Origin of the sequence: Myxococcus sp. NMCA1, from assembly GCF_026810205.1 — a bacterium.
Taxonomy (GTDB): domain Bacteria; phylum Myxococcota; class Myxococcia; order Myxococcales; family Myxococcaceae; genus Myxococcus; species Myxococcus xanthus_A.
Map to the genome: position 1 here is coordinate 114,955 of NZ_CP113950.1, position 227,468 is coordinate 342,422.

The 227,468-nt window shown below is 70.0% G+C and carries 193 protein-coding genes, 1 tRNA gene and 2 pseudogenes (2 of these 196 only partly in view); 96 read left to right on the forward strand and 100 right to left on the reverse strand.

All coding sequences use genetic code 11. The annotated features are described in order from the left end of the window. From OZ403_RS00515 to OZ403_RS00525, 3 genes are all read left to right on the forward strand, one after another. A protein-coding gene (locus OZ403_RS00515) for a putative metal-binding motif-containing protein (RefSeq protein WP_268783224.1) crosses the window boundary here: on the forward strand, positions 1-1,042 show its 3' portion. Its footprint begins 974 nt before the window's first position; only the last 1,042 of its 2,016 coding nucleotides appear in the window; its start codon lies off the left edge, out of view; its stop codon occupies positions 1,040-1,042. Between the two features lie 82 nt (positions 1,043-1,124). Next, a complete protein-coding gene (locus OZ403_RS00520; RefSeq protein ID WP_140786597.1) occupies positions 1,125-1,985 on the forward strand; it encodes a hypothetical protein in 861 nt (286 codons plus the stop codon). Further along, positions 1,982-3,835, forward strand: coding sequence for a putative metal-binding motif-containing protein (locus OZ403_RS00525; protein WP_140786598.1), 1,854 nt, complete (start codon positions 1,982-1,984; stop codon positions 3,833-3,835). The genes OZ403_RS00520 and OZ403_RS00525 overlap by 4 nt, the downstream gene beginning before the upstream one ends. Before the next feature lie 3 nt (positions 3,836-3,838). Here the strand turns inward: OZ403_RS00525 and OZ403_RS00530 are convergent, their stop codons facing one another. Then, positions 3,839-5,140, reverse strand: coding sequence for a chloride channel protein (locus OZ403_RS00530; protein WP_140786599.1), 1,302 nt, complete (start codon positions 5,138-5,140; stop codon positions 3,839-3,841). Between the two features lie 220 nt (positions 5,141-5,360). On the opposite strand from OZ403_RS00530, the gene OZ403_RS00535 reads away from it, so the two are divergent. Continuing rightward, positions 5,361-6,410: an SGNH/GDSL hydrolase family protein gene (locus OZ403_RS00535; RefSeq protein ID WP_140786600.1), complete on the forward strand. Its 1,050-nt coding sequence runs from the start codon at positions 5,361-5,363 to the stop codon at positions 6,408-6,410. 103 nt (positions 6,411-6,513) lie between these two features. Here OZ403_RS00535 and OZ403_RS00540 read toward each other — a convergent pair whose 3' ends face one another. After that, on the reverse strand, positions 6,514-7,431 hold the full coding sequence (locus OZ403_RS00540; RefSeq protein ID WP_268783225.1) for a hypothetical protein: 918 nt from the start codon (positions 7,429-7,431) through the stop codon (positions 6,514-6,516). An 80-nt stretch (positions 7,432-7,511) separates the two neighbouring features. Here OZ403_RS00540 and OZ403_RS00545 point away from each other — a divergent pair, with 80 nt between their 5' ends. Both OZ403_RS00545 and lnt read left to right on the forward strand, forming a co-directional pair. Next, complete coding sequence (locus OZ403_RS00545; protein ID WP_140786602.1) at positions 7,512-8,162, forward strand: hypothetical protein; 651 nt, start codon at positions 7,512-7,514, stop codon at positions 8,160-8,162. Then, positions 8,159-9,796, forward strand: coding sequence for an apolipoprotein N-acyltransferase (gene lnt, locus OZ403_RS00550; RefSeq protein WP_140786603.1), 1,638 nt, complete (start codon positions 8,159-8,161; stop codon positions 9,794-9,796). Before OZ403_RS00545 ends, lnt begins: the two co-directional genes overlap by 4 nt. 139 nt (positions 9,797-9,935) lie before the next feature. On the opposite strand, the gene OZ403_RS00555 is transcribed toward lnt, so the two are convergent. Both OZ403_RS00555 and OZ403_RS00560 read right to left on the reverse strand, forming a co-directional pair. Continuing rightward, positions 9,936-10,817: a hypothetical protein gene (locus tag OZ403_RS00555; RefSeq protein WP_268783226.1), complete on the reverse strand. Its 882-nt coding sequence runs from the start codon at positions 10,815-10,817 to the stop codon at positions 9,936-9,938. Positions 10,818-10,868: 51 nt separating this feature from the next. Then, the gene (locus OZ403_RS00560; protein ID WP_140786604.1) at positions 10,869-12,392 is read right to left on the reverse strand and encodes a GMC oxidoreductase; all 1,524 of its coding nucleotides are present in this window, start codon (positions 12,390-12,392) and stop codon (positions 10,869-10,871) included. A gap of 151 nt (positions 12,393-12,543) precedes the next feature. Between OZ403_RS00560 and OZ403_RS00565 the strand changes: the two genes are divergently transcribed. Continuing rightward, positions 12,544-13,410, forward strand: a complete 867-nt coding sequence (locus tag OZ403_RS00565; RefSeq protein WP_268783227.1) for an alpha/beta hydrolase — start codon at positions 12,544-12,546, stop codon at positions 13,408-13,410. Positions 13,411-13,413: 3 nt separating this feature from the next. Here OZ403_RS00565 and OZ403_RS00570 read toward each other — a convergent pair whose 3' ends face one another. The 16 genes from OZ403_RS00570 to OZ403_RS00645 form a co-directional block, all read right to left on the reverse strand. Then, the gene (locus OZ403_RS00570; protein ID WP_140786606.1) at positions 13,414-14,871 is read right to left on the reverse strand and encodes a reverse transcriptase family protein; all 1,458 of its coding nucleotides are present in this window, start codon (positions 14,869-14,871) and stop codon (positions 13,414-13,416) included. Between the two features lie 400 nt (positions 14,872-15,271). Next, entirely contained in the window at positions 15,272-17,125 is a 1,854-nt protein-coding gene (locus tag OZ403_RS00575) for an SWIM zinc finger family protein (protein ID WP_140786607.1), read from the reverse strand. Beyond that, positions 17,122-23,658: a HEAT repeat domain-containing protein gene (locus tag OZ403_RS00580; RefSeq protein WP_268783228.1), complete on the reverse strand. Its 6,537-nt coding sequence runs from the start codon at positions 23,656-23,658 to the stop codon at positions 17,122-17,124. The genes OZ403_RS00575 and OZ403_RS00580 overlap by 4 nt, the downstream gene beginning before the upstream one ends. Before the next feature lie 85 nt (positions 23,659-23,743). Beyond that, on the reverse strand, positions 23,744-24,631 hold the full coding sequence (locus OZ403_RS00585) for a cupin domain-containing protein (protein ID WP_268783229.1): 888 nt from the start codon (positions 24,629-24,631) through the stop codon (positions 23,744-23,746). Positions 24,632-24,646: 15 nt separating this feature from the next. Further along, positions 24,647-27,379 carry a hypothetical protein gene (locus tag OZ403_RS00590; protein ID WP_268783230.1) on the reverse strand — a complete coding sequence of 911 codons (2,733 nt, stop codon included), beginning with the start codon at positions 27,377-27,379 and terminating at the stop codon, positions 24,647-24,649. Between the two features lie 18 nt (positions 27,380-27,397). Continuing rightward, entirely contained in the window at positions 27,398-28,252 is an 855-nt protein-coding gene (locus OZ403_RS00595) for a phospholipid scramblase-related protein (protein ID WP_268783231.1), read from the reverse strand. Positions 28,253-28,301: 49 nt separating this feature from the next. Beyond that, on the reverse strand, positions 28,302-31,502 hold the full coding sequence (locus tag OZ403_RS00600; protein ID WP_268783232.1) for a carboxypeptidase regulatory-like domain-containing protein: 3,201 nt from the start codon (positions 31,500-31,502) through the stop codon (positions 28,302-28,304). A 69-nt stretch (positions 31,503-31,571) separates the two neighbouring features. Next, the gene (locus OZ403_RS00605) at positions 31,572-32,282 is read right to left on the reverse strand and encodes a lysophospholipid acyltransferase family protein (RefSeq protein ID WP_140786613.1); all 711 of its coding nucleotides are present in this window, start codon (positions 32,280-32,282) and stop codon (positions 31,572-31,574) included. Between the two features lie 101 nt (positions 32,283-32,383). Further along, the gene (locus OZ403_RS00610) at positions 32,384-33,253 is read right to left on the reverse strand and encodes an alpha/beta fold hydrolase (RefSeq protein WP_268783233.1); all 870 of its coding nucleotides are present in this window, start codon (positions 33,251-33,253) and stop codon (positions 32,384-32,386) included. A gap of 81 nt (positions 33,254-33,334) precedes the next feature. Beyond that, positions 33,335-36,559 (reverse strand): AAA family ATPase, encoded by a 3,225-nt coding sequence (locus OZ403_RS00615; RefSeq protein WP_268783234.1) that lies wholly within the window; start codon positions 36,557-36,559, stop codon positions 33,335-33,337. Further along, positions 36,556-37,809 (reverse strand): metallophosphoesterase family protein, encoded by a 1,254-nt coding sequence (locus tag OZ403_RS00620; protein ID WP_174259962.1) that lies wholly within the window; start codon positions 37,807-37,809, stop codon positions 36,556-36,558. Before OZ403_RS00620 ends, OZ403_RS00615 begins: the two co-directional genes overlap by 4 nt. 232 nt (positions 37,810-38,041) lie before the next feature. Continuing rightward, entirely contained in the window at positions 38,042-38,368 is a 327-nt protein-coding gene (locus OZ403_RS00625; protein ID WP_268783235.1) for a hypothetical protein, read from the reverse strand. Between the two features lie 143 nt (positions 38,369-38,511). Continuing rightward, entirely contained in the window at positions 38,512-39,393 is an 882-nt protein-coding gene (locus tag OZ403_RS00630; protein ID WP_140786617.1) for a methyltransferase domain-containing protein, read from the reverse strand. Further along, complete coding sequence (locus tag OZ403_RS00635) at positions 39,390-40,127, reverse strand: hypothetical protein (RefSeq protein WP_140786618.1); 738 nt, start codon at positions 40,125-40,127, stop codon at positions 39,390-39,392. Before OZ403_RS00635 ends, OZ403_RS00630 begins: the two co-directional genes overlap by 4 nt. Beyond that, on the reverse strand, positions 40,124-41,482 hold the full coding sequence (locus OZ403_RS00640) for a sensor histidine kinase (protein ID WP_268783236.1): 1,359 nt from the start codon (positions 41,480-41,482) through the stop codon (positions 40,124-40,126). The genes OZ403_RS00635 and OZ403_RS00640 overlap by 4 nt, the downstream gene beginning before the upstream one ends. Next, positions 41,479-41,901, reverse strand: coding sequence for a hypothetical protein (locus OZ403_RS00645; protein WP_268783237.1), 423 nt, complete (start codon positions 41,899-41,901; stop codon positions 41,479-41,481). The genes OZ403_RS00640 and OZ403_RS00645 overlap by 4 nt, the downstream gene beginning before the upstream one ends. A 173-nt stretch (positions 41,902-42,074) precedes the next feature. Between OZ403_RS00645 and OZ403_RS00650 the strand changes: the two genes are divergently transcribed. Together OZ403_RS00650 and OZ403_RS00655 are read left to right on the forward strand one after the other, a co-directional pair. Next, positions 42,075-42,962, forward strand: a complete 888-nt coding sequence (locus tag OZ403_RS00650) for an EamA family transporter (RefSeq protein ID WP_140786620.1) — start codon at positions 42,075-42,077, stop codon at positions 42,960-42,962. An 88-nt stretch (positions 42,963-43,050) separates the two neighbouring features. Beyond that, on the forward strand, positions 43,051-43,692 hold the full coding sequence (locus OZ403_RS00655) for a hypothetical protein (RefSeq protein ID WP_268783238.1): 642 nt from the start codon (positions 43,051-43,053) through the stop codon (positions 43,690-43,692). Here OZ403_RS00655 and OZ403_RS00660 read toward each other — a convergent pair whose 3' ends face one another. Beyond that, complete coding sequence (locus OZ403_RS00660) at positions 43,693-44,433, reverse strand: SAM-dependent methyltransferase (RefSeq protein ID WP_268783239.1); 741 nt, start codon at positions 44,431-44,433, stop codon at positions 43,693-43,695. A 129-nt stretch (positions 44,434-44,562) separates the two neighbouring features. Here OZ403_RS00660 and OZ403_RS00665 point away from each other — a divergent pair, with 129 nt between their 5' ends. Beyond that, entirely contained in the window at positions 44,563-45,348 is a 786-nt protein-coding gene (locus OZ403_RS00665; protein WP_268783240.1) for an alpha/beta fold hydrolase, read from the forward strand. Between the two features lie 25 nt (positions 45,349-45,373). Continuing rightward, positions 45,374-45,811, forward strand: a complete 438-nt coding sequence (locus tag OZ403_RS00670) for a hypothetical protein (protein WP_140786624.1) — start codon at positions 45,374-45,376, stop codon at positions 45,809-45,811. Positions 45,812-46,679: 868 nt separating this feature from the next. On the opposite strand, the gene OZ403_RS00675 is transcribed toward OZ403_RS00670, so the two are convergent. The 3 genes from OZ403_RS00675 to OZ403_RS00685 form a co-directional block, all read right to left on the reverse strand. Then, entirely contained in the window at positions 46,680-46,874 is a 195-nt protein-coding gene (locus OZ403_RS00675; protein WP_268783241.1) for a hypothetical protein, read from the reverse strand. Positions 46,875-47,315: 441 nt separating this feature from the next. Then, complete coding sequence (locus tag OZ403_RS00680) at positions 47,316-48,011, reverse strand: molybdopterin-dependent oxidoreductase (protein WP_140872968.1); 696 nt, start codon at positions 48,009-48,011, stop codon at positions 47,316-47,318. Further along, on the reverse strand, positions 48,004-48,663 hold the full coding sequence (locus tag OZ403_RS00685) for a cytochrome b/b6 domain-containing protein (RefSeq protein ID WP_268783242.1): 660 nt from the start codon (positions 48,661-48,663) through the stop codon (positions 48,004-48,006). Before OZ403_RS00685 ends, OZ403_RS00680 begins: the two co-directional genes overlap by 8 nt. 289 nt (positions 48,664-48,952) lie before the next feature. Between OZ403_RS00685 and OZ403_RS00690 the strand changes: the two genes are divergently transcribed. The 7 genes from OZ403_RS00690 to OZ403_RS00720 all read left to right on the forward strand — a co-directional run bounded on the left by OZ403_RS00690 (position 48,953) and on the right by OZ403_RS00720 (position 57,798). Continuing rightward, the gene (locus tag OZ403_RS00690; protein WP_268783243.1) at positions 48,953-50,056 is read left to right on the forward strand and encodes an outer membrane beta-barrel protein; all 1,104 of its coding nucleotides are present in this window, start codon (positions 48,953-48,955) and stop codon (positions 50,054-50,056) included. A gap of 108 nt (positions 50,057-50,164) precedes the next feature. Then, entirely contained in the window at positions 50,165-50,254 is a 90-nt protein-coding gene (gene kdpF / locus OZ403_RS00695; RefSeq protein ID WP_140786629.1) for a K(+)-transporting ATPase subunit F, read from the forward strand. Between the two features lie 9 nt (positions 50,255-50,263). Further along, the gene (kdpA, locus tag OZ403_RS00700; RefSeq protein WP_268783244.1) at positions 50,264-51,985 is read left to right on the forward strand and encodes a potassium-transporting ATPase subunit KdpA; all 1,722 of its coding nucleotides are present in this window, start codon (positions 50,264-50,266) and stop codon (positions 51,983-51,985) included. Position 51,986: 1 nt separating this feature from the next. Beyond that, complete coding sequence (kdpB, locus tag OZ403_RS00705) at positions 51,987-54,047, forward strand: potassium-transporting ATPase subunit KdpB (protein WP_140796909.1); 2,061 nt, start codon at positions 51,987-51,989, stop codon at positions 54,045-54,047. Positions 54,048-54,061: 14 nt separating this feature from the next. Beyond that, positions 54,062-54,697 carry a potassium-transporting ATPase subunit KdpC gene (kdpC, locus tag OZ403_RS00710; RefSeq protein WP_140786632.1) on the forward strand — a complete coding sequence of 212 codons (636 nt, stop codon included), beginning with the start codon at positions 54,062-54,064 and terminating at the stop codon, positions 54,695-54,697. 87 nt (positions 54,698-54,784) lie between these two features. Continuing rightward, positions 54,785-55,954, forward strand: a complete 1,170-nt coding sequence (locus tag OZ403_RS00715) for a sensor protein KdpD (protein WP_140786633.1) — start codon at positions 54,785-54,787, stop codon at positions 55,952-55,954. After that, complete coding sequence (locus tag OZ403_RS00720; RefSeq protein ID WP_140786634.1) at positions 55,951-57,798, forward strand: HAMP domain-containing sensor histidine kinase; 1,848 nt, start codon at positions 55,951-55,953, stop codon at positions 57,796-57,798. Before OZ403_RS00715 ends, OZ403_RS00720 begins: the two co-directional genes overlap by 4 nt. Before the next feature lie 112 nt (positions 57,799-57,910). On the opposite strand, the gene OZ403_RS00725 is transcribed toward OZ403_RS00720, so the two are convergent. Beyond that, positions 57,911-58,378 (reverse strand): hemerythrin domain-containing protein, encoded by a 468-nt coding sequence (locus OZ403_RS00725; protein WP_268783245.1) that lies wholly within the window; start codon positions 58,376-58,378, stop codon positions 57,911-57,913. A gap of 173 nt (positions 58,379-58,551) precedes the next feature. After that, entirely contained in the window at positions 58,552-59,913 is a 1,362-nt protein-coding gene (locus OZ403_RS00730) for a sigma-54-dependent transcriptional regulator (RefSeq protein WP_140796911.1), read from the reverse strand. 70 nt (positions 59,914-59,983) lie between these two features. On the opposite strand from OZ403_RS00730, the gene OZ403_RS00735 reads away from it, so the two are divergent. Both OZ403_RS00735 and OZ403_RS00740 read left to right on the forward strand, forming a co-directional pair. Next, positions 59,984-60,460: a hypothetical protein gene (locus OZ403_RS00735; RefSeq protein WP_237077912.1), complete on the forward strand. Its 477-nt coding sequence runs from the start codon at positions 59,984-59,986 to the stop codon at positions 60,458-60,460. Between the two features lie 373 nt (positions 60,461-60,833). Further along, positions 60,834-62,429 carry a methyl-accepting chemotaxis protein gene (locus OZ403_RS00740; protein ID WP_140796912.1) on the forward strand — a complete coding sequence of 532 codons (1,596 nt, stop codon included), beginning with the start codon at positions 60,834-60,836 and terminating at the stop codon, positions 62,427-62,429. Positions 62,430-62,491: 62 nt separating this feature from the next. On the opposite strand, the gene OZ403_RS00745 is transcribed toward OZ403_RS00740, so the two are convergent. Together OZ403_RS00745 and OZ403_RS00750 are read right to left on the reverse strand one after the other, a co-directional pair. Continuing rightward, positions 62,492-64,147, reverse strand: a complete 1,656-nt coding sequence (locus tag OZ403_RS00745; protein WP_140786638.1) for a formate--tetrahydrofolate ligase — start codon at positions 64,145-64,147, stop codon at positions 62,492-62,494. 206 nt (positions 64,148-64,353) lie between these two features. Next, complete coding sequence (locus tag OZ403_RS00750; protein WP_268783246.1) at positions 64,354-64,770, reverse strand: hypothetical protein; 417 nt, start codon at positions 64,768-64,770, stop codon at positions 64,354-64,356. A gap of 153 nt (positions 64,771-64,923) precedes the next feature. Between OZ403_RS00750 and OZ403_RS00755 the strand changes: the two genes are divergently transcribed. Further along, positions 64,924-66,468: a sensor histidine kinase gene (locus OZ403_RS00755; RefSeq protein ID WP_268783247.1), complete on the forward strand. Its 1,545-nt coding sequence runs from the start codon at positions 64,924-64,926 to the stop codon at positions 66,466-66,468. Positions 66,469-66,475: 7 nt separating this feature from the next. Here the strand turns inward: OZ403_RS00755 and OZ403_RS00760 are convergent, their stop codons facing one another. From OZ403_RS00760 to OZ403_RS00790, 7 genes are all read right to left on the reverse strand, one after another. Next, positions 66,476-67,354 carry a sulfite exporter TauE/SafE family protein gene (locus OZ403_RS00760; RefSeq protein ID WP_268784934.1) on the reverse strand — a complete coding sequence of 293 codons (879 nt, stop codon included), beginning with the start codon at positions 67,352-67,354 and terminating at the stop codon, positions 66,476-66,478. Beyond that, entirely contained in the window at positions 67,354-67,965 is a 612-nt protein-coding gene (locus OZ403_RS00765) for a rhodanese-like domain-containing protein (RefSeq protein ID WP_140872976.1), read from the reverse strand. The genes OZ403_RS00760 and OZ403_RS00765 overlap by 1 nt, the downstream gene beginning before the upstream one ends. 17 nt (positions 67,966-67,982) lie before the next feature. Further along, positions 67,983-68,687: an MBL fold metallo-hydrolase gene (locus OZ403_RS00770; RefSeq protein ID WP_140786643.1), complete on the reverse strand. Its 705-nt coding sequence runs from the start codon at positions 68,685-68,687 to the stop codon at positions 67,983-67,985. 242 nt (positions 68,688-68,929) lie between these two features. After that, entirely contained in the window at positions 68,930-70,219 is a 1,290-nt protein-coding gene (locus OZ403_RS00775) for a sigma-54 interaction domain-containing protein (RefSeq protein WP_268783248.1), read from the reverse strand. Positions 70,220-70,248: 29 nt separating this feature from the next. After that, positions 70,249-71,520, reverse strand: a complete 1,272-nt coding sequence (locus tag OZ403_RS00780; RefSeq protein ID WP_140786645.1) for an NAD(P)/FAD-dependent oxidoreductase — start codon at positions 71,518-71,520, stop codon at positions 70,249-70,251. 150 nt (positions 71,521-71,670) lie between these two features. Further along, positions 71,671-74,373, reverse strand: coding sequence for a DUF748 domain-containing protein (locus tag OZ403_RS00785; protein WP_268783249.1), 2,703 nt, complete (start codon positions 74,371-74,373; stop codon positions 71,671-71,673). Between the two features lie 371 nt (positions 74,374-74,744). Further along, positions 74,745-76,148, reverse strand: coding sequence for an ELWxxDGT repeat protein (locus OZ403_RS00790; protein ID WP_268783250.1), 1,404 nt, complete (start codon positions 76,146-76,148; stop codon positions 74,745-74,747). A 457-nt stretch (positions 76,149-76,605) separates the two neighbouring features. Here OZ403_RS00790 and OZ403_RS00795 point away from each other — a divergent pair, with 457 nt between their 5' ends. After that, positions 76,606-78,300: a DUF885 domain-containing protein gene (locus OZ403_RS00795; RefSeq protein ID WP_237080116.1), complete on the forward strand. Its 1,695-nt coding sequence runs from the start codon at positions 76,606-76,608 to the stop codon at positions 78,298-78,300. A gap of 8 nt (positions 78,301-78,308) precedes the next feature. Here the strand turns inward: OZ403_RS00795 and OZ403_RS00800 are convergent, their stop codons facing one another. From OZ403_RS00800 to OZ403_RS00820, 5 genes are all read right to left on the reverse strand, one after another. Further along, a complete protein-coding gene (locus tag OZ403_RS00800; protein ID WP_237080117.1) occupies positions 78,309-78,749 on the reverse strand; it encodes a fibril protein in 441 nt (146 codons plus the stop codon). 112 nt (positions 78,750-78,861) lie between these two features. Then, positions 78,862-79,839 (reverse strand): 4-hydroxy-3-methylbut-2-enyl diphosphate reductase, encoded by a 978-nt coding sequence (locus OZ403_RS00805; protein ID WP_268783251.1) that lies wholly within the window; start codon positions 79,837-79,839, stop codon positions 78,862-78,864. A gap of 111 nt (positions 79,840-79,950) precedes the next feature. Beyond that, positions 79,951-82,074, reverse strand: coding sequence for a M56 family metallopeptidase (locus OZ403_RS00810; RefSeq protein WP_140786651.1), 2,124 nt, complete (start codon positions 82,072-82,074; stop codon positions 79,951-79,953). Further along, a complete protein-coding gene (locus tag OZ403_RS00815) occupies positions 82,071-82,466 on the reverse strand; it encodes a BlaI/MecI/CopY family transcriptional regulator (RefSeq protein WP_026113917.1) in 396 nt (131 codons plus the stop codon). Before OZ403_RS00815 ends, OZ403_RS00810 begins: the two co-directional genes overlap by 4 nt. A gap of 149 nt (positions 82,467-82,615) precedes the next feature. Beyond that, positions 82,616-83,431, reverse strand: coding sequence for a sterol desaturase family protein (locus OZ403_RS00820; protein WP_140786652.1), 816 nt, complete (start codon positions 83,429-83,431; stop codon positions 82,616-82,618). Between the two features lie 278 nt (positions 83,432-83,709). On the opposite strand from OZ403_RS00820, the gene OZ403_RS00825 reads away from it, so the two are divergent. Continuing rightward, the gene (locus OZ403_RS00825; RefSeq protein WP_268783252.1) at positions 83,710-84,054 is read left to right on the forward strand and encodes a hypothetical protein; all 345 of its coding nucleotides are present in this window, start codon (positions 83,710-83,712) and stop codon (positions 84,052-84,054) included. Between the two features lie 8 nt (positions 84,055-84,062). On the opposite strand, the gene OZ403_RS00830 is transcribed toward OZ403_RS00825, so the two are convergent. The 3 genes from OZ403_RS00830 to OZ403_RS00840 form a co-directional block, all read right to left on the reverse strand. Next, complete coding sequence (locus tag OZ403_RS00830; RefSeq protein WP_140796925.1) at positions 84,063-85,166, reverse strand: hypothetical protein; 1,104 nt, start codon at positions 85,164-85,166, stop codon at positions 84,063-84,065. 15 nt (positions 85,167-85,181) lie between these two features. Further along, a complete protein-coding gene (locus OZ403_RS00835) occupies positions 85,182-86,618 on the reverse strand; it encodes a vWA domain-containing protein (RefSeq protein WP_140786655.1) in 1,437 nt (478 codons plus the stop codon). A gap of 113 nt (positions 86,619-86,731) precedes the next feature. Beyond that, on the reverse strand, positions 86,732-89,590 hold the full coding sequence (locus OZ403_RS00840) for a PAS domain S-box protein (RefSeq protein WP_268783253.1): 2,859 nt from the start codon (positions 89,588-89,590) through the stop codon (positions 86,732-86,734). Positions 89,591-89,823: 233 nt separating this feature from the next. Here OZ403_RS00840 and OZ403_RS00845 point away from each other — a divergent pair, with 233 nt between their 5' ends. After that, positions 89,824-91,548: a sensor histidine kinase gene (locus OZ403_RS00845; protein WP_174259160.1), complete on the forward strand. Its 1,725-nt coding sequence runs from the start codon at positions 89,824-89,826 to the stop codon at positions 91,546-91,548. Positions 91,549-91,552: 4 nt separating this feature from the next. On the opposite strand, the gene OZ403_RS00850 is transcribed toward OZ403_RS00845, so the two are convergent. Both OZ403_RS00850 and OZ403_RS00855 read right to left on the reverse strand, forming a co-directional pair. Beyond that, positions 91,553-94,069 carry an ATP-binding protein gene (locus OZ403_RS00850; protein ID WP_268783254.1) on the reverse strand — a complete coding sequence of 839 codons (2,517 nt, stop codon included), beginning with the start codon at positions 94,067-94,069 and terminating at the stop codon, positions 91,553-91,555. Positions 94,070-94,139: 70 nt separating this feature from the next. Continuing rightward, positions 94,140-94,655: a GreA/GreB family elongation factor gene (locus OZ403_RS00855; RefSeq protein ID WP_090490981.1), complete on the reverse strand. Its 516-nt coding sequence runs from the start codon at positions 94,653-94,655 to the stop codon at positions 94,140-94,142. An 86-nt stretch (positions 94,656-94,741) separates the two neighbouring features. Here OZ403_RS00855 and OZ403_RS00860 point away from each other — a divergent pair, with 86 nt between their 5' ends. After that, positions 94,742-95,023: a rhodanese-like domain-containing protein gene (locus OZ403_RS00860; RefSeq protein ID WP_090490980.1), complete on the forward strand. Its 282-nt coding sequence runs from the start codon at positions 94,742-94,744 to the stop codon at positions 95,021-95,023. 56 nt (positions 95,024-95,079) lie between these two features. Then, entirely contained in the window at positions 95,080-95,994 is a 915-nt protein-coding gene (locus OZ403_RS00865; protein ID WP_237077920.1) for a DMT family transporter, read from the forward strand. A gap of 25 nt (positions 95,995-96,019) precedes the next feature. Here OZ403_RS00865 and OZ403_RS00870 read toward each other — a convergent pair whose 3' ends face one another. Further along, complete coding sequence (locus tag OZ403_RS00870; RefSeq protein WP_268783255.1) at positions 96,020-96,964, reverse strand: alpha/beta fold hydrolase; 945 nt, start codon at positions 96,962-96,964, stop codon at positions 96,020-96,022. Between the two features lie 295 nt (positions 96,965-97,259). Here OZ403_RS00870 and OZ403_RS00875 point away from each other — a divergent pair, with 295 nt between their 5' ends. After that, positions 97,260-98,555, forward strand: a complete 1,296-nt coding sequence (locus OZ403_RS00875; protein ID WP_268783256.1) for a phytoene desaturase family protein — start codon at positions 97,260-97,262, stop codon at positions 98,553-98,555. Between the two features lie 3 nt (positions 98,556-98,558). Then, a complete protein-coding gene (locus OZ403_RS00880; RefSeq protein ID WP_140786661.1) occupies positions 98,559-99,524 on the forward strand; it encodes a sigma-70 family RNA polymerase sigma factor in 966 nt (321 codons plus the stop codon). Between the two features lie 16 nt (positions 99,525-99,540). Here OZ403_RS00880 and OZ403_RS00885 read toward each other — a convergent pair whose 3' ends face one another. Next, positions 99,541-100,119 carry a class I SAM-dependent methyltransferase gene (locus tag OZ403_RS00885; RefSeq protein ID WP_140786662.1) on the reverse strand — a complete coding sequence of 193 codons (579 nt, stop codon included), beginning with the start codon at positions 100,117-100,119 and terminating at the stop codon, positions 99,541-99,543. A 114-nt stretch (positions 100,120-100,233) separates the two neighbouring features. Further along, on the reverse strand, positions 100,234-101,043 hold the full coding sequence (locus tag OZ403_RS00890; protein ID WP_174258591.1) for a prolipoprotein diacylglyceryl transferase: 810 nt from the start codon (positions 101,041-101,043) through the stop codon (positions 100,234-100,236). A 627-nt stretch (positions 101,044-101,670) separates the two neighbouring features. Here OZ403_RS00890 and popC point away from each other — a divergent pair. The 3 genes from popC to OZ403_RS00905 all read left to right on the forward strand — a co-directional run bounded on the left by popC (position 101,671) and on the right by OZ403_RS00905 (position 105,538). Next, positions 101,671-103,098 (forward strand): subtilisin-like protease PopC, encoded by a 1,428-nt coding sequence (gene popC, locus OZ403_RS00895; protein WP_140786664.1) that lies wholly within the window; start codon positions 101,671-101,673, stop codon positions 103,096-103,098. Positions 103,099-103,161: 63 nt separating this feature from the next. Beyond that, positions 103,162-103,578 carry a PopC secretion inhibitor PopD gene (popD, locus tag OZ403_RS00900; RefSeq protein ID WP_237077921.1) on the forward strand — a complete coding sequence of 139 codons (417 nt, stop codon included), beginning with the start codon at positions 103,162-103,164 and terminating at the stop codon, positions 103,576-103,578. 967 nt (positions 103,579-104,545) lie between these two features. Further along, entirely contained in the window at positions 104,546-105,538 is a 993-nt protein-coding gene (locus OZ403_RS00905) for a M91 family zinc metallopeptidase (protein WP_268783257.1), read from the forward strand. Positions 105,539-105,619: 81 nt separating this feature from the next. On the opposite strand, the gene OZ403_RS00910 is transcribed toward OZ403_RS00905, so the two are convergent. Next, positions 105,620-106,015 carry a hypothetical protein gene (locus tag OZ403_RS00910; protein WP_161604841.1) on the reverse strand — a complete coding sequence of 132 codons (396 nt, stop codon included), beginning with the start codon at positions 106,013-106,015 and terminating at the stop codon, positions 105,620-105,622. 354 nt (positions 106,016-106,369) lie between these two features. Between OZ403_RS00910 and OZ403_RS00915 the strand changes: the two genes are divergently transcribed. Next, positions 106,370-108,766: a lytic transglycosylase domain-containing protein gene (locus tag OZ403_RS00915; protein ID WP_268783258.1), complete on the forward strand. Its 2,397-nt coding sequence runs from the start codon at positions 106,370-106,372 to the stop codon at positions 108,764-108,766. A gap of 61 nt (positions 108,767-108,827) precedes the next feature. On the opposite strand, the gene OZ403_RS00920 is transcribed toward OZ403_RS00915, so the two are convergent. The 3 genes from OZ403_RS00920 to OZ403_RS00930 form a co-directional block, all read right to left on the reverse strand. Next, a complete protein-coding gene (locus OZ403_RS00920; RefSeq protein WP_268783259.1) occupies positions 108,828-109,574 on the reverse strand; it encodes an SDR family oxidoreductase in 747 nt (248 codons plus the stop codon). Between the two features lie 169 nt (positions 109,575-109,743). Then, entirely contained in the window at positions 109,744-110,964 is a 1,221-nt protein-coding gene (locus OZ403_RS00925; protein ID WP_140786668.1) for an aminotransferase-like domain-containing protein, read from the reverse strand. A gap of 3 nt (positions 110,965-110,967) precedes the next feature. After that, complete coding sequence (locus tag OZ403_RS00930; RefSeq protein WP_140786669.1) at positions 110,968-111,444, reverse strand: Lrp/AsnC family transcriptional regulator; 477 nt, start codon at positions 111,442-111,444, stop codon at positions 110,968-110,970. Positions 111,445-111,912: 468 nt separating this feature from the next. On the opposite strand from OZ403_RS00930, the gene OZ403_RS00935 reads away from it, so the two are divergent. From OZ403_RS00935 to OZ403_RS00995, 13 genes are all read left to right on the forward strand, one after another. Beyond that, positions 111,913-112,371: a DUF4150 domain-containing protein gene (locus tag OZ403_RS00935; protein WP_140786670.1), complete on the forward strand. Its 459-nt coding sequence runs from the start codon at positions 111,913-111,915 to the stop codon at positions 112,369-112,371. A 28-nt stretch (positions 112,372-112,399) separates the two neighbouring features. Continuing rightward, positions 112,400-112,918: a DUF6484 domain-containing protein gene (locus tag OZ403_RS00940; RefSeq protein ID WP_140786671.1), complete on the forward strand. Its 519-nt coding sequence runs from the start codon at positions 112,400-112,402 to the stop codon at positions 112,916-112,918. A gap of 53 nt (positions 112,919-112,971) precedes the next feature. Further along, on the forward strand, positions 112,972-113,838 hold the full coding sequence (locus tag OZ403_RS00945) for an AHH domain-containing protein (RefSeq protein WP_268783260.1): 867 nt from the start codon (positions 112,972-112,974) through the stop codon (positions 113,836-113,838). Next, the gene (locus OZ403_RS00950; protein ID WP_268783261.1) at positions 113,838-114,458 is read left to right on the forward strand and encodes a hypothetical protein; all 621 of its coding nucleotides are present in this window, start codon (positions 113,838-113,840) and stop codon (positions 114,456-114,458) included. The genes OZ403_RS00945 and OZ403_RS00950 overlap by 1 nt, the downstream gene beginning before the upstream one ends. Before the next feature lie 83 nt (positions 114,459-114,541). Beyond that, entirely contained in the window at positions 114,542-115,840 is a 1,299-nt protein-coding gene (locus OZ403_RS00955) for a TIGR02270 family protein (protein ID WP_268783262.1), read from the forward strand. Positions 115,841-115,922: 82 nt separating this feature from the next. Continuing rightward, on the forward strand, positions 115,923-116,957 hold the full coding sequence (locus tag OZ403_RS00960; RefSeq protein WP_268783263.1) for a hypothetical protein: 1,035 nt from the start codon (positions 115,923-115,925) through the stop codon (positions 116,955-116,957). After that, positions 116,954-117,730: an Imm49 family immunity protein gene (locus tag OZ403_RS00965; RefSeq protein ID WP_140796291.1), complete on the forward strand. Its 777-nt coding sequence runs from the start codon at positions 116,954-116,956 to the stop codon at positions 117,728-117,730. The genes OZ403_RS00960 and OZ403_RS00965 overlap by 4 nt, the downstream gene beginning before the upstream one ends. Before the next feature lie 325 nt (positions 117,731-118,055). Continuing rightward, positions 118,056-118,799 (forward strand): TetR/AcrR family transcriptional regulator, encoded by a 744-nt coding sequence (locus OZ403_RS00970; protein ID WP_268783264.1) that lies wholly within the window; start codon positions 118,056-118,058, stop codon positions 118,797-118,799. 9 nt (positions 118,800-118,808) lie between these two features. Further along, the gene (locus tag OZ403_RS00975) at positions 118,809-119,804 is read left to right on the forward strand and encodes a 3-oxoacyl-ACP synthase III family protein (protein WP_140852822.1); all 996 of its coding nucleotides are present in this window, start codon (positions 118,809-118,811) and stop codon (positions 119,802-119,804) included. Between the two features lie 26 nt (positions 119,805-119,830). Further along, positions 119,831-121,390, forward strand: coding sequence for an acyl-CoA synthetase (locus OZ403_RS00980; protein ID WP_174259401.1), 1,560 nt, complete (start codon positions 119,831-119,833; stop codon positions 121,388-121,390). A gap of 36 nt (positions 121,391-121,426) precedes the next feature. After that, entirely contained in the window at positions 121,427-122,116 is a 690-nt protein-coding gene (locus OZ403_RS00985; protein WP_140786679.1) for a hypothetical protein, read from the forward strand. A 209-nt stretch (positions 122,117-122,325) separates the two neighbouring features. Continuing rightward, positions 122,326-123,987: a hypothetical protein gene (locus tag OZ403_RS00990; protein ID WP_268783265.1), complete on the forward strand. Its 1,662-nt coding sequence runs from the start codon at positions 122,326-122,328 to the stop codon at positions 123,985-123,987. Positions 123,988-123,989: 2 nt separating this feature from the next. Continuing rightward, positions 123,990-125,180, forward strand: coding sequence for an alpha/beta fold hydrolase (locus tag OZ403_RS00995; protein ID WP_140796943.1), 1,191 nt, complete (start codon positions 123,990-123,992; stop codon positions 125,178-125,180). A gap of 63 nt (positions 125,181-125,243) precedes the next feature. Here the strand turns inward: OZ403_RS00995 and OZ403_RS01000 are convergent, their stop codons facing one another. Further along, positions 125,244-126,245 (reverse strand): lipase family protein, encoded by a 1,002-nt coding sequence (locus OZ403_RS01000; RefSeq protein ID WP_174259162.1) that lies wholly within the window; start codon positions 126,243-126,245, stop codon positions 125,244-125,246. Between the two features lie 155 nt (positions 126,246-126,400). Here OZ403_RS01000 and OZ403_RS01005 point away from each other — a divergent pair, with 155 nt between their 5' ends. Beyond that, a complete protein-coding gene (locus tag OZ403_RS01005) occupies positions 126,401-127,438 on the forward strand; it encodes a synaptic vesicle VAT-1 family membrane protein (protein ID WP_140796945.1) in 1,038 nt (345 codons plus the stop codon). Positions 127,439-127,447: 9 nt separating this feature from the next. On the opposite strand, the gene OZ403_RS01010 is transcribed toward OZ403_RS01005, so the two are convergent. Both OZ403_RS01010 and OZ403_RS01015 read right to left on the reverse strand, forming a co-directional pair. Continuing rightward, positions 127,448-128,053 carry a hypothetical protein gene (locus OZ403_RS01010; protein WP_268783266.1) on the reverse strand — a complete coding sequence of 202 codons (606 nt, stop codon included), beginning with the start codon at positions 128,051-128,053 and terminating at the stop codon, positions 127,448-127,450. A 111-nt stretch (positions 128,054-128,164) separates the two neighbouring features. Beyond that, positions 128,165-129,598 (reverse strand): serine hydrolase, encoded by a 1,434-nt coding sequence (locus OZ403_RS01015; RefSeq protein ID WP_268783267.1) that lies wholly within the window; start codon positions 129,596-129,598, stop codon positions 128,165-128,167. A 108-nt stretch (positions 129,599-129,706) separates the two neighbouring features. Here OZ403_RS01015 and OZ403_RS01020 point away from each other — a divergent pair, with 108 nt between their 5' ends. After that, positions 129,707-131,224, forward strand: a complete 1,518-nt coding sequence (locus tag OZ403_RS01020; RefSeq protein ID WP_268783268.1) for an acyl-CoA synthetase — start codon at positions 129,707-129,709, stop codon at positions 131,222-131,224. 26 nt (positions 131,225-131,250) lie between these two features. Next, a complete protein-coding gene (locus OZ403_RS01025) occupies positions 131,251-131,589 on the forward strand; it encodes an ATP-binding protein (RefSeq protein WP_237080123.1) in 339 nt (112 codons plus the stop codon). A 15-nt stretch (positions 131,590-131,604) separates the two neighbouring features. Here the strand turns inward: OZ403_RS01025 and OZ403_RS01030 are convergent, their stop codons facing one another. Continuing rightward, positions 131,605-133,236, reverse strand: coding sequence for a methyl-accepting chemotaxis protein (locus tag OZ403_RS01030; protein ID WP_140786686.1), 1,632 nt, complete (start codon positions 133,234-133,236; stop codon positions 131,605-131,607). Positions 133,237-133,720: 484 nt separating this feature from the next. On the opposite strand from OZ403_RS01030, the gene OZ403_RS01035 reads away from it, so the two are divergent. Next, positions 133,721-134,089 carry a helix-turn-helix transcriptional regulator gene (locus OZ403_RS01035; protein ID WP_140786687.1) on the forward strand — a complete coding sequence of 123 codons (369 nt, stop codon included), beginning with the start codon at positions 133,721-133,723 and terminating at the stop codon, positions 134,087-134,089. Between the two features lie 19 nt (positions 134,090-134,108). Here the strand turns inward: OZ403_RS01035 and OZ403_RS01040 are convergent, their stop codons facing one another. Genes OZ403_RS01040 through OZ403_RS01055 form a run of 4 tightly spaced genes read right to left on the reverse strand, consistent with a single transcriptional unit; the run spans position 134,109 to position 139,050 of the window. After that, on the reverse strand, positions 134,109-135,635 hold the full coding sequence (locus OZ403_RS01040; protein WP_268783269.1) for a response regulator: 1,527 nt from the start codon (positions 135,633-135,635) through the stop codon (positions 134,109-134,111). Then, positions 135,628-137,679, reverse strand: a complete 2,052-nt coding sequence (locus tag OZ403_RS01045) for a hybrid sensor histidine kinase/response regulator (protein ID WP_140786689.1) — start codon at positions 137,677-137,679, stop codon at positions 135,628-135,630. Before OZ403_RS01045 ends, OZ403_RS01040 begins: the two co-directional genes overlap by 8 nt. Further along, on the reverse strand, positions 137,676-138,380 hold the full coding sequence (locus OZ403_RS01050) for a hypothetical protein (protein ID WP_268783270.1): 705 nt from the start codon (positions 138,378-138,380) through the stop codon (positions 137,676-137,678). Before OZ403_RS01050 ends, OZ403_RS01045 begins: the two co-directional genes overlap by 4 nt. 7 nt (positions 138,381-138,387) lie before the next feature. Next, entirely contained in the window at positions 138,388-139,050 is a 663-nt protein-coding gene (locus OZ403_RS01055) for a cobalamin B12-binding domain-containing protein (protein WP_140858118.1), read from the reverse strand. Between the two features lie 297 nt (positions 139,051-139,347). Between OZ403_RS01055 and OZ403_RS01060 the strand changes: the two genes are divergently transcribed. Genes OZ403_RS01060 through OZ403_RS01070 form a run of 3 tightly spaced genes read left to right on the forward strand, consistent with a single transcriptional unit; the run spans position 139,348 to position 141,229 of the window. Next, on the forward strand, positions 139,348-139,833 hold the full coding sequence (locus OZ403_RS01060; protein ID WP_026113921.1) for an RNA polymerase sigma factor: 486 nt from the start codon (positions 139,348-139,350) through the stop codon (positions 139,831-139,833). After that, a complete protein-coding gene (locus OZ403_RS01065; RefSeq protein ID WP_268783271.1) occupies positions 139,830-140,621 on the forward strand; it encodes an ActD-like protein in 792 nt (263 codons plus the stop codon). The genes OZ403_RS01060 and OZ403_RS01065 overlap by 4 nt, the downstream gene beginning before the upstream one ends. Next, positions 140,621-141,229, forward strand: coding sequence for a peptidase (locus OZ403_RS01070; RefSeq protein ID WP_140796295.1), 609 nt, complete (start codon positions 140,621-140,623; stop codon positions 141,227-141,229). The genes OZ403_RS01065 and OZ403_RS01070 overlap by 1 nt, the downstream gene beginning before the upstream one ends. A 21-nt stretch (positions 141,230-141,250) precedes the next feature. On the opposite strand, the gene OZ403_RS01075 is transcribed toward OZ403_RS01070, so the two are convergent. Then, positions 141,251-141,712: a DUF6748 domain-containing protein gene (locus OZ403_RS01075; RefSeq protein ID WP_140786692.1), complete on the reverse strand. Its 462-nt coding sequence runs from the start codon at positions 141,710-141,712 to the stop codon at positions 141,251-141,253. Between the two features lie 210 nt (positions 141,713-141,922). Between OZ403_RS01075 and dnaN the strand changes: the two genes are divergently transcribed. Together dnaN and OZ403_RS01085 are read left to right on the forward strand one after the other, a co-directional pair. Then, a complete protein-coding gene (dnaN, locus tag OZ403_RS01080) occupies positions 141,923-143,029 on the forward strand; it encodes a DNA polymerase III subunit beta (RefSeq protein WP_140786693.1) in 1,107 nt (368 codons plus the stop codon). Positions 143,030-143,129: 100 nt separating this feature from the next. Continuing rightward, the gene (locus OZ403_RS01085) at positions 143,130-144,482 is read left to right on the forward strand and encodes a hypothetical protein (protein ID WP_268783272.1); all 1,353 of its coding nucleotides are present in this window, start codon (positions 143,130-143,132) and stop codon (positions 144,480-144,482) included. A 123-nt stretch (positions 144,483-144,605) separates the two neighbouring features. Here the strand turns inward: OZ403_RS01085 and OZ403_RS01090 are convergent, their stop codons facing one another. Beyond that, the gene (locus tag OZ403_RS01090) at positions 144,606-145,880 is read right to left on the reverse strand and encodes a DUF1990 family protein (RefSeq protein ID WP_268783273.1); all 1,275 of its coding nucleotides are present in this window, start codon (positions 145,878-145,880) and stop codon (positions 144,606-144,608) included. After that, positions 145,877-146,509, reverse strand: a complete 633-nt coding sequence (locus tag OZ403_RS01095; RefSeq protein ID WP_140786696.1) for a DUF1990 family protein — start codon at positions 146,507-146,509, stop codon at positions 145,877-145,879. Before OZ403_RS01095 ends, OZ403_RS01090 begins: the two co-directional genes overlap by 4 nt. Positions 146,510-146,592: 83 nt before the next feature. On the opposite strand from OZ403_RS01095, the gene OZ403_RS01100 reads away from it, so the two are divergent. From OZ403_RS01100 to sitI6 (OZ403_RS01110), 3 genes are all read left to right on the forward strand, one after another. Then, positions 146,593-146,922, forward strand: a complete 330-nt coding sequence (locus tag OZ403_RS01100) for a hypothetical protein (protein WP_140786697.1) — start codon at positions 146,593-146,595, stop codon at positions 146,920-146,922. 145 nt (positions 146,923-147,067) lie between these two features. Continuing rightward, the gene (gene sitA6, locus OZ403_RS01105; RefSeq protein WP_268783274.1) at positions 147,068-147,739 is read left to right on the forward strand and encodes a SitA6 family polymorphic toxin lipoprotein; all 672 of its coding nucleotides are present in this window, start codon (positions 147,068-147,070) and stop codon (positions 147,737-147,739) included. A 6-nt stretch (positions 147,740-147,745) separates the two neighbouring features. Further along, complete coding sequence (sitI6, locus tag OZ403_RS01110; RefSeq protein WP_140796953.1) at positions 147,746-148,468, forward strand: SitI6 family double-CXXCG motif immunity protein; 723 nt, start codon at positions 147,746-147,748, stop codon at positions 148,466-148,468. On the opposite strand, the gene OZ403_RS01115 is transcribed toward sitI6 (OZ403_RS01110), so the two are convergent. After that, the gene (locus OZ403_RS01115) at positions 148,458-149,567 is read right to left on the reverse strand and encodes a DNA alkylation repair protein (protein ID WP_268783275.1); all 1,110 of its coding nucleotides are present in this window, start codon (positions 149,565-149,567) and stop codon (positions 148,458-148,460) included. The two genes, sitI6 (OZ403_RS01110) and OZ403_RS01115, sit on opposite strands and share 11 nt — an antisense overlap. A gap of 42 nt (positions 149,568-149,609) precedes the next feature. Here OZ403_RS01115 and OZ403_RS01120 point away from each other — a divergent pair, with 42 nt between their 5' ends. After that, positions 149,610-151,679 (forward strand): sensor histidine kinase, encoded by a 2,070-nt coding sequence (locus OZ403_RS01120; RefSeq protein ID WP_328285559.1) that lies wholly within the window; start codon positions 149,610-149,612, stop codon positions 151,677-151,679. 40 nt (positions 151,680-151,719) lie between these two features. Continuing rightward, positions 151,720-152,862 carry a DNA replication/repair protein RecF gene (gene recF / locus OZ403_RS01125; RefSeq protein ID WP_140873000.1) on the forward strand — a complete coding sequence of 381 codons (1,143 nt, stop codon included), beginning with the start codon at positions 151,720-151,722 and terminating at the stop codon, positions 152,860-152,862. A 2-nt stretch (positions 152,863-152,864) separates the two neighbouring features. Here the strand turns inward: recF and OZ403_RS01130 are convergent, their stop codons facing one another. Next, positions 152,865-153,254: a hypothetical protein gene (locus tag OZ403_RS01130; protein ID WP_140786700.1), complete on the reverse strand. Its 390-nt coding sequence runs from the start codon at positions 153,252-153,254 to the stop codon at positions 152,865-152,867. A 316-nt stretch (positions 153,255-153,570) separates the two neighbouring features. Between OZ403_RS01130 and OZ403_RS01135 the strand changes: the two genes are divergently transcribed. The 4 genes from OZ403_RS01135 to OZ403_RS01150 are packed head-to-tail and all read left to right on the forward strand — an operon-like array spanning position 153,571 to position 156,910. Continuing rightward, on the forward strand, positions 153,571-154,074 hold the full coding sequence (locus OZ403_RS01135; protein ID WP_174259164.1) for a hypothetical protein: 504 nt from the start codon (positions 153,571-153,573) through the stop codon (positions 154,072-154,074). Continuing rightward, positions 154,071-154,880, forward strand: coding sequence for an MlaE family ABC transporter permease (locus OZ403_RS01140; protein ID WP_140786702.1), 810 nt, complete (start codon positions 154,071-154,073; stop codon positions 154,878-154,880). Before OZ403_RS01135 ends, OZ403_RS01140 begins: the two co-directional genes overlap by 4 nt. 6 nt (positions 154,881-154,886) lie before the next feature. Further along, the gene (locus OZ403_RS01145; RefSeq protein WP_140786703.1) at positions 154,887-155,705 is read left to right on the forward strand and encodes an ABC transporter ATP-binding protein; all 819 of its coding nucleotides are present in this window, start codon (positions 154,887-154,889) and stop codon (positions 155,703-155,705) included. Further along, positions 155,702-156,910 (forward strand): MlaD family protein, encoded by a 1,209-nt coding sequence (locus OZ403_RS01150; RefSeq protein ID WP_140786704.1) that lies wholly within the window; start codon positions 155,702-155,704, stop codon positions 156,908-156,910. Before OZ403_RS01145 ends, OZ403_RS01150 begins: the two co-directional genes overlap by 4 nt. Here the strand turns inward: OZ403_RS01150 and sitI6 (OZ403_RS01155) are convergent. Together sitI6 (OZ403_RS01155) and sitA6 (OZ403_RS01160) are read right to left on the reverse strand one after the other, a co-directional pair. After that, positions 156,907-157,635 (reverse strand): SitI6 family double-CXXCG motif immunity protein, encoded by a 729-nt coding sequence (sitI6, locus tag OZ403_RS01155; protein WP_140786705.1) that lies wholly within the window; start codon positions 157,633-157,635, stop codon positions 156,907-156,909. The two genes, OZ403_RS01150 and sitI6 (OZ403_RS01155), sit on opposite strands and share 4 nt — an antisense overlap. 25 nt (positions 157,636-157,660) lie before the next feature. Next, positions 157,661-158,323: a SitA6 family polymorphic toxin lipoprotein gene (sitA6, locus tag OZ403_RS01160; RefSeq protein WP_268783277.1), complete on the reverse strand. Its 663-nt coding sequence runs from the start codon at positions 158,321-158,323 to the stop codon at positions 157,661-157,663. Positions 158,324-158,502: 179 nt separating this feature from the next. Here sitA6 (OZ403_RS01160) and OZ403_RS01165 point away from each other — a divergent pair, with 179 nt between their 5' ends. Continuing rightward, complete coding sequence (locus OZ403_RS01165) at positions 158,503-159,879, forward strand: hypothetical protein (protein ID WP_268783278.1); 1,377 nt, start codon at positions 158,503-158,505, stop codon at positions 159,877-159,879. A gap of 1 nt (position 159,880) precedes the next feature. Here OZ403_RS01165 and OZ403_RS01170 read toward each other — a convergent pair whose 3' ends face one another. Together OZ403_RS01170 and OZ403_RS01175 are read right to left on the reverse strand one after the other, a co-directional pair. Next, the gene (locus tag OZ403_RS01170) at positions 159,881-160,828 is read right to left on the reverse strand and encodes an ATP-grasp domain-containing protein (protein WP_268783279.1); all 948 of its coding nucleotides are present in this window, start codon (positions 160,826-160,828) and stop codon (positions 159,881-159,883) included. A gap of 2 nt (positions 160,829-160,830) precedes the next feature. After that, positions 160,831-160,983 (reverse strand): hypothetical protein, encoded by a 153-nt coding sequence (locus OZ403_RS01175; protein ID WP_153881172.1) that lies wholly within the window; start codon positions 160,981-160,983, stop codon positions 160,831-160,833. A 186-nt stretch (positions 160,984-161,169) separates the two neighbouring features. Between OZ403_RS01175 and OZ403_RS01180 the strand changes: the two genes are divergently transcribed. The 10 genes from OZ403_RS01180 to OZ403_RS01225 all read left to right on the forward strand — a co-directional run bounded on the left by OZ403_RS01180 (position 161,170) and on the right by OZ403_RS01225 (position 169,845). Beyond that, complete coding sequence (locus tag OZ403_RS01180) at positions 161,170-162,465, forward strand: M20/M25/M40 family metallo-hydrolase (protein WP_268783280.1); 1,296 nt, start codon at positions 161,170-161,172, stop codon at positions 162,463-162,465. Between the two features lie 176 nt (positions 162,466-162,641). Next, positions 162,642-163,802 carry a pyridoxal-phosphate-dependent aminotransferase family protein gene (locus tag OZ403_RS01185; protein WP_140852838.1) on the forward strand — a complete coding sequence of 387 codons (1,161 nt, stop codon included), beginning with the start codon at positions 162,642-162,644 and terminating at the stop codon, positions 163,800-163,802. A 213-nt stretch (positions 163,803-164,015) separates the two neighbouring features. Then, on the forward strand, positions 164,016-164,627 hold the full coding sequence (locus OZ403_RS01190) for a DUF2378 family protein (protein ID WP_174258596.1): 612 nt from the start codon (positions 164,016-164,018) through the stop codon (positions 164,625-164,627). Positions 164,628-164,695: 68 nt separating this feature from the next. After that, a complete protein-coding gene (locus OZ403_RS01195) occupies positions 164,696-165,136 on the forward strand; it encodes a histidine kinase dimerization/phospho-acceptor domain-containing protein (RefSeq protein WP_268783281.1) in 441 nt (146 codons plus the stop codon). A gap of 202 nt (positions 165,137-165,338) precedes the next feature. Beyond that, positions 165,339-165,539, forward strand: a complete 201-nt coding sequence (locus tag OZ403_RS01200; protein WP_268783282.1) for a sensor histidine kinase — start codon at positions 165,339-165,341, stop codon at positions 165,537-165,539. Further along, entirely contained in the window at positions 165,536-165,757 is a 222-nt protein-coding gene (locus OZ403_RS01205) for a hypothetical protein (protein WP_237077928.1), read from the forward strand. The genes OZ403_RS01200 and OZ403_RS01205 overlap by 4 nt, the downstream gene beginning before the upstream one ends. Next, positions 165,735-165,995 (forward strand): response regulator, encoded by a 261-nt coding sequence (locus tag OZ403_RS01210; protein ID WP_328285498.1) that lies wholly within the window; start codon positions 165,735-165,737, stop codon positions 165,993-165,995. The genes OZ403_RS01205 and OZ403_RS01210 overlap by 23 nt, the downstream gene beginning before the upstream one ends. Positions 165,996-166,409: 414 nt before the next feature. Continuing rightward, positions 166,410-166,778 carry a response regulator gene (locus OZ403_RS01215; protein ID WP_140786713.1) on the forward strand — a complete coding sequence of 123 codons (369 nt, stop codon included), beginning with the start codon at positions 166,410-166,412 and terminating at the stop codon, positions 166,776-166,778. Between the two features lie 101 nt (positions 166,779-166,879). After that, positions 166,880-169,027 (forward strand): cation:proton antiporter domain-containing protein, encoded by a 2,148-nt coding sequence (locus tag OZ403_RS01220; RefSeq protein ID WP_140796961.1) that lies wholly within the window; start codon positions 166,880-166,882, stop codon positions 169,025-169,027. Then, positions 169,027-169,845, forward strand: a complete 819-nt coding sequence (locus OZ403_RS01225) for a helix-turn-helix domain-containing protein (RefSeq protein WP_140786715.1) — start codon at positions 169,027-169,029, stop codon at positions 169,843-169,845. The genes OZ403_RS01220 and OZ403_RS01225 overlap by 1 nt, the downstream gene beginning before the upstream one ends. 1 nt (position 169,846) lies before the next feature. Here the strand turns inward: OZ403_RS01225 and OZ403_RS01230 are convergent, their stop codons facing one another. Beyond that, on the reverse strand, positions 169,847-170,602 hold the full coding sequence (locus tag OZ403_RS01230; RefSeq protein WP_237077930.1) for a GNAT family N-acetyltransferase: 756 nt from the start codon (positions 170,600-170,602) through the stop codon (positions 169,847-169,849). Between the two features lie 101 nt (positions 170,603-170,703). On the opposite strand from OZ403_RS01230, the gene OZ403_RS01235 reads away from it, so the two are divergent. Next, positions 170,704-171,114: a hypothetical protein gene (locus OZ403_RS01235; protein WP_268783283.1), complete on the forward strand. Its 411-nt coding sequence runs from the start codon at positions 170,704-170,706 to the stop codon at positions 171,112-171,114. Between the two features lie 204 nt (positions 171,115-171,318). Further along, positions 171,319-173,766, forward strand: a complete 2,448-nt coding sequence (gene gyrB / locus OZ403_RS01240) for a DNA topoisomerase (ATP-hydrolyzing) subunit B (RefSeq protein ID WP_140786718.1) — start codon at positions 171,319-171,321, stop codon at positions 173,764-173,766. A 275-nt stretch (positions 173,767-174,041) separates the two neighbouring features. Here gyrB and OZ403_RS01245 read toward each other — a convergent pair whose 3' ends face one another. Further along, entirely contained in the window at positions 174,042-176,831 is a 2,790-nt protein-coding gene (locus tag OZ403_RS01245) for a protein kinase domain-containing protein (RefSeq protein ID WP_268783284.1), read from the reverse strand. Between the two features lie 211 nt (positions 176,832-177,042). Between OZ403_RS01245 and OZ403_RS01250 the strand changes: the two genes are divergently transcribed. The 3 genes from OZ403_RS01250 to OZ403_RS01260 all read left to right on the forward strand — a co-directional run bounded on the left by OZ403_RS01250 (position 177,043) and on the right by OZ403_RS01260 (position 179,960). After that, entirely contained in the window at positions 177,043-178,227 is a 1,185-nt protein-coding gene (locus OZ403_RS01250; protein ID WP_140860008.1) for a hypothetical protein, read from the forward strand. Beyond that, entirely contained in the window at positions 178,227-179,339 is a 1,113-nt protein-coding gene (locus OZ403_RS01255; protein WP_140796298.1) for a metallophosphoesterase family protein, read from the forward strand. The genes OZ403_RS01250 and OZ403_RS01255 overlap by 1 nt, the downstream gene beginning before the upstream one ends. A 96-nt stretch (positions 179,340-179,435) precedes the next feature. Beyond that, positions 179,436-179,960 (forward strand): hypothetical protein, encoded by a 525-nt coding sequence (locus tag OZ403_RS01260; protein ID WP_268783285.1) that lies wholly within the window; start codon positions 179,436-179,438, stop codon positions 179,958-179,960. Between the two features lie 69 nt (positions 179,961-180,029). On the opposite strand, the gene OZ403_RS01265 is transcribed toward OZ403_RS01260, so the two are convergent. From OZ403_RS01265 to OZ403_RS01310, 10 genes are all read right to left on the reverse strand, one after another. Continuing rightward, a complete protein-coding gene (locus tag OZ403_RS01265; protein WP_140786722.1) occupies positions 180,030-181,202 on the reverse strand; it encodes a zinc-dependent alcohol dehydrogenase in 1,173 nt (390 codons plus the stop codon). Positions 181,203-181,213: 11 nt separating this feature from the next. Beyond that, the gene (locus tag OZ403_RS01270; RefSeq protein ID WP_140786723.1) at positions 181,214-182,032 is read right to left on the reverse strand and encodes an SRPBCC family protein; all 819 of its coding nucleotides are present in this window, start codon (positions 182,030-182,032) and stop codon (positions 181,214-181,216) included. Between the two features lie 266 nt (positions 182,033-182,298). Beyond that, positions 182,299-183,675 (reverse strand): hypothetical protein, encoded by a 1,377-nt coding sequence (locus tag OZ403_RS01275; RefSeq protein WP_268783286.1) that lies wholly within the window; start codon positions 183,673-183,675, stop codon positions 182,299-182,301. A gap of 21 nt (positions 183,676-183,696) precedes the next feature. Beyond that, positions 183,697-186,897, reverse strand: coding sequence for a TonB-dependent receptor (locus tag OZ403_RS01280; RefSeq protein ID WP_268783287.1), 3,201 nt, complete (start codon positions 186,895-186,897; stop codon positions 183,697-183,699). A 77-nt stretch (positions 186,898-186,974) separates the two neighbouring features. Next, positions 186,975-187,400 carry an ExbD/TolR family protein gene (locus OZ403_RS01285; protein WP_140786726.1) on the reverse strand — a complete coding sequence of 142 codons (426 nt, stop codon included), beginning with the start codon at positions 187,398-187,400 and terminating at the stop codon, positions 186,975-186,977. Between the two features lie 11 nt (positions 187,401-187,411). After that, positions 187,412-187,819 (reverse strand): ExbD/TolR family protein, encoded by a 408-nt coding sequence (locus tag OZ403_RS01290; protein ID WP_140796967.1) that lies wholly within the window; start codon positions 187,817-187,819, stop codon positions 187,412-187,414. Then, positions 187,803-188,555, reverse strand: a complete 753-nt coding sequence (locus OZ403_RS01295; protein ID WP_140786728.1) for a MotA/TolQ/ExbB proton channel family protein — start codon at positions 188,553-188,555, stop codon at positions 187,803-187,805. The genes OZ403_RS01290 and OZ403_RS01295 overlap by 17 nt, the downstream gene beginning before the upstream one ends. A gap of 45 nt (positions 188,556-188,600) precedes the next feature. After that, on the reverse strand, positions 188,601-189,383 hold the full coding sequence (locus OZ403_RS01300) for an energy transducer TonB (RefSeq protein ID WP_268783288.1): 783 nt from the start codon (positions 189,381-189,383) through the stop codon (positions 188,601-188,603). An 83-nt stretch (positions 189,384-189,466) separates the two neighbouring features. Continuing rightward, the gene (locus OZ403_RS01305; RefSeq protein ID WP_140786730.1) at positions 189,467-190,786 is read right to left on the reverse strand and encodes a glycosyltransferase family 87 protein; all 1,320 of its coding nucleotides are present in this window, start codon (positions 190,784-190,786) and stop codon (positions 189,467-189,469) included. 29 nt (positions 190,787-190,815) lie between these two features. Next, positions 190,816-192,207 (reverse strand): dihydrolipoyl dehydrogenase family protein, encoded by a 1,392-nt coding sequence (locus OZ403_RS01310; protein ID WP_268783289.1) that lies wholly within the window; start codon positions 192,205-192,207, stop codon positions 190,816-190,818. 501 nt (positions 192,208-192,708) lie between these two features. On the opposite strand from OZ403_RS01310, the gene OZ403_RS01315 reads away from it, so the two are divergent. The 6 genes from OZ403_RS01315 (at position 192,709) to OZ403_RS01340 (ending at position 196,842) form a co-directional block, all read left to right on the forward strand. Further along, on the forward strand, positions 192,709-193,071 hold the full coding sequence (locus OZ403_RS01315) for a ribosome-binding factor A (protein WP_090490908.1): 363 nt from the start codon (positions 192,709-192,711) through the stop codon (positions 193,069-193,071). After that, the gene (locus OZ403_RS01320; RefSeq protein WP_268783290.1) at positions 193,068-194,225 is read left to right on the forward strand and encodes an RtcB family protein; all 1,158 of its coding nucleotides are present in this window, start codon (positions 193,068-193,070) and stop codon (positions 194,223-194,225) included. Before OZ403_RS01315 ends, OZ403_RS01320 begins: the two co-directional genes overlap by 4 nt. 205 nt (positions 194,226-194,430) lie before the next feature. After that, positions 194,431-194,504 (forward strand) — tRNA-Gln (locus OZ403_RS01325). Positions 194,505-194,565: 61 nt separating this feature from the next. Continuing rightward, positions 194,566-195,093 carry a non-proteolytic archaemetzincin-like protein gene (locus OZ403_RS01330; RefSeq protein ID WP_140786734.1) on the forward strand — a complete coding sequence of 176 codons (528 nt, stop codon included), beginning with the start codon at positions 194,566-194,568 and terminating at the stop codon, positions 195,091-195,093. 90 nt (positions 195,094-195,183) lie between these two features. Continuing rightward, a complete protein-coding gene (locus OZ403_RS01335; RefSeq protein WP_140786735.1) occupies positions 195,184-196,149 on the forward strand; it encodes a PD40 domain-containing protein in 966 nt (321 codons plus the stop codon). 222 nt (positions 196,150-196,371) lie between these two features. Then, on the forward strand, positions 196,372-196,842 hold the full coding sequence (locus OZ403_RS01340) for an ankyrin repeat domain-containing protein (RefSeq protein WP_171410342.1): 471 nt from the start codon (positions 196,372-196,374) through the stop codon (positions 196,840-196,842). Positions 196,843-196,938: 96 nt separating this feature from the next. Here the strand turns inward: OZ403_RS01340 and OZ403_RS01345 are convergent, their stop codons facing one another. Beyond that, positions 196,939-199,146, reverse strand: coding sequence for a (Fe-S)-binding protein (locus OZ403_RS01345; protein ID WP_140786737.1), 2,208 nt, complete (start codon positions 199,144-199,146; stop codon positions 196,939-196,941). Positions 199,147-199,690: 544 nt separating this feature from the next. Here OZ403_RS01345 and OZ403_RS01350 point away from each other — a divergent pair. The 6 genes from OZ403_RS01350 to OZ403_RS01375 all read left to right on the forward strand — a co-directional run bounded on the left by OZ403_RS01350 (position 199,691) and on the right by OZ403_RS01375 (position 205,255). Beyond that, positions 199,691-199,852 carry a hypothetical protein gene (locus OZ403_RS01350; protein ID WP_174258597.1) on the forward strand — a complete coding sequence of 54 codons (162 nt, stop codon included), beginning with the start codon at positions 199,691-199,693 and terminating at the stop codon, positions 199,850-199,852. Between the two features lie 228 nt (positions 199,853-200,080). Continuing rightward, the gene (locus OZ403_RS01355) at positions 200,081-200,263 is read left to right on the forward strand and encodes a hypothetical protein (protein WP_140786738.1); all 183 of its coding nucleotides are present in this window, start codon (positions 200,081-200,083) and stop codon (positions 200,261-200,263) included. A 205-nt stretch (positions 200,264-200,468) separates the two neighbouring features. Further along, entirely contained in the window at positions 200,469-201,716 is a 1,248-nt protein-coding gene (locus OZ403_RS01360) for a vWA domain-containing protein (protein WP_174258598.1), read from the forward strand. 200 nt (positions 201,717-201,916) lie between these two features. Then, entirely contained in the window at positions 201,917-204,241 is a 2,325-nt protein-coding gene (locus OZ403_RS01365) for a protein-disulfide reductase DsbD family protein (RefSeq protein ID WP_268783291.1), read from the forward strand. 46 nt (positions 204,242-204,287) lie between these two features. Beyond that, a complete protein-coding gene (locus tag OZ403_RS01370; protein ID WP_140796974.1) occupies positions 204,288-204,869 on the forward strand; it encodes a thioredoxin family protein in 582 nt (193 codons plus the stop codon). Between the two features lie 149 nt (positions 204,870-205,018). Beyond that, complete coding sequence (locus OZ403_RS01375; RefSeq protein WP_090490897.1) at positions 205,019-205,255, forward strand: hypothetical protein; 237 nt, start codon at positions 205,019-205,021, stop codon at positions 205,253-205,255. A gap of 113 nt (positions 205,256-205,368) precedes the next feature. Here the strand turns inward: OZ403_RS01375 and OZ403_RS01380 are convergent, their stop codons facing one another. Then, positions 205,369-206,799, reverse strand: a complete 1,431-nt coding sequence (locus tag OZ403_RS01380; protein WP_268783292.1) for an MFS transporter — start codon at positions 206,797-206,799, stop codon at positions 205,369-205,371. A gap of 165 nt (positions 206,800-206,964) precedes the next feature. Here OZ403_RS01380 and OZ403_RS01385 point away from each other — a divergent pair, with 165 nt between their 5' ends. Beyond that, positions 206,965-207,258, forward strand: a complete 294-nt coding sequence (locus tag OZ403_RS01385) for a UBP-type zinc finger domain-containing protein (RefSeq protein ID WP_140852848.1) — start codon at positions 206,965-206,967, stop codon at positions 207,256-207,258. 70 nt (positions 207,259-207,328) lie between these two features. Beyond that, positions 207,329-207,631 carry a hypothetical protein gene (locus OZ403_RS01390; RefSeq protein ID WP_140786744.1) on the forward strand — a complete coding sequence of 101 codons (303 nt, stop codon included), beginning with the start codon at positions 207,329-207,331 and terminating at the stop codon, positions 207,629-207,631. Position 207,632: 1 nt separating this feature from the next. Here OZ403_RS01390 and OZ403_RS01395 read toward each other — a convergent pair whose 3' ends face one another. The 3 genes from OZ403_RS01395 to OZ403_RS01405 all read right to left on the reverse strand — a co-directional run bounded on the left by OZ403_RS01395 (position 207,633) and on the right by OZ403_RS01405 (position 210,100). Beyond that, positions 207,633-208,550, reverse strand: a complete 918-nt coding sequence (locus OZ403_RS01395) for a S1C family serine protease (protein WP_140873011.1) — start codon at positions 208,548-208,550, stop codon at positions 207,633-207,635. A 12-nt stretch (positions 208,551-208,562) separates the two neighbouring features. Next, entirely contained in the window at positions 208,563-209,456 is an 894-nt protein-coding gene (locus OZ403_RS01400) for a S1C family serine protease (RefSeq protein WP_174260479.1), read from the reverse strand. A gap of 107 nt (positions 209,457-209,563) precedes the next feature. Continuing rightward, entirely contained in the window at positions 209,564-210,100 is a 537-nt protein-coding gene (locus OZ403_RS01405; RefSeq protein ID WP_268783293.1) for an HNH endonuclease, read from the reverse strand. Between the two features lie 214 nt (positions 210,101-210,314). Between OZ403_RS01405 and OZ403_RS01410 the strand changes: the two genes are divergently transcribed. After that, positions 210,315-210,851, forward strand: a complete 537-nt coding sequence (locus OZ403_RS01410; RefSeq protein ID WP_140852851.1) for a pyridoxamine 5'-phosphate oxidase family protein — start codon at positions 210,315-210,317, stop codon at positions 210,849-210,851. 18 nt (positions 210,852-210,869) lie between these two features. Here the strand turns inward: OZ403_RS01410 and OZ403_RS01415 are convergent, their stop codons facing one another. The 3 genes from OZ403_RS01415 to OZ403_RS01425 are packed head-to-tail and all read right to left on the reverse strand — an operon-like array spanning position 210,870 to position 214,188. Beyond that, positions 210,870-211,715: an ROK family protein gene (locus OZ403_RS01415; protein WP_237080129.1), complete on the reverse strand. Its 846-nt coding sequence runs from the start codon at positions 211,713-211,715 to the stop codon at positions 210,870-210,872. Between the two features lie 8 nt (positions 211,716-211,723). Beyond that, a complete protein-coding gene (locus OZ403_RS01420) occupies positions 211,724-212,917 on the reverse strand; it encodes a glycosyltransferase (protein WP_268783295.1) in 1,194 nt (397 codons plus the stop codon). Further along, positions 212,902-214,188, reverse strand: a complete 1,287-nt coding sequence (locus OZ403_RS01425; protein WP_268783296.1) for an asparagine synthase C-terminal domain-containing protein — start codon at positions 214,186-214,188, stop codon at positions 212,902-212,904. Before OZ403_RS01425 ends, OZ403_RS01420 begins: the two co-directional genes overlap by 16 nt. Before the next feature lie 74 nt (positions 214,189-214,262). On the opposite strand from OZ403_RS01425, the gene OZ403_RS01430 reads away from it, so the two are divergent. Beyond that, positions 214,263-215,051 (forward strand): radical SAM protein, encoded by a 789-nt coding sequence (locus OZ403_RS01430; RefSeq protein WP_140873016.1) that lies wholly within the window; start codon positions 214,263-214,265, stop codon positions 215,049-215,051. A gap of 26 nt (positions 215,052-215,077) precedes the next feature. Here the strand turns inward: OZ403_RS01430 and OZ403_RS01435 are convergent, their stop codons facing one another. From OZ403_RS01435 to OZ403_RS01480, 11 genes and pseudogenes are all read right to left on the reverse strand, one after another. Continuing rightward, a complete protein-coding gene (locus OZ403_RS01435) occupies positions 215,078-216,088 on the reverse strand; it encodes an aldo/keto reductase (protein WP_140786753.1) in 1,011 nt (336 codons plus the stop codon). 82 nt (positions 216,089-216,170) lie between these two features. After that, positions 216,171-218,258: an ATP-binding protein gene (locus tag OZ403_RS01440; protein ID WP_140852856.1), complete on the reverse strand. Its 2,088-nt coding sequence runs from the start codon at positions 218,256-218,258 to the stop codon at positions 216,171-216,173. Positions 218,259-218,380: 122 nt separating this feature from the next. After that, positions 218,381-219,700 (reverse strand): phenylacetate--CoA ligase family protein, encoded by a 1,320-nt coding sequence (locus OZ403_RS01445; RefSeq protein ID WP_268783297.1) that lies wholly within the window; start codon positions 219,698-219,700, stop codon positions 218,381-218,383. Further along, complete coding sequence (locus OZ403_RS01450) at positions 219,688-220,251, reverse strand: hypothetical protein (protein WP_268783298.1); 564 nt, start codon at positions 220,249-220,251, stop codon at positions 219,688-219,690. The genes OZ403_RS01445 and OZ403_RS01450 overlap by 13 nt, the downstream gene beginning before the upstream one ends. Positions 220,252-220,343: 92 nt before the next feature. After that, positions 220,344-220,541, reverse strand: a pseudogene (locus OZ403_RS39570) (hypothetical protein); the annotation flags it as partial. Positions 220,542-221,717: 1,176 nt separating this feature from the next. Continuing rightward, positions 221,718-221,924: pseudogene (locus OZ403_RS39575) on the reverse strand (hypothetical protein); the annotation flags it as partial. Further along, positions 221,921-222,748, reverse strand: a complete 828-nt coding sequence (locus OZ403_RS01460; protein ID WP_174258601.1) for a hypothetical protein — start codon at positions 222,746-222,748, stop codon at positions 221,921-221,923. The gene OZ403_RS01460 and the pseudogene OZ403_RS39575, both read right to left, overlap by 4 nt. Then, positions 222,745-224,280 carry an AAA family ATPase gene (locus tag OZ403_RS01465; RefSeq protein WP_140786759.1) on the reverse strand — a complete coding sequence of 512 codons (1,536 nt, stop codon included), beginning with the start codon at positions 224,278-224,280 and terminating at the stop codon, positions 222,745-222,747. The genes OZ403_RS01460 and OZ403_RS01465 overlap by 4 nt, the downstream gene beginning before the upstream one ends. A 63-nt stretch (positions 224,281-224,343) precedes the next feature. Then, complete coding sequence (locus tag OZ403_RS01470; protein ID WP_140852861.1) at positions 224,344-224,973, reverse strand: helix-turn-helix transcriptional regulator; 630 nt, start codon at positions 224,971-224,973, stop codon at positions 224,344-224,346. A 49-nt stretch (positions 224,974-225,022) separates the two neighbouring features. Continuing rightward, complete coding sequence (locus tag OZ403_RS01475; protein ID WP_140786761.1) at positions 225,023-225,391, reverse strand: hypothetical protein; 369 nt, start codon at positions 225,389-225,391, stop codon at positions 225,023-225,025. A gap of 137 nt (positions 225,392-225,528) precedes the next feature. Beyond that, positions 225,529-226,605 (reverse strand): dipeptide epimerase, encoded by a 1,077-nt coding sequence (locus OZ403_RS01480; protein WP_140786762.1) that lies wholly within the window; start codon positions 226,603-226,605, stop codon positions 225,529-225,531. Between the two features lie 74 nt (positions 226,606-226,679). Here OZ403_RS01480 and OZ403_RS01485 point away from each other — a divergent pair, with 74 nt between their 5' ends. Beyond that, a protein-coding gene (locus tag OZ403_RS01485; RefSeq protein ID WP_328285499.1) for an ATP-binding protein crosses the window boundary here: on the forward strand, positions 226,680-227,468 show its start. It continues 1,287 nt past the right edge of the window; only the first 789 of its 2,076 coding nucleotides appear in the window; its start codon is at positions 226,680-226,682; the stop codon falls past the right edge of the window.

A 227,468-nucleotide genomic window follows, 5' to 3' on the forward strand; every position in this document is an offset into this window, starting at 1 on the left:
CGCTGACCGCGCCACGAATACCCAGGCGACGGAGGTCTGCGACGGCCTGGACAACGACTGCGATGGGCAGGTGGATGAGCAGATGTCCTGCGGCTCGCTGAGGAAGGTGGTGGACCCCGTGCTGGCAGGGGGCAACTGGAGGACGGTCGCCGTGCACCCGAGTGGTTACCCGGTGTGGGTGGCGGGATTGGGTGGCAGGCTGGCGGTGAAGATGGACGCGACTTCAGCGTTCGTGAGTCACAGCGGGGATACGACGACTCGGTGTGGGCCGGCCGGAAACACGCTGGACTGGCACGCGTCGTGGGTCAATCCCCATAATGGTTATCTTATCGTGGTTGGCGAAGACGGTTGGATTGGCGAGCACAACGGCGGCTCCTGTTCTCAATCCCAGAACAACCTCCCTGGCAACAGCGATTATTTCTCCAGTGTCGTTGGAGTAGGAAACCCAGCTCAAGTATTCGCAGCCTCCACCCTGGGTCACTTGTATGAGTGGACAGGCGCTGCCCAGCGCCACGACTCACCTGGCCGGTACTGGGGGCTCCATGCAAACGGCAATGATGCGCTGTATGCAGTGGGCTCGACAGGAGAGTCGTCACCGCTGACGCCGGTGGTGAATCTCTACACCCGCACTAGCACCTGGGGCACTCCGGCAGTGCACAACCTCCAGGGGACCGCGGGCTACAACGGCGGCTTGCGAGCGGTATGGGCTGCGGACGCGACGCTCATCTACGCGGTGGGCGACGGTGGCTTGGTGGTGAAAGGCAGTGGGCAGTCAAGGGACTGGGAGCGGGTGCTTCCTCCCTCGGGGCCCGCAGTCGATTACGTCAGTGTGGCTGTCCCCCCCGGGACCATGAATGCCTACGTCATTGGCAACGAGGGCAATGCAGGACGGCTACAGCGGCTGACCTCGAACGGATGGGCCAAGACTCCCGCCTTCACCCCAAGCGCACCAAACGTGCCAATTCGTGACATCGCGATGACCTCCTCAAGCAACTTTTGGATCGTAGGCGACGACGGAAACGTCTACCACTTCCCGGAATAGTCACCCGCTGCTCAGCCATGGGTTGATGGGTTGGCTCCGGTAGGGTTTTGCCTGATGTGTCTGTCTGGCCTAAGGTCCAGGCATGCTTGGTGCCATGACCTGGGGGCGGTGCCTGCCGCTCGCCGCATGCATATGGATTGTCATTCCAGTGCATGCGGCCAGCGCAGATAGCGATTTTGAGCGTCATGTCGCGGAGGCCGTGCGCCTCTACGATGACCTCGAGTATGAGCGTGCCCTCGAGCAACTGGATCGTGCCCGAGGGAGCCTCCGAGGGACGCGCGATCGAATGTCGCTGGCGTTGTATCGCGGCATCATCAGCGCGGACCTCGGGCGGTGGCAGGCGGCGCGTGACGAGTTCCGCTCAGCCCTCCTACAGGAGCCAGGTGCTCGCCTTCCCTTGCGCGTTTCCCCCAAGGTCTCACGGGAATTCGAGGCCCAGCGTGCGCTCGCGAAGGCAGAGCTGGCGCGTAGGCGAAAGGACTCGCCCACGCGTGAAGCGGAGCGCGTCGAGCAGTCCGAGGTGGAAACGGAGTCGATTGCAGACGCTTCTTCAGGGCTGCCTGCTGCGCTGATACCTGACCAACAGGCTACGGCTTCGAGCCCAATGGAAGTCCAAGGCACACCAGCAACGTCGAGCGCTTACTGGATGCGCATTGGGGGGCGGCAGGTGCCGCTCGCAAGTCTGGTGCTGCTGGGTGCTGGCATTGCGGCAGGAGGGACGGGAACTGTCTTCGGCGTTTCTTCTCGAGGACAGATCGCGGACGCTCGGGAGGCAAGGTTCTACGAGCATCTCGTGGCGCATCACAGCCGTGCGCAGCGCAGCGCGAGAACGGCCAACGTCCTCTTTGGTACGGCCGGGGTTGCGGCGGCGGGCGCCCTGGTGACCTGGCTCCTGTTGGGAGAGCGGGACGAGGCTGTCACGCAGCAAGGGGGAGTACGATGATGCGCTGGAGCGTGGCATGGCTGCTGCTGTTCACCGCGTGCTCCGTCCCGAGCCTGGAGGAACTCCAAGGGAAACGTCCTCTGGCATGTGATGCGCAGCATGCCTGTGGATCGGGACAGGTATGTGTTTTGGGTGCCTGTCAGGAGAGTCCCTGTGGTTCAACCACGCCGACGGTGGCATATGCGGATGCGGATGGGGACGGCTTCGCCGATGTGAATGCGCCTTCGCGCGTGTTCTGTGGCACCGTTCCGGCTGGCTATTCCACGACCCAAGGGGACTGCGACGACACGCGTGCGGAGGCTTATCCTGGCGCGCCGGAACTCTGTAACGGCCTGGATGACAACTGCGACGGCCAGATGGAAACGGGGGTCGTCAACAAGGTCTGGTACCTGGACCACGATCGCGACAGCTTCGGACGCAATGGGCCCGGCACGGAGGCCTGTGACCCGCCGAGCGAACTTCATGTCGAGATGACGGGGGATTGTGACGACGAGCGGGCCGACATCCACCCCAACGTCGTGGAGGCGTGCAACGGCTTGGATGACAACTGCGACGGGCGCGTCGACGAGTTGTTCAAGGAGGGGCCGGGGGCACTGGGGACGGCGTGCACGGAAGCCTGCAACGGGACGTATGCATGCAACGGCGCGCAGACGGGGACGGTCTGCGTCGGCACGCCTTCGACGCCGCTCTACGCGGACGCGGACAGCGACGGAGAGGGTGAGAAGGACAGCGCGCCGGTGGGAGATCTCTGCCCTGGAGAGACGCTGCCTCCCATGATGGCGACGAACATGCTGGACTGTGATGACGCTGACCTCGCCACGAACACCCAAGCGACGGAGGTCTGCGACGGCCTGGACAACGACTGCGATGGGCAGGTGGATGAGCAGATGTCCTGCGGTTCGCTGAAGAGGGTGGTGGACCCCGTGTTGGCAGGGGGCAACTGGAGGACGGTGGCGGTGCACCCGAGTGGTTACCCGGTGTGGGTGGCGGGATTGGATGGCAGGCTGGCGGTGAAGATGAACGCGACTTCAGCGTTCCTCAGCCACGGCGGGGATACGGCGACTCGGTGTGGGCCGGCCGGAAACACGCTGGACTGGCTCGCGGCCTGGATTAATCCCCATAATGGTTATCTTATCGTGGCCGGTGAAGACGGTTGGATTGGCGAGCACAACGGCGGCTCCTGTTCCCCAGCCCAGATCAACCTCCCTGGCAATAGCGATTACTTCTCCAGTGTCGTTGGAGTAGGAAATCCAGTTCAAGTATTCGCAGTCTCCACCTTGGGCCACTTGTATGAGTGGACAGGTGCGACTCAGCGCCACGACTCGCCCGGTCGATACTGGGGGCTCCATGCGAACGGCCTGGATGCACTGTATGCGGTGGGCTCGACAGGAGAGTCGTCGCCGCTGACGCCGGTCGTGAGTCTCTATACCCGGAGCACCACCTGGGGCACTGCAGCAGTGCACAATCTCCAGGGAATCGCGGGCTACAACGGAGGCTTGCGAGCGGTGTGGGCTTCGAGCCCGACCCTCATCTACGCGGTGGGTGACAGCGGCTTGGTGATGAAAGGCAGCGGGCAATCAAGGGACTGGGAACGGGTGCTCGCTCCTGCGGAGCCGGCAGTCAACTACGTCAGTGTGGTGGCCCCTCCCGGTACCGAAGCTGCCTACGTCATTGGCAACGAGGGCAATGCAGGACGGCTACAGCGGCTGACCCCGAACGGGTGGGCCAAGGCTCCCGCCTTCACCCCAAGCGCACCGAACGTGCCGCTCCGCGACATCGCCATGACCTCCTCAGGCAACTTCTGGATCGTCGGCGACGACGGAAACGTCTACCACTTCCCGGAGCCGTAGCCCTCAGCCGCCGCCCCGTCCCTCAGGCCCTGAGGGCGGGGTGCGGTCCTCGCGGGTCAGCTCCCGCAGGGCCACGATTTTCTCCAGCAGCGGACCTCCGTGTTTCATCCGTGCAATCCGCTGTGACGGATAGATGCCCCGTTGCCCCGTGAGGAGGTACGCCACCGTGGCCACAATCGCGACGTGGGGCAACACGTTCGCCCCCAACAGCTCCACGGCCATGATGGACAGCGCCAGCGGCGTGTTCGCCGCCGCCGCGAACAGGGCCGCCATGCCCACCGCCGCGCCCAAATCCAACGGTAGGCCCAACAGCCGCGCCAGGACGTTGCCCAGCGACGCGCCGATGAAGAACAGCGGCGTCACCTCGCCACCCAGGAATCCCGCGGCCAGCGTCACCACCGTGAAGGCAAGCTTCCACGCGAACGCCGACACGGGCAGCGCCGGGTCCTCGAAGGCCCGCTGGATGCCCGGTACCCCCAGGCCCAGGTAGTCATCCGTACCGGCCAGCAGCCACAGCAGCAGCACAGCCAGACCGCCCAGCGCCATCCGCAGCGGCAGCACCTGCACGCGTTGCTCCAACAGCTTCTTCAGCCGGTGCATCAACTCCACGAACACCACCGCCACCACGGCCACCGCCACCGCGAACACCAGCCACTTCGCCAACACCGCCACCGTCAGCGGCAGCGCCCCCGGCGCCGGATACGGCGTGTGGTGGATGCCCAGCCCCCGCGTCACCAGGTCGCCCACCACCGACGCCACCAGCGCGGGCAGCAGGGCCTCGTAGCCCATGCGCCCCACCACCACGACCTCCAGCCCGAACACCGCCCCCGCCACCGGCGTGCCGAACACCGAACCGAACCCACCCGCGATGCCCGCCGCCAGCAACTCGCGGCGCGTCTCCGGGCCCACCCGGAAGCGCCGCGCCACCAGGTCCGCCAGACTGCCGCCCATCTGCACCGCTGTGCCCTCGCGGCCCGCGCTGCCGCCGAACAGGTGCGTCAGCACCGTCCCCACCAGCACCATGGGCGCCATGCGCACCGGCACCTGGGCGTCGCTCGCGTGCACTGTGTCCAGCACCAGGTTGTTGCCCCCGCGAATGGGCCCACCCCACTTCCCGTACACCGCCCCCAGCACCAGCCCCGCCACCGGCAGCGCGTACACCAGCCACGGGTGCCCTTCCCGGAAGTGTGTCGCTTCGTCCAGCAGGTACAAAAAGACCGCGGACGCCACGCCGCAGACGACGCCCACCAGCCCACCCAGGAGCAGCCACTGCATCAGCGCTCTCGTGCCACGGGAAAGATTCACGTGAAACACTCCGGACCTGGGTGAAACATGATGAAACACCGCGTCAAAGGCTTGCTCGCGTCATTCTTACGACATCGTTTCAAACACGGGTGAGGTCATGCCAACACCAGCATTTCTGGCATGGTGCGTTATCCTTGTTTAAAGGTGATTTGCGAATCGACGCCATGTAGCCTCCGCGCTCCCCCAACAACCCCCCAGTGGGAATCCAAAGGAGCGGGGCATGTCTTTCCGTCACAGCGGGATGTCCGTCGTCGCCATGTGCGCGGCCTTCACGGTCGGTGGTAGCGCGATGGCGAGCACCCTCAACCAGAACACGTCGTGGACCATCGACCAGCCGTCGACGTCGACGAAGTACCGCGTGGTGGCTTACGGCGACTCCATCTACGCCGGCTACAACGGTTCCGTCTTCTTCTGGAACGTGGCCCGCCGCGCGGCGCCGGTGGTGCAGGGCGAGGACCTGGCGCGGAAGTGGAACGCGGACGTGGAGGTCATCCGCCGCACCAAGTCCGGCGCGAAGGCGGACGACATCTACAACAACAAGATTGTCTCTGAGCGCTCGTACATGCAGGCGGCCAACACCCGCGTCGTCATGTTCGAGATGTGTGGCAACGACTACCTCCAGGCGCGCAGCGCCTTCTCTGGGCAGACGGGCACCTGTAACTACTCCGGCCTGGAGTCCGCCCTGGCGACCTGCACCACGTACATGGAGCGGGCGATGCAGACCATCAACCAGTACGCGCCCGCCACCGCGACCAAGATCATCTCCAACATCTACTACCCGGGCTTCAACGCGGACAACGTGAACACCCAATGCCGGGACTCCGCCACGGGCCAGGTGGTGAACAAGCGGGAGAAGTTCCTGCCGCTGCTGGCGAGGAGCAACTGGCGTGCGTGCAGCCTGGCGGCTCGTCACGGCTTCAAGTGCGCGGACTCGTTCGCGGAGTACATGGCCGCGGATTATGACTCCAACGGCGATGGCAAGGTGGACTCCGAGGCCATTCGCTACATCGAGGGCGAGTCCGAGGCGGCGTACGTCCAGCGCATCTCCGTCACGCTGCGCTCCACGCTGCGCGACTCCAACACGCACTTCGTCAACGCGAGCACCAGCTACGACTACCTCCAGTCTGACGACACCCACCCGACCTACACCGGTGGCACCATCTCCAGCTCTGGCGGCACCGGCGCGCTGCCCGCCGACACCTCGACCTGGAACAAGACTGGCCACGACCGCATGGGCTGGGAGAGCGCGAAGTTCAACCCCACGCCGTAGTCGCTGCGACCGCGCTCACGCCTCGGGTGTGGGCGCGGTGCTTGGGCCTCCGGTTGCCTTCGGGAACCGGGGGCCTTGTCGTTTCCAGCGCCTGGCGCGCACGTCACATCATGAAGCGCGCGCCGATCAACCCCAGGGTGCCGACGTAGTAGACGAGCCAGCAGAACCACTCCGCCGCACGCCGCACGCCGCGCGCCCAGGCTGGCAGAAGCCACGCAGCCAGGAGCGACGCGCCCTCCGCGACGACGCGCCAGAAGCAGGCGAAGAGCAGCAGGCACAACGAGATGGGCGCGTAGTACCGGCCGAACGAACGCAGGTACGCGTCCAATCCGTACATCCTGTACTCACCCAGCGCGCCTCCAAACGAGATGACCTGGTACGAGTAGAAGAGGATGGCCGTGGGCACCAGCGGGAAGAACACGAACTTCACCAGCAGGTGGTACCAGCGCCGGCGCCACAGGGCATGGCGAGCCTGGGCGTAACGAACCAGCGTGTGGGATTGCGCGGCGCCCAGGGCTCCGTGCTGGCCCAGCGCGTTCAGCAGGGGCAGTGCGTCCTCCACCTCCAGCGCGTGGCTGAAAGCGTGGCCTGACCGCATCCGCAGCGCCAGGCCGGGGCCCGGGAGCGGCAGCCGCCAGGGGCGCACCGCGGCCACGGCTTCGAAGGGAATCTCCATCCGGGCGCCGCCGCGCAGCGTCAGGGTCCACTGGTGGGTGTCCACGCCCACGGTGGCCCGGCGGCTGCGGCGCAGCGCGGAGACGAACGCGAGCGGTAGCACGACTCGCAGCACCAGCCCGATGGCGATGGGCACGGGCTGCATCCGCTGGGTCCCTTCGGAAATTTCCATCCAGAGCTGCGCGGTGAAGTGGAGCAGGGCGCCCAGCGCGGCGAGCTGCGTCACCACCGCGAGCCCTCGCAGCCCGGGTGTCCAGGCGTGCACCGCGAAGCGAGCGGGCTCGGGCGTGGTGGCGGGTGGCGTGCCGCCAGGGGCATCGGTGACGAGAATGGACGAAGAGCTCATGAGGGTGAGCGGAAGGCGCTGTGTTTGCCTCGGAGGGAGTGGCTCCGTAGCATACGCAGCCCGGAGGTCTTCGCGCGAACATGAGGCCGCAGTCCCCTGCACCAAAGCGTCGCGTTGACAGCGACGGCGTCACGCACATCACGCCCGCTCGAACGGGGAAGGGTCTGGGCGCGTGGCTCGTGGGCGGCGCGTGTGTCTTCACGCTCGCGTGCATTGGCTTGAGTGTCTGGTGGGGCTCGACCGACATCGAGGTGGAAGCGCCGCCGCTCGCGGAGATGCCGCTGCCCCTTCCGTCTCCCACGCCCGAGGTGCGTGCCCGCGCGCCGCGGACACGACCGCCTCCCGTCACGGCTTCAGCTCCACAGCCTGGCCCCGAGCCTGTTCCCGAACTGGCCACCGATACCGACGTCCAGGAGCCGGCCATGGAATCCGAGCTGACGGGCATGCAGCTCTACCGGCCCGGGACGAAGCCCATCAAGAGGGGCCTCGTCGTCCCCGACGACTTCGAGCTGCCGCCCGGATACGTGCGTCATTTCCAGTACAAGGACTCGGGCGAGCTCGTGTCGGCCGTGTTGATGTTCCACCCCGACCATCAGCCCGTGGATGCGAACGGGCAGCCGGTTCCCAAGCCCGCAGACGGGCTGGTGCCCGAGGAGCTGGCCCCTCCGGGAATGCCTATCCAACGGTTGGAGCTGCCCGAGGGCGCGGAGAGTGGGGCGCCCTCGCCGTGACCGGTGTCCAGGTGGGGATGGGACGCGGGCGGCGCTTGGGTGCGGCGCTGCTCGGTGTCCTGGGGACGACCGTGCTGTTCGCGCTGTTCGGGCGGTTGGAGGCGCGCTGGTTGGTGCTCGGCTGGGTGGCGATGGTGCCCTGGCTCGCGGCGCTGGACCGGGCCCGCTCGGCGCGTGAGGCGCTGGGCCTGGGTGTCCTGCTCAGCGTGGCGTTCACCGCCGCCGTCTTTCATTGGTTCCCCGGCGCGCTCCAGGCGTACTCACGGGCGCCCACGGTGGTGGGTTGGGCGCTGTTCCTGCTGGTGGCGCCGCTGCTCCAGCTCCAGTTCCCCGCCGCCGCGCTGGCCCGGTACGCGGCGCGGCGTCTGGCGCGGGAGGGGCAGGGCTGGTTGCCGCCCCTGGTGGGGACGCTCGCGTACGTGGGAGTGGAGGGCATCACGCCCAAGCTCTTCGCGGACACGCTGGGGCACGGCCTCTACGCCTCCGAGTGGCAGCGCCAGGGCGCGGACGTCGCGGGTGCGCCTGGGCTCACGCTGGTGCTGCTGCTGGGCAATGAGTGCGTGCTCGCGGCGCTTCGCCGGGCACGGCGGCAGGGTGGGCGTTCCGCTTGGCGGCCCATGGCGGGGCTCGCGGCGCTGGTGCTCGTGTTGTCGGGGTATGGCGCCTTCCGGCATGCACAGGTGCGCGAGGCAACCCGGCGTGAGGGCGGGCTGGTGGTGGGTGCGGTGCAGGCGAACATCACCCGCTATGAGAAGCTGAAGGCGGAGATGGGGGCCTACCAGGTCGTGCGGATGGTGCTCGACACGCACTACGCGATGTCGGACGCGCTGCTGCGCGACGGACCGGTGGACCTGCTGGTGTGGCCGGAGACGGTGTACCCCACGCCCTTTGGGACGCCTCGCAGCGAGACGGGCGCGAAGCTGGACGCGGAGATTGCCGGCTACGTCTCCGAGCGCGGCGTGCCGCTCGTTTTCGGCGCCTATGACCTGGAGGGCGAGCGTGAGTTCAACGCGGCCATGTTCCTGGGGCCGTCGTCACCTGGAGGCTCGCTCGAGCGCGCCGCGTACCGCAAGACGATGCTCTTCCCGCTGACGGAGTGGGTGCCGGACGCCATCGATACCCCCACGCTTCGCGAGTGGCTGCCGTGGACGGGACGCTGGAAGCGAGGGCCCGGGCCTCGGGCGGTGAGCTTCACGCTGCGCGACGGACGCCAGCTCCGGGTGGCGCCGCTCATCTGCTACGAGACGATCTTCCCTGAGTATGTCGCGCAGGGCGTGCGGCAGGGCGCGGAGCTGCTGCTCACGCTGTCCAATGACTCGTGGTTCACCGGCACGCCCGCGCCCCGGCTGCACCTGATGCACGCGGCCTTCCGCAGCATCGAGACACGGCGGCCACAGGTCCGGGTGACGAACTCGGGTGTGACCGCGCTCATCGACAGCACGGGCGCGGTGGTGGCCGAGGTGGACGACAACCAGCGCGCGGGCCTCACCATGCGCGTGCCGGAGACGGCCGCGCTGACGACGCTCGCGCTGGCATGGGGTGACTGGCTGAGCCCATTGGCGCTGGTGTCAGCGGTGGTGGGCCTCGCGGGCGCGGTACTGGCGCGGCGGAGGGCTCGGCCCCGAGGGGCTTGAGGCTGTCGCGGGGATGCTCCGTGCCACCGGCACACGGGCTCATGCGGTGCACGGTGGCCACGAGCCGCTACCGCGTTCGGGGGTGCGGCGCGCCCAGCCGTGCGAGCCACTGCGAGAAGGACTCGAAGTCCGGCGTTCATCACCCAATGGATTGCGAATCGAGGCGCGCGCCCCGCATGGCGCGCACCGAGCGCGTGAGGCTTTCGATGGAGACCGTATGGCCGCGCTGAGCCAACCGCTCGGCGAGCACCGCCATCGATGCGTCATCGCCAAGTGCCATGAGCTCGCGGCAGGGAGGGTCGCTCGCCAGCCACGCGAGCGCTTCGCGTGTCGCGAGTCCCTTGCTTCCGCGCAGCCGATTCTCGACCTCGGGCCGCAGCGCTGAGCGCCCTTCATTCGCGAGCGCCATCGCCCGGCCAAAATCGAGGTCGCCGCGTTCATCGAAAGCGGCGGGTTCGAACATCTCCTCGAACGTCGCGTGGTCGTGGATGTCCGGGGCGAATTCGCGCCAACCGGTCGACCCACACACCAGCGTCCGCCGGCACCGGTCCGCGTCGATGCTCGTGTTGCCGTCGAGCAACACGAGCGCGGCTTCGCACGAGCGCGCCCAGAGCACCGCGCCGCCGTCGCCCCACGTTCCGCTCACGATGCCGAGCCCACCGCCGACGACCAGGTCGCCCTCGATTCCGACGCGCGCGCTCGCGGCGAAGCGCACGTTCCTCGCGCGCACGTCGCCGGTCACAATCAGCGTGCTCGTCAGGTAATCGTCGGTCGTGCACACCAGGTCGCCGCGCGTCTCGAGGTCACCGTCGACGATGACAGCCCAGGGGCCGGGCCCGCTTTCGAGCGTGTCGTCGAGGCGCAGGCCTGCGTTGACGATGCGCGGCACGACGATGCCGTTGGTCTCCGGGTCGTTGAGTTGCTCGGTCTCGAGGAACGAGGCGAGCCAGCTCGCCCCAGCAAATCGCCTCGCGACCTCCGCGAACGTCGTCTCTTCACCGAGCTCGTCGACTTGAATCATCGCGAGCACGCTAAGGCATGCAGCGCCGGAGCCGCAACGCTCGCCACCACGTCACAGCCGCCCGGCCTTGAACTCCTCCACGATGTGAGCACTGGCACGCACGGCGATGGCCATCATCGTCAGCGTGGGGTTCTGCGGTCCCTGGGACGGGAAGCAGGCACCGTCGTTGATGAAGAGGTTGGGCACGTCCCAGCTCTGGTTGTGGGGATTGAGCACCGACGTCTTCGGGTCCGTGCCCATGCGCGCCGTGCCCACTTCGTGGATGGCCATGCCCGGCGTGGACAACGTGGCGTTGGCCTTCTCCACGGTGAAGCCGGCCGCCTCCATCATCTCCTTGCAGGCCGCCACCGCGTCCTCGGCCATCTTCAGCTCGTTGGCCGAATGCCGGCATTCGATGTGCGCGGCGGGGATGCCCCAGCGGTCCTTCACCGTCGGGCTGAGCGTCACGCGATTCTCCGCGCGCGGCACCATCTCCCCGAAGGGCACGAAGTGGCAGTTGTCTCCAAAGGTGAAGACCTGCACGCCGTAGCCGCGCGCGAAGTCCTGCTCTTTCGTGGCCACGTTGCGGAACTGGGGGATGTACGCCCAGCTATGCTCCTGCCGCTGGGCTTCGGGAGGCAGGTTCATCTTCGCCTCGATGCCCAGCATGTACGTGTGGTCCATCAGGTTGCGGCCCAGCTGCCCCGACGAGTTCGCCAGTCCGTCCGGGAACGCACTGCTGCGCGAGTGCAGCAGCAGGCGGGTGGACTCAATCGCGCCCGCCGCCAGCACCACCACCCGCGCGTGGGCCTCGTAGGACTTGCCCGACCTCGCGTCGAGGTAGTGCACCCCCGTGGCGCGCCCTGTCGCCGCGTCGTACAGCACCTGGTCCACCACCGCGTTCGTGCGCAGCGCGAGCCGGCCCGTCTTCAACGCGGCGGGCATCGTCACGGGCGCTCCCGCCGTGCGGCGGACGATGACGCGGCGCTCGGGCCAGCGGCGCTCCACCTGTTCCTTCAGGCGCTGCTCCGCGGGCGTCATGGTGATGGCACCCGCGAAGACGGAGTCCGGCAGCATGTCCAGGCCATCCGCGTTGCCGTGGATGCCCATCCACCGCTCCACCGTCTCGTAGTGCGGCGCCAGGTCCGCCAGCGTCAGCGGCCAGTCCGGCCCCTGCCCATCCTGCGTGCCTGCTTTGAAGTTGAAGTCAGACAGCCGGTAGAACTGGCGCCCGTGCGCCTTCACCGACGTGCGCCCGCCCACCTGCCGCGCACGAATCCACGTGAAGGGCTGGTCCTCTGGCGTGGTGTAGGGATTGTCCACGTCGTCGACGAAGGCGTGCGGGTGGAAGGGCCACGCGAAGGTGGTGCTCTGCACCGACTGGCGCACCTTGCGCTGGTCGTCCGTCTCCGCCAGGTAGCCGAAGGATTGGCGCATGCGGTGGAGCATCCACAGCATCCGGTCCGCGCCCATGCCTCGGCCCGCTTCGAGCACCAGGACACGCAAGCCTGCTTCCGTCAGCTGCTTGGCCGTCCAGCCGCCGCAAGCGCCACCACCCACCACCACCACGTCGAACATCGTCCTGGATGTGCCCACAGGTTTCCTGGCGCGACAGTGCCGTCTTTGATGGCACTGTGAGTTGTCTACACGGAGTGTAAGCTGCTCAGTACGTGGTGGAGCAACGTGGGTCCCGTCTGCACGCCTGGGGTTCAAACACCCCAGCTTCCTTCAACGAGGTCCAACGAAGATGAAGTGGCGGTGGCTGCTGGGTGGAGCGCTCTCGCTGGGGCTGCTGGCCGCGCTGGCGGTGTTTGGTAGAGCGCTGCGTCATTCAGAGGCCTACTTCCACTACCCACGTCCCAAGGCCGAGCGCCCCGCTGACTTCGCCGAGGCAAAGGACGTCTCGCTTCAGACGTCGGACGGGCTGACGCTGCGGGGCTGGTACGTGCCGTCCCAGAACCGCGCCGCCGTGGTGCTGGCGCACGGCCTGTCCCAGACGCGCGCGGACCTGCTGCCCGAAGCGCGAATCCTGCGGGCCGCGGGCTATGGCGTGCTGCTCTTCGACCTGCGCGCCCACGGTGAAAGCGAGGGCGATTTCTCCACCTGGGGAGACCTGGAGCGCCGGGACGTGCGGGCCGCGCTGGACTTCGTGCGCGCCCAGCCGGATGTGGACCCGGAGCGGGTAGGGGCGCTCGGCTTCTCGATTGGTTCCGCCGCGGTGGCGGAGGTGGCGGCGGAGGACCCGGCGGTGCGCGCCGTGGTGTTGCTGTCCCCGTTCAACACGCTGTGGCTGGCCGCCGCGTATGACTTCCGCCGCTTCGGCTTCGTGTCGCAATGCGGGGCGCTGGTTCCCTTCTGGCGGCGCGGCATCGCCCTGGAAGAGGTGCGCACCATCGACGCGGTGGAGCGCATCCGCCCCCGGCCGCTGCTCATCGTCATGGGGACGGAGGAGTCAGGACAGCCGCTCGCCGACGAGCTCTTCGCCAAGGTGCGTGAGTACGCCCAGACGTGGCGCATCCAGGGCGCCGGACACGGGAACTTCAGCGCCACCGAGCCGGAGGCGTACCCCCAGCGGTTGAAGGCGTTCCTCGACGCGGCGTTGCTCGCGCGCTGAGCGTCACTCCGCCTGCGGAGCCGCGCTCGCCGTGGACTCCAGCTCCGTGAGCTGCGCCAGGAAGGCGCGGCCCTTGGCCGGGTCCGTCATGTGGATGAAGGCGGCCATGCCCTTGAGCTGCTCCAGCGACTCGCCCTCGCGGCCCGGCTTGCCCTTCTTCCGGTTGTGGATGGCGGCGCGCAGCTGGCGCACCACGTCGCGCGGGACTCGGGCCGCCGGCGCGTCCTTGCCCGCCGCATTCACCACCAGCCCCGTCACCCGCTGCCGCGTGCCCTTGCGCGCCACGCGCGTCTTGTCCGGGTGCACGCGGAAGCCCTCCGCCTCCACCACTTCCTGCACGCGCGACAGCAGCACCGCCACCGGGGGACGCTGCGTCCGCCGCGCCTTGGGCTGCTTCGCCTTCGTCCACGAGAAGGTCAGGTCGTCCGCGTAGCGCGTGTACGTGAAGCCCAGCCGCTTCGCGAGCGCGGACAGCCGCTTGTCCAGCTTCAGGCACAGCGCGTTGGTGATGCCCGGCGACGTGGGCGCACCCTGGGGCAGCGCGCGCGGGCCCTTGGCCACGTGCAGCAGCTTGCCCCGGAACTGCACCGCCTCACGCGGCGCTTCCGTGGAGAGCAGCGACAGCAGCGTGGACGTGCCCTCCGGCAGGCCGCCCTTGCGCAACAGGCCCTTCACCCGGCGCCAGGTGACGGAGGGGAAGAAGTCCTTGAGGTCCACCTTCACCACCACGTCCGCGCCCTGGTGGGCCAGCGCGTTGGTGAGGATGGAGCGTCCCGCCACGAAGCCATGCGCCGCGCCGTGCACCGGCAGCCGCTCCACGACGTTGGACAGCACCCAGCGCTGTGCTTCCTTCAGCTCCGGCTTGGGCGACGTAATCGTGCGCTTGCCGCCGTCCCGCTTCGGAATCGTCCAGCTCACGTAGTGCGTGGCCGTGTCCACCTCGCGGTGGAACGCGAACCAGCGCAGCTTGGACACGCTCAGCCCCAGCGCCTTGGCCAGCGCCTCCGCCGAGTCCAGCTCCGTCAGGCCGTTGGCCCGGGCGCGCTCCTCGCGGTGGGGCACGTCGAACGCGTCTGCAGGGCGGTCCTCCACCCAGTGCACGCCCGCGCCCAGGTGGCCCACGTGCGTGGCCTTCCATGCCTCGTGCGCCTGACGCTTCAGCGCGCGGCGCTCGGTGGCCTCGGCCTTCTTCTTCTCCTTCCAGGCCTTCTTGTCCTTCTCGGAGGCGCTGGAGAAGTCCAGGTCCTCCACCGCGAGGCCCTTGGAGACGAGTTGCGCCTGCACCCAGTCGTCGGCGCCGCCCGCTTCGTCGATGGCCTTCGCGCGGACGAGCAGCGCTTCGTGCGCGAGCCGGCGGGCTTCACGCTTCGCGGCCGCGTCTGGCGACGGAGCGGTGGGTTCGGGCGTGGGCACGGCCTGCGGCGAAGCTGCGGGGACGAACGGGTCCAGCCTGGCGGTCATGTCTGCACCTTGGGCGGGCGCGGCGATGGAGGACGGGACATGGCGCGAGCAGTCGAGGGAGGCCGGGAAAGCACCACCATCTTACCTGGGGCACGGTAGCCTCACCGGCTCTCCCCTCCTAGGCACTACGGCCGGGGTGGGTAAACGGCGGTCGCGTCGTTGGCTCCGCTACCCACCCTGGCCGTAGTGCCTAGGAGGGAGAGAGCCAAGAACAGGCTACCTTGCGGAGAGTGTCCTGCATTTCAACCGGAGCGGCGCAACGCCGCTCCCGCGCTCGAGGCGCTCAGGCTGATGCACTCCGGACCTCTCTCGGCTGCTCGCGCGTGAAGCGCACGTCGTCGTCTCTTCGTCGCACCTGTCCTGCCGGCCGCTCGTGGCGGCCGGGCCGTGGTTGAAGGGTTTACACCAATGCCGAGGCCGCGTCGATGTAGCCGTCAGCCGCCAGCTTCTCCAGGCGCGCGAAGTACGCTCCGCGCGCTTCCGCATCCGAGTCGAACCAGAGCCGCTGGTGACGCGGCGTGCCCGTGCGCGGGCCCCACTCCACCGCCACCACCTGACCATCCAGGGAAACCCGGTACACCGTCTCCAGTCCGCTCTCCGCGTCGCGTCGCACGTAGGAACGCGTCTCCGCGCGGATGAGCTTGCGGCCCTCGGGCGTCTGCCGCAGCGCCTCTTCCTCCGCGCGGCGGCGCGCGTAGGCCAGCCGCAGCGCCAGCAGGTGCTCGCAGGGGCCTTCCCGCAGACCGGAGCGCCGGTGGTGCGGGCACCCGCAGCTGGCGTCCTTCACGCGGCCTTCCAAGTCCAACGTGAAGCTGGGGAAGAAGCTGCGCAGGGCCTCGCGGTCCACCACCTCGCCGTGGATGCGGATGCCCTCGCCCACCACGTCGTGCACCTTGGTCAGCTTCACCTCGCCCGCGCCCGGAGCGCCGTCGCCACCCAGCAGGCGGTGCGCTCGCGCTTCCAGCTCGTTGCCGTAGCGGATGACGGCGGCGTCCACCGGCGTGGGCATCAGCTCGCGCGGACGGTACTGGCCGCGCGCCACATCGAAGAGGATGCGCCCGCGCAGGCACTCCAGCTGGAGCGCCGCGCGCACGGACTCCTTGGGCGCGCCGGCGCTGGCGGCGAGCGTGTCGAAGGGCAGGGGGCCTTCGGTCCGCAGCCGGTTGCGAAGCTGCTCCGCCAATCCGTCCGGCACCGCGCGGGGCATCAGCACGTCGAAGGCCGCGGCGGAGGACCAGCCGCTCTCCGTCCATCCCGTGAGGCCCAGCGTGAGCGTGGCCGCGCCCATGTCGATGACCCAGAACACCGGCAGGCCGGGGCCCATCAGCTGTACTCGCACGGACTTCGCGTGGGGCAGCAGGCGCGCGAGCGCGGCCAGCCGCTGACGGCCGAAGGTGCGCACCACCGCGGGCGCGGTGCCGTTGTACGTGCTGCCGTGGCACTCCAGCACCAGCTCCCACGGCTCCAGCACCAGCCGGGGCGGGGCGCCGGGCACCAGCTCGAAGCGCAGCGCGCGGGGGGCCTTCTTCGCCTTGCGAGCGCGCAGGGCGAAGAGGAGGTTGTAGAGGTCGATGGGCGCCAGCTCGCAGGTGCTCGCGGGCAGCGTGGCGGCGGACTGCACCTGGAGGAAGCCGCGCAGCCAGGCGTGGGGCACCTCCACGTTGCGCGGAGCGCGGGCCGGCTGCGAGGCCGGCGTGGCCAGCGCGACGTGCGCCTCCAGGGAGACGGGCACGTAGGTGCGCAGCCGGTCCACGCGGGCGGGCAGCTCCGGTGGCACGTCCAGGAAGGTGGAGCCGTGCGCGGCCTCGCGGCCCTCGAAGAGGCGGTTGTCGAAGGACAGCCGGGCGTAGGCGCTCTCGTCGCGGGAGAAGACCTCCAGGGACACGCTGTCCGGGTCCACCGTGAGCACGGGGTCCAGCACCGCGTCCTGCTTCTTCTCTCCGTCCAGCGCGTTGTCCAGGAACGCCTTCTGCGCCTCCCAGATGAGCGCGCTGGCCCGCTTGCCCTGCTTCATCAGGTAGGCGAGGTACGCGGTGCGGTCCTTGCCCCGGTAGCGCAGGTCGCTGGCGAGGATGCCGAAGGTGGCGGCCAGCGCGTCGCGGAAGAGGGCGGCGTCGGTGACGCGGCCGCTCACGCCCACGGTGCCGCGCGAGCCCTCCAGGGCCAGGCGGACGCGGGAGCCGTCCGTGCCGGACTCGACGTCGCTCGCGGTGGCGTAGCGCAGCTCGACGGGGTGTCGGGTGGCGGTCGTCACGACGGGTTACCTTCCTTCCGGTTCCGGGCGCGCTCAGCGGCGCGGCGTGCTCGTTTATGGGCGCGCCAGGCGGCCTTGCGCAGCTCCACGGTTTGCGACTTGTCGAAGGCGGCCTCGTGCAGCAGCTTCGCCGCGTCGTCTCCGCCCAGGCGGCCCAGCGCGGCCCACGCGTCCTGCCGCGTCTCCGGCTTCGCGTCGGTGGCCAGGGACTTCAGGGGCTCCAGCGCGTGGGCACCCAGCAGCGTCGGCACCGACAGCCGGCGACCCTCGGAGGTGGCCAGCAGCTCCCGCGTCGTCCGGGCACCCATGGGGCCGAGGGCCACCGCGTCGAAGGGCTTCACTTCCAGGGCCCATGCGGTGGCGCGCTCGGGGGCGAGCTTCGCCAGCGCATCCGCCGCCGCCGCCCGCACCCGCGCGTCCGGGTCCACCAGCGACTTGCGCAGCGTGTCCGCCGCGGCGGCGCGCTCCTTCTCGTTCGTCAGCACGGCCGCCGGGGCCTGTCCGGTGAGCGTCAGCGAGCCCCCCGGCGTACCCAGCCTGCCCAGGGCGCGCGCGGCCTCCTGGCGCACGGTGCCCGGAGCCGCCGTCTCTCCACCCTGGAGGAGGGTGCGCGCGGAGTCGGCCATGCCCGCGGTGCCCAGACGGGAGCCCGCCCACAGCAGCCGCTCCCAGGCGCCTTCCAGCACGGCGCGCCTGGACGGCGCGGCGGAGGTCCAGTCCGTGGCCGTGCGGCGCTCGGCCGTCACCAGCGCGCGGGACAGCGCGGCCAGGTCCACCGTGCCGGGCTCGCGGGCCTCACCCGTCCAGGTACCCACCAGCAGCGCGGCCTCCTCGCGGGCCTCCGGCTTGTCGTGGCCCAGCAGCGCCACCACTTCCGGCAGGGGCAGGGCGCCCCGGCGTGCGAGCCCGCGCCGCAGGCGCAGCCGCAGCGTCACGTTGTCCAGCGTGGCCAGCCGGGGCACCAGCAGCGCCGGGTCGCCTTCGTTGGCCAGGTAGGCCGCGGCGGGCGCGGAGATGTCCGGGTAGCGGCTGGCCACCGCGTGGAACTCCACCCGCGTGCGCTCGGTGGGGAACAGCACGTCGAGCGCCTTGCGCGCCTCCTTGCGCAGGTCCTGCTGGGGCGCGTCCAGCGCGGCGGCCAGGGCCGTCTCCGCGGCGGTGTCCTTGAGCTTCCCCAGCTCCTGGGCCGCGGTCAGCTGCACCGGCAGCGCCGTGCTCGTGTCGCCGAGCAGCGCCTCGATTTTCACGCGGGCGCGCTCCCCGCCGATGGCGCGCAGGCCCTTCACGCCGGCCTGCTGCAGCTCCAGCGTGGCGCCCTCCACCGCGGCGGCCTCCACCTTCTCCTCGGCGCGGCGGCGCTCCTCGCCGTCCGGCAGCTTCGCGGCGAGCCGGCCCAGGCCCTCGATGGCGGCCGACACCATGCTCGGCTCCACGGGCGCTTCCGCCGTGCCGCCCGCGGCCACCGTCTCCAACTCGGCCAGGGCGCGCGCGTCACCCAGCGTGCCCAGGGCCAGCAGGGCCCGTTCGCGCTGGCCGTCCTCGCCCGCGCGGGCGTACAGCATCAGGGGCCGCAGCGCGCTGGCGCCGCCCTTGAAGGCCACGCCTTCCGCGGCCGGCAGCATCAGGTCGCGCGAGCCGCCGCGCAGCACCGCCTCCAGCGGCTCCGCCGGGGCGCCGTGCTCGATGACGCGCTTCGCGTAGGCCTCCACGGCCGCGCCGCTCACTGCGGGGAAGCGGTCCGTGAAGAGGCTGACCAGCAGCTCCGACTGGCCGGCCTCCGCGCCGTGCTCCAGGTGCCGCAGGGCCTCCAGCCGCACGGCGACGTCGAAGCTCTTCACGGCCTGCCGCAGGAACGACACGGCCAGCTTCATGTCGCGCTTCTTCACGTCGCTGCCGGCCACCGTCATGGCCGCGGTGACACACTCGCTGCGAATGACGCCCTCTGCGTCCGTCTGGCACTGGCGGGCCAGCACCTCCAGCGCCTCGGGCCGGCGCGTGTTGCCCAGGGCCGTCACCAGCCGCTTGCGCTCATGGGAGTCCTGGGCCGCGGGCAGCCGGGCGGCCAGCGCGGCCACCGCGGCGGGCGTGGCCAGCCGGGCCAGGGCCTCCGTGGCGCGCTTCGCGGCGCTCGCGTTCTCCGCGCGCAGGAAGGTGGCGAGCACCTCCACCGCGCGGTCATCGCCACGCCACGCCAGCAGCTCCGAGGCGCGCAGACGCAGGTCCTCGTGCTCGCTGGCCATGGCGCGTCCCAGCGCCTCGGTGACGCGCGAGTCGTTGGCGCCCGCCAGCCGCTCGATGACGCCCACGCGGAGGTCGGCGTGCTCGCTGCCCAGCGCGGCCAGCAGCGGCTCCAGGCTGCCGGGCGGGCTGAGCTTCTCCAGCAGCTCGAAGGCGTAGCGGCGCACGTCCGTCAGCGGCGAGTTCAGCGCGGCGGTGATGCGCGGCTTCGCGGCGTCACCCCGCGTGGCCAGCTCATCCAGCGCCGCGCGCGCCACGTCCGGCGCCAGCGAGGCCAGGGCCAGCGCCAGCGGCTCATCGCTTCCGGCGGGGAAGAGCTCCTTCAGCCCGGCCAGCGCGGCCTTGCGCACCAGTTGGTGAGGGTCTTCCAGGGCGCGCAGCAGGGCGGCCACGGCGGCGGGCGTGCCGGCGAAGCCCTCCTGCGTGAGCTTCACCACGCGGTCCACCGCGTCGCGACGCACGCGGTGGCTCTCATCGTCGCCCGTGGACACCTGCCGCAGCAGGCCGACGTAGGCACCGAAGGCCAACCGGCGCAGGTGCTGCCGCTCGGCCTGGGCGGAGGCCTCGGGCGAGGCGGCGGGGGCATCCGTCTTCACGGCGGAGAAGATGCGCCGCAGCCAGTTCTTCGCGGGCGTGGCCTGCACAGGCGAACTGGTGGGCGCCGTCTCCGGCTTCCATGGCGCATCCAGCGTGCTCGGCCGCGCCACCTTCTTGGCGTGGCGGAAGTACTCCAGCGGCTTGTCGCGCAGCAGCAGCACCTGGGCCGCCGCGTAGCGCTGCTCGGGCTGGAGGCTGGACAGGGCCTCCGCGAGCCCGACGACGTACTTCACGCGCTCCTCTTCGGCCGGCCAGTCCTTCATGTCGGCCACCTTCTCCGGCCGAGGCGGCAGCAGGGCTTCCACCAACTGGGCACGCGCCGCGTCCGGCTCCGTGCGCAGCTCCAGCGCGCGGGCGGCCGCGTAGCGGACCTCCGGCCTGCCACTGGAGAGGGCGCTGGTGAGCAGGTCGGGCGGTTCGCCCCGGCGGCTGGCGCGCAAATCACGGGCGAGGACGATGGCGAACACCATCTCCTGCACCTCGCGGGCGCGGTCCTCCAGGCCGTGCAGCAGGCCGCCGTCGCCCTCCGGGCCCAGGGCCGCGAAGGAGAGGATGGCGCCCAGCCGGATGGGGAGGTGGTCGTGGCGCAGGTTGCCGGTGAGCACCGGCAGGGCGCGCACGTCACCCAGGCGGGACAGGCCGTCCGCGGCCCAGGAGCGCACCGCCACGTTGGCGTGGCTCAGCGCGTCCAGCAGGAAGCCTTCGTCGCCCCGGCGAGCGGCGGTGGCGAGCCCGCGACCGCCCTGCTCCTGGAGGTCGCCCAGCTCGTGCGGCAGCAGCACGGTGGCGAAGAAGGTCAGCAGGCGCCGCGAGCCCAGTGACGCCAGGGCCCGCGCGGCGCGAATGCGCAGCGGCACCAGGAAGGCTGGAGGGTAGAGCCGCTCCAGGTCCTTGTCGGTGATGAACGCGCGCATCGGCTCGATGATGTCTTCGGCGCCACGCGGAGCCAGCAGCTCCACCGCGCGCACGCGCACCGGCAGCGGCGCCGCGGAGAGCCCGGCCAGCAGGGGCCCGTTCTCGTTGGGCACCAGCTTGTCCAGCGCCTCCAGCGCGGCCACGGCGACGGGGACTTCCTCGTCCTGGACGCGCTTGAGCAGCGGCGAGCGCAGGGGCTCGATGGGGGCGTTGATGGCGCCCTTCGCGGCGTGCTCCCGCAGCGGCGCGTGCGTGGTGGCGAGCGCCGCGAGGTGGGCCTCCGCGTGCTCCTTGCCCACGTGCTTCACCCACGCGTCATACGCGGCGGTGGCCACGCTGGTGTCGCGGTCCTCCACGGCCTTCTTCAGCCGCTCCAGCGCCCAGCCCTCGGCGGCGCGCTGTGCCAGCACCTCCACCGCCCGGTGGCGCAGGTCGGGGAAGCGGCCCGCCAGCGCGCGGTCCAGCGCCTTCTCCGGCGCCTTCTCGTTCCAGGCCCACAGCGTGCGGAAGGCCTCGCCGCGCACCTTGCTGGATTCGTCCTCCAGCGCATCGCCCAGCAGCGGCTCCGCGCCCGGCGTCGCCGCGCCCAGCTTCACCAGCCGGTCCAGGCCGCGCACGCGCACGTCCTCGTGGCCCGAGCGAAGGGCGGCCTCCGCCGACGCCAGCGGCGCGTCCGCGTCCAGCGCCACCACCGCGTCCAGCGCGGCGGCACGCACGTCCGCGTTCTCGTCGTCCAGCATCCACACCAGCCGCTCGCGAGCGCGCGCGTCCTGGAGTGCCTGGAGGGAGGAGGCAGCCACCCGGCGGATGGCGGCGTCCGGCTCGCGGGAGAGCTGGAGCAGCGCGCCCAGCGCCCGTGCGTCGCCCAGCTGTGCCAGGCCGCGAGCGCCGCGCACGGCCGTGTCCGGCGTGCGGCAGGCCATGGCGGCCAGCAGCGGCTCCAGGTCGCTCTCGGTGATGGCCGCGCCCGTGGTGCCCTGCGCGGGCATCGCATCGCGTCCGGCCTGGAGCTCCGCGTCGGTGATGGGCGGATTGCCCGCGACGCCCTGCGCACGGCGCGCGCGCTGGACCAGCCAGCGGGAGACTTCCTTGGTGCCCCGGCCGAAGTCCTCGTCACGCGACTCCAGCGCGTGGGACAGCGCCCGGCGCTCCATGACGCGCACGGTGAAGGCCGCGCGGCGAACGCCGGGGTCCGCGTCATCCAACGCGCGGGCCACCAGGGCCTGCAGCTGCGCGTGGCCGAGCAGCCCGCCCGCCGCGGCGCGGATGAGCACCTCCACCTTGAGCAGGGAGGGGCCGCGCTCGAAGGCGGTGCGCAGCGGCTCGGCGCCGTCGCCTGGCACCACCTGGGTGAGCGCGTCCAGCGCGGCCAGTCCGACCGTGCCCTGGTTGTCCGCGAGCTGGCCGGCGATGAGGCCCGGCACCAGCGGGGACGTGCCTCCCAGCTTCGCCAGCAGCTCCAGGCCCAGCACGCGCACTTCCGGGTGCTGCGAGCCCAGCGCCGCGCGCGGCGCGGACAGCGGGGCCTCAGGCTCCAGCGCGACGAGCGCGTCCAGCGCGGCCTTGCGCACCATCGGATGCGAGTCGTCCAGCCGCTCGCGCAGCTTGGGGCGCGCGGCGGTGCGGCCCTTGTCCGCCAGCTCGCGCACGGCGAGCCGCCGGACCTCCGCGTCCTTTTCCGAGGACAGCACCTGGAAGAGGAAGTCCAGCGCCTCCGTCTCCTCCAGCGCGGCGGCCTCGCGCACCGCGGCTTCGCGGCGGGGACGGCCGGCCTTGAGTGACTCCGTCAGCAGGTCGATGCCGTGCTGGGACGTGTCGTGGTCGCCCGCGGGCGAGCCGTCCACCGCGAGGCCGAAGCGGTGCGTGCGGCGGTCATCCCCGCCCGTGAAGACGGAGCCCAGGGACGTCTTCGCCAGCCGCGGATTGGCCGGCGGCGCGAAGGCGAGCGCCTGCACGGGCTTGCCCCCCGCGTCGAGCGAGCGCGGCTTGCGGCGAACGTCCAGGCGCCAGACCTTGACCTGGCCGTCGCTGCCCGAGGACCACACGCGGTCGCCGGGCTCTTCCTCCCCCGGCTTGGCGGTGGCCGTGGGCGGGAAGAGCAGGGCGAGCACCGGGCCGGCATGGCCGGTGTCCTTCTCGCCGCGGACCTCTAACTCCACCGCGCCTACGAGGTACCAGATGCGCAGCTTGCCGTCGTCACCGGCGGACACCAGCCGGCCGTCGCGTGGCGTGAAGGCGAGCGCGCGCACGGCGCCTTCGTGGCCGGCCATGTCGCGCTGCGCGCCGGTGGCCACGGTGAAGACGCGCACCACGCCGTCGTCACCCGCGCCCGCCGCGTAGGTGCCGGAGGGGTCCACGGCCACCGCGCGCAGGGGTTGGGTGGACGCCTTCCACTCGTGCATCTTGCGCGTGGACTCCCAGTCCCAGGCGCGCACGACGCCGTCCGCGCCCGCGCTGAAGAGGAGCGTGCCATCCGCGCTGGAGGCCAGCGCCGTGACGCCGCCGGGGTGCACGTCATTGAGCTGGAACTGCACCTGCCCCTCGGACAGCGTGCCGATGCGCACCGTGCCATCCGCGCCGGCCGCGGCCCACTGTCCACCGGACAGGGCGAGCGCGTTCACCGCGGAGGGCAGCTCCGTGCTCCACAGCACCTTGTTGGTGCCCGGCTCGAACGCGGTGAGGCGGCTGGCGGTGGATGCGCGAGCGCCGCCCACCAGCAGCAGGCGCGCATTGGCCGCGAGTGCGCGGACCTTCTCGATGTTGCCGATGGCGAGTACGGGCATCACGCTCCTCAGTGGCTGCTCTTCTTAGCACCAGCGCCCTCAATAGAAGAGCGCGCAGTGAAGGGGTTCACGGTGCCGCGCGCCGTCAGCGCCCGTTGCCCCGGATTCCCGTGGAGCGCAGATAGAACCGGGCCGTCTGCGCGAGGAAGCGCAGGGGGTAGCCGGGGTCGGCGAGCTGGCGCTGGAGTTCACCGCCCAGCTCCGACAGCAACGTCCGCAGCAGCGCCAGTTTGCTCGGGTCGTCCAGCGTGGAGGCACGCCCCAGCGAGGGCATCCGCCGCCGCCACACAGGGCTGCTGGCCAGCGCGGCCCTCACCCCGTCGAGGAGGTCCAGGAGCGTGGGCGGCATCAGGCCGATGGAGATGGACAGCGCCTCCTCGGTTGCCTGCGCCATGTGCCAGTACCCGCCCGGGATGTAGATGAAGTCCCCGGCGCCCAGCGAGTGCGTCTCCACGGGTGTCTTCTCCTGCGCCGCCAGGGAGCCGCTGGGCACGGACTCCGGCAGGGGCACGGGGTGGAGCGTGTTCTCCCTCAGCAGGTAGTCCTTGCGGCCCGCCGTCTGGAGGATGAACACCTCCTCCGGGTCGCAGTGCCAGCCGAAGCCGTGGTGCCCCGCGGGTGTGCAGTAGATGTGCAGGTTGATGCGGCCGTGCAGCTCCGCGCTGAAGGCGCGCGCCAGCTGGGCCAGGTCTGGGTGGTGCAGGTCCGGCTGCCGCAGCGCGAGCGTGTAGCCCTGCGCGAACAGCTCCCGCGCCGCCTTCGCCGTCGTGGGCCTGCCTCCCGGGTAGGGCACACCCTGGCGCGCGAGCAGCACGTCGCAGGCCGTCTCCTCGACGAGGAAGTCGATGGTCTCCCACGTCCCCAGGCGCTGGAGGCGCTCCGCGGCGGAAGCGCCGGTGAAGGGACGCCGCTGGTAGTGCTCCTGGAGGAAGCGCTCCCGCGGAAAGCCATTCAGCAGTTCATCGAGCAGCATGGGCGTTCAATCTGCTCAGGCGCTGCCGAGTTGCGCATCCGGGTGCGCGGCCCGCAGCTGCACCAGCGAGGCGAGGCAGCTCTGCCATTCCCCCTTGGCCAGCGAGCCAGTGAACTCCTCCAGCACCGGTGCCACCACGCGGGCGAAGGCCGCGTCGTCCAGGCCCAGGTCGCGCACCAGCTCGATGACGCGGCGCTTGGCCACGCTGGCGGACAGGCGCTTCTGCACCTCGCCCTCGCGGGCCTCCTTGGCGCGGCCCGGCGGCAGGCCGAAGAGCATCTTCCGCAGGAAGGTGCGCAGCGCGTCCACGTTGGCGAAGCGCTCCGTGCCACTGGCGGCCGGGGCCTCCTTGGCGCCCGCGGGCTTCCACCCCTCCGGCAGGTGCGTGGGCCGGTGCTTCTCCCAGAGGAGGCGCACCGCGAACAGGCCCACCTCGCGGTCCGCGCTCTGCATCAGCCACGCGAGCCGCTCGGCGCCGCCCAGCCGCGTGTAGTGCCGGCGGATGAGCTCCACCGCGACCTCGCGCGTGCTGCGCTTGGTGCTCTCCGTGAGGGAGAACACCTTCACCGGGTCCAACTCCTCCGGCTGGAGCGTGTGCCGGGCGTCCGCGCCTTCCTCGCCCGCGCGCAGCAGGGCGTCATAGGCCAGGTTGCGGACCTCCTTCGCCTCGGCGTCGGCCAGCTCGTACACGCGCGTGTGCCAACCCCAGGCGCGCAGCTCCGCGCGGGCAATGGCCAGGGCGAAGCGGCGCACGTCGTCCCGCGAATCGGTGAGCGCGGGCCACAGCAGCTCCGGCGTGTACGCCTTGCGCGGCGCGCGGGGCTTGAGGTTGTAGGACTTCGACTCCGGCTGCTCCGGCCCGATGACGGGGTGGTGGCAGCGCAGGTACGTCTGCGCGAAGGCGCGCACGGGCACCGGCTGCTTCGCGCCCAGGGCCAGCTCGAAGAGGCGCTCCAGGCCGGCGGCCGCGTCACCCGAGTCGCTGAAGTCCGCGGGGGCCACGTTCTCCAGCAGGTAGCGGTGCGCGAAGCCGTGCAGCTCCGGGTCGGCGCGGCGGGCCAGCGCCAGCAGCCAGGGCACGGTGAGCTGGCGCGCGGTGAACAGCTTGCGGTTGCCCAGCAGCCCCAGCGCCACGCCCCGGTACTTCGCGCTGAAGACGCGCGCCTTCACCTGCTCCACGTCCAGCCCGGGCAGGCTGTCCGCGCGCATGAGCGCCTGGGTCGCCATGTTGCCGATGCGAGGATGGGCGGCCTTCTCCAGCAGCCACTCCGGGCCAATGGCCGCGGCCGGGTAGGCCGACAGCGCCCGCATCGCCAGGCCTTCCACGGGGTGGGGCTTCTTCTGCAGCCGCGGGTCGTCCAGCAGCGCCTTCCAGAAGTCCGTGGGCAGCTCGGTGGCGCCGTACTTGGAGCTGATGAAGCCCTTCACCCAGTTGAGCTGCTCACCAGTGCCCAGGTACATGTCGCGCAGGAAGTCCGCGGGCAGCTCCGCCCGGTCGAACGACTGCGCCAGCGCGCCCGCCGCGAAGCTCGACGTGGCCTTGTGCTGCAGGAGCCGCCCCAGCAGCGCCACGCCCAGCTCGCGCGGGTTGCGCTTCTCCAACGTGGCCGCGGCGTAGGACTTCACGTCCGGGGCGCCCTGGGCCACCAGCTCCTCCAGGCGCTCCGCCGGCAGGTCCTGCGCGTGGGCGCGGGCGTACTCGATGGCGTAGGCGCGGGCCTTGGTGCTGGGGGACAGGAGCAGCGCCAGCACCGCCTCGTGCAGGCCGAGCTCGCGCAGCCGTCCCTGGTGGAACTCGGGCGAGCCTTGCAGCGTCTCCACCAGGAAGTCGTGCGCGCTGCCCAGCGGCCGGCGGGCGAGCCGGTCCAACCACGCGGGCGTCACCTTGCGCAGCGCCTCCGGGAAGTCCTTGCGCAGTCCCTGGATGGCGAAGCTGGCGGCGGGGTCCGACTCACACACGTCCAGCAGGCGCATCAGCGCGTCCGGCGAGCGCTTCCACGCGTCCGGGAAGGCGCGGTGCTTCACCATGTCGCCCGGCGGTGGCATGGCGAAGGAGTCCTGCGAGTACTTGCCGCTGCCGTGCGCCCAGATGTGGTGGGCCACCCAGACGCCGTACCAGGAGGTGTCCGGCGCGTAGTGACGCAGCACCTCCACCGCGAACTGCGGGTAGAGCTCCGGAACGGCGGCGCCCAGGTGGCGCAGGTAGCGCCACGCGCGGCGGCGCAGGTAGGTGAGGGTGCCGCCGGAGACTTCACGGCTGGCGCTGGGGCGGTGGCGCTCCACGTCGAAGCGCCAGGCGAGCACGCCGAACAGCTCCGCGTCGTGGTTGGCCTCCGCCAGCTTGTAGATGCGCTTGAGTCCGCCCCACAGGCCGAAGCGCAGGTCCGCGCGGCGGGCGATGTCCATCAGCGCCGCCCGCGAGGCCTGGGTGCCGCGCTGGTAGAGCGCCACCAGCAGGTCGGCCAGGGCCAAGCGGGGAGGGCGGGGCACGTCCTGCTGCGCCAGGTAGCGCTGCCACGCCTCGGAGGAGGCCTGACGCCGCCCGTCCGACTCGTAGTGCGCCCGGGCCTGGGTGAGCGTCCGGAGGAGCGCGTCGAAGGTGAAGGCATCCTTCGGCAGCGGCTTCTCCGGCGTCTGCTCCGGCTGCTCGAGCAGGGCGAGGACGGCATCGGCCAGGTCAGGGGACTCGGCGCGGACCAGCCGCTCCAGGTCTGCCGCGCTCAGCGCATCGCTCGTGGACGTGGACATGGAGGGGGATTTACCACGCTACTTCTTCCAGAACATCAACGCGTCGAACAGGTCCAGCCCCGGGCCCAGGGCGCCGCGGGGGCTGTTGTTCTCGAAGTACGTCAGGTCGACGAGCAGGGCGACGGCCAGCACCAGCTGCCGCAGCCGGAAGTCGGTGCACTGGGGCTGGAAGTCGAGGGTGAAGGTGTCCGCGGCGGAGAAGCTCTCCTGGAGGAAGCCACTCCAGCGTTTGCGGACCACGGCCACTTCCACGTCATTCTGGAAGATGCGGAAGGTCCAGGGTCTGAAGAGCGGGCCCTTCACGGTGGCGATGACGGCGCCGCCGGGCGTGACGATGTCCAGCCGGCGTCCCAGCAGGGTGAAGCGCTGCTGGATGCGCGCCATCAGCCGGCCGTCCCAGGCCAGGATGTCCGCCTTCGTGAGGAGGATGCTCCAGGGGCGCTCCACCACGAGCGCCACGATGCCGCCCAGCGTCATGCACTCCATCCGGGCCTTGTAGAAGGGCGAGAAGGTCCGCCGGAGCATGGCGCCGAAGCCACGGGCCTCCTCCTCCACGTACAGCGCGACGCGCCCCGTGTCGTCGCACACCTCGTAGCGGTTGCGCGTCTGGGCGCCGAAGATGATCTCCAGGCCCTCGCGCATCTGCCTCATGCGCAGCGCGGGCGTCTCCATCATCCCCTGAAGCGACAGGCGCAGCTCGGTGCTCATGTGGCGCGGGTCACCCGGGAGCCCCTTTCCCGCGCCGGACGGCACCTCGACCTCGGAGAGCGGTTCCAAGGCCGCGCTGGAGGGCGCCTCCGGCTGACGGGGGGCGCGGCCACGCCAGTCCAGCTCCAGCTCGGTCGTGTCCGTCAGGGGGCGCTTGTCGCTCATCCGCTTCACTCTAGGCGTGGGCCGGGCTTCCCGATAATCCCACTCCCGCTCAGGGCAGGGGCCGTGGCGTCACCTGGATGTCCCGCTCCAGCGTCTCCCCCTCCGCGAGGAAGAGCTCCTCCCGGTGGACGGTGAAGCGGGCGGGTTTCCCCTCTTCCAGCAGGACGATGAACGTGTACGCCCCAGCCGGGAGCTGCTCGTACACCAACACGCCATCCTGGCTCTTCGTGGACGCTCGGATGTCTCCGAAGCGGGCCCTCGTGCGCAGCTCCCGCGCGGACACGGTCGGTGACACCGTGCCCGACAGCAACGCCTGGTAGAGCCCTTCGCCCGGCCTGGCCGGAGGCATCCGGATGCCGAGCCGCATCGTGCCGCCGCCGGTGGCTTCCGTGAAGGAGAACGTCACCTTCCCCATGGGGGGAACCTTCACGCGCTGCGGAAGGAAGGCCACGCTGCGGCCTTCCGCGTTCTGTCCCATGGAAGCCGACAGCGTGTAGGTGCCCGCCGGGACGTTCCGGGCCTGGAACGTCCCCAACGCTTCGTCCACCGCGGCGGAGTAGTCCCCGTCGTTGGCCACGAGCTGCACAATGGCTTCCGCGGGCTTTCCGTCGCGGTCCTTCAAGGTGCCGTCCACCTGGGCGCCCGGGTAGATTCGCAGCTCCAGTGTTTCGTCACCGGTGCCAATACGCTGGCGCATCTCGGGGTGGCCCCGGTTCGTCTGGACCAGCAGGTCCAGCGGGCGTGCTTCCAGCGGGGTGAAGGCAAAGGTTCCGTCCGTGTCAGAGGCCTCCGCGGCGATGGGCGCGACCTCCTCCAGCGCGCCACCTTCACCGGGCAGGTGGACCGCAACGACGGCGTCCTCGATGGGGCGCGACGTCTCCGCGTCCACCACCCGGCCGCGCACGTGGCGTCCGGCCTCCAGCCGCACCGCGCCCAGGTCCACGTCCTCGCCCGCGGAGACCTGCACCTCGCGCATCGCGCGTGTCAGTCCGGGGGCCTCGAAGGTCAGCCGCTGCGCGCCCGCGCGCTCGGCGGTGAGCCTGAAGGTGCCCTGGGGGTCCCGGAAGGACTGCTGGTCAATGGTGAAGCGGGTGATGGGCGAGCCATCCCCGCGCACCACGCGGCCGCGGATGTGGCCCTGGCTCCGCAGTATCAGCCGCACGTCGTCCGCCCCGGACCTCGCGAGGACCGCGGGCGGTGAGAGGCCGTCCGCCGTGGGGCTCCGGGCTTCGAAGACATATCTGTCCTTCGACGCGCGCAGCGCGCACGCGCCCTCCGCCAGGTGGTGCAGGACGAAGCGGCCTTCCGCGTCGCTGGAGGTGCTCTCGAAGACGCCGTCACGGGGGCTGGGGACGTTGTTCCCGTCCACCAGCGCGTTCGCGACCGGGCGTCCGTGCTCGTCCACGACGATGCCGGACACCGGGGCTCCCGTCTCCAGCCGCAGCGAGACCTCCACGGTTTCGGTCCCCTGCACGGTGACGGTGCGCATCACCTGGTGGTCGGTGTCGCCGAGGTCCGAACCGGGGATCAGGGTGTACGTGCCCGGGCCCACCTCGGTGAGGGAGAAGCGTCCCTCCGCGTCCGTTTCGGTCTCCTGGGAAGCAACCGTCTCACGGGTGTCCACGAGGCTGAGCGTCATGCCGTGGATGGGCACGCCCTGGGTGTTCGTGACGACTCCCTCCACCCGGCCCGCCGCGCGCAGCACCACGCTGAGCGTGGGTCCAGGCACGTTCACCTCCACCCGCTCTTCCATGTGTCCATGGTGGGTGAGGACGAGCGTGTAGTTCCCAGGGGTGGGGAACGTGAGCTCGAAGCGGCCGTGTTCGTCCGAGGTGGTGGGGTCGACTTCTTCGCGGAAGGTCTCGGTCTCGGTCTCGGTCTCGGTCTCGGTCTCGGTCTGAATCTCGTCGTCCACGTCGATGTCCACGCCGGACAGGGGGTTGCCCTGGGTGTCGGTGACGGTGCCTTGGAGGAGATGGGCGCGGCGGAGGGTGAAGTCCACGCGCTCGCCGGAGCTGGCGACCGCGTCACGGAGCTGGCCCTGGTAGCCGGGGGCCATGACGTTGAAGATGTAGGGCTCCAGTCGCAGGGGGCCAATCCGGAACCGGCCATCCTCCGCCGTGGTGACGTAGTCCGCGGGAGGTGCCCGTCCCCTGGCCGCGCCGGCGCCTACCCTGGCGCGAGCAACGGGGCGTCCGGACTCGTCACGCACGGAGCCTTCCACGTAGACGAGCGTGCCCAGCCGCACGGTGGCCTCCGCGTCCCCGCCTTCCTCGGTCAGCGCCACCGTGGCGAAGCCGTACTCGCCTTGATGCTCCGCGCGCACCTCGTAGTCGCCCGGAGCGAGTGGCTCGAAGGAGAAGCGGCCCTCGTCGTCCGTCACGGTGACATGCGGCGTGTACTCCACGTGGACTTCCGCTCCGGACACCGGCTTGTCCTGGGCGAGCACGCGGCCGGACAGTCGTCGCGGTGGATGAAGGACGACAGGGTTGAGCTTCTCCTCGTCCACCTGTTGGAGCGAATCCGTCAGCAGGCCTTCGCTGGTGGCGACGACGGTGTATTCGCCCGGTGGGAGGGGACCGAAGGCGAAGCGGCCGTCCGCGCCGGCCTGGGCATCGAAGAAGCGGGTGTGGTCCTGGTGGAAGAGCGTCAGGCGCGCACCGGGCAGTGGTGTGCCGGACTCGGCGACGACGCGGCCAGGCAGGAAGCGGCCTGATTCGAGCACGAGCTGCACGTCCTGGGCGTCGGTGCGGACATCCAGCGCCAGCGTGGCGTGGCGCTCGCCGATGGCCCAGAGCGCCACCATGCCCTCGGGGAGGTTTTCGAGAAGGAACGTTCCGTCCGCCGAGGTGTGGGCTTGGGCCACCACGGGCGCGGCGCCGTGACCGGCTTCGACGAGCGCGCGCACCAGTTCCTCGGGCTCGCCGATGCAGCCTCCGGAGGACAAGGGCAGCTCCGGTGAGCGCGTGTCGCAGGAGCGGGCGGACAGGGACTCGCCGGGCATGTCGCGCGTGGCGGTGACCTGGATGCCGGCGGCGGGGCGGCGCCGCGGGTCGAGCACGCGTCCGCGAAGCGAGTGGTTGCCACGCGGTGGGGGCGTCGGGACGCCGAGGTCGCGTCGTGACGGGATGCGCTGCGCGGTGGAGGTCGCTGGCCGCTCGCCGGTGTCCTCCCACCGGTGGACGAGCGCCACGGCCAGGAGCAGCGCGAGCCCTCCGAGTGCGACCATCACCAGCGGCTGTTTGCGCATTGCGTCCCCCGGAGCGCGAGCCCCGCCTCGAACCCGGAGCGTATCTTCGCCTGGGGGCTCGGGCTGGCGCTACGGGGTGGCGGCGCCGGGCGTCAGGGCCTCGATGCGCGCCTTTTCCGAGACGATGAGATTCCGGACGTGCTCACGCAGGGACGCCACGTCGGTGAAGGCGCTGGGGTCGACGGGGGGCATGACCTGGACGTGGCAGCGGGCAGTGGTCTCCAGCACCAGGCCATGCTTGGGCAGGGTGCGCGCGGTGCCGGTGAGGACCACGGGGATGACGGGGCAGCGCTGCTGCAAGGCCAGTGCGAAGGCGCCGTCCTTGAAGGGCTTCACGACGCCGTCCGAGGAGCGCGTGCCTTCGGGGAACATGAGGATGGGCACGCCGCGAGACAGCCAGTATTCGCAGGCGGTCATCATCTTCATGATGCTCGCCTTGTCACCGCGCACCAGGGGGACATAGCGGTTGAGCCGCATGTTCCAGCCGATGAGCGGCAGCTTGAAGTTCGACGCCTTGGAGACCCACTTGAAGGGGCGGTAGAGGCCGAAGAGGACCAGGATGTCGCCGAGCGACTCGTGGTTGGACACGAGCACGGCCGGGCCCCGCCAGGGCAGGTGTTCGCGGCCGTCGACCTCCAGGTGCCAGAACGGGTTGACGTAGAAGTAGAGCTGCGCCCAGAAGCACGAATACAGGTGCAGGACGCGTCCGTTGCGGTCGAACGGCAACGTGACGAGCCAGACCAGCACGGCGCCCACGAAGAGCACGGCGCTGGAGAGCATCAGGAACGCCCAGAAGACGATGGAGAAGAGGAGTCGAATGGCGCGCAGTGTGCCACAGGCTCGCGACAGGTGGGCTTGTACTTGGATGTGTCGCGCGGGACCTACCGGGCGAGCAACGACGTGAGGATGTGCTCGGCATGCGTCCACAGCAGTGCGCCCCCGGCGCTTGGCTCCACGCGGCGCTGGGCCGTGGGAATCCTCGTCGCGAGCGTCTGTCCGTGGTCGGGTGAGTGAACAGTGCTGGTATCAAGTGCGCCGTACCAGAGGTCCACGGGCACGGTGAGTGTCTCCAGTTCAAAGGGCCATCGGGACATGGCCAGCACGGTGTCCCGTGCGTAGCCCGCAGTGCCTTGTGAGAAGGCTTCGTCCAGCGCGCGCCGGTACGCTTCGGCGAAACGTGGCTCGGTGTACACAGCGCGGTCCGCTTCGTGGCTCATGCCGATGACCATGTTCCACATCATCTGAGCGCTCATCCCCGCGAAGAATGCCTCGGCTTGGGCGGGATCCATGGCGGTGAGGTCGACCAGCTTCGCGACGTCCGGATGGAGAAGTGCACGCACGGCCGGGTGTGCCAGTTCGTCCCCACCTGAAACGAGCGCAACCGCTTCCACCTCCTGCGTGGCCGCGCAAGCCAGCGCGAAAGGCGCGCCCTGTGAGAAACCCACCGCGCGAAGTCCGTTCAGCGCCCGAGCAACACGGAAGTTCCGGATGTCACTGGCCCAGTCCAGGAGACTCCGCTGTGGCATGGGCGTGGACGCCCCCAAGCCTGGTCTATCGACGGAGATGAGCCGGACGCCCGTTTTCTCCAACACCGCCGAGCCAAAGCCCAGCCACCGGCTGGTCGCCGCTCCCGGACAGAGCAACACGGGCCTGCCTGTGAGCGGACCCCACTCACTCCAGCCCAACACGCGCCCGTCGGGCAGTCCTGTCGTCCCCTGTCGTTCGGGGTTCCGCATATCGGTGGTCATCATGGCTCGGAGGGTCGCTGCCAGGGACGGAACCTGACGTATCTCCGATACGTTTCGGGCACGTCATCCTGGCGCTTCGCTGGGCTAGCCCGTCTTCAGCACGGACACCGGCGCGGGCGGTTCACTCGTGGATGCGTCCAGCGCCTGCACCCGCGCGCCCTCGGCGGCGAAGGCGTCTCGCAGCCAGGGATGGCAGGTGAAGGCGATGACCTGCTGGTGCTCGGAGAGCTTCGCTAGCAGGTGGATGGCTCCTCGCGCCCGCTCCGGGTCGAAGTTCACCAGCACGTCGTCGACGATGAGCGGCAGCGCCCCGCGCGTCTCGCCGAAGTCGCGCACCACCGCCAGCCGGAACGCGAGGTAGAGCTGCTCACGCGTCCCTCGGGAGAGCTGCGCCGCGCTCCAGTCTCGCTGGCCATCACCCACGCGCAGCTCGCGCTCCTCTCCCGTGGGGATGAAGACGCGCTGGTAGCGGCCCTGGGTGAGCGCGGCGAAGTGCTCCGAGGCGAGCTGCACCACCCGCGGCTGCTGCTCCTCCTCGAAGCGGCGCCGGGCCCGGGCCAGCAGTGCCAGGGTCAGCCGGTCCGCCGCGTACTGCTTCGCCAGCTCGGCGGCCCGCGCGCGCAGGGACTCCTCGACGATGCGGAGCTTCGCCAGCGCGTCGTCGTTCTCCCACTGCTCCAACTGGTGGCTGAGCGCGCCGCGCTCCGTGAGCACCGCCTTCAGCCGGTCCTGGGCCTCCGCCTGTCTGTCGCGCAGGGACTCCAGTTCCACGCGCAGGCCCTGCTCGCCGCCCACGTCGATGAGCGCTTGCCGCGCGGGTGTCTCCGACAGGCCCGTGCGCGCCTCGATGCGGTGCGACAGTTCCCGCGTCCGGCCCGTCAGCTCCACGTAGCGGCGCGCCTGCGCGGCGCGGCGGCGGAAGGTCTCCTCGTCGGCGCTGCCACCTTCGGCCAGCAGCGTCGCCAACGCCGCTTCTTCGTCGTGGCACAGCCCGTCCAGTCGCGCCTTCTCCGCGCGCAGTTCGTGCCGCCGCTCTTCCAGCGTCCTGCGCTCCAGGCTCTGCGCGCGCTCCGCTTCCAGCGCCGCCGCCACCCGCGACGCCAGGGGTTCCATGACACCGGCGTCCAACTCGCGGGCCTCCGTCGCGCCTGGGATGAGCTCCGCCACCACGGCCTCCGCCCACAGCCGTGACGTCACCAGGGCGCAGACCTGCGCGTCCACAGTGAGCGCGGCTTCCTCCGCGCCCACGTCCAGGAGCCGCTGGCGGAGCGCCGCCGCGTCCCGCCACAGCGTCAGCGCCGCGGACGCGGCCAGGGTGGGGGGGAAGCACCGCTCGGACAGCAGGGCCGTCAGCTCCGCGCCCAACTGTTCCTGTCGCGACTCCGCCTCTCCCACCGCATCGCTCGCGCGGTGCTCCTCGCGTCGCGCGGCGGTGTGCTCTGCGTGCAGTGTCTCCCGCTCCCGCTGGAGTTGCTCGAGCCGTCCCGCTCGCTCCAGCGCATCCGCCAGCACGGCTTCCCGCGCCGCCATGTCCGCCGCCGTCGCCACCAGGTTGAGTCCGGCCTCGGCCGCAGCGGCCAGCAACTCGCGGTGCAGCAGTTCCTCCCGCGCGGACAGGCTCATCAAGGCCGCTCGCAGCCGCTCCTCTTCCTGTTGCCGCCAGCGCTGGCGCGCGCGTTGAGCCTCCACGTCCGCGTCGCGCGCCGTCTCCACGCGGCGCCGGGCCAGCTCCAGCACGCCCGTCAGAAGCAGTCCGCCCACGAGGCACAGCGCGCCCACCACGTTGCCCGCCAGCAGCCACGCCGTCACCGCGAGCGCCACCACCATCGCCGCGACCGCCGGCACCCACCACGTGGGCAGCACCGCCGCCGTCGCCTGCGGCTCGCCCTGGGTGCGGACGCTCTCGAATTGCCGGTGCATTTCGGCCCGCTGCTCCGACAGGCGCTCCATCTCCGCGCGTACGGTGCGCAGCCGTCCCAGCCCCGCCTGTTGCTGGCGAACTCGCGATGCCCGCTCCTCCGGCAGCGTCGACAGCTCCGCGTCCACCCGCGCCAGCGCGCCATCCAGCCGCTCACGCTCCGAGACGGCGCGGGCCCATGCGCCCTCCGCCTCGCGATGCGCGACCTCGGCCGCTCCTAGCCGGAGCGCCAACTCCTCCAGCGTCACGCGGACGCTCACGCTCAAGTCCAGCGCCAGCAGGCCGGGGCCATCCACGGGCAGGCCCAGCTCGCGCAAGGCCAGCTCCACCTGCCGCTGCTTCTCCGCCAGGGCGGCCCGGCGGGAGGGCAGGGCGCGCAGCAGCGCGGCGCCCTCGGTGTACGCCGCCAGGGCCTGGCTCAGCGCCTCCTCGCGACCCCGGACCCCGGACGGCGCGGACAGCCGCTCCAGTCCGGCTTCCACCGTGGCCAGTCGCTCCGCCAGCCGGGCGCCTTCCGCGCGATAGCTCCTGCGCCGGTGCAGGCCGTCCTCGAGCCGCGACTCACCCGCCTCGGGGAAGGTCTCCAGCGCGGGCAGCGTCGCCAACTCGGCCCGGGCCTGCGCCAGCGCCGCCACGTCTCCGAGCGCCGCTTCCAGTCGCGTCAGCCGCTCCAGTCCAGTCCCCGTCTCCAGCAGCTCCGCTTCGAGCGTCCGTTGCTCCTCCACCAGCGCGCCCAGCCGCTCCTTCTCCGCGAAGTAGCGCGCGGGCCGGTCTCCCTCCTGTCGCAGCCGGACCTGGACGTCCTCCAGGGCCTTCAGCGTCTCGTTCAGCGAAGGCTTCACGCCGTTGGGCTTGTAGATGCCCTCGGTGCTCTTTCGGAGCTGGTCCATGACCTCCGGCAACCGGCGCGCACCGCGCATGCTGGCGGCCACCAGGGCCTCGGAGGCACCTCGCTGCTCGGTGAGCCGCTCGAAGCCGGCCAGCTCATCCAGGCGGAAGGCGAACACGTCGAAGAACAGCTCGCGAGACACGTGGGCCAGCGCGCTCTCCAGCGACTCCTTCGAGAGCTCCTTCCCCTCCGCGTCGCGCACCGACAGCTCGCCCTCCGACGAGCGCCGGCTCGCGATGCGCCGCACCAGCAGCGGTCCCGCGTGGGTGGTCAGCGTCAGCTCGCCGCCGAACGCGCCGCCGTGGGCCGGCTCGTAGCGCTCCGGCTGGCCGCGCTTCTCGAAGCCGAACAACATGCTGCGCAGGAAGGCCAGCAGCGTGCTCTTCCCCGCCTCGTTGGGTCCGTACATCAGGTGCAGTCCCGGCCCCAGGTCGTGCGCGAGGCCAGAGAAGCGGCCGAAGCCGAGCACGCGCAGCGCGTCGATGCGCAGCCCCGGCTTCATGACGTCTCCTCCTCGTGCAGCGACTCCACGCCGTGCAGCCCCGCTTGCACCACCCACTCCGCGCGGGGCGCGTCCAGCGCGTCCACGCCCAGTCGCTTCAGTCGCTGGCCCAGCGCGCCCAGGGTCTCCTCTTCCCACAACCGCGCCAATGCCTCCGGGTCCTCCGCGAGGAAGCCCACCTCATCCAGCAGCGTGCGCGCGAAGCCGCCCGCCGCGCACACCGCCTCCAGGTCCACCTCTGGCCGGCTGCTGTCCCGCAGCGACTCCAGCAGCACCGGTGGGTGGCTCCTCGCGAGCTGTTCGCGCAGGTCCACTTCCAGCTGTGCCAGCGCGCCAGGGCGGGCCAGCTCGCGGTGCAGCGGACCTCTTCCGGTGAGGGTGAGGCGCACCGCGTGGCCGTCCAACTCGGGCGCGCAGCGCGCCTCCACGCCTTCCATCGCCGTGGCCAGCAGTCCGTCCAGCGTGCTGACGCCGGTCAGCGGCACCTCCAGCTTGTGCCAGCGCACGCCGTCCACCGGGATGAAGCGCCGCCGCATGCCGCCGTCCTCCACCTCCACCAACATGCATCCGCGCGGGCCGGTTTCGTTCGCGTGCCGGCCCTGTGGGTTGCCGGGGTACACCGCCACGCCGCCGCCGGGGAGCATGTGCTCGGCGCGCGTGTGGACGTGGCCCAGCGCCCAGTAGTCCAGCCCGCGCGAGCCCAGCCCCGCGGTGGTGCAGGGCGCGTAGTTGGCGTGGCCCTCCGCGCCGCCCAGGTTGGCGTGCAACAGTCCCACGCTGAAGCCATCCCCGGTGCGGCGGAAGCGCGCGGAGAGGTCGTCGCGCACCTCCACGTCCGGATAGGAGATGCCCTGCACGCGGCACAGTCGCCGGCCCTCGCGCTTCACCTCCACTTCTTCCCAGTCCGGGCCGAACACCTTCACTGACGGCGGCAGCCCCAGCGCGCCGGTGTCTCCGCTCAGCGGGTCATGGTTGCCGTGGACGATGAAGGTAGAGATGCCGGCCGCGTCCAGCCGGCCCAGTTCGCGTCGCAGCGCCAGCCGCGCGCGCACCGAGCGGTCCTTCACGTCGAAGAGGTCTCCGGCGAGGAGCAGGAAGGCCACCCGTTCTCGCAGGCAGACCTCCGTGATGCGCGCGAGCGCTCGGAACGTCGAATCCTGGAAGCGTCCCAGGAGCGGCCCCTGGGTCGCGACGCCTCGGAAAGGCGTGTCCAGGTGCAGGTCGGCGGCATGAACGAACTTGAAGGGCATGGCGCGCCGCACAACGTACCCGATGCGGGCGGGTGACCCGACATTCCGGCCCGGACGCTCGGTCGCTGGCCGACAGCGACCCCGCCCTTTGTGCCTGGGTGGCGTCGACTCGCCGCCAGAACGGGTGTGACGGGTAGGACAGAGCCGAGCCAGGGCCCAGAAGCGGAGCGGGGCCCGGGAGCATCCCGGACCCCGTGGGTTGCTTGCTCGCGGCGGGTCGCGAGCAGGCGGGCTACTGCTGACCTTCGGGGCTGTGCGTCCCGGTGTCCTGGGTGTTGTGGTCGTTCATCATCCCGGAGCCACCGGTGCCGGCGTCCTCGTTCATCATCCCAGAGCCGCCCGTGCCGGCGTCGTAGCCCTGCATCTCCTGGCCGGAGCCGCCGGTGCCGCCGGTGCCGTCGCTGGGGCGCGGCTGCTTGCCCTGGCCGCTACCGCCGGTGCCCTCCATGCCCGGAGTGGTCGTCGTCCCTTTATGGTCACGGTTCTGTTCCCTGCATCCCGTAACCGACATCGCCACCGCCACCGTACCGAGCACCATCCACCGATTGAAAGCCTGCATCGCATTTCCTCCCTGAGTAGCGACTGGCCCAAGGCTGGAGGCGACCCTCGCGTGTTGCACCCCGCCCCCTCGACCGTTGCGCACGCACGCCTGGGCTGCAGCCAGGCGGCCAGGGGCTGGCTTTCGTCAGAGGTGTCGCGGCCTCAGTCCACCCGCCGGAGCACGAGCAGCCCGTACTCCAGACCGCCATCCATCAACGCCTGCTGCAAGCGCAGGTGCTCGCGGCTGGACTCGCCGCGGCCGGCCTGAGCGAGCGCACGCAGGGGATGCTGGGAGGGGTGTGCCGAAGCGCGCTCATGCACCATCAATTCCAGCGTCAGCGACCAGAATCCCACCACGCGTGAGGACACGTCGTCGCGCACCTCCAGCTCCAACCCCGCGGCGTGCGCGGCGGACAGGTACTCATCGAGCGAGCCGATGCGCGTGCGCCAATACCGGTCAAAGCCGGGGGCCAGCTCTGGACGGCAGAGGAAGCAGTCGGCGATGGCCAGCACGCCGCCTGGCTTCAGCAGCGTCCGCGTGCGGCGGAACCACTCGGAGCGCGGCAGGTAGCAGGCGCTCTCCACCGCCACCACGGCGTCGAAGGCCGCGCGGCCCGGCACGGAGAGGGCGTCACAGAGGATGGGGCGCACGTGCGCGCTCACGCCCGCGGCCTCCGCGAAGCCGCGCACCAGCGCGACATGTGAGGGGACGTTCGTCACCGCCGTCACCTGCGCCTGGTGCTCGGTGGCCCAGTACAGCGCGCCGCCGCCCAGGCCACAGCCGATGTCCAGCACCTCTCCGCCATCCGGGAAGCGGCCCACGGCGCGCGCCAGCTCCACCAGCAGCGCTTCCTGCGCGAAATGGACAGTGTCGCGCAGCACCTCCGAGGGCGCGCCGGGCGGCGGCACCACGTCCACCAGCCCGGAGTGATAGTGCACGCGCGGGCCGGGCCCGTAGCGTTGGAGCAGCCGCTCCGTCTTCGCCTCGTAGTACGCGCTCACCTCGTCGCGTCTCCACTCGGGTTGCACGGCTTCGGCTCTCATGACTCCCCCTCTGGCAGCATCGGTTCGATGCGGCGGAGCGCCGCGTCCAGGCAGCGCAGGTCCTGGCGGCGCAGCGCCCGCGCGGCGGCGCGCGCCCAATCCACCACCGCGTGACGGTCCGCCTCGGGCATGCTGGTGAAGCGCACGTCCCGCGTGCGGATGTCCTCCGCCACGTGCGCGGCCACGCCCAACACCCGGCCCGCCGCCGCCGCGCGCGGCTCCAGCACCGTGCCCGCCCACAACACGCGCAGGTACGCGGCCCACTGCTGGCCGGCGATGCCCTCCGCCACCTGGCGGAACAACGGCGCCGTCCATTCACTGGCGCGCACCTCCAGCGCCTGCGGGCCGGCGGCCACCGCCAGCGTGCGGACCGCCTCTTCCAACACCGGGCCCGGCAACTGCGCCTGCGCGCCGCACAGCGTGGCGAAGGCCAGGTTCTGGAGGATGAACTGCACGCACGGCCCCACGCGGATGGGTGGGTCGTGGTACGTGCACTCGCCGTCGATGAGGTCGTCGGCGAGGTTGCCCGCGCTGAAGCTGAGGAAGAGCCCGGCGCCGCGCGCCAGCAGGGCCTCACGAGGCAGGCCGGCCTCCGCGCCCGCCTCGTAGAAGAGGGACAGGGGACCCGGCTGCGCCGCCTCCAATGCCGCGAGCACGTCTCGCTCCGACACCTCCGGCAAGCCCAGCCGGCGAAGCGCGCGCAGCGACTCCTGGTACAGGGCTCCGCCGCTCATCGGTACTCCCTGGGAAGGACCATGCGGAGCACGGCGCCGCCCCCGGCCGCGTTCTGCCGGTGCAGCATGCCGCCGCTGGCGCGCAGCAGGCACTCGCTGGTGTAGAGGCCCAGGCCCGTCGCGTGGGGCTTGCTGGTGTACAGCGCCTCGGCGGGGCGGCCGAGCTGGCCGGGCGGGAAGCCGGGGCCGTCATCCGAGATGGTGACCTCCAGGCGCCCGCTGAGTGGCTCCACGCGCGCGTGGATGTGGACCCGCGCCGCGCCTTCCTCGCCGTTGCCCTCGCAGGCGTTGAGCACCAGGTTCTCCACCACGCGGCGCAGCGTGGGCGCGCCGCCGCGCATCAGGGCGAGCAGGGGCGGAGAGGGCGGCTCCACCTCCACCTGGATGTCCACGTCCGGGAAGCGCAGGCCCACGCTGGCCTGCACCGAGTCCAGCACCGGCGCCAGCTCCACGGGCTCCGGTTCCATACCGGCATGGCGACGCCCCTTGTTGCGGGCGTCCATCATCATGTCCCGTATCTGCGTCAGGTTGTCGTTGAGCTGCCGGAGCAGGTCGTCGAACTCGGTGCGGCCGGGGCCCGGGCGGTGCGCGCCCACCACGGCGAGCATGTCCGCCGCGCTGCCCGCCGCCATGAGCGCGTTGTCGATGTCGTGGTGATAGCCCAGGATTTCCGACAGCGCCTGCGACAGGCGGCCCACGTCGCGCTCCTGCTGCTCCAGCAGTTGCGCGTGCACGGCGGCGCGCAGGCGCTCCGCGTCCGCGCGGGCCCGGTCATGCTGCACGGCGAAGGTCCCCAGGTAGAGCTGGGCGGTGAGCGCCGCGGGGCCGATGACGCCGAAGAGGGCCAGGTGTTCGTCGCTTCCGCGCAGGGGCAAGGCCAGCGCCAGGGCCAGCGCGGTGCCCAAGGCGAGGAAGGGCTGGCGCGGCGTCACCCGGTGCAGGCGGCCATGAAAGGCGGTGGTGAAGAGGAACAGCGAGGCCAGGACGGCGGCCCCTGGCGGCGCCGACAGCGCCATCAGCGCGGCCACGAAGAAGTGCATCGCCGCCACGCTGAAGATGAGCCACACCCAGCCCCAGGGCTCGATGCGGCGCCGCCGCCGGTGGACGAGCGAGAACAGGACGCCGCTGGTCAACATGGGCGCGGCGCACAGCAGCGCAGTGCCGAAGTGGATGCCGAAGAAGCTCCGCGCGCCGGGGGCCCAGGCCGTCATGGCCAGCAGGCTCGGCACGAAGGCACAGAGCGCGAGCCACGCGCCCAGGCCCGAGGCGGCCAGCACCTCCGCGGCATCCTGGGCGCGCGTCCACCGCCGGAACGAGGACAGGAGGGCCTGTCGCCCGGCGGAGCGCGGACTCATACGGTGGCGGACAGGATGTCACCCGCCGTACCCAGGCTGGACGACTCCTCGGTGGCGCGTTCGGCCCGGAGGTTCAGTTCGTTGACGATGTCCGCGTTGCCGCGCTGGACCAGCTGCACCGACACCTCGCCGCCCGCGAGCACGTGGTGGAGGGCCTCCAGCACGGGCCGCAGTGCGGGGCTGAGCGTGCGCGCACCCAACGGACCCTCCATCGCGCCCAACTCATTGCAGCGCGCCAGGTAGGCCGTCAGCGCGCTGTCACGGGCGGTGTCGCCGCGCGAGCCGTCGTGCGCTGGCCTGGCCGCGCGGTTTCGAGGCCGCGGCGTCGCGGGCGCGCCCGTGCGGGCATCCCAGCGCGGTGGGCATTCTCGTCGCGTGCGAAGTGGATGGAACCGGATTTCTCGGACTCTTGGCGTCATGCTGGCTCCCCCCCGGGGCCTGGCACAGTCGTTTCACCCCCGAGCAAAGCGAAGGCCCCCCCGCGCCGTCAAACTCCCGGCCAGGCGAGTGTTGTCCAGCGTGTTCTCTTCACCCTTCAGGGCAGGCGGGTGATACGGGATGGACAGCGGGCGCGGTGGAAGAGGTGTGCGGAATGTCTCGAGTCTTGACGAAGCCGGGGCCAGTCACGGTGGCGGTCCTGATGTTGCTCGTCGCGATGGCCTCCATCCAGACGGGCGCTTCGCTGGCCAAGCAAGTCTTTCCCGTGCTGGGCGCGGCGGGGGCCACGGCGCTTCGCGTGTTCTTCGCGGCGCTCATCCTGGCGGCGGTGTTCCGGCCCTGGCGGCAGCGGCTCACCCGCAAGGACTTGCGGGCCGTGGCCATCTACGGCGCGGCGCTGGGCGGGATGAACCTGACCTTCTACCTGGCGCTGGAGCGCATCCCGCTGGGCATCGCCGTCGCCATCGAGTTCACCGGGCCGCTCGCCCTGGCCATCTTCTCCACGCGCCGGGCGCTCGACTTCGTGTGGGCGCTGCTGGCCGTGGCTGGCATCCTGCTGATTCTTCCGCTGTCGGAGACGTCGCGGGCGCTGGACTGGATGGGCGTCTTCTGGGCGCTGGTGGCCGCCACCTGCTGGGCGCTGTATATCCTCTTCGGTCAGCGGGCCGGAGGCGCCGTCCACGGCGGCACGGCGGCGTCGCTGGGCATGCTCACCGCGGCGCTGCTGGTCATGCCCTTCGGCGTGGCGCACGCGGGCATGAAGCTGCTGGACGTGTCGCTGCTGCCGCTCATCCTCTGCGTGGCCGTGCTGTCGAGCGCGCTGCCGTACTCGCTGGAGATGTATGCCCTCAAGGCGCTCCCCACGCGCACGTTCGGCATCCTGATGAGCCTGGAGCCGGCGCTGGCCGCCGTGTCCGGGCTGCTGCTGCTGAAGGAGCAGCTGTCGCTGGTGCAGTGGGCGGCCATCGGCTGCATCATCCTGGCGTCCGTGGGCAGCTCCGCGACATCGCGCAAGCCCGCTGAAGCCGCCGCCGCGAGCTGACCGGAAGGGTTCGTCGACACCGTTCTCCGGAGCTGTGCCTGTCTTCGGGCTCGCAATGGGGCCCGGCGCCGGGCTAGAGGACGGCCTCATGCGTGACCGAATCCAGGCCGTGCTCCGCCAGCTTGCCCAGACGCCCGACGTGGAGGCGCGCTGGCTCCACACCCTGTCCCTGATGGAGTTCATTGGCGCGCGGAAGATTTCGCGCACCGTGGCGGACCGGCACCCGACGCTGGAGGTGCTGGAGCACCTGGCCGACGAGACGCGCCACGCCTTCGCCTTCAAGCGCCTGTCCGCCGAGGTCGCCGGCGCGGAAATCACCACGTTCCTCTGCCCGGAGGCCGCGGGCCGCTACTTCCAGGCGCTGGACCACGAGCTGGCCACCTGGGCGACGTCCTTCACGGGCGCGCCGGATGTCTACCTGCACTACCTGCTCACGACGACGGCCATCGAGCGGCGCGCCATGGTGCTGTATCCGCTCTACAAGGCCGCGTCCCGCCAGCCGGCCGTGCGCGAGGAGCTGGGGCGCGTCGTGACCGAGGAGCAGAGCCACCGGCGCACCATCGAGGACGCGTGTGTCGCGCGCCTCACCGCCGTGGGCGCCACGCTGGACGCCGCGCTGGCGCTGGAAGAGCGGCTCTTCGCGGCCTTCATCGGTGAGCTGGAGACCGCCGTGGCGCGGGAGTCGGGCGCCCAGGACGCCTTGGTTCCGGCGCCGCCGCCGCGGATGTGACTACAGCGCGTCGTCTTCGCCGCCGGGCGCGCCCGTGCCATGGGCGCCCGAGAGGACAAGCGTGCCGTCCATCAGCTCCGCGCGCAGGTTGCGGGCCTTGCGCGCCCGCTTGCGGCTGAGCTCCACGCCCACCGCGCCCAGACCCAGCGCGTTGGCCACGGCCAGCACGGTGCCGTGGCCACAGAAGGGGTCCACCACCGTCCGCGTCCGCGTGTGCTCCAGGATGAAGCGGCACGCGATGAGGCACGCCTCCACGCCCATGCCGCGCGTCCACGTCACCTCGCCCGCTTCGGGCAGGACGTCGGGCGTGGACTTCGCCATGTCCACGCGGACGCCGCGCGAGAAGCACAGCATGTGGGAGTACGCGGGCCGGCCGAACGTCACCGTCCCGGGCGGCCGCCGGCACACCACCTTGTGCCAGAGCAGGTCGACGCCCACCTCCTCCGCGGCGCGAGCCACCAGGTAGCCCTTGTCCACCCAGGTGCCCTCTTCCTTCACGTCCGTCTGGTAGAAGATGGCCACGCCTTCGGGCGGCACGCGCGCGAGGATGAGCTCCGCGGCGCGGATGAACCAGGCCTTCCACTCCGCCAGCGACAGGGACGGGAACTCGGACCAGTCCGGCAGGGACGCGATGGCCGAGCTGCCCTCCAACACCGGCCGCGCCTCCAGCCACACGAGTGCGTCTTCGCAGTACACCGTGCGCTTCGCTGCGCCCGTGGCGCCTGCCTGTTCGTCCACCATGTGGTGCTGGAGTCTGCCAGAGCCGCGCGCACTCCGCGTCGGGCTGGTCAACACGCCCAAACCGTGGCTTGCTAGCGCTTCCGTAGATTTCTACAATCCTGTTTTATCTCGTTGCAACGGAGAGACGGAATGCCCACGACTTCAGCGAAAGACGGGACTTCGCTCCACTACCGTGTCGTGGGTGAGGGTCCGCGCACGGTCATCCTGGTCCACGGTTGGATGGTATCAGGCGCCGTCTGGGATGCGCTGGTGGAGCGCCTGGACCTGACGGGGCTGCGGCTGGTGATTCCGGACATGCGGGGTTCCGGTCAGTCGGGCCGCCCGGATGGAGGCTTCAGCCTGGAGTCGCTGGCGCACGACGTGCTGGCCGTGGCGGACGCCGTGGACGCGCCGCGCTTCACGCTGGTGGGGCACAGCATGGGCGGCCAGTTGGTGAAGTGGGTGGCCGCGGAAGTGCCGGCGCGCGTGGAGGGGCTGGTGCTCCTCAACACGGTGCCCGCCGCGGGGCTGCCGTTGCCTCCGGATGCGGCGGGGCTGTTCCGCACGTCGGCGGAGAGCCGCGAGAAGAAGCAGACCATCCTCGGACTCGCGTGCAAGCAGCTGTCGCCGGAGGCCCTGGAGGCGTTGGTGAAGGACTCGATGGGCGTCAGCCCGGCGGCCATCGAGCACGTCTTCGACGCGTGGACGGCGGGTGGCTTCGCCGACAAGCTGGCCTCGATTACGGCGCCCACGCTGGTGTTGGCCACGGACGACGCCTTCCTGCCGGCGGCCTTCCTGCGGGAGGCGGTGGTGTCGAGGATTCGTGGCGCGCGCCTGTCGTACCTTCCCGGCCCCGGTCATTACCCACAGGTGGAGCGCCCGGCGGAGACGGCGGCGCTGGTGTCCGCCTTCCTCGCCGGCTCCCTGCCGGTCTGAGCGCCGGTTTCGAGGAGGCAGCACGATGGCCTGGAACATGTCCTTCGAGTACGACGCGCAGAACGACGTCGTCACCGCGTATTTCACCGACTGCATCCTGGTGAATGAGGCGGACGTCCTTCGCTGGCGGAAGGACGTCGAGGAGCGCCTTTCCAAGTACCCGTCCAGGGTGGACCTCCTCATCAACCTGGACGGGCTGGTGGTGAAGTTCACCGCTGGCCGAGTCTTCGGCAAGGAGCGCCGTGAGGTGTTGGAGCGCTACACGCACCGCTCGTACCGCTTCGGTGGTGACGAGATGACGCGCATGTTCGTGCTCACCAGCGGCGCCATCAACGGCGCGGCCGTCAATCACTACGCCACCCGCGACGAGGCGCTGGCCGCGCTCCAGGCCGAGCGCGAGGCGCTGCGCAAGCGGGGCTTCTCGCCCTTTGGCGGTGGTGGCTTCGTCGGCAGCAAGGTCTGAGCCTTGACGGCCAGGGACGGGCGCCGTCGAAGCGGCCCCCGTCCCCCAGCCTCATGAGCAGTGCGTCTGAACACACGCTCCATCGCAGTCGTAGACGCATTGAACGACCGACCGGCAGGTCACCCGCCACACTGCATCGGGGGCCTGGCACGTGCCGTTGCTCCCCGCCCGCAGGCAGCCCCGAGTCTCGAGCGACTGGGAGTAGTAGTAGGTTCCTTCATGGCACATCGCGGGAAAGACGGTGCCAATGCCGCACCACCCGGCCTGATAGGCATACTCGCTTTCGGCGGAGGTGTAGATCGTCTTCCGGCCATAGGTCCCAGCCCGCGGGTCGCAACCGCGTGTGCACGTGGTTTGATTGAGGTAGATGCCATTGCAGAAGCCGGCGCATGCCGAGGAGCAACCCCAGCTCGTCGCCTGCCAGCCGCTCGGGCAATCACCATCACACTGCGAGAACGTCTCGGTATTGGGGGCGCAAGTGACCTGATTGTAGTTGGGGGTGCCGCTACACGAGCCGCCACAGGCGGTCGGATTGCAGAGCTGGCTCGTCACATGATGCCCTGCAGGGCAGGTTGTGCCACAGAGCGTCAATTCCTGCGCGGCTTCGCCAAGTTCAAGCTCGTTTCCGGACCCTTGAGGTTCTTCGTCTGTCTGGGGGTTGCATCCCCCAAGTACAAACATGCCGCAGAGCGCCGCGGTCAGGGCCGAAAGTCTCATCATTCCTTGCATGGTCGAACGCCTCTTCCTTGGAGGGTGTTTCTTGGAGTGATGGGCGGTCGTACCAGTGGTGAATGTCTGCGTCCATCTGCCTGGTCGGATTTCCGCCCGCGGAAGTGTGTCTGTTGAGGCGGCCGTGCGCCCGGCGCGCTCAGCAGTCTGTCTTCACGCACTCGCCTTCGCAGTTGTAGACGCAGTCGATGCGCGACCGGCAGTTCACCTCCCAGATGGCGTCGGGGTCGCCGCAGGAGCCATTGCTTCCCACGGTGTGGCAGAAGAAGTTCGAGAGTAGGTGGGAGTAGTAGTACGAGCCGTCGATGCAGACGTCGTGGGCAGTGTGGTGCACCAGTCCTCGTCGTTGGCATACGCGTCGTGGTAGCGGAAGTCGGCCTCCAGTTCCCCGTGCGTTCCTTCACGGGAATCACAGATGGGAGTGCACGTCGTCGCGTTGACGTTATAGGGCTCGGGACAGAACGGACCGCACTCCGGCCTGCAACTGCTTCCGATTGTCTGGAAGTGACTGGGGCAGGTGTAGCCACACATGGTGTCGCTGAGTCCAGCGGCCTGTCCGTCAACCTCCTGCGTCTGGGGGGCATCCGCATATCGTGCATCGCAGCCGCCCAGGACGAGGACGCCGCAAAGGGATGCCCTCAGGAGTGAGTGCGTTTGCGGCTGGCCCATGGCCCTGTCTCCTTGTGAGTTGTTCTCGTGATGCTGGCTCTGAAATGCCGCGAGTGAATGCCTGACTGTCGTTGATGTCGTGGGAGGGTGGCGAGTTCAGGGGGCCTCACACGCCCGCGAACCACTCGTAGCCGCGGTCTTCCCAGTAGCCGCCGGTGGGCTCCGGGAGGAAGTTCACCTCGGTGAGGTACTTCACCATTTTGTAGCCCAGCTTCACGCCCGAATAGAGGCGCAGGGGCGCGCCGTGTCCGGGCGTCAGCGGCTGGCCGTTCATGCCGTAGGCCAGAATCGTCTGCGGATGGAAGGCGCTGGGCCGGTCCCAGGACGAGTAATAGCCCGCGTCGAACGAGCGCAGCTCCACGTAGCCCGCGCGGGTGTCCGCGCCCACGTGCCGGGCCAGCTCGCTCAGGCGCACGCCATGCCAGGACGCCACCGCGCTCCATCCTTCCACGCAGTGGTGGCGAATGCGCAGGTCCGTGCGAGGCAGGCGCTGGAGTGCGTCCAGCGTCAGCACGCCGGGCCGCGCCACCAGTCCGCCCACCTGGAGCGCCCAGCCCGCGGGCGCGAGCGGCACCGTGTCGGAGACGAAGTACTCGGGGAACTTGCCGGGAGGCGTCGTCTCTTCGGGTGGCAGCTCCGGCGCCAGCCGGCGTTCGTCGAACAACACGGCCTGAGCGCGCGCGTTGAAGCGCTCCATGACGCCCAGGAAGCCCTCGCGAGGGCGGCTGCTATCACACGCGCTGGCCGAGAGCGCGGTGGCGCCCAGCAGTGTCGTGCGCCGTGTGAGGAGGTGTCTAGGCATCCGGCTTCCTTCCGCCCGTCACCATCTCCGCCAGGCTTCGCGGGTGGAGCAGCACCAGGACGATGTGGCCCACGGTGAAGAGGGCGAGCAGCGCCAGGATGACGAGGTGGATGGCGCGCGCCGCGTCGTAGCCACCCAGCAGCGAAGTGAGCGCGCCGAGCTGCACGGGCTTGTAGAGGACCAGCCCGGAGAGCACCGCGAGCAGGCCCAGCGCCAGCGTGCCCGTGTACGCCAGCCGCTGAAGGCCGTTGTAGAGCCCCTGCGCGGGTGCGTGCTTTCGCACGCGCAGGTAGAAGGCGAGCGTGTCCAGGGCGTTGCGTGTATCGCGGCGGGGCAGGAAGAGGCGGCGGCGCCACTCACCGCTGAGGGCGAGGTAGATCACGTACGCCACGCCGTTGAGCATGAGGAACCACGCGAAGGCGAAGTGCCAGTGCCGGGCTCCGGCCAGCCAGTTCCCCAGCCGCATCCATTCGGGCGGAGGGATGCCCTGGAAGGGATACCATCCATAGGGCCGTCCCTGCGGCCCGAGCATGGGATAGGCGACAAGTATCTGGAGTCCGCTGGCCGCCATGATGAGCAGCAGCGGTACGTTGAGCCAGTGGGTGACTCGGATGAGCCACGGCTGAGGCCTGCGTCGTTCAGGGGCTTGCACGCGCGCGGAAGAAAGCACCCGGCGTCACGCGGCGTGGGCTCGGCTTGTCCCGCGTTGGTGGACAGCCGTCATTCAGGGCGGGTGCCGCTCACCTTGCGTCGACGTGAGGACGGGCCCTGGCCTCGCGGGGCAGGAAGAGGCGGCGGGGTTTCAGCTCGCACGATGCTCTCGAGCCCGTTCGTGCAAGTTGCAACCTGGAGAATGGCAGCAGGCACACAATCCCCTGGAATGACAGGGGGCGCGTGAGCCGTGGCCAGGCACGGCGCGTGCTCTTGGGGAAGGCACGACCATGTTCCCTTCTCCACTGCCAGCCCTGGTGTCCTCCCTGTTGCTGTCCCAGGCTCCCCCGCCGGAGCCGTCCCCCGATGCCGAAGCCCCGGGCCTGCTGTCTCGCCTGAAGGTGGAAGGCGGGGTGGACGTGTACTTCGGCTACAACGCCAATCGCCCCGCCGACGGTGCCAGTTTCATCACTGGCACGGGCACCACTGCCCGGCGGGACAACGAGGTCTCCATCAACCTCGCGTCGCTGGGGGTGTCGCTCGCGCCCGCGCCCGTGGGCTTCAAGGTGCTGCTGGGCTTCGGCACCGGCATCGAGGTGCTGCATCAGGCCGAGCCAGAAGGCCCAGCCATCGGGCCTGAGGTGTGGCGTCATCTCCAGCAGGCCACGGTGTCGTACGCGACGGGGCCCCTGACGCTGGAGGCGGGCGTCTATCCCAGCCACATCGGTCTGGAGTCATTCCAGTCGCAGCTCAACTGGAACTACACGCGCTCGTGGATGGGCGAGCTGTCGCCTTACTACCAATCCGGCCTCAAGGGCACCTGGACCTTCGATGACGCGTGGAGCGCGCAGCTTCACCTGCTCAATGGTTGGCAGACGATTGGGGAGAACAACCGCGGCAAGGCGCTGGGCACGCAGGTGGCCTACGCCGGCCCACGGTTGTCCGCCGCGCTCAACACCTTCGTGGGGGATGAAGGTGACGGAGGCCTCCGTCTCTTCGCGGACGCCGTGGCCACCTGGAAGGTGACGCACGCCTTCGCACTGGCCGCCACGGCGGACGTGGGCCGGCAGGCGCGTTCCGGACAGTCCGCGGCCTTGTGGTACGCGGCGGGCTTCAACGCGCGGGTGCAACTCTCCGACGTCGTGGCCGTTGCCGCCCGGGTGGAGGCCTATCGCGATGAGGACGGGCTCATCACGGGTGCCGTCCAGACGTTGGCGGGCGGCACCCTCACCCTGGAGTTGAAGCCCGCCGAACACCTGGTCCTCAAGATGGAGGCGCGCCGCGACACCTCCACCGCAGACGTGTTCACCGGCCGCGCCACGGGAGGGGATGGCGCGCCCAGGCTCGAGGACGCCGAGACGCTCGGGGTGCTCAGCGCCGTCGCCTGGTTTTGAACGGGAGCCCCATCTCATGGACCTCGTGCTCGTTCTTGTCACCACCGCTTTCTTCGCGCTCGCGTGGGCCTACGTCCACGGCTGCGAGCGCCTGTGAGGCATTGCCCGATGACTTTCGAATACGCCGCTGGCGCCGTCCTGTCCGTGCTGCTCGGTGCCTACCTCATCTACGCGCTGCTCCGCCCGGAGCGCTTCTAGGCCCCCTTCATGTCCTTCATCGGTTGGTCGCAAATCCTGTTGTTCTTCGCCCTGGTGCTGGCGGTGACGAAGCCGCTGGGGGCCTATCTCTTCCGTGTCCTCGAAGGGGACACCCGTCCGCTGCCGCGCGTGCTGGGCCCCGTGGAGCGCCTGCTGCTGCGCCTGTGCGGCGCGGCGGACCGGCGCGAGCAGACGTGGGTGGCCTACGTGAGCTCGCTGCTGGCGTTCAGCCTCTTCAGTGTCCTCATCGTCTACGGCCTCCAGCGCGTGCAGCACCTGCTGCCGCTCAACCCGCAAGGGCTGGGAGCGGTGGGGCCGGAGCTGGCGTTCAACACGGCCGCCAGCTTCACCGCCAACACCAACTGGCAGTCGTACGCCGGTGAGTCCACGCTCAGCTACTTCACGCAGATGGCGGCGCTGGCGTGGCAGAACTTCGTCTCCGCCGCCGCGGGAATCGGCGTGGCGCTGGCGCTGGCCCGGGGCTTCACCCGCCGGCTCGGTCCGGACGGGCAGAAGACGCTGGGTAACTTCTGGGTGGATGTGATGAACGCCACCCTCTACGTGCTGCTGCCGCTGAGCCTCGTCTACGCGCTCTTCCTGGTGTCGCAGGGCGTGCTCCAGAACTTCGCGCCCTATTCGCAGGGGGTGACGCTGGAGGGAGCGAGCCAGACGCTGGCGCAAGGACCGGTGGCCTCGCAGGAAGCCATCAAGATGCTGGGCACGAATGGCGGCGGCTTCTTCAACGCCAACAGCGCGCACCCCTTCGAGAACCCCACGCCCTTCACCAACCTGGTGCAGATGCTGTCCATCTTCGCCATTCCCGCGGCCCTCACGTACACCTACGGGAAGATGGCGGGAGACATCCGGCAGGGGTGGGCCCTGTTCGCGGCGATGTCCGTCCTCTTCCTCGTAGGCGTGGCAGCGGTGTACGCGGCGGAGTCCCAGGCGAACCCGGCCTTGAGCGCCGCGGGACAGGTGGCGCAGGCTGGGAACCTGGAGGGCAAGGAGGTGCGCAACGGCGTCGCGGCCTCCGCGCTCTTCGCCGCCGTCACCACCGCGGCCTCGTGCGGCGCGGTGAACGCGATGCATGACAGCTTCACGCCCCTGGGCGGCCTGGTGCCCATGGTCAACATGCAGCTGGGCGAGGTCGTCTTCGGCGGCGTGGGCGCGGGCCTCTACGGCATCCTCATCATGGTGGTGCTCAGTGTCTTCATCGCCGGGCTGATGGTGGGCCGTACGCCCGAGTACCTCGGCAAGAAAATCGAGGCGCGGGAGATGAAGCTCGCCATGCTGTACGTGCTCGTCTTTCCGCTCTTCACGCTGGGCTTCAGCGGGCTGGCCGCGGTGCTGCCGCAGGGCGTGTCCTCGCTCAACAACGCGGGGCCGCATGGCCTGTCGGAAATCCTCTACGCGTACACCAGCGGCACGGCGAACAATGGCAGCGCCTTCGCGGGCCTCAACGCCAACACGCCCTTCTGGAACATCACGCTGGGCGTGGCGATGCTCGGCGGACGCTTCCTGATGATGGTGCCCGCGTTGGCCATCGCCGGCTCCATGGTGGGCAAGAAGGTGGTGCCAGCGGGCCCGGGCACCTTCCCCACGCACGGCGTGCTCTTCACCGGTCTTCTGGTGAGCGTGATTGTCATCGTCGGCGCGCTCACGTTCTTCCCCGCCCTCTCCTTGAGCCCCATCGTCGAGCACTTCCTCGCCGGGGCCGGAAAGCTCTACTGAGATGTCCTCGCCTGCTTCGAAACCGGCGTCGTTGCTGGACGCCTCGCTGCTCAAACCGGCGCTGGTGGACAGCCTGCGCAAGCTCCACCCGCGCGACGTGGCGCGCAACCCCGTCATGTTCGTGGTGTGGGCCGGGAGTCTGCTCACCACGGTGTTGGTGGTGAAGGACGTGGTGTCGCCGCACCCGGATGCCGCGCCGTTGGGCTTCACCGTGCAGGTGATGCTGTGGCTGTGGTTCACCGTGCTCTTCGCCAACCTGGCGGAGGCCGTGGCGGAGGGCCGCGGCAAGGCCCAGGCTGGCGCCCTGCGGAAGATGCGCAAGGACACCACCGCGCGTCGCTGGAAGGACGGGCGCGAGGAGCGCGTGCCCGCGCCGGACCTGCGCAAGGGCGACGAGGTGATTTGCGAGGCCGGGGACCTCATCCCCGGTGACGGCGAGGTGGTGGAGGGCATCGCCAGCGTGGACGAGTCCGCGATTACCGGCGAGTCCGCCCCCGTCATACGCGAGTCGGGTGGTGACCGCTCGGCGGTGACGGGCGGCACGAAGGTGCTCTCCGACCGCATCCGCGTGCGCATCTCCGCCAACCCCGGCGAGTCCTTCCTGGACCGGATGATTGGCCTGGTGGAAGGCGCGGCCCGGCAGAAGACGCCCAACGAGGTGGCGCTCCACATCCTGCTGGTGGGGCTCACCCTCATCTTCCTGCTGGCGTGCGTGACGCTGGTGCCGCTGGCGCTCTACTCGGGCGTGCCGCTGTCGGGCACGGCGGTGGTGGCGCTGCTGGTGTGCCTCATTCCCACGACGATTGGTGGCCTGCTGAGCGCCATTGGCATCGCGGGCATGGACCGGCTGCTGCGCAAGAACGTGCTGGCCATGAGCGGCCGCGCGGTGGAGGCGGCGGGTGACGTGGACACGCTGCTGCTCGACAAGACGGGGACCATTACCCTGGGCAACCGCATGGCCACGGAGCTGCTCCCCATGCCGGGAGTGCGGATGGAGGAGTTGGCTGAGGCCGCGCAGCTCGCCAGCCTCGCGGACGAGACGCCCGAGGGTCGCTCCATCGTCACGCTGGTGAAGGACACGTACAAGATGCGCCCGCGCGAGCTCCAGGCGCACCACGCCACCTTCGTGCCCTTCACCGCGCAGACGCGCATGAGCGGCTGTGACCTGGTGGACCCGCACCCGCGCAGCATCCGCAAGGGCGCGGTGGACGCCATTGTCACGTACGTCTGTTCCCATGGCGGCGCGGTGCCGGACGAGCTGGCGCATGCATCGGGCCGCATCGGCGACGCGGGTGGGACGCCGCTGGCGGTGGCGGACGGTGCGCGGCTGCTGGGAATCATCCACCTGAAGGACGTGGTGAAGGGCGGCATCAAGGAGCGCTTCGACCGCTTCCGCGCCATGGGCATCCGCACGGTGATGATTACGGGCGACAACCCGCGCACGGCGGCGGCCATTGCACGCGAGGCGGGCGTGGATGACTTCCTGGCCGAGGCGACCCCCGAGGCCAAGCTGGCCCTCATCCGCACCGAGCAGGGGCGCGGCAAGCTGGTGGCCATGACGGGGGACGGCACCAACGACGCACCGGCGCTGGCCCAGGCGGACGTGGGCGTGGCGATGAACACCGGCACCCAGGCGGCGAAGGAGGCCGGGAACATGGTGGACCTGGACTCCAACCCCACCAAGCTGCTGGAGGTGGTGGAGGTGGGCAAGCAGTTGCTGATGACGCGCGGCACGCTGACGACCTTCTCCATCGCCAACGACGTGGCGAAGTACTTCGCCATCCTCCCGGCGCTCTTCATGGGCGTCTTTCCCCAGATTGCGCCGCTCAACGTGATGGGGCTGTCCTCGCCGTTCAGCGCGGTGCTGTCGGCGGTCATCTTCAACGCGCTCATCATCATCCTGCTCATCCCCCTGGCGCTGAAGGGCGTGCGCTACCGCCCGCTGGGCGCCGAGGCCCTGCTGCGGCGCAGCCTGCTGCTGTACGGCGTGGGCGGCGTCATTGTTCCCTTCGTGGGCATCAAGGTCATCGACGTGCTGCTCGGCGCCGTGGGTCTGGCGTGAAAGGACTTATCCCCATGTTCTCCACACTTCTCACCGGTCTGCGCACCTGCGTCGTCACCCTGGTGCTCACGGGCTTGCTGTACCCGCTGGCCGTCACCGGGCTGGCCCAGCTTCTCTTTCCCAGTGAGGCCAACGGTTCGCTTGTGAAGGACGACCGGGGCCGCGTGGTGGGCAGCGCGCTCATCGGCCAGGGCTTCACCCGGGCGGGGTACTTCCATCCGCGTCCTTCCGCCGCTGGCGCGGGCTACGACGGCGCGGCGTCCTCGGGCAGCAACCTGGGCCCCACGTCGCTGAAGCTGAAGGAACGCGCGGCGGCCGAACTGGAGCGCCTACGCCGGGAGAATCCGGATGCGGCGGGCCCCGTGCCCGCCGAGCTGGTGACGACGTCCGCGTCCGGGTTGGACCCTCACCTGTCGCCGGAGGCGGCGCGCTGGCAGACGGCGCGGGTGGCACGGGCCCGCGGCGTGGCGCTGGAGCGGGTGCTGAACGTGGTGGACGCGCTGGTGGAGGGGCGGACCTTTGGCGTGCTGGGCGAGCCGCGTGTCAACGTCCTGCTGTTGAACATCGCGTTGGACCGGCGCTTCGGGCCGCTTCCGGACGCGGCGCCGGGCGTGGGGGGCGGGGCCTCGCCGAGCCAGGGCGCACCTTGAGCCACGTGGGGGCACGCGCATTCACCACGTGAGATTCGCCGGGCGCGAGGGCATCCTCCGCCCGGCGTCCCACCGGATGGGCAAAGGATGACGATGACGCGGCGCTCGCGCGCGGAGGACTTCCTGGAGCTGGTGGAGCGGGGCCGGCGCGGCCGGCTCAAGCTCTACATCGGCTTCGCGGCCGGGGTGGGGAAGACGTACCGGATGCTGGAGGAGGCACACGCGCTGAAGCGGCGCGGCGTGGACGTGGTGCTGGGCTTCGTGGAGCCGCATGACCGCGCGGACACGCAGGCGCTGGTGGAGGGCTTGGAGGTGGTGCCGCGCAAGCAGTACACCTACCGCGACGTCACCGTGGAGGAGATGGACCTGGACGCGGTGCTCGCGCGCAAGCCCCAGGTGGCGGTGGTGGACGAGCTGGCTCACACCAACCTCCCGGTGTGCCGCCACCGCAAGCGCTACCAGGACGTGCAGGAGTTGCTGGACGCGGGCATCAACGTCATCGGGGCCTTCAACGTCCAGCACCTGGAGAGCCTCAACGATTTGGTGGAGCGCGCCACCGGAGTCACCGTGCGGGAGACACTGCCCGACAGCTTCCTCAAGGCCGCCGACCAGGTGGTGAACCTGGATCTGGCGGTGGAGGACCTGCACGAGCGGCTCCGGATGGGGAAGATCTACGCGAAGGACAAGGTGCCGCGGGCGCTGGAGCGCTTCTTCAAGGAGGAGAACCTGGCCACGCTGCGCGAGCTGGCGCTGCGTGAGGTGGCGGAGAGCCTGGACCGCGCCACCGCGAGGCCGCCTCCGGGGGAGGGGGATGAAGGTTCGCAGCGGGGCGCGGCGTGGGGCCGGGTGCTGGTGGCGCTGTCCAGCTATCCCCGGCACGCGGCGACGCTGCTGCGCCGGGGCTCACGGATGGCGGGCCGGCTGAACACGGACTGGTTCGTCGTGTACGTGGAGACGCCGCGCGAGGCGCCGCACCTCATCGACGCGGAGGCGCAGCGGCATCTGTTGACGAACATCGAGAAGGCGAAGGAGCTGGGCGCGGAGGTGGTGCGCCTGAGGGCTCGAGACCCGGTGGAGGGCATCCTGGACTTCGCGCGCTCGCACGGCGTGGGCCACATCATCGTCGGCCGTTCGCATCAGCCGTGGTGGAAGCAGCGGCTGGGGCGCGCGGTGGACATGAGGCTGGTGCGCGAAGGCCGGGGCTTCGACATCCACGTGGTGGCCTTCGAGCCGCGCGAGGAGGGACGCCGTCCATGACGCTGCGAGCCCGGTTGTTGTTGGCGCAAGCACCCCTGGCCCTGGCGCTGCTGTTGGTGGGTATGGTGGCCGTGGTGACGTTGTCCCAGCTGGGGCGTTCTGGGCCTCGGGTGCTTCAGGACAACTACCGCAGTGTGCTGGCCGCGCAGGAGATGATGGCGCAACTGGAGCGCATGGACAGCGGGGCGCTCTTCATCATCGCGGGGGAGCGGCAGCGCGGGCTGACGCAGCAGGCGGCGCAGCGTGCGCGCTTGGAGTCGCAGTTGCGGGTGCAGGAAGGCAACGTCACCGAGCCCGCCGAGGATGCGGCGACGCTCCAGTTGCGCACGGCCTGGCGGCGTTACCAGGAGGTCTACGACGGGTTCCTCGCCCAGTCGTCGCCGGAGGGGGCGCGGGAGGCGTACTTCGGTGTTCTCGAGCCGGCCTTCCAGGAGGTGACCGGCGCGGCCCGGGCCATCCTGGACCTGAACCAGGACGCCATGGTGCGCAAGAGCGAGGCGTTGCAGCGGCAGAGCGCGCGGGTGAACACGGTGATGGTGGCGGCGGTGATGGTGGCCTTCGTGGTGGGGTTGTTCGCCTCGCAGTCGCTGACGCACCGGGCGCTCCGTCCGGTGTCGGTGCTGTCGCAGGCGGTGCGGCGCCTGGGCGAGGGCGACTACGCGGTGCGCGCGGTGGTGGAGGGACAGGACGAAATCGCGCAGGTGGGGCGGGACTTCAACGCCATGGCAGAGGCGCTTCAGCAGTACCGGCGCAGCAGCCTGGGTGAGTTGCTCCAGGCGCAGGCGGCATCACAGGCGGCCATCGACAGCCTGCCGGACCCGGTGGTGGTGTTCGGCGCGGACGGAGGGCTGCTCAACGTCAACCGCGCGGCGGAGGACGTGCTGCGGCTGTCGCTGGAAGCGGGCGGGGACATGCTGGGGCGGGTGGTGCCGGAGGCGCGCGCGGTGCTGGAGCGGGTGCGTGAGCACGTGTTGACGGGGCGAGGGGCGTATCAGCCGCGCGGGTACGAAGAGGCGGTGCGGGCGCCGCTCCCGGAGGGCGACCGGTGGCTGCTGGCGCGTGGCAGCCCGGTGTACGGGGAGTCAGGGGAGGTGGTGGGGGCCACGGTGATTCTCCAGGACGTGACGCGGCTGCGGCGCTTCGACGAGCTGAAGAACGACCTGGTGGCCACGGTGGCGCACGAGTTCCGCACGCCGCTCACGTCGCTGCGCATGGCGCTGCACCTGGTGACGGAGGGCGTGGTGGGGCCGGTGACGGAGAAGCAGGCGGACCTGTTGTTCGCGGCGCGCGAGGACTGCGAGCGACTGCAGGGCATCGTGGATGACCTGCTGGATTTGTCGCGCATCCAGGCGGGGCATCTTCAGTTGGAGATTCGCCGGGTGCCCGCGGAGGAGTTGGTGGACGCGGCGCTGGACGCACAGCGCGCGGCGGCGGAGGAGCGCGGGGTGCGGTTGTCGAAGCAGGTGGGACTGGACGTGGAGCCGGTGGACGTGGACCCGGAGCGGCTGGGGTTGGTGCTGGGGAATCTGGTGGGCAACGCGGTGAAGCACACGCCCACGGGAGGCGAGGTGGAGGTGCGCGTGTCGCGGGACGCGCACGGGGTGCGCTTCGAGGTGAAGGACACGGGGGAGGGGATTGCCTCGGAGCAACAGGCGCGCATCTTCGAGAAGTTCTACCGGGCGCCCGGCGCGCCCGCGGGAGGCGCGGGGCTGGGGCTGTCCATCGCGAAGGACATCGTCCAGGCGCACGGCGGGGAGATTGGTGTGGTGAGTACGCCCGGCCAGGGAAGCACGTTCTGGTTCACGTTGCCCCGGCGGCAGGAGCCCGGGCCGGCGAGCGCGTGAGGACGTGACGCGGGGAGCTTGACCGCTGCCAGCCGAGGAACGGTGTGCCACAGGGCAACACCGCGCCCTCGTCTTCACGCTGCTGACGTCCCCGTGAGTTGAACTCGGGCCCTCAGACGTTCGCCTGCCCCTGGAGCTTCTGCATCTCCTCGCGGCGGACCTCGGAGGCGGTGCGGACGATGTCCTTGCACGACATGCCCAGGTCTTCCTCGGTGACCTTCTGACCGAGTTTGGGAAGCACGTCCCGTTCCTCCATCGTCACGTGGTCCTTCACGACCTTCTCCAGTTCACCGAACAGGGAGACCAGCTTCTGCGGGTCGTTGCGGGCGCGGATCATCTGGGCGATGAGCTCCGTCATCTCCCCGTGCTCCTCGACGGAGTCCTGAATCAGCTTGTCCCCCACCACCCGGCGCGCGGCGGGGTACACCCAGCGCTCCTCGATGGTGGTGTGCAACGTGAGCGCCTCCGCGAGCTGGATGCCGAGCTCTCGCTTGCTCGCGTCGTCCTTCGCCGCGCGACAGGCATCGAACAGCGCTTCCACTTCGCGGTGCTGCTGAATCAACAGGTCAATCACGTCCACGTCTGCGCTCCTTGGAATCGGTTCGGTGTCCTCCAACGCTCCGCATGCGCGCAGGACGCCGCAATCGCCGCTCCAGGCACGCGGTGAAGCCCTGCCCGGTCCGCTCCCGTGGAACACCATTGACGAGAGCCGGGCACACGGGCGCTCCCAGGCCCGTGCTCACCCGGCCGCGCTCAGCCCTCGCCCGACTCGTACTTCTTCCGCTTCCGCCACAGCGTGGACGCGTCGATGCCCAGCACCCGCGCCGCCTCGTCCAGCGTGGGTGCCGAGGCCATGACGCGCAGCACGTGCTCGCGCTCGATGCCCTCCAGCGTGTGCGGCCCGCCCAGCGTCATCACAGGACTCCCCGCCGCGGCGATGCGGTCCGGGAATGCCTGCGGCTCCAGCACCTCCGCCGGCCAGACGATGAGCGCCCGCTCCATCGCATTGCGCAGCTCGCGCACGTTGCCCGGCCACCCATAGGCCAGCAGCATCTTCTCCGTCGCGGGCGACAGCTCCGGCGGAGGGCGCTGCGCCGCGCGCGCGAAGAAGGAGACGAAGCGCCGGGCCAGCGAAAGCAGGTCCTCCGGCCGCTCTCGCAGGGACGGCAGCTTCACCTCGATGACGTTCAGCCGGTAGAGCAGGTCCTCACGGAAGCGCCCCTCCGCCACGTCCTTCTCCAGGTCCCGATTCGTCGCCGCCACCACCCGCACGTCCGCCTTGCGCGTGCGTCCCTCGCCCAGCCGTTCGAACTGCTTCTCCTGCAGGAAGCGCAAGAGCTGCGCCTGCAGCCCCGGACTCATCTCCGCGATTTCATCCAGGAACAGTGTGCCCCCCTCCGCCGCCTCCACGCGTCCCGGCTGGTCCTTCACCGCGCCAGTGAACGCGCCGCGCACGTGGCCGAACAGCTCGCTGGCCAGCAGTTGCTCGGACAGCGTGGGACAGTTGACGGTGACGAAGGGCCGGCGCCGCCGGGCGCTCATTGAATGCAGCGCGCGGGCGAGCACTCCCTTGCCCGTTCCACTCTCTCCCCGAAGCAGCACCGCCGCGTCGGACGCCGCCGCGCGCGTCAACAGCCCGATGGCCGCGTGCATCGCGGGCGAGGCTGTCTCCAACGTGGCTTCCGGCACCGCTTGGGAAAGCTGCCCCTCCAGGTTCTCCAGTTGCGACGCCAGTTCCTGGTGCCGCCGCGCCTTCTCCACCACATGGCGAATCTGCGCGGGTGTGAAGGGCTTGGGCAGATAGTCCCGCGCCCCGCGCCGCATCGCCTCCACCGCCGTGTCGAAGGTGGCGTAGGCGGTGATGAGCACGACGTCCAGGTGGGGTGACTCGGCCAGGAGGCGCGGCAGCAGTTCCATGCCGCTGGCCGTGCCCAGCCGCAGGTCGACGAAGGCCAGGTCGGCGGGGCCTTGCGCCAGCGCGGCCAGCGCGGCCTCGGGCGTGGCTGCCTCTCGCACCTCACAGCCGAAGCCCTCCAGGCACACGCGGAGGGTGTGGCGGATGTTCCGCTCGTCGTCCACGACCAGCACCCGCATGGGGCGCTCTCGAACGTCCATGGCTTCATCCTAGGTGCAATCCCCGCCGCCGCACGGTCAGACTCCCGTCCAGCGTGCGGGAGCACACGCAATGGCCGCCCAGGTGTTGGCGGTTGCCGCACATCCGCTGCACTCCGTGCTGGCGTTGCTCTCCGGTTTGGGCTGGAACAGGGGGCGTATGCGCTTGATGGGGATGATGGCGGGCGGCCCACCGCCCGAAGACGGTGAAGAGGAGAACGTCTTCTCCCGAGCCCGAGGCCCCTCGCCGGCCGAGAAGCGGACCCGGAAGGTCGTGCTGGTGGGGCTGGTGCTGCTGTTGCTCGGCGGCGTCTGGCTGTACCTCCAGGGCGGGGAGAACCGGGCGCTGAACGCGCTGTCTCCCGTGCAGCGGGCCTCGCTCTTCCAGGAGACGCGCGACTCCTTCCGCGAGATGTGCATGGGCGACGCGGGCACCAGCCGCTTCCCGAAGCGCTGCGCGCAGATGGCGGACTTCCTCACCCGCTTCACGGAATGTGACGCGACCTGCCAGCAGGAGATTGCGCCCGCGCTCCAGCGCTCCGTGCGCTGATACGGGGCTCCACCGGGGAAGCGGCGGCCTGCCCTCCTGCCCGGAGAGCGCGGTGAAACCGGGCTACCGGGACACTCTCCCCGAGGTGGGGTCGGGTCCCACCCGTCTTTCACGGCGCTCCGCGTCTGTCTGCATGACACGGGTGGTGAGAGTTACCAGCCCGCAGACAGTTGGCTATCCTACGACGCGCGGCGTGAGCACCGGCCGCACGAGGATGTGGCTCCCGCGGGAGTCCACGGAAGGATGGCGACATGTGCTGGTGCAGCGGGCCCTGGAAAACGGGGTGGCTCTTCCACAGCCGGATTCTGGCCGCGGCGCGCGGCATGGAGTCGCGGGCGTTGAAGGGTGCTCACGGTAGCGGGGAGGCCAGCGGGTGCGTCTGAAGCTCAAGCAGAAGATGATGTTGTTGCCGGCCGTTGTCGCGGTGTTCCTGGTGGCCATCCTGGTGGCGTTCATCGCCCTGGGCGCGCGCTCCGGCAGCGTGTACGCGCGCATCAGCAGCTCGCAGGTTCCCACCATCGAGCTGAGCCGTGAGGTGATGCACCGTTTCCCGGGCCTGCACCGCAACGTGCTGGCGGCGGTGGCGGCGAAGGCGGCGGGAGGATTGGAGCCGCTGAGCGCGGAGGTGGACGCGCTCCAGTCGAAGCTCGACCTGGCGAGGGCCGTACCGGACGCGAACCTCCAGCGGGTGGATGAACTCAAGTCGTCCCTGGCCACGTACTGGCGGAACTCCACGGCGGCGGTGACGTTCGCGGTGGAGGGTGACGAGAAGGCGGCGTCCACGCTCGAAAGCGTGGAGTCCCTGGCCGCGTCGCTGTCCCATGAGCTGGAGAGGGCCGTGGAAGCGGATGGCCAGGCCATCGCGACCTCCTACGCGGAGGTGGCCGGGCTGCACCGCGCCACCACCTGGACGGTGTGCGTGCTGGTGCTGTTGTGCATCGCGCTGACGGTGGGGCTGGCCTACTGGCTGCACCGCGAGGTGACGCTGCCGCTGGCGAAGCTGACCTACGTGGCCACGCGCATCGCGGAGAAGGGCGACCTGACGCAGGCCATCGACGTGAGCGCCCACGACGAAGTGGGAGAGCTGGCGCGCGGCTTCCAGGTCATGGTGACCCGGCTGCGCAACGTGCCCACCACCATCCAGACGGTGGTGACGGACCTGACGAACGCGGCGAAGACGCTGACGCAGGCCAGCCAGGAGCAGGTGAACTTCCTCACCAATCAGTCCCGCAGCCTCACCGAGGCGAGCACCACCATCGCCGAAATCGCGCAGACGTCCAGCATGGCCGCCAGCCGCGCGGAGATGGTGCTCCGCGTGGCGGGACAGGCGGATGCGTTCAGCGCGTCCGGCCAGGAGTCCATCGAGAAGAGCGCCGAGGGCCTCCAGCAGATTCGCCAGCGCGTGGGCGCGCTGGTGGGCAGCATCGGGCACCTGAGCGACCAGGCCGTGCACGCCGGTGAAATCATCGGCAGCGTGAAGGACCTGGCGGACCAGTCCAACGTGCTCGCGCTCAACGCGGCCATCGAAGCGGCGCGCGCCGGGGAGCAGGGCCGGGGCTTCGCGGTGGTGGCGCGGGAGATGCGCTCACTCAGCGGTCAGTCGCTGCAGAGCACCCAGCGCATCGGCAAGATTCTCCTCGAAATCAACCAGGCCATCCGCCAGACGGTGGGCATCGCCGAGGGCGACAGCGAGAAGATGGAGGAGGGCATCGAGCAGGTGCTCGCCTCGGCCAATACGCTGAAGGAAATCACCACCGTGGTGCAGGAGAGCAGTCAGGCCGCGCGCCAGATTGTGGCCTCTGTCACCCAGCAGAACGCGGGCATCGCGCAGATGACCGAGGTGATGACCACGCTGTCCTCCATGATGGCGGACGTGGTGACGGCCACGATGACCGCCGAGCAGGCGGTGACGCAAATCAACGCGTCGCTGGGGCAGCTCCAGGTGCTGTCCACCGGCTTCCGCGTCTGACGCCGCCTCGGGGCCGCGCGGGTGCCACCGCCCTGGGTGGCACCCCGGCTTGGGGCCTGGGCTCACTCCCCCTGCATCAGCCCGGTGACGCGCCCGTCGTCGTGGACGGTGACGCGGCGGGCGGCGGGCTCGCGTGGCAGGCCGGGCATGGTGAGGATTTCTCCAGTGAGCGCCACCATGAAGCCCGCGCCCGCGGACAGCCGCACCTCGCGCACGGTGAGCGTGAAGCCGCGCGGCCGTCCCAGCTTCGTGGGGTCATCCGACAGCGACAGGTGCGTCTTCGCCATGCACACCGGCAGCCCGGCGCCACCCAGCTCGCGGACGGCGTCCAGGTCCTTCTTCGCGCTCGCGGTGAAGGCCACGTCGTCCGCGCCATAGACGGTGCGGGCAATGGCGGCCACCTTCTCCTCGGGCGTCTGCGCCACGTCGTAGAGGAAGCGCGGCTGGGGCGGCGCGGCGTCCGTGCCGTCCAGCATCTCCAGCACGCGGTCGGCCAGCTCCAGCGAGCCGTCACCACCTCGCGAGAAGCCGTCACACACGGCCGTCTCCACGCCGCGGGCCCTGCCGAAGGCGCGCAGCTCTTCCAGTTCGGACTCGGTGTCCTGCGGGAAGCGGTTGACGCACAGCACTGCCGGCAGGCCGAAGGCGGCCACCGACTCCAGGTGCTTCTCCAGGTGGGCGAAGCCGCGAACCAGGGCCTCGCGGTCCGGCTCGGCCACGCGCGCGGGGGCGGCGCCACCGTGGTGCTTCAGCGCGCGCAGCGTCACCACCAGCACCACGCCCCGGGGCCACAGCCCGCTGCCGCGGCACTTGATGTCCAGGAACTTCTCCGCGCCCAGGTCGAAGCCGAAGCCCGCCTCCGTCACGACTTCATCCGCGTACGCCAGCCCCATGCGCGTGCCCAGCACGGAGCTGCACCCGTGCGCGATGTTGGCGAAGGGCCCCGCGTGCACCAGCGCCGGGCCGCCCTCGCGCGTCTGGGCGAGGTTGGGCATCAGGGCGTCCTTGAGCAGCGCCACCATGGCCGCCGCCGCGTCCACGTCGCGCGCGCGCACCGGCTGGCCGTCCCGGGTGTGGCCGATGATGACGCGTCCCAGCCGCGTCTCCAGGTCCTTCAGCCCCTCCGCGAGCGCGAGGATGGCCATGACCTCACTGGCGGCGGTGATGTCGAAGTGGTCCTCGCGCGGCACACCCTGCGCCTTGCCGCCCAGGCCGACGATGACGTTGCGCAGGAATCGGTCATTCATGTCCAGCGCGCGCCGCCAGCGCACGCGCGTGGCATCCAAGGCCACCGGCTGGCCGTAGAAGACGGCGTTGTCCACCAGCGCGGACAGCAGGTTGTTGGCGCTGGTGATGGCGTGCAAGTCGCCAGTGAAGTGCAGGTTGATGTCGGCAGCGGGCTCCAGGCTGGCCTGCCCGCCGCCGGTGCCGCCGCCCTTCACGCCGAAGACGGGCCCCAGGGACGGCTCGCGCAGGGCCGCCACCGCGCGGCGCCCCCGCTTGCGCAAGCCCATGGCCAGCGCCACGGACATGGTGGTCTTGCCTTCCCCCGGCGGCGTGGGGTTGATGGCGGACACGAGCACCAGGCGTCCCTGCCGGCCGCCCCGCTTGCCGAGCGCGTCCAGCGACACCTTGGCGCGGTGGGTTCCCCACGGCAGCACGTCTTCGGGAGACAGGCCCAGTTCGGCGCCCACGTCGGTCATGGCTCTCAGCGTCATGCCGGGAATCTCCGCGCGGACCTGGCGGCGGTCAACGGCGGAGACGCGTGCCTGCTAGAATTCAGGGCCGCGAAGACTTTCGCTCGCGTGTCTGGATTCCTGCTGGTGTCGGAGCTCCCCACGGCGAAGTGTCCCAGCCCGCGTCCGAATGGATGTCGGGCCCGCTGGTCGCGGGTCCCATCACCGGCGACTGCTCGTCGCGCGCGTCAATCCAGGCGGAAGCCTTCGGGGGCGCGAGGGTCCTTCCGCTCATACATGTTGAGGTACATCATCACCGGCTCCTCCAGCCCGTCGTAGGTGACGACGTACACGTCGAGCAGGCCGCTGCCGAAGGGCGCGCCCTCCGACTCGAAGGCGCAGCAGCTCCCGTGCCGCTCGTAGCGGACCTTTTGCCCCTGCGGTCCCCGCAGGTGCTGGAGGTATTCGTGTTCGCCGCCGACACCTCCACCCACGTGGATGGGGTCGTCCTTGCTGTAGCCATAGCCGGAGGGCGCTCTGGACGTGGCTTCGGGGGCCGCCGCTTCCGTCGCGGGCTCGGCCGGCCGGGTGGCGCTGGCGGTGGAAGCACAGCCCGTGGTCAGCACGGGCACCAGGAACAGCATCGCGAGGCGGGAGGTCGTCATACGGCGGGAGCCTACCGCTTTCGCATGGCAAGCGGCCTTGGGGTCGGAGCCCCTTTGGCGGTAGCAGCCGAGCAGGGCGGCCCCTTTCATGCCCTTGGCGGGCGCCGCATCTTTCCGCCGGAAATGTCCCGCCAACGAGGCCGAGGAGCGCCCATGTCGAAGGCCCACATCCATGAGCAAGGAGGGAGCGGATGGGGCGCGCCGGGGCCTGCCGAGGCCCGTCACCCGAGCGGGCCCGCCTTCGCTCCGGTGCTGCTGAGATTGGGGCACGCGCTCCAGGCGGCGCTCATCGTCGACGCGCACGGACGCGTGGTCTGGATGGACGAGGCGCTGACACATGCCACCGGACCGCATGGCGAGCCCATCGAAGGGCTCCACGTGGATGCGGTGCTCGCTCGGCTGCCCTGGCTCGCGCAGGCGATGCGGCCCGCGCTCCATGGCAAGGCCGGTGTCCACGAGGAGCCGGGCCTGAATGCCTTCGTCCTGCCCGTGTTCGACGAGCAGGGCACATTGTTGGGGGCCTGCGCGCGCCTCCAGGTTCCCGAGTCCTCGCCGGGGCAGGCCGCCGAAGGCGGTGTGACGCGGCACGCGCCGGAGAGCCTGGCGCACATGAACTCGGTGCTGCGCGCCACGTTCGACTCGATTGCGGAAGGCGTCATCGTGGTGGACCTGAACAAGCGCGTCACGGCCTTCAACAAGCGCTTCCTCGACATCTGGGGGCTGACCGAGGAGATGATGGTGGACCGCGACGCGGAGCGGGTGCTGGAGCGCGCGGCGGGCGGCGTGAAGGATTCGGAGTCGTTCACCTCGCGAATCCGGGAGCGCTTTGAGGCCTCCGAGCAGGTGGACGTGGAGACGGTGGAGTTGCTGGACGGGCGCATCCTGGAGCGCAAGTCGCTGCCGCAGCGGATGGGGGACACCATCATCGGCCGCGTGTGGAGCTACCGGGAGGTGACGGCGGAGCGGCAGGCCGAGGCCGAGCGCGAGCGGTTGCTGCGCGAAGCCCAGGAGGCCATCCGCGTGCGGGACGACTTCCTGTCCATCGCCGCGCACGAGCTGAAGACGCCGCTCACGCCGCTGAAGCTGCACCTCCAGATGTTGCGGCAACACGGCACCGAGGGGGACGGGGCCTCCGCCCGGCACGTGGACAAGTCGTTGATGCAGGTGAGCCGCCTGACGGGATTGGTGAATGACCTGCTGGACACCTCGCGCATCCAGGAGGGGCGGCTGACGCTGAAGCATGGGCCCGTCGTGTTGCAGGAGTTGGCCCACGACGTCGTCTCCGAGATGCGCCTGTCCAGCGCGCACCACCGGGTCGAGTATGAAGCGCCGGACGCGCCCCTCGTCGTCCTGGGCGATGCGGACCGGCTCGCGCAGGTCCTGGTCAACCTGATGGAGAACGCCTTCAAGTACAGCCCCAGTGGGGGAACGGTTCGCGTCCGGGTGGCTCGGGAGGACCGCCACGCCCACGTCTCCGTCCAGGACGAAGGCATGGGCATTCCGCGGGACCAGCAGGGGTACCTCTTCGAGCGCTTCTTCCGCGCTCGCAATGCCCCCATCTCGGGCTTCGGTGGCCTGGGGCTGGGGCTCTACATCTGCGGAGACATCGTCGAGCGGCATGGCGGCCGTCTGTGGGTGGAGAGCGAGCTGGGACGCGGCTCCACCTTCCACTTCACCGTGCCGCTGGCATCCTCGTGACGGTGCCTCACCGGGGCAGGGCCTGCGCGGTCTGACGCTGGCGGGCCACCCGCAGACGCCACACCGTCACGGGAATGCCCACGGCAAGAGGCGCCACGCTCCAGAGCCACAGCCCCTCCGTCCACACGCGCTCACGCAGGGGCGCGGGAGCCTGGGCGCTCAGGATGAAGGCGGCGGTGGTCAGCACGAACACGGCGAAGCCCTTGCGCAGCAACGCGGGGGGGACGCGCCCCGCGAGCCTTCCTCCCACGAGGCTTCCCGTCATCGCGGCCAGGAGGACTTCGCCGGTGAGCATCCAGGGCAGGTCCAGGTGGCCCAGGTGGCCTACCAGGCCGGCGGCGCACTGGAGCGCGATGACCACCAGGGACGTGGCGGTGGCGACTGGCATGGACAGTCCCGCCAGAGACAGCGCGGGCACGATGAGGAAGCCGCCCCCGGCGCCCACCAGTCCCGACAGCACGCCCACCGCGATGCCTTGTGCGAGCACGCGCGGAGCGGGGAGCGGGGGGACGCTGGTGGCGACGGGCCCGGCTTCCCGGCGGCGAAGCATGGCCACTGCGGCGGCCACCATGACGCCCGCGAACAGGAGCAGCAGCGTGTCGGGCGCGAGGTGGGGATTGAGCCGGCCGCCAAGGAATGCCCCGCCCATGCCACCTGTGCCGAACACGAGCGCGGTGCGCCAGCGGACGCGGCCCGCGCGCGCGTGAAGGAAGGCGCCACTGGCGCTGGTGACGCCCACCACCACCAGGGACATGGCGATGGCCGTCCGAGGCTCGACGTCGAGCACGTAGATGAGCAGCGGCACGGTGAGGATGGAGCCGCCACCTCCGAGCAGGCCCAGCAGGATGCCCACGAGCAGCGAGCCCGCGATGCCCGCGTACAGCATCACCGCTCGCCTTCCGCGCGCGCGGCGGCGAGCAGGTCCCGGTATGTGCGCAGCAGGTGCTCGAAGGCGGCGGCGTCCCGGACACCCGTCGGCCGCGCGGCCTGGAGCGCGTCGAGCACGGCGGTGAGGGCTTCCCGAGACGGGGTCGTCATGGGGGGCACGGTGGGCGCTTCATGGGGCGGCGGCGTCAGGGCGCGGTGGAGGCCGTCGAGCAGTCCGTCGCGGACGGTGCCCAGGGTGGGCAGGGTGTGGGGGACGGGGCGCACCACGGGCAGCCGCGCGGTGTTCCACGCGAGCATCCCGCCTCGCAGGTTCATCACTCGAGTGAAGCCCAGGGTGACCAGGCTCGTGGCCGCCCTCGCCGAGCGCGCCCCGGAGCGGCAGATCAGCACCACGTCCGTGTCACGCGGCCAGGTGTCGACGACGTCCGGCACCGTGGCCAAGGGGGCGTGCCGGATGCCCGCGACGTGGCCCAGGATACCGTCGAGCTCGGCGGCCTCACGCACGTCGACCAACGTGAGCTCGGAGGGCAGGCACGCCGCGAGCTGTCCCACGTCCACGTCGCGGTAGCCCGCGGGATGGGGTGTGGCGTTGTCGAAGAGAGGATGCATGGGGGCTCCGCGTGACTTCAGGCCTGGAGGGAAGGTGAGGGCGGCGTGTGTCCGCAGGCCCGGTTGGCGGGGACGGCCACGTCCAGCTTCCGGGGAGGTGGGAGCTGGAGCGCGTTCATCAAGACGATGAAGTCCGCGCGCGTGCGCCCGGCCAGCCGGGGGTTGTGCTGCTTCTCCTCGCCCACCGTGGACACGGCGTGCCCGGCGTAGTCGTGGCCGGGGTACACCACCGTGTCGTCGGGCAGGGTGAAGAGGACGCGGGTGATGGCGTCGTAGAGTTGGCCCGGGTCGCCGTTCTGGAAGTCCGTCCTTCCGGTGCCTCGGATGAGCAGCGCGTCTCCGGTGAAGAGGCGGCGCTCACAGAGGAAGCTCAGGCTGTCGTCGGTGTGACCGGGTGTTTCGAGGACACGGACTTCGAGGCCGCCCACGCGCACGATGTCTCCGTGGTGCACCGTCTGGTCCACGCAGGGCGCGCCGCGGCTGGAGGCCACCACGGTGGCGCCTGTCCGCTCGCGGAGCACACCCGCGCCGGTGACGTGGTCGGCGTGGACGTGCGTCTCCAGCACCACGGACAACGTGAGGCCCAGCTCCCGGAGGAGCTTCAGGTCGCGCTCCGTCTGTTCCAGCACCGGGTCGATGAGCGCGGCGGCGCCCGTGGCCTCGTCGGCCAGGAGGTACGTATACGTCGAGGTGTCCGCGTCGAAGAGCTGGCGGAAGAGCATCGTTCGCCTCCGTCGGAGTAGGGGTGCGAGGCCGTCATTGCCAGTGACGTGCCAGCAGGCGGGGCGATGGCGGTGGCGGGACTCGTGTCGAGGGGACACGGTTTGCCGGCACTGCGGAGACGGACCCTGCGGGCAAGACGGCATGCTTCAAGCGCGCTCCCGTGAAACGCACCTGAAACAGGAGTGAAACGTCGTTTGAGGGCAATGTTCGTGGTGTTTCGTGGCCGACGCCCGCCCGTCGCTCAGCGTTCCACCGACGCACCCAGGTCGCGCAGGCGCCGCCACAGCGTCACGCGGCTGACGCCGAGCAGGCGCGCGGCCTCGGAGCGGTTGCCGCCCGCCTGGGCGAGCGCGGCGCGGATCCGTTCCGGCTCCAGCGAAGCATCCAGGGGAGGCTGCGTCACGGGAACGGCCTGCCGCGGCTCGGAGAACTCCGGTGGCAGGTCCGCCTCTCGGACCACCGGGCCTTCGCCAATGACATAGGCGTACTCCATCACGTTGCGCAGCTCGCGCACGTTGCCGGGCCAGGGGTGCTCCTCCAGCAATCGGCGGGCACCCGGAGAGAAGCGCTCCACGCGGCGGGCGCCTCGCTGGTGCAGTTCCTCCAGGAACCGCAGGGCCAGCGGGAGGATGTCGCCTCGTCGCTCCCGCAGCGTGGGCAGGAAGAGCGGCACCACGCGCAGGCGGTACATCAAGTCCGCGCGGAAGCGTCCCGCCTCCACTTCGCGCCGCAGCGGCCGGTGCGTGGCGGCGATGATGCGCACGTCCACGGGCACGGGCTGGCGGCCTCCCACGGGGATGACGGTGCGCGTCTCCAGTACACGCAGCATCTTCGCCTGGAGGTCCAGGGGCATCTCCGCCACCTCGTCCAGGAACAGCGAGCCCTTGTCCGCGAGCCGGAAATGTCCCGGACTGTCGCGCACCGCGCCCGTGAAGGCGCCGCGCACATGGCCGAACAGCTCGCTCTCCAGCAGGTTGGGCGGCAGCGCCGCGCAGTTGATGGCGCGAAACGGCCCGCGCGCCCGTGCTGACAGCGCATGCAGCGCGTGAGCGATGTGCTCCTTGCCGGTGCCCGACTCCCCGCGAACGAGCACGCTGGACTCGGTGCGGGCCACCTTCTCGACGATGCGGAAGACGCGCTGCAGCTCGGGCGCCTGGGTCCACAGGCCGTGGAACAGCTCCGCGCGACCGTTCGTCTCTTCCTCCGCGTCAGGCGAGAGGAGCAGGGCCCACCCGGATGCCCGAGGCCCTCGCGCCAGGGGGACGGCGCGCACCCGCACGGGCTTCGAGCGCCCACCCACGCGCAGGCGGACGGAGGCCTCACGCCCGTTCTTCAGGACGGCGTCCAACTGCTCCGCCGCGCCGTCAGCGCGCACCAGGACCTGCGCCAGCGGCGTCCCGGCGCGCAGTGTGCCGCCCAGCAGGGCTTCGAGCGCGGGCGTGAGCGCGGTCACCTTCCGCGCGTCGTCCACGAGCAGCACGGGGCCCGCGAGGGCATCCAGGGCGGGGAGCGCGAGGTGGGAGGTGGGCATCGTCGGTGCATAGCCCGGCTCCCGGCGTCTTACGCAAGGCCCCGCATCATGAATGCCCAGTAGAGGCGTGGCAGGCCGTATTTCTTCAGCAGCCACATGTCGCGCCGCTCCTGCATGGTGTCGATGAAGGGGATGGTGGGTGCGGGCTTGCCGTCGTAGTCGAACTCGGCGAGCAGCAGGCGCCCGTAGCCGGTGGTGAGAGGGCAGGACGCGTAGCCGTCATACCGCGCGGGCAAGGGCAGGTCCTTCATGCAGGCCAGGAGGTTCTCCACCAGCACCGGCGCCTGCTTGCGGATTGCGGCGCCCGTTCGGCTGGTGGGCAGGTCCGACGCATCGCCGAGCGCGAAGACGTTCGGATGGTCCGGGTGCTGGAGCGTGTACTTGTCCGCCTTCACCCAGCCGGCATTCGGACCCTCCTGCCAGGACAGCGGGCTGCGCTTGATGAAGTCCGGCGCGCTCTGCGGCGGGGTGACGTGCATCATGTCGTAGGCCAGGGTGATGCGCTCCGTCTGCCCGTCGCGCGGGGCCTCGAAGGTGGCCTCGCGCCGCTCGCCGTCCACGGCGATGAGGTTGTGCTGGAAGCGGGGCGTGATGCCGTAGCGGTGCACCACGCCCTCCAGCACGGAGGCGAAGGGCTTCACTCCGAAGATGGTCTTGGCGCCGGAGCCGAAGACGACGCTGGTGCGCTCCAGCACGCCGGTACGGCGGAAGTGGTCCGCGGCCAGGTACATGATTTTCTGCGGGGCCCCGGCGCACTTCACGGGCGTGGAGGGCTGGGTGAAGAGCGCGGTGCCACCCTGGAAGTTCTGGAGCAGGCGCCACGTCTTGGGCGCGAGTTGGACGTCGTAGTTGCTGCTGACGTGCGGCGTCTTCAGCGCCTCGCGAAGGCCCGCGACCTTGTCCCAGTCGAGCTGGATGCCAGGGGCGACGACGAGGAAGTCGTAGCCCAGGCGGAGGCCCCCGCGGGTGAGGACCTCCCTCGCCTCCGGGTCTATCTCCGTGGCGGCGTCGCGCACCCACTTCACGCCGCGCGGGATGAGGCGGGACTCGTTGCGCACGGTGTCCTCGATGCGCGCCTCCCCGGCGCCCACCAGCGTCCACAGGGGTTGGTAGTAGTGGTGCTGGGAAGGCTCGAGGACGGCGACGCCCTTCTGCCCGGCGCGCGCCAGCCGGGCGGCCACCGCGATTCCGGCTGTGCCTCCTCCGATGATGAGGACGCGATGGTGTTCGCGCACCGGCACCACCACGGGGCTGGACGGCGTCACCGAATCCTCGCGGCCGAAGTCCTCGCTCGTCTGCATGTCGCGCGCTCCCTGTGACACGTGAAACGGGCAGGAAGCCCTAGCAGGGCGCATGCCACACTCGTCCCCGAGGGCAGGCCTCGGGTGACGGGGTGAACAGGGTGTTTCCCGACCGTTTCAGCGTGTTTCAGGGGACGCGGGCCGCGGCACCTACTTCCCGAAGAGGCCGCGCAGGCGCTTCTTCGCTTCTTCCTCGGCGCGCTTCTTGGCCTCGGCCTCCAGGCGCGCCTTCTCCTCGGCGGCCTTGGCCTCCAACTCCCTGCGCCTGGCCTCGGCCTCGGCGCGAAGCTTGTCTTCGCCGCCTTCGATGAGGCCCTGCACCTGCTGGCCGCGCTCGCCGCCAATCAGGTTGCCCGCCAGCGACGAGGCCGCCAGCTTCGCGATTTGCGTCACCGCTGGCTTCACGTCCAGGCTGGTGACCTCCGGCTTCCACGCGGGGCCCGTCAGCTTCAGGCCCACGGGGATGGCGGCCGGCGGCGTCACCTTGCCCAGCGTCAGCGTCTTCACCGTGGACGGCGACAGCGACACGGAGCCCGTCAGGTCCAGCGCGCCGTCCAGCCGGATGCCGCCGTCGAAGCTCAGCTCCGCCTCCGGCCGCGACCACGTCAGCGGCTTGGAGAGCTGGGCCACGCCGTTCTTGATTTGCACGCTGAAGGGCAGGTCGCCGCCCAGCTTCGTCACCTGCTCGTTCTTCAGGCCCTTGGCCGCGATGGGCAGCGCCTTGGCGAGCGGCTCGGACACCGCGGACACCAGGTCCTTGCCCAGCAGCTCGCCATCCAGCAGGTCGCCGTTGATGCCACCGAGCAGCGTCTGCTTGAGCTGGTCGGGCGTGTAGCCCACGCCCTTCACGTCCACGTTGCCGTTGAACTTTCCCGTCACGGCCTTCTGCGGAGTGAATTGCGTCAGCGCCTGCTCCACCGCGACGCCCTCCACCTTCACCTTCGCCTCGAAGGGGCGCTGCTCCGGCAGAGGGCCCAGGCGCACCGTGGTGCCGTCCGCGACGATGCGTCCGCCGTAGACGCCCGTGGAGAACTTCTCCACCGCGATGAGGTCGTCGGTCATCTTCACCACGCCCGTCACGTGGGTCATGTTCATCTCCATGTAGCGCAGCGTGCCCACCGCGAAGCGGATGTCGCCCCGGTAGCCGTTGAAGCGCGTCGGGTCATCCGACGGCGGCTCCTCCGGCGGCGGACCGCCGCGCGCCTGGACTTCCTCCTCGCTCATCATCAGCGCGTCCGCGTCCAGCTTCTGGCTCTTGAGGTCCGCGGAGAATGTCGTCGTCTGCTTCTTCCCCGAGCCCGCGAGCGCGAAGGACGCGCTGCCCGTCATCGTGTCCGCGAGCACGTTCGCGGTGAGCTTGGGGATGTCCACCTTCATGCCGGAGCCCTTGCCGGGCGCGTAGGTGCCCGCGGCGCTCAGGTCCATCCGCTGTCCCGGGGCCTTGTCCACCAGCAGGCCGGGCCGCAGGTCGATGCCGCCCAGGTCCGCCTTCGCGTCGAAGCGCAGGGCGCCGCCAGTGGCCGCCGCGCCGGAGACTCGCGCGGAGAGCTTCATCGCCCCGCCCGCGTCCTTGGTGAGCTGGGCCGGCACGCGCAGCCGCACGGGCGTCAGGTCCACGTTGACGTCAATCGCCTGTGCGTCCTGCGTGCCGCTGCCGCGCACGTCCAGGCCGATGGGGCCGGCAATCATCCCGTTGAGCTGCTTGCGCAGCGGCGGGTAGTACTCGGCGAGCGCGGCCGGGTCCAGGTTGCGGCCCGTCAGCTCGAAGCCCTCCACCGCGGGCTTGTCGGTGAGCAGGCCCTTCACGCTGCCCTTGCCGGTGAGGCTCGCGGGTCCCAGGTCCACCTTCAGCTTGTTGAGGGCCAGGTCACCGGTGGTGATGTCGCCCGCGACGTCGGTGTCCATGACGACGTCCAGCGCCTTGCCACCCTCGGAGCCGGTGAAGCTCAGGCCCAGGGCCTTGATGATGCCCACCAGCTTCGTGGGGCCCTGGCCGCCGGGAACGGCGCCGCCCAGGTCCGCCTGCCAGTCTGCGTCCAGCGTGCCCGCCTGCAGGCCGATGTCCGGCGGCAGGAAGGGGCCCAGCGGGGCGAGGTCGATTTTCTGCGCCTTCAGCGTCACGCGCTCGGGCGTGGGGACCAGCGTGGCCGGCAGCGGCGCGGCGTGCAGGGACACCTGGAGGTTCTGGGTGTCCGCGAGCACGGCGGCGGCCAGGTTCACCACCAGCGGCTTGCCCACGCGGAGGTCCTTCACCTCGATGTCCAGGTCCTTCACGCCCAGCTCGCGGGCCTGCGCTCCGGCGCCGCGGTCCACGAAGCGGATGGCGCCGTCGGTGAGGGCCGCGCGCTCCACGTGGACGCCGGAGAGGTCCATGGGCTGCGACTCTTCAGCCGGAGCCTCCTCTTCCTTGGGCTGCTGTTCTTCCAGCCGCTGGAGCAGGCGCTGCACGTTGGTGGTGCCGTCGGCGAAGCGGACCAGGTTGACGGTGAGGCCAGAGACCTCGGCGTTCTTCACCTGGATGTCCTTGCCGCTGGAGGACAGGAGCGGGCCCGCGGCGACGCGGACGTCAATCAAGGCCAGCTGGGCCAGCGGCAGGTCTTCCCCTTCGGCGGGGCCGACGGTGACGTTCTCCACCTGGGCGCCAATGGTGGGGAAGAGCTTGGTGGAGATGTCCCCGATTTCGATGGGACGTCCCAGGAGCTGGGAATAGGTGGCCGCCTGGTCGCGGGCCGTCTTCAGCAGGATGGCGTCCAGTCGCCAGAGCGCCACGGCCACGACGATGACGAGGAGCGCGAAGACTCCTCCAAGGACATAGGGCCAACGGCGCTTCTTCTTCACCACGGTGTCGGACATCGCTTGAAACCTCCTCCAGCGAGCGGGCCGCAGGCGCCGGCCTGTGCGGTACCCGACGGGCAGGCAGACGCTTAGCCCAGCCCTGGCTCGTCCGCACGCGTCAGACGCACTGGCCCGCAGCGGGACAGCAGCATGACAGTTCTGCCCAAGACGACGCTGGAGGCGGGGAGAAATGCACGGAGGCGTACAATTCCAAGGACGGACGGCCGCTCTGGGAGCTCGAAAAAGGGGACACCAGCCGGCTCCTGGTGCCCCCTGCCACTCGACAGTTCTCCGATGTGGGCACCCGGCGCCAGGAAGGGAAGGGGGCCACTGCCGTCCCGGCTGGCCCCTGGGGCTGGCTGCGCCGAGGGCGGGCAGGCGCCTACCGCTCAGAGCCCGCCGTTGCCGCTCATGTCACACATGCCCGCTGGCCGGATGCGCAGCGCGCGCAGCTCGCGGCCGTAGTCGGTGCTGTCGCTGGCGACGAAGTAGAGGTCCCACCCCGAGCGTACGAAGTCGGTCGGGAGCGAGTGCATGTTCCCCGGCGCGATGCCCTGCACCTCGAACGCCCCCTGCTCCCGAGTGTCGCTCACCCACGCCTCCCGGCCCCCGGCCTCCGTGTAGGCGCTGAAGAAGAGGTACTCCTCCACGGCCGTCAGCTCCGAGGGCTCCGAGCCCAGCGCGCCCACGGCGATGTCGGCGTGCAGCTGCGTCCCCGCGCTCGTCCCGTCGCTGCTCCACAGCTCGCGGCCGTGCACCCCGTCATCCGCGACGAAGAAGAGCCGGTCCTTCACCACCGTGAGGTTCGTCGGCTGCGACGGCACCGCGCCCGGGTGGATGTCCTTCACCCGTGTCGTGCCGGACGTCGTGCCGTCGCTGCGCCACAGCTCGAAGTCCACCCCCTCTGCTCCAGTCGCCGCGCTCAGGAAGAGCTTGTTCTTGTAAGAGACCATTCCCAGCGGTGCGCCGATGAACGTGTACACGTAACGCACCAGGCTCGACGTGCCGTTGGTGACGTAGAGCCGCGTCTCCGGCGCATCGAAGTTCCAGGTGAAGAACAGCTTGTCCCCCACCGGCGTCAGGTCGCCCAGCATGTTGTCCTCCGTCCCGTCCACCAGACGCACGAAGCTGGCGCCATCGGTCCGGTACAGCTGCACCCGGCTCGACTGGCGGTCGGTCGGTGAGAAGATGTTCACCTTGACGTAGAGGGCGTTCGTCCCCGCGACCAACTCGAAGTGGCTGGAGACCAGGTCTCCCTCCGTGCTGAAGTCACGCAAGAGGAAGGTTCCCTCCTCGGTGCCGTCGCTGCGCCACAGCTCGCGGCCATGCACACCATCGTTCGCCGTGAAGTACAGCACGCCGTCGTAGAAGGTCAGGTGGTCCGGGTCGGAGCCCAGCGCCCCCGGCGAGATGTCATGCACCAGCTCCGTGCCCTCGGTGGTGCCATCCGTCTTCCAGAGCTCGCGGCCATGCACGCTGTTCTTCGCAGCGAAGTACGTCGTCGTCCCGCACTGGAGGAAGGGGCCCGCGTCCGAGCCCTGTCCCCCCGAGTGCACGTCCATCAGCGGACGCGTCCCCGGCGCCACGCCCGAGCTCATCCAGGGCTCTCGGCCCCCCACGCCATCCGTGGCGGAGAAGAGGAGGACCTCGTTGCCGTGGGTGAGGTCCCGCGGATGGGAGTGCCCCGCGCCCGGGACGATGTCTCGCACGAGCCGGGCCGTCGTGTCGCACAGCTGCCAGCCGGAAGACGCACCCAGGCGCGCGGTGTCTTCCCGGCCGACGGCGGCTTCCACCTCCCCGTGCTCCAGGCGAACCGGGTAAGGGGCTTCGATGCCGCATCCGAGGGTGGCGATGCCTGAAGCGACGGACAACAGCAAAGGAAGGCTTTGTGCGCGAAGACGCATACTCACTCCTTGTTGCGGTGGGGCTGGCTGCGGTGGGGTGCCGCGGTCGCGCAATCTGGCCGGGATGTGACGAAACCCAAGCCGTCCGCGAGTCGGTCCAGGGCTGTCATTGCGTGACAGTCGCCCTCCGCGGACGCCTCGGCGTACGAGAATGGGGACCTTCAGTCGACAGCTCGGGCGAGAGCTGTTCGACGGAGAATCATCCAGACCGCGCTTCCCGCTTTCCGAACCGCCGTTCAATCACGAGACTCGGCGCGCCATGCGCATTCGCTCCGCATTCGTCCTGTTGGCCTGTGTCTCCGCTTGCGCATCGCGCTCCGGGGCCGGGCCGGAGTCCTCCACGGCCATGCCCACCGCTTCAGTCTCCGCCGCGGATGCCGACTATGTCCTCCTCGCGCGCGAGTATCTGGATTGGTATGCGGCGGCGAATCCCACCCGGGCCACGCGGCTCGGCTATCACATGCATGACGCCCACCTGCCGGACGTCTCTTCGGACGCGCTGAAGCGCAAGGCGGAAGCGCTGCGCGGCTGGCTGACGCGCCTGGAGCAGGCGGTGGCGCGCGGTGGCCTGTCGGGAGATGCCGCCGTGGACGTGCGCGTGCTGGAGAACGCGATGCGTGCCGACCTGCTGGAGCTGGAGGAGGTGCGCCCCTGGGAGCGCAACCCGGGCTTCTACGTGGGCATCATCTCCAGCGGGCTGGACGGCCTGTCGTCACGCGAGTTCGCCCCTGTGGCCGAGCGCATGCGCGCCATGCGCTCCCGGATGGCGCGCATCCCTGGCGTGCTCGACGCGGCGCAGTTCAACCTGAGCGGCGTGCCGAAGCTGTGGGCGGAGTACGCGCTGCGCGACGCGCGCGGCACCGTGGCGTACCTGCGCACGGACCTGCCCCGGGCCCTGGCGGCGCAGGGGTATGCCCAGGTACCGCTGAGCGAGCGCGCCGCCTTCTCCGCCGCGCGCGAGGAGGCCGCGCGGCAGATGGAGGCCTTCGCGGTGTGGCTGGAGCGCGAGCTGCTGCCCAAGGCGGACGGTGACTTCCGCCTGGGCCGCGAGCGCTTCGAGAAGAAGCTGGCGCTGGAGGAGCACGTCACGCTGGACGCGGACGCGCTGCGCGACATCAACGAGCGCGCCATCCGCGACTACAAGGCCTGGGTGGCGCGCGAGGCCGCCCGGTTGGACGCCTCCAAGACGCCCGAGCAGGTGATGGCGGAGTTGGTGAAGGACCACCCGAAGGCGGAGGAACTGGTGGCGTCGGCGCGGGCGCAGCTGGTGGAGCTGCAGCGCTTCGTTCGCGAGCGGAACATCCTCACGCTGCCGTCGGACCGGCTGCCCGTGGTGCGGGAGACGCCGCCCTACGCGCGGCTGGGCTTCGCGTCCATGGACACCCCCGGCCCCTTCGAGACAAAGGCCACCGAGGCCTTCTACAACATCACCAACGTAGAGCCCGGCTGGACGCCCGAGCAGAAGGCCCAGCACCTGACGTACTTCAACCGCGCGGGCCTGCTGGGCATCACCGTCCACGAGGCCATGCCTGGCCACTTCGTGCAGCTGCTCTACGGCGCGCGGATTCCCACGGACGTGCGCAAGGTCTTCACCCCAGCGTCACTGGTGGAGGGCTGGGCGCACTACTCCGAGCAGATGATGGTGGATGAAGGACTGGGCAACGGCGACCCGGCCGTGCGGCTGGGGCAGCTCCGCCGCGCCCTCCAGCGGCACGCGCGCTGGTACGCGGCGCTGGCGCTGCACGTGTACGGAGAGCCCGTGGAGGCGGTGGCGAAGCGGTACGCGGAGATTGCGTACTTCGAGCCCTTCCCCGCGCTGCGCGAGGTGGAGCGCGGCACGCTCGACCCCACGTACCTGTATTACGCCGTGGGGCGCATGCAGATTTTCAAGCTGCGCGACGACTACCGCCGCCACCTGGAGTCGCGCGGGAAGACGCTGGTGCTGAAGGACTTCCACGACCGGCTCCTCCAGCTCGGGCTGCCGGTGTCGCTCGCGCGGGAGGTGTTCCTGCCGGGCGACACGGCGCCGTCGCTGGAGTGAGCCGCGGACTACAGCTCGATGACCCGGGGCGTCTCCTCCTGCTCCACCTGCGAGCGGGAGGCGAGCCCCTGGATGCTGAATCCATTGGGCGCGTGTACGGCGCCCGCGGTGTTCGGGTCCAGGTAGAGGCTCACCGGAGCGGCGAGCCCGTCGTACGTCACCTCGAAGACCTCCAGCTCGGTGGGCGCGCCGGCGCCGCAGCAGGGGCCCACGCGGCGCCAGGCGATGCGCTGGCCCTGGGGGCCTCGCAGCAGCTCCAGGAAGGCCATCATCCCCCGGTCACCCCAGCCGACGCGGACCGGGTCCTGGGGGTGGAAGCCGTACTCCACCACCTCGACTCGCGGCGCCGTGGACGCCGAGGCGCGGGGCTCAGGCACCGCGGACTTGTTGGTTGATGCACACGCCGCCAGGAAGAGCATCCCGGCACAAGTGGCTCGAAGCAGCGACATTCCGACCCTCCCCACCACCACCGTCCCGGGGGGAAGATGTGTCCGGGCAGCGCCCCGTGCATCCCGGTAGCGGGGCCCGCCGTTCACCGTCGGACGTTGACCGCGCCCGGCGTCACTTCTTCTTCGGCGCCGTCCCCGACATGTCGCGGATGAAGACGCGGTCGATGCCGTGGATGCGCAGGGCCACCAACTCGTCCGGGGTGACGTTGGGGTAGCCCGAATCACGCATCTGCTTCACGAACTCGGGCGTGACACCGTGGATGCGGAAGGCCAGGATCTGCTCCTGCGTGAGGTCCTTGAAGCCCAGCTCGCGCATCTGCTTCACGAACTCGGGCGTGACGCCGTGGATGCGGAAGGCGATGACGTCATCCGAATCCGTGCTCTGGAATCCCAGTTCGCGCAGCTGCTTCACGAAGTCGGGCGTGACGCCGTGGATGCCCATGGCCATCAGCTGATTCCAGGGCAGCTTCGTGAAGCCGGCGCCGGAGAGCTCCTTCACGCGCTGGGGCGTGACGCCGTGGATGCGGCCCTCGACCAGTTCCTTGAACGACAGCCCGGGGAAGCCTGCGTCGGACATGCCGCGCACGTACTCGGGCGTCACGTCGAAGATGCCCACCTGGATGAGCTCCTCCGTGCCGAGCTGCTTGTAGCCCAGCGCGGCCAGGGCCTGGATGCGGGCGGTCGTGACGTTGGTCGCCGCCATCTGGAACTGCGCCTCGGGCGTGATGTCCGAGTAGCCCAGCGTGGCCATCGTCTTGAGGAAGGCGCTGCTGGCATCGAAGCGGAAGTGGCCCGCGCCCTGGCCGTCCTGGAACTGGCCCTCGAAGCGGAAGGTGCCGGCCTCGCGCGGCAGGGTGAAGGTGGTGGCGCCGCCCGTGGTGGACAGCCCCTGGAAGGACGCCCGAGGTTCGGTGAAGCCCATGTTGCGGTGCGGGCTCTGGTGGAGCTGGAGGTTCAGGATGGAGGGGGCGCTGCTCTTGGACGAGGCCGACCAGGTGCCACGTGGCTCGAAGGTGGAAGAGGCCGCGACGGCGGAGGCGGCCATCAACAACAGGGCCACGAGGGACAGGCGTGACGACATGAGACGCATGGTGGGCTCCTTCGGGTAGACCCCTCCCGTGCGGCGCGCGTCCGGTGGGACCTGCGCCGAGCGGGATGGGCGGTCGAGACGTGAGGGGTGATGGTGTGCGGGACGAACGGCTTACTTCGAGTCGGTGCCGCGCATCTTCCGGATGAAGGCCGCGTCCACGCCGCCGGTGCGCAGCCGCACCAGTTCGTCGACGGAGAGGTCCTTCAGGCCCGCGTCGTGGAGTTCGCCCAGGAAGTTGGCGTCCACGCCCGTGGCGCGCAGCCGCTGGAGCGTTTTCGCATCCGTCGTCTGCACGCCCGCCTTGCGCATGCTGGCGAGCCAGCCCGGGTCCACGCCCACGGCGCGAAGCTGCATCAGCTCCCGGGCCTTCAGCTTCGACAGGCCGTGCTTGTTCATCTCTCGGATGTACTCGGGGCTCACGCCCACGGCGCGGAGGTGAGCGAGCTCCTCCAGGGACATGCCGGTGTAGCCGGCGTCCTTGAGGCCGCGGACGAAGTCTTCGTCCACGCCCACGGCGCGCGCGTGGGACAGGGCCTTCGGGTCATCGATGTTGAAGCCCGCGGACTTGAGGGACTGGATGTAGTCGGGCGTGACGCCCAGGTGTCGCAGGTGCGTCAGTTCCTTCACTTCCAGCTTCCGGCCGAAGCGCGTGTTCATGTCCTGGACGTAGTCAGGGGTGATGCCGGCGTGGGTCATCATCACGAGGTTGGAGACGGTCGGCGTGTAGCCCATGGCCGTCAGCTGCTGCACGCGCTCCGGGGTGATGCCCGCGTTCTTGAGCGCGATGAGCTGCGCGACGGAGAGCTGCTGCCCCGCGCCGACCCGTGTCTGCCGGTCCAGCTCCCGCTGGGCGCGCGAACCCAGGCTCCGCGCCTGAGGGGCAGGAGACGGAGCGGACGCCGGTGCCACGCGGGCCGCCACGGCCGCGACACCGGCGGGAGGCGCGGGAGGCGCCGGGGGCGCGGGCGGTGCCACGGGCAAGGGCGCGGGAGGCACCGGCGGGGTGCGCGAGAGCGCCGGGATGGGCGGAGCCTGGACGAGGACGGGCTCGTCGCCCGGCCGCGGCGCGGTGTCCGTCTGTCCCAGCAGGAGCGACGTCAGCGGCGCGGCCACGGCGAGGCTGCTGACCAGGGTGAGTACGGAGGCGCCCGCCGCCCAGCGCGAAGCGCAGCGCGACGTGGGCAGGGTGATGAGCCGCCGCACGCGCTCCGGCAGTGAGCCGCCCAGCGCGGACATGGCGGGGCTCGGCGTTCCCGGCAGCACGCGGAGCGTTTCAAGCGCCGTCAGCGCCCGGGCGTAGGAGACGGAGTTGCCGCTGGCGGCCACCGCGACGTCGTCGCAGCAGTGCTCCCGTTCGACGCGGATGACGTGGGAAATCCAGCGGACCGCGGGGTGGAAGAAGAGCAGCGTCTCCACCAGCACCTGCGCCAGGTTCACCGCGAAGTCGTGACGGCGGATGTGGGCCAGTTCATGGGCCAGCACCATCTCCAGCTGCCGAGCGGGCAGGCCCGACAGGGTGGACACGGGCAGGAGCACCACGGGCGACAGCCAGCCCACCGCGGCGGGAACGTCCACGTCGGAGGACTGGAGCAGCCGCACCGCGCGGCGCAGGCCCATGCGTCGCGACAGGGCGTCAAGCCGCTCCTGCCACGCCTCGGGCGCGGGCAGGGCGCGGTCCGCCAGCCGGCGCAGCTTCATCCATTCCGCCGCCATCCGCCCCGAGCACAGGCCCACGCCCGCCACCCACGCCAACACCAGCCAGTGCAGGTGCGCTTCCACCTGGGACAGCGCGCGTTGCAGCAGCAGTCCGGCCATGACCAGGAACGAGCCCAAGCCGGTCAGCACCGTGCTTTCGAAGCCACTCGCGGCGCCGTCCTCGGCCATGTCCGCGTCAATCCACGCGGGCGACGCCGCGACGGGCGACAACCGCCATGCGGGACGCGCCGCCGTGTCCTTCACGGGGGGCGGATTCGCGTCATCCACCCGGAGTTGCGCGCGCGGCACGGAGAGGTCCATCGCCACTCGCGCGGGCGCGCCGTGGAAGTGCTTCCACCCGGAGGCCACCGGCAACGCGAGCGCCAACACCAGCGCCCCACAGGCCAGCGCGTAACGCGCGTGCGCCGCGCGCCGCCCCACCGTGATGAGCGCCACCGCCAGCATCAGCGCCACCAGCGTGCCCTGCCAGAGCGAGTGCAGCAGCGCCCACCCCAGGGACTCCATCAGCAGCCGGCTCATTCCTCGCCTCCTTCCAGGGTGTCGAGCAGCCGGCGCAGCTCCGCCAGTTCCTCGGGACGCGTCTTCTTCGACGACAAGGCCTGCATCGCCAGCCGCGCCGGAGAGCCACCGAAGGCGCGGTCCACCAGGTCCGTCACCAGCTGCCGCTGGGTGCGCTGCTCCGTGGCCCGGGGCCGGTACACGTGCGCGCGCTGGGACTCGTCACGCTCCACCAACCCCTTCTCCGTCATGATTTGCATCAGCTTCAGCACCGTCGTGTACCCGGTGCCCTCCGGCTCGTCGCGGGTGAGGGCTTCGTGCACCTCGCGCACCGTGCTGTCGCCACGCGCCCAGAGGACCCGCAGGATGGCCAGCTCCCCATCCGTGGGACGCGGCAGCTTCGTCTCACTCATGACGCTTCCTTCCATGACTCGATTGCCTGGACCCATATTACGAATGGATTCGTAGATGTCAACGAAGCCCTTCGTAGATGCGGTCCGTCAAAAGCCCCCTGCCTCTGGGTGAGGGAGGGGGCTTGGGAGCACAGGCGGGTGCCCGGCCGTCAGCTGTCCTGTCGCGTCGTGGGCTCCGGTGGCGTCTGGGCGGCGGCCTGGTCCTCCCAGAAGCGGCGCGGGTGGCCGTCACCGCGGGTGCCGCCGGAGAGCCGGTCCACCCAGGGATACCGCTGGGCCTCCTCGGCCGTGTAGCCCAGGTTGAAGACGGTGGGGCTCTTGGGCTTGTCACCAGACTTCTCGTAGAAGGTCCCGAAGAGGCGGTCCCAGAAGTAGTTGGTGATGCCGTAGTTGCCCTGCTCGTTGTGGAAGTGGTGCGACAGGTGCAGCCGCTTGATGTCCTTCAGGAACTGGGACTTGGGCGTGTAGTTCAGGTGCTGGATGCAGTGGCAGAACTCATAAAAGCACGTAATCACCATGGCCCAGCCCAGCGCGGCGGCGGCGCCCGCCTTGCCGCCAATGAGATAGCCAATGGGGGCAATCACGCCGCCCACGGTGGGGAGCACGTTGGCCAGCGCGCCGAAGAGCACGCGCAAGTCGTGCGGGTCCTGGTGGTGGTCGAAGTGGATGCGCTTCCACGTCGCCGCGGTGAGCGGTGATTTGTAGAGGAACCGGCTGTGCAGGATGTGCTTGTGCACCAGGTACCAGCCGAAGGGGAACGCCACGCTCGCGGCGAGCATCGCCAGCAGCATGCGCAGCGGGTTCTCGAACCACTTCACGGCCAAGGCCAGGCTGATGATGCCCACGGTGATGTAGGCCACCACCGCGTAGTAGGTGAAGAACGAGTAGACCAGGTCGCCCAGCGTCATCCGGTCCAGGTTGTGCTTGCGGTTCTTCAGGAACGAAAAGGGTGCGCTGACTGCCACGGTATCCTCGCAGGGCGCCGCTGCCTCCCATGGAGGCAGACGAAGCAGGAGTGTGTGCGCGCCGTACCCGCCCGGCCACGGGGCTTACGGCGGTGCTGTCAGTACCAGGGGCCCTTGAAATTGCCGCATCCTGAAGGGCGCTCCATAGCGTTTTCCTGGAGCAGGTGAGAAGCAACCCTGCTGAATGAACAGGCGGTGTGTTGCCTGCCTGCCCAGAAGCCGGCCCAGGCGCGGGCTTCCTTCGCGTCCGATAGCAGCCCACTTTCCTGGAGGCCAGGATGACTTTCCGGGAGGCGCGGATGGCGGAGCACGAAGGACAGCAGACCCCCAGGACCAAGGTACGCAGGCGCAGGACATCGACTCCCAAGACAGTGCGCACTGGTGAACGGAGTGCCGGGCCGGACCGGGGCAGCATCGCCCTGCGCCGCACGGCGTCAGAGTACCGGGCCACGGCGGAGGAGCAGGCGGCGCGCGTGCGTGAGGAAATCGAGGCGGCGCTGGTCCAGGCCCGCAGCACCCGCGAGGCCATTGAACAGCGCATCGCGGATCAACTGCACGCGCCGCCGGTGCGCCACACGCCCCCGCCGCGGCGCAAGCGCGCCACCCGGGCGTCCCGGAAGTAGCGCGTCGTTCAGGGGGCGACGCGCGTGGGGTTCGGCGCGGCCACGGGGGCGACGTCCTCGGGCCCCGCGCTGGAGGCGGGCTCCCCCAGCTGCTTCAGCTTGCGCGCCAGGTCAGCGGCCTGCGCGCCCTTGGCACCCAGCTCGTTGCCCTGCACTCCGATGAAGGAGACCCGGGCTCGCTCCAGCATCGCCACCTGCGCGTGGAGCTGGGCCAGCAGCCGCTCCTTGCGGCGGGCCAGCACGTCCAGGTGGTTGAGCTCCTCACCCAGCGAGGACGCGGCCAGCTCCAACTGCCGGCGGGCCACCGCGTCCTGCGTGGCGGCGGCGCGCTCCCGCAGCTCGCGCACCTGGGCGTCCACGTCGTTGGCCACCACGGAGCCGAGCTGTGCCTCCAGCCCGAAGTGGACCTCCGCCAGTGAGAAGCTGTCGCCCGTCATCTTCTCCAGCACGCCCAGCAGCTCCGTGCGCCCGGTGCTGGGCGGCATCTTCGTCACCACGTCCTTGCACTGGCGGTAGAGCGTCAGCGCCCGCGTGGCGAGGGTGCGCGAGTCGCCCTTGAGCGCGTCCTGCAACTGGCGGCCCCGCGCCTCCACCGCGTCCAGCTCCACGCGGAGGTTGGCCGGCAGCGTGCCGATGCTCCAGAAGAGGCCCACGACGAGGAAGCCCACCAGCGCCGACAGCAGGCCGTCGCTCCCCAGGAAGCGCGCCTCCAGCACCTGTTGGACGTAGAGGCCCAGTGGGACGAGCACGCCCGCGGCGGCGGCGCTGGTGGCCACCGCGGCGGGCTGCCCCGGCTGCTCCCGTCCATGGCCCAGCCATGCCACCAGCGCCGCGGCGAGCGCGCCCGCGAGGCTCACGGGCAACGGCTCCGGCGCTCGGAAGAAGTAGGGCAGGGCGGGCAGCACCGTCAGCGCCAGGCGCAGCGCCAGGGGGTGGACCCCGGTGGGCTTCACGCACGCCTGCGCCGCGGCCACGATGGCGACGTACTCCGGTGTCAGGTGCAGGTCCGGAACGGCCCCCGCGACCAGGCCCATGCAGGCGGCACCTCCCAGCGCGCGAAGCGTGCGGGTCTCGAACTCCTCGCGGTGGAAGTACTGCACGGAGAGGGCCATGGGTTCACCGTCCTGCTAGTACGTGTTGTTCTGGCCGAAGTTCTTGATGGACTTCTTGAGGAGGTTGCGCGACTCGGCCTGCGCCTCCTCCGCGCTGGACGCGCCCGCCAAGGCTGCCTGGGAGCGGTTCACGTCCGCAAGCTCCCCGGACAGCGCGTCCGCGGAGGAGCCGAAAATGGTCCGGGCGTTGTCCAGCAGGCTACGGGCCTTCGCCTTGTTGCCGCGCTTCATCTCCTCCGCGGCGGCCACCATGTGCTGGGTGCCCAACGCCCGGGTCGCGTGGACGCGCACCTCCTTGTCCAGGTGCTCGCGCACGAGGTCCAGGTCGCTCGTCACCTCCGCGGTGAGCCGCAGCGCCGTCTCCGTCGGCATGTCACGCGCCACGTCGACGTAGTGCACCCGGGCGTTCAGCAGGGCGAGCGCGCCGGTGGTCCGCGGGGTGTTCAGCGTCAGCTTCGCCATGATGCGCACCGTCTGGGCGCTGGCCATGTCGTACAGCGGCACCTTCAGCACGTTGCCCTCGCGGAAGGACGCCATGCCCATGACCTCCACGTGCTGCACCTCGGGCGGGACGTCCAGCCGCAGCTCCACCAGTCGCGCCACGGTGCTGGTCGCCTGGTCCAGCTCGCGGGAGAAGACCTCCGCCAGCCGCGCCGAGTCGTCGATGAAGCCGGAGAAGCCGCCTCCCTGCTCGGCCATGCCGCGCATCAGCGTCTCCTGATAGTCCCGGCCCACGCCCAGCGCGCTGACGGTGATGCCGTCGCGGCGCAGCTGGCGGACCTGGTCCAGCAGGCCCGGCTCGGACACGATGCCCGTGGTGGGCTGCCCGTCGCTCAGCAGGATGGCGCGGCTGACGCGGTACTCGCGCATGTGGGGCCGCAGGGCGTTGGCCGCGGCGTCGAGCGCGCCGCTGATGTTGGTGCTGCCGTCATCCTGCAGCCCGGAGATGAGGGTCAGCAGCTCCTCGCGCGCCTCCTCCGTCATCCGACGGCTGGGCTGCACCCGCACGTCGGTGCCGTAGTCGATGAAGGCGAGTCGGTCCTCGGGCTTCAGGCGCTGCACCAGCTCCGTGGCGGCGCGCCGGGCGTCGGCCAGCTTCTGGCCGTTCATGGAGCCGGAGCGGTCCAGCACCAGCGCCAGGCTGACGGGCACCCGCTGGCCGGTCTCCGCCGGGCGCGCCTTCAGCTCCAGCCACGCGAAGGCCTCGCTGGGCCCCGTCTGCACGTACGCGCCGGACAGCTTGCCCGCCATGTTCAGGGCGCCGTCCTCCGGCTTGGATGTCACCAGCGTCAGCGTCCGAGTGGCGGGCGGGTCCTCCGGGCGCCGCACCGTGTGGCTGGTGTCCGTGACGGCGGGAGGGGGCGGTCCGGGCGGCGTGGGCGGCGTGCCCAGCAGGAGCGCGCCCACGGCGAGCACTCCCGTCGCGGCGACCAGCAGCAATGAGCGGTTCATTCAGGGCCTCGAGGTTGGAAGGATGCGGCACACTCGCCTGGAGTCACCCGAGGCCGCATCGGTCACCAGGAGGAGGGTCCGCCCGTTGCCCGATACGACCTCCGCTCGCGGGCTCAGGCGTCGTGCGCCGGCTGTCGCTGCCGGACGAGCTCTTCCACCACGCCGCGGACGCGGGCTTCGTCGAAGGGCTTCTCCAACAGCAGGTTGGGGATGCTGGCCAGGAAGTCCCGCGCGCCCGAGGTGAACGCGCCACCGGAGACGAACACGAAGCGGCGCTCCAGCCCCGCGTACTCGCGCCGCACGGCCTCGTACACGTCGCGCCCCGTCAGGTCCGGCATCATCACGTCGCACAGCACCGCGTCCGGTGCCAGCCCGCGCTCCAGCAGCTCCAGCGCCTGGCGCCCGCTGCACGCCACGTCCACCTGGTGCTCGCGGAGGATGCGCTGCAGTACCCGGCCCACCGCGGGCTCGTCATCCACCACCAGCACCCGGCCGCGCGGCGCGTGCGGTGCTTGCCGCGAGTCAGGCTCCGAGGGCTTCGCGCGCTCCACCGTCTCCGGCGTGGGCAGCACCACCCGGAAGAGGGTGCCTCGCCCCGGCTCGCTGTCCACGGTGATGTCGCCGCCCAGCCCGCTGATGATGCTGTGGCAGATGGACAGGCCCAGCCCCGTGCCCACGCCCACCGGCTTGGTGGTGAAGAAGGGGTCGAAGATGCGGTCGATGACCTCACGCGCGATGCCCACGCCCGTGTCCGCCACCTCCACCACCACGCGCCCGGCGCCGTCCACCCGCGTGGCCAGCCGGATTTCGTGCCGGTGCGCCGCGCCCTCTGGAATGGCCTGCGCCGCATTCACCACGAGGTTGAGGAACACCTGGCTGAGCTTGCCCTCGTTGGCCATGACGGGCGGGATGTCGCCGTAGTCGCGCCGCAGCTGCGCGCGGTGGCGGATTTCGTTGGCCGCCATCATCGCCACCGATTCCAGCACCGCGTGCACGTCCAGCGGCGACACGCGCTCCTCGTCCGGCCGGGAGAACGTCTTGAGCTGGCGGACAATCTGCCGCACGCGCTCGGCGCCCTCACACGCCTCTTGCAGCACCTCCTGCCATTCACCCAGGTCCGGCTCGCCCTTGAGCCGCGCCTGGAGCGCCGCCGCGCCGTCCCCGGGCGGCAGGCTGCGGTTGAACTCGTCGGACAGGAAGCCCAGGTTGGACAGCACGAAGGCCAGCGGGTTGTTGATTTCGTGCGCGATGCCCGCCGCCAGCGTGCCCACCGACGCCAGCCGGTCCGCCAGCGTCAGCCGCGCCTGGAGCTGGCGCTGCTCCGTCACGTCGCGGGCAATGGAGACCACCGCGGGCTGGCCGTCGAAGCGCAGCGGCAACGACACCACCTCCGCCACGCGGGTGCGCCCGTCCCTGCGCACCAGCCGCCGCTCGCCGGTGAGCGCGCCGGCCCGCACCGCGTCCGGGCTGCGCATGTCCCGCACGAACTCCGTGAGGGGGCGGCCCACCAGCTGGTCCGCGCGCTCGAAGCCCAGCGTGGCCACCAGCGCCGCGTTGGCGTAGACAATCTGGTTGTCCCGTTCGATGGCCGCCGCGTCCGGCACGCCCTCCAGCAGCGCGCGGAAGCTCGCCTCCGACAACCGCAGGGCTTCTTCCGCCTGCCGGCGCACGGTGATGTCGCGCGCCAGGCCCTCCACCGCCACCATGCGTCCAGAGGCGTCCGTCACCGGCGCCACCACGTGCTCCAGCCACAGCGTCCGCCCGTCGGGGTGGAGGAAGCGCACCACCACCGGCGCGCCCTGGAAGGGCTCCGGCGCTTCCAGCAACTGCTCCATCAGCGCGCGGTCCTCCTCGTGCACGCGCCGGTACCACAGCTCCGCGTCCGCGTAGTGCGCCACCGGCCCATAGCCCAGCTTGGTATGGGCCACGCGGCTGACGTAGGCGAAGCCGCGCGGGGCCTCGCGCCGGTACACGTAGAGGACGTCCGACGCGTTCTCCGCCAGCTGACGGAAGCGCCGCTCGCGCTCGCGCAGCGCCCGCTCTGATTCGCGCCGCTCCAGCGCCATGGAGATGGCGCCCGCCGCCGCCGACAGCAGGTCCACCTCCAGCCGGTCCCACCGCCGCGCCTCCGAGGTGTTGTCGAAGCCCACGAACCCCGTCAGCACGCCGCGCACGCGCAGGGGCAGCACCAGCAGGGACAGGATGCCCTGTGGGTCCAGCAGCTCCCGCTCTGGCGCGGGGAAGCTCTCCACCAGGCCCTCGATGACGTCGCCCCGCGACAGCGTCTCCGTCCAGCGCCGCAGCGCGGGCTCCATGGGCACGTTCTGGAGGTCCGGGTTGTCTATTTCGGGCTTCACGCCGGGCGCGCACCACTCCGCGCGCTGGCTGCTCAGGACGGCGCCGTCCTGCGCCCGGTGCAGCTCGAACACGTAGACGCGGCTGGCGCCCGACGCGTGGCCCAGCGGCGCCAGCGCGGGCCCGTAGAGGTCGCCGCCATCCTGCGTGGCCAGCAGCCGCTGCTGCATGTCCACCAGCGCGGTGAGGTAGCGCTCTCTCCGCGCCAGCGCGCCGTCCGCCGCCTTGCGCTCGGTGAAGTCGTTGAGCGTGCCCGCCGTGCCCAGGATGCCGCCGTCGTCGTCGTGCATCAGCCGGGCGAACACCTCCACCCAGCGGTAGCTCCCGTCGCGCGTGAGGTAGCGCATCTCATGGCGCACGAACTCCACTTCCCCCGCGAACAGCTTCTGGAGCGGCTCCGGGTCGCGCTCCCGGTCATCCGGGTGGAGGAAATCCGAGAAGGAGCGGCCCAGGCTCTCCTCCACGCTGAAGCCGGTGATGTCCGTCCAGGCCGGGTTGAGGAAGGTCCACGTCCCCGCCAGGTCTGTCTGGAACACCACTTCCCGCAGGCTGTCGATGACGCCTCGGTAACGGTGCTCGCGGGAGGTCCAGTCAGGCGTGGAGTGCGGCTTCTGCATGATGGAACTCGAGAAAGTGGGCCGCGCGGGTGGACGCAAGGTCACCCGGATGCGCTACAAAGGGACAGAGAATCTGGATTTCCGGGCAGGCAAGCAAGGGGGGCTTCGATGACCCTGGCAGGTGCGGGATGGGGATGGCGCCCCTTCTGCTGTTCTGTGGAAACACGGAGGCTGCCCTTCGTCCGGGGAAGGAGACATGCCTCCATGTTGCCTCTGCTCGCGGGAAGTCCCTCATGGCCTCTGGAAGCGCCCCGCTTTCGATGACGCATCTGGACTCCGAAGAGGCGGACGCCCTGCTGAAGGAGGGCGTCCTCCGGTTGCTGCTCGAGCAGGCGGGCGAGGCGCTCGTGTTGGTGGATGTCACCGGGCGTGTGCTCGCTTTCAACGTGGAGGCCGGGCGTCAGTTCCGCATGAGCCGGCCCGAACGCGCCGAGCAGGGTTGGTTGCCCGGTTGTGTATGGACGCGTGCGGAGGATGCGTCCATGTCGGTGGAGGTGCCGCCCCTGGCACGCGCGCTCACGGGCGAGTGGGTGGCGGAGGCCCGCTGGCGGGTGCGCCGGCCGGATGGGACGCACGTCCTGCTGCGCGCCTCCGCGGTGCCGCTGGAGCACGACGAGGGCCCGACGGCTGGAGCGCTGCTGCGCGCATGTGAAGTGGCCTCGTCCGTGGGGCTGGACGCGGTGGGCTCGGCGCGGCTGCTGGCGGAGGCCGGTGCGCTGCTGGGCGCCGCGTTCGACGATGAGGCCGCGCCGCGGTTGCTCCGCTTGCTGGTGCCCGCGCTCGCGGACGCGGCGGTGCTGTACCTGGGCCTGCCCGGCGGGCCGCCGCGCCCGGTGACGGCGCTGCACGCCGAGCCGGAGCGCCATGGCCTGCTGGAGGAGGCGCTGCGCCGCTACCCGCTGCCGCCCGAGCGCGTGCTGCCGTTGTTCGGCACCGGCCAGTCGGAGCGGTTGCGGGTGACGGAGGCCCACGTGGAGGCCGCCGCGCGGGACGCGGAGCACGCGCGGCTGCTGCGGGGGCTGGGCCTGCGCTGCTACCTGGGCGTGCCGCTGGTGGCGCGCGAGCGCGTCATCGGCACGCTGGCCCTCTTCCGCGCGGATGAAGCCCGCGACTTCAGCGCGGAGGAACTGCGGCTGGCGGAGGAAGTGGCCCGCCGCACCGCGCTCTCCGTGGACAACGCGCAGCTCCTCCAGGAGGCGCGCGAAGCGGTGCGTCTGCGCGACGAGTTCCTGGGAATCGCCAGCCACGAGCTGAAGACGCCGCTGACGCCGCTGCACCTCAAGGTGCAATTGCTGCAGAAGCAGGTGGATGGGATGGCGGCCCACAACCAGCCGGTGTCCGCCGAGCGCGTGTCGGAGACGCTGGAGGTGGTGCAGCGGCAGGTGCGCAAGCTGACGAGTCTGGTGGACAACCTGCTCGACGTGTCGCGAATCACCGCGGGCCGCTTGCGGCTGGAAGTGGAGGAGATGGACCTGGCCAGCGTGGCGGCGGAAATCCTCTACCGCTTCGCGCCGTCCGCCTCGCAGCTGCAGTGTGAGCTGGAGTTGCACGCGCCGGTGCCCGTCATGGGCCGGTGGGACCGGCTGCGGCTGGAGCAGGTGGTGACCAATCTGCTGTCCAACGCGCTGAAGTACGGCGCGGGCCACCCCGTGCGCGTGGCGGTGGAGGCGGAGGGGCTCACCGCTCGCCTGACGGTGCGCGACGGCGGCATCGGCATCTCCGCGGAAGATTTGCCGCGCATCTTCGAGCGCTTCGAGCGCGCGGTGAGTGACAGGCACTACGGCGGCCTGGGCCTGGGGCTCTACATCACCCGGCAGATTGTGGAGGCCTTCGGCGGCACGGTGCGCGCCACCAGTGAGCCGGGGCAGGGCTCCCTCTTCGTGCTGGAGCTGCCGCGCGGTGACATCCCCGAGGAGTGGCTGACGGCGCACGGCGCGCCGGAGCCGTCGTCGTCCTGACGCGCTAGGCCGCGCTCGCGGATGCCGCGGGCTCGGCGCGGCGGGGCAGCCGCACGTGGAAGCTGCTGCCGCGCTGGGGCCCCGGGCTCTCCGCCCAGATGGCGCCGCCGTGGCGCTCCACGATTTCGCGGCAGATGAAGAGGCCCAACCCCAGTCCGCCGAAGTGGCGCGCCTGGGCGTTGGACGCGCGCGCGAAGGGCCGGAACAGGTCCGCCACGTTCTCCGGAGGGATGCCGATGCCCTCGTCGCGCACGCTCAGCAGCACGTGCGTCTCCGCGGCCTCCAATGACATGCGCACCGCGCCGCCGTGGGGTGAATAGCGCACGGCGTTGCTGACCAGATTGGTGAGCACCTGCTCCAGCCGCAGCGCGTCCCAGTCGCCCTCCACCGGGTGGGCGGGGACGTCCAGCTCGAAGGTGACGCCGGACTCGGTGCGCAGCTCGAAGCGCTCCAGCACCTCGCCCAGCAGGGGGACCAGGTCCAGACGCTTGCGCTCCAGCTCCAGCCGCCCGCCCTGGATGCGCGCGGTGTCCAGCAGGTCATCCACCAGCCGCGTCAGCCGCTCCGTCTGCCGGGCCATGGAGCGCAGCGCCTTGAGCAGCCGCTCGCGCTCCGGGAAGTCTCCGCTTTTCTCCAACCGCTGGAGGGTGAGCGCGGCGAAGCCCTTGAGCGGGGTGAGCGGCGTGCGCAGCTCGTGGCTGGCCACGCTGAGGAACTCCTCTCTCGCGCGCACCGCCTCCTTCAGCTCCGTCTGTGTGGCGCCCGTGCGGGCCGCCATCTCGTTGAAGCCGCGGGCCAGCTCACCCAGCTCGTCGTCTTCCTCCACGTCCACGCGCTGCGACCAGTCGCCCGCGGTCAGCGCGGCGGTGGCGGTGCGCAGATGGTCCAGGCGGCGGATGACGTCGCGGGCAACCAGCTGCGACAGCAGCAGGGCCATGAGGACGCCCAGCAGCACCAGTCCCACCACCGCGGCGCTCATGCGCGTAATCGCCGCGTAGGCCACCACCAGCTCCTGCGTCACCAGCACGCTCCACTCCGTGCCTTCCACGGGGGCCTCGGCGGCGAGCATGCGGCGGTCCGCCGCGTCGAAGGCCTCCAGCACGCCGATGCCGGGACGCAGCAGCTCCAGGCTGAGCGCGTCCGGCAGGTGTGCTTCGCCCAGCAGCGGCGCGCCGGGCGCGGTGTCGCGCAGCACCTTGAGGCCGCGCCGGTCCAACACCTGCACGCGGAAGCGCCGCGACGCGGGCGTGGTGGCCTGGCTCAGGCGCTCCAGGGACAGCAGGCCCACCAGCATGCCCCGCACCTCGCCGTCCTCGCGGAAGGGCTGCGTCACCGCGACCAAGGGCTGGCCGGGCGGACGGATGAAGGGCGGAGACACCTCGGCGCCCCGGGTGAAGGCCGGGGGCAGGAAGTCGCGCGGCTCCAGGTTCCACCCCTCCACGCTGGGCGACGCGGCCAGGATGTGGCCCTGGGTGTCCACCGCGAGCGCCGCGTCGAAGGCGCGCTCCTGTGCCGCCAGGTTGACCAGGTAGGGCTCCAGCCGCTCCGGCGCGGCCGCGGCGAAGGCGGCGCGGAAGCCCGGGGACTCCAGCATCAGCGCCAGGGACTCGCCCGCGTCGTCCAGGTAGCGCCGCAGGAAGTCGGCCTCGCCCGCAGCGGCGCGCTGCGTGTCGTCGCGCACCTGCTGTTCAATCGCGTTCTGCGCCAGGTACGCCGCCAGCCCGCCCAGCGCCAGCAGCGGCACCAGCCCCGCGAAGGCCAGCCCGCGCAGCAGCTTCCACCCCACCGTGCGAGGCGCGCGCGGCCGCCAGTCCAGGGCCTGCGCGACACAGGCCAGGGTGAGCACCGCGTACACGCTGGCTCCCAGCCATGAAGCACCCCGGCCCAGCGCGTACGCGAGCAGGGCGAAGGGCACCGCCAGCCCGCCCATGAACAGGGCTGGCAGTTGGCGGTGGAGCCGGTGGGAAGGCAGCAGCAGGCCCACACCGCACACGGCGAAGAGCAGGCCCACCAGGGGCCGCAGGGGCGCGAGGTGGGCGTAGACGGAGAGCGGGAAGCGCTCGGGCACCACCAGCATGGCCACGCCGAACGCCGCGCCGGTGAGCGCCGCGAAGGTGCGCAGCACGGGCCGCTGGCGCATGGCGGGCCAGGCCTCCAGCACCACGCCGCCGAAGAGCACCGGGTAGAGGATGATGCCCGTGAAGCTGCCCGGCAGGACGTTGAGCACCCACCAGTACAGCGCCATGGCCGCGCCCAGCAGCAGGCGTCCCGTGACGTCCAGCCAGCGCGGCGCGCGCGGGTACAGCAGCGCGCCCATGAGCATGATGCTGCCCGTCAGGTACGTGAGGCCCAGCACGCGCACGTACGGGTAGAGCGGCCGGAAGGAGGCCACCCGGAACTCGTATGGGACGTACGTCATCAGCACGCCGAACATCAGGCCCACGACGGCGGCGGGCCAGGTGAGCGGCAGGAGTGCCGGTGGGGACGGCGCCTGGATTTGCGGTGAAGGCGAAGAAGACATCTTTGCGGATTCACGCGCGACGGGCGCCATGGGTGCTAGTGCCCCCCGGGCTTTCGTCGAAGGCTCGACATCACGCGACCTCGAGCACCGTCCACTCGCGGACCTCGCCCGCGAGCATCACTTCCACCGTATCTCCCGCCTTTCGGCCCATGAGGGCGCGCCCCACGGGGGAGGCGGGGGTGATGACGGACAGGAAGCCGTCACCGCCCGGCCCCGTCAGCTCGGTGCCGGCGCCCGCGGGCAGGACGAAGAAGGTCCGCTCGGAGAAGCCCTCCTCGTCCTCGGTGCTGACGTCCACGATGGCGCCCAGCGCCACCGGCCCCTGCCGGGGGAAACGTGGGAACTCCGCCTGACCGAACTTCGTCAGCGCCTGGAGTTCTTCCTGGACCCGGCGGGCCCGCTGGGCCTGTCCGGTGGCGAGGCTGCCGAACTCCAGGGCGGCGCGGCCGTCCTCTTTCTTCTCGGACTCCGTGGCCAGACTGCGGGCGGCCTCGCGGGCCTCCGCCTCGGCGCGGTGGGCCAGCCGGTCGCTCTGCTGGAGGCGGTCCGCGAGCTGGCCCAGGAGTGCATGCTTGTCGAGTCGCATGGGTGGTACAGAACTGTAGCGTCCATGGCGGACACCTCCAGTTTTCGGCCAGTCGCCCCCCGCCCGTCCGGGCTTAGAGTGGGGGCATGACACCCCAGGAACTCTCGGAGAAGGCCCGGCAACTCGTCGCCGAAGGCGCGGTGCTGCTGGATGTGCGCACGCCGCAGGAATTCCAGGAAGGGCACCCCGAGCCCGCCCGGAACATCCCCGTGCAGGAGCTGCCCCGCCGGCTGGCCGAGGTGGGCCCGCCCGGTACGCGCGTGGTGGTGTACTGCGCCGCCGGTGGCCGCAGCGCCCAGGCCGTGCAGCTGCTTCACGCCAACGGCTTCCCGGACGTCTTCGATCTCAAGTCCGTGAAGAACTGGTAGCCAACCGGGGGCAGGTGACACGGGCGCCCGGTTGGAGCAGGGTTCGCCCTCCGGCCATGAGCCGCACGGCTGGCTTCCTCATCGTGGCGTTGTCGGGCGTGTGTTTCGGCGCGTTGGGCCTCTTTGGCCGCCTGGCCTATGCGGCGGGCACGGACGTGGCCACGCTGCTCTTCCTTCGCTTCTCCCTCGCCGGGGCGGTGCTCGCCGGTGTCATGGTGCTGCGCCGCCAGCGGTGGCCCCGGGGTGGGGTGCTGGTGGCCCTGGTGCTGCTGGGCGCCGCCGGGTACTTCAGCCAGTCCGGGGCCTACTTCTTCGCCCTGCAGCACGCGCCCGCGGGGCTGGTGGCCCTGCTGCTGTACTCCTTCCCCGCGCTGGTGGCGCTGGTGCAGCGTGTCGTCTTCAAGGAGCACCTGGGCCGGGTGAAGTGGCTGGCGGTGGTCCTGTCGGTGGGCGGCACGGTGCTGACAGCCGACCTGTCCCAGGGCGGCGCCACGCTGCCGGGCGTGCTGCTGGGCCTGCTGTCCGCGCTGTTCTACACCGTCTATGTCGTCGCCAGCGGCCGGGTGTCCGGTCGGGCGGGGCCGCTGGCCTCCAGCACCGTCATCCTCTGCTCGGCGGGTTTCTCCTTCGGCGTGGCCATGCTGGTGCGTGGCCCTGCCTTCCCCGGCTCCGTCACGGGCTGGGCCGCGGTGGTGGGGCTGGCGCTGGTGGCCACGGTGGCCGCGGTGCTCCTCTTCTTCGTGGGCATCCAGCGCATTGGCCCGGTGAACACGTCGCTGGTGTCCAACCTGGAGCCCCTGACGGCGGTGGTGCTGGGGGTGCTCTTCCTGGACGAGCGGCTCACCCCGCGTCAGGTCCTGGGAGGCGTTCTCATCCTCGGGGCCGCGGTGATGCTGGCCCGCGCCGATGTGCCCCGCGTCTCCCCGGAGCCGCCCGCGGGAGGCGGTGCTCCGGGGACGGTGCCCGGTTAGTCCCGGGCACGCGACTCCATCCGTCCTACCAGCGCGTCACTTCGCGCAGGAAGCGGTGCACGTCCTGGTTGAAGCGCTGCGGCAGCTCCGCATGGGGCGCGTGGCCGGTGTTCGGGTACAGCTTGAACTCGGCGTCCGGCAGGGCGTTCACCAGGGCCTGCTGGTCAGCGACGGGGAAGAAGCCGTCCTGGTCACCGCCAATGACGAGCACCGGCACGCGGATGCGGTTCAGCCGCGCTGAGTGGTCCTCCGCGAGCATGCCGTCCAGCGCGTCCTGCCACACGCGCGCGGGCACCTTGCTGCTCTCCGACACCATCGTGTTGATGTACGACGCCGGGACAGGGCGCACGAAGGTGCTCTCCTGGAACGCGCGGATGAAATCCGGGTCCACCGTGCCCTCGAACGTGTCCACGATGGACTTCAGCTCCAGCGCCACCGGGTTGCCGGCGACGGTGGGCGCCGAGCCGACGAGCACCAGTCCCTTCACGCGTCGCGGGAAGTCCAACGCCACCTGCTGCGCGATGAAGCTGCCCATGGAGTGGCCGACGAGGATGGCGCTGCGCTCGCCCACCGCCTCCAGGAAGGCATCCACGTCCGCGGCGAAGGACTGCTGCGTGTAGCAGCACACCGGGCGCGTCGAATCCCCGTGGCCGCGCTGGTCCAGCACGTAGACGTGGTGGTTGCGCGGGAAGGTGCGCAGGTTCAGGTCCCACGTGTGGTTGGAATCCGAAAAGCCGTGGAGGAACACCACCGCGGGGCCCAGCGGCAGGCCCTGCTCCACGTAGCGCAGCGTCACGCCGGTGCGCAGGCGGACGGAGCGCTCACGGGGCGCGCCGAACAGCTCCTGCTCGGTGGAGGCCACCTCGGCGCCCTCGGGCGCCAGCTGCGTGTCATTCGAGTCGGACTCCGGCGCGGGGCCACAGGCGGCGAGGACGGGAAGAGCGAGCAGGGCGGCGAGGAGCTTTCTCATGCGTGATTGCCTCGGGGCTCTCCGGCGGGAAAGTCCGCCGGTGCATCGAGAAGTCTACGGCTACCTCTGACATTGCCTCGCTGGAAGTGACTCGCGGGGTTGGCGCACACCCGTTTTCAGAGGAGAGCGTCAGTGGGAACCTGCTCGAAAACGCACCGTGGGCGGAAGGTTCTCGCGCAGGCGGCGCGTCTGTCACGGCCGTGCAACACAGGCCCGCGTAACCTTTCGGCCGCCGCCTTCGTGGTGTCGCTGGATGCCCGGAGTTTCACCGGGCTTTTTCGGTGGAGGACGGCACATGAAGGCACCTCGAGTGGCGGTCATCGGCGGAGGGCTGGGTGGCCTGTCGGCGGCGGCGCTGTTGGCGCGGGGCGGTTGCGCGGTGACGCTCTTCGAGCGCGCGAAGCACCTGGGCGGCCGGGGACAGACGTCGGACGTGGAGGGCTTCCGCTTCAACCTCGGCGCCCACGCGCTGTACCAGGGGGGCGCGGGGATGCGCGTGCTTGGCGGGTTGGGCGTGAAGCCCGCGGGCGGCATGCCCGGCGCGGGTTCGTACCTGCTGAGCGGCGGACGCCTGCACACGATGCCGCGCGGCCTGGTCTCCATGTTGACCACGGACGCGCTGGGGCTGCCGGGGAAGCTGGAGCTCGCGAAGCTGCTCGCGGGGCTGGGACGCGTGGACCTGGCGCCGCTGGCGAACATCACCACGCGCGACTGGGTGGAGCAGCACCTGTCGAACGAGGACGCCCGCGCCTTCATCCTGGCGCTGGTGCGGGTGATGACCTACTGCGCGGACGTGGACGCGATGAGCGCCCAGTCCGCCGTCGCCCAGCTCCAGGCGAAGCCGGCTGTGCTCTACGTGGACGGCGGGTGGAGCACGCTTGTCTCCGAACTGGAGACCCGCGCGCGCGATGCGGGCACCCGGCTGGAGCTCTCCGCGCGGGTGAGCGCCGTCCTGCTGGAGGATGCGGGCTCGCGCGTTCGGGGCGTGCGGCTCGCGGATGGGACGGAGCACGCGGCGGACGCGGTGGTGGTGGCGGGCGGGCCGGGTGACATCGCGGCGCTGCTGCCCGCTGACGCGCTCCTGGCGCACGAGGCGGCCCGCGCCGTGCCCGTGAAGGCGGCTACGCTGGAGCTGGGGCTGTCCCGGTTGCCCCGTCCGGACGCGCTGTTCGCGCTCGGTACCGATGGCCCCTGGTACGCGTCGGTGCACTCCGCGGTGGCGAAGCTGGCGCCGCAAGGCGGCGCGATGGTGCATGTGATGCAATACCTGGGCGGCAGAGGCCCGGAGGCGAGCGAGGCCCGCTTGGAGGAAGTGATGGATGCGCTGCAACCCGGCTGGCGGACGTCCGTGGTGGCGCGCCGTTACCGGCCCTCCCTGCTGGTGTCGCACTGGCTGCCGACGGCGGAGACGGGTGGCCTGTGCGGACGCCCCTCGGTGGAGGTGTCGCACGTGCCTGGGTTGTACCGCGTGGGAGATTGGGTGGGGCCGGAGGGCTTGCTCGCGGAGGCGTCCTTCGCCAGCGCGGAGTCGGTGGCGCGCGCGCTCGTCCCGGGCCAGCAGGTGGCGTCTCGCCGGGCAGTGGGGCGCTGACGCATGGACCGCTCCGCGCGCGAAGGACTGGCGCAGGCCGTGCGCGAGCACGAGCGCTTCCTGTGGGGGCTCTGCTACCGCATGACGGGCGTGTCGGCGGACGCGGAGGACCTGGTGCAGGAGACCTTCGCGCGCGCCCTGGCCTCGCCGCCCGTGCGAACGGAGGCGCTGCGCCCCTGGCTGACGCGGGTGGCGGTGAACCTGGCCCGGGACACGTTGCGGCGGCGCAAGCGCGAGGGCTACGTGGGACCCTGGCTGCCCTCGCCGCTGGACACGGGAGAGGAGGAGCTGCCGCCCCCTGGCGTGGAGGCGCGGCTGCCGGGAGGCGGCTCCACGGAGGGACGCTACGCGCTGCTGGAGAGTGTCTCCTTCGCCTTCCTGCTCGCGCTGGAGGCGCTGTCTCCCAAGCAGCGGGCGGTGCTGCTGCTGCGCGACGTGTTCGACTACTCGGTGCGCGAGGTGGCCGAGGCGCTGAACATGAGCGAGCCCAACGTGAAGGTGGTGCACCACCGCGCGCGGGCGGCGATGGCGGCGTACGACCGAGCCCGCTGCCTGCCGACGCGGGAGTTCCAGGCGCGCTCCCGCGCCGCGCTGGAGGGCTTCCTGGGCGCGCTGCTGACGGGGGACGTGGCGGCGGCGGAGGCGCTGCTCGCCAGCGACGTGTGTGCGCTGTCGGACGGCGGTGGCCAGTACCGCGCCGCGCGCGTGCCAGTGCTTGGACTGTCGCGCGTGCTGCTGCTCTACCGGCGGCTGATGGAGATGCGGGGGCTGCCCTCCGCCGTGGAGCCGCGGATGCTCAACGGCCTGCCGGCGGTGGTGGCTGTGTTTCCTCCGCCCCAGCGCGACCCGCAGGTGGGCACCCAGATGGTGGTCCGCGTGGAGCTGGGGGCGGACGGGCGAATCACCCAGGTCCACTCCATCCTCACGGACCGCAAGCTCGCCGGGCTGCGCATGCCCGTGCCCGCCTGAGCGCTCCGGTGGCGCGTCAGCTCGCCGGGCGCCGGGCGATGATGAGCTCGCTCACGCCCTGGAGCCGCTGCACGCGCCGCTCGACGTCGAAGCCCGCGCGCCGCACCAGGTCGAACGTGTCCCGGTTCAGCCGGCACCCGCCGCTCACCCGCATCCAGGCGGGGGTGAGCAAGTCTTGCACGGTGGCCAGCGCTGGCGAGGGCGCGCGCACGTGCTCCAGCATGCGCAGCGCGCCGCCCGGGCGCAGGACCCGGAAAATCTCCGCCAGCGCCCGCGCCGGGGCCTCCACGCTGCAGAAGACGAGGCTGGACACCACGGCGTCGAAGGAGGCGGCGGGGAAGGGCAGGGACTCCACGCTGGCGTACAGCAGCCGCGCGTCGGGCCGCCGTCGCTGGGCGCGCGCGAGCGCCGCTTCGTCCACGTCGATGGCGGTGACGGCGGTGACGGTGTCCGGGTAGCCGGGCAGCGCCAGACCGGTGCCGGTGCCCACCTCCAGCACGTGGCCGGACAGGCCGCGCACCAGCTTGCGCCGGGCGGCGGTGAGGCCCAGCCAGCCCAGGGGCGTCATGACTGCGTCGTACGCGAGTGCCTTCATGCAGCAGCCTCCTCGTCAGAAACGCGCGGGCCCGGAAGCCCGCCGCGGATGCGCCGGAACTCCGGGCCCATGAGACGCCAGGCTGCCGCGAGAAGGGCAGCGGACGTTGCTGCCCTACCGCGCGCCCACCGTTCCCGGGCTCTTCGGCGACGACGGCGGCGGCGAGGAGGCCGTGCCCGGCTCCCGGCGCCGCAGGACGCCCCAGAGGCCATAGAGCACCAGCGCGATGCAGCCGTACTGCGCGGGCGTCAGTCCGAAGTAGCGGGCGTCCACGTAGGCCATGTCCGTGGCGCGCAGGTAGTCGAAGAAGAAGCGGCACGTCGCGTACAGCACCGCCAGCAGCGGCAGCAGGCGCCCCTTCAGCTTCCCCGCGTTGCGCAGCGCGTACAGCACGCCGCTGATGGCGAAGAGCGCCATGGCGTCGTACATGCCCAGGTCGTGCCGAGGGCCGCCGGGGAAGGCCACCGCCAGGAAGAAGTCCGTGGGCACGCCCGGGTGGTCATGCACGGCGAAGCAGCCCAGCCGCGCCACCGCCCAGCCTGGCGCCACGCCCAGGGCGAACGAGTCCGCGTAGTCCGAGAAGCGCAGCTTGCGGACCTTGAAGAACACGACGGCGGCGAGGATGCCGCCCAGGAGGCCACCGAACGAGGACAGGCCATCCCAGACCTTCAAAATCTGGAACGGGCTCTTGGACAGCTCCTCCGGGTGGTAGAAGAACAGGTGCACCCAGTGGCCCACGACGACGCCGACACCCACGCCCCAGGGCGCGAAGTCGGCGAGCGGCTCCGGGTTCAGGCCTTCGCGCTCGGCGTTGCGGCCAAGCAGGCGAGCGGCCAGCAGGATGCCCACCGCGACCAAGATGCCAAAGGGCTCGATTTTGAGGGGCCCCAGCTCAATCGAGGGGGCGTGCCAATAGGGAATCACGTCAGGCGGCTCCAGGGGATGCGAACGTCCCACCCTTAATCCGGGCGGAGGGATGTGGGCGAACAATCGTCGGAACGGAGTCTTTCCCGGCCTCGTCTTCTCTGAGGTCGGGTGGAGGACACCGCTCCTGTGTGCCTCCGGGCACCTCGCTCGTACCCGGGAGGGAATCACTCCCACTTCCGGACGTTCGCGCAAGGCCAGTTAGAACCGAATTAATCCATTCGTGCGTGTACTACGGGAAATCCGTGGTTTTTTGTCAGGCCCTTCCTGTCCAATCGAACGGGAACGCAGGGCCTCTCTGGAGGAAGGGGGACAGGCATGACGCCGCGAGCAGACTGTCACGTCGGGCCGGGCGCGCGACTGCGCGCGCTCCTGGCCGCGCCACCCCTCGCCCGGGCGACCCCTTCCACCCGCCGGGCCGGAGGTCCCGGGGGGACGTCGCCACAGGCACGCGGCGCGGATGACGCGCTGGCGGGCCACCGCTGTCGGAGGCGCGCGGCCACGAGCGCGGCCCCATTGCCCCTGTCGCACGCGCGAGGCTCCGCACGCGACGGGTGCTGACCTGATGCCGGACGACCTCGCCTCATGCGTCCGGCGTAGCACGGTGGTTCAAGGAGCACACAACCCATGAAGTCCTACCTGTTGGTTCCAAAGGAGTCCATCGAGACGCAGGCTCGCGTGGGGCCTCGCGGCACGGAGCAGGGCGAGCGCGTGCTGTCGCGCACGACGGCGCTGCGCTTCGCGGTGGCGAACAAGGCGCCCGACGCGTTGTTCGCGCTCGGACTGCGGTCGGCCACGCTGCCCGGCCCGCGCCCGCCCGTCAGTGGACAGGAAGAGCGTCGTCGGAAGGGCAAGGGCGCGAAGTCGGCGCGCATGGGCACGCGCGGCGCGGACGCCTCCACGCCGCCCATGCCGGGCGCGACGGTGGCCGAGCAGACCGGCTCGGAGCCGGGCAGCTACCGGTACATGCCGCTCATCGGTGCCACCATGGCTCACTTCTACGAAGAGCATACGGAGAAGGAAGCCCGCGGCGAGCTGGAGCGCGACTTCGAGTTCATCCCCGACGTCGTCCCGTTGTCCTTCCCTGGCCCGGTGTCGGCGGGACAACCTGGACCGCGCAACCGGGGCATGTCCTCGCTGGCCGAGCGCGAGTGGCCCGACGAGTCCGGCGTTCCCCTGGCCCACGCCCAGGGCATCCGCGGCGCCGGCGTCATGCTGGGCATCCTCGACACCGGTGTGGACGCGGACCACCCCGAGCACGCGGCGCGCGTCATCCAGTTCCGCTACGTGTCGCTGTTCCCCAACTCGCCGCACAATCCGGCGCGTGACATCCGCGGCTTCGACCCGGACGGCCACGGTACGCACGTGTGCGGCATCGCCGCGGGTGTGCACCACGGCGTCGCCCCGGAGGTGGACCTCTACGTCGCGTCCGTCATCGAATCGGAGACCATCCGCACCAGCCTGGGCCGCGTGGCCGCGGGCATGGAGTGGCTGCTGCACCAGTTCAGCCGCCCGGAGAACTCGACGCGGCCCGCGGTGGTCAACCTGTCGCTCGGCTTCCCGCTGATGCCGCCGCCCGGCATTTCGGAGGCTGACTACAACCTCAACCTGCGCGCGCTGCAGACGATGATTCGTCGCCTGCTCGACAGCAATGTCCTGCCGGTTGTGGCGGCAGGTAACAGTGGACCCGACACGGTTGGTTATCCAGCCGCCTTTCCAGAATCACTGGCTGTCGGCGCGGTCGACTTCGAGCGTAACGTGGCCACATTCTCCGCGAGTGGCACCGTGGGTAGGCGCGTCGTGCCGGACATCATGGGGTATGGCGTGAATGTCTATTCCAGCACGGAGCGTCGTTGTAACAACCAGGCGTTCTACGAGCGAATGAGTGGCACGAGCATGGCAGCGCCTTATGTAGCGGGTATCGCGGCGCTGTACCGTTGCCGTGCCCCTGACTTGACGGCGCTCGAGGTGAGGGATTTGATCCTGTCGAATGCGGTGAAGCTCCCTCGGTCGGGAACGCACAAGACAGGCAAGGGCCTGGCCGTATTCAGGTGACGGTGGTGGTTGAAGCCGGGGTCGGCGCCATTCGAGCGCCGGACCCGGGAGAGGATGAGGGCCATGGGCAGGAAGAATGGCGAGTGGGGGGACGTCCGGGTCGGCGGCGTCCCGGGTCTGTCCGCGCGCGTGCGCCCATTGCCGGGCGCCGCGGGTGCGGACACGCAGCCCGACTGGATTGACGTGACGGTGATGCCCCGCGAGGAGCCGGCGGCGGCGTCGCGTGGACGCACGTCTCCACGTCCGCCCGTCCGCTCCCGCGCGGAAGTGCACCAGGCCGGCCTGGCCGAGAGCGCGCGCTTCCACCAGAGCCTCATGCGCTGGCTGGAGGCACACCATCTCCTGGGCGCGGTGCGCTCGGTGAGCGAGCCGGGCTCCATGCCCATGCTCCACCTGCGCTGCGCGCCGCGGGTGCTGGACCAGCTGCGCCGTGCCCCGGAGTTCGAAGCGGGCACGATGATGCCCCTCGACCTCATCTAGCGGTGGGTGCCCCTCGCCTCGCACCCCTGGTCTGGGACTCCCTCCCTGTCTGAAGAGGGCTGCCCGGGTGGCTCTGCCGCCACCAGGAAAAGCGTGTGTTCCCGCCTTTCCTGAAGATGTGGCCGAGCCTTCGTTTCCGCTACTGAGAACCGACGGCTCCGCCGCTTCTTCCTGAATAGCTTGGAATCTCGTGATTAGCCCGTCATCCTGCCAGTCGCCCGCGAGTCGAAGGGTGACGTCGGCTGGCGGACGGGGTGAAGCGCACCGCGTGTGAGGCTGTGCGTGCGGCGACGCGGTGAGCAGTGATTGTCTCCCATTGTCGCCGTGTCTCTCTGTCACCCGCGTCGCGCGGTGTGACGTCCATTGCACACGCGCACAGTCAGTTCGTCCCCATCTCGTCCCGGTGCCGCCAGGAAAACCAGGGACCTGCGTCTGTTCGTTGAAAGGCACGAAGGTTGCCTTTCGCGGTTATTGGACGCGAGCCCCGGAGTCCATCCATGCAACTGGCGATGAAGCCCTCACGAGGTGCGTGCAGCCCTTCTCACCTGGAGGTGGCGCGATGACGGCCTGGAAACCAGGAAGCTCGTGCCGCCGCTGCCGACGCAGGCGCTCCCCCCGGGTGTCCCGTCCGCCCGCCACCTCCAGCGCTCCGAAGGCCAGCCCCCACGCCAGCGTCGCGGCGCGGTGCGTGGCCGGCAGGCGGTGTGGGTGCCTGGCGTCGGGCCACCGCAGCGTCCGGCGCCGCGTGGAGCGGATCCGCCGCCAGACGCGGCAGTGGTGGTGACTGGTGACGCCAGTCACCAGTCGGTGAGCGGCGTCACCGGGCCGCCTGTCCCACCAGGCCTCAGAGACAGGCGTAACCCATTGAAATCACGTCCCTTTTGAAGCGCGCTCTGACGCGCTGCGATAGGCACGGGAGATGCTCTGGTGTCGGGGAGTCGCCTACCTCCCGCACCCGAGGCTCCCCATGAAGATCCGCTCCAAGCCGTCCTTCTCCAAGCCGTCCACGTCCTCCTCCTCTTCCTCGCGTTCCCGCTCCAGCAGCGCGCCCCCGAAGGTGGACACCAGCAAGACGCAGAAGTCGGAAACCTCGGCCAGACCCAACGCCCCGCGCCCGACACCTGGCGAGCTGCAGACGGGCAAGGACAACCTCAAGCGCACGGACTACGGCGTGGTGCACCCGGACCTGCAGGGCATCCGCACGCGCCGTGACAGCGGCCAGTCCGGCGCGGACTTCGCGGACTTCAATTCGGACGTGCGCAACTCCACGCACCAGCTGATGAATCAGCCCAATGGCCGCCGGATGATGACGGAGCTCGACGGCCGCACGCAGGCGGTGAACCCTGGCGCGACGGGCACCCTGCGCAACCCGGTGACGGTGATGGACGTCTACTCGGGCCGCAATGCCCCGCTGCCCAATGCGCAGGCGCCTCGGAACGACGGCACGTTCGAGTCGACGCGTCCGGCGTACCGCACCGGCGGCCAGCCTGGCGCGGGCCGGCCCAGCGACATCAAGTACAACGAGCAGGGCTCCGGCTCGCGCGTCGCCAGCCTGGGCCACGAGTCGGTTCACGCCTGGCGCGGGGCCAACGGGCTCCAGGTCAGCCCGCTGCAGGCCAGCAAGCACGCCAACGCGCCCGTTTTCAACCGGCAGCCGGCCTACACGCACGCCATGAAGGAGACGGTCGACGACCGTCTGCGCCTCACGGAGGAGTTCGAGACGGTGGGCTTGCGTCCCACGCCGCACACGCCCAAGGGCTGGGCGCCCAGCGACAACATGATTCGCGCCGAGCACGGGCTGCCGCTGCGCCAGGACTACTCGGGCATGCGCCCGGGCAACAACAGCAACGACACCAACCTGAGCATGTTCGACCAGGGCTCGGACAACCGGAGCTTCTTCCAGCGGATGAGCGGCCAGCCGACGCCCATCGGCAAGATTCTCAACGACCTGGAGGGCTGAGCAGCGCCTTCATGAAAACGGGCCCTCGTCATTCCGCACGAGGGCCCGTCACTGCCTCATGAGCTCGAGCTCAGGGGCGCCTCACGGCGCGGGAGCCAGGACGCACGTGCCGTTCTGCTCCACGTAGCCCGCGTCGCAGTGGCAATGGTCGCCATGGGCATGGCCGTGCTCGCCGCAGTCGAGCGCGGGCTCCTCGGCGACGACGCAGGTACCGTCCTGCTCGGTGTAACCCTCGTCGCAGTGGCAGTGGTCACCATGCAGATGTCCGTGGCCACCACATTCCTCGACGGGCTCCTCGGCGACGACGCAGGTGAGGCCGTCCGCGACAAAGCCGTCGTCGCAGTGGCAATGGTCGCCATGGAGGTGCCCATACCCTCCACACTCGATTTCGTCGGAGTCGGAATCAGAAGCGCCGCAGGCGGCGAAGAGAATCGCCATCGCGGCCAGGAGGGCCAGTCGAAGAGGTCGAGGATGCATCACGGTTCCCGGCACATGGGTGAAATGGCGCGAAGCGTTCAGGCTGCTTCGGCGCGTCTGGCCGTATCTCACGTGCAACATCAATTCGCAACTGTGTTGCAGTAGATTCCTGGGTGCTTGATTCGTGGCTGCCGGAGCGCGCGCGGGGCCGGGTGGTGCCACCCGCTACCTGTCCGCAGGGCGTCCTACGTGCGTGCGCGCGCCGCCGTTGGGTATCGAGCATCCGGTGTCGCACTGCGGGGCGCGCTGTATCCGCTGGATGACGGGCGCGCGGAAAGTCGTGTGCGGTACCCGTCCCAATCGCACGCCGAGTGACGATGCATTGCCGCCCCTGGATTCAAAATGAGGGCAGTCATGGACGGACTTCGAGCAGGTGCCGTGGTGTTCCTTGCGTGCGCGGGCATGCTGGGAGCATGTCCTTCCTGGGCGCAGGCGCCCCTGGAGGAAGAGCCCGGCGAGGTGCTCTCCGAGGACCAGCTGGAAGCGCTGCTCGACTCACCCGTGGCGCAGCCGTCCGACGGAGAGCTGTCCACCGCGGCCTTCGGGCCGGAGCAGCTGGCGCCGTACTTCGCGGAAGGCACCCTGGCGAAGGCCCACGCGGAGTTCCGGCGTGGGCGCTACGCGCGAGCGCGGAGCCTGCTGGCCCAGGAGGAGGCCACGCCGCAGGTCCGCTTCCTCATGGCGCAGAGCGCGCTGCTGGCGCGCAACCACGCGGTGGCAGCCGAGGAGTTCGCCGCGCTGGCGGACGGCTACGGCGCGCTGCGCGACCACAGCCTGCTGCGGGCCGCCCAGGCCAACGAGCGGCTGCGCAAGCTGGACACGGCCGCCGGGCAGTACCGCGGCGTGAGCCCGGGCTCGCCGCTGTACCCGGAGGCGCGCTTCAGCCTGTCGCGGGTGCTCCAGCGGCGGGGGGACATTCCGGGCGCGTTGACGGCGCTCCAGGAGCTCATCGACAGCCGCCAGTCGCGAGGGCCCGACGCGCTCCGGATGAAGGCGCTGCTGGCCATCTGCGACCTGGCGCGCGCACAAGGGCAGTACAACGCCGAGCACCGCGCGCTGCTGGAGGTGTGGGCCACCAGCCCGCTGTCGAACGAGGCGAGGCGTGCCGAGAAGCGGCTGAAGGGCCTGCCGCTGCCCCTCAAGTGGCGGGTGCGCCGCGCCGAGGTGCTGGTGGAGTTGCACCGCAACCATGCCGGCATGGCGCTGCTGGACAAGGTGCTGCCGCACCTGGATCTGCCGGACGAGCTGGCCTGCCGCGCGCACCTCACCTACGGCCGGGCGCTGCGCAAGGAGCGCAAGCACCGCCGGGCCATCGAGGTGCTGGAGCCGATGGTGGCGGGCTGCACCGCGTCCGAGCAGCGGCCGCAGGCGCTCTACATCCTGGGCTACTCCCAGTCGGTGGTGGAGCCGAAGGCGGCCGTCACCACCTACGCCACGCTCGCCCGGGACTACCCGGAGCATGGCTACGCGGATGACGCGCTCTTCTTCGAGGCGTGGTTGCTCCAGCGCACGGGCGACGTGGATACGGCCCTGGCGCGCTACGAAGAGGCCGCGCGGCGCTACCCGGCGGGGAACTTCGCGTCGGAGTCGCTCTTCCGTGCCTTCTGGCTGCACTCCCGCAAGGCCAACGCCCCGGCGGCCCTGGCCGCGCTGACGGCGGTGGAGAACCTGCCCGAGGCGGCGCGCACGGACGAGGCGCTGTGGCGCTCGCGGTACTGGCGTGCGCGCATGCAGGAATCCGGCGCCTCCGCGCAGGCGGCGCTCGATGCCTACGCGCACATCGCCGCCGAGCGCCCCGCGGCCTGGTACGGGATGCTGGCCCGCTCACGGCTCGCGCTGCTCTCTCCGGAGCGCGTGGCGCGGCTGTACCCCAAGCCCGTGCCTCCCGAGGCCATGGAGGGCACCGGCGGCTCCGGCCGCGATGACGCCCCGGCGGACGAAGCGGTGGAGGAGGTGGGCGAGTCCGAGGAGATCTGGCCGCTGCCGCCTGGCGCGCTGGCGAAGGACGCGCGCTTCAACGCGGGCGTGGAGCTGATGCGCCTGGGGTTGCCCGGCGCGGTGGAGGAGTTCCTCGCCGTGGATGCGCGCGCGCTGCCCGAGGCCCCGGCGCGGCTGCTGTATCAGACGCTGAAGCGCACCGGCCGCAATCGGGCCGCGCGGCAGGTGGCGCGCACCTCGCTGAAGCAGGAGGTGCACGGTCCGCTGAGCGCCGCGACCCGTCCCATCTGGGAGGCCACCTGGCCGCTGGCGTACCGCTCGTCCATTGCCCGTTACGCACGGGCCCACCGCGTGGACCCCGACTTGCTCCAGGGCCTCATCCGCGAGGAGAGCCGCTTCAATGCCCGCGCGCGTTCAGCCACGGGCGCGCTGGGCCTGGCGCAGTTGATGCCGGCCACGGCGCGACAGGTGGCGGACTCACTGGATATGCCGATGCCGGGCGAGTCCGCGTTGCTCCAGCCCCACACCAACATCCGCCTGGGCGCGGCGTACCTGGGACAGTTGGTGAAGCAGTTCGGCGGCAACGTGGCCTACGCGGTGGCGGCCTACAACGCGGGGCCTCGCGCGGTGGAGCGCTGGCGGCATGCGCTGCCCGAAGCGGAGCTCGACGAGTGGGTGGAGCACATCGGTTTCGAGGAGACGCGCGAGTACGTGAAGAAGGTGCTGGGCAGCTACAGCGCCTACAAGCTGCTCTACGCGGACGAGCCCGCGCTGCTGCGGGACTTGCGCCTCAGTGACGCCAGCCGGCGGTGAAGCGCGGCGCCGCAGCGGAACCTCCAGGCGGCACGCTGCCGTGCCGCCCGGAGGAGGGGCCTCAGAAGTTGAGGCCGCCGTCCACGTCGATGGTGCGGCCGTTGAAGTAGTCGCACTCCAGGATGAACTTCACGGCGAGCCAGATGTCCTCGGGCAGGCCGATGCGGCCCACGGGGATGTTGGAGACCAGCGCGTCGCGGGCCTTCTGGTTCATGCCCTGCGTCATCGACGTCTCAATCATGCCCGGGGCCACCGCGCCCACTCGCACGCCGAAGGGGCTGAACTCACGCGACCAGGTGACGGTGTTGGCCGCCAGCGCCGCCTTCGCGGACACGTAGTTGGACTGACCGCGGTTGCCGTGGCGGGCAATGGACGACATGTTGACGACGACGCCGCCCTTCTGGCCGGACTCAGCGACCTTCGCCACCACTTCGCGCACCATCAGCGTGGCGCCCGTGAGGTTGACGCCGATGACGGCGTTCCAGTCGGCGGTGGACAGCTTCTTCACCTCGCCGGTGGTCCGGTCCTTCTTCACCAGCAGCGCGTCACGGAGGATGCCCGCGTTGTTGATGAGGCCGTTGAGGCCGCCCATGGCGCCCTGTGCCCAGTTCACGAAGGAGACGATGTCCTCCTCGGAGGACACGTCCAGCTTGCGGCGGTGGATGCCGGCGGGCAGCGCGGCGAGGCGCTCCTCGGCCACGTCACCCACGGCCACCTGGGCGCCCGCCTCGTGCAGGCGCTGCGCGAAGTGAGCGCCCATGCCCTGGGCGCCGCCCGTGACGATGATCTTCAGGTCCTTGAGCTGCATGTGTCTCTCCGGCAGGTGGGGTGGTACGAAATGCCGCGCAGGGTACGAAACCCCGACCGCGCTGGCCAGCGGCGAGCGATTTGAAACCTGAATCAATCTTCAACTTCACCGAAACGAAAAGCGCCGCGCCGTTTCCGACGCGGCGCGGCAAAGGCTCTCCGTCAGCGGCTCAACCCAGCTCGGCGGCAATCACGGCGCCCAGGCGGCGCATGCCTTCGGTAATCAGCTCCGGCGGGCGGTTGGAGTAGTTGAGGCGCATGAACTCCGGGCGCGGGGTGTTGGCGAAGAAGGGCGCGCCCGGCACGAAGGCCACCTTCTGCTCCACCGCCTTGGGCAGCAGCGCCTGGGCGTCCAGCCCGCCGGGCAGCTCCACCCACAGGAACATGCCGCCTTCGGGGTGCGTCCACCGGGTGCCGGCGGGCATGTGCGCCTGGAGGGCGTCCAGCATCGCCTGGGCACGCTCGCCGTAGACGGGGCGCAGCGACTCCAGGTGGGCCGCGTAGTCGAAGCGCGCCAGCAGCTTCACCACCGCGCGCTGGGCCAGCGTGGCGGTGTGCAGGTCGGTGGACTGCTTGGCGATGGCCAGGCTGCGCACGAAGTCGCGCGGGCCCACCACCCAGCCCAGGCGCATGCCCGGGGCCAGCGTCTTGGAGAAGGTGCCCAGCGACACGACGACGCCCTCGTCGTCGAAGGCGGCCAGGGACGGCAGGTGCTCGCCGCGGAAGCGCAGCTCGCCGTACGGGTCGTCCTCCAGGATGAGGAAGCGGTGCTCCTGGGCCAGGCGGACCAGCTCGCGCCGGCGCTCCAGGGACAGGGTGGTGCCCTTGGGGTTCTGGAAGTTGGCGACCACGTACACCAGCTTGGGCTTGTGCGTGGCCAGCAGGCGCTCCAGGTCGTCGGTGCGCATGCCCTGGTCGTCGCTGCCCACGGTGGCGAAGCGCGCCTCATAGGCGCCGAACGTCTGCAGCGCCGCCAGGTAGCTGGGGTTCTCCACGATGACGAGGTCACCGGGGTCCAGCAACACCTTGGCCACCAGGTCGATGCCCTGCTGCGAGCCGTTGGTGATGAGCACCTGGTCCGCGTTGGACTGGCGGCCACGCTTCTGGAGGTGGCCGCAAATCCACTCACGCAGCGGGCCGAAGCCCTCGGTGGTGCTGTACTGGAGCGCGGCGCGGCCTTCGGTGGCCAGGGCCTCGGCGTGAGCCTCGGCGATGGCCTCCAGCGGGAAGAGCTCCGGGGCTGGCAGGCCTCCCGCGAAGGAGAGGATGTCGGGCCGCTCGGCGACCTTCAGGATTTCGCGCACCGCGGACGTCTTGATGCGGGACATCCGCTGGGCCAACCGCCATACGGGCGGCGGGGGAAGGGGGGCGCTCATCGCGTCGGCGCTCATACGTCACGCTCCTTTTGGGGTGTCTGGAGGCACGCGGACATGCGTGTCCTCCTTCATGGACGTCAGGACGATGGTGGTCTGCGTGCGGGTGACTCCCGCGATGGTGCGCAGCGTTCCCACCAGAAGGGTGTCGAGCGAACGGGTGTTCGCCGTCTTCACCTTGAGAAGGTACGAGTCCTGGCCCGCCACGCGGTGGCACTCCAGGACATCCGGCAGCGACAACACCTTCGTCAGGAACTCGTCGAAGTACTTCGGGTGCTCGATGCTCACGCCGATGAAGGCCGTGATGTCCTTGCCGAGCTTCGCCGCGTCCACGCGGGCCGAGTAGCCCGTGATGACGCCGCGCTCCTCCAATTTGCGGATCCGCTCCGCCACCGCCGGCTGGGACAGCTTCACCGCACGCGACAGCTCCAGCTGCGTGGCGCGGCCATCGCGCTGCAACATGTCGATGATGCGGTGGTCTAGTTCGTCCAGGAACATGGGGGCGTTTGCCTTGATTTTATAGGCACTTTTGCGGGACGGCAGATAATTTATATTTGATGCTCCAAGGGTGCAACCCCGAACGTGACGTCCGGTCGCGTCGTGAACTGTGTTGGTGCTGGCGGTGGAAAGGTGTGCCGGTCCGCCGGGGGAGGCCTCGGTTGGACGGTGGCTGGAAGCTGGGGCGATCCATGGACGGAGGCATCTGCCCGGGGACCCGTTGACGCCGCGCGTTGTGTGCGGATGAACGGAGGGTTGGCTCCTGACTGTTCACGGCGCCGCGCGCCCCCAGCGCGCACGAGCGCCTTCCGCATCCCCATCACATCCGCCGCTACCGTGAAGCTGGCGACGTTCAGCGGCAGCGCCGCATGGACATCGGTGCTGGGGTGTGCCGAGCGGGGGCCGTGTTCGGTCGTGAATTGAAATTCATTGATTGAAGCGGTTACTCTTCAATCTCTGGGGGCGGACATGGCGAATACTGTTGGCGTGAACAAAATGTCGGTTGTCACCAAAGACAGTAACGGTGTCACCGTCGCTTTCCCTGACGTGTGCAAGACGCCAAGTCCGGCCGGGCCTGTCCCCATTCCCTATCCCAACATCGCGAAGTCCTCGGATACGTCGAAGGGGACCAAGAAGGTGTCTGTGGAAGGCAACCCGGTTTGCGTGAAGGACTCGAACTTCAGCACCAGTACTGGTGACGAGGCCGGTAGCGCTGGAGGTGTGGTCTCCGGCAAGACGAAGGGCAAGGCCGAGTTCGTCAACTACTCCTTCGACGTGCTGTTCGAGGGGAAGAACGTGGCGCGCGCCATGGACCTGATGCTCCACAACGACAAGAACACCCCGCCCTTTCCCGTCATGCAGCCCCCGGTGATTGCCTTGGGAGGCGCCTCTGAGCACGTGTGCGACGAGTGTGGCAAGCCGCGATAGCCCCCGGCCAGTACTCAAAGGACCACGCATGGACGCCTCAGACCCTGGTCGCAAGCGCGGTGCCCCGCCCGAATCGCTGACGGAACGTATTCTGGGTACCCAGGTGGGATGGGTGACAGGTGCCACCAGTGCTGGAGGGGCGCTCGTTGACTATGCCGGCAATTCGCACGGGCCACTTCCCGCCCGCAGCGCGATACCACTGGACCGCGAAGCCTTGACCCGTGCGGCCAGGGAGCGACAGGGAGCCATCCTGCTCTTCGAGGATGGCGATCCATGCCTGCCCCTCTTGATGGGGCTCATCCATGCCCCCAGCAAGACGCCTTTGCTGGATGCCGTGCTTGAACCTCCCCTTGATGAGGCACCCATGGACGCCCAGGTCGACGGGCAGCGGGTGGTCATCGAGGGGCGCGACGAGGTCGTGCTGCGCTGTGGCAAGGCCAGCCTCACACTGCGCCGCAACGGACAGGTGCTCCTGCGCGGCATCAACATCCGGACCGAGGCGGACGAAGTGCACAAAATCAAGGGTGGCAAGGTTCAGATCAACTGACGGCACGGGGCCGCCACGCAGTGGGGCCATTGCACCAGACCCAGGAGTTCATCATGTCGAAAGAACAGCACAACTGGGACGACAAGAACCTCACCGTCAAGCACAAGGCGGTAAAGAACTCGACCGAGGGTGGTGCGTGTCTCAACCGGCACGACGGAAGCCGAGAGCAGAATGGCAAGGGCGCGGTGAAGGCAGTCTCCTGCAACCACCGCTGGCAAGGCTTCAAGAAGGCGCTGGAGAAGAAGGCGACCTACAACTGGCCCGCCTACGAAGCCTTGAGCAAGCAGAAGTCGTTCGCGATGGTGGTGCGCGCCCGTAGCGGCACTCGGCGGGTCCAGGCTCCCAACGGGGAGAACAAGGCCTGGGACGTCACGGCAGGGGGGAACAACTTCCGAACCAGCTGCAACGTGCCCTTCTGGCACGAGGCGCACCACATCGTGCCCAACAACGTGCTCAAGTCCTGCATCGTCAAGGTGGGCGAGGGAAAGCCCTTGCAGGTGGTGTATGTGAAGAAGATTCGCAGCGGGTTGCTCAAGGAGAAGTACAATCTCAATCACAAGAACAACATGATCTTGCTGCCGATGGATAGGAGAGTCGCGCGGACCTTGCAGTTGCCCAGGCACCGGCTCACAGCGGAGCACCGTTCGCACCGGGCCTACAGCAACCATGTGCGCCACAAGTTGCAGTGGTACTTGGTGCCCGTTCAAGCTGCCGTGCAGAAGCACGAAGGCCCACCTGCGAACTATAAGGCTTGTAAGTCGAGTATCGAGGCGCTTTCCAAATTGCTGTATGACAAGATTGTCGCCGCGGGGAATCTGATGGCGTCGGGTAAGATGGATGGCGATGCGCTGGATGAAATCCCGGCCAGCCACTTCGACAAGGTTCCCTCCAAATCGAATCTGAAGGGTCTCTTCAAGTAATGAGCAAACGTGCTGCGACTGCAGGAACGCTCCAGTTCTTCATGCTGGACAACATGGGCGACCAGGACGATCCGGACCTCTGCATGCTGGGCAACTTCATCAAGGGCATCGAGATGGACTCGTGGCGCGTGGCCGAAGGCGCACCCGTGGGTGCCATCCTGCCCAAGGATGCCCGCCTCTACATGGACAAGGAGAACCTCGGCATCCAACTGTCTTCGTTGCTCGGCAATACGCGGCAGATGCTCATCGTCCACAAGGACGTGAAGGACATCATCCAGAAGCACTGTGGTGACGAGAAGGTGGAGTACCTGTCCTTCACGCTGTACGACCACCGCAAGCGTGTCTACAGCCGGGACTACTTCATCATCAACCCGCTGGGAACCTTTGATTGCCTGGATATGGGCGCGAGCGATGTCCAGCGCGGGACGGAAAACCCGGAGCGTATCGTCGAGGTGCTCGAGCCCGTGCTCGACCGGAAGAAGATGAAGAATGCTCCGCCGCTCTTTCGCATCGACAAGGACTCGAAGTCCTATGTTCTGAGCTTCGAGCTGGCGAAGGAAATCAGCGAAGGTGACTTCAGCAATCTCCTCGTATCGGAGTTGAAGTTCAGCGACGCGTGACGAAGGCCATGCACATTCCGCCCGGCCCCCCACGCGAAGGTTTCACTCGAAGTCGGCGCCCTGGACGCATCCTCTGGGATGTCATGCAGGAGCACCTGGACGAGGCCGCGTTCCACTGGCGCCAGCGGGAGCGCGCGCTCGCCTCCTGGGAGGAGTCGCTCGAGGAGATCGCCGAGGGCGATGAGGCACGCCTGCTCGCGCACGTGGAAGGGCTCGTCATTGGAGGCGCACCCGTCGCCAGGAGGTTGCTCCTGCCCGCCCTGGAAGGCGAGGACCTGTGGCAGGTCGGTCCCGCGGCGCTCGCGCTCCTCGGAAGTGAAGGGGACGCGTCCCTGGCGCTTCTGCTGCGGGAATTGATCGAGGGGCCGGAGGAGTCGCGCCCCGAAATCCGACGTGCGCTCGAGTTCTCCGGCCGGAGCCGGTCCGAGGCCCTGCTGCTCCCTCAGGTAGCGCGAGTGGGCCCGGAGGCCCAGGCGATGTTGCTGGAGGTGCTGGCCGCATGGCAGGCGGACCCGGGCTCAGCGCTTCCTCGGACCCTCGGCGCCGATGATGCGCCGGCCCTGTGGGTGGCCGCACTGCGTTCGGCGCGCTTCACCGCGCGACCGGTCGCGGAGGGGTTTGTGCGGCAGGGGCTGGCGCATGCCGAGGACTCCGTACGATGCGCGGCCCTGGAGACGGGCCTCATCCTGGGGCTGCGCGAGCCGTGGCAGGCATGTCGGCGGCTGGTGGGGGCGCCGGATGAGGCTGGCCGCCTGGCGAGGCTGGCGCTCGCGCTAGGCGGGGAGCCTGCGGACGTGAAGCTGCTCCTGAAGGCGGCGGAAGAGTGGCGGCTCCGCGAGGACGCGCTTTGGGCCCTGGGGTTCAGCGGGCGAAGGGCCGCGGCCGAGGCGCTGGTGAACGTCATGCAGCGGGAAGAAGCGGGCTCCCGGCTGGCGGCCGAATCACTCGCAATCATCACCGGACTCGACCTCACGGAGCACCTGCTCATGGACGAGCCGGACGACGAAGCCCCTTCATCCGCGGAGGAGGGCACTGGCGACACGGGAGCGGCAACGGGCGCATGGCGGGTTCCGCCGCCGCCCGGCCGTGTGCGGTCTGCCTCTGTGTGTGCCTGGTGGCAGAAGGCGCAGACACGCTTCGATGAGCGGGGGCGTTTCGTCCGGGGCGCACCCTGGAGCCCCGCAGCCGTGTTCGCGGAGTTGACCCGTGGGCCCGCGTGCCTGCGCCCGGTCTGGGCGCTGGAGCTGGCTGTCCGCACCCGGGGCGGCCTTCAGGTCGCGACCTCGGCGCGAGCAGCCTTCCAACTGCGGCAGCTCCAGGGCTCGGCGGCGCTGCGTCTGGATTCGACTCCCCGCGGTTTCGACAGCCTGATGACCGCCTGAGGGCGGGAGCGTTCTTTCTTGGTGAGGTCCCTTGAGTCTGGTGCTGATAGCGACCGGTGCGGTAACGAGCGTCGGACATTCCGTGGATGCCGCCTGCGCTGCGATTCGCGCCGGTGTCTCGCGGCCCCGGAAGCTTCGGGAGTTCCGGGTGGTGGAAGAGGAATCCCAGGAGGACATCCCCGTGTCGGGCCACCCCATCCGGGGCTACACGGATGGCTTCCAGCTCATCGGCCGGTGGCTGCGGCTGGCGCAAGGTGCCGTGGAGGACATGCTGTCTCATCCCGGCGTGTCGGGCATGCCTGCTGCCTTCTGGCAGAAGACGGGGCTCGTTGTCGTGACACCCCCTTCGGACGACGAGGTCTTCCTGTCGGAGCCGGGAGGGGCGCTGGAACAGATGCGCGAGAGCTACCTCCATCCGCTTCATCGCTCGCTCGGGCTGGCCATCGCCGAGCCGAACGTGGAGCTCATCTCCATCGGGCACGCGGGCACCGCCGCGGGTCTTCAGCACGGCCAGCAATGGATGGCCTCAAGAGGCCTGGAGCGCGTGCTGACAATCTCGGTGGACTCGTACATGGACGAGTTGCTTCTCCATCAACTCGCCAGTCATCGCCGGCTGAAGACCGAGGACCATCCGGTCGGGTTGATGCCGGGGGAGGCCGGCGTGTGCCTGCTGGTGGAGACGGACGCGAGCGCGCGTCGCCGGGGAGTGGAGTCCGCCATCCTTATCGACACGATTGCGACCGGCAGGGAGCCCGACCACTTTGGTTCAGGGCGGCAGAACATGGGCCGCGGGCTCGCCGCGTGCATCCAGGAAGTCCTGTCGCGTCTGCCGTCTCCCTTTGACGGAGACATCTACGCCGACCTCAATGGCGAGCAGTGGCGGTCCCATGAGTGGGGTTGTGTGCGCGTCCACCTCGGGCCGCGGCTCGGAGCGGCTCGGCTGCACCTGCCCGGCACCTACGTGGGAGACGTGGGGGCGGCTAGTGGCGCGCTAGGAGTCTGCCTGGCCGCGCACGACCTCTCGCGGGGCCATGGCCGACAGTCTACTTCGCTCGTGATCTCCAGCTCCGAGCACGGTGAGGTGGGCTGCTTGTCACTTCGGAGGAGCAACGCATGAGCGCCGTGTATCTGCCCGTCTACGTCCAGAATGCGCTCGAGGACAACCTGGAGCTCCTTCCGCGCATCCGTGCTGGTGCACCTCAGCGCAAGGTGCTCGCGTTCTGTCAGAACTTCCGCATCGCGGGCATCGGGAAGCTCTTCCTGGATGGCTCGCCCGACGCGTTCCGCTTTCACCTGCACCAGAGTGGCCGCGCCTTCGCCTTCTTCAGCGCGCACGCATCGGAGGAGGGACGATTCGGGAGCAAGGCCCTGCCGTTCTTCGACGCCTTGGCTGCCGGCGACCTTCAAGGTGCGGAGGAGATTGCACGTCACTCCCGGCGTACGTGGGTCCAGGGAAAGGAGTATGAGGAGGACTTCCTCTTCGTGGAGTTCTGTATGCAGCACGCCTGCCTGGGGGCGTCGCGAGCCACGCTGGAGGCGCTGCTCGAGCGCTATGAGAAGGCGCTCGAGGGTTCGGAGGACTTCCGGCTGGACGTCTGCAGGGCGCTCATGGAAGCCCGCGAAGATGATTTCAACGCGGCGCTGGAGCAGTACCTGGAGGCGCGGAGCGACGAGTGGGCGGAGCTCGAGGACAATGGAAGCGTGGCTCCCGAAGTCCTCGTCACGGAGGGGCGCTTTTGCGTCGAGGGGCTCAGCCTGGTCTACATGGCTGAGCGCCAGGGGTTGATGACCGAGCCGGACTACCTGCACATCCCCTCGCTCGCGAGGAAGGGACGTCCCCCGGCGTTTGATGCCCGCTCCTGGGAGCGCATCGACGTGGAGACGGACTGAAGAGTATTGGTAACCGTTCACCGGTACGTGCCTGCTTGAAGGGACTTCCGGGCAGCGAATGGTAGGCGGGAGAGGCCGTGTCACCGGCAGTCACTCAGGCCGAGGATGATGTGGCATGTCGTGCCCGCGCCGCCTCCCGCGCGGCAAGTCCCGACGCGCAACGGCTCCCGCTGCGAGACCGCGTGTACTGAACATTCAGAGTAGGCTTCGCGCACGTCAGCGCCGCACGAGTGCTGACGCCGTGCGTCGAACGTGCGGTTTGACGCGCGGAGCCATCGACCGTGCTTTGACACCCTCCCTGCCGGGTGCTACCGCTAGGTGAAACATGAATCGGGCTTCAGCTTCTCAAGACCGCTCCGGACCCGTCACGCCGCGAGGCCAGAAGACGCGTGCGAAGCTGTTGAAGGCCGCGGAGTCGGTCTTCGGTGAGAAGGGCTACGAGCGCGCCTCCATCGCGGACATCACGCGCAAGGGTGGCGTGGCGCTCGGGACGTTCTACGTCTACTTCCCCGACAAGCAGTCCATCTTCGTCGAAGTGGTGGATGAGCTGGGCACGCGCCTGCGCCGGCTCATCGCCGAATCCGTGGCCGATTGCGAGGACCGCGTCGACGTGGAGCGCCAGGGCCTGCGCACCTTCTTCCAGTTCGTGCGGCAGCACCCCAATCTCTACCGCGTGGTGCGCCAGGCGGAGTTCGTGGATGAGGCCTGCTACCGCCGCTACTACGACCGCTTCGCTCGCGGCTACGTGAGCGGGCTCACCCGCGCCATGGAGGCGGGCGAGGTGCGGCGCATGGACCCGGAGGCGCTGGCCTACTGCCTCATGGGCATCAGTGATTTCCTCGGCATGCGCTGGGTCCTCTGGGAGGAGGACCCGGGGCTCGAGCGCGTCCTCGACACCGCGATGACGCTCATCTCCCACGGCCTGGACCCGCGTGCGTCCACGGGCCGAAACACCGTGAAGTCCTCCGCTGCTTCGAAGCCGAAGTCGAAGCCGAAGCCCAAACCGAAGACCCTGAAGAAGAACACCCTGCGTTCCGCCCGCCGACCGGCGCGCGGCGCCCGGAGCTGACGAACACTCATGCGATACGCCCAGATTCTCTCCACTGGCCGCTACGTCCCCGAGAAGGTCCTCACCAACGCTGACGTCGAGAAGATTCTCGGTGAGAAGGTGGATGAGTGGCTCCAGCAGAACGTGGGCATTCGCGAACGCCACATGATGGCGGATGACCAGGCCACCTCCGACCTCTGCGTGGGCGCCGCCCGCCAGGCGCTGGAGCGCGCGGGCACGAAGCCGGAGGAACTGGACCTCATCATCATCGCCACCGACACCCCGGACTACCTCAGCCCCGCCACCGCCTCCGTGGTGCAGGCGAAGCTGGGCGCGGTGAACGCCGGCACCTACGACCTCAACTGCGCGTGCGCGGGCTGGGTGACGGCGCTGGACGTGGGCTCGAAGACCATCACCGCGGATGACAGCTACCAGCGCATCCTCGTCGTGGGCGCCTACGGCATGTCGCGCTACATCAACTGGAAGGACAAGAAGACCGCCACCCTGTTCGCGGACGGCGCGGGCGCGGTGGTGCTGGGCGCGGGTGACACGCCCGGCTTCATGGGCGCGAAGCTGCTGGCCAACGGCGAGTACCACGACGCGCTGGGAGTCTACACCGGCGGTACGAACCGCCCGGCCACCGCGGAGTCGCTGGCCCTCACGGGCGGCAAGCCCGCGGTGCAGTTCGTCCGCAAGTTCCCCGCGACGTTCAACACCGAGCGCTGGCCCATGCTGCTGGACCAGCTCCTCAAGCGGCAGAACCTGCAGCTGGACGACGTGAAGCAGTTCGTCTTCACGCAGCTGAACCTGCGCACCATCGAAGCCACCATGAAGATCCTGGGCCAGCCGATGGAGAAGGCCCACTACACCATGGACAAGTGGGGCTACACCGGTTCGGCCTGCATCCCGATGACGCTGGATGACGCGGTGGTGCAGGGCAAGGTGAAGCGCGGCGACCTGGTGGCCCTGTGTGCCAGCGGCGGCGGGCTCGCCATGGCCTCCGCCCTCTACCGCTGGACGGCCTGAGTCACGCCATGACGGAGGGCGCTCACATGTTCATCGGGGACTGGATGGGCCGTGGCGCCCTCTACTGGCCCGACAGTGTCGCGGTGGTGGACCCGTCCCGGGGTGACGCGGGCCGCTTCACCTACCGCGCGATGAACACGCGCGCCACCGCGCTGGGCGGCTGGCTGCGTGACGTGGCCGGCGTGAAGAAGGGCGACAGGGTGGGCATCGTGGCCCACAACGGCGTGGAGTACCTGGACGCGCTGTTCGCCTGCGCGAAGATTGGCGCCGTCTTCGTCCCCTTCAACTGGCGCCTGCACGCCGCCGAGCTGGCGGACCTGGTGCGCTCCATCCGTCCCGGCGTGCTCCTCTTCGGCGACGACTTCCGCGACACCATCGCGGACGTCCGCGAGCGCCTGGGCGGCGGCCCCCGGCTGGTGTCCCTGGAGTCGCAAGGCCTGCCGGGCGCGGACGCCTACGCTGCGACGCTGGCCCACGTGCCGGGCTCGCCGGTGACGCAGGACGCGGTGTCCGAGGAGGACATCCTCTGTCTCATCTTCACCGGCGGAACGACGGGGCGCTCGAAGGGCGCGCGCGTCAGTTACCGCATGGTGGCGTGGAACACCCTCAACACGTTGGTCCACGAGGTGCGGCCCGGCGACGTCACGGTGACGCACACGCCCATGTTCCACACGGGCGGATTGCTCGTGTACACGCTGCCGCTGCTCACCGTGGGCGGCACCGTCGTCCTCATGCGCCGGTGGGAGCCGGAGGTGCTGCTGGACCTCGTCCCCCGGGAAAAGGTGACGCTCTTCTTCGCGGTGCCCACGCAGTACCAGCAGCTCCTGGAGTCGCCGCGCTTCAAGACGACGGACTTCTCCTCCGTGCGCTTCATGACCAGCGGCGGCGCGGCGCTGCCGGTGCCGCTCATCCAGGCGTGGCAGGCGGTGCACCCGGTGCCCTTCAAGCAGGGCTTCGGGATGACGGAGTTCGGCCCGGGCCTCTTCAGCATGGGGCCGGAGTACGCGGTGTCGAAGGCGGGCTCCATTGGGCGGCCCAACTACTTCATCGCCGCGAAGCTGGTGGATGACGACGGCCGGGAGGTCCCCACGGGCGAGGTGGGTGAGCTGCTCCTCAAGGGCCCCTCCATGTGCTCCGGCTACTTCGAGGACGAGGCCGCCACGCGCGAGGCGATTGACGCGGAAGGGTGGCTGCACACCGGCGACCTGGCGCGCGTGGACGCGGATGGCTTCTTCACCATCGCCGGGCGCAAGAAGGACATGTTCATCTCCGGCGGAGAGAACATCTACCCGCTGGAGCTGGAGTCCGCGCTGTACGAGCACCCCGAGGTGGCGCAATGCGCCGTGGTGGGCGTGCCTGACGAGAAGTGGGGCGAGGTTGGCCGCGCCTTCGTGGTGTTGAAGCCGGATGGGAAGGTTTCGGCGGAGGCGCTGTTGGAGCACCTGCGGGGACGCGTGGCGCGTTTCAAGGTGCCCAAGCGCGTGGAGTTGATGGAGCGCCTGCCCATCTCCGCGGCCGGAAAGATTCTCAAGCGTGAGCTTCGCGACGCGGCCGTGGCCGCGGACCGGGACAGCTCGCGTCATTGAGCGTGAACGCACCTTGAAGGACGGGCCACGCCAACGGTGGCTCGCTGCCTGTCGACTGTCGCGTCAGCCCGGCGATGCCCGCCGGAGGAAGAGGAGCAACCCATGAAGAAGAAGCTGCTGCTGTCCGCGGTGATGACGTCTGCGCTGTCCCTGGTGGGCTGTGGTGAGAGCGACCCGGTGGACAACACGCCCAACCTGAGCACGCCGCAGGGCATCCTGGCGTTCGTGGAAGGCAAGACGCTGACGATGACTGGGGCCAACATTCCCAGCCATCCGAACGGCTTCAGTGAAGACATCAACTTCGGTGCCAGCTCGCAGTGTTATCAGAGCGTCACCATGACGGTGCAGGGCGGCAACTTCCGGGTCGACAGCATCCCGGGCACCATCGAGGGCGCGCCGAACGCGGGCATGTCCGGCACCTGCAACCCCGAGCTCCCGCAGAACGCGCTGTCCTTTACCTCGACTGTCGTGAGCATCGAGAACGTGCAGGGCGACGGCGAGTGCTTCGATGTCGCGTTCACCTACCCGGGCTTCCGGCAGGTGGGCCGCGGCGCGTTCTCCGCGGACCGGCGGACGCTGGACCTGGAGCTCTTCTTCGAGGGCGGCGCCACGGGCGCCAACTGCGCGGCGGGTGGTGTGGGCTCGGCCACGGTGAACCAGGTCATCGGGGGCGAGAGCCGGCCGTTCGATGGCAAGGCGGTGCAGCGCTACACCATCGGCGGCTAGCGTGAGTCCCGCTGGAAGGGAGGCGTGCTCCTCCTCCCTTCCTTGTGGGGCCCGTGCCCGGCGGGTGCCGTGTGGCGCGGGCGCGGCAGGGGTGGAGCACGGCCTCGCGAGGCGGGCAGTCCGCGGGCCACGGAAAAAGTCGAGCACGCAGACGTTCGCAGTCCGGCCGGAAGGCTGGGAGCGCCCCCGCGCATGGGGCCGAGGTGTTTATGGCACGGTGGTGGTTGTCCGAGGCACGCAGGGCGGCGCGGCGGTCCGCGGGAGCCCTGGCGTTGGCGCTGGCGGGTGTGTCGCTTCCGGCGGCGGCGCAGAGCACGCCGGTTCCCGGCCTTTACTACGGTGAGTGGAACGACGAGGCGAACCGCGACGAGGACGCGAAGCCGAGTCAGTTCAGCCTCATCAACTACTTCTTCACGCGCGTGTCGGTGCAGAACCAGGTGGGTGACCCGGCCGGCCTTCGTGGCGTGTCGCTGGGCCCCATTGGCATGCCCGCGGGAAGCGCGGTGCGCGCCGAGCCCGGCCTGTCCGCGTACTTCATCGAGCAGCGATGGATTCCCGTCATGGAGTACAGCCCCCACTTCGTGGACGGGCTGGCCTCCTTCCGGGCCCAGTTCGAAATCGACTACATGTGGGGCCGGTCGGCCAACGCGCTCCAGCAGAACGAGGGCGGCGGCTTCAACGCCGACCAGGTCAACATCCAGACGAAGAACGTCAACGTCGCGCTGTATCCCACGCGCAAGCCGCGTGAGCTGACGTTGCTGGTGGGCACGCAGCCCGTCTACGACAACGTCTACGACCCCACGCGCACGCCGCTGTCGGACATCACCCGCACTGGCTACAAGATGAGCTTCCTGGGCAGCGATGCCACGGGCATCTCCCTCTTCAGTGGCTACAAGGGCCTGGCCAAGCTGAGCCTGATGCCGCTGGGCACCGCGCAGGCGGACAAGGGCACGCGCAACGACCCGCGCCTGAAGTACATCTGGCTCATCACCGGTGACTACGTCTACCCGGTGCGGCCCAACACCAACGTGGGCCTGTCGCTGTGGTTCCTCAACGACCAGACGAAGGGTGACGCCTACGCCTTCGAGGGCCTGGTGAAGAGCGGCCCGTCCTCCACGGGCCTCAACACCTTCACGGGCACGGCGCGCTTCGATATCGCGCGGCCCACGGGCAACGTCTTCTGGGCGGGCGCCAACTTCAACCACAACATCGACTTCCGCACGGGCCGGTTCGGCGCGTCCGGCTTCGTCATGTACAACGGCGGCAAGTACGTCAGCGACGACCCGGAGCGCTCCGCCCTGGCCGAGCTCAACATCTCCGGCCTCTCCGCCAACCTGGAGCTGATGTACCAGTGGGGCCGCGGGCCCGCGGACATGCTCACGCTGGAGGGCATGTACACCACCGGCGACGACGACCTCTCCGACAGCCGTTACACCGGTGCCTTCACGCTCAACCAGTACGGCCTGCCGGGCGCGGTGTGGTTCAACCACAAGATGCTCATCCTGTTCCCGTTCACCAGCACGGTGAACAACTACACGGGCGCGGTGACGGACATCTCCAACCAGGGCTACGGCATGCGCGCCGCCATCGCCACCGCGGCGTGGGACATGGTGCCCAACAAGCTGAACCTCAAGCTGGGCGTGGGCACCGCCACCTCTGACGCGGCCCCCGTGCGGTGGACGCCCGAGGTCGAGCGCGGCCGGTACATCGGCACCGAGGTCAACGCGGAGCTGCGCTACCACATCCGCTACCTCATGACGGCCGGCCTGCACGCGGGCTACCTGTTCCGGGGCAGCTTCTACGACGGCTCGCCCACCATCCGGACCAATCCCTTCTCCGTCTTCACCACCTTCACCTGGTACGCGTTCTGACCATGAGCACCTCCCGCGCATTCACGGCCCTGCTCCTCGCGGCGGGGCTCTCCTCCGCCGGTTGCGTGCGCTCGTACGCGCACCAGCCCGCGCTCTCCTTCCAGGATTTGGACTACACCTCCGAGGGCTCGAAGCAGCCCTGGCCGGTGAAGCGGATTCCGCTTCCGCGCACCGCGAATCAGTACGGCATGGCCGTGGTGCCCCAGATGGCCTACGTCGACCTGCCCGGCAGCGGCCCGGACGCGAAGGCCGTCGTCTTCATCCACGGCCTGGGTTCGTACCTGAAGTTCTGGCGGGCGCAGTTGGACGCCTTCCAGCAGCAGGGCTACCGCGTCATCGCGGTGGACCTGCCCGGCTACGGCAAGTCCGACAAGCCCGGCACCTTCCCGTACACCATGGAGGCCATGGCGGACGCGGTGCTGGAGCTGGTGGACGGCCTGGGCCTGGACAAGCCCGTGCTCGCCGGTCATTCCATGGGCGGGCAGACGTCGCTCTCCTTCGCCATCCGCTACCCGGAGTCGCTGAGCGGGCTGGTGCTGGCGTCGCCCGCCGGCTTCGAGAAGTTCAGCTGGCGGGAGAAGGAGTGGTTCGCGCGGGCGATGAGCTCCGAGTTCATCAAGTCCGCGCCGGAGGCCAGCATCTGGGGCAGCGTGCGCCAGGCCAACTTCATGCACTGGCGGCCGGAGCTGGAGTGGCTGATTGAGGAGCGCGTGCGGCTGGCGAAGTCGCCCGAGTTCGACGCCTACGCCTACGCCAACGTGCGCACGGTGCGGGGCCTGTCCCACAACGACTTCGTGCGCGACAACCTGCACCGCGTCACCGTGCCCACCGTCATCATCTACGGCACGGATGACCGGCTCATCCCCAGCCCCTTCCTCCACGGCGGCGAGGCGCGCGGCATCATGGAGTACGGCGCGTCCCACATCCCCGGCGCGAAGCTAGTGGCGCTGGAAGGGTGCGGTCACACCGTGCAGCTCGACTGCACGGAGCGCTTCAACGAGGCGGCCTTCGCCTTCGTCCGCGACGCGGCGGCGGGGCGCATCGAGGTGCCGTCCGCTCCCGCGAAGGAGGAGGCGCCGCGGCCGGAGTCTCCTCCCGGGCCGGCGTCCGAGCCGCTCACGCCGGAGAGTCTGCCTCCGCCCACGCCGGGCCAGGAAGGCGAGCCGACGCCGGGCGTGCTGCCCCAGCCGTAGTGGGGTGTTGAGTCGGTCCACCTCCACCCTTTCGCGAGGGTGGAGGCGCCCGTGTGGAGACGGTTACGGGATGGTGTGGTTGACCACCATGCCGTACTGAACCTCCGCCGTCAGGTCCTTCGAGTTGAAGTGGCCATAGGGGTAGCCGGTGTAGCGCTTCTCTCCCGTCTGCCCGGGGATGCGCGACGTGTACTCTCCATAGACGATGCCGTCGTAGCCGATGATTTCGTCCGCCGTGGAGTAGATGGTGTAGCGGAAGGCGCCCTCGTAACCGCTCGTCGAGCGCAAGTCATTGAGGTATGTCGAGCGGCCGGTGACGCTGCCCCAGAAGAGGTAGCCCGGGTACAGGCCGTTGGTGGAGCCGCAGGTGGGCGTCGACGGGCCGGACATGTAGCAGGAGGTCAGGCCCAGGTTGGCGCCGGCGATGCCGACGAAGGTGTCCACCGAGGACGTGAGCGGCGCGCCCACGTTGTATGTGCCGCCGTCCGCCGCGTCGTGGGCCGTGCCGCCGAGGATGGCCTTGCGCGCCAGCGTCACGCCCATGGAGTGGGCGATGATGTCCACCTTCGAGGCCCCGGTGTACGCCTTCACCGCCTCGATGAACTTGCGCACCTTCATCACGTTCTGCTTGGAGTGGTACTGGTTCGCCGACTGGAGCGCGTTGGCCGGGCCCCACGTCGTCGCGTACAGCTCGCTCGTCTTGTAGCCCTGCGAGTGGAAGTACTCGATGGAGTTGGTCCAGCCCGTCTGGCCGAAGACGCCCGAGCCCACCGCTTTGTCCGAGTTGCCGTGGATGAAGATGACGGGTTGTTTCGTCACGCTGTCGGACGCGCTGGCCTTGCCGCCGTAGCTTCCGCCCGTGATGTCCGCGCGAACGAAGTCGTAGCTGTTGTAGCCGTTGGACGACAGCCAGTTCCGGAAGTGCGTGGTGGCGCCGGAAGTGGAGACCGCCGCGGCTTCCACCGCGCCGAGCTCCTCTTCGTGCGGCGCGAAGTCCTCGCCGCAGCCGGTGGTGATGCCAAGCAGCAGCGTGCTCGCGAGATACAGCGAAGGCCTCAGTCGCATGGGCATACTCCTCTGTTTGTTTTTGGAAGACGCGTCCGGAACAGGAACTGTCCTCGAGCGCGATACACAGTCTAGAGACATCTCGCGCGCGCGTCTTCCGCTGACTGGACGTGCGCGGTCGTTGTCGCGTTGCGTCGCGTGGTAAGCAACGGGCCATGCGCGCACGCAAGGTCGTCATCCGGAAAGCAGGTGGGTATGAGCAGCTCCACCTTGAAGAGGTGAATCAGGATTCACCTGGATTCGGTGAGGTCCGGGTGGCCACCGAAGCCATTGGGGTGAACTATGCGGACTGCGTCATCCGCATGGGGCTGTACGCCTCCGCGAAGGAGTATGTGGGGTGGCCCATCACCCCGGGCTTCGAGTTCGCGGGCCACGTGGATGCCGTGGGACCCGGCGTGGAAGACCTGGCACCCGGAGCGCGGGTGTTCGGCGTGACGCGCTTCGGTGGTTACGCCACCCACGTCACGGTGCCCCGTCACCAGGTGTTCACATTGCCCGCGCGGCTGAGCATGGAGCAGGCCGCGGGGTTCCCCACGGTGTTCCTCACCGCGTACTACGCCCTGTTCGAACTGGCGCACCCGCGGCCGGGCGCCAACGTGTTGGTGCACTCGGCGGCGGGCGGCGTGGGTGGGGCGCTGCTCCAGTTGGGCCGCATCGCCGGGTGCCGGATGGTGGGCGTGGTGGGTGGGACGCACAAGGTGGAGACGGCTCGCGCGCAGGGGGCGGAGGTCGTCATCGACAAGAGCCGGGAGGCCTTGTGGGCCGCGGCGGAGCGGGCGGCACCTCGGGGGTATGACGTGGTGCTCGATGCGAACGGGCCGTCCACGTTGCGCGACAGCTACAAGCACCTGGCCTCGCCGGGGAAGCTTGTCATCTACGGCTTCCACTCCATGCTGCCGCGCACGGGCGGCCGGCCGAACTACGCGAAGCTGGCCTGGGACTGGCTGCGCACGCCGCGGTTTGATCCGCTGACGCTCACCAACGACAACACCAGCGTGCTGGCGTTCAACCTGTCGTACCTGTTCGAACAGCGCGCCGTGCTGGAGGAGTCCATGGCGCGGCTCCTGGGCTGGTTGGAGGAGGGGAAGCTGGTGCCGCCACCGGTGAAGTCGTTTCCGTTGGACGCGGTGGCGGATGCGCACCGGGCACTGGAGTCCGGCGGCACGGTGGGGAAGCTGGTGTTGGTGCCGTGAGGGCGTGCTTCAGAGGGGGAGCTGCGCGCCCTGCAGGGTGAGGAGGCTCTGCGGGACGACCCATGCCGCCTCCGGGTCGGAGAGCACGCCGAGGTACGCGCCCGGCACCACATGGGGGCCGTGCGCCACTGGGACTCTCAACCGGAGGGGAACCTGTCGCGGCGCTGGGTTGGACGGGTGCCACGGGGTGACGTGGAGGTCGAGCAGGTAGTGAGTGATGCGGCCGTCGTTGTTAGGCACCTGCTCCACGATGGCCGAATCCGTGATGCGCGCCCACGTCAGGATGGCGCGGCGCACGTGTTCGACGTGCTCGGCCTGGTTGTTCTGGCGGGTCTTGCGCTCCTGGTTGAACCGGAGCGCGGCGAAGCTCCACGCCAACAGTCCTCCGATGAAGCCCACCATGGCCACGGCGCGCTCGTTTTCGTAGAGGGCGTAGGCGCCCAGTAACGGAAGGCCGATGCCGATGATGATGGCGTTCGTGGTCCCTTGATAATGCGCGGGCGGTTTCGGCTGAACGCGCAGCGGTGGAGGCGGCCACGGTGGCGTGGCGCCCTCGGCGAGGGTCGACGGCGCAGGGCTCAATGCAACGAGCTGGGTGTTGTGGTGCGCGAGCATGTTCGTGACGACTTTCTGTGTGCCTGGGATGACGCACATTCAGGCCGTGCTGCGTGTGTCCCGGCACATGCTATCAAGCACGCGACGGCACGGTCGAAAGCCCCATTCTTTCTATCGAGCGGGCCGAGGCGCCTGTTGGGGAACCGCGTCCTTCGCGGGAGGACTCCGGGGACGTGCGCGTTGGCGCTCCTGCATCATCGCGTCGATTCGGCGGCCCAACGCGGGGATTCGCTGCGTGTAGCTGATGGACGTGCTGACGTAAGGGAAGCCGTCTTCGCCCTTCGCGAAGTCAGCCGCGTCGGCCACTTTCTCGTCGTAGTAGCGGTAGCCCAGGTTGGACATGAACACGACAATGTATCGGCGCCAGGGTTTGCCGGGCAGGGAGCGGACGATGCCGCCGTCGCTGCCGTAGTTCTCCGTCAGCCCTGTCTTGTGGAGGAATGTGACCTCCGCCGCCGCGTTGCAAGGGCGCGTGTCCCGGCCGAAGGCGGTCTCCGCCGCCGTCACCGTTCCGTCCTCGGAGTTCACCCATCGCGTTGGGACTGACGCGGGGATGCCTGGCTTCGCGCGGGCGTCCCCGCACAGCAGCGTGGATGACAGCGCTTCGTGCAGTGCCTGTTCGGCGAGCAGGGATTGGAGGTGGGCTCTGGACGGGCCAGAGAGTTCCTTCGCCGTCACCTCGCGGCCCGAGGAGGTGCGCCAGAGGACGCCAGGGCCTCCTTCGATGAGCAGCAACAGCCGCGCGGTATCCAACGCCGTCATGTGAATCTGGCCGGGGTTCCAGCTCCGGCCAGTCACCGGGGAGGTGCCGTGGATTTGCAGTGTGTCCAGGCCCAGCGCCGCCAGCTCCGCGTTGAGGCCCGCCATTGCGCCTTGCTCGTGGAGCAGCTTCACCAGTGCCTCGGTGGCGGTGTTGTCCGATTCGGTCACCATCGGCTCCAGCCAGTCACGTATCGGGCGCGTGCCCTGGTCCTCGGTGTCTCGGAGGAAGCGCCAGGGCTGGTCCAACGTGAGCTGCCCCTGGTCCACCCACCGGAGGACGCGAAAGGCGATGAGCAGCTTGAAGAGCGAGGCGGGGTAGGGCGCCATGAAGCGGAGCGGCGCTTTGTCTCGTCCGGGGACCAGGGCCTCCGTGGGGAGGGCCTCATGGGCGCCGCTGTCCCAGCGGTCCAGATTCCACGCTGTGTAACGCACTGCCGTGGTGCCCAGCGTTTCGACGTCGATGGGGACGATGGCGCCAGCTGGGTAGTCGCGCGACAGCAGCACGTTGGCGGCGGCCGTGGGACGGCTCCGGGCATCCAGTTCGATGACGGCGACGTCGACGTAGGGCGCGTGGGCGATGCGCGCACCGCCGCGCTTGAAGTCGAGCACCTGGTCAAAGCCTGTGTCCCGCACGGCCGCGAGGAGTGACTGCTCCAGGGTGGCGGAGGCTTTTGTGCGGCGTGTGCGTTCGGCGCGCGGCAGCCGTGTGGATGCGGCTCCTGCTTCCGCACACAGCAGGAGGAACATTGCGACGAGCAGCGATGGGCGGGATGGGGGCTGCATGTCGTGTGGCCCTCCGAATGGGGGGAGGTGACGGTGAGGTGGGTTGCTTGCCCGCTTCCCGCTCATGTGCCGGGCGCGATGCCGCCGGGTTCAGCTAGCGTGGATACCATGCCCATCGTCCATGACTGGCTGGCCCGGCGTGCCGCGCTGGCTCCTGAGCGTACCGCCCTCATCGACGCCGACCATGGCGAGCGACGCATCTCCTTTCGTGAATGGAACGATGCGGCTTCGCGTACCGCCGCCTTCCTTCACCAGGGGCTGGGCGTGGGGCGAGGGGACCGTGTCGCCGTGCTCGCCTACAACTGCGTCGAGTTCCTCGACCTCTTCTTCGCGTGCGCGAAGCTGGGCGCCGTCCTTCAGCCTCTCAATTGGCGGCTGAGTGCCGCGGAGTTGGGGGGGCTGCTCGCGGATGCAGAGCCCTCCGTGTTCGTCTTCGGGCCGGAGTTCCGCGCCCAGGTGGAGGCCGTGCGGCCTGGCGCGTCCTTCGTGCGCCACTGGCTCTGCCTCGAGGCTCCAGGGCCAGGTGAGCGGGCCTTCTCAGAGCGCGACACGCAGACGGACGTGTCCCTTCCTCCGCTGGAGCTGGAGGAGGATGCCCCATGGGTGCTCTGCTACACGGGCGGAAGCACCGGTCTGCCGAAGGCCGCGGTGCTCACGCACCGCTCCATCACCGCCAACGCGGTGAACACGGTGATGGGCTGGGGCCTGACCGCCGATGACGTGGCAATCCTCAACGCACCGTTGTTCCATGCCGGAGGACTCAGCGTCTTCACCGCGCCGCTGGCCTACGTCGGCGGCGCATCGGTGGTGTGCCGGAGCTTCGATGTGGAGGGCGTGTTCGACCTCGTGCAGCGGGGCGTGGTGAGTCTCTTCTTCGGCGTTCCCACCATGTTCATCGAGATGCAACGCCACCCGCGCTTCGATGCCGTGGACCTGTCACGCCTCAAGCTGGTCATCAGCGGCGGCGCGCCCTGCCCAGCCCCCGTCTTCGAGCGCTTCTTCGCTCGGGGCGTGGACTTCAAGACGGGGTATGGCCTCACCGAGGCGGGCCCCAACAACTTCTGGCTTCCGCCGGAAGACGTGCGCCGCAAGCCGGGGGCGGTGGGCGTGCCCCTGTTCCACGTCGAGGCCCGCATCGACGGTGAGACGCAGCCGGGCGACGTGGGCGAGTTGCTCTTGCGAGGCCCCCACCTGTGCGCGGGCTACTGGCGCCGTCCGGAGGACACCGCCCGCACCTTCGCGGACGGCTGGCTACACACCGGCGACCTGGCCACGCGGGACGCGGAGGGATGCTTCCGCATCGTGGGCCGCAGCAAGGACCTCATCATCTCCGGCGGTGAGAACATCTACCCGTCGGAAGTAGAGAGCGTCCTCGCGGGGCATCCCGACGTGGCCGAGGTCGCCGTCATCGGCGTGGCGGACCCCAAGTGGGGGGAGACGCCGCGCGCGCTCGTCGTCGCGCGGCCGGGCACTTCGCCTTCGGCGGAGGCACTGTTGCGCTTCTGCGACGGACGGCTCGCTCGCTACAAGACGCCGAAGTCGATTCGTTTCGTGGAAGCCCTGCCGAGGACCTCCGCCGGCAAGGTCGACCGGCGCACGCTCGGTGCCGCGCACGGCGCGCCCTGAGTTGCCCACAAGTCCTCCCCAGGCCCGTGTCCCTGTCGGCTGCGCATCCGTTCGTGCCGGGCCGCCCGGTACCGCTGGGCTTCCTCACGGGCCTGGGTGTCGTTGGCCTCCAGTTCCTGGAAGACGGTCCGTGCCTGTTCCATGACGGTGCGCATGGCCTCGGCATCGACGCGGCGGACATGTCGCGTATCGGCACGCCGTTCTTCCGCACGGACCTCAGCCGCGCGCTCAGGACCGGGGGCGTGGGTTTGTGGCTCGCGCTGGCCCGGCGCATCGTGGACGCGCACGGCGGTGCCCTGGTGCTGGAGCGCCAGTCTGGCGTGGGGACCACCGTGCGAATCACACTGCCGACGGCTCACGGGTAGCGTGCCGCGCGCGGCTCACCCCCGCGCCGTGAAGCGCCCGGCCAACTCCTTCAGCTTGGACGCCCGTGCCCGCAGGTCTTCCACGGAGCGGGCGATCTGCTGCACGCCAGCCACCGACTCCGTCGAGCGCACCGAGAGCGCCTGGATGCTCCCGGCGATGCTCTCCCCAGACGCGGACTGGCGCGTGTTTTCGTCCGCCATCCGCTCCACCTTGCCACCAATCTCATTCACACCAGCGAGCAGCCGCGACAGCGCGTCGCCTGCCGCCGAGGACAGGCCCAGCCCTTCCTGCACCGCCGTGGTGCCCTGGCGCATCAGGTCCGCGGCCGCCCGCGTGTCCGCCTCGCTCCGGCTCAGCAGCGTCTGCACCTGCCCCGCGGCATCCCGCGTCCGGTTCGCCAGTTTGCGCACCTCGCCGGCCACCACCGCGAAGCCCTTGCCGTGCTGGCCCGCGCGCGCCGCTTCAATCGCGGTGTTCACCGCCAAGAGCTGCGTCTCCTCCGCCACCTGCTGGATGAGCCGCAACATCTCCGCCGTCACCCGGCCAGAGGCCTGCAACCGCTCCACCGTCCGCGCCGAGCCCTCCACCACCTCCACGATTTCCGCCATCTTCCGCAGCGCCTGGCCCACCGCCGCGCCACCCTCGCGCGCCACCTGTCCGTTGTCCGCCGCCGTCTTCGCCGCCGTGCGCGCCGCCTCCGCTCCCTGCGACACCCGCGCGCTCATGCCCTGCACCGTCTGCGCCGCGCGCTGGAGCGAGTCCGACTGCTCCCGCGTCGTCACCGACAACGCATCCGCGGAGGCTCGAATGCGCTCCGCGTCTGTCGCCGTGGCGCCCGCCGCATCCACCAGCGCCGCCACCACCTCGCGCAGTCCCGCCACCATGGTGTTGAAGGCTGCCGCCAACTGGCCCACCTCGTCCGCGGAGCGCACCTCCACCCGGGTCTCCAAATCACCGCGCGCCACCCGGTGCGCCGCCTGCGCCAGCTCCCGCACCGGCCGCACCACCCGGCGCGACAGATATGCGCCGGCCAGCAGCGCGAGCGCCAGCGCGCCGCCCACCGCCAGGAGGATGCGCTGGCGCACCGCCGCCACCGCGCGCTCGATGTCCTCCACGTACACGCCCGTGCCCAGCACCCACCCCCAGGGTGCGAAGAGCTTCACGTAGCTCTCCTTCGGAATGGCCTCCGGCGAGCCCGGCCGCGTGGCTTCGTAGGACACCGCGCCCTGACCCTGGGCTCGCGCCAGCGTGACGATGTCCACGAACACCGGTTTGCCGCGCACGTCGCGGTAGCCCTTCAGGTCCTTGCCCAGCATGTCCGGCAGGTGCGGATGCATGACGAGCCGCGTGTCCAGGTCGTTGACCCAGAAGTACTCCACCTGCGAGTAGCGCAGCTGCTCCAGCAGCGCAGCGGCCTGCGCCTGGGCCTCCTGTCGCGTCAGCGCGCCCGACCGCTCACGGGCCTCGTAGACCTCCAACACGCCGTAGGCCGTCTCCACCGCCTGCCTCAGTCCCAGGATGCGGTCCTCGCGAAGCTGCTCCCGCAGCTGCGGCAAGACGAACCCCAGGATGACGACGAGCAGCGGCAGCGCCACCACGCCCATCGCCACGCACAGCTTCACCAGCAAATTACGGCCGACCGCCATCGGCCCTCAGCGTATCCGCCGCATCGTCACCGCGCTCGTTCACCTGAGTCTGGAAATACCCCCGGTATCAGTCCTGCCGAGGGTTCGCACACCCGGTGAGGTCTCCTGGGATTCACCAAGTCCTGTATTTCCAGATAGATATGAAGCGTGGTGAACCGCTTCTGCACACGTTGAAAACATGAACCAACCCTAGAGGGCGGGACAGCGTGCAGGACTCGACGGAACCGTAGGAAAGTCGCCGCACAACGTATCAGGTCCTCCTGCGACCCAGGTGACTGCATGGGTCCGGAAGGCATGCGGAGGCCTCTCACTCGACGTTTTCCGTCGAGAAAAGGCATCGGCCGCGCGTCGTGGATGGACTCGCGAAGTCCACCGCGTGCACAGCAACCCTATGGGTGAACAATTGGAGACTGACCCGGCAAGTTCTGTCTGTCTGCCCCCATACGTCCTATGCCAGCGGCCAAACGTTCCGGGTCGGTAAGGCATGGACAAGAAACTCGCAACCACAATCGGAGCTGCCGCGCGCGTTGCTCGCACCCGCCTGGAGCTCACCCAGGCGGACGTGGCTGAGCGTATCGATGTGGCCACCGAGGTCTACGGGCGCCTCGAGCGCGGCGGGATGCTGCCCAGCGTGCAGACGCTGCTGAAGCTGTGCCACGAGCTGCACGTCTCCGCGGATGAGCTCCTGGGACTGTCGGCGAACGCCCTCAACGGTGTCGCGCGCCCCGGCGAGGCGCCCACCTCTCCGCAGGAGCGCCCCGAGGTGCGGCGCCTGCTGCGCACCGTGCGTCCGCTGGAGCCCGCGAAGGTGAAGCTCTTGGGGCTGGTGGCCAACGCGTTGAACCGCCGCTGACCTCTGTCGCTTCAATCCCTCACAGCTCGGAGAGGATTCGGTCCAGCTCGTCAGGCTTCACGGGCTTGACCAGATGCCGGTCGAACCCGGCGCGCAGTGCCTGGTCCCGTCCCTCGGGGCCGCCATAGCCCGTCATGGCCACCAGCCGGATGCCGTTGCCCACCTGGGCACGCAGCGTCTGCGCGACCCGGTAGCCGTCCATCCCTGGCAGGCCGATGTCCACCAGCGCCAGCTCGGGCGGCTGCGCCACCGCGAGCGCCACGCCCTGGAGGCCGTCCGGCGCCACCGCCACCTGGTGGCCCCACAGCTCCAGGAGGTCGTGCATGGCCTGACGCGCGTCCGAGTTGTCCTCCACCACCAGGACGCGCCGGCCGCGGCGGAGGTCCACCGCGTTGCGCGCGGGCACGGGCTCGACCATCGTGGGGTCCAGGGGCAGCTTCACCACGAACTCGCTGCCGTGGCCGGGGCCGTTGCTTCGCGCCGTCACCTCGCCGCCGTGGAGCTGGACCAGCTTGCGCACCAGCGTCAGGCCAATGCCCAGGCCGCCGCGCGAGCGCTCCAGCGAGGTGTCCGCCTGCGCGAACAGCTCGAAGATGCGCGGCAGCACCTCCGGCGGGATGCCGATACCAGAGTCCTTCACCCGCACCACCGCCTGGGCCGAGCCGTCCACGCCTTCCTGTTCCACGTGCAGGTGGACGCAACCCGTGTCGGTGTACTTGATGGCGTTGTCGAGCAGGTTGGTGAAGACCTGCTCCAACCGCGTGGCATCCGCCTGCAGCCAGAGCGGACCGGAAGGCAGCGAGACGTCCAGGCCCAACCCACGCGAATCCGCCATGGGCTGCACGAGTTGGAGCACCTGCCGCAGCACGGGCACCAGGTCCACGGGGCCAGGGCGCAGCTCCACCTTGTCGCGGGTGATGCGGCTGACGTCGAGCAGGTCATCCACCAGCCGCGCCAGGTGGGTCGTCTGGCGCTGGATGATGCCGCGCATCCGCGCTTCCTTGTCATCGCTGGCGGGCCTGCGCTCCAGGATGCCAATGGCTGTCATGATGGCGGCCAGCGGGTTGCGCAGCTCGTGCCCCAGCATGGCCAGGAACTCGTCCTTGCGGCGGTCCATCTCCGCCAGCTCGTTGGCGCGGTTGCGCGCCACCTGCTCCGCGTGGCGCAGGCGCAACAGCGACTTCACCGTGGCGATGAGCTCCGCGCCCTCGAAGGGCTGCGTGAGGTAGGCGTCCGCGCCGCCGTCCAGGCCGCGCACCTTCTTGTCGGAGGTGACGAAGGTGGCGGAGGTGTGCAGCACCGCCATGGCCGCGGTCTGGGGATTGGCGCGCAGCCGCTCGCAGACCTCGTAGCCGCTGATGTCCGGCAGCTTCACGTCGAGGATGACGACGTCCGGGCGGTGTTGCTGCGCCATCAGCAACGCGCCCATGCCGGTGGCCGCCTCCAGCACGTTGTAGCCCGCCAGCGAGAGCAGCCGGTTGATGAGGTAGCGGTTGGCGTCGTCGTCGTTGACGTTGAGGACGGTGGCCAGACGGGGCTCAACCACGGCGGCTTGTCTCCTGCAGCAACGCTTGGGAGCCCAGGCCGGCCTTGGACAGGGCGTCCCGGATGCGGGTGATGGCCACCTCGCGGCTCAGCGTGTGCTTGGCGAGGATGGCGGCCGTCTCCTTCGCCAGCCGCGAACGCTCGGCCTCTTTCAGCTCGTGCGAGGTGTGGAGGATGACGGGAACGTCACGCGTGCGCGGGTCCGCCTTCAGCTCGTCCAGCACGTCGAAGGCGGTGATGTCCGGCAGCACGAAGTCCAGGAAGATGAGGTGCGGGGACTTCTCCCGCGCCAGTTGGACGCCTTCCTTGCCGCCAGCCGCCTCCAGCAGGACGTAGGGCATGTCCTTGAGGAGCTGCTTGAGCAGGTAGCGGTGCACATCATCGTCGTCGATGATGAGGATGCGCTCCACCGGACCGGTGCGGGCCATGGCTTGCAGCTTGCGTTGCAGCCGCGCCTCGTCCACCGGTTTGAGCCAGAACTCGTCGGCGCCCAGCGCGCGGGCTTTCTGCTCGCGGTCCGTCACCGTCACCACCAGGATGGGGATGTCGCGGGTGGCCTCGTTGTTCTTCATGTCCGCCAGGAAGCCCCAGCTCGTCTCGCCCTCCAGCATGACGTCCAGCACCATGGCGGCGGGGCGCACGCGCTCCAGCACGCGCCGGGCCTCATCCGTGCTTCGCACCGGCAGCACCTGGAAGCCGGAGCGCGCCAGGTACTTCTCGTAGAGGAAGAGCGTCTGCCGGTCGTCCTCCAGCACCAGCACCGGCGCCCGGCTGGGGTCCAGGTGTGCGCTGCGCTCGGTCAGGCCGGTCATCTCCGTGACCTCCATGTGGACGCGCGGGAGGGTGACGGTGAACGTGGCGCCCTGTCCCAGCGCGCTCTTCACGGTGAGCGTGCCGCCCAGGAGCTCTGTCAGCCGGCGAGCCAGCGGCAGGCCCAGGCCGGTGCCCTTCGCCTTGCGTTGCAGGTGGCTCTCCACCTGCGAGAACTCCTCGAAGATGCGCTCGTGGTGCTCCGGCGCGATGCCAATGCCCGTGTCCTGCACGGTGAAGACCACCGTGTCCCGGGGGCCGGGCGCCGCTGACACCGTGACGTGGCCGGACTCGGTGAACTTCAGCGCGTTGGACACCAGGTTGCGCAGCACCTGGCTCAGCCGGGACTCGTCCGTCTCCAGCTCCAGCGGCGCGTCTGGCTCCACCAACCGCAGCGCCACGGGCACGCCAGGCGGCAAGAGCGGTTTCATCATGCCGCGCAGCGCGCTGAGCAGGTCGCGCACCACGAAGCGGCTGTGGCGCAGCGCCGCCTTGCCGGCCTCCATCTTGGAGAGGTCCAGCAGGTCATTCACCAGCTCGAAGAGGGCCTCCGCGGAGTTGCGGATGAACTGGACCTGCTTCTCCTGCTCGCCGCTCAGGGCGCCGTTGATGGGGTTGAGCAGCACCTTCGACAGGCCGAGGATGGAGTGCAGCGGGGTGCGGAACTCGTGGCTGACGTTGGTCACCACGCGGCTCTTGATTTCCGCGGCCAGCTGGAGGCTTTCGGCCTTCTCATCCAGCGCGGCGTGGAGGCTGCGCACGCCGCGGTTGGACTCCTCCAACTCGCTGTTGAGGCGGGCCAGTTCGTCCGCGCGGCGCTTGAGCTCGCGCTGCTGGCGCTCCGTCTCGCGGTGGAGCGCGGACAGCTCGCTCAGGGTGGTGCTCACCCGCTCGAGCGCGCTGCCGTAGTCCTCCGGCACCAGGCTGCCCACCAGCAGCACGCCTCCGTCATGGGGCCGGGCGCGGAAGGCGAACGTCGCGGGCACCTGGTCCCGGCAGAGGATGAGCTCCCAGCCCTCCACCTTCTCGTCGCGCGCCCGGACCAGCAGCCGGTCCACCTTCTCTTCGGTGCCCTGGGCCGCCAGCCCACGCAGCGGCTGTCCGGGTTCGGCGGCGAGGGCGTTCCGGGCGCGGGCGTCCACCCAGGTGAGGGTGCCGCCCGCGTCGCAGGCCAGGGCGACCTCGCGGCTGAGGTCGTCGAAGAACGGCGGCTCGGCGGAGGCGGGATGCCTCATGAACGAGTCTCCTCCCAGGACACCCCCGCTTCGGCGAGGAGTGCCCGTGCTTCGGGGTGACGTGAGCCCAGCACGGACTTCAACATGCCCAGCACACTGGGAAATGCCAGGAGGCCAAATCCGCGCCTCGGCCAGAAGCCGGCGTACCAGCGCACATGGTCGCCCAACAGGTCGGACTTCCCGGCGGCGAGCGCGTCGGCCACGTAGGACAGCTGCAACTGGAGCTCTTCCTCCAGGCGGGGCTGGTCCTCGGGGATGATGTAGAGCGTGAGGCGCGCCGTGGCGGCGCGTGCGAGCTCGGGCGCCTCCTCTTCCAGCAGGCGGGCCGGACCCTCCTGGTAGCGAAGGGCCTGTCGCGCGGCGCCCACGTAGTCGTGGGGTTCGCTCCCGGGGCCCCAGCCTTCCGCTTCCAGCGCGGCGGTCAGCCCGGCGAAGTGCCGGTCCAGATGGCGCGAGCACATGCCGCGCGACACCAGCAGGGTGCGCAGCCAGCGGGCGTAGCCCTCCAGGACAGAGGGGAGGTGTTCGTCCAGGGACTGCACCAGGTAGCGGATGTGGAAGCGCGCGTCCTCGTCACCGAAGCGCTGCGCGCGCTCCAGGCCGTAGCGGGCGGCCCAGAAGGGGTCCTGATAGAGCGCCTCCTGAGAGGCGGTGGCCAGCCGGTCCGCCCGTGCTTCCACGCTCTTGCTCACGCTCTCCATGGTGCTTTCAGACTCCCAGGAACCGGCAGGCGGACGCGACGAACTCCCGCGCGTCCTTGCCGAAGAAGTTCACGCCCAGCTCCTCCTCCAGCCCGGGTGCCCAGTTGAAGGCCAGGCCGCCCACGGCAATGGAGACATCGGGGAGTGTCTTGCGCACGTGCGCCACGGCTTCGCGGAGCGCGGGCAGGTGGTACGTCATCGTCACGGAAAGGGCGACCAGGTCCGGACGAAGCTCGTTCGTCATGCGGGCCAGGTGCTCCGGTGGAACGTTGGCGCCCAGGAAGCGCACGTCGAAGCCGGCCATCTCCAGGAAGTCGCTGGACATGCGCGCACCCACTTCATGCAGCTCGCCCCGGACGCAGGAGACGAGGACGACCTTGCCGTTGAACGGATCCCTGGGCAGGTGCCGGTACAGGTGCGCGAGCGCGAGCTGGGAGACGGCGGTCGCCAGGTGCTCCTGTGCCACGGAGATGACGTTCTCCTGCCACAGCCTGCCGATTTCATACTGGGCGGGCTGGATGACCTCCAGGTGCAGCGTCTGGAGAGGGACGCCCCGGAGCAGTCCCTCGTCCACGAGCAGCCGCAACGCCTCACGCCGGTTCCCGGCGAGCTGCGCTGCGAGATACGCGTTCAGCAGGCCCGTCAGGGCGGAGTCGTTGGAGGTGAGCACGGGCGCCGTGGAGGGGAGGGCGAGGGGCAACGTATCGGGGTTGTGTTTCTCAGTTACAGCGAACTGGCCCCGATTTCATCGCCAACCTGACAGTGCCCGGCCCTTCTTTCACGCGCTCGCGTGCCTGCTTGCTTGTAGCTTTTACCGAATCAGGCGGTGGCATTGTACCTGGGTACAGGGACGCCGCGCTGATTCCCGATAAGTCCCCAGGAAACACGGGACTGAAAAGTCCGAGTGACAGTTCTCCGAGGCCGCGGTGTTTCCCTGTCCGCGGCAACCGAGGGAGGCGAGCGAGCGGTGTCAATCGATGTGGAGGCCTACTACCGGCGCTATGGCCCCCAGGTGCTCCGGCGCTGCCGCTTCCTCTTGCGTGACGAGGAGAAGGCCGTGGACGCCATGCACGACGTGTTCGTGCAGTTGCTGCGCTACCAGGGCGCGCTGAAGGACGCGGCGCCGTCGAGCCTGTTGCACCGGATTGCCACCACGGTGTGTCTCAACAGGCTGCGCGGCGCGAAGCGGCGCCCGGAGGACCGGGAGGACGAACTGGTGCTGCAGATTGCCTCCGCCGACGACACCGAGTCCCGCACCGCCGCGCGCGGCCTGTTGGACCGCCTCTTCGGCCGGGTGCCCGCGTCCAGTCAGGACATCGCGGTGCTGCACCTGGTGGATGGGATGACGCTGGAGGAGACGGCCCGCGAAGTGGGGCTGTCCGTGTCCGGCGTGCGCAAGCGCCTGCGGGCGCTGACGGCAGTGCTGCAAGAGCTGGAGCTGGAGGCCGCATGACATCCGCCCACCACCGCACCCCGGATTGGTTGCTGGAACGAATCGCCCTGGGCGAGCTGCCGCCCGCGGAGCTGGCCGCCGCCCGCGCCCGGCTGGCCGAGGAACCCGACGGCCTGGCCCGGCTCGCTGCGCTGGAGTCCGACACGCACGTCACGCTGGAGGCGCTGCCGCCCGCCCGGGTGGCCCGCGAAGTGGAAGCGCGCGCGGCCCGGCGGGACGCGCCCCGCCCGGCCTTCCGCCTGTCGCCCGCGTGGGGCCTGGTGCCGGCGCTCGCCGCGGTGGCGCTGGTCATGGTGGCCCTGCCTTCCTCGGAAACCGGGTACGGCACGGCCCCGGGGGACACCCGGGAGGTCACGCGCATCAAGGGGCTGGCGCCGCAGCTCGTCATCCACCGGCAGTCCACCTCCCGCCCGGAGCGGCTCGCCGACGGGGCCGCCGCCGCCGCGGGTGACGTGGTGCAGGTGGCGTACATCGCCTCGGGCCGCTCGCATGGCGTCATCGTCTCCCTGGATGGCAACGGCGCCGTCACCCTCCACGCGCCGGATGAGGGCTCCCGGTCCATGGCCCTGGTGCCGTCGGGAACGCAGGTGTTGCCGCGCGCCTACGAGCTGGACGATGCCCCGGGTTTCGAGCGCTTCTTCTTCGTTTCGTCCGATGCGCCCTTCGACGTGGCGGTGGTGCTGGCCGCCGCGGAGGCACTGTCTGGAAATCCCGACGCCTCCTCGGCACCTCTGTCATTGCCCGGGAACTTGACGCAGGCCTCCCTCACGCTGGAAAAGCAGGAGTGATGAAATCCTTTGCGCTCCTCGCATTCGGGCTGTGGGCGGGGACGGCCACCGCTGAGTCCCAGTACGCACCCCGCCTTTCGCTGATGAGCGAGCGGGGGGCCTTCGCCCAGCAGCCGGGGGAGGATGTCTCCGAGTCCTCCTCGAGAGGGTTGCGCCGGGGCTCCACCCACATGGAGTTCTGGTTGAGCGACATCCAGGTCGCCAACATGGGTGTGAAGCTGGGCGGCGGGGCCGTCTACTTCACGCTGATGGCGGGCCTGGAGCCGGGCCGCGACGCGCGCTTCAGCTTCGCGGCGGGCGTGGGCGGCCACATGACGCTGTCCCAGCGGCTCTGGGTGGACCTGGACGTGACGGGCGGCGCCGTCCAGCCGGTGCGCAACCCGCTGGAGGGCGACGGTGGCAACGTGCTGGGGCAGGTCCGGTTGATGCTGGGCTTCCAGCTCATGCCCCGCCTGGCCGTGTTCGCCGGGCCCACCTACAACGCGTGGTTCTCCTGGGGCGCGTCGGACTTCGACTCCATCACCCGGCTGTCCTTCCGGGAGCGCAACCCGGAGCCGGATCAACGCCTCCAGCACTGGCCCGGCATCCAGGTGGGCCTCCACATCTGAGGCCCGCCCGGAAGGGTGTTTTCAGTTCTCCACCTTGCTGGCGCGCAGGACGGTGGCCGCGCCCGCGGGGCCCGCGTTGGGCCGCGTCTCCAACGTGCCCTGAATCTTGAGCCCGGTGCCGTCCAGCGTCTTGCGGATCAACGCACCCGTCTGCTCGTCCGAGCCCTTCGTCACCGCGGACAGCTCCAGTTCGTGCACGGGGATGGGCTCCGCGTCCGGCTTGTCCACCGGGAAGGCGTTGTAGGTGGGGCAGGGCGGGGCGAAGCAGCGCACGCCACTGTCCTTGACGATGTAGACGGCGCTCTCACCCTGCTTGGGCTGGGAATCATTGCTGGGCGGTGGGGTCATGGTGGGCGTTCCGTTCTCGCTGGAGGGGGTTCCATTCTCGCTCGCCGGTGGCGAGGACGTCGCGGCGGGCGGCTTGCTACATCCGGAGACGAAGCCAAGGACAAGGGCGGCGAGCACCAGCGAGCGGCGGTTCATGACGGGCTCCAGGGGAGGAAAGAGGCGCCAGTGTGCTCCGGCTCGCCGCCAGGGGCCAGTCTGTCTCGCGAATTGGTGACTGGCGGTCAGTTGCAGGTGGACATTGCTGCTCCCACGTCGCTCAGGGTTCGTTGACGGACTGGAGTGCAGGGGCTACATCCGGCCTCGTAGATCGGCCTTCGCGGCCGAGACCCGTAAGGACGCCCTCCGATGGAATTCCGCATCGCCGCCGACGAGCTGAAGAAGGCCCTCTACCGCGCCCAGGGCATCGTGGAGCGCAAGACGACGATGCCCATCCTGGCGAACGTGCTCGTCACCGCGAACAAGGGCGGCATCACCGTCACCGCGTTTGACCTGGACATCGGCGTCGTGTCCGAGCACCCGGCCGAGGTCATCAAGACGGGCGCCGTCACGCTGAGCGCCAAGTACGTCTTCGACATCGTCCAGAACCTCCCGGACGCGCAGGTCACGCTGAAGAAGCTGGCCAACAACTACGTGGACATCTCCAGCGGCTCGGCCCACTTCAAGATCGTGGGCATGGCGGCCGAGGAGTACCCCAAGCTGCCGAAGGAAGAGAGCGCGCCCCTGGTGCAGGTGGGGGGCAACACGCTGCTGGAGATGATCAAGAAGACGCAGTTCGCCATCTCCAGCGACGAGACGCGCTACATCCTCAACGGCGTCTTCTTCGAGCCCCAGTCCACCGGCAAGGTCCGCATGGTGGCCACCGACGGCCACCGGCTGGCGCTGGTGGAGCGCGAGCTGCCGGGCGACTTCAAGCTCAAGAGCGGCGTCATCATCCCCCGCAAGGGCCTGATGGAGCTCAAGCGCCTGCTGGATGAGGCGCCGGACGCGGAGTGCCACCTGGGCTTCGCGGAGAACTCGGCGCTGTTCAAGAAGCCGGGCCTCACCATGGTGATGCGCCTCATCGACGGCCAGTTCCCGGAGTACCAGCGCGTCATCCCCAAGGAAGGGGAGAAGGTCGTCCTGGTGCCCAAGGTGCGCCTGCTGGAGAGCCTCAAGCGCATCGCCCTGCTGTCGGCGGACAAGAGCAACGCGGTCCGCATCGGCCTGGAGGAGAACCAGCTCATCATCACCGCGAGCAACCCGGACCTGGGCGAGGCCAAGGACGTGCTGGAGCTGGCCTACCGCGGCAACGGCATCACCATCGGCTTCAACGCGCGCTACCTGATGGATGTGCTCGCCGTGACGGAGACGGACGAGGTCTCCTTCGAGCTGGGTGACGAGCACAGCCCGGGCGTGCTCCATGCCCCCGGCGACCGGAGCTTCACCGCCGTCGTCATGCCCATGCGCGTGTGAGTCGGGTGGGCTCCCTTGAGAGGGCCCGCACCGTTCACTCGTGACGCGTCGGGCCCCTGGGGGGCCTGACACCCGGCCGGTGCCTTCCTATGGTGAGGGCATGGCCACGCACCCGGACAACCTGCGCGCCCGGCTGGAGGACCGCGCGGACCTCCTGGAGGCCACGCGTCTTCGCTATCGCGCCCTGCGCGGCATGCTGGCGGCCTTCTTCTGGAAGGAGCGGGTGCGCTCGCAGTTCGAGCTGCTGCTGGAGGTGGCGCGCACGCAGCCGGAGGTGGACGCCACCCTGGCCGCGCTGAAGCGCCGCGCCGCCGCGGAAGGGTGGCCGGCGAGCGCCGCGCCCATGAAGCTGATGCGCGAGGTGGAGCGCCTGCGGGAGGACGTGCGGCGCGTGGCCTTCAAGCGGCTGCCCGCGGAGGGCCGGCCCGCGACGCTGGGCGAGGCGCTGCTGAAGTTGGAAGAGACGGTGCTGGAGGCGGGGCCGCTCCTGGGGCGGCACATCTGGGCACGGGCGGTGGAGCTGTTGCCGCGCAACCTGCCGGAGCTGCGCGCCGCGTGCGCCGCCGCGGAGGTGTTCGAGCACGTCTTCAAGCGTCCCGCGCCGGAAGGCGTGCTGCCCTTCACGGTGGAGGAGGCGGAGGCGCTTCAGCGGGCGCTGCCGCTGGCGGAGACGGCGCTGGCGGCGCTGTGGCAGCGGCTGGAGCACTTCGACACGCGGGGGCAGGTGAAGGGCTTCCTGCTGGCCCGGGCGTCGCGCGCGCCGCAGCGGGTGCCTCGCAGCGGGCCGGAGCTGCTGCTGCACGTGGCCTTCTGGCGGGGCGTGGCTTGGGCGCGGCTGCGCGCCTTGTTGGAGGAGCGGCTGGCCCCGGTGGTGCCCGCGGACGCCGAGGTGCCGGCGCTGCTGGCGTGGCTGGCCGCGCGCGAGGGGCGTTCCGAGTGTGGCGCGGAGCCGCGGATGGGCGGGCCGGGGCTGTTCGCGCCCGAGGCGCCTGGCACGCAGCCACCCACGAGGCGGCTTCGGGGCGACGATTCGCGGACGGGCGGGTCCGTAGGGCTGCGCGGCGTGGGCGTGGAGGTGGCCGGGGAGGTGCGGCTTCTGGCCTGCGAGGCTTTTGGCGAAGGGCGCGCCGGGCTCTTCGAGCTGGCCGCGCAGCTGGCAGCGCTGTCTCGCGAGCGCCCCGTGGGCACGTGGGATGAGGAGACCGCGTGGGCTCGGCTGTGGAACGCGGCGCAGCGGGCTCGAGACGAGCAGGGCGAGGACGTAGAGCGGCTGCGGGACGCGCTGCGGCTGTTCATCCTCCTTCGCGGCCAGGGACAGACACCTGCGCGCCTGTTCTCTCCCGAGCGGGCGCGGGTTCCCACGGCGGAAATCGGGGCCGACGCGGGCTCGGCCGTGAAGGACCTTCCCGCGCTGGTGCATGCGGCCCGCGCTGCGGCGTGGCGCGGGCGCTAGGCCGCGGCGCGGGTGCCAACGGCGGAGGCCGGTATTGGCCGTGTTGGGCCTGCTTTCGTGGGTGTCCGTGGCCGCGCGGCGGCGTAGCGGAGACGCTCGCCACCGCGTGTGGGTCCGAGACGGTCACGCGGGCGACAGCGTGGCCTGTCCGGCCTGATGCTCGCTGACGGGCAGCAGCCGCGAGGCCAGACCCGCGAGGAGCGCGTCCTCTGTCAGGGCCACGGCCACGTCCGGAACGCCCAGCTTCTTCGTGGCGCTGCGCCGCAGCGAATAGAAGGCCCAGCTCGATGCCAGCGCCGCCAGGGCGCCCAGGGCCGCCGCCGCGAGCCGCCCGCCGCGTTGGCGCTCCGTCGTCACCGAGGCCGCGGCCAGGGCGCCCGACAACATCCGGCCCGTCAACGGCACGGCGGTGACTCGCGGGGGCGCCATCGGCAGCTTGTCCGCGACAAGCTCACCCACGGCGAGCAGGCCTAGCACGCGCGGCGTCCATGGATGCGCCAGGATTCTGGCGAGCCGGTCCTCGCTGTCGGGCTGTGTCTTCGTCAGCCAGCGGCTCGCCAGCGCCGGCGCGCTCATGCTCCGCATTCCCGCCAGCACGCCCAATCCCAGGGCCCTCAACCCGTGTCCTCGATTCATGGCCTCTATCTCCTCCTCCAACTGCGTTTCTCGCCGCCCTGGCGCCCGCTGCGCGAAGAACTGCACCGGGGCCGTTCCCAGCGCATGGCCGGAGTGCGCCAGCCGGCCGTGGCCCGCGAGCTGACCGACGAGCTCCGGGTGCTTCAACGCCAGCTCGCGCACCCGCACGTGCGTCAGCCGGTGCCACGCGCGCTGATAGCGCGGAGCCACCATCGCGAAGCCCAGCCGGCTCCACCAATTGGGGAACTGGCCGGGACGCCAGGCCGCCTCGATGTGGAAGCGCACCTCACCGCTCTCGTGCTCCTTCTTGAGCAGGAACCACTCGCGCCCGGCCTCGATGTGTCCATGGAGCGTCTCGAAGCTGAAGCCGAAGACGCTGCACCCCGCGTCGTGCTCCTCGCGCGTGCCTCCCACCCGCACGCCGCACAGGTAGCGCAGCTGCTGCCCCAGCGCGCGCAGCTCCAGCAGCACCGTGCGGCCCTGCATCGGCTCCTCGGCGGAGAAGTGCCAGGCGACGATGCGCGGGTCGGAGAAGTCGAAGGTCTCCAGCACCTGCTGGGCGCGCTCGAAGAGTCCGCCCGGGACGGGACGCCCTGGCGACTCGCGGCCGAGCACGCTCTCTGAGCGGACCTGGCTCCACCCGCCCTGCAGCGTCATCTCCCCGGAAACCTCCGGGAAGTTGCGCGCCAGCGTGCGAGCGCGCGTCAGCCGGGGCACCATTTCTTCTTCCGTCCAGCCGGAGAACCAGCGCCACTCAATCATTGTCTTCCGTCTCCCCGCGCCAGGAAGGTGGGCCCGTGGGCGGTGTCGCCGCCGGGCGGTTCGTCCTCCAGCTCGGTGGTGTCCGCGTGGATGACGCCATGCACCCCGTCACCGGCCGTCAGCGCGGCGCGCAGGACGAACTCGGTCCAGGTGTTGGTCTGCATGGCGTCTCCGGCGGTGACGAAGCCGAGGTAGTGGAACGTCGAGCCGGAGCGCGCCCGGCTGCGGATGTGGAAGATGACATCGTCGCGCGCGTTCCGGTAAGCGCCGAAGGTGATGCGGCCCGCCTCCGGGTGCCCGTGGAGCGTGCCGAGCGTGAAGCTCTGGGCGTCCTGGTGGATGACGCGCACGGCGAAGGTGCCCGCGCCCTGAATCTTCACCGTCAGCGATTCGTCCAGTTCCAGCGGCTGGCCTTCGCGTCTCTTCTGTCCGCGCTCGAAGACGCAGAGTTCGGCGGGCGCGAACTCGGCGAAGCGCACGGACACCCAGCGCATGAGCTCCTGGGGTGAGACCCGGCAGTTCCGGATGACCGCCCAGTAATCACGCTGGAGCAGGGGGCCTGCTCCCTCTTCAGGGAGCTGGAGCTCGCCTGACTGGTTGGCGTCTGTGTGCATGGACTCGCTCGCCATCTCGCCCTTTGCCTCCATCGGTCACACCATGATGGGGACCTCTCCGCGGGGCTGCATGGCGCGGCCCGGCGGAAGAGCGCTGCATGCGGCGGGGCTGCCTGCCCGCCCTGGGAGGGAGCATGGAGATGGACATCAACCCGGCGAGCCGGGCGTCGGAGCATGAGTACATGGACGTGCCCCCGGTGGTGCGGGCGGAGCACGCCGAGGCGTCACTGACGCGTTTGATTGAACAGCAGACGGCGAAGGTGCCCTCGCACGTGTTCCTGGTGGCGAGCCTCGCTGCGATGGGCGTTTCCTTCGTCTTGGAGGTGACGGGCCGCTCGCGCCCCAGCCGCTTCATTGGCCAGTGGGTGTCGCCCCTGCTGGTGATGGGCGTCTACAACAAGCTGGTGAAGATTTTCGGGCCGCGGTGAGACTGGGCGCCCATGCGGCCCATCGCGTCGTGGTGAAGAACAACGCGTCCCGTTCCTTGTATGAGGTGGAAGGGGCACGGAAGGCGAGAAGCCGAGGGCCTCGTGGCGTAACGTGTCGTTCCAAACAGGATAGGGTCCGCTTGCTATGCGCACCCATCCTGGCTTGGGTCTTTCACTGCTTGTTGCGTCTTGGTTGGGTTGCTCCACCACCGCAAAGACTCCCATTCAGCGAGGAGCGCACACTGCGACGGAGGCGTGTTCCGCTTCGCATGAGGACCGTTGCGTCAGCCTCCTTTGCGAGGGGGACGCATGTGGCTTCTACCGCTGCGAGGACCTGCTCGGTGAAGTGGAGTTGGCGCGTTTTCCTCCCGCGCGTCCGCCTGTGGCCGCGGCAGCGCCGGGCAGCGGACCTCGGAGAAATTGGGGAGGTGGGCAGCAGCTTCCACGCGGGGCTGTCATGGTCTTCCCCAACTGGAATGGCGGTTCCTCGCGGGTCATTCCTCCGTCGCACCGTTTAACGCCCGGTCGCTGGGAAAAGCACCACATCTTCCCGCAGGCAGAAGACCTGGCTCGATGGTTCGAAGGGCAGGGCGTGAAAATCCACAGCTACACCATGCCCATTCCTCGTGACGTGCACCGGCGGATTCATGGGCCCCTTGGCAATGGTGGCGCGTGGAACAAAGCATGGCGTGAGTTCCGGGACCGGAACCGGAACGCGAGCGCGGAGGAGATTTTCAAGCACGCGGGGGAGTTGATCCATCGCTTCGAACTCATCGGTGGTCCGATTCAGCCCTATTATTCCCGCCCTGGCGCGTAGGGACCCATGACCCGATTCTTCTGGCTGCGTGAAGACGAAGCGGCAACGGCCGCCTTCAGTGGAAGCTTCAACGCCGCGCACAAGTGGAGTCTGCCCGGCGTGAAGTGCTCCGCCTGTGGCACGACCTGGAGTTCCTGGGGGAACCACTATCCCCTCGTGGACCTGTCGCATCTGCCGGAGCGTGTCGCGTTCGAGAAGGCCCGGCCGGAGCAGTTCACGGAGTTCTCCCGTCTTCGGGAACTGGTACGCCCCTTGGCTCCTCCGGATGCGGAACTGCCGCCTGGCGCGGCCTTCGGGCCATTGGTTGGCGCTGCGTTCGGCGAATTCGGTCCATTCACATGGCAGGGGACTTCGCTATTGCTCGTACGCCGCGATGCGATGGAGCGCCTTCAAGCCGAAGGTGTACGCGGTCTGCTGGGCGGACAAACGGAACTGCGATTCCGCAAGAAGGAGTCACCGGAGTTGCTGGACCTCCAACTGGAGCCACGCGGTCTGCTGCATCCGGATTGCATCCCATCCGACGCATCGCCGCCGTGCCCAACCTGTGGGCGGCACGCCTTTGCTCGACCCAATGACCCCATCCTCGCTGCGGCTTCGCTCCCGGCGGATGTGGACGTGTTCCGGCTCGCGAACTTCGCGACGATGATCATCGGGACCGACCGGTTCGTGGATGCGGTGAGGCGCCTCGGGCTGGAGGGAATCGCCTGCCGGGAACTTCCTACCCGCTGACCTCGACGACACCCAGCGGCAATCCTTGTCCGTTCACCAGGGCCTCGAAGCGGTGCGGCCCGGCGTAGTGTTTGCGTGTGGTGAGCTGCGCGAAGGAGACGCGCTTGCTCACCGTCTCCGCCTGCCCCGGGCCAAGCAGCAGCTCGCGCACCTTGAACACCTTGGGCCGCGCCTCGCCGTTCGCCTTCTGGAAATGCACCGCGAGGTCCACCACCAGCGTCTGCTGCTGCTTCGAGCGGTTGGTCACCTCGAAGTGGACCTCCACCGTGTCGCCCAGGGCCGCGCGGCGGGGCAGCTTCGTCACGCGGGCCTCGATGCCCGACGGCGGCCGTGCGCCCACCACCGCCAGCGCCGCGGGCTCTCCGCGCTTGATGGACGAGCGCAGCGCATGGCGCACCAGCCACTCACGCTCCGGCGTGGCGTTCTTCATCCACGCCGTCGCCACCTGCACCAGCAGGGCGGGGTGGTCCTTGCCGATGTCGTTCAGGTTGTTGGCCACCGAGCGGCGCACGTACAGCGCCGGGTCGTCCTTCAGCCGCTCCAGCAGCGAGAGCACCGGTGTGGGGTCCTTCTGGAACTCGCGCAGCCGTGAGGCCCACGGCAGGCGCGTGCGCGTGCCCTCTGACACGAGCCGTCGGACATGTTCGCTCGGGTCCTCCGTCCACTCGCGCAGGCGGGCCAGCGTCTTCGCGGTGTGCCGCTCCAGGTAGGGCCGGATGGAGAACTCCGCGGTGAAGCGCTGGGTGAGCGCGTGCTGGGCGCGCATGGACGGCTCGAAGTGCTCCAGGCCGTGCTCCGCCACGAAAATCGTGTGCGGCAGATAGAAGAAGGTCGCCATGGCCCCTCCCTCCGTGGCCTCCGTCCGGGGGCCAAGCGAGCGCAGCAACACCTCCACCGCCTCCGGGTAGTCTCGGGGCAGCGCACGGTGCAGCGCGCCAGCGATATGACGCGCCCGGTCCATCAACTCATGGCCATCCAGCCCCTTCGCCGCCTCCCGGATGAAGGCGGCACGAGGGAAGGCAGGCGCCGCGGCGTGGAGTGATGCGGCGAGGCGTTCGACAAGCCGCGCGTCGAAGAAAGTCTTGAGGTGGTCCGCCATGGTGCGCGCATCCTGGCATGGGCTCACCGGTGCACCAGCACCATGTGCGTGCCAGGGGGGCGCGGTGGGCAGGCGGCTGGGCAACGGTGGACTGGGCAGCCCGGGGTGGCTCTGCTAGGCCCTGGGCCCGTGGCGACGCGAACGGGCCAGCATTGGAGTCAGGACACGCGCAGCAGGCCCGTGGTGACGGAGCCCCGCTCCTTGCGCGAACAGCTCGCCGAGGTGCCGGATTCGCTCGCGCTGCTTGAAGGGTTGTTCACTCATTCGCCGGTGCCCTACGCCGTCTTCACCTCGGACGGCCACTGTCTGCTCACCAACCCCGCCTTCCTGGCGATGTTCGGCGCGGCGCCGCCGCCCGAGTACAGCCTCTTCAAGGACGAGCTGCTCGCGCAGCTGGGCTACGCGAAGTTGCTCCAGCGGGCCGTGTCGGGCGAGCGCGTCCAGACGCCGGTGTTCTGGTACGACGTGAAGGAGTTGGAGCACGTCCGCGCGCCCACCGAGGCGCGGCGCATCGCCATCTCCTGCACCGGCTTCCCACTGGTCTCCGCCAGCGGCGGCGTCACGCACCTCGCCGTGGCCTACAAGGACATGACGGCGGAGCTGGCGGCCCGTGAGGCGGCGCAGGTGGAGCGGCGCAACCTGCTCCAGGTCTTCACCCAGGCGCCGGTGGCCATCAGCGTGCTGCGCGGCTACGAGCTGCGCTACGAGTTCGCCAACCCGCTGCTCCAGAAGCTCATGGGCGGACGCGAGCTGAACGGGCGCACCCAGGAAGAGGCCATTCCGGATTTGTCTCCGGAGCTGCTGAGCCTCCATCGGGGCGTGCTGGAGACGGGTGAGCGCGCCATCGCGCGGGAGTACCCCGTCACCATCGACTACGAGGGCGCCGGCCGCGTCGAGACGAAGTTCTGGAACATCATCTTCGAGCCCCTGCGCGACGAGCGCGGCCTCGTGGACGGCCTGGTGACGTTGGCCTTCGACGTCACCGAGCAGGTGCTCGCGCGCCAGGCCGTGGAGAGCCAGCAGAAGTGGCTGGAGGCCGTGCTCGACCTGATGCCCATGCCGGTGGTGATGGCGGACCCGGCCAGTGGCGACCTCAACTTCTCCAACGCCGCGGCGGACCGGCTCTACGGCCTGCACATCCCCAAGGACGTGCCCGCCACCGCGTATGGCGAGCACTTCCACGTCACGGACCTGGAGGGCCGCCGGCTGAGCGTGGATGACCTCCCCTCCAATCGCGCGGCCCGGGGCGAGCGGCTGGACGGGCTGGAGGTCCACTGGCACACGCCCGCGGGCCAGTACGCCCTCAGCATCTCGTCGGAGACGCTGCCCGCCATGCACGGCCATCCGTCCGTGGTGGTGATTCCCTTCCTGGACATCACCCGTCTGAAGACGGTGGAGCAGCACCTCCAGGAGGCCGTGCGTGCCCGTGACGAGTTCCTGTCCGTGGCCAGCCACGAGCTCAAGACGCCACTGACGTCACTGGGGCTGCGGCTCCAGTCCTTCGTGCGCGCCATCCACGCGGACCCGGAGTCCGCGCTGGCCCAGCGTCACGGGCGCGAGGTGGAGGCCATGCGCCGGCAGGTGACGCGCCTGGCCGAGTTGGTGGACGGGCTGCTCGACGTGTCGCGCATCAGCACCGGCCGGTTGAAGCTCCAGTTCGAGCCGGTGGACCTGCCCTCGCTCGTGCGCGAGGTGGCCGCGCGTTTCGAGCTGGAGGCCGCGCGCGCCGGCTGCGAGCTGCGCGTCACGTGGGCGGAAGGGCTCGAGGGGGCGTGGGACCGGCTGCGGCTGGAGCAGGTGGTCTCCAACCTGCTGGCCAACGCGCTCAAGTACGGCGCGGGCGCGCCCGTGCACATCGACGTGGCGCCGGGGGGCATGGGCGCCCGGCTGTGGGTGAAGGACCGGGGCATCGGCATCGACCCGGAGGCCCACGCGCGCATCTTCCAGAAGTTCGAGCGCGCCGTGTCCGAGCGGAACTACGGCGGCATGGGCCTGGGGCTGTACGTGACGCGCACGCTGGTGGAGGCCCTGGGGGGCACCATCCAGGTGGACAGCCGGCCCGGCGAGGGCGCCACCTTCGTGGTGGAGCTGCCGCTCCAGCCCACGAGATAGGTCCCCCGCCGGAGGGCGGAGAGGTTATACGGAGGGGGCCGTGCGCCTCCTCGCGCTTCACGTCCACGACTTCCGGAACCTCCCCCAGGTCCAGCTCACGCCCAGTGCCCACGCCACCATCGCGGTGGGGCAGAACGGGCAGGGCAAGACGAACCTGCTGGAGGCCCTCTACTTCCTGGCCACGCTCAAGCCGCTGCGCGCGGGGCGCCTGTCGGAGCTGGTGCGCTGGGGCTCGCAGGGCGCGCGGGTGACGGGGCGCTTCCTCCTCAAGGGCGCCGAGCGTGAAATCGCCGTGGAGGTGGGCGGCGGCACGCGGCAGGCCTTCGTGGATGGGAAGAAGGCCTCCAGCCTGGAGGACTACTTCGGCGGCGTGTCCGTGGTGGCCTTCACGCCGGATGACCTGGAGGTGGTGAAGGGCGGTCCGGACTCACGGCGCGGCTTCCTGGACCGGGCGGTGTTCAACCGCTTCCCCGCCTTCCTGCGCGAGAGCCGCGAGTACGCGCGGGCCTTGAAGAACCGCAACCGCCTGCTGCGTGAAGGGCACGCCGTGGACGCGGCGTACCTGGAGGCCTACGACGAGACGCTGGCGAAGGCTGGCGCGCGCATCTATTCGCGGCGGCGCGCGCTGATGGCGGAGCTGGCGCCCAGGGCGCAGGCGACCTTCGCCTCCATTGGCCGCACGGTGGACCCGGCCGTGTACAACTACCGCCCCGCGCATCTGGAGGGCGACTTCGCCGACGCGGACGAAACGGCGCTGGCGGCCATGCTGCGGGAGAGCCTCTCCGCGCGCCTGCGGCGGGACATGGAGCGGGGCTTCACCTCGGTGGGGCCGCACTCGGACGACGTCTCGGTGACGCTGGGAGGCCGCAGCGCGCGGGCCTACGCGAGCCAGGGACAGCAGCGGGCGCTGGTGCTCGGCTGGAAGATCGCCGAAATCGAGAACCTGGAGGACGCGATGGGCTTCCTGCCGCTGCTGCTGCTGGACGACGTGTCGAGCGAGCTGGACCCCGAGCGCAACGCCTACCTCATGGGCTACCTGGCCCAGAGCGGCGCGCAGGTGGTGCTCACCACCACGGACGGTTCGCTGGTGCGGGGCGCGGCGGCGGACGACACGCTCTGGCTCGACGTGCACGGCGGGCAGGTGGCGGTGCGCGCGGACGCCGAGCCGCCTCCCGCCAGCTGAAGTCACGGCGTCACGCGCCGACGGTGCCAGGGCCAGTGGACGTGGAAGCGCCGCTCCGCGTGGTGCGGCACGTCGCCCGGCGCCACGTTCTTGAAGAAGGGGAAGCGGTACTCCGCCCAGAGCACGCCGTACGCCACGGCGAAGAGGAAGGTGGCCAGTGGCAGCCACCACGACGTGCCCACGGCGAGTGCGATGACGGTGAGCAGCAGCAGCGCGACGCCCATGCCCAGCGACACCTCGCGCAGCCGCTTGGACTCGCTGAAGGCCAGCCCCATGGACACCACCGACAGGAGCAGCACGGAGACAGCCAGCCAGTAGCTGTGCCGTGTGTACAGGTTGGCGATTCCCAGCAGGAAGAGGCCGAGGCCGAATATCGCGAGTCCGCCGTCCATGGGGTCCTCCTTGTCCGTGTGTCGAGCGTGGGGCACTGCTGTCCGAGCCGGGCGGCTTGCGTGCGTCGGGACAAAGCTGGGGCCGCGCGGCGTGGCAGGGGACTGCCCGCGGATGGACGCTCGCACAGACTGGTTGGTGCCGTGACGGACAACCGGCGCACCTCGGGTGGCGGGAATGTGACGTGCCAGGATGGATTCAGAGGTGTGACAGTGGACGTTTGGCCCCCACCGCACGACATGGAATTCCTTGCAGGTGCGCGACTTGTGACGCATGACTTGGTCGCAGGGCCGGAAGAGAGCCACGAAGAACGGTGCCATGCCGCGGATGACGTTGCTGTGCCTGCTGGTGGTCATGCCCCTGACGGGCTGTCACCGGACGACGTTCGAGGATTCCGTCCTCACCAAGCCCGCCGTGCGCTACCGCATTGGCAAGCTCCCCGCGTACTGGGAGCAGGTGCGGCTGGAGGACAACGACCTCGCCTTCGCCGAGGAGGGCACCGGTCGCGCGCTCTCCGTCAACGCCACGTGCAAGGGGCATGATGACCCGTCGCTCCAGGTGCTCACCCGGCACCTGCTGGCGGGCTTCACGGACCGGCAGGAAATCGCTGAACAGCGCATCCCCATGGATGGGCGCGAGGCCCTGCGCAGCCGCCACCTGGCGAAGATGGACGGCGTGCCCGTGCAACTGGAGTTGGTGGTGCTGAAGAAGGACAACTGCGTGTTCGACTTCACCTACGTGGCGCCGCCGGGACTCGCGGAAGCGCGCATGGCGGACTTCGACGCGCTGCTGGCCGGCTTCGAATCGGAGCGCAAGGAATGACGACGCGGCAGCCCGAGGTGGACGCGGCGGCGGCTTCCGGGCCTCCAGGCCTCATGGACCGCGCGAAGGAGCGCCTGGAGTCACTGGGCGCCCTGTCGCGGATGACGGGGCAGGTGTTCAGCCGCGCGGTGCGTCCGCCGTATGACTGGCGCGGGCTCGTGTACCACACGGAGTCGCTGGGTGTGCGCTCGCTGCCCATCGCCCTGCTTACTGCGATGTTCGCGGGGCTCGTCATCTCGCTGCAGTTCGGCTACTTCCTGTCGCGCTTCGGCGTGCAGTACACCGTGGGCCGCGTGGTCATCCTCACGCTGTTCCGCGAGCTGGCGCCGGTGCTCACCGCGCTCACCGTGGGCGCGCGCATCGGCAGCGGCATCGCCGCGGAGCTGGGCGCCATGACGGTGACGGAGCAGGTGGACGCCATCCGCGCGCTGGGCGCGGACCCGCTGCGCAAGCTGGTGGTGCCTCGCGTGCTGGCGTGCCTGATTGTGATGCCGGTGCTCACCGTGTTCGCGGACGTCGTGGGCCTGGTGGCGGGCGCGCTGGTGGTGAACTTCCAGTACGCGATTACGCTCAACCTCTTCTTCCAGGGCGCGCTGGACGCGGTGCTGATGCCGGACTTCGCCTCCGGCGTGTTCAAGGGCGCGGTGTTCGGGCTCATCATCGGCCTGGTGGGCTGCTTCCGCGGGCTCACCGTGGAGGGCGGCACGGAGGGCGTGGGCCGCGCCACCACGCAGACGGTGGCGACCACGTCCGTCTCCGTGTGCCTGGCCGACTTCTTCATCACCCAGCTCACGCTGAGCCTGTGACGCGCCATGCGCTCCTCGTCCCAGACGACTTCTGAGTTCGCGTTCCAGCGCCCCCGGCCAGGGGAGCAGCTCATCTATTTCGAGCACCTGACCAAGGCGTTCGGCGCCAAGCGCGTCTATGACGACATGGACCTGGACGTGCGCGCGGGGGAGACGCTGGTGGTGATGGGCGGCTCGGGCACGGGAAAGAGCGTGCTGCTCAAGTGCCTCATTGGGCTGCTGACGCCGGACACCGGACGCATCCTCTTCCAGGGGCACGACCTGGCGCGCTTCACGGAGGAGGCCTTCATGCCGGTGCGCCGGCACGTGGCCATGGTGTTCCAGGGCGCGGCGCTCTTCGACTCGCTGAACGTCGGGGAGAACGTGGCGTACCCGTTGCGCGAGCACTTCCCGGACATGCCGGCGGACGAGGTCCGGGCCCGCGTGGCGGAGAAACTGGCGCTGGTGGACCTGCCCAACACCGAGCGGCTGATGCCCTCCGACTTGTCAGGCGGCATGCGCAAGCGGGTGGGGCTGGCGCGGGCCATCGCCACTGAGCCGGAGGTCATCCTCTGGGACGAGCCCACCACGGGCCTGGACCCTGTCACCACGCAGTCCATCAACGTGTTGATCAACTCGATGAAGACGCGGCTTGGGTGTACCTCCATCGTCGTGACCCACGACATGGTGAGCGCGTTCACCGTGGGAGACCGCATCGCCATGTTGGCCAATCGGAGAATCGTGCAGGTGGGCACGCCGCGGGAGATGCTGCGCTCCACCGTGCCGGAGGTGCGGGCCTTCCTGGACGCGCGCCGCGTGGAGCTCTATCCCGGAGGGACGCCATGAGCCTGTTCTCTCCCGCGGGGACGGAGCGTCGTCAGGCCTTTCGCGCCGGGCTCTTCGTCGCCATGGGTCTGGCGGTCGCCAGCGTGGTCGTCATGGTCATCGGGCAGCAGTCGCGCCTGTTCGAGCGCAAGACGACGTATCGCGCGTACTTCACCAACGTGCAGGGCCTCAGTGATGAGTCTCCCGTCTGGCTCGGAGGCCTCAACGTGGGGCGGGTGACGGGCATCGTCTTCTCGCCCGACCCAAAGGACCCGCGGCTGGAGGTCCAGTTCCAGGTGTCGTCGCGCTACACGGACCGCGTGCGGGAGGACTCGGTGGCGCAGTTGTCCAGCATGGGTGTGCTGGGTGACAAGGCGGTGGACATCTCCCTGGGCAGCCCCACGTCACCGCCGGTGGAGGCGGGCGGGGTGCTCAAGTCGTCCACGAGCGGTGACTTGTCCGCGCTGCTCAACGGGGCGTCGCAGGTGATGGAGAACTCGGTGGCCATCAGCAAGTCGCTGCGGGCGGCGGTGGAGACGTACGCCAACCCGGAGATGGCCAGTGACGTGACGCGCGGCATGGCGGCGCTGCGGGCGCTGCTGGAAGAGGTGGAGAAGGGCGAGGGCGTGCTGCACGCGCTCATCTACGACAAGCAGGCCGGGCGCGAGGTGCGGGGCCTGCTGGCCAACGCGTCCAACGCGGCGGCGCGGGTGGATGGCGCGGTGGGTGAACTGGAAGGGATTCTGCGCGAGGTGCGCACGGGTGACGGCACGGCGCATGCGCTCGTCTACGGCCAGGATGGCGCGAAGGCGCTGACGGAGCTGGGGGCGGCGGCCGGGCAACTGGCGGGGCTCATCGAGGATGCGAAGAAGAGTCCCAACGGAGCGGTGCACCAGCTGGTGTACGGCGACGCCAGCGGCATGTTCGCGGACCTGGGCAGCGCGGCGGCGGACCTGAAGAAGATTACGGCGACCGTGGCGAAGGGAGACGGCACCGTGGGCGGGCTCATCAGCGACCCGACGGTGTACGAGGACCTGCGGGAGGTGATTGGCAACGTGAAGCGCAATCGCATCCTCCGCGCGCTGGTGCGCTTCTCCTTGAGCAACCGGCAGGACTTGGACCAGGTGGGCAAGGTGGAGGGCGTGGAGCCGCGTTCCGAAGCGCCCGCCGCGGCTCCGGCGGAGACGGCTCCCTCGGCGCCCGGGGAGCCCGCGGCCCAGCCCTAGCCTGGGTGGACGGAAAGCTCGCGGAACGCGATGTCGCTGAGTCGAAGCTGCTTCACGGCTTCGACGAACCGCTCGCTCGCGACGATGACCGTCTTGAAGTCACGAAGGCGGAAGAGGTCGATGTCCTCGGGCAGGGTGCTTGCATCGAGCACGGCGGACTCGGATGGGTAGCCGTTCCGGTGGCTGCCACACCGGGGACAGGGGGACTGCCAGTCCGGAGCGTGGCTGGTTGGATGCAACGCTCCGTGCACGAGGACCTCCAGGCAGTGCAGGGGCGGTGCAGGCTGGCCGCGATAGCCCAAATCTCCTGGCGCGCCATACAGGCCTCTCACGCCGGCGGCGCGTAGTTTCTCCAGGGCCGAGCCGCGCATCCACGGAGTCCACGGCGCTTGGAAGTAGAAGTCTCCAAAACGGCCCTTGGCCTTGCCAACGACAGGACCCAGTTGCGTGCCGGGCTCCAAGGGGGCAGCCGGAGGGACCCATGGCCGCAGTTGCTCGCACAGGTGCTGGTACGCCTCCAGTGACAGGGCTTGTTGGCTCCGTGGTTCTTCCAGCAGGGCACGGTGTGCGAAACACGAGAGGTCCACGGTGGGGTAGGCCTCGCCGAGGCCGCCGTAGCCGCCACAGATGGTGCAGTTGATGCTCGGGATGCACCAGGGGCTCACGCCGTCGATACGGCCCGTGTTCCGGGTGGCTTCATCCTCGAGAACCTCGAAGAACCTCACGTGCTGCGCCTCCAGCGGCAGGTCATCAGCGCAGATAGTAGTAGGGGACGATGGGGCCTATCAGGTCGTACTTCTGGACCAGCTTCCCCAGGTGTTCCCAAACCTGCTGTTGGGAGGCGCCAGGATACCTGCGAGCGAAGTCGGTCCATTCCTGGTTCCAGGCTCCGCCTCGGGTCCCGCTATGGATGCGCTGATGCGTGTCTCGCGCGATGACCAGGGTGAAGTCATGCACGTTCAGTGAGCGAGGGCTCCTCGCGAACCACTTCGCGAGGTGTTCCGCTTGGGGAAAGAGATGATGCCGGACCCAGTCCGGCCCCGAAGGCAGGAGCGGAGCCCGGTGTTCAGACTGTGGTGCGTTGTGCCAGTCGAAGACGAAGACAGGCCCATTTCCGCCGGGGAGTTTCTGGACGTTGCCCCAGCGCCGATGGGGACCCGAGCCGGGCGCGGCGGGCGGGGCGATGGTGCCCCCGCCCTTGGCGAGCAACCTCTCAGCGTCTTCACAGACGTAGAGGCCGCATTGTGTGGCTCCAGCACAGACCCACGTGACACACCGGTCCACGCGGGTACATGACTCGCCTTCTCCGTGTGGCACTTGTTCCCATGCATGCTGGGATTTCTGCGCGGTGTGCCCACATCCCGTGAAGACCAGCGCGAGCAACCACGCGACGAGTGCCCGTTTGCGGTCCATTCCTGCCCCCGGCGCTGCGGCCCTGCCATCCGTGGCAGTCTATCCAGACGTGACGCAGAGCGCCCCGGTGCCACCACGCTCTGGCATTGACCCTGCTCCTGGCTTTCGCGCCCCCAAGGCACTAAGACGGCGACCCTCCAACGCGCCGCTGCCGGAGCGCGCGAGGAGGCCCCGTCGCGATGAGCTCATCCGCCGTCTCCACTCCTGTGGCTTCCGCGCCCGCGCGCTCCACGTCTCGCATCTGGGCGGGACGGGTGCTGCTCTTCGTGGGCTTCTTCGCGGCACTGGCGGCGTTCCCCGTCTACACGCCCTTCGACTCCAAGCTGACGCTCCCCACCACGCTGTCACTGCTGCGTGAAGGGAACCTCGACCTGGACGAATACGCCCCCACCTTCGAGTCGTACCGCCACGGCCTCTACGAGCGCGACGGTCACCTCTACAACTACTTCCCCGTGGGGCCTTCCCTGGCCGCCGTGCCCATGGTGGTGCTGGTGGATGGCTTCGTGCGCCTCGCCACGCCTGTGGGCAATCTGCACCCGGCCCTGGCAAAGCCCCTGGCGCACTGGCGCCACATCTACGACGCCACCGGCGGCGTGGACCTGGATGCGTGGAACGGCCCGCAGCGCCTCTTCGCCTCCGCGCTGACCGCGCTCGCTGGCGTCGTCATGTTCGTGCTGGGCACCGCGCTGCACCTGTCCCGCAAGCGCGCGCTGCTGCTCGCCGCCGTCTTCGTCTTCTGCACGCCATTGCTCTCCACCGCCAGCCGCGCCCTGTGGCAGCACGGCCCTTCGCTGCTGTGCCTCACCCTGGTGCTCCTCTGCCTCGTCCGCGCGCGCGAAGCTCCGCGTCACGTGGCCTGGGCGGGCATCCCCCTGGCGCTCGCCTACGTCATGCGGCCCACCAACAGCCTCTCCGTGCTGGTGCTGTCGCTCTACGTGCTGTGGACCTATCCGCGTCAGGCCTGGAAGTTCTTCGCGGGCGCGCTCGCAGTGGCCATTCCGTGGGTGACGGTGAACCTCATCCACTACGGCTCCGTGCTGGCGCCTTATTACGAACCGCAGCGGCTGGAGCTGTCCGCCTCTCGCGTGGCCGAGGCCCTGGCCGGTAACCTCGTGTCCCCCGCGCGCGGGCTGCTCGTGTTCACCCCTGTGCTCCTCATGAGTGCCTGGGGCCTGTGGATGGACCTGCGCGCCCGGACCTTCACCCGGCTGCATGCCGTGCTGGTCGCGGTGGTCGCGCTGCACTGGGCCGCCATCTCCACCTTCCCGCACTGGTGGGCAGGGCACTCGTATGGCCCGCGCTTCTTCTCGGACATTGTGCCCTACCTCGCCTTCTTCCTCGTCCCCGTGGTGCGCGCGCTCCAGTGGAAAGGCCCCGAGGCCCGGCGCGGCCTGACGGCCACCTTCGCGGTGCTGGCCGTGCTGAGCCTGGTCCTCCATGTCCACGGCGCCAGCTCGCGCGCGGTGTACCGGTGGAACAGCCTCCCGCTCGACGTGGATGAACACCCGGAGCGGCTCTGGGATTGGTCCGACCCGCAGTTCCTCGGCCGGCGCTGAGCTATCCGCCGCGTGCGTGCCGCGCCAGCGCGTGCGTCAGGTGACCCGCCACGTCCGTGCCGCCGCGCGCATCGAAGCCCAGGAACATCGCCGAGCCGTTCAGCTCCAGGATGCGCGGCGCTCCGTCCGCGTCACGCTTCAAGTCCATCCCCGTCCATCGCAGGCCCAGCACCTCGCACGCCTTCACGCAGCCGTGAGCCACCTCGGGCGGCAGCGTCACCTGCTCGATGCGCTCCTCGTGCTGCCGGAAGTCGAGCGACGGCGAGATGACGCGCAGGCTCGCGATGACGGCGCCGTCCAGCACGTACACGCGCAGGTTCTCGCCCGGCAGCAGCTCCTGGAAGGTGACGGGCGCGGCGGATAGCGCCGCGAGGCGTTCGTCCGTGAGGTCTGCTTCACTCAGCTCCCGCGTCGCCGCGCCGCCTACGACGGGTTTGTAGACCCCGCGTCCTTCCCTCGCGAAGCGGCGCACCGCCTCCGCGTCATTCGTCCACAGCGTCCGGGGCACGGGAAGTCCCGCGGCCTGGAGCGCGGCGAGCTGCGCGGGCTTGTGCATGCTCCAGTCCGAAGAGGGCGGGTTGTAGAGCGGCACGCCCAGTCGCTCCCAGCGGCCCAGCAGTCCCAGGAGCAGCGCGCTCTTCTCGCGGAACGCGGTGAGCGTGGTGCGCCAGTCCGCGTCCATGGCCTCCTGGGCATCCACCCCGAAGGCCAGCGGGTGCGCATGCAAGCCGCGCAGGTACACGGCGGCCGGCCGCCCCACCTCACGTCCGTCCGCGACGATGCCGTCCAGCGACTCCGTGAGCGACAGCCGCGTCTCCTCGGGGAAGGCCCGTGTGTCCACCACCACCGTGTCCACGTCCTCGGCGCGAAGCCGGCGCGCCACCTCCTGAACATGGGCGTCGTCTCGCGCACCCAGCAGCACCACCGTGCCTGTCCGTGTCACGGGCATCCTCAGCGTTGGAGTTCACCGCCGTCGCCGGTCTCCTCACCTACCTGCATCGTGGTCACCTGCGCTTCCTTCTCGGGCTGTGGTTCGGGGGACGCGGGCGCCCAGTCCCGGATGAACAGCGCGCGCGGCGGTTTCGGCGGAGAAGTCTTTGGCATGGTGTCTCCAAGATGCGGATGGGCCCGGCGCCGCACCAGTGCCGGCCATGGAGCGCCGCGTCACCCAGGCTGGGCGGGCCACTTCGCCCACCGCTCCACGCTGCACCCACGCCAGCGCCTGCCCCGGCCGAGGCGCCTGTTCGTTTCCGGTGACTTCCACCGCGCGCCTGGGCTCCAATCCGCTTCATGAAAGCTCTTGCCCTGCGTGAGGACCGCTTCCTCGATGTGCTCCGGCGGCTCATCGCCCTGACTCCGAAGCTGCAGAACAACCCTGGCGCGGGGCTGGTGCCCGAGGAGCGGCTGGCCGCGCAGGTGGTGCTGGACACCCTGGCGCCGCACATCGAGAGCGGCTTCATCCAGGCGGAGTCCGTGGCGGGCCCGGGCCAGGCGTCGCGTCCCTGCCTGGTGCTTACTGTTCCGGGCGAGGGGGACGGCGCCATCGGCTTCGTCGGCGCGCACTTCGACGTGGTCCCCGCGGACCAGAAGGCGGAGGGCTGGGAGCGCAGCCCCTTCGAGCTGTGGGAGGGCCCCGGCGGCGTGCTCTACGGGCGCGGCGTCACCGACTGTCTGGGGCACGTCGCCGTGCTCACCGACCTGCTGGCTCAGCTGGCCGAGCGCAAGGTGCGGCCCAGCCGCACGCTGAAGGTGGTGCTCATCTCCAACGAGGAGTCCTCGGAGCTGCCGGGCCTGGGCCTCAACTACGTGGCCGAGCAGGGGATGCTCAAGCCGCTGGACGGCCAGCCGGTGTACTGGCTGGACAGCGCCAACTTCGGCCCCACGCTGGGCACTGCGGGCGTGTCGCTGTGGGAGCTGAAGGTGACGGGCGTGGGCGGCCACTCCGGCATGCCGCAGAACTGCGTCAACGCGCTGGAGCTGGGCATGGCCGCGTCGTTGGAGCTGGCGCGCTTCTTCCACGAGCGCTTCCCGCCCACGGAGGACGAGAAGCGCTGGGGCTTCCTGTCGTCCTCCAGTCTCAAGGCCACCGTGGTGGAGGCGCCCAACACCAAGGAGACGAAGGTGCCCGCCGACGTCGTCCTGCGGGGCGACATCCGCCTCACGCCCTTCTACGACCTGGCGGAGGTGCAGAAGGCGGTGACGGACTTCATGGCGGAGCTCGACGCCCGGCTGGCGCGCGACGACGCCCCCGCGCACTTCCCGCGCACGCGCACGGCGGGCGGCAAGCGCGGTGAGCTGGCGTTCCGCTTCCAGGGGGAGGGGACCGAGGGCATCGCCTGCCGGCTGGACTCAGAGGGCCTGCGCGCCCTGAAGGAGGCCATGCAGGTGGTGCGCGGTGTGTCGGCCACGCCCTTCTCGCTCACCGGCTCGCTGCCGCTCGTGAGGGACCTGCAACGACAGGGCTGCGACGTGCAGATTACGGGCTTCGGGGACATGCAGTACTACCACGCCCCCAATGAGCAGGCCCGGCTGGAGGACTTCCGGCAGGGCTTCGCGATTCTCCGCGAGCTGCTCGTCCGCCTCTGAGTCGGGGTGCGTCCGGTGGCGTGCTGTTCGGAAATGTCCCGACATTTCCGAACAGCGCGCACCGGACACTCGCCCGGAGCACATGTGCGTGGACAGCGCGGCCGGGGACCGCCACAGTCGGTCCGGGCCGCGGGCACCTCCGCTCGCGGCGGCTGCGCGAGAGGAGTGGTGACGCCGTGAGAGACTTGCTGATGATTCCAGGGCCGGTGGAGTTCGAGCCCGAGGTGCTCCAGGCGCTGGGCGCTCCCACCCTCAGCCACACGGACCCCGCTTTCATCGCCGTCTTCGGCCGGGCCCTGAAGCGGCTTCGGGAGGTGAGTCTGGCGCCCTCCGCGCAGCCCTTCGTGGTGTCCGGCTCCGGCACGCTGGCCATGGAGCTGGCGGTGGCCAACCTGGTGGAGCCCGGGGACGCGGCCCTGGTGGTGAACACCGGCTATTTCAGTGACCGGATGGCGAAGATTCTGGAGCGCCACGGCGCCCAGGTGACGCACGTGCGTGCCCCGCCGGGAGACGTGCCCTCCCTGGACGAGGTGGAGACGCACCTGTCGAAGGGTGGCTTCAAGGTGCTGTCCGTCACCCATGTGGACACGTCCACGGGCGTGCTCGCACCCGCGGAGGCGCTGGTGCGGGCCGCGCGCAAGCACGGCGTGCTGTCGGTGGTGGATGGTGTGTGCGCCACCGCGGCGGAGACCTTCCGCCAGGATGCGTGGGAGGCGGACGTGTACCTCACGGCCAGCCAGAAGGCGGTGGGGGTTCCTCCCGGCCTGGCGCTGCTCACCGTGGGCCCGCGGGCCATGGAGGCCTGGCGCAAGCGCAAGACGCCGGTGGCCAGCGTCTACGCGGACTTCGCGGAGTGGTTGCCCATCATGGAGGCGTACGAAGCGGGCAAGCCGGCCTACTTCGCCACCCCGCCAGTGAACCTGGTGGCCGCGCTGGACGTGAGCCTGGGGCAGATTCTGGCCGAGGGCATGGACGCCCGCTTCGCCCGGCACCAGCGGATGGCGCGGGCCTTCCGCGCGGCGTGGAAGGCCATGGGCCTGCGCCTGTTGCCCACCTCCGACGCCGTGGCCGCCAACACACTGAGCGCCGTGTACTACCCGGACGGCGTGGACGCGGCGCTGGTGGGCGGGGTGAAGGGGCAGGGCGTCGTCGTCGCCGGCGGCCTCCACCCGGACCTCAAGACGCGCTACTTCCGTGTGGGCCACATGAACCGCGTGGGGCCTGCGGACGTCCTCTCCACGGTGGGCGCCCTGGAGCGCGCGCTCATCGCCGCCGGTCATCGCTCGGAGCCCGGCGCCGCCGTGGCCGCCGCCCAGGCGTCCCTCATTGCGGGCTGAGCCCGGCCTGGGGGCATCCGCCCCTATTCGTTGGCTGGCGGATGCTCCTCTCGGCCCGCGGGGCGAACCGGGTTTGATTCGACAGTACCGGAAAAATATGCGACTGTTGGCTTCCCGGAAGTGGGGGGAATCCTGTGAGCCCGGAAGCATCCGCGAAGTGAGGTGGCGGTGTGTTCCCCGGGCGCCCTGGAAGGGTCCCTCGGGGAGATGACCATGTACGCGGGTTACGAATCGAGCGCGGGTGGTGGCGCGGCCTGGGAGCTGGAGTTGCGGCGTCTGGCGGCCACCGACGACGACATGGCGCGTGGGATGTTCTTCCAGGGCACGCTGGACGTCGTGGGTTTCCTGGGAGGCGAAGGCGCCGTGGCCCGCTGCAAGGGTGTGGCCGGCATCTGGGAAATCAACCTCCTCCACATGTACCCCATCACCCGGTTCCTCCGGATGTCATCCACGGCGGCGCGGCTGTTGGCCCCGCAGTTGGACGGCTTCGAGGGCGTGCTGCGGCGCATGGGAACGCAGGCCACGGTGGATTTCGTGGCGTCCGTCTTCGGACGGGAGTTGATGCGAACGGCCAGCGGCAAGCCGCGGCTGCTGTTGCAGTCGCTGGGAGAGGCCTACCTCGCCGCGGTGACCTACGGCGAGCGCTACCCCCTGTGGACCGGGGAGACGAGCGCCCGCTTCATCATGCGGCGTGACTTCATGCCCGCCGCCTACCACGAGGGCGTGCTGCACGGCGTGCTGGAGGCGGTGGGCGCGCGTGAGGTCCGGGTCCACGGTCGCCAGGTGGGGCTGCTCGACAGCGAATACGAGCTGTCCTGGAAGTAGGCGTGGCGGCGAGCCCCCGGCGTGCTGGCGGGGGGTGAAAGGCGGGGCCCCACGGTCCGTGCGCATGAATGCTGGGCGCGGTGCTGGCGTGGCTGGGCAGACGCCAGGTCGTCACGCTCGCCGGCGAGTCCGAGGCCTTGTTGGAGCGGGCGCGGGCCCAGGCGGATGCGCCGCGGGCGAGCGAGGCCCGGCTGGAGGCCCGGGTGGTCCAGCGCACGCAGGAGCTGACGCTGGCCAACCAGGAGTTGGAGTCGTTCAGCGACTCGGTGTCCCACGACCTGCGTGCGCCCCTGCGCGCCGTGGACGGCTTCAGCCTGGCCCTGCAGGAGGAGGATGGGGCACGCCTGTCCGAGGAAGGCCACGAGCACCTGCGGCGGCTGCGCGCGGCGGTTGTTCGCATGGGGCAGTTCATCGATGACCTGCTGCGGCTGTCGCGCATCTCCCGCATCGAGCCGCGCCATGCGCCCGTGGACCTGAGTGCGCTGGCCAGCGTGGTCGCCGGGCGCTGACGCGCCCCGAGCCGGGCCGCGACACGGCGTTCGACATCGCCCCGGGGATGATGGCGCGGGGAGACGCTCGTTTGCTCCGTGTGGTCCTGGAAAACCTGCTCGGCAATGCCTGGACGTTCACCAGCCAGCGCTCGGGAGGACGCATCGTGTTTTCGCCACGTCGAGCGAGAACCCTTCCCGTTACTGTGTCCGGGACAACGGCGTGGGATTCGACATGGCGTACGCGGGCAAGCTCATCACTCCCTTCCATCGGCTGCACCGGGCAGGGGAATTCCCTGGCACGGGCATCGGGCTGGCGACCGTCCAGCGCATCATCCACCGCCATGGGGGAGACATCTCCGCGGAGGCAGTGCCGGGCGAAGGGGCCACGTTCTGCTTCACCCTGGAGGCGTCCCATCCATGAGCGGCGAGCGGCCCATCCTGCTGGTGGAGGACAACCCGGACGACGTGGACCTCGCGCTGCGCGCCTTCAAGCGGGCCGGCGTCACACGGCGGGTGGACGTGGTGGAGGCGCTCGACGACCTGTTCTTCCAGGGCCCCTACGCGGCCCGCGCCGGCCAGCCAGCCGCCTCCCGCGATGGTGTTGCTGGATGTCCAGTTGCCCCGGCTGGACGGCCATGAGGTGCTGCGCCGCATCCGCGCGGACGCGCGCACGCGGATGCTGCCGGTGGTCATCCTCTCCTTGTCGGAGGAGGAGGAGGTCGACGTGGTGCGCAGCTACGGCGGCGGGGCCAACAGCTACGTGCGCAAGCCGGTGCGCTACACGGAGTTCGTGGAGGCCGCGCGCCAGCTGGGCCTGTACTGGCTGGTGCTGGACCACGGCGCACCGGTGGGCCCCTTCCCGGGAGCCCCGGGATGACACCGCTGCGGGTGCTGGTGGTGGATGTGATGGCACAGCCGGTGCCCCTCACCTCCAGCCCGGAGCACCAGCGGGCGCTGGACGCGCTGGGGCTTCGTTCGGTGCTGCACGTGCCGCTGCAGGGCCGCGCGGGGGTGATGGGGGGCTGTCGCTGCTCACCCAGGAGACTCGCACGTTGGGGCCGGTGGACCTGGCGCTGGCGCAGGAGCTGGCGCGCCGCTCGGGCCACATGGGCCGTGTTCAGGTGGATGACAGAGGGATTGGAATTTCAGAGGACCGGGTGAGGCACTTCCTCGAACGCTTCGGACGGGCGGTAAGCTCGCGCTCCCACGGGGGCCGGGCCTGGGCCGGGCCGCGCGAAGGGGGTAGCGCGCGTTTCACCCTGGATTTGCCATTGGAGAAGGAGAGGCGTGAGTGAGTCGGCCGTTGCTGGTGGTGGATGACGACGCGGACCTGCGCGAAGCCCTGGAGGAAGTGCTTCGTGACGCGGGCTACACGGTGCTGGGGGCCAGCAATGGCAAGCATGCCCTGGAGGTGCTGGGCGCGGCCACGGAGCTGCCGGGGCTCGTCCTGCTAGACATGATGATGCCCGTCATGGACGGAGGCGGGTTCGCGCGGGCCATGCGTCAAGTGTCAGCCTGGCGTGATATCCCGGTGCTCGTCTTCTCCGCGTCAGCGAATGCTCGCCAGGTCGCGGATGAGATTGGCGCTTGCGGTCACCTGCGCAAACCCGTGGACGTGGAGACACTGCTGGACGCCGTCAGCCGCCATCTGACGATGTGAAGCAGGCAGGCGGGTCCCGGTTGACGCCCTGCGTTCCCTCCGGTTGACGCCTCGAAATCAGGTTGGTAAGTGCCAGCTTAACACTTCATGTGGAGGGCCGGATGCACACCAACGCACTCGCGCTGCTGATCTTGCAGCTCATCGTCATCATTGGCTTGTCGCGGCTCATTGGCCGCGGCGCGCGATGGTTGGGACAGCCGTTGGTCATCGCGGAAGTGGTGGCCGGTATCGTCCTGGGGCCGTCGCTGCTGGGCTGGCTGGCGCCGGACGTGATGAACGGGCTGTTCCCGGCCTCGTCCATGCCGGTGCTGACGATGCTCAGCCAGGTGGGCCTGGTGCTGTTCATGTTCCTCATCGGCCTGGAGCTGGACCCCCAGCTGCTCAAGGGTCGGGGGCACGCGTCGGTGGCCATCAGCCACTCCAGCATCATCGTCCCCTTCGCGCTGGGCGCGGGCGCGGGCGCGCTGTGGCTCTACAAGAGCCTGTCGTCGCCAGAGGTGCCCTTCTCGTCGTTCGTGCTCTTCATGGGCGTGGCGATGAGCATCACCGCCTTCCCGGTGCTGGCGCGCATCCTCACCGAGCGGGGGTTGCTCCAGTCGAAGGTGGGCACGGTGGCCATCGCCTGCGCGGCGGTGGATGACGTCACCGCGTGGTGCCTGCTGGCCTTCGTCGTCTCCATCGTCCGCGCGTCCAGCCTGGCGCAGGCGGCGCTCACCACGGTGATGGCGCTGGGCTACATCGCGTTCATGCTGATGGTGGTGAGGCCTTTCCTCGCGCGCCTGGGTGCGCGGGTGGCCAGCCGCGAGGGCCTCACCCAGAACGTGGTGGCGGGCACGCTGGTGCTGCTGCTGGCGTCCGCGGGTGTGACGGAGCTCATCGGCATTCACGCGCTGTTCGGCGCCTTCCTCTTCGGCGCGGTGATTCCGAAGGAGGGCCGGCTGGCGGAGGCGCTGGCGGAGCGGCTGGAGGACGTGGCGGTGGTGTTGCTGCTGCCCGTCTTCTTCGCCTTCAGCGGCCTGCGCACGCAGATTGGCCTGCTGAACACCGCGGAGGACTGGGTGACGTGCGGCGTCATCATCGTGCTGGCCTGCCTGGGCAAGTTCGGCGGCAGCGCGGTGGCGGCGCGGATGACGGGGCTGCGGTGGCGCGAGGCGAGCGCCATCGGCATCCTGATGAACACGCGCGGGTTGATGGAGCTCATCGTCCTCAACATCGGCCTGGACCTGGGCGTCATCTCACCCCAGCTCTTCACCATGATGGTGCTGATGGCGCTGGTGACGACGTTCATCACCACGCCGCTGCTGAAGTGGATCTACCCGCTGGAGGAGATTGCCCGCGAGCGTGTGGTGTTGCCGCTGCCAGTGGAGCCGGGCCCACCGCCCTACAGCGTGCTGATGTGCGTGTCCCACGGGCAGGCGGGGCCGGGCATGGCCACCCTGGCGCGCTCATTGACGGGACGTGAAGAGGGCGCGCAGCTTCACGCGCTGCACCTGGTGTCCCCGGAGCGCGCGTCCCTGCGCCCGGCGCAGCAGCGGGACCCCGAGGAGGACAGCGCGCTGATGCCGCTCTTGTGGCGGGCCGCAAGCCTGGGGCTCTCCGTGCGGCCGTTGTCGTTCGTCTCCGGCGAGCCGGCCCAGGACATCTGCCGCACCGCGAAGGCCCGGCGCGCGGACCTGGTCCTGCTGGGGTGGCACAAGCCGCTCTTCAGCCAGACGGTGCTGGGCGGCACGGTGCACGAGGTGATGCGGGAGGCCAGTGGCCCGGTGGCGGTGCTGGTGGACCGGGGCCTGTCGGACATCAAGCGCGTGCTGGTGCCCTTCGCCGGAAGCCGGCATGACCGCGCGGCCCTGGCCCTGTCCCGGCGACTGCTGAAGCAGGCGGGCGCCGAGGTGACGGTGCTGCACGTGACGTCCGACCTCGGCGGCAACGGCGGGGCCCGGGCGCAGGTGGAGGAGCTGTTCCCGGCGACCGAGGGCGGTGTGACGCTGAAGGTGGTGCGCAGTGACGCACCGGACGAGGCCGCCCTGGAGGAGGCGCGCCATGGCTATGACCTGGTGATTGTCGGCATCGGCGCGCAGTGGGGGCTGGAGGACAAGCTCTTCGGCCTGCACCGTGAGCGCATCATCCGGGACGTGCCGGGCTCGCTGCTGGTGGTGTGTGACGCGTCGCCCGCCACGGCGGCGGAGTCCACCTCTGAATCCTCAAACGACGGGGCCAGCGCGGCCCGGGTTCTTCCCGCGAGGAGCTGATGCACCTGGGGGCTACCCTCCGACTATTGCGCACGGATGCGGGCCTGTCGCTGCGGGACCTGGCACGCCGCATCGGCGTGTCCAGCGCGTACCTCAGCCGGGTGGAGAACGGCGTGGACGCGCCCCCCACGCCCGAGCGCCTGTCGGCCATTGCCCGCGAGCTGCGAGTCCCGTCCTCGCTGCTGATGGACGTGGCCAACCGGATGAGCCCGTCCGTGGCCGCCTACCTGGAAGAGGTACCGGGCGCGGGGGCCCTCTTCCTGGACATCGCCCAGCGGCGCCTGTCCGGGCTGCAGCTGGCGCGCGTGCGCGACTTCCTGGACGCGGAGTTCCCCGTGCCCCAAGGGCGGCGCGACGCGGCCGTGCCGCCGCTGGCGCCCCTGCTGGCGCCGGAGCGCGTGGTGTTGCAGCTGTCCTGCGCGGGCTGGGACGACGTGCTGGACGTGGCGGCGGAGCGACTGGCCTCCTCGCGGCCCGGCGCGGAAGTCGCGCGGGTGGTGGACGGCCTGCGCCGGCACCGGGAGGAGTCCTCATGCGCGGTGGGAGGCGGGGTCGCGGTGCCGCATGCCTTCCTGCCAGGCGCGGTGCCCACGGTGGCCCTGGTGACGCTGGCCACGCCGCTCGCGGGGGATACCCCCGACGGCAAGCCGCTGCGCGTGGTGGTGGCCGTCCTGGACGCCGAGCGGGGCGGCCCCCAGTTGGTGCGGCTGGCGCACCTGGCTCGGCTGGCGGCCCACGGGCTGGCGGACCGGCTGGTGGGGCTCAGCCAGCCGGCCCAGGTGCTCTCCAGCCTGGCGGAGCTGGAAGCGCTGCGCTGACTCAGGGGCCCGTGCGGCCCCAGGTCTCCCACGCGCCCAAATCCCGGTAGCCCAGGCGCTGATACAAGGCCTTCGCCTCCGGCGTGGCCTGGAGCACCGCGGCCGTCATCCCCCGGGCCCGTGCCTGGTGGTGCAGCCCGCGCATCACCTGCGCGGCCAGCCCCCGGCCCCGGGCCTCGGGCACCGTGGCCACCATGTAGATGCCCGCGGTGTCACCCACGTCCCGGGCCATGCCACACGCCAGGGCAACGCCCGCCTCCTTCGCGACCAGCGTGTGCACGGGCAGCGGGGGCGGCTGCAGCCAGACGTCGAGCTGGCGCCCCAGCTGGCCCCACGTGCGCTTGTTGATGGCGACCATGTCGTCCTGCGTCTCGGAGACCTCCAGGGGGATGTCCGGTGGGGCGTCCGGCACGTCCTCCAGCACCAGGCCCAAGGCATCCATCCGGACCGCGTCGGGGCCGAAGCCGGCGTCCTCCAGCACCCGCCGGGCCTCGGTGTCTCCGGGCAGCAGCACCACGCGCCAGCCGGGCAGGTCCAGGCCCCGGTAATAGTCCGTCAGGGCGGGCAGGGCGTCGCGCAGCGCTCCCGCGTCGTGGAAGAAGGCCTGCTGGGCCCGTTGGTGTTCCGGGTGCCCTGGCAGACAGAAGGCGTCCACGCCCGGCAGGCCCAGGTGCCGCAGCGTGCCCCGCTCCCGCTGAAGGTGCTTGAAGGCGATGACGTTCGACAGCAGGCGCGCGGACAGCTCGGCATTCGTCATGGGGCTCCGGAGCGTAGGGTACGCTCCGCCCGGCGGAGAACAGACGCGGCGCTCAAAACCGCGCACCGGCGGGCCGGGAGGATTAGGGTGCAGGGGCACCCATGAGCAGCCCGCGCTTCTACGCCTTCGACCCTCGCGCCACCCGCATCGCCCTCTTCGTGGGGGCCTGCGTGCTGGCCGTCCTCACCGCCTGGGCCCTGGCGGATGCCCGCGACGCAGGTGGCGTCCAGGCCATGGCCCGCGCCGGCGTCTCCGCGGGGCTGATGTTGACCTTCCTGGTGTCCTTCCACCGCCTGCGGCCCCGCACGGGCTGGGGCGTCACGGTGGATGCGCGGGGCGTGCGCGTGGCCCGGCCCTTCAGCCAGAAGGAGTTGGACCTGCACTGGGGGCGATTGACCACGTGCGCCGGATTGGCCGGAAGGGGAGCGTGCTCGCCCTGTTCCTCAAGGAGGAAGGCCGAGTGCTCGTCACCCGGCATCTCTTCGCCCGCAAGGCTGTTTTCGACGAGTTGATTTCGGCGCTGGAGGACCGCCTCCCGCCGCCCCGTTTCGACGCCTGAACACCCCGTTCCCCGGGGCGGCCTCCCAGGCAGGCGGCCAGGCGGATTTCACGAATGTTTACGCAGCCTTGCGAGTCCTCGTTAACCTTGTTCGACGTGCCTTGAAGTGGTACGCACGGACCTGTTGCAAGGCTCCTTTTCCCAAGGACAGCTTCACATGGAAAAGACCCCCGCTACCGGCTCGGCGGTTGCTCCGCCGCCCGTGGAGTATGGGACGGACAGCATTACCAAGCTCGAGGGCCGCGAGGCGGTCCGGAAGCGCCCCGGCATGTACATCGGTGACACGATGGCCTACGGGCTTCACAAGCTCGTGTACGAGGTCGTCGACAACGCGGTGGACGAGTCGCTGGCCGGGCACTGCACCGACATCGAGGTCGTCATCCACGTGGATGGCTCCCTGAGCGTGCAGGACAACGGGCGCGGCATCCCCGTGGGCCCGCACCCCAAGTTCCCCGGCAAGGACACCCTGGAGGTCGTCCTCACGGAGCTGCACGCCGGCAGCAAGTTCGGCAACGGCGCGTACAAGGTCTCCGGCGGCCTGCACGGCGTGGGCGTCACCTGCGTCAACTTCCTCTCGGAGTGGTTCAAGGTCCGCGTCCAGCGCAACGGCACTGTCTACGAACAGTCGTACGCGCAGGGCATCCCGGACACGCCGCCGCGCGAGGTGGGCACCACCGACAAGCGCGGCACGTACATCGCCTTCAAGCCGGACTCCACGGTGATGGAGCTGGTGGAGTTCAACTTCGAGACGCTCAGCCAGCGTCTGCGTGAGTTGGCCTTCCTCAACGCCGGTCTGCACATCGTCGTCCGCGACGAGCGCACGAACAAGGAGCACGACTTCAAGTTCGACGGAGGCATCTCCTCGTTCGTGGAGTACCTCAACAAGTCGAAGCAGACGCTCCACGACAAGCCCATCTCCTTCAGCACGGAGCGCGAGGGCGTCACGCTCGACATCGCGATGCAGTGGAATGACGGCTACGACGAGCGCATCTACACCTTCGCGAACAACATCAACACCCATGAGGGTGGCAGCCACCTGTCCGGCTTCAAGGCGGCGCTGACGCGCACGCTCAACAGCTACGCGGAGAAGGGCAGTCTCTGGAAGGACCTCAAGGAGACGCCCACCGGCGAGGACGCGCGTGAAGGCCTGTCCGCCGTCATCTCCGTCAAGCTGACCAACCCCCAGTTCGAGGGGCAGACGAAGACGAAGCTGGGCAACAGCGAGGTGAAGGGCCTGGTCGAGCAGATGGTGAACGACCAGCTCGGCTCCTTCCTGGAAGAGACGCCCATGGTCGCCAAGAAGGTCGTGGCGAAGATTGGCGACGCCTGCCGGGCGCGTCTGGCCGCGCGCAAGGCGCGTGAGACGGTGCGCCGCAAGGGCGTGCTGGACGGCGGCGGGCTCCCCGGAAAGCTGGCGGACTGTCAGAGCCGCGACCCGAACGAGAGCGAGCTTTACATCGTAGAGGGTGACTCCGCAGGTGGCTCCGCCAAGCAGGGCCGGGACAGGCGCAACCAGGCCATCCTTCCGCTGCGCGGCAAGATTCTCAACGTGGAGAAGGCCCGCTTCGAGAAGATGCTCACCAGCGCCGAAATCGTGACGCTGATTACGGCCTTGGGCACGGGCATCGGCGCGGAGGACTACGACCCGGAGAAGGCGCGCTACCACCGCATCATCCTGATGACGGACGCCGACGTGGACGGCAGCCACATCCGCACGCTGCTGCTCACCTTCTTCTTCCGGCAGATGCCGGAGCTCTTGCAGAAGGGCTACCTCTACATCGCGCAGCCGCCGCTCTACAAAGTCACGCGCAACAAGAAGGACCAGTACGTCAAGGACGAGCACGCGCTGAACGAGTACCTGCTCAAGATTGCCTCCGAGCACGCGCGGGTGCTGACGCCCGAGGGCGAGCTGGGCGGCGCGGAGCTGAAGGTGCTGCTGGAGAAGGTGATTACGTACGAGGAGCGCCTGGAGAAGCAGTCCAAGCGCCGGGACGCGCGCGTGGTGGACGCGCTGGTGCAGGGTGCGCGGCTGTCGGCGGAGACGCTGACGGACGAGGCGGCCCTGGGGACGGCGGTGAAGGCCGCCTACGACACCTTCGAGCGCCGCATGCCGGACGTGCTGGGCCGCGTGCGCCACGAAATGGTGCAGGACCCCGAGCACCACACCAAGAAGCTGGTGTTCCACACCGATGTGAATGGCGCCATGCGGGAGACGGTGCTCGACCACGCCTTCCTGTCGTCGCCGGAGTTCGTGGAGCTGTCGTCGCTGCGCGACGCCTTCGTGGCGCTGGGCAAGCCGCCATACAAGGTCCGCGTGGAGGCGGGGGAAATCACCGTCTTCTCCGTGCAGGAGGTGCTCGCCGCCGTCCGCAAGGACGCGCAGCGCGGCCTGGGCCTGCAGCGCTACAAGGGTCTGGGTGAGATGAACCCGGAGCAGCTCTGGGACACGACGATGAACCCGGCCACGCGCACGCTGCTCCAGGTGCGGGTGGAGGACGCGGTGGAGAGCGACGAAATCTTCTCGCTGCTGATGGGCGAGGCGGTGGAGCCGCGGCGCGAGTTCATCGAGCGCAACGCCCTGGACGTGCAGAACCTGGACATCTGAGTCCGTCCCGAGGAAAGACGCGTGGGCCCGGTGCCCCCTCGGCCCCGCGCCCACGTGCCTTTCCCGTCCTTGTCGAGCCGGGCCTCCGCGCTGCCGGGCCCTCGCTAGCCCTTACGTCAGGAAGCCGGGCCCCTTCGCTGAAGCCTCGGGGCGCCGGTCCACCGTAAGGTAGTCACCGTTCCTCTGCCCCAGCCCGGCGTCCTCCGCGGCGCCGCGAGTGCTCGCCTCACCTGTGGGCGCCCCGGCGGGTGGGCGGCGGGCTGCCTGTGTGGCTGCTACCGCTCCGAGCGGCGTGAGCCCTTCAGGGCCTCCGCGCGCTCCTTGCCGGACATGGCCGTCACGTCGACGATGTCCACCTCGAAGGCGCCCCGGTTGTCGTCCACCTGCATGTCGGGGAAGGTGCAGTGCAGGTCCTCCGTGCCCGTCAGCTGGTAGCGCTTGCCGGTCTGGAGGATGCGGTGGGTGGCGCGCACGGATTCGGGCGCTGGGCCGCGCTCCAGGCACAGCACCTGGCGGACGCGGCCGTTGGGGCCGGAGCGCAGCTCCGCGAAGTCGTCTCGCACGGTGAGCAGGTAGGTGGAGTCCGGGTTGAGGCCGCGCAGCACCATCTGGTGCTCGGGCTTCAGCGGCACCGCGTTCTCCTTCGCGTCGAAGGTGAACGAGCGCGGCGGCACGTAGGCGGACTGGCGGACGTTGACGCGGATGGCGCCGCTGTTGTCGTCCGGACCGCTGTCATCCAGCGCGAAGACGTGGAGCTTCCGGGCGCCCTTGATGGTGCGCGTTGATGTGCCGAGCAGGCCGAAGCTGCTGTCCACCGGCCCGTCGCCCTCGATGAAGTAGGCCAGCGTGCCGGAGGCGGTGCCCCGTCCCTCGGCCAGTGACGCGTTGCCCTGCGTCCACACCGAGTACGTCGTGCCGGGGTTCAGCTCGATGCTGGCGGTGTTGTATTCGGGCAGGGGGACGGCGTTGTACTGGGGGCGCAGCACCAGCACGCGGGTGGGGTAGTCCACCTCGTGCATCGTCCGCTGCGGCGTGTCCTCCCCCACGGGCCCGTCCTGTGCGGCCGCCACCTCCGTGCTGGCGCCCGCGTCCTCCGGCGCGCCGGGGCCCCCGTCCTCCGGCGCGGCGCCGCCTTCCGCCACCCCCGCGGCGCCCGCGTCCTCTGGCGCCGCCACGGCCACTTCGACCGGTGTGGGAGGGGGCGGCGGGGGCGCGGCGACGGGCTTCAGCTCCGCCGTCAGCGGCTCCACCAGGTTCGACGTGGGCGTGAAGCGCTTCGTCCAGGGCAGGTGTCCGGGCAGCGAGAGGGCCAGCGTGTTGGCCTCGCCAATCTTGACCTCCACCATCATTGGCGTGACGCCCTTGAGCACCTGGTCGTTGAGCCGCACGCTGGCGCCCGCGGGCTTGGAGGCGAGCCACAGCGTGGTGGTGGACGCGTACGCGTCGTCGAACGCGGACTCGCGCGCGATGACGAGCTTGTAGAATACGCCGACGAGGAACAGCGCGGCGGTGGCGTAGATGACGGACATCGTCACGACGCGCGCCTTCTCCTTCCCCTTCGCCACGCGCGCGGCCTCTTCACGCGCCAGCGTGTCCCGGGCGTCGTCCACGGAGGTGCGGTAGCCCTTGCCAGTCCAGGTGCCCACCGGATGCGCCTCGGTGGTGGGCTCCTTGCTCTCGGCGGCGGGCACTTCGATGGGCGTGTCGTGCGGCGTGGCCTGGGTGGGGGTGGGCACATCACCCGCGTCGGTGCCGGGCTCTTCGTCCAGCTCCGGCACGGGGGGGCCGGGGCGCTCGGCGGTGTACGTCCTGCGGACGCCGCCCTCGGCGCGGGGGAGCTGGGACTGGGTCATCCGCCGCACGCCGCTGCTCGTGGGACGGCGCACCCCCGGGTTGCTCGCAGAGGGACGACGGCCTCCCTCGCTGCCGGGCCGTCCGTTGTCGCTGCCAGGGCGGCCTCCGTCACTGCCCGGACGGCTGCGCACGCCGGGGTTGGAGCCCCGCTGGGCGTTGTTGGACGGGAGCCGCGCGCGTCCCTGGGACGACGCCTCGGTGACGCCCGACTGCCAGGCGGCGAGCTGCTCCTGGAAGGCGGGGGACACCTCCACCCGGCGACCCTCGGCGGCCAGCTCCTCCGGGAAGAGGTGCGCCATGAGCTGCGACAGCAGGGTGGGGGTGAAGCGCGGGTTGTCGCGGTAGAGCAGCTCCACCAGCGACTCGCTCAAGTCCTTCGCCGTCTGGTAGCGCGCCTCACGGTCCAGCGCCATGGCGTGGGAGATGACCGTCTCCACGTCCTCGCTGACGGTGGGGTTGAGCGCCGACGGCGGCAGGCGGTCGCCCACGAGGATGCGGGGCAGGACGGTGACGAACTCCCCTTCATAGGGGCGCTTGCCGCACACCATCTCATAGAGGACGACGCCCGCGGCGTACACGTCGGTGCGCGCGTCCAGGTCCTGCCGGCCCTGTGCCTGCTCCGGGGAGAAGTACGGGTACTTGCCCTTGAGGGTGCCGGGAGACGTCTTCGCCTCCACCGCGCTCGTCACCTTGGCGATGCCGAAGTCGATGACCTTGACCTCGCCCTCATAGGAGATGAGGACGTTGTCCGGGGACACGTCGCGGTGCACCAGGCCCAGCGCCTGCCCGTCCTCGCCCACGTGTCGGTGCGCGTAGTCCAGGCCGTCACACAGCTTGCTGGCCACATGGAGCGCCAGCGACTCCGGCAAGGCGCTGATGCCCATCCGCTGGGCGCGGCGCAGCACCTTGGACAGGGGCTGGCCCTGCACCAGCTCCATGGCGATGAAGTACTGCCCGTCCACCTCACCGAAGTCGAAAATCTGCGCGATGTTGCTGTGGCTCATGCTGGCCACCACGCGCGCCTCGCCGATGAACATCTCGACGAAGTCCGCATCGTCGACGAAGTGCGGGAGGATCTGCTTGATGACGCAGGGCTTGGTGACGCCCGCCGCCCCCGTCATCCGCGCGCGGTAGGTGACGGCCATCCCCCCCGCGGCGATCTTCGAGAGGAGGACGTATTTACCGAATTGCTGAGGGCTGTTTTCCGCCACGGGGTAGGAGCATACCTTCCTTCCTGGGAAAGTCCCGGTTCCGGATTGCACTCTGTGCAAAGTTTTTCAGGGTTACGAAGGTGTGAGGCTTCACATTTCTTCACGCGGGGCGCCTGCCGTGGGCCGCCCTGGCGCGGTTATCTAGCGGACCTGCCTGCGCTTGCCGGCGGGCAGGGGCGGCCGGCCCCTCGCTGAGAAAGAGGCGTCGCCGATGGTGTCCGAGCTCCCCCTTCGCTCGCGGTGGGGCGCCGTGTGTCTGAGTGGAGTGCTGCTGTTCTCGACGCCGGGCCTGGCCCGCGGTGGGGATGGGAGCCCGGAGGTCCCGGTGGATGCGCCCCTCCAGGCGCACGTGGGGCTTTCCCAGCAGTCGTTGGCGCAGGTACCCCCGCCGCCCCCGGAGCGCCCCGATTTCAAGCCGCTCGCGGTGGCGGTGGCGGTGGTGCCGGGGTTGCTCTTCCATGGACTGGGGCCCCTGGTGGCGGGGGACCGTCACACTGCGAAGCGGCTCTTCGCGTTGGAGGGCGCGGGCCTGGGGCTCATCGCGCTGGGCGGGGTGCCCATCGCGCTCACGGGCGCCTCGCGGCGCACCATTGCCCCGCTGTACGCGGTGACGCTGGCGGGCTTCAGCGTGCTGGGCATCTCCGCGCTGGCCAACCTGTATGCGGTGACGGCGCCGGCGTTCGACCCGGGCGTGGCGCCGCCCCTGCTTCCTCCGCTGGAGTTGGAGGTGGGCTACCAGTATGTGAATGACGCTGCCTTCGACTACCGCCACTTCCTCACGGTGGGGGCGCAGGCCCGCTTCGACTCGCTGCGCCTGCTGGGCGCCGTGCGGGTGGACCCTTCCGAGGGCAACACCCAGGTGCGCCTGGGCGGCGCGTGGCGGCTGTTGGGCGCGCCGGAGCGCGCGCTCGCGGGCACGGATGGCAGCGCGCTGGACGTGGAGGCCTTTGGCCAGTTCCACCGCTACCCCACCGAGGGCTTCGCGCTCATCAGCGGAGAGGTGGCGCTGCGGGGCCGGCTGGCCATGTCGCGCATCAGCCCGGCGATGGCGGGCTCCTTCGCGGAGGTCAGCGTGGGCACGTCGGCGGAGGCCTATACGTACCCCGGCGCGGTGAGCGACGGGAACCTGCACGAGCAGCTGCTCTTCACCTTCGGCTACGGCGTGTGGCTGGGCCGTGGGGGACCGTTCCGGGGTGAGGCGATGCTTTATTACGACCACCGCAAGGACTCGTTCGCGGGCGGCATCCGCTCGCGCGGCGGCGGAATCGTGGGCGCCTTTGGCCTGAGAGGCCGGGCGCTGCTGACGGATGACTGGGGTGTCGCCGCCGAGGTGCAGGGTGGTGGCGCGCTCGTGGGCCGGTTGTCGTTGATTCGTGCCCTGGGAGGTGAGCGGTGATGCGCGCGGGTGTGAAGGCGGGGGTGCTGGCGGCGCTGGTGTCGTCGGGCTGTGGCATGCGGCCCGCGGAGAACCGCGCGATTGCGGATTCCAAGGTGGGGCAGGCGCAGCAGGGCGGGGTGACGCTGTCGGTGGCGGACGGGCTGGCGACGGTGCGCGAATTGGCGCCGGGCACGCTGGTGCTGTGGGGCAACGCGCCGGCCTTCACCGCTCGCGTCGACGTGGGCGCGCAGGCGCCGTCCGACTGGCTGGTGACGGTGCGCAACGCGATGCCGGACGCGGTGCTGGTGGCCGAGGAGGAAGGGGGCGCGCCGTTGGTGCAGGAAGCGCTTCCGCAGGCGTTGCCCACCGTGAAGGTGTGGCGCGTGGCGCTGCGCGCGGGGACGACGGTGCGGCTGTCCGTGGCGCCGCCGGATTTCGAATCGCGCGAGCCCTTCCGCTTCCTCGCGCTGGCGGACGTGCAGGAAGCCCTGCCGCGCGTCGGAGATATCTACGCGCGCATGCGGCGGGACGACGCGGCACGCTTCATCCTCTTCGCGGGCGACCTCACGGAGTCAGGCACGCGCGATGAGTTGACGGAGTTCCAGGAGCGGCTGGAGGCGGGCTCGCGCATTCCGCTGTACGCCACCCTGGGCAACCACGAGACGTTCACCCGCGACGCGGCCGAGTACCACGCGCTGGTGGGGCGCGGCAGCCAGAGCTTCGTCTTCAAGGGCGTGCGCTTCTCGGTGGTGGACTCCAGCAACGGCACGTTGGACCCCGGCGTGGAGGAGCAATTGGAAGGGTGGCTGGCGGCCTCGCGGGGTGGCACGCACGTGGTGGCCATGCACGTGCCGCCGCAGGACCCGGTGGGCCTGCGCGGCGGCGGCTTCGCCAACCGGGGCGAGGCCGCGGGCCTGGTGGGGAAGATGGCGCGCGCGGGCGTGGACCTCACGCTCTACGGGCACATCCACTCCTATTATTCGTTCACCAACGCGGGCATCCCCGCCTTCATCTCCGGCGGCGGCGGCGCCATTCCGGAGACGTTCGACGGGGTGGGGCGGCACTACCTGTCCGTGGATGTGAGCGCGGACGACGGCTTGCAGCAGGCGGCGCTGGTGCGCGTGGATTGATCCGCAGGGGTGCTGTTTTAGCCTACCCTCTTGATCTGACACTGAACATCTGGGCAGATAGGGCCACCTTCCCGCAAGGAGCCAGGAGGCCCGCCCATGTTCGACTCGAACGAGAACGACCCCATTTCCCCGGCGCTGCGTGCGCTGCTCGAGCTGTTCACCACGGAGCTGGCGGAGGTCCGCTTCCCGGACATGAACGGCGAGGTGCTGGACGCCGCGGCCGAACAGGTGCGGGAGCAGGCGGAGGCCGTGGCGCGCGCGCAGGCGGCGCTGGAGTCCGCGCGGCAGGCGCTGCACGAAAGCCAGGAGGCGCTGCTCCAGAAGGGCCAGCGGGCGCTGGCGTACGCGCGAGTCTTCTCCGAGGAGAGCGTGGAGCTGAGCGCGCGGCTGGACGGCATCCATCTGCCGCGAGCGGCGCGCAAGGGCGCCCGGGCTGACGGCGCGGCGGCGGACACCGCGAGCGCGGCGCAGGGCAACGATGAGAACGCGCCCCGCCGCCGGGGCCGTCCTCCCAAGGCCCGTCCCGCGGCGGGTGCGTCCCTGTTCGCGGATGGGTCCTCGCCGGAGGCGCTCGCCGCCGCGGCGCACCACACCGGCAACGGCATGTTGTCCGAGGCCTGAGCGGGCCGCGGATAAACGAAGCCGCCCGGTGTGTCGCGGCCACCGGACGGCATCGCGAGGACTGGCGCGTCAGTTGGGCAGGAACACCGCCCGGACGCAGCCGTCCTGCTTCTTCTTGAAGAGCTCGTACCCCTTCGGCGCGTCCTCCAGGGAGAACCGGTGGGTGGCGAGGAAGGACGGGTCCAGCTCGCCCTTCACCACGTGCTCCAGCAGGCGCGGCAGGTACTTCTGTCCGTGCTGCTGGGCGGAGCGGACCGTGAGGTCCTTGTTCATGATGGCGCCCATGGGGAACGCGTCCATGAAGCCGTAGACACCCACCACGGACAGGATGCCGCCCTTGCGGCACGCGAGGATGGCCTGCCGCAGCGCCTGCCCCCGGTCCGTTTGGAGGCGCATCGCCTGTTTCGCGCGGTCATACGCGGCGCCCACGCCCGTGCCGTGGGCCTCCATGCCCACCGCGTCGATGCAGGCGTCGGGGCCTCGGCCGCCGGTGAGTTCCTTCAGCACGTCGAGGACGCTGTCCACCTCTTCGTAGCTGATGGTCTCCGCGCCCACCTTCTCCCGCGCCAGCTTCAGTCTTTCGGGGAAGCGGTCGATGCCAATCACCCGCTCGGCGCCGAGGAGGAACGCGGCCTTCTGCGCCATCAGCCCCACGCCGCCGCAGCCCCACACGGCCACCGTCTGGCCGGGTTGGATGTCGCAGAAGTCCGCGCCCATGTAGCCGGTGGGCACGGCGTCGGAGAGGAACAGCGCCTGTTCATCCGTCACGCCTTCGGGCACCCGGAAGCAGTCGTTGTCCGCGTGAGGGACGCGGACGAACTGCGCATGCGCGCCCGCGTAGCCGCCGAAGGCGTGGGTGTAGCCGTAGATGCCGGCCGTCTGGGAGCCGAACAGGGGTTCCTGCAATTCGCCCTTGGGATTGGTGTTGTCGCAGAGGGACCAGAGGTCGTGCTGGCAGTACCAGCAGCTGCCGCAGCCGATGAAAGACGGGACGACGACGCGGTCACCCACCTGGACCTTCTTCACCGCGGGGCCCTTCTCCACGACGGTGCCCATGAACTCGTGGCCGATGACGTCTCCCTTGCGCATCGTCGGGATGTAGCCGTCGATGAAGTGGAGGTCGGAGCCGCAGGTGGTGGACATCCTCACCTGGAGGATGACGTCGTGCGGGTTGACGATGCGAGGGTCCCCCACCGTCTCCACGCCCAGGTCGTTGATGCCGTTCCAGCAGAGTGCGCGCATGGGCAGGTTCCTCAGAAGGAGTAGCCGCCCTCGCGAGCGGCGGGGTTGGGCCGGGTGGTGGGAATCTCGCCCGACTCGACGAGGCTCTTGAATCGCTTGAGGGCCTTGAGCGCGAGCGCGGCGGGCACGGCGCCGAGCAGCTGCACGGCCTTCTCACCCACGACGCCGCCCGGCGGGTCGAAGACGAAGCGGAGCGTCACCGCCGTGCCCCAGTCCCGAGGCGCGGGGCGGAAACGCACCCAGCCTTCGTTGGGCAGGGCCGTGTCCCCCACGGATTGCCAGCGCAGCAGCTCGCCGGGGTGCTCCTCCACCACCTCCGCGTCCCATTCGAGGTCCTGGCCGAGCACGCCCGGCACCTTCCAGTGCTGCAATCCCTCGCCGGAGGACGTGACGTCGGCGAAGTGTCCCATCACCTGGTTGAGCGTCTCCGCGTCGCACCAGCGGCGATACAGCGCCTCCGGCGTGCCTTGGATGGTGATGGAGCGCTGGAGCACCGTCAGCTCGACGGTGGCGTCCCGGCCACGTTGACGGCGGAGCTTCCGGACGATGACGCCGTGCTTGCGGACGTGGGGTTCCTGCTCGGTCCGGGTGCCGCGGAAGAGCAGGCCGCCACCGGCCAGGGCCATGGCCACGCCGCCCAGCCTGCCTCGCCGGAGGCCCAGCGTGAGCAGGGCGCCGCCCGCGAGCGCGGAGACGAGCTGCGGAAGGCGCTCCTCCGAGGTGCGCTGGATGCCGCGGTCAGGCCATCCCCACCGCTGGCTTCCGAGGCGTCCGCCACGTGGAGACGCAGCGGGAAGGCGGGCTCCTGGCTGCTGAATCGTGTCACGCATGGCGGTGGCTCCTCCTGGGCAGGCAGGAGTCGAGCCCGCCACCGGAAACGTTGGGGGAGCCACCTGGGATGACAACCCCGTGGGCGCGTGCCGCGCGGGGTGAGGGGCCCAGGGCCGCCAGCAGGCTCCGGGCCCTTCAAAGGCCACAGCCCGGCCGGGTGCCGTCGCCGGAGCCCCCCTCCGAGCGCTGCACTCGACCGGGCCATGGGGCCGGGCCCCCCACCCGCGTTCGGAGGAGGGGCCCGGCTCAGCTCAGCGTGGGAACGTCAGTTCTGCGGGAAGGCCGTCCAGCCGGCCAGCCAGTTGGTGGTGCCCACCGCGCCGACGAAGCGCGCGGAGGTGTCGAAGCCCGCAGGCGGCGTGGCGGCGGAGTCCGGGTTGAGCGCGGGCGAGCCGGCCACGGGCATGAAGTTCGGCGCCGTCAGGTGGGTCGCGTCGGTGAGCTGCGGATCCACCACGCGGTTGTTCAGGCCGGAGGCGAGCACCTTCTCCGGCTCGTTGAAGTTGGACGAGTCCGGGTTGGTGACGTTGCCGCCAGCGTCCACGGTCGGGTTCGGCGCCGCGGGGATGGAGACGTTGTTGCCGCGGTTGTTCCAGAAGAACGTGTTGCGCAGGTACAGCTCCGGCGTGGCCGCGTTCCACAGGGCCGCGGAGGCCGTGCCGCTCACGTCCACCGCCAGGTCGGCGAAGTTGGCCACGATGACGTTGTTCAGCTTCCCGCCCGCGCCGGTGTTGAACACCATGCCCGACTGCGCGGGGCTGGTGCCCGCCGGACGGCCGGAGCCGATGAAGGTCGCGTTCCAGATTTCCGGCGCGGACCGCGGCGTGGCCGCGTTGTCGTTCTTGTTGCCGGAGGCCTCGATGCCGAAGTTGCCCACCACCGCGTTCTGCTGCGCGATGAAGAACTGGATCTTCCCATTGTAGCCCAGGTCGTAGTCCAGCGAGTCATCGTCCGTCTGGGTGACGACGGCGTGCCTCAGGTTGGCCGAGCCGCCGAAGAACTCCACGCCATCATCCGCGCCCAGGTGGACCTGGATGTAGTCCAGGTCGGTGTCCGAGCCGCAGCCGGCCACGGTGAGGCCGTTGAGCTCGTTGTCCTCGGACAGCTCGAAGCCGGCGAACTCGATGCGCGCGTAGTTCAGCTTGCCGCAGTCGTGCGCGTCGTTCGGGGTGGCGCCGCCACCGTACTTGGTCAGCGGGTTGTTGCCGGAGGCGAAGAAGCCCTCCACCGTGTTCTCGCCGCCCGCCACGTTGATGCGGCCCTTGCCGAGCAGCACCACGCCGCCCCAGTCACCGGGCGCGCGGCTGCCCTCGGGCCGCGAGCTGGTGAAGACGATGGGCGCCTGCGCGGTGCCCACCGCGTGAATCTTCGCGTTGCGGGTGACGATGAGCGCGCTGCCCTGTTCACCGAGGATGCGGGTCCCCGGCTCGATGGTGAGCGTGCCGCTCTCCACGAAGACGTAGTTCTTCAGCGTGTACGTGACGCCCGCCTTCCAGGTGGTGTCCTGGGTGATGTTGGCGGACACGTTCTCGGTGGTGTCCGTCGGCGGCGGGTTGGGGTTGTTGGGCGTGTTGTCGTCGCCGCAGGCAGGCGTCAGGGAGAGGGCGGAGAGCGTCAGGAGGGAGGCAAAGAGGCGCTTCATGGGTGTGCTTCCTTCTGCGGGTTAGAGGGACCAGCCCAGCGACGCGCTGAAGGCGACGCCGGGTTTGTACGTCTGCACGTCCACCGACTCCTGGCGGAGGGTGACGCTCGAGTTGAGGAGGTTGGCCGCGGTGAGCTTGAGTTGCGCCGAGCCGAGCTGCTGGGTCAGCGAGATGTCCACGCGGTGGAAGGGCACTTCGTAGATGTCCGGCAGGCCCTGGACGCCCACTTCGCTGATGCGGCGGCCGTACACGTTGTAGAGGACGGTCAGCTCGGTGCCGCTTTCGGGGCGCGAGTAGCCGACGTTGAGGTTGATGACGTACGGGGACTGGCCCTGGAGGGGACGGTTCCGGTTCGTCTGCGCGCCCACCACGTTGGGGTCACCCAGGTCTACGTCGGACTGGATGAGCGTGAGGTTGGCGCCCACGCGCACGGCCTTCAGCGTCTCCGTGAGGCGGGCCAGCGACGCACGCGCCTCCAGCTCCAGGCCGTAGGTGTTGGCACCCGCGGCGTTCTCGAAGCTGAGGTCCCCCGACTCGGGGTTGCGGATGACGCGTTCGATGGGGTCCTGGAAGCGCTTGTAGAAGGCGCTGGCGGCCAGGACTTCGTTCTCACCCGCGAACCACTCGACGCGCGCGTCGATGTTGTGGATGCGCGTCTGGAGCAGGTCCGGGTTGCCGGACACGTTCCGGCGGCGCACGAAGTCGAAGTAGATGAACGGCGCCAGCTCGCGGAAGGTGGGCCGCGCCAGCGTGTAGCTGTAGCCGGCGCGCACGTTCACGGTGGGCGTCAGCGCGTAGATGGCGTTGAAGGCCGGCAGCAGGTTCATGTACTCGGAGCGGTTCTCCGTGCCGGAGGCGCCGGTGAACGGGTCCTTCAGCGTGAGCTGCTGGGTGGAGGACTCCACGCGCAGGCCGCCCACCAGGCGGAGGGCGGCCGTCGGCTGGACGTCTGCGGACGCATAGCCGGCGAAGATGCCGAGGTACGCGTCATAGGCATCATCCGGCCGGGTGTTCTCACGCACGCGGATTCCGGTGCCCAGGTTCTCCGGGGCGAAGAGCTGCTCGGGAGGGAGCGTGCGGTCCACCGGCGTGCTGCCCAGCAGGTAGCGGAAGCGGCGGGCACCGAAGTCACGGAAGGACACCTGGGTGAGCCCGCCCACCTTCAGCCGGATGGCAGAGAGGGGGACGGTGACGTTGACGCTGCCGCCCGTGGACGTCTCGCCCAGCTCGGCGAAGAAGCGCTCGCCGCTGTTGGGCTGGTTGGGGAAGGTGGGCGTGCCCGACGGCGCGGAGAGGTTGTCGCTGTAGAGGGTGTCGCGGGTGTCGGGCTCGTCGCGGTCCACGCGGGACAGGTTGGCCTGCCAATCCAGCTCCGCGTCCCCCAGCAGACCCAGGCGGTGGAAGCCTCGGAGCTGGTTGAAGAAGAGCTGCCGGCTGACGAACTGCAGGCGCGTGCTCTCGTAGCTCTCACCGCGGACGATGTTGCTTCCGCGCGCGGTGAACGTGCGGGTGTCGGTGCCGCGGGTGTAGAGGCCGAACCAGGTCAGCTCGTTGTCGCGGTCCAACTGGAAGCCGACGCTGCCCAGGCCGCTGAGGCTGGCCGTCTCGAAGCCCTGCGTGCTGCGGGCCGCGTCGCGGGCGTTGAGCGCGCCCGTCTCGTCGCGGTCGGTACGGGCGAAGGTGCCCTCCTGCACGCCGTCGCGGTGACCGTAGTTGGCGCTGGCCAGGTAGCCCAGCCGGCTGTTGCCGAAGCGCAGGGTGTCGCCCATGGACACGCCCAGGCCCATGTTGGGCAGCGCGGTGGTGCGGCGCGCCTGCCAGATGTTGGGGAAGCTGCGGTACTGCTGCTCCAGCACGTCGCTGGACTCGCCCGACATCCCCAGGCCGCTGTCGCGCGGAATCGCGTTGGGGAGCTGGCGGCTCCCGCCGGGGAAGCCCAGGTTCTCACCGAAGCCGCCCTGGGCCTGGCTGTTGCGCTCGCGGAACGTCGTCTCGGAGTCGCCGCCCAGGCTGATGCGCGGCTTGAGCTCGAACTCGCTCGGGTAGGAGTTGGTTTCGATGAGCAGCGTGCCGCCGGCGAAGGTGCCGGGGAGGTCCGGTGTGTAGCTCTTCACCACGTTGAGGTTGGCGAGCAGGCTGGTGGGGAAGATGTCCAGCGGGACGCTGGGCTCGTCCGGCTCGGTGCTGGGCAGCAGCGCGCCGTTGAGCAGCGTGGTGCTGTAGCGGCCACCCAGGCCGCGCAGCAGCACGTAGCGGCCGTCCACCACCGTGGCGCTCACCACGCGCTTCACCGCGTCGGAGGCGCTGGAGTCCGGCGTTCGCGCGATTTCCTGCGCGCTGATGGCGTCCGACACGGCGGCGGCCTTCTTGCGCTCCTGGAGCAGCGCGCCCTCGGCCCGGCGGTCCGCGCGGGCCTCGACGACGACTTCCTGCACCGCGCCTTCGTCCGCGCCGAGCGCGATGTCCAGCTTCGTCGCCTTGCCCTTCGTCACCACGACGCCGGTGATGCGGCGGCCCTGGTACACGTCATAGAAGACGCGCAGGTCGTACTTTCCGGGCGGCAGCGCGACCCGGTAGAAGCCGTCCAGGTCGGTGAGCACCTGCTTCTGGGCGCCCGTCACGACCTTCACGGTGGCCTCGATGAGGCCCTCGCCGTTGGCTTCGTCCGTCACGCGGCCGTGGATGCCAGTGAAGCCCGGGGGCGGCACGGAGGACTCGGCCAGCATCGCCTCGTCGTCGCTCATGCCCTCCATGGACTCATCGACCGGCGCCGCGGGCTGCTGCGCGGTGGGGTCGGCTTCGGTGCCGGGCTGCTGCGCCGTCGGCAACGCCTCGGTGCCCGGCTGCTGTGCGGTGGGCGATGGCGTGACGCGCGGCTGCTGCGCGGTCGGCGCGGTCTCGGTGCCGGGGGGCGCGGCCGTCGGCGGCGTCACGGTGCCCGGCTGCTGCACGGAAGGATCAGCCGCGGTGGGCGGAGCGGCAATCCCAGACGGATGCGTCGCGGTGTCCTTCGGCTGCGACGGTTGGGTTTCCTCGGATGGGGGAAGAGGTTGCGTGACGGGGTCGACCGCGGGAGCGGGAGCCGAGCCCGGAACGCCGGGCGCCTGTGCGAACACGGGCGTAGCTGTCATGACAAGCGCAGCCAAAATGGCGCGCAAGGGGGCAGTGCGAGACAACACGACACTCCTTGCCGAGGTGCGCGTAGAGAACGCGACACGCATGGCATCTGGATGAAGGGGCTGTGACGATTCAGGCGGCGGACCGCAAACTTGGTGTCACGGTCCGCCGCGGCACTGCATCAATCCGCGAGCTTGTCCGGCAGCACACCGACAGTGATGTCCCCGCCTCGCGCGAGGTCCAGCACGTCCATGGCGGCGCCGTACGGCACATCATCACTGGCGTCGAAGAACACAATCTTGTCCGGGCGCGCGTTGAGCATGCGCTGGAGCCGGGCCACGACCTGGTCGCGGGGCACTTCTTCCCGGTTGATTCGCAGCACGCCGGACTTGTCCACCGTGAGGACCACCGGTGGCCGTGCATCGGGAGGAGGCGGAGGGGCCTCCTGGTCATCGCCCTTGGCGGGCACCGTCATCCACATCTGCTTGGTCATCAGCGGGGTGACGACCATGAAGATGATGAGGAGGACGAGCACCACGTCCACCAGGGGCGTCACGTTCATCGCCGGGCGGATGCCGCCCTTTCCGCCTCCAAGGTCGAATGCCATGGCGTGCGCTCCTATTTCTTCTGTTTGTCGACGACCTGCAGGTTGATGCCGGGGAAGCCCAGCTCCTGCATCGCCTTGAAGAGGCCGCGCACCTCGGAGTAGCGCACGCCCCGGTCGGCCTTGAGCACCACGGGCGAGTCCGGGTCCTTCGCGCGCACGGCCTTCAGCTCGGCCATGAGCGCGTCGCGCTTGAGCTCCTTGCGGTCCAGGAAGAAGGCCCCGGTCGCGGACAGGCTCACCGTGGTGGGCGTCAGCTCCTTGTTCTCCTTGTCCGGGTTCGTCGCGGTGGGCAGCTCCACCGCGGCGCCGGACTCAATCTGGGGCGTGACGACCATGAAGATGATGAGGAGGACGAGCACCACGTCCACCAGGGGCGTCACGTTCATCTCCGGCGTCAGGCTCCTACGCGGGGTGGACATCGCGGGACTCCTTGCGAGCAGCCAGCTCCGGGCCCGTGGCCACCGCCGCGCCGTTGACGGCGGCGGGCTTCTGCGGCCCCAGGTCCTCCAGGTAGTCCATGAACTCGCTCCGCGCGGCGTCCAGGGAGAGCTGGAGCGAGTCGGCGCGGGTGGAGAGGAAGTTGAACATCAGCACCGCGGGGATGGCGACGAGCAGACCCAGGGCCGTGACGACGAGCGCCTCGGCGATACCGGCGGACACCGCGCCCAGGCCGCCGGAGCCTTCCTTGGCGATGCCGGCGAAGGCCTCGATGATGCCCACCACCGTGCCGAGCAGACCGACGAAGGGCGCCACCGAGCCGACGGTGGCGAGCACGGACATGCCGCGGCGCACGTCCGCGCTGACGCGCTCGTTGATGCGCACCAGCTCACGGCGCGTGAGCTCCACCGGGCCCAGCTTGCCGGCTGGCACGCGGGACCTGGCCAGGAAGTGCTTCATGCCTCCGCCCAGCAGCATGGCCAGGTGGCTGCCCTTGGTGGCCTCCGCCTCCTTCACCAGCGCTTCGTGCTGGTGCTGGGTGAGGAGCGGACCGGCGCGGGACGCGAAGCGCTTGGAGATGGAGCGCGAGCGGAAGAAGACGAAGAGGCGTTCGAAGAACACCGCGAGGGACGCGACGGCGAAGAGGATGAGGGTCCACGCGATGCCCAGCGCGAACACACCCATGTGGTTGTAGATGTCCCTGAGATTGAAATTCATGACGGGTTGCTCCTGGGGGGCAGGTGCGGGTGAGGCCTTTTCGGCTTACGACTTGAGACGGAACGGAACCTTGAAGATGCGGAACACCGCCGTGGGCTGACCGCCGACGACTGCGGGCTTGAAGCGCCACGTCTTCGCGGCGGCCATGGCCGCGCTGGCGAAGGGCTCGTCGCCGCGCATCACCTTCAGCTGGGTGACGCGGCCATCCACGCCCACCACGCCCTTGAGGATGACCATGCCTTCCAGGCCCTTGGAGCGGGCCTCGGAGGGGTATTCCGGCGTGAGGTTGGAGGAGAGGGGCTCTGGCGGCGTGCCGGACTCCGGAAGGTTGATGGGCGCGACGCGGCCGCCACCGCCGGCGAGCGTGTCACCGCCGGGGACGCCGCCCACCACGCCACCGGGAACGAGCGCGCCGGTGCCACCCACGGCGATGGGCGCGGCGGCCACCGTCTCCGTCGCGGCCTCGGGCGGCTTCTCCAGCGGCACTTCCTTGGGAACGACGATGGGCGCGGGGGCCACGGTGGGCGCGGCCGGAGGCGGCGCCTTCGCGGCGGCGGGCGGCGCGGCCTTGGGCGCCAGCTTCGGCTTGGGAGGAGGAGAGGGCGGAGGCGGCGGCTTCGCCTCGACCACGGGTGGTGGCGGAGGAGGGGGCGGCGGACGGAACACCACGTCCGTGCCCTTCTTCTCTTTGATGACTTCCGTCACCTTGCCGGCCGCGGTGATGGCGGCGATGCCCATCAGCGCGAACACGGCGACGGACGCCGTAGTGGAGAGCGCGAACCGCCGCGCCGATTGGACGTCCGGGCCGCTGTCGAAGGTCTCGAACATGACTGGACGCGCATATAGCGACGCCATGTGTCGGGCCTGTCCGGGGCCCGTGACACTTTGCTTCCATCAACTTGTCGGAAGCGTCACGGCGCGAGCCCGCCACCAAAGCAACGTGGCAGGCGTGACACGGCGTCGGCGTCCACCACCGCTCGCGGTGCGCCCATGCGGCGCATCTGCGACAGCAGGGCGATCAGCAGCGCCGTGTAGACGAGCGCGAAGGGGCGCCACAGGAGGACGTGGCGGCTCCATTCCGCGCCCAGTCCCGAGTCGGAGACGAGGACACCCGTGAGGGCGATGAGCGCCACCAGCACCAGGTTGGGCCGGTGGCGGCTCTCCACCGCGGCACGGATCAACGGCCAGGCCAGCACGTAGTTCGCGCGCCACGCCAGCGGTGACAGCAGGGTGACACCCAGGCAACACACGGCGATGAGGTCCGCTGGCCCGGGTCTTGCCCACACGACGGCGGCGACGAACAGGACCATGGCCACGGCCTGCGCCAGGGACATGTCACCGGGGGGCACCACGGTGTCGGGCGGGTACACCAGCGCCAGCAGCACGGTGGGCAGGCCCTGGGTGTTAGACTGGAGCGCCCAGGGCGGCGTGGTGCGCGCCAGCGTGTCGCTCCAGAGCTGGAACTGGACCAGCGTGCCGTCCCAGCCGTAGCGGGCGAGCGTAGGCAGGGTGAGCACCAGTCCCACCACCGCGGTGGCGCCGATGACGCGCCAATGCCGGCGCCACAGGAAGAAGAGGCCGACGAGGGCGGCGGGCGGCTTGAGCAGGAAGGCGACGGCGAAGGCGGCGCCGGGGCGCCACACCTGTCCGCGTTCGGCGCCGAGCGTGGACAGGAGGATGAGCAGCAGGATGACGGCGTCCACCTGGCCGTAGAACAGCTCGAAGGTGAAGGACGGCAGCAGGGCCAGCGTCGTCAGCGCGGGCGCCCAGGCCCAGGGCGTGGCTTCCCCCGACGAAGGCGTGGCGCGCATGGTGAGGCGGGCCACTGCGGCGAGCGCGGCGATGGAGCCCAGGTTCCACAGGGCCACGGCGGCGCGCGCGGGGAGCAGGGTGAAGGGAAGGAAGAGGGGCGCGGTGATGGGCGCGTACTTGAACGGCATGGTGCCGTCGGACAGGCGGTAGATGTCCGTGGCTTCCCAGAACCGCTCCGCCGCCATGAGGTAGACGCGGAAGTCCACGCCCCTGCGGGGATGCTGACCCACGGCGACAGCGGCCACGGCGAGGACGGCCAGCACGAGCCACCAGGCCCAGCGCGCCCAGGGCGCACGCACTTCAAGGGATGTCCCCTCACCCGCGGCCGGTGGGGGGGATTCGGAGCGGGAGGGCCCCGGGGCGACGGCGGTCATCAGTAGGGAGGGGTGGGGTGGGCAGCGGCACCATTCCACGCCCACCCCCGCGCACGCAACGGAGGGGCGGCGGGCTAGAGGCCGTACGCCTCCAGCAGCTTCAACCACACCTCGCTCATGGTGGGGAACGACGGCACCGAGTGCCACAGCGTGTCGAGCGGCACCTCCCCTGCCACGGCGATGGTGGCCGCGTGGAGCATCTCACCCACCTCCGGCCCGGTGAACGTGGCGCCCACGAGCACCCGGCGCTTCTCGTCCACCACCCACTTCACGGTGCCAGTGAGGCCCTTGCCCACCAGCGACGTGCCGGGCACGTCCTGGAGCTGCTTCTCCACCGTGCGCACCGGCAGCCCGGCCTCGCGCGCCTTGGCCTCGGTGAGGCCCACGCTGGCCACCTGCGGGTGGGTGAAGACGACTTGCGGGGTGGCCTTCGCGTCCGCCCAGGCCCTTGCCTGCTTGCCCGCGATGACGTCGCCCACCATGCGGGCCTGGTACTTGCCCATGTGGGTGAGGAGGTTGCGGCCGTTGGTGTCGCCGCACGCGTAGAGCCAGCCGCCGTCCACGCCCTTCGCGCGGAGCTGGTCATCCACCTCCACGGGCTTGCCGCCCACGAGCCCCACCGTCTCCAGCCCGAGTCCCTCCGTGCGGGGCACGCGGCCCATGGCCACCAGGACTTCGTCCGCGACGACCTGCTCTCCATTGGACAGCGTCACCGTCACCTCGCCCTTGCCGCCGGGCCGCTGGACGCGCGACACGTTCATTCCCAGCAGCACGCGCACGCCGGCGTCCCGCAGCGCCTGGGCCACCTGCTCTCCGGCGAAGGGCTCCGCCCGGGACAGCAATCCCTTTCCGCGCTGCACCAGCGTCACCTCGGAGCCCAGCGAGCGCCACGCCTGGGCCAGCTCCACCGCGACGGCGCCGCCGCCCAGCACCACCAGCCGCTTGGGCGCCTGCCTGGCCGCAGTGCCCTGGCGGTTGTCCCAGGGCTGGGCGTCTTTCAGCCCCGGGATGTCCGGGATGCGCGGCCGGCTGCCAGTGGCCAGCACCACGGCCTTGCGGGCCTCCAGCTCCCGCACGGCGCCGTCCTTGTTCTCCACGCGCACCTTGCGCGGGCCCGTGAGCTTGCCGGTGCCCCGCACCACCTTCAGCTTCGCGTCCTCGGCCCACTTCACCTGGGAGTCGTCCTGGTAGTTGCTGACCATCGAATTCCGGTGGTCCAGCACCGCGCGCGCGTCGATGCCCTCCTGGAGCTTCTCGCGCACGCCGGCGGCATGCTCCGCCAGCCACCTGACTTCTCCCGGACGCAGCAAGGCCTTGCTGGGGATGCAGGCCCAGTACGAGCACTCACCTCCGAGCAGCTCATGCTCCACCAGCGCCACCGACAGCCCGGCCTCCGCGGCGCGCGCACCGGCGACTTCACCCGCGGGGCCCGCCCCAATCACCACCACGTCGAACGCTTCCGCCATGTGCCTTCACCTCGTGCTCGCTGCGTAGCGCGACGGCGGGCCATGCCCACGGCCGCGTTGAGACGCACGTCCGCTGCTGGAAAGTGAGGGTGGTCACCCGCCGACACCGGACACAGGGCACGGGCCCGAGGGGTGGCTGGCTGTCAGGTCTGCCCGCGTCCCGCCGTCCGGGGCTGTCGCTTGACGTGGGTAGGGTGGCGGTCACACCTTGCCTGCGCAGCATCACGGTCCGCGCGGGAGTCACGCACGCGGCGGGAGGTGTGCCATGGGACGTGTCTTGAATGGAGTCTCGGGTCGCTTCGCGCTGAATGTGCTGAACCGGGTGGGTCGCCTCCCTCGCTGAGCGGGACGGAGCGCGCTTCCAGGGCCTTGGATTCGGCATGTGCGCGGAGCCTTTGCCTCCGCGCAATGGGCCGGCGTGTGTCTCGTGCGTCGCTCACGGCTTGAAGCCGGGAGCGCACGAGGGGCACGCGCGGCCTTCTGGGAACCGTTCGTCCTCTCATGTCCTCTTCCAGGAATCGCCGTACCTCGTCATCGCGCCATCTGCGCGTGCAGTCCCATCTGTCCCAGGAAGTCTCCCGCACCTTCCGGGGGGAGCTGTCCGACCCGAGGCTCGAAGGCGTCGCGCTGACGTCCTTCGAGCTGTCGCCGGACGGCCGCCTCGTTCGCATCGGCTACACCGTCACGCCCGAAGCCGCGGCTGCCGGCCTTCGTCCCCTGCAGGCGGCGCTCGAAGGCGCCAGCGGCTACCTGCGCTCGCAGCTCGCGGAGCATCTCGACCTCAAGCGCGTGCCGCAGCTTCGTTTCATCTACATCGGCGTCTCGGAGCACACGCCCGGAGCGGCGGAGGAGGGCGAGTCATGATGCCCCGTCTCCTTCCGCCCGCACCGGGCTGCAGGCCCATCCTCGTCTGGGCTCGAGCGCTGCCTCCCGGCGCGGAGAAGCAGCTGCGTCACATCGCCTCCCAGCCCTATGTCGTGGAGCACGTGGCCGCCATGCCGGACCTCCACGTCGCTTCCGGCATCGCAGTGGGCACCGTCTTCGCCACCGAGCACCACGTCGTACCGGGGGCGCTGGGCGGAGACCTGGGCTGCGGCGTGGGCGCCTGGCGTTTCCCACTCACCTCGGGCCTTCCCGGACGGGACGTGCTGGAGCTCGTGCTGTCTCAGTTGGCCGACCGCATCCCCGTGGGTGACGCCGTCCACCGGGGCCGGGGGCTGTCATTGCCCCCGGCGCTGGAGTCACCGCCCCTGTCCACCCAGAAGCTGCGCCATGCCTGGGAGCGGCTGGCGCCCAGACACCTGGGGACGCTCGGGGGCGGCAACCACTTCCTCGAACTGGACCGGGATGCGGACGGGGCCCTCTGGCTGCTGCTGCACACCGGCTCCCGGGGCGTCGGCGCGGCCATCGCGGACCACCACGGACGGGTGGCCCGGGCGCTCGGGGAGGGCGGCTTGCCGGCCCTGAGCATCCACACCGCCGAGGGCGCCGCCTGCCTCGCCGACACGCAGTGGGCCTGCCGCTTCGCGCTCGCCAACCGGGAGGCCATCGCCGCTCGCGCGCTGGACGTCCTGGAGGAAGCCCTGGGCGTGGCCGCTGACACCACGTCGGTCGTGGATGTGCACCACAACCACGTCGCTCAAGAGGAGCACGGGGGCCGCCTGCTGTGGGTCCACCGCAAGGGCGCGGTGGGACTCCAGGCCGGCCAGCGCGGGCTCATCCCGGGTTCCATGGGCACGGCATCCTACGTCGTGGAGGGCCGGGGCGAGCCGCGTGCCTTCCGCTCCTGCTCACACGGGGCGGGCCGTGTCCTCACCCGTTCAGAGGCGCGGGCGCGCATCCGCCCGGCGGCGCTGGAGCACGTGCTGCGCCGCGTGGTGTACGACAAGGGGCGCACCGCCGCCCTGGTGGAGGAGGCGCCCGCCGCCTACCGCGACATCACCGAGGTGCTGGAGGACGAGGCCGACCTCGTCCGGCCGCTCCTGCGCCTCACGCCGCTCGCCGTCCTCAAGGGCTGACCGGGAAGGCCGCCCCTGGCGAAAATCCGGGGGCGGCTTTACTCCAGGTGTAAAGGGAGAGCGACAATGCGCCCGGCTCCAGCCGTTATCGAGGCTCGGGCGAGGGGTCCAGTGGCTGACATTGCAGGGAACCGCGTCAGGGGAGTTCCCCGCACCCGTCGGGATGCCGTACACTCGGACACCAGAAGTACACGAGAGAACCTGCTGGGGCGTCGTCTAATGGCAGGACATCAGACTTTGACTCTGAGTATCAAGGTTCGAATCCTTGCGCCCCAGCCACTCCGCTCCGGGGGGACGCGGTAGCCAAGCGTCCGTCCCGTGCATGAAGGACGGTGGGCCGATGCCGCAGAAGACACTCCTTCTGGTCTCCGTGGGTAGCCCGCCAGCCTCTCTCTTGAGGGACTGGCAGGACCCGCTGGCGGCGCAAATGGGTGTCGCGGCCGTGGTGTCGAAGACGGTATTGCCGACGCCCGCCTACGCCTTCAACAAGGACCGTGGCCAGTACCACTGCAACGCCATCATGCGGCGGCTGACGCCCATGCTGGAGCCCGGCCAGTTCGCCGTGTTGGGCATCTCCGACGTGGACCTCTTCGTCCCGGACTCGCCCTTCGTCTTTGGGGAAGCGGACCGCGAATCGAAGACGGCGGTGATGAGCCTCCATCGCCTGGCCCAGGGCGCCGCCAGCGATACGTTGCGGCGCCGCGCGCAGGTGGAGGTGGTGCACCAGGCGGGACACCTGCTCGGGTTGTCCTACTGCGAGGACCCGCGGTGCGTGATGTTCTTCGCGCAGACGCCGCAGGACTGTGACCGCAAGCAGCTGTCGCTCTGCAACCTCTGCCGCAACGAGCTCCAGAAGCTCAACCGCTGACCTCGACCGTGCGTTGAATCACCCGTGGCGCGTTGACGTCAGTCCCGGTGCGCTCTGTAGTACGGGGCTCTCTATCGGCCGGGAAGCGGAGTGACGACGATGACGGGCAAGCGGAGGTTCCTCGGAGCGGTATTGGCGGTGGGGATGTTGGGGGGCTGCGAGCCCCTGGACGACGGTGGCGGCGGCGGCATCGGGGGCGTCCTCTTCACCCGCGGCTTCGCCTTCGTGCGCGAGGACGACCGCAACGTCTACGTGGTGGACGACGGCGGCGACGCCAACAGCCCGCAGCGGCTGACCAGCGTGGGCGGCGCCTACTGGCCTTCGGTGTCGCGTGACGGCCGCAGCGTGGTGTTCGTCCAGCGCAGCGGCGGCACCACCTCGCTGCTGACGGTGCCCACCTCGGGCGGCACGCCGTCCACGCTGTTCCGGGCGAATGATTCGACGTGCGCGCGCGGCTGCTCCAACTTCCGCACGCCCACCTTCAGCCCGGACGGGCGCAGCGTCGTCTTCGTCTTCTCGCCTGGCAACAGCTCCCAGACGGCGCTGGCGCGCATCAACACGGACGGCAGTGGCTTCCAGGAGCTCACGCCCAACAACGTCATCGCCTACGGCGCGCCGTCCTTCGTGCCCAACGGGAGCGCAGTGCTGGCGGGCGCGGGCAGCGGGCTGAATCAGCTCGACCAGCTAGCGCACGTGCCGCTCAACGGTGGCACCATCACCTACTCCTTTCTGAGCGCTGGCGTGCAGTTCGTGGAGAACCGCGTGGCGGTGTCTCCGAACGGCTCCCAGGTGGCACTGGATGGGCGCCTGTCCTCCGGTGGCACGCGCATCTTCGTGGGACAGCTGTCGGGCTCGAACGTGGGGGCGCTCCAGCGCGTCACCAGCGGCGGGGCGGGCTCGGAGGAGTCGTGGCCGAGCTGGACGGGCGCCAGCCAGCTGGGCTTCCTCATCAGCTCTGGCGGGAGCGACACGGGCATCTACCGCGCGAACCTGAGCACGGGCTCGGTGTCGCTGGCGGTGCCCAGCGCCACGGAACCGTCCTACGGGCCGATTTGACCTGGAGCCGCTGACCTCGGGCCCGGTGGGGTGGCGCCAGCGCCGCCCGCCGGGCATCCGAGGGGAGGCGATTCGGGCTTGATTCGCGCGCCTCCGGCACCCACCGCATCAAGGGCGGCACGGTCGAAATCAACTGACGCTCCGGGCGTAAGGCGGCATGTGTCCTGGGGCAACTGGCGTCCCAGAGCGCGAGGCGCGATGCTGCCGCGCGGAGGTCTGACGATGTCCCTCTTCGATGCCGTGCTGGCGGGCGACCGTGACGCCGTGGAGTCCCACCTGTCCGCCGGAGCGGACCCGAACCCCTTCGACGAGGAGGGCCGCACACCATTGATGGCCGCGGCCCGCGCGGGGCGAGCGGACCTGGTGCAGCTCCTCCTGGATGCGGGAGCGGACCCTGAGCTGACGGACAGCATCGGCGAGTCCGCGCTCATCATGGCCGCCGCGCACGGGCACACCGAGGTCTGCCAGTGGCTGATGCCTCACGCGCGCGCGGATGACCAGGACCTGGCCCGCACGCTGCTCTCCGGCCTGGGCATCACCGACTTGCGCCTGGACGCGCCGCCTCCGCCGGACAACAGCTTCCGCCGCAAGCTCGCCTCCGCGGGGGCCTACGTCTCCGGCAAGCTGGGAGACGACGGCGCCACCAAGCGGCTGGAGCGTGTCCTGCGCTCGGAGAAGCAGCGCAAGCCCTGAAACGGCGAAGGCCCGGGGCTTCACGGTGGAAGCCTCCGGGCCCTTGCGTGAAGTGAAGCGGGCGGGCCCTTCAGCGGGCCCGCCGCACCACTGGTACTATTCCGGCTTGGCGCTCACCGTGGCGCTGGGGGCCACGGTGCCCACCGCGCCGCTCTTGGTCTCCAGCGCGTCGGCGACCAGCTCGGTGATGTCCTTGATCTTGATGTTCTCCTCGCGGCCGGTGTCGTTCACCGCGTCGGAGAGCATCGTGGAGCAGAACGGGCACGCCACCGCGACGATGCCGCTGCCGCCCTTCTCCTTGTAGTCACCTACCTGGCCCGGCTTCTTCTTGTCCGCGGCGTTGGGGTAGGGCGTGTTCGGGTCCTCGGCGTGCTTCAGCGTCAGCGCGGCCTCGTTCAACCGGTTGTGGTTGATGCGCGTGCCAATGTGCTCCTCCATCCACATGCGGCCGCCGCCGGCGCCGCAGCAGAAGCCCTCGCGCTTGCTGCGCTGCATCTCCACCACCTCGAGCCCGGGGATGCTGTTGAGCACCTCGCGGGGGGCGTCGTAGACGCCGTTGTGGCGGCCCAGGTAGCAGGGGTCATGGTAGGTGAGCTTGCTGTTCATCACCGCGGAGAGCCGGATGCGCTTCTCCTTCAGCAGCTCGTTGATGAGCTGCGTGTGGTTGATGACGCGGTACTCGCCGCCGAACTCCGGGTACTCGTTCTTGATGGTGTTGAAGCAGTGCGGGCACTGGGTGATGACGGCCTTCACGCCCATCGAGTTCCACGACTCGACGTTCGTCTTCGCCATCGTCTGGAACAGATACTCGTTGCCCATGCGGCGCGCGGAGTCGCCGTTGCACATCTCCTGCTTCGACAGCGTGGCGAAGCTCACGCCCGCCTCTCGCAGAATCTTCACCAGCGCGCGGCTGACCTTCTTCTGCTTGTCGTCGTAGCTGCCCGCGCAGCCCACGAAGAAGAGGTACTCGTAGGGACCGCCGTCGTCACCCCACGTGGGGAGCGCCAGGTCCTCCGCCCACTCGTCGCGCCGGTCCTGGCCCAGGCCCCAGGGGTTGCCCTGGCGCTCGATGCCCTCGAACACGCGCTGGATTTCGGGCGGGAACTCCGCCTTCACCTGCACCTGGTAGCGGCGCATGTCGATGAGGCGCGGCACGTTCTCGATGAACACCGGGCAGGCCTGCTCGCACCAGCCGCAGCTCGTGCACGCCCACACCGTCTCCGCCGACAGCGCGCTGCCGACGATTTCAGGCAGCGGCTCCTTGATGCCATTGGGGCCGTAGCCCTCCTCCACCCACTGCTCGTTGTCCCAGAGCCAGTGCTTCAGGTCCTGGTTGACGCCCTTGTGGGTGAGCGGCTTGCCGGTGATGTACGTCGGACAGTGCGTCTGGCAGCGGCCACACTCCGTACAGGAGTAGAGGTCCAGGCCCTGCTTCCACGTCAGGTCCTTCACCGTGGCGGTGCCGAACTCTTCCTTCTCCAGGTCCGGCGTGGGCAGCTTGCCGGTGGAGTGCGTGCGCTGGAAGAAGACGGTGGGCAGGCCGGTGATGATGTGGAAGTGCTTGCCGATGGGCAGGAAGTTCAGGAACGCCAGGATGATGACCAGGTGAACCCAGAAGCCGGCCACGCCCACTACGTGCGCCGCGGTGGCGCCCAGCGGCATCATCGCCAGGCCCGTCAGGCTGGTGAACGGCTCCCACCACACCAGCGCGGCGAGGGACTGGGGCACCTGCGTGGCGCCCACCTGCGCCTGCGCGGCGTGCGCGGCCACCATGTGGCTGCCGCCGAACAGGAACTCGGAGACCATCAGCCCGCCGATGAAGCACAGGATGAGGTACGCCTCCCACGACGGCGTCAGGCGGTCCGGCTTCACCTTCCAGCGGACCCAGATGTAGTAGGCCACGCCCAGCAGGGCCAGCGCGGCGACCACGTCCTTGGCCAGCAGGTAGACCTTGTAGACGAAGAGCAGCGCGGATTGATCCGCCCAGAACGGGTGGCTCAGGTCCGTCAGCACGTCCAGCGCCGTGGTCGAAAACCCCATGGCGAAGAGCATGACGGTACGCACGGCCAGCACCATGAAGGCCGCGTAGATGAGCACGTGGAACAGGCCCGGCGTGAACTCCTCCGGATCCACCAGTCGCTTCTGGCCAAGGCCGAAGCGCACCAGCTGCGCCACGCGGAAGGGAATGTTGTCGAGCCGGTTCTCCTTCTTCATCGCGAGCAGGACGCCCACGCGACCGGACATGGTCATCACGAAGATGGGAATGGCGAGGGCTAGCAACAGGCCGGTGATGATGGGACTCATGGGACTCTGAGGACCTCTAGGGCGCGGCGGATGGGCCCGGGCTGCCGCGTCGCGGCAATTCTTGAGTACACTTCAACCCTAACAGGGGTGATTCGCGAATCAAGCACCCTGCTGCCCCAGGTGTCCTTCACTGGAGAACGCGGCCCGGGTCCGCCGGGGAGTGAGCGGCCATCGCACGGATTTACCAGTGGCGGACGGCGTCCAGGCGTCCTTTGAAAATACCTGAGCGTAAACCGCTGTGGGGTTCCCTTCCTCGGACCCAGGGCTTACCTTGTGCGATTGTCACGGGCATTGTCTGACGCCTGACTGTTCGTAACTGGCTGTAAATACGAACACTCCTCGCTGGAGAGCAGGCAGGTAGGCAGACAGGCTACACGGCCCTCAGAACTTTGAGACTCCAAGGGCTTTACAACGCAAGGCGACATCCCCAACATGGTCGGTAAATCGGTCAACGAATGATGGAGCGGGCCTCGCATGGGGCGAGCCCGGGTCGACCGAAGCGGGATGCCCACCTTCACCCGGGTGGCCTCCAGAGGAGCCGGCGATGGTTCACGACGACACCACGTACATGGATGATGAAGGTTTGCCTTATGTGGATCCGCGGCAGGACGGTGACGCGGAGTCTTCTGGGGCCGACGAGGGCGCGCCCGGCCGGCGCTGGGGCTACGCCGAGGAGTCGTGGGGCGGCTGGGCTGCGGCCGAGTGATTCGCGGCCCCCGCGGCCGGTGGACGCGCGGGGGCACTAGCGGTAACCGGGGCAATGGATGCCCTTGTGGTGGCTCCCCTGGGGTGAGCCCTTCGGGCCCAGCATCAAGATGGGCGGCCTGCCTGCCCGTCATCTCTCCTTCATCCCTTCGTCAACATCCCCAGCGGCCATGGGCGGCCGTGGTTCGAGGGTAACGAGGCAGGCATCTCGTCCGTCAAGCACGCTTTCATGCCTGCACTTCGGGAGTACGAGCGGCTGACCGGCTTCCGCGAGACGAACATCAACGCCGTCCTGCACCACCGGCTGATTCTCTTCGGCCCGCCGTGCACCACCTGTGGCAAGCCGCTGCGGACCCCCCAGGCCCGGTACTGTGCGGCCTGCGGTGCGTTGCGGCAGCCGGCCCCTTCCTGAGGGGCTGTCCGTGTGGGTGTGCCGCATCCTGGCCGGCCCCCTTGCTCCAAAGCACGACTCCCGACATTCTCAGACCCCGCAGCCTGCCCGTGAGCGTCCCCCGCTCCCGTGCGTTGTGGCCCATGAGACTTCCGGCATCGGGGGCGGCCCGCTCCCGCAGATTGATTCGCGGCACAATGCCTCGTGCGACCACGGGGGAGTACGTATGAAGCAGACGGCCTGGGCAGTGGAGCGTGACGCCGAACATGGCCGCGAGGTGCTCCTCCTCGTCACCCTGGAAGCCGACGCCGACGCCCCCCGCGCGCCCGTGGCCATCAACCTGGCCTTGGATCGCAGCGCCTCCATGCGTGGCGTGCCGCTGCTCGCCGCGGTGCAGGCCGCCCAGGCGCTCGTGGAGCGCGCCAGCCCTCGCGACTACCTGGGCCTGCTCACCTTCGACGCCGAGCCCGAGCAGGTCCTCCCCATGCGCGCCATGGACCCCAACGCCCGGGCGCAGCTCCTCAAGGTGCTCGCGCGCCTGGAGTCCGGCGAGGGGACCGCGCTGCACGAGGCCGTGGAGCGCGCCTCGGAGTCCGCCCGCCGCGTGCTCGTGCCCGGCGCCCGGCCCCAGGTGCTGATGCTCACCGACGGCGAGCCCTCCGTGGGCCCGTCGCAGCTCGCCGAGTTCAAGACCCAGGGCGCCCGCATCGCCGAGTCCGGCGTCATGCTCCACGCGCTGGGGCTGGGCCGCCACTACCTGCCCGACGTCCTGGAGGCCCTCACCAGCCCCTCCGGCACCGGCTTCGTGCACGTGGATGACCCGGAAGGTTTGCCCATGGCCGTGGGCCAGCTGGGCGCCGAGCTCTTCGGTGAAGTCGTCGCCGACGCGCGCGTGCATGTGCTGCCCACGGGCTTCGCCGACGTCCGCTGCCGCCACCGCTATCCCTCGCGCGTGGAAGGCGACGCCATGAGCGCCACCCTGGGCGCCATCTCCCAGGCCTTCCCGCGCCGTGTCCTCTTCTCGGGCATGCTGGGGGATGCGGAGTGGAACCTGGGCGTGTCCACGTCCTACTCCGAGCGCGGCGACACGCGGCGCATCAGCGTGCCGGTGACGCGGGTGCTGCCCGACAGCGACTCGGGTCGCTTCGTGCGCGCCGTGTCCGCCGAACTGGACCTGGTCGCCGGAGAAGCCGCCGCGTGGAAGGCCCTCGGCCGCCGTCACCAGGACGCCGCGGAGCGGGCGCTGGAGGCCGCTGACGTGGCCCTCTACAAGCTCGCGCGGCTCGGCTCGGCGGAGGTGCCCGCGCAGCGCCACGTGGAGCGGCTGGCGGACCTGCGCCGGGTGATGGAGCGCCGGGCCAACAAGCTCCCCGCGCTGGTGATGCGCCGCGCGCACTCCGAGGTCTCCCGCATCACCATGAGCCGCGTGGGCCCCGCGGCGCCCGCGCTGCTGCCCTGGAAGACCGAGGACTGACGCCGACTGCTCGGCTGCCCCCTGTGGGTTCATGACGTTACCTCTGTGACGCTGTAACCCCTCCTGCCAGGGCCGTCCGCCTGGGAATGGGTGTGGCGCGTCATGCGAGGGGAATGCCCGCCTGCCCGGATGGTTCACTGTGCTTGGAGGCGCGCGTCTGTCGCTGGCGGGCCGGCCTCCTCTGGGTTAACGGGAGTCGCATGACGCATCGGCAGTCCAAGAGGCTCGGCTTTGTTGGCGGAATCGGACTGCTGCTGGTGGCAGCGGTCGCGTGGGCGGACCTGCCCGCGTCGGCGGTGGCATCGAGCGCGCCGGACGAAGGCGACCCTCGCATCGAGGGCGCCCTCCTGGTGGACGCCACCCAGGTGAAGCCGGGAGACACCTTCCGCGTGGGTGTGCGCTTCCGGTTGGATCCGGGCTGGCACGTCTACTGGAAGAACCCGGGCGACTCCGGCCTGGAGACGGAAGTGGCGTGGGACACGCCCGGCGTCACCGTGGGGCCGCTGCAGTGGCCCTTCCCGCAGACGTTCCGCACGCCCGACGGCTTCATCACCACCCATGGCTATGACGGTGAGGCCATCCTCATCGCCGACGCGAAGGCGGAGGAAGGGTCCTCCACGGGCATGCTGACGGTGTCCGCCGCCGTGGAAGCGCTGGTGTGCGAGGTGCACTGCATTCCCGCGGAGCTGATGCTGACGCGCTCCATTCCCCTGGGGCCCCAGACGGTGCGCGACGCCGAGACGGCGGCTGTCTTCGACACCGAGCTGGCCAAGGTGCCCCGTCCCGCCAAGGACAGCGGCCACGCGGCGACGCTGGCGCTGGATGCGCCGCAGCTCACCGCGGGCCAGGATTTCACCGGCACCCTCACCCTGACGGCCCCGGGCGGCGCGGCGGTGCCCGCGGTGGAAGGTGACTTCTTCGTCGCCGACCGCATCGCCGGCGTCGTGCGCGTGGGGTTGGCCTCGGACGGTCCGGGCCGCTTCAAGCTCAAGGGCAAGGCGGAGCCGGACGCGCAGGCGTCGGCGCCGGACCTGACGGGCGTGCTGCGCCTGGGCACGGCGGCCACGGGCTACCAGTACCTCGAGGTGACGGCGCCGCTGGCCCCCATGGTGGCGGCCGGTGGCGCGGCTGGGACGCCGGCCGCGGTGAAGCCGCCGTCGGTGAAGGACAGCATCGCGGCGGTGAAGCCGGTGGGCGCCGCCATCGCCACGCCGCCCGCGGCCGAGTCGTCCATGGGCCTGGGGCTGGCGCTGGTGTTCGCCTTCTTCGGCGGCGCGCTGCTCAACCTGATGCCGTGCGTGTTCCCCGTGTTGGCGCTCAAGGCCTACGGCTTCACGCGCATGGTGCAGCAGGAGCGGGGCCGCGTCGGCGCGCATGCGGCGGCTTATGCGGCGGGCATCATCGGCACCATGCTGCTGCTGGCCAGCGTCGTGCTGGCGGTGCGCGCGGGTGGCGCGAGCGTGGGCTGGGGCTTCCAGTTCCAGGAGCCGCTCTTCGTCGCGGGTGTGTGCGCGGTGTTGGTCGCCTTCGCGCTCAACCTCTTCGGTGTCTTCAACGTGGGCCTGGACGGCACGGCGCTGGCGGGCAAGGTGGACCAGAGCCACGGCCTGATGCACAGCGCTGGCGAGGGCGTGCTGGCGGTGGTGCTGGCCACGCCGTGCTCGGCGCCGCTGCTGGGCACCGCGGTGGGCTTCGCCTTCGCGGCGGGACCCCTGACGGTGCTGGCCGTCTTCACCGCGCTGGGCCTGGGGCTCGCGCTGCCCTTCTGCGTGCTGGTCCTGGTGCCCGGGCTGGCGAAGAAGCTGCCCAAGCCGGGCGCGTGGATGGAGCGCTTCAAGCAGGTGCTGGGCTTCGCGTTGCTGGCCACCACCGTCTGGCTGGTGTGGGTGATGGGCGGGCTGGCCGGCGTGGACGGCATGGCGCGGCTGCTGGCGTTCCTGGTCGCGGTGGGGCTCGTCACGTGGCTGTACGGCCAGGGGCAGGCGCAGGACGGCATGCGCAAGCTGGCCACCGTGGCGGTGGCCGCGGGCGTGCTGGTGGCGTCCGGGCTGCTGACGTTGCGTTTCGATGACCAGGACCCCGTGGCGGCGCCTCGCCTCGGGTCCACGGTGGCGCAGGCGCAGCCGTGGAGCGCGGACGCGGTGAACGCGGCGCTGGCGGCGGGCCAGCCGGTGTTCATCGACTTCACGGCGGACTGGTGCCTCACCTGCAAGTTCAACGAGCGCACCGTGCTGTCCACCGACGAGGTGCGTGACGCCTTCACGAAGCACCAGGTGGCCTTCTTCATCGCGGACTGGACGCGCCGGGACGCGAGCATCACCGCCAAGCTGGCCGAGCACGGCCGGGCCGGTGTGCCCATGTACCTGGTGCTGAGCCCGGGTGCCCCCGACAAGCCGGAGGTGCTGCCGGAGTTGCTCACGCCGGGCGTCGTGGCGGACGCCGTGAAGCGCGCGGCGGAGTGCGCACCCTCGAAACTGGGCAACGGCGCGAATGTCCTCTGCGCCGCGGGTTTCCCAAGTCACTGAAGTCGCGCTGTCTTCCCCGCAGTCTCCAAAACGCTGGAGGAACGCCATGAAGCAGGTCTTCACCGCACTCGCGCTGGGCACGTTGTTCGTGGGGGCGCCCGCCCTCGCCGACGCGGAAGTTGGCAAGCCCGCGCCGACCTTCACGCTGAAGGACGAGTCTGGCAAGGAGCACACGCTGGCGCAGTACAAGGGCAAGGTCGTGGTCCTGGAGTGGACCAACCCCGAGTGCCCCTTCGTTCAGCGGCACTACAAGAACGACACGATGGTCACCACGCTGAAGGGCTTCGACGCGAAGAAGGTGGTGTGGCTGGCGGTGGACTCCACCGCGCACAACACCCCGGAGAAGTCCGCGGCGTGGAAGAAGGATGAGGGCTTCCCCTACCCGGTCCTTCAGGACGCGAGCGGCACGGTGGGCAAGTCCTACGGCGCGAAGACGACGCCGCACATGTACGTCATCGATGAGCAGGGCGTCGTGCGCTACGCGGGCGCCATCGACGATGACCCGCGCGGCAAGAACGCCAAGCCGGCCAACCATGTGAAGACGGCGGTGGACGCGGTGGTGGGTGGCCAGCAGGTCCCGGCCAGCACGACCACGCCCTACGGCTGCTCGGTGAAGTACAAGAGCTAGCGCTGGCTCGGCTGTGCTGATTCCCGAAGGCCCTCGTCCCTGCTGGGGACGGGGGCCTTCTGCTTGAGCGGCAGGCGACGGCGCCATGGCAGGAGCCTTGCCCGCTGCGAGGGCGGTTCGGACCTTTCCCTCTGAAAGGGGAAACGACCATGGCCGATAACAAGGGCAGTCCGGTACGGGGCGACGAGCGGATGGACACGACGCGCCCGGAAGAACTGGAGCGCGAGGCGCGGCATCAGAAAGGCCCGGTGCGAGGCGACGTGACGGACGAGGACGTGGGCGAAGACCGCATCCTCCAGAAGGGGATCGGCGGCTACGGCGCTCAGAAGGGCACCGAGCCGGCGCGCGAGGCACCTCCGCTGAGTGACGACCACGGACGCCATTGAGCGGCGAGCGAGGGGACAGGCCGCATGCCGGCATGGCCGCGAAAGAGCCAGTCGGGGGCCGAGGCGCCATCCCGCGACGACGTCATGGGCGCTTGTTGGACCCGCGCGGTGCGCTAGGTCCCGTGCTCCTGTTGCGCGGAGGTCGTGCGCCCGGCCTCGCGCGGAATCGTGAGCAGCGAGCACAGCGCTCCCACGGCGCACAGGCCCGCGGACACCCAGAGCGCGCGCCGTGTGCCCACCAGGAAGTCCACGCCGGTGTCGCCGGCCAGCCCGCCCAGCAGCGGCAGCAGCGCCACTGCGAGCAGGCCGGCGATGCGGGCCACGGCGTTGTTCACGCCGGAGGCGATGCCCGCGTAGCGGTCCTCGACGGCGCCGAGCACCACCGCCGTGAGGGGACCCACGGTGAGCGCCAGTCCCAGTCCCAGCACCAGGATGCCAGGCAGCACGGTGGTGACGTAGTCACCTCCGCGCTGGATGCGCGTCAGGAGCGCCAGCCCCACGCCCGCGAGCAGCGGCCCCGCCGTCATCAACGGACGTGCGCCGATGTGCCCCGCGAGCCGCCCCACCGAAGGTGAGAACAGAAGCAGCATCAGCGTGATGGGGAGCAGCGCGGCCCCCGCGCCGAGCGCCGAATAGCCGAGCTGCTGCTGGAGGGCGAGCACCACCAGGAAGGTGGCACCTCCAAGCGCGAAGTACACGACGAGCGTGGTGAGGTTCGCGCCGGAGAAGGTGCGTGAGTGGAAGAGGGTGAGCGGAAGCATCGGCTCCCGCTGCCGCGCCTCCAGGACGAAGAACGCGGCCAGCAGGACGGCGCCTCCGGCCGCGGCGACGATGGCCGCCAGGGGCCAGCCGTGGGCGGGGCCCTCGATGAGCGCGTAGATGAGGCCACCCAGCCCGAGCGCCGCCGTCACCGAGCCCGCGACGTCCAACCCGCGTGCCCCTGTCTTCGGCGCGATGTCCGGCACGTGCCGAAGCGCCGCCCACGCGGTGAGCGCGGCCAGGGGCACGTTGAGGAAGAAGACGAAGCGCCATGAGCCCGCGTCCACGAGCCACCCACCCAACAGCGGCCCCACGGCCGTGGTGACGCCGGACAGTCCGGCCCAGGCGGACACGGCGCGCTGCCGGTCCTGAGGCGGGAACGACGTGCGCAGCAAGGCGAGGCTCGCGGGCACCAGCAGCGCGGCTCCCACGCCCTGCGCCGCGCGGAAGGCTGCCAGCGTCCAGGTGTTGGGCGCCAGCCCGCACAGCACCGACGTGACGGTGAAGGCGAGCATGCCCAGCAGGAAGACGCGGCGCTGGCCCTTCGCGTCGCCGAGCGCGCCCCCCGTGAGCACCAGGGAACCGAGCGTGAGCAGGTACGCGTCCACGGCCCATTGGAGGCCGGACAGGCCCGTGTGCAGCTCACGGCCCATGGCGGGCAGGGCGACGTTGACAGCGGTGGAGTCCAGAAACGCCATGCCGCTGCCCAGCACGCTGGCGAGCAGCACGCCCCGGCCGCGAGGACTGTCGTAGGCGACGGTGGTGTCGGGGGCGGTGGTGGCCATGTGGCTCTACCGTGCGCCCGGGGTTCCGCGCATGCCATCCGCCGTAGCGGGAAGGGGACGTGCCTCCGGTGGCTCGCCGTCCCGGCTGGTGGCCCCTGAAGGTCCCCGCATCCAGTGCCTACGCTGTGGAGGGCACTGGTCGCCCCATTTCCAGGGAGGTATCACATGGAGCCGATTTGCGAGCACATCCAACAGGCCGGGGACCCGCCTCCGCGCTCGCGGGGCTGTGAGGAATGCCTGGCCATGGGCGCGAGCTGGGTGCACCTGCGTCGCTGCCTGAACTGCGGCCATGTGGGATGTTGTGATTCCTCGCCCAACCGGCATGCGACGAAGCACTTCCAGCAGTCGGCGCATCCCGTCGTCCAGTCCTTCGAGCCGGGCGAGGAGTGGGAGTGGTGCTACGAGGACGAACTCTTCACCGAACACCGTCCAGCGCCATCGCAAGACGCGCGACTATGACGTGGGCAGTCATCCGCTATCATTCCCGGGCCCGATTCAGCTCGTGGGAAGAAAGGCGCGGCACCGCACCATGGACGCGTGGACTCTCGAAGGCTCGCGCATCACCGACCCGGACACGTTGAGTCGCCTGCACGAGATGCTGGCGAACGAAAGCCCGCTCATCATCGAGCACCGCTTCTACCGGGAGACGCGCGCCCCGCACCGCTTCATCTGTGACGATGCCGACGTGCTGGACGAGTATCTCCAGGAGTCACGTCCTGGAGACTCGTTCTGGGTGTGGTCCTACAAGAGCCTCTGTCGGGGCGACAACCTGCTGCTCCAGGGGAAGATGCCGGACGCGCAGGGCCGGACGCCGGGCGGTCGCGTGGCCTGAGTCAGGCGGCCACGGGCTCGATGCGAGGTCGCGTCCGTGCCCGGGCCGTCTTGCGGCCACCGCCCTTGCGCAGCAGGTCCAGCGTCACCTCGTCCTCCGTGGCCAGCGCCATGAGCCGCTGGAGGTCGTCCACGCTGTTCACCGCCCGCTGATTGATGGCCAGCAGCAAGTCATCCACCTGGAGTCCGGCCTCGTGGGCCGGTGTCCCGTCCTGCACGCGGAGCACCTTCACCGCGCGGGACTGGCCGTTCTCCCGGGTGAGTCGTGCGTCCAGGCTCACCGCCGTCGCGGCGATGCCCAGGAAGCGCCGGTCCACCTTGCCGCGCTGGATGAGCAGGCTGGCAATCCACGCGGCCGTGGTGGCGCTCACCGCGAAGCCGATGCCTTGCGCATAGGGCAACACCAGCGTGTTGAGGCCCACCACCTGTCCTCGCATGTTGAGCAGCGGCCCACCAGAGTTGCCCGGATTGATGGCGGCATCCGTCTGGAGCATGCCCTCCAGCATGACGCCGTCAGGCAGGCTGATGCTGCGGTTGATGGCGCTCACCACGCCCAGTGACACGGACTGCTCCAGGTGGAACGGGTTGCCAATGGCCATGACGAGCTGGCCCACGCGCACCGATTCGGGCTCGGCGAGCGGCAGGGTGGGGAAGTCGCCGCCCTCCGCTCGGACCACGGCCAGGTCGGTGGGGGCGTCGCTACCCACCAGGGTTCCGCGCAGTTCCTCGCCGTTGGAGAGCTGGACGGTGAGCTTGCGTGAGCCGCGCACCACCACGTGGCGGTTGGTGAGGACGTAGCCGTCCGGTGTGAGGAAGAGGCCGGTGCCGTGGCCGCGTGCGTGCTCCACGCCCACGACGGCGGGCGAGGCCCGCGCCACCAGCGACTCCAGGTCATCCGAGAAGTGTTGCAGCAGTTTCATGGCGGCCTCCTTTCACGCGCGCTTGCCCACGGTGATGGGCACCTCGCGAACCTCGCCAGCGCGCAGCACGCGGACCTGGAGGGTGGTGCCCACCTTCTCGTCGCTCAGGGCGCCGAGCAGGTCCTCCACGCCGTGGAGGGGTTGACCTCCCAGGCTCACCAGGACGTCTCCGAGCAACAGGCCCGCGTCATGCGCCGGGCCGTTCGGGTCCACGGAGAGGCAGATGAGGCCGTGCTCGTTCCCCGTGCCCAGGTGTTGGGGCAGACGCACGGGGTAGGCGCCCACGCCCAGGTAGCCACGCCGGATGCCCCCGTGTTCCTTCAGCGATGCAATCACGCGCGTGAGCGTGTCCGTGGCGATGACGACGGCGGCGGTGCGAGAGAAGGCGGCGGTGAGCAGACCGACAAGGCGTCCCTCGGTGTCCACCAGCGCGCCGCCGGAGAAGCCGGGCGGGAGGTCGGCGTCCGTCTCCAGGTAGCGCTCCACGCGGCCTCCGGCATGGGTGCGCCAGCCCTCGCCGTGGGTGCTGACCATGCCGAGCGTCGCGCGAGCCGTGCGGCCAGGGCGGCCCACGGCGATGACGAGGTGACCGACCTTCACGTCATCCAACGGCGCGGAGGTCAGCGGCGCGAGGCCGGTGGCTTCGGCCTTGAGCAGGGCCAGGTCGGTGCTGGCGTCGCGGCCGACGAACTCGGCAAAGACGGTGCGGCCATCCGGCAAGCCGATGGGGAGCCGGTCCTCGTGCTCCACGGCCTGGCTGGTGGTGAGGATGTGGCCCTCGGCATCCCAGACGATGCCGGTGGCGCCGCGCCTGCGCCGCGTCTCCACGCGGACGATGCTGGGCGCGGTGCGCTCGACGACGGAGGCGAGGGACTGGGACAGCGACTGGAGGAGGCCGGTGGACATGGTGTGTTCCTTTCGAGGCACAAGGTAACGGCCTCGAAAAGGCGCCACATCGGCGGACCGGCCAGGTCGGGAACCTACCCATTCGGGGAGGTCACCTCGTCTTTGGTTCAGCCTGCCTCTCGGAAACGCTCGTAGCGCGCTTCCAGGTACTCACGGCGCGGCCGGTGGGCAGGTGCCTCCGGCAGGATGCCCAGCGCCTTTCCAGCGAAGCCCTTGAGCCCGTACTCCAGCGTGGGGCCGTCGCGCTCGGCGAGCAGCCGGGGCGCGATTTCGATGATGCCGTCAGGACGGATGCCCAGCAGGTCCGTGTCGAAGGCCCCGTGGTGGAGTTTGCAGAGCGAGAGGCCATTGGAGACCTCCGGCCTGCCGCGCTCGTCCCGGTCCGGGAGGATGTGCGCCGCGCCCCGCGCGAGGCGCCGGTTGTCGCGAGACGCAACGTCCGTTCCCTGGAACCGGTACTGGAATCCCTCGTTCGAGCGGAGGTCGTCGTAGCGCGCCTCACGGCCCTGGCGAGGAACGGTCGTCTTGATGGACAGCGCCGTCTCGCGCATGTGGCGAGGCCAGAAGATGCCGCGTGCGCGGTTGGCGAAGTTCAGCGTCTCGCCCTGGTACCGGATGGGCCAGTCGATGTCCTGGTTCGTCAACCCCGCCAGGCTACCAGGTCCAGGCCGGAGGCGAGGCCATTGAGACCGCCCCTGATTCGCTCGTCTTCTGCCTGGATGCGGGTGGCTGTCTGCTCTGCGGCAGCCAACCCATCAAGGGAGCGGTCCACGCGACTCCAGCCCTGTTGCTTCCCCACGGCCCGCGCGTCCCTACGTTCTCCAGGAACTTCACGATGGCGAACGAAAGGTCAGCCCCATGGAACAGTCAGGCGAGCGCATGATGAAACAGCCGCAGGGTGTCATCCAGGGAGACCGCAGGGAGTTCGAGGAACTGTTGAAGGACTACGACACCGCGCTCCTCACCACCCGGGGTGCGGACGGACACTTCCACACGCGGCCCATGGCGGTGGCGAAGAAGCACAAGTCCGGCACGGTGCTCTGGTTCGCCACCTGGACGGACACGCAGAAGGTGCAGGACCTGGAGTCGGACCCTCACTGCTCGCTCGCCTTCCACGCGTCGGAGGACAGCGCCACGTATCTTTCCGTGTCGGGCGTGGTGGAAATCGTCCGCGACCGGAGGGCCATTCATGACTTGTGGGAGCCCGGCTGGAAGCCCTGGTTTCCACAGGGCCCGGATGAGGGTGACATCGCCCTGCTGCGCTTCACGCCCGAGCACGCCGAATACGTCCACCCGGCAGGCGGAAAGCTCAAGGTGCTCTTCAGCACCGCGAAGGCGTTGGTGACGAAGCAGCGCCCCGACATCGCGCCCAAGAAGGAGTTGGACCTGCACTGAGCCTGGGCGAGCGCCCGGTTACCGCCGTTCCAACAACGCGCCACCCGGCCCGAATCCCAGTGTGAGACACAACACGCGCGAGTGGTTCGCCAGCCGCGAATCACCCCGCGCGGCCTCCGTGGCCAGCTCCGCGTCATTGATCACCAGCGCCGTCCCGCGGCCCTCGTTCCCCATGGCCGCCTGGAGGATGTCCGCCATCAGCGACTCGTGGCCTTCCCAGCCGTAGGTGCAGCCCCCGGGGACCAGCGACGCGTCCAGCGGACACGGCAGTGCGAGGCACAAGGCATCGGGCAGCCGTGCCGAGAACACGCGCAGGGCACTGGCGATGAACGCCACCGCCGCCTTCACATGCCGCCTGTCCGGAGGCCGCGCCATGCCGATGAAGTACCGAGGCAACAGCGCGGTATCGCGCTCGAAGATGCGCGGGTCCGCAGTGTGACTTACGCACTTGATGCCCGTCTGCCCCACGTCGAGCGCCACCGGATGCGCGGGCGCGAACGGCGCCAGCAGACGCAGTCCCGCCTGGGCCGGAGCGAAGAGTGGACGCTCCGCCACGTACACAGGGCAGGGAAGCGCGGTGGAAACACTCGAGAGCATGGCATCGAAGCCCTCCAGGCACACCAATCCGCCGCTGAGCCACACGGCATCCACCGCGTGCCGCTTCACCAGCGTGGACAGCGCCACCGCGAGCGCCGGGCCCAGCCGGCCCGCGAGCGCCGGCTCGGGAACCCCCGCGCGACGGTCCGCGTCCACGCGAGGCGCCCCGAGCAACTCCCACAGTTCGCGCCCCATCACGGGCAGGTTCCACACCTCCAGCGGCGACACACCCGGCAGCACCAGCCGCCACACGTCCCAATCACGCATGCAATCACTCACGCCATGAGTCGGAGGATGCGTTCAGCGGCGTCCTTCGCGCCGTCACGCGCCTGGTAGGACGCGGCGATGCCGGCCACTCGCTGTCGCAGCACCGTGCCCGGCTCCAGCAGTTGTCGCAGCGCTTCGCGGCAGTCCTCCACGGAGAGCGAGCGCGGCGCCCGCACGAGTCCCGCGCCCGACTTCGCCAGGAAGTGCGCCTGGATGGGCTGGTCGTTGCAGACGGGCAGGAGCAGCATCGGAACGCCTTCGGTCAGCGCCTCCATGACGGAGTTGGCGCCGCCGTGAGACACGAGCACGGAGACTCGTGATAACAGTTGTCGCTGAGGTGTGTATGAGACGGCGACCACGTCCCCGGGAAGGCTGTGAACAAAAGCTGTATCAGCCAGCTCACCCGCGCTGAGCACCACGGTGACGCCCAGGGGCGCGGCGGCCTCGGTCATCGTCTGAAACAAATCCGGTTGCCACGAAATCTGGCTGCCGAAAGACACGTACACCACGGGCTTGGAGCCCAGCCGCTCCCACGGGAAGGCCACTTCGTCACCACGCGCCTCCGGAGGCTGTGACGGCCCGACCAGGTGTGTGGCGGGAGGCAGTCCTGCGTCGGAGCCCAGGAAGGCCTCGGTGGCGAAGATGACGTTGAGGTCCGGCGACAGGCACTCACAGTTGCGGAAGCGGGCATCGAAGCCGTGGCGGGCGAACAGGGCCTGTCGCTCATCGGCCAGCGCGCGCACGTTGCGGCGCAGGCCGTAATCGATGGGCGGCTCCAGCAATGACAGCGCGGAGGACACGCCCGCCCAGGGGATTCGCAACGCATGGGCGGCCAGCACGGCGGCGTACTGCATGCCGTCCAGGGCCATGACATCCGGACGGAAGCGCTCGACGGCCTCGCGCACCGGCGCCAGCAACGAGGGCACGGCGTCAATCAACAGGCCGCGAATCCACTGTCCCAGCGCCGCTTCATCGAGCACCAACCGCGCGAGCGCCTCCCCTCCCGTCTCGATGGCGGGCACGGGCGCCTCGGCGTGGGGCAGCGCCAGCACCTCCACGCCCAGCCGTTCGAGCTGCGGCGCGGGCTCGGGGATGCACAGCCAGCCCACGTGGTGGCCCATGCGGCGCAGCCACTGCGCGACACCGGCCATGGGGTTGATGTGGCCCTTCTCGGGGGAGGTGGCAATCAGGATTCGGGACATGGGGGGCGGGCGCTGGCGTGGGCGTGGAGCATGACGAGGGAGCACAACCGCATCAACAGCCGGTCCATGACACCCGCCTCGGGAGCGTCGGCGGCCAGACGTGCGTAGCGCTCCAGCAGCGCCCGGGTCGCGCCCGCGTCGACGCACTCCAACGGCGCCAGCCGGGCCGGCGTGAGCCATTCCCGGTAGAGCTCCAGCCAGCGCGCGCGGACGGGGCTGGAGAGCGCGGTGTGCGCATAGCGCGGCGTCTTCCGGGCCAACCGGACCTCGTCCGGCACCAGCGTGCGCACCGCATGCCGGAAGAGCCACTTGCCGGCCCCATGCCGCGCCAGCACATCCAAGGGAAGTGCCAGCGCCACGTCCGCGAAGTCCGCGTCCAGGTAGGGCGTGCACACGTTCACGCCATGTGCGTTCGCGCTCCGGAGCTCGGGAGGCAGCACCAGCTCCCACAGCACCCAGGCCGCGTAGCGGACCTCTTCGGCGTGATCCTCGTCACCGGAAGCCAGCTCCGCGTCCCAGGGAAGGCGGAGTGCCCGCTGATCCACCCCCAAGTTGTCCACAGGCCCTGGGCGCAGCACCTCGTGCGCGAGGTGCCGGTCCTCCGTCACACGGGCCGCCGCACCCGCGAGCGCCGCCGGGTTGCCCATGAGCACCTCATCCGCGCCAGCGCCGCTCAGCAACGTGGAGGCGCCCTGCCTTCGGGCCTCCGCGTAGAAGGCATGGCTGGCCACGGCGCGGGCGTTGAGGATGGCCGTCTCCTGGCTCAGGACGGCGGGCTCGAACAGCTCTGGCAACACTGCGTCCGGAACGGACACGTCGACCAACTCGACTCCGGCCGTGTTCGCCACCGTTCGGGCATTCCGCCGCTCCGTGGCATCCGCGAAGTGGACATCCATGGTCCAGGCGCGCACGCGCCCGGGCGCCTGCCGCGCGGCCAGGGCGCACAATGCGGCGCTGTCCACGCCGCCGCTCAAGCTCACGTCCACCGCGCCCGCCGCCAGGTGTTTGCCCACGCTGTCCGCCAGCGCGGCCACGAGCCGTTCCGCCAGCCTGTCTGCATCCTCGCGAGTCTCCGGAGTCCCCGCGCTCCGACGCACTCGAGGCAAGACGCCCGGAATCCGGCGCACGCCCTGGAACACGCTTCCGTCGGGAGGCAGCGCATGGCGCAGGAATGCAGCGACGGCCTCCGGTGCCAGACCCGAGGGATTCAGCCGCCAGACAGACGGTGCCAGGCGCGCCAATGATTGGTAGCGGGGCAGGGTGGCGAGCATTCCGCCGGAAGCGTGAGGCACGCGGGTACTGTGACAAGCCCCAGGGGCCCCGGGCAACCTCGTATAGTCCCGCCGTGCGCTACGAGCTCCAAGACGGACGCATCCTCACCTGGTCCCTGGAGACGCATGTCGCCACGCACTGCAACCTGCGCTGCGTGCAGTGCTGCCCGCTGTCGCCGCACCTGCCTGCCTGGTCCGTGGACCCCACCGCCCTGGGCAAGGACTTGCGCCAGCTGGCCCGAGCCCTCCGGCCCAACGTCTTCAAGCTCACCGGCGGCGAGCCCTTCCTCCACCCCGACCTGCCAGCGGTGCTGGACGCCGTGCGCGCCTCGGGCATCTCCCCGCAGGTGTCCGTCACCACCAACGGCTTCCTCGCCCAGAGCGCCCCCGACGCCGCCTACGAGCGCCTGGACCGGATGACACTGTCTGTCTACACCTCCGCGCCGTTGCCGGAGCGCTCCATCGCCCGCATCACCGAGCGCTGCGAGCAGCACGGCGTCTTCCTCACGGTGAAGCGAATCGACGCCTTCCAGCAACTCACGCCGGATGCGCCGCACGACTCCGAGGACGCCGTGCGAGGCATCCATGCGCGCTGCTGGCTGAAGGTCCGCTGTCACCTGGTCCACGCGGGCCGCTTCTACGCCTGCACGCGTCCGCCGCACGTGGCGACGGTGCTCGGCGGCACGTACCCGGAGATGCCCGCGCTGGGCGAGGTCGACGGCGTGCCGCTCGACACGCCGGACCTGCTGGGCCAGATGCTCGGCTACCTCGAACGGGAGACGCCATTGGCCACCTGCCGTTACTGCCTGGGCGGCGACGGCGCATGGCAGCCGCACGCCCAGCTCCCTCGTCTTCGAAGCTGAAGGGGCACCCCCAGCCTCGCTTCATCTCATTGGCCGCGTGGCTGGGACGCCTTGGGCAGCGCGGACTGCATGGACGGCGGATAGCGCCCGCCCGCGGCGACGCCCGGAGGCGCGACGGCGTTGATGGCGGCCACGTCCTGCTCAGTGAGCGTCACCTCCAGCGCGCCGAGGTTCTCGTCCAGGTATTTGCGGCGCTTGGTGCCGGGGATGGGCACCAGGTCCTTCCCCTGTGCCAGCACCCACGCGAGCGCGAGCTGCGCCGGAGAGCATCCCTTCTCCTTCGCCAGCCGCTCGATGTGGCCGACGAGCTCCAGGTTGCGCGTGAAGTTCTCCCCCTGGAAGCGGGGCGAGAAGCGGCGGTAGTCGTCCTGCGCCAGGTCCTCGAAGCGCTTGATTTGCCCGGTGAGGAAGCCGCGTCCCAGCGGGCTGTAGGGAACGAAGCCCACGCCCAGCTCGCGGCACGCCTGGAGCACGCCGTCCTCCGGCTCACGGCTCCACAGGGAGTACTCGCTCTGGAGCGCGGTGATGGGATGCACCTTCGAGGCCCGGCGCAGCGTGTCCGCGTCCACCTCCGACAGGCCGAGGAATCGCACCTTGCCCTCGCGGACCAGCTCCGCCATGGCGCCCACCGTGTCCTCGATGGGCGTCTGTGCATCCAGCCGGTGCAGGTAGTACAGGTCGATGACATCCACGCCCAGCCGGCGCAGGCTGGCCTCGCACGCCTGCTTCACGTACTCCGGCCGCCCGTTGATGCCGCGCTTCTGCGGGTCCGTGGGGTCGCGGACGATGCCGAACTTCGTCGCCAGCACGATGTTCGCCCGGTGCGGCTTGAGCACCCGGCCCACCAACGTCTCATTGGCGCCCGAGCCATACATGTCGGCGGTGTCGAAGAAGGTGATGCCCCGCTCCAGCGCGTGCAGCAGCGTGGCCTCCGACTCCGCGTCATCCCTGCCCGCGTAGAAGTCGGACATCCCCATGCAGCCCAGGCCCAGCGCCGAAACGGTGGGGCCCTGCCTTCCCAGCTTCCGAGTCTCCATGTCCCTCGCTCCTTCCTCGTGGTGACGCCCCTCTAACTGGAGACTCCCGGCCTCGCATGACCTTCGCGTCCGGAATCGTCCGTCAGGGGGCATGGAGGGCCTGCTCCGCGCCCGGGTTGCTGGGCAGCTCCACGGTGAAGGTGGAGCCTCGCCCCAGCCTGCTCTCCACGTGGACCCGGCCGCCCATGGCCTCCACCAGCGTGCGGGTGATGTACAGGCCCAGGCCCAGGCCACCGTAGTTGCGCTCGGACACGGCGCGTTCGAAGCGGCCGAAGAGGCGGGGCAGATGCTGGGGCGCGATGCCGATGCCCTCGTCCCGCACCGTCAGCCGCGCTCCGCCGTCATGCGGCTCCAGGCGGACGTGGATGGGCCTGCCGTTGCCGTACTTCACGGCGTTGTCCACCAGGTTGGTGATGACCTGCTCCAGGCGCAGCCGGTCCCACCGGCCCACGATGTCGAAGTCTCCCGCCTCCAACTGCAAGGAGGAGCCGGTGCGCGCGGCCTGGGGTTCATACCGGGTGACGACGTCCCGGACGAGCGACCCCAGCTCCAGTTCCTCCAGCTCCAGCGAGAGCCGCCCCGCGGAGATGCGCGACACGTCGAGCAGGTCGCCCACCAGCTCCGCCAGCTTCTGCACCTGCCGTGCGCCCACCGCCACGTAGCTCTCCACCAGGTTGCGAGGAACCGGGCCCGGGTGGCGGGCCAGCTCCCGCGTGAGCGCCTGGAGCTTCAGGCTCAGCGGGGTGAGCGGCGTCTTCAGCTCGTGGCTGGCAATGGACATGAACTCATCGCGCAGGCGGATGGCCTCCCGGGCCTCCGCATAGAGCCGGGCATTCTCCAGGGAGAGCGCGGCCCGGTGTGCCAGTTCCTTGGCGAACGCCAGGTCTGACGTCGAGTAGTGCCGGCCGGAGTAGGCGTGGATGAAGCTGAGCACCCCCAACACCTGTCCGCGCGCAATCAAAGGCACGGCGATGAAGGAGACGGGCCCCATCGCTTCCATCACCCGGGCGTGTTCCGCGTTGTGCGCGAGCTCGTGAATGCGTTCCCGGGTCAACCGCTCGATGTGAACCGTCTCCGCCTTCAGCAAGGCGCCCGTGAGGGGATGCCCCGGATTGCCGCTGGGCTGCATTCCGAAGCGGAGGATGTCCTCCGCCAGCGCGTCATCCTCAAGCCGGAAGTGCGCCACCTCCAGCCGCCGGAACGCCCCGTCTGGCTCCGCCACGTCGACGAGGCACCAGTCCGCGAACGTGGGCACCACCAGCTTCGCCATGTTCCGCAGCGTCGTCTCGTCGTCGAGCGACGACGTCAGCACCGCGCCCGACTCCGCGAGGAGCCAGTCACGTGCCTCGGCCAGCTGGAGCTCGTGCGTCAGGGCCTCGGCGCGCTGTCGGGCCCGGACCTGGTCCGTCACGTCGAACCCGAAGCCGACGATGCCGTCGACCTCACCCTGCTCGTTCCGCGTGGGTTGATACACGATGTTGAGATACGTCTCCTGCATCTCGCCATTGGGGGGCTTGCGAGGGAACGGCACCGCATTGCCCGCGAAAGGGACGCCGGTGCGGTAGACCTCGTCCAGCAGGGTGATGAAGCCTCGCGCTGCCGCCCACGGCAGGGCCTTGGTCGCCTCCTGGCCCACCAGTGAGTCCGTCCCCATCAGCGCGTTGTTCATCGAGTTGGAGAAGGAATAGACGTGCTGGGGGCCTCGCAAGAAGATGATGGCGGCGGGCGCGTCCCGGAAGAGCACGTGGAGCCGTTCCTGCCCCGCCTCGGCCTCGCTTCGGGCTGCTCGCTCCCGCTCCAGCAGCCGCGCCCGCTCCGCGTTGGCCTTGCGCAGCATGACGTTCAGCTTCGTCATCAGCAGCGCGAGCGCGAAGAAGACCGCCAGCGAGACGGCCCCTCCCGTGCCCGGCACGAGGTTGAGCAGTGGCTCCAGGAAGTAGAAGTCCACCACCACCACCGACAGGAACGTCGTCACCAGGGCGGGGCCCCAGCCGCCCCACCAGCCGGACACCATCACCGCGCCGAAGAAGAACAGGAACGGGGTGGCTGGGATGAACGACGCCACGCCCGCCTGGATGAGCCACGCCGTGACGAACGCGAGGAGCGCGACGCCATAACGTCCGGCGCGTGAAGCCCAGAGTGGGTGATGTCGTTCTGGACGAGCGTGCATGGTCAGGGGCGGGCTCCCGGCCGGCTACGTGCATCCCGTTGGGGAGGAACCGCGCACTTCTCAGGTAAGCACCGGAACCCACTGCATGACATCTTGCTCGCCGCTCTGTCATGCAAGGCTGCTCAGCGCAGCCTGCGGAACGGTTGTGGCTTGGTGCCCACGGCCAGCGCCGATGCCTCCACGTGACATACGTCCAGGCTGGGCTGCGTCCAACCCAGGTTCCGCAAGGCGCTGCCAAGCCGCTCGCGCAGTGGCGCCACGGCCGCATGGCTCGCGCCCGCCAGCTCCAGCTGGAAGCTCGAGACGTCCACCTGTGTCAGGCGGAAGACACGCAGCGCATGGTGCTTGAACACCCAGGCCAGCGCCCAGGCGTCCACCTCCCGGCCCGAAGGCGTGACGAAGTGGCAGGCCCCTCGTCCGCCGAAGTGCTCCAGCGTCCATCCATGAAACCCACAAGCGCAGGCGTCACGCCTGACGCTGCCCGTATCGCCCGGGAGGTAGCGCAAGAGCGGCAGCACGCTGGGACGCAGCCGTGTCACCACCACCTCGTCCAGTCCGGGCTCCAGCCAGACATCCGGGGCCAGGACGTGGAAGCGGCCTGGAGCCTCGGGCCGCAGGCACTCCCAGGCCAGCGGCCCCGTCTCCGTCGTCGCATAATAGTTGAGGACAGGCGTGGGCACCGCGTTCGCCAGCTCTGCGCGCAGGCCGGCAGGCAGGTGCTGCGCGGAGGTGAGCACCCACTGGGGCGTGGGCACGTCGCGCTGGGCCGCCAGCCACCGCAGGCCTTCCGGGTCGGAGAAGAGCACGGCGGGACGCACGCGGCGCAGGCGCTGGAGCGCGTCCTCGCGAAGGACGGAGATTCGGTGCAGCGCGCCGTCGTGGAGGATGGGCAGGCGCACCGAGTACTCCAGCCCGCCCGGCAGCGCGTCCAGCAGCACCACCCGGGGATGCGAGGGCAGCGCCGCTCCCGCGCGTGCCACGAGGAACCGCAGCACGGCCCACATGTGCAGGCAGTCGCGCCGGTCTCTCACCACGTTCACCGGCGCTCCGGTGGACCCGGAGCTCTTCACCACCACACAATCATCGGCGTCCGCCGGCAGCGTGGGCACCGCGTCCCAGTTCGCGGCCAGGGCCTCACGGTCCAGGAAGGGCAGGTGGCGCAGGTCGTCCAGCGTCTGGAGGTCACCCGGGTGGATGCCCGCCGCGTGGAGCCTCCGGGCGTGGTACGGCGAGTCCCGCAGCGCGTCTCGCAGGAAGGACAACCGAGCGTCCAGGTCCGCACGGGCAGCGTCCTCGTCAGCCAGGGATGCGAAGCGGGCCAGGCCCTCGGCGATGGATTCGGCCCAGGGGATGTGGGGGCGCTGCGAGGAGGTGTCCCGGCGGATGTTCGCGCGAGGCGCGACGCGCAGGTCCGCGGACAGGGCTTCCGTCACTCCCGCCACCCACGCGCCTCCGTGGCGCGCTGCTCCGCCTCGCGGAGGGCCTGCTGGCGTTTGTCCGCCTCCTTCTTCCGGGCCTCCTCCGCGCGCCGCATCTCCGCTTCCGCCTTGCGGTAGTCCAGTTGCTCGATTCGCGCGACGAAGCCCTTCGGGGACTCGCCCTTGCACTCGCCGCCAACGACGCGCACCCACTTGCGAATGAACTCCTCGCGGCGGAAGGTGTTGGAGCGAATCATCTCCGCCGTCAGCGGGGCCACGTCCTGGAAGAAGCGCTGCAGGAGCGTCGTCGCGTCGTCGTTCTCGTTCAGTGTCTGCACCGTCTCCTGCCGCAGCGCCGAGGACACCAGCACGTGCGCGAGCATCACCACCTGCTCCCGCCACAGCGGGGAGCGGGCCCGGTCCTCCAGGGCGCCCCAGTCCGCGCGGGACGGGGGGCGGACCTTCGCGAGCCGGAAGGTGTCGCAGATGATGGCGAGAGCCAGGTCATGCGAATACGGCGACACGATGGGGGCTGCCTCGAGCTGCGTCTGAATCTCGCGGATGTCGAAAGCCATGGGACTCAATTCTCCAGCAATGCCTGGGCGAGGTCGGCGGCAGCCTTCGCGAAGTCGGAGGGCCAGCGCACCACCACCAGCCGGAAACGGCGCTCGCGCAGCAGCGGCGCCAGCGCCTGCCGGGCGCGTAGTTCGTCGGGAACGGCGAGGATGGCCACCACGAGGCGCGAGCGCCGGATGGACTCCAGCACCGGCGCCAGGGGCTTCTCCGCGGTGACGTTCGCCAGGAAGTCGCTGTCGGAGATGATGATGCGCAGCGCATCGGGCCGCTCGCGTGACAGCGTGTCCATCACGTCGAAGGGGAACTGCGTGCCTCCGCCAATGTAGGTCAGCAGGAAGTCGCGCGCCTTCTCCTCGTCGTACATCCACGGCGATACCTGCGGGTTGCCGTGCGAGTACACGATGCCGCGCACCGTGGCCTTCTTCCGCAGCGCGGAGGCGGACAGCACCTGGGCCGCCAGCGTCATCGCGTTGAGGCTCAGCTCCGGGTTGGGCATGGAGGCGCTGGTGTCCAGATAGATTTCCACGGACGGCACGCCCAGCTCGGACGGGGGCGGCAGGTCCGCCTCCAGCTCGCGGCGCAGCGGGGACACCGCGGCCAGGTGGCCCTGCGACAGCACCGTCAAGGTCCAGTCGATGCTGGACGGGTCATCGCCGTACTCCCACGCCTGGGGCGTGGTGCGCAGGTAGGGCTCCGGCTGGGATGGCGTCGAGGGGAGCTTCAGGATGTGCTGGTCCACCAGCCGCCGGTAGTGCTTCGCCACCAGGGCTCGCCGCAGCTTCCCGCCCTGCTTGCCGGGCAGGTGCTCGGTGACGCGGTGGATGGTGTCCAGTTCGTCCTTCTCCTTCGCGCGCGTGCTCAAGGGCTCCAGCCAGCCCCTCTCCTCCGCTTCATCCAGTGCGTCGTCCCAGCGGCTGCTGCCGTGGATGGCGGCATCCAGGTCGTCCACGTCCGGCACGGAGACGTCTCCGCCCAGCGGCAGGCTGAACTCCAGGTCCGCGGGCTTCTCGATGTAGCGGATGAAGGTGGCGCAGAAGTAGAGGAACTGGAGCTTGCCGTTGGGAAGCGCGTAGAAGGTCTGCGCGAACATGCGCGCCTCGGCGCGCACGCCGGGGTATCGCTGCTCCATCGGCTCGAGCTGCGCGGCGGGCACCAGGTTCCCAGGGGGCAGGCCCCACAACTCCTCGTAGATGGCCAGGTAGAAGAAGAACAGCGGCGACATCTCGCCGCCCTGCACGCGCTGGAAGCCCCGGTAAACCGCGCACAGCGCCTCCGCGTGCGTGCGGCCCACCACCTCGTTCACCTGCAAGTCATAGAAGAGGTTGGTGAGGGACTGCTTCAGGCCGGGAACCAGCCGCTGCTCCTGCACGCGCAGCTCCGCGTCCCAGCCCAGCGTGTGCGGGAAGCGCGCGTGGTGGCCGATTTCATGCGCCAGCACCGCCGTGAGGCTGCCAGTGGCCTCCATGGCCTCCAGGAGCTTGAAATTGACGAAGACCTGGCGCTTCGCCAAATCGATATACGCGAGCGGCTCCTGGGCGTGGCTGTCGTCGGGGTGGAAGCCCACATGGGGCTCGGGAGGGCTGAGCTGCACGCGCACGTCCCACAGCGCCAGCGCGTCGCGCCAGCCCGTGGCCACGTCCTCGTGGGTGATGCGCGGCCGCGGCGGACTCATTCCGGGACGAACACCAGCACGTGCTGGGAGGTGTGCAGCGTGGCCGCCACCCGCCAGTCATTGGACACGGTGGCGAACCACGCGTCCGCGCGCGGGTCTTCCCGCAGCGCCTCGTCCAGGTGGGGACTCTCCACGCTCGTCTGCTCGGGCACCTCGCGGCAGCCCATGGCGCCCAGGCTGACGGGCGTCTCCGCCAGCCAGATGCCCTGCGTGGCCGCGTCGCGGCCCGCCACGGCCTGACGGTGCCGGTCATGCACGCACACCACGGTGGGGGACAGGAAGTGCATCGGGCCGGGGAGGAAGCGGCTGTCCTCTTTCGACAGGTCCACCCAGTGCGCCTGGGCCCGCGCGGCCAGCGGCGCGTCGGGCGGCGCCAGGGCCACGGAGGTGGTCTCACGCAGCCGCGCCTCGATTCCCTCCAGTGACGTCAGCTCCCGGCCCACGCGCCAGAAGATGCGCTGGACCCACGGCGGCGCGGACTCCAGGTTCTCCCCCAGGTTCCACAACTGGGCGAACACCTGTGAGCGCTCCTTCGCGGGCACGGCGGCCAGCAGGCGGGGAATCAGGTCCGACCACGCCAGGGTGAAGAAGTTCTGCCGGCCCGCGCTCGCGGGATACAGGTAGCCCAGGCCAATGGCCTCCGCGCCCAACTGGAGGTAGGCGCGCAGCAGCTCCTCGCCCTCCGCGGCCGGTGTCCCCGCCTCGAGCAGGGACTGCCCCAGCCGCTGCGCGGCGCCGCTGGTGAGCTCGTGCCACAGGGCGGAGTCCCAGCGCACGAACCGGGCGCGGGCATTGGCTTCCAACTCGTCGGTGAAGGTGCTCATGGGCGACCGCCCGGGTTCTCCTTCAGCCACGTCGCGTAGTTCCGGTAGCGGCTGTACAGGGACTTGAGGTGGATGACGTCCTCGTAGACGGGGCCGGACAGCTCGCGCTGCGCGAGCAGCACCTTCATCAGCACCGTCACCTGGTTCATGCGCTTCTCGGTGGTGGGCAGGTCCACGCCGGACAGGCCCTTGTCCAGCTCCTGGCGCAGCGCCGTCACCTTGCGCCGGATGGGCTCGTGCGTGTCGTAGTGGCTCATGGCCATGTCGAACATGTTCCGCAGCCAGGCCACGCGGTCCTGGAGGAGCATGCGGTGGCCCTTCACCTCGAAGAAGGCGCTGCGCGGGTTGGGCACCAGCTTCTCGTGCAGCACCCAGGGGGCAATCTGCCGGAAGTCCTCCAGCTCCACGGCGGCGTGGCCGCGGAAGAAGGCCATGGCCTTCGCGAAGTGGAGGATGGTCTGGTACGCGCGCACGCTGACGCCGTTCTCCGTCTGCGAGCAGAGGTGGACCTTCTTGTCCAGCGGGCACTGCTCGTTGCACACCGCGGCCACCGTCTGCCCGGCCAGCTTGAGCGTGTCCTTGTGCTTGAACTCGAAGCGCGGCGAGGCCATGCGGCAGAAGTCGAGCTGCCCCAGGAAGAAGGCGATGCGCTCCAGCACGTCCTTGGGCACCTCCACTTCCAGGATGGAGGCGTAGGCACGCTCCAGCTCGCCCTGCGTGAAGACGACTTCCTTGGGCAGCAGCTCCTCTGGGGACTTGTCCGCCTCCAGGCGCTGGAGGAGCTGGTCCATGAACCCCGAGTTGAACGGCACCGCGCGCACCACCACGTCGATGCGGTCCTTCAGCGCCTCGATGACCTGGAAGGTGCCGCCGCCCTGGTCGTCGTTGGCGGTGAGGAACCAGGACGAGCGGCCCGCGTAGACGTACTGGTCCATCATCTCCGCGTAGCCCTCCGCCATGAGGGACAGGAGCGCGGACTGCGTCTTGGTGGGGATGCGGTTGTACTCGTCGATGATTTTGACGCGCTGGCCAATCCACTTGCGCCAGCTCACCTTCACCGCGGACAGGTCCTCCGCCTTGAGCATGTCGGAGGGCAGCGGCGCGCCCAGCAGGTCCGCGATGGAGAGCTGCGGATGGCCGCGCTGGATGCCGCGGTGGACCTCGTCGCGGCCCATACCGGACAGCAGGGCCATGAGGATGGCGGACGTCGTCTTCCCGCGTCCCGGTCCGCCCACCAGCAGCGCGCGCCGGCAGGTGAAGAGGGTGAGCAGGGGGATGAGGACGAACGAGCTGTAGCTGGTGTCCTCGGGGAGATGGAGCTCGTCACCCGCGGGCGTCTTGAGGGACGCGGACGAGCCGAACTCCAAGTCGTAGTAGGGACAGATGACGGCGTTGTTGGTGATCCACCAATACGCCTGCCGCATCTTGTCGTGGAGGCTGCCGCCGTCGCGCTCGGAGAGGTGGACGTTGAGCTGCTTGTCCGCCGTCGCGCGCCCGGTGAGCAGGCGCGTCACCCAGTCCTGGTTGGCCATGCGCGCCGGAGCCTATCACCCGGGGTGGATGGGACGTAGCGCCGCCGCGTGGCGGCCCGATGCCTACAGGGTGACCAGGCCCAGCTTCGCCGCGCGGACCACGGCCTCCGTGCGCCGCTGGACGCCCAGCTTGGCGAGCACGGCATTCACATGGAACTTGGCGGTGTGCTCGCTGATGTCCAGCCGGTCCGCGATGGACTTGTTGGACAGCCCCTCCGCGAGCAGCCCGAGCACCTCGCGCTCCCGCGGCGTGAGCGCGTCCGGCGTGGTGGCCTGGGCCGGTAGCGAGGCACGCGGCGTGGCGCGCAGCTCCGCGAGCGCGGGGTCGAACACGGCCAGCCCCCGTGCCACGGAGAGCAGCGCGGCGACCAGGGCGGAGGGCTCCGCGTCCCGGAACAGCAGGCCCCGCGCGCCCGCGCCCAGCGCCGCCTCGCCCGCGGCTTCATCCACCACCAGCGCGAGCACCGGTGCGCCCAGGTCGGGACCCTCCACGTTGGACGGGCGCAGGCCGGTGTCCCACAGCACCACGTCGGGTGGCTCGCCGGGTTGGGATTCCAGGTCCACCTGCGTCCCGGCCGCCACCTCGAAGTGCACGCCTGTCTGGTCGCTCAGCGCCCGGGAGAGCGCCCCCCGGGCGAGCGGGTCCTCTGAGACGAGGGACAACCGGAGCGGTGAGGTGGATGCGGCCAGCACGGGACTGCTTCACTAACCGGCCCCTGCGGCCGACGCTGTCCCAGTGCGCTCAGGGCCCTCGCAGCCGCGACATGAGCAGGAAGCCCACGGCGAGCGCGAGGAGCACGCCCACCACGGCCCACAAGGCGACGGAGCACCCAGGGGATGGCTTCGAGACGATGGGCAACTTCTGTGTCCGGAGGTCCTCGGTAATCTGCGCGAGCAGCCCTGCGTCGTAGGACACGGGCTCGCCCTTGCGAATCTTCCGGCCCATCGCCTCCAGCTCACCCCCAGGCAGGTAGCGCTCCGTGAGCAGCAGGCTGCGCGCCTGGAGCTCGCGTTCGGTGCCGTGGGCGGCGGGGTCCAGTCCGCAACCCGTGCAGGGGGTGAACGCGCCCACCTTCGAGTTGCCACACCGCACGCAGACAGCCAGGGTCATGCGCCTACCCTAGCGCGAATGCCCCACGAGGCGCGGCCCGCCATCCCTCACGGGCCGCTCGCGGGCGTCACGTCAGGGGGCCAGGTTGCTCATGTGCTGGCGGATGCGCACTACGGACGTGGTCATCGCGGCCCGGCTCAGGCCAGCGTGACGCCGTGCCCGGGCGCATCCGTTGGCAACTCCAGCCGTGCGCCCGCGTACCGGGCTCCGCCCTGGAAGGGGTGGCTCGCGATGAACAGCGGCGTATCCAGGTCGGCGTAGGTGAATCCCCCCAATCCGGCGGCCAGGTGCGCCGAGGCGGACATGGCCAGCACGCTCTCCACCATGCCGCCCACCATGAGCTCCAGGCCCGCCGCGCGAGCGAGGCTCCACATCGTCAGTGCCTCGACGACGCCGCACTTCATCGTCTTGATGTTGATGGCATGCGCGGCGCCTTCCCGGATGAGTCGCAGCACGTCCTTCGCCGAGCGCGCCGACTCATCCGCGCACACCGGCACGCGCGAGCGGCGCGTGAGCTCCGCCATGCCGGCCACATCATGCGCGGGCACGGGTTGTTCGAAGAGGGCCAGGGGGACGTCCGCGCGTGCCAGTTCCTTCAGGAAGGCGAGCGCCTCGGCCACGTCATAGCCGCCGTTGGCATCCGCGAAGAGCCGGGCCTGGGGCGCCACTTCATGGATGGCCATCAATCGTGCCGCGTCCTCAACGGGCGGTAGCGCCCCGACCTTCACCTTCAGCGTGGTGATGCCCCGCGCCAGGATGGCCTGCGCGGACTTTCGCGCATGGGCCACGTCTCCCGCGGTGACCGTCATGTCGATGTCCAGCGCGGCCTGCGCGCCGCCCAGCATCACGTACAGCGGAACGCGGTAGTGCCGAGCCAGCGCATCGAGCAGCGCCGTCTCCACGGCGCACCGGGCGGAGGGCGCCAGCGCGAGTGAATCCCCCAGCGCCTCGGACGCGGGCCGCCACGCGCGAGCGTCTCGTCCCACCAGCCCCGCGCGCACCTGTTCCAGGGCGGCCAGCGTACTGGCCTGTGTCTCTCCACTGACGGCGGGGAAGGGGGCGGCCTCGCCCAGGCCCTCGGTGCCGTCCGCCAGGGTGAGCCGCACCAGGACGTTCTCCGCGGCGTACTGCGCGCCGGTGGCGATGGCGAAGGGCTCGGTGAGCGGGAGGTGCAGTGGCTCGAAGTGGACGGCGGTGATGAGGGTGGGCGTCATGGGCGGCCGAGGAGCCTAACCGCCCGGGCCTCTCGTGCGCGCGCCACGCCAAGCGGCGGTTGGCCGACAGACACATGGGAACTGATACTGATACATGTCTGCCCCGTGTACTTGTGACGGCCACGCATTCGTGTCGACATGGAGCCATTCTGAACGACCGATTCCAGGCGGCTCCGGCGCCCGACATGGATGTGCTGCTCGTGGCGCTCGAGGAAGCGGAGCGGCACCAGCCCGAGGGCTGCATGGTGTTGCACGCCGTGCGGGACGCGGCCGGAGCGCTCGTCGACTTCCAGTGGGCCTGGGCGAATCCCGCGGGTGCGCGCGTCCTGGGGCACGCCGCCCCGGAGTCGCTGCGAGGCCGGCGGCTGTGTGAGCTGATGCCGGGCTCGGGATTGGCCGCCCGGGTGGACCTGCTTCGGGACGTGGTGGAAGCGGGGCGGCCGGCCGCCGACAGCTTCCAGGAAGGGGATGCGTGGCTTCAGGGAACGGCGGTGCCGCTCCGGGACGGTGTATTGCTGCGCCTGCGTGACATCACCAGCGCACTGCGGTTGGAGGAGGGCGTCCGCGAAACCCTGGACTGGGTGCGGAGCATGCTGGAGGCCACGCCCGACGCGTTCTTCACGGTGGATGCGGACTGGCGGGTCACCTATGTGAACCACGAGGCCGCGGCCCTCAGCGGGCGTTCGCAGGAGCAGCTCTTCCGGCAGATTCTGTGGCAGGCGTGCCCGGAGTTGCTGGGCACGCGGATGGAGCGGGAGCTGCGCCGAGTCGCGAGCGGCGCGGGCCACACCATCTTCGAATGGCGCGCCACGCCTGGCCGCTGGCATGAGGTGCACGCCTGGGGCGCCAACGGCAACGTGTCC

Coding starts and splice junctions, on each gene's coding strand:
- OZ403_RS00520 (WP_140786597.1), top strand. CDS start 1,125: ATGCTTGGTGCCATGACCTGGGGGCGGTGCCTGCCGCTCGCCGCATGC.
- OZ403_RS00525 (WP_140786598.1), top strand. CDS start 1,982: ATGATGCGCTGGAGCGTGGCATGGCTGCTGCTGTTCACCGCGTGCTCC.
- OZ403_RS00535 (WP_140786600.1), top strand. CDS start 5,361: ATGTCTTTCCGTCACAGCGGGATGTCCGTCGTCGCCATGTGCGCGGCC.
- OZ403_RS00540 (WP_268783225.1), bottom strand. CDS start 7,431: ATGAGCTCTTCGTCCATTCTCGTCACCGATGCCCCTGGCGGCACGCCA.
- OZ403_RS00545 (WP_140786602.1), top strand. CDS start 7,512: ATGAGGCCGCAGTCCCCTGCACCAAAGCGTCGCGTTGACAGCGACGGC.
- OZ403_RS00555 (WP_268783226.1), bottom strand. CDS start 10,817: ATGATTCAAGTCGACGAGCTCGGTGAAGAGACGACGTTCGCGGAGGTC.
- OZ403_RS00565 (WP_268783227.1), top strand. CDS start 12,544: ATGAAGTGGCGGTGGCTGCTGGGTGGAGCGCTCTCGCTGGGGCTGCTG.
- OZ403_RS00570 (WP_140786606.1), bottom strand. CDS start 14,871: ATGACCGCCAGGCTGGACCCGTTCGTCCCCGCAGCTTCGCCGCAGGCC.
- OZ403_RS00580 (WP_268783228.1), bottom strand. CDS start 23,658: ATGCCCGTACTCGCCATCGGCAACATCGAGAAGGTCCGCGCACTCGCG.
- OZ403_RS00585 (WP_268783229.1), bottom strand. CDS start 24,631: ATGCTGCTCGATGAACTGCTGAATGGCTTTCCGCGGGAGCGCTTCCTC.
- OZ403_RS00590 (WP_268783230.1), bottom strand. CDS start 27,379: ATGTCCACGTCCACGAGCGATGCGCTGAGCGCGGCAGACCTGGAGCGG.
- OZ403_RS00595 (WP_268783231.1), bottom strand. CDS start 28,252: ATGAGCGACAAGCGCCCCCTGACGGACACGACCGAGCTGGAGCTGGAC.
- OZ403_RS00600 (WP_268783232.1), bottom strand. CDS start 31,502: ATGCGCAAACAGCCGCTGGTGATGGTCGCACTCGGAGGGCTCGCGCTG.
- OZ403_RS00605 (WP_140786613.1), bottom strand. CDS start 32,282: ATGCTCTCCAGCGCCGTGCTCTTCGTGGGCGCCGTGCTGGTCTGGCTC.
- OZ403_RS00610 (WP_268783233.1), bottom strand. CDS start 33,253: ATGATGACCACCGATATGCGGAACCCCGAACGACAGGGGACGACAGGA.
- OZ403_RS00615 (WP_268783234.1), bottom strand. CDS start 36,559: ATGAAGCCGGGGCTGCGCATCGACGCGCTGCGCGTGCTCGGCTTCGGC.
- OZ403_RS00620 (WP_174259962.1), bottom strand. CDS start 37,809: ATGCCCTTCAAGTTCGTTCATGCCGCCGACCTGCACCTGGACACGCCT.
- OZ403_RS00625 (WP_268783235.1), bottom strand. CDS start 38,368: ATGCAGGCTTTCAATCGGTGGATGGTGCTCGGTACGGTGGCGGTGGCG.
- OZ403_RS00630 (WP_140786617.1), bottom strand. CDS start 39,393: ATGAGAGCCGAAGCCGTGCAACCCGAGTGGAGACGCGACGAGGTGAGC.
- OZ403_RS00635 (WP_140786618.1), bottom strand. CDS start 40,127: ATGAGCGGCGGAGCCCTGTACCAGGAGTCGCTGCGCGCGCTTCGCCGG.
- OZ403_RS00640 (WP_268783236.1), bottom strand. CDS start 41,482: ATGAGTCCGCGCTCCGCCGGGCGACAGGCCCTCCTGTCCTCGTTCCGG.
- OZ403_RS00645 (WP_268783237.1), bottom strand. CDS start 41,901: ATGACGCCAAGAGTCCGAGAAATCCGGTTCCATCCACTTCGCACGCGA.
- OZ403_RS00650 (WP_140786620.1), top strand. CDS start 42,075: ATGTCTCGAGTCTTGACGAAGCCGGGGCCAGTCACGGTGGCGGTCCTG.
- OZ403_RS00655 (WP_268783238.1), top strand. CDS start 43,051: ATGCGTGACCGAATCCAGGCCGTGCTCCGCCAGCTTGCCCAGACGCCC.
- OZ403_RS00660 (WP_268783239.1), bottom strand. CDS start 44,433: ATGGTGGACGAACAGGCAGGCGCCACGGGCGCAGCGAAGCGCACGGTG.
- OZ403_RS00665 (WP_268783240.1), top strand. CDS start 44,563: ATGCCCACGACTTCAGCGAAAGACGGGACTTCGCTCCACTACCGTGTC.
- OZ403_RS00670 (WP_140786624.1), top strand. CDS start 45,374: ATGGCCTGGAACATGTCCTTCGAGTACGACGCGCAGAACGACGTCGTC.
- OZ403_RS00680 (WP_140872968.1), bottom strand. CDS start 48,011: ATGCCTAGACACCTCCTCACACGGCGCACGACACTGCTGGGCGCCACC.
- OZ403_RS00690 (WP_268783243.1), top strand. CDS start 48,953: ATGTTCCCTTCTCCACTGCCAGCCCTGGTGTCCTCCCTGTTGCTGTCC.
- kdpF (WP_140786629.1), top strand. CDS start 50,165: ATGACTTTCGAATACGCCGCTGGCGCCGTCCTGTCCGTGCTGCTCGGT.
- kdpA (WP_268783244.1), top strand. CDS start 50,264: ATGTCCTTCATCGGTTGGTCGCAAATCCTGTTGTTCTTCGCCCTGGTG.
- kdpB (WP_140796909.1), top strand. CDS start 51,987: ATGTCCTCGCCTGCTTCGAAACCGGCGTCGTTGCTGGACGCCTCGCTG.
- kdpC (WP_140786632.1), top strand. CDS start 54,062: ATGTTCTCCACACTTCTCACCGGTCTGCGCACCTGCGTCGTCACCCTG.
- OZ403_RS00715 (WP_140786633.1), top strand. CDS start 54,785: ATGACGATGACGCGGCGCTCGCGCGCGGAGGACTTCCTGGAGCTGGTG.
- OZ403_RS00720 (WP_140786634.1), top strand. CDS start 55,951: ATGACGCTGCGAGCCCGGTTGTTGTTGGCGCAAGCACCCCTGGCCCTG.
- OZ403_RS00730 (WP_140796911.1), bottom strand. CDS start 59,913: ATGGACGTTCGAGAGCGCCCCATGCGGGTGCTGGTCGTGGACGACGAG.
- OZ403_RS00735 (WP_237077912.1), top strand. CDS start 59,984: ATGGCCGCCCAGGTGTTGGCGGTTGCCGCACATCCGCTGCACTCCGTG.
- OZ403_RS00745 (WP_140786638.1), bottom strand. CDS start 64,147: ATGACGCTGAGAGCCATGACCGACGTGGGCGCCGAACTGGGCCTGTCT.
- OZ403_RS00750 (WP_268783246.1), bottom strand. CDS start 64,770: ATGACGACCTCCCGCCTCGCGATGCTGTTCCTGGTGCCCGTGCTGACC.
- OZ403_RS00755 (WP_268783247.1), top strand. CDS start 64,924: ATGTCGAAGGCCCACATCCATGAGCAAGGAGGGAGCGGATGGGGCGCG.
- OZ403_RS00760 (WP_268784934.1), bottom strand. CDS start 67,354: ATGCTGTACGCGGGCATCGCGGGCTCGCTGCTCGTGGGCATCCTGCTG.
- OZ403_RS00765 (WP_140872976.1), bottom strand. CDS start 67,965: ATGCATCCTCTCTTCGACAACGCCACACCCCATCCCGCGGGCTACCGC.
- OZ403_RS00770 (WP_140786643.1), bottom strand. CDS start 68,687: ATGCTCTTCCGCCAGCTCTTCGACGCGGACACCTCGACGTATACGTAC.
- OZ403_RS00775 (WP_268783248.1), bottom strand. CDS start 70,219: ATGCCCACCTCCCACCTCGCGCTCCCCGCCCTGGATGCCCTCGCGGGC.
- OZ403_RS00780 (WP_140786645.1), bottom strand. CDS start 71,520: ATGCAGACGAGCGAGGACTTCGGCCGCGAGGATTCGGTGACGCCGTCC.
- OZ403_RS00785 (WP_268783249.1), bottom strand. CDS start 74,373: ATGTCCGACACCGTGGTGAAGAAGAAGCGCCGTTGGCCCTATGTCCTT.
- OZ403_RS00795 (WP_237080116.1), top strand. CDS start 76,606: ATGCCCACCGCTTCAGTCTCCGCCGCGGATGCCGACTATGTCCTCCTC.
- OZ403_RS00800 (WP_237080117.1), bottom strand. CDS start 78,749: ATGTCGCTGCTTCGAGCCACTTGTGCCGGGATGCTCTTCCTGGCGGCG.
- OZ403_RS00805 (WP_268783251.1), bottom strand. CDS start 79,839: ATGCGTCTCATGTCGTCACGCCTGTCCCTCGTGGCCCTGTTGTTGATG.
- OZ403_RS00810 (WP_140786651.1), bottom strand. CDS start 82,074: ATGAGCCGGCTGCTGATGGAGTCCCTGGGGTGGGCGCTGCTGCACTCG.
- OZ403_RS00815 (WP_026113917.1), bottom strand. CDS start 82,466: ATGAGTGAGACGAAGCTGCCGCGTCCCACGGATGGGGAGCTGGCCATC.
- OZ403_RS00825 (WP_268783252.1), top strand. CDS start 83,710: ATGACTTTCCGGGAGGCGCGGATGGCGGAGCACGAAGGACAGCAGACC.
- OZ403_RS00830 (WP_140796925.1), bottom strand. CDS start 85,166: ATGGCCCTCTCCGTGCAGTACTTCCACCGCGAGGAGTTCGAGACCCGC.
- OZ403_RS00835 (WP_140786655.1), bottom strand. CDS start 86,618: ATGAACCGCTCATTGCTGCTGGTCGCCGCGACGGGAGTGCTCGCCGTG.
- OZ403_RS00840 (WP_268783253.1), bottom strand. CDS start 89,590: ATGCAGAAGCCGCACTCCACGCCTGACTGGACCTCCCGCGAGCACCGT.
- OZ403_RS00845 (WP_174259160.1), top strand. CDS start 89,824: ATGGCCTCTGGAAGCGCCCCGCTTTCGATGACGCATCTGGACTCCGAA.
- OZ403_RS00850 (WP_268783254.1), bottom strand. CDS start 94,069: ATGTCTTCTTCGCCTTCACCGCAAATCCAGGCGCCGTCCCCACCGGCA.
- OZ403_RS00855 (WP_090490981.1), bottom strand. CDS start 94,655: ATGCGACTCGACAAGCATGCACTCCTGGGCCAGCTCGCGGACCGCCTC.
- OZ403_RS00860 (WP_090490980.1), top strand. CDS start 94,742: ATGACACCCCAGGAACTCTCGGAGAAGGCCCGGCAACTCGTCGCCGAA.
- OZ403_RS00865 (WP_237077920.1), top strand. CDS start 95,080: ATGAGCCGCACGGCTGGCTTCCTCATCGTGGCGTTGTCGGGCGTGTGT.
- OZ403_RS00870 (WP_268783255.1), bottom strand. CDS start 96,964: ATGAGAAAGCTCCTCGCCGCCCTGCTCGCTCTTCCCGTCCTCGCCGCC.
- OZ403_RS00875 (WP_268783256.1), top strand. CDS start 97,260: ATGAAGGCACCTCGAGTGGCGGTCATCGGCGGAGGGCTGGGTGGCCTG.
- OZ403_RS00880 (WP_140786661.1), top strand. CDS start 98,559: ATGGACCGCTCCGCGCGCGAAGGACTGGCGCAGGCCGTGCGCGAGCAC.
- OZ403_RS00885 (WP_140786662.1), bottom strand. CDS start 100,119: ATGAAGGCACTCGCGTACGACGCAGTCATGACGCCCCTGGGCTGGCTG.
- popC (WP_140786664.1), top strand. CDS start 101,671: ATGAAGTCCTACCTGTTGGTTCCAAAGGAGTCCATCGAGACGCAGGCT.
- popD (WP_237077921.1), top strand. CDS start 103,162: ATGGGCAGGAAGAATGGCGAGTGGGGGGACGTCCGGGTCGGCGGCGTC.
- OZ403_RS00905 (WP_268783257.1), top strand. CDS start 104,546: ATGAAGATCCGCTCCAAGCCGTCCTTCTCCAAGCCGTCCACGTCCTCC.
- OZ403_RS00910 (WP_161604841.1), bottom strand. CDS start 106,015: ATGCATCCTCGACCTCTTCGACTGGCCCTCCTGGCCGCGATGGCGATT.
- OZ403_RS00915 (WP_268783258.1), top strand. CDS start 106,370: ATGGACGGACTTCGAGCAGGTGCCGTGGTGTTCCTTGCGTGCGCGGGC.
- OZ403_RS00920 (WP_268783259.1), bottom strand. CDS start 109,574: ATGCAGCTCAAGGACCTGAAGATCATCGTCACGGGCGGCGCCCAGGGC.
- OZ403_RS00925 (WP_140786668.1), bottom strand. CDS start 110,964: ATGAGCGCCGACGCGATGAGCGCCCCCCTTCCCCCGCCGCCCGTATGG.
- OZ403_RS00930 (WP_140786669.1), bottom strand. CDS start 111,444: ATGTTCCTGGACGAACTAGACCACCGCATCATCGACATGTTGCAGCGC.
- OZ403_RS00935 (WP_140786670.1), top strand. CDS start 111,913: ATGGCGAATACTGTTGGCGTGAACAAAATGTCGGTTGTCACCAAAGAC.
- OZ403_RS00940 (WP_140786671.1), top strand. CDS start 112,400: ATGGACGCCTCAGACCCTGGTCGCAAGCGCGGTGCCCCGCCCGAATCG.
- OZ403_RS00945 (WP_268783260.1), top strand. CDS start 112,972: ATGTCGAAAGAACAGCACAACTGGGACGACAAGAACCTCACCGTCAAG.
- OZ403_RS00950 (WP_268783261.1), top strand. CDS start 113,838: ATGAGCAAACGTGCTGCGACTGCAGGAACGCTCCAGTTCTTCATGCTG.
- OZ403_RS00955 (WP_268783262.1), top strand. CDS start 114,542: ATGCAGGAGCACCTGGACGAGGCCGCGTTCCACTGGCGCCAGCGGGAG.
- OZ403_RS00965 (WP_140796291.1), top strand. CDS start 116,954: ATGAGCGCCGTGTATCTGCCCGTCTACGTCCAGAATGCGCTCGAGGAC.
- OZ403_RS00970 (WP_268783264.1), top strand. CDS start 118,056: ATGAATCGGGCTTCAGCTTCTCAAGACCGCTCCGGACCCGTCACGCCG.
- OZ403_RS00975 (WP_140852822.1), top strand. CDS start 118,809: ATGCGATACGCCCAGATTCTCTCCACTGGCCGCTACGTCCCCGAGAAG.
- OZ403_RS00980 (WP_174259401.1), top strand. CDS start 119,831: ATGTTCATCGGGGACTGGATGGGCCGTGGCGCCCTCTACTGGCCCGAC.
- OZ403_RS00990 (WP_268783265.1), top strand. CDS start 122,326: ATGGCACGGTGGTGGTTGTCCGAGGCACGCAGGGCGGCGCGGCGGTCC.
- OZ403_RS00995 (WP_140796943.1), top strand. CDS start 123,990: ATGAGCACCTCCCGCGCATTCACGGCCCTGCTCCTCGCGGCGGGGCTC.
- OZ403_RS01000 (WP_174259162.1), bottom strand. CDS start 126,245: ATGCGACTGAGGCCTTCGCTGTATCTCGCGAGCACGCTGCTGCTTGGC.
- OZ403_RS01005 (WP_140796945.1), top strand. CDS start 126,401: ATGCGCGCACGCAAGGTCGTCATCCGGAAAGCAGGTGGGTATGAGCAG.
- OZ403_RS01010 (WP_268783266.1), bottom strand. CDS start 128,053: ATGCTCGCGCACCACAACACCCAGCTCGTTGCATTGAGCCCTGCGCCG.
- OZ403_RS01015 (WP_268783267.1), bottom strand. CDS start 129,598: ATGCAGCCCCCATCCCGCCCATCGCTGCTCGTCGCAATGTTCCTCCTG.
- OZ403_RS01020 (WP_268783268.1), top strand. CDS start 129,707: ATGCCCATCGTCCATGACTGGCTGGCCCGGCGTGCCGCGCTGGCTCCT.
- OZ403_RS01030 (WP_140786686.1), bottom strand. CDS start 133,236: ATGGCGGTCGGCCGTAATTTGCTGGTGAAGCTGTGCGTGGCGATGGGC.
- OZ403_RS01035 (WP_140786687.1), top strand. CDS start 133,721: ATGGACAAGAAACTCGCAACCACAATCGGAGCTGCCGCGCGCGTTGCT.
- OZ403_RS01045 (WP_140786689.1), bottom strand. CDS start 137,679: ATGAGGCATCCCGCCTCCGCCGAGCCGCCGTTCTTCGACGACCTCAGC.
- OZ403_RS01050 (WP_268783270.1), bottom strand. CDS start 138,380: ATGGAGAGCGTGAGCAAGAGCGTGGAAGCACGGGCGGACCGGCTGGCC.
- OZ403_RS01065 (WP_268783271.1), top strand. CDS start 139,830: ATGACATCCGCCCACCACCGCACCCCGGATTGGTTGCTGGAACGAATC.
- OZ403_RS01070 (WP_140796295.1), top strand. CDS start 140,621: ATGAAATCCTTTGCGCTCCTCGCATTCGGGCTGTGGGCGGGGACGGCC.
- OZ403_RS01075 (WP_140786692.1), bottom strand. CDS start 141,712: ATGAACCGCCGCTCGCTGGTGCTCGCCGCCCTTGTCCTTGGCTTCGTC.
- dnaN (WP_140786693.1), top strand. CDS start 141,923: ATGGAATTCCGCATCGCCGCCGACGAGCTGAAGAAGGCCCTCTACCGC.
- OZ403_RS01085 (WP_268783272.1), top strand. CDS start 143,130: ATGGCCACGCACCCGGACAACCTGCGCGCCCGGCTGGAGGACCGCGCG.
- OZ403_RS01090 (WP_268783273.1), bottom strand. CDS start 145,880: ATGATTGAGTGGCGCTGGTTCTCCGGCTGGACGGAAGAAGAAATGGTG.
- OZ403_RS01095 (WP_140786696.1), bottom strand. CDS start 146,509: ATGGCGAGCGAGTCCATGCACACAGACGCCAACCAGTCAGGCGAGCTC.
- OZ403_RS01100 (WP_140786697.1), top strand. CDS start 146,593: ATGCGGCGGGGCTGCCTGCCCGCCCTGGGAGGGAGCATGGAGATGGAC.
- sitA6 (WP_268783274.1), top strand. CDS start 147,068: ATGCGCACCCATCCTGGCTTGGGTCTTTCACTGCTTGTTGCGTCTTGG.
- sitI6 (WP_140796953.1), top strand. CDS start 147,746: ATGACCCGATTCTTCTGGCTGCGTGAAGACGAAGCGGCAACGGCCGCC.
- OZ403_RS01115 (WP_268783275.1), bottom strand. CDS start 149,567: ATGGCGGACCACCTCAAGACTTTCTTCGACGCGCGGCTTGTCGAACGC.
- OZ403_RS01120 (WP_328285559.1), top strand. CDS start 149,610: ATGTGCGTGCCAGGGGGGCGCGGTGGGCAGGCGGCTGGGCAACGGTGG.
- OZ403_RS01130 (WP_140786700.1), bottom strand. CDS start 153,254: ATGGACGGCGGACTCGCGATATTCGGCCTCGGCCTCTTCCTGCTGGGA.
- OZ403_RS01135 (WP_174259164.1), top strand. CDS start 153,571: ATGCCGCGGATGACGTTGCTGTGCCTGCTGGTGGTCATGCCCCTGACG.
- OZ403_RS01140 (WP_140786702.1), top strand. CDS start 154,071: ATGACGACGCGGCAGCCCGAGGTGGACGCGGCGGCGGCTTCCGGGCCT.
- OZ403_RS01145 (WP_140786703.1), top strand. CDS start 154,887: ATGCGCTCCTCGTCCCAGACGACTTCTGAGTTCGCGTTCCAGCGCCCC.
- OZ403_RS01150 (WP_140786704.1), top strand. CDS start 155,702: ATGAGCCTGTTCTCTCCCGCGGGGACGGAGCGTCGTCAGGCCTTTCGC.
- sitA6 (WP_268783277.1), bottom strand. CDS start 158,323: ATGGACCGCAAACGGGCACTCGTCGCGTGGTTGCTCGCGCTGGTCTTC.
- OZ403_RS01165 (WP_268783278.1), top strand. CDS start 158,503: ATGAGCTCATCCGCCGTCTCCACTCCTGTGGCTTCCGCGCCCGCGCGC.
- OZ403_RS01170 (WP_268783279.1), bottom strand. CDS start 160,828: ATGCCCGTGACACGGACAGGCACGGTGGTGCTGCTGGGTGCGCGAGAC.
- OZ403_RS01175 (WP_153881172.1), bottom strand. CDS start 160,983: ATGCCAAAGACTTCTCCGCCGAAACCGCCGCGCGCGCTGTTCATCCGG.
- OZ403_RS01180 (WP_268783280.1), top strand. CDS start 161,170: ATGAAAGCTCTTGCCCTGCGTGAGGACCGCTTCCTCGATGTGCTCCGG.
- OZ403_RS01190 (WP_174258596.1), top strand. CDS start 164,016: ATGTACGCGGGTTACGAATCGAGCGCGGGTGGTGGCGCGGCCTGGGAG.
- OZ403_RS01195 (WP_268783281.1), top strand. CDS start 164,696: ATGCTGGGCGCGGTGCTGGCGTGGCTGGGCAGACGCCAGGTCGTCACG.
- OZ403_RS01205 (WP_237077928.1), top strand. CDS start 165,536: ATGAGCGGCGAGCGGCCCATCCTGCTGGTGGAGGACAACCCGGACGAC.
- OZ403_RS01220 (WP_140796961.1), top strand. CDS start 166,880: ATGCACACCAACGCACTCGCGCTGCTGATCTTGCAGCTCATCGTCATC.
- OZ403_RS01225 (WP_140786715.1), top strand. CDS start 169,027: ATGCACCTGGGGGCTACCCTCCGACTATTGCGCACGGATGCGGGCCTG.
- OZ403_RS01230 (WP_237077930.1), bottom strand. CDS start 170,602: ATGACGAATGCCGAGCTGTCCGCGCGCCTGCTGTCGAACGTCATCGCC.
- OZ403_RS01235 (WP_268783283.1), top strand. CDS start 170,704: ATGAGCAGCCCGCGCTTCTACGCCTTCGACCCTCGCGCCACCCGCATC.
- gyrB (WP_140786718.1), top strand. CDS start 171,319: ATGGAAAAGACCCCCGCTACCGGCTCGGCGGTTGCTCCGCCGCCCGTG.
- OZ403_RS01250 (WP_140860008.1), top strand. CDS start 177,043: ATGGTGTCCGAGCTCCCCCTTCGCTCGCGGTGGGGCGCCGTGTGTCTG.
- OZ403_RS01255 (WP_140796298.1), top strand. CDS start 178,227: ATGCGCGCGGGTGTGAAGGCGGGGGTGCTGGCGGCGCTGGTGTCGTCG.
- OZ403_RS01260 (WP_268783285.1), top strand. CDS start 179,436: ATGTTCGACTCGAACGAGAACGACCCCATTTCCCCGGCGCTGCGTGCG.
- OZ403_RS01265 (WP_140786722.1), bottom strand. CDS start 181,202: ATGCGCGCACTCTGCTGGAACGGCATCAACGACCTGGGCGTGGAGACG.
- OZ403_RS01270 (WP_140786723.1), bottom strand. CDS start 182,032: ATGCGTGACACGATTCAGCAGCCAGGAGCCCGCCTTCCCGCTGCGTCT.
- OZ403_RS01275 (WP_268783286.1), bottom strand. CDS start 183,675: ATGAAGCGCCTCTTTGCCTCCCTCCTGACGCTCTCCGCCCTCTCCCTG.
- OZ403_RS01280 (WP_268783287.1), bottom strand. CDS start 186,897: ATGCGTGTCGCGTTCTCTACGCGCACCTCGGCAAGGAGTGTCGTGTTG.
- OZ403_RS01285 (WP_140786726.1), bottom strand. CDS start 187,400: ATGGCATTCGACCTTGGAGGCGGAAAGGGCGGCATCCGCCCGGCGATG.
- OZ403_RS01290 (WP_140796967.1), bottom strand. CDS start 187,819: ATGTCCACCCCGCGTAGGAGCCTGACGCCGGAGATGAACGTGACGCCC.
- OZ403_RS01295 (WP_140786728.1), bottom strand. CDS start 188,555: ATGAATTTCAATCTCAGGGACATCTACAACCACATGGGTGTGTTCGCG.
- OZ403_RS01300 (WP_268783288.1), bottom strand. CDS start 189,383: ATGTTCGAGACCTTCGACAGCGGCCCGGACGTCCAATCGGCGCGGCGG.
- OZ403_RS01310 (WP_268783289.1), bottom strand. CDS start 192,207: ATGGCGGAAGCGTTCGACGTGGTGGTGATTGGGGCGGGCCCCGCGGGT.
- OZ403_RS01315 (WP_090490908.1), top strand. CDS start 192,709: ATGTCCTCTTCCAGGAATCGCCGTACCTCGTCATCGCGCCATCTGCGC.
- OZ403_RS01320 (WP_268783290.1), top strand. CDS start 193,068: ATGATGCCCCGTCTCCTTCCGCCCGCACCGGGCTGCAGGCCCATCCTC.
- OZ403_RS01330 (WP_140786734.1), top strand. CDS start 194,566: ATGCCGCAGAAGACACTCCTTCTGGTCTCCGTGGGTAGCCCGCCAGCC.
- OZ403_RS01340 (WP_171410342.1), top strand. CDS start 196,372: ATGTCCCTCTTCGATGCCGTGCTGGCGGGCGACCGTGACGCCGTGGAG.
- OZ403_RS01345 (WP_140786737.1), bottom strand. CDS start 199,146: ATGAGTCCCATCATCACCGGCCTGTTGCTAGCCCTCGCCATTCCCATC.
- OZ403_RS01350 (WP_174258597.1), top strand. CDS start 199,691: ATGGTTCACGACGACACCACGTACATGGATGATGAAGGTTTGCCTTAT.
- OZ403_RS01355 (WP_140786738.1), top strand. CDS start 200,081: ATGCCTGCACTTCGGGAGTACGAGCGGCTGACCGGCTTCCGCGAGACG.
- OZ403_RS01360 (WP_174258598.1), top strand. CDS start 200,469: ATGAAGCAGACGGCCTGGGCAGTGGAGCGTGACGCCGAACATGGCCGC.
- OZ403_RS01365 (WP_268783291.1), top strand. CDS start 201,917: ATGACGCATCGGCAGTCCAAGAGGCTCGGCTTTGTTGGCGGAATCGGA.
- OZ403_RS01370 (WP_140796974.1), top strand. CDS start 204,288: ATGAAGCAGGTCTTCACCGCACTCGCGCTGGGCACGTTGTTCGTGGGG.
- OZ403_RS01375 (WP_090490897.1), top strand. CDS start 205,019: ATGGCCGATAACAAGGGCAGTCCGGTACGGGGCGACGAGCGGATGGAC.
- OZ403_RS01380 (WP_268783292.1), bottom strand. CDS start 206,799: ATGGCCACCACCGCCCCCGACACCACCGTCGCCTACGACAGTCCTCGC.
- OZ403_RS01385 (WP_140852848.1), top strand. CDS start 206,965: ATGGAGCCGATTTGCGAGCACATCCAACAGGCCGGGGACCCGCCTCCG.
- OZ403_RS01390 (WP_140786744.1), top strand. CDS start 207,329: ATGGACGCGTGGACTCTCGAAGGCTCGCGCATCACCGACCCGGACACG.
- OZ403_RS01395 (WP_140873011.1), bottom strand. CDS start 208,550: ATGAAACTGCTGCAACACTTCTCGGATGACCTGGAGTCGCTGGTGGCG.
- OZ403_RS01400 (WP_174260479.1), bottom strand. CDS start 209,456: ATGTCCACCGGCCTCCTCCAGTCGCTGTCCCAGTCCCTCGCCTCCGTC.
- OZ403_RS01410 (WP_140852851.1), top strand. CDS start 210,315: ATGGAACAGTCAGGCGAGCGCATGATGAAACAGCCGCAGGGTGTCATC.
- OZ403_RS01415 (WP_237080129.1), bottom strand. CDS start 211,715: ATGCGTGATTGGGACGTGTGGCGGCTGGTGCTGCCGGGTGTGTCGCCG.
- OZ403_RS01420 (WP_268783295.1), bottom strand. CDS start 212,917: ATGTCCCGAATCCTGATTGCCACCTCCCCCGAGAAGGGCCACATCAAC.
- OZ403_RS01425 (WP_268783296.1), bottom strand. CDS start 214,188: ATGCTCGCCACCCTGCCCCGCTACCAATCATTGGCGCGCCTGGCACCG.
- OZ403_RS01435 (WP_140786753.1), bottom strand. CDS start 216,088: ATGGAGACTCGGAAGCTGGGAAGGCAGGGCCCCACCGTTTCGGCGCTG.
- OZ403_RS01440 (WP_140852856.1), bottom strand. CDS start 218,258: ATGCACGCTCGTCCAGAACGACATCACCCACTCTGGGCTTCACGCGCC.
- OZ403_RS01450 (WP_268783298.1), bottom strand. CDS start 220,251: ATGGCTTTCGACATCCGCGAGATTCAGACGCAGCTCGAGGCAGCCCCC.
- OZ403_RS01460 (WP_174258601.1), bottom strand. CDS start 222,748: ATGAGCACCTTCACCGACGAGTTGGAAGCCAATGCCCGCGCCCGGTTC.
- OZ403_RS01465 (WP_140786759.1), bottom strand. CDS start 224,280: ATGGCCAACCAGGACTGGGTGACGCGCCTGCTCACCGGGCGCGCGACG.
- OZ403_RS01475 (WP_140786761.1), bottom strand. CDS start 225,391: ATGACCCTGGCTGTCTGCGTGCGGTGTGGCAACTCGAAGGTGGGCGCG.
- OZ403_RS01480 (WP_140786762.1), bottom strand. CDS start 226,605: ATGACGCCCACCCTCATCACCGCCGTCCACTTCGAGCCACTGCACCTC.